This window comes from Streptomyces sp. NPDC039736 (assembly GCF_055596485.1).
In genome coordinates this window covers 688,108-916,985 of the sequence record NZ_JBVIUQ010000001.1, presented here as the reverse complement: position 1 = coordinate 916,985, position 228,878 = coordinate 688,108, and the positions used below count along the sequence as shown (strand labels likewise).

At 73.1% G+C, this 228,878-nt stretch carries 186 protein-coding genes, 1 tRNA gene and 2 pseudogenes (1 of these 189 running past the window's edge); 87 read left to right on the top strand and 102 right to left on the bottom strand.

What is annotated here, in order from left to right; genetic code table 11:
• Positions 1-75 precede the first annotated feature (75 nt).
• Positions 76-1,584, top strand: coding sequence for a M1 family metallopeptidase (locus ACZ56L_RS03860; protein ID WP_471061191.1), 1,509 nt, complete (start codon positions 76-78; stop codon positions 1,582-1,584).
• 51 nt (positions 1,585-1,635) lie between these two features.
• On the opposite strand, the gene ACZ56L_RS03855 is transcribed toward ACZ56L_RS03860, so the two are convergent.
• Positions 1,636-2,526 carry an oxygenase MpaB family protein gene (locus ACZ56L_RS03855; RefSeq protein ID WP_471061188.1) on the bottom strand — a complete coding sequence of 297 codons (891 nt, stop codon included), beginning with the start codon at positions 2,524-2,526 and terminating at the stop codon, positions 1,636-1,638.
• Between the two features lie 253 nt (positions 2,527-2,779).
• On the opposite strand from ACZ56L_RS03855, the gene ACZ56L_RS03850 reads away from it, so the two are divergent.
• A complete protein-coding gene (locus tag ACZ56L_RS03850) occupies positions 2,780-4,282 on the top strand; it encodes an aldehyde dehydrogenase family protein (protein WP_471061184.1) in 1,503 nt (500 codons plus the stop codon).
• Between the two features lie 188 nt (positions 4,283-4,470).
• The gene (sph, locus tag ACZ56L_RS03845; RefSeq protein ID WP_345218629.1) at positions 4,471-5,439 is read left to right on the top strand and encodes a sphingomyelin phosphodiesterase; all 969 of its coding nucleotides are present in this window, start codon (positions 4,471-4,473) and stop codon (positions 5,437-5,439) included.
• A gap of 95 nt (positions 5,440-5,534) precedes the next feature.
• On the opposite strand, the gene ACZ56L_RS03840 is transcribed toward sph, so the two are convergent.
• Complete coding sequence (locus ACZ56L_RS03840) at positions 5,535-6,173, bottom strand: FtsX-like permease family protein (RefSeq protein WP_471061180.1); 639 nt, start codon at positions 6,171-6,173, stop codon at positions 5,535-5,537.
• A 16-nt stretch (positions 6,174-6,189) separates the two neighbouring features.
• Here ACZ56L_RS03840 and ACZ56L_RS03835 point away from each other — a divergent pair.
• From ACZ56L_RS03835 to ACZ56L_RS03825, 3 genes and pseudogenes are all read left to right on the top strand, one after another.
• Positions 6,190-6,447, top strand: a pseudogene (locus ACZ56L_RS03835) (LuxR C-terminal-related transcriptional regulator); the annotation flags it as partial.
• Positions 6,448-6,531: 84 nt separating this feature from the next.
• A complete protein-coding gene (locus ACZ56L_RS03830) occupies positions 6,532-7,707 on the top strand; it encodes an NAD(P)-binding protein (RefSeq protein ID WP_471061176.1) in 1,176 nt (391 codons plus the stop codon).
• 218 nt (positions 7,708-7,925) lie between these two features.
• Positions 7,926-8,666 carry a MerR family transcriptional regulator gene (locus ACZ56L_RS03825; protein ID WP_468684596.1) on the top strand — a complete coding sequence of 247 codons (741 nt, stop codon included), beginning with the start codon at positions 7,926-7,928 and terminating at the stop codon, positions 8,664-8,666.
• A gap of 84 nt (positions 8,667-8,750) precedes the next feature.
• On the opposite strand, the gene ACZ56L_RS03820 is transcribed toward ACZ56L_RS03825, so the two are convergent.
• From ACZ56L_RS03820 to ACZ56L_RS03805, 4 genes are all read right to left on the bottom strand, one after another.
• Positions 8,751-10,925, bottom strand: a complete 2,175-nt coding sequence (locus tag ACZ56L_RS03820; protein WP_401759307.1) for a 3-hydroxyacyl-CoA dehydrogenase NAD-binding domain-containing protein — start codon at positions 10,923-10,925, stop codon at positions 8,751-8,753.
• Between the two features lie 41 nt (positions 10,926-10,966).
• A complete protein-coding gene (locus tag ACZ56L_RS03815) occupies positions 10,967-12,181 on the bottom strand; it encodes an acetyl-CoA C-acetyltransferase (RefSeq protein WP_471061172.1) in 1,215 nt (404 codons plus the stop codon).
• A gap of 68 nt (positions 12,182-12,249) precedes the next feature.
• Positions 12,250-13,392, bottom strand: coding sequence for an acyl-CoA dehydrogenase family protein (locus tag ACZ56L_RS03810; protein ID WP_471061169.1), 1,143 nt, complete (start codon positions 13,390-13,392; stop codon positions 12,250-12,252).
• Positions 13,393-13,787: 395 nt separating this feature from the next.
• Entirely contained in the window at positions 13,788-14,933 is a 1,146-nt protein-coding gene (locus ACZ56L_RS03805) for a CaiB/BaiF CoA transferase family protein (protein WP_471061166.1), read from the bottom strand.
• Between the two features lie 143 nt (positions 14,934-15,076).
• Between ACZ56L_RS03805 and ACZ56L_RS03800 the strand changes: the two genes are divergently transcribed.
• The gene (locus tag ACZ56L_RS03800; protein WP_468684585.1) at positions 15,077-16,252 is read left to right on the top strand and encodes a saccharopine dehydrogenase family protein; all 1,176 of its coding nucleotides are present in this window, start codon (positions 15,077-15,079) and stop codon (positions 16,250-16,252) included.
• Between the two features lie 64 nt (positions 16,253-16,316).
• Here the strand turns inward: ACZ56L_RS03800 and mmpA are convergent, their stop codons facing one another.
• On the bottom strand, positions 16,317-16,493 hold the full coding sequence (gene mmpA, locus ACZ56L_RS03795; RefSeq protein WP_345218610.1) for a morphogenic membrane protein MmpA: 177 nt from the start codon (positions 16,491-16,493) through the stop codon (positions 16,317-16,319).
• 52 nt (positions 16,494-16,545) lie between these two features.
• Positions 16,546-17,232 (bottom strand): endonuclease V, encoded by a 687-nt coding sequence (locus ACZ56L_RS03790; protein WP_471061163.1) that lies wholly within the window; start codon positions 17,230-17,232, stop codon positions 16,546-16,548.
• Positions 17,233-17,288: 56 nt separating this feature from the next.
• Here ACZ56L_RS03790 and ACZ56L_RS03785 point away from each other — a divergent pair, with 56 nt between their 5' ends.
• Positions 17,289-17,588 carry a YciI family protein gene (locus ACZ56L_RS03785; RefSeq protein ID WP_345218608.1) on the top strand — a complete coding sequence of 100 codons (300 nt, stop codon included), beginning with the start codon at positions 17,289-17,291 and terminating at the stop codon, positions 17,586-17,588.
• A 215-nt stretch (positions 17,589-17,803) separates the two neighbouring features.
• Here ACZ56L_RS03785 and ACZ56L_RS03780 read toward each other — a convergent pair whose 3' ends face one another.
• On the bottom strand, positions 17,804-18,904 hold the full coding sequence (locus ACZ56L_RS03780; RefSeq protein ID WP_471061160.1) for a WD40/YVTN/BNR-like repeat-containing protein: 1,101 nt from the start codon (positions 18,902-18,904) through the stop codon (positions 17,804-17,806).
• A gap of 70 nt (positions 18,905-18,974) precedes the next feature.
• On the opposite strand from ACZ56L_RS03780, the pseudogene ACZ56L_RS03775 reads away from it, so the two are divergent.
• From ACZ56L_RS03775 to ACZ56L_RS03755, 5 genes and pseudogenes are all read left to right on the top strand, one after another.
• Positions 18,975-19,303: pseudogene (locus tag ACZ56L_RS03775) on the top strand (GNAT family N-acetyltransferase); the annotation flags it as partial.
• 18 nt (positions 19,304-19,321) lie between these two features.
• Positions 19,322-19,774 carry a (4Fe-4S)-binding protein gene (locus tag ACZ56L_RS03770; protein WP_471061688.1) on the top strand — a complete coding sequence of 151 codons (453 nt, stop codon included), beginning with the start codon at positions 19,322-19,324 and terminating at the stop codon, positions 19,772-19,774.
• A 117-nt stretch (positions 19,775-19,891) separates the two neighbouring features.
• On the top strand, positions 19,892-20,302 hold the full coding sequence (gene ssgD / locus ACZ56L_RS03765; protein WP_471061157.1) for a spore wall synthesis regulator SsgD: 411 nt from the start codon (positions 19,892-19,894) through the stop codon (positions 20,300-20,302).
• Positions 20,303-20,676: 374 nt separating this feature from the next.
• Positions 20,677-22,341: an ABC-F family ATP-binding cassette domain-containing protein gene (locus tag ACZ56L_RS03760; RefSeq protein ID WP_380837775.1), complete on the top strand. Its 1,665-nt coding sequence runs from the start codon at positions 20,677-20,679 to the stop codon at positions 22,339-22,341.
• Positions 22,342-22,462: 121 nt separating this feature from the next.
• Entirely contained in the window at positions 22,463-24,733 is a 2,271-nt protein-coding gene (locus ACZ56L_RS03755) for an ATP-binding cassette domain-containing protein (protein ID WP_471061154.1), read from the top strand.
• Here the strand turns inward: ACZ56L_RS03755 and ACZ56L_RS03750 are convergent.
• A complete protein-coding gene (locus tag ACZ56L_RS03750) occupies positions 24,730-25,419 on the bottom strand; it encodes a FadR/GntR family transcriptional regulator (protein WP_401759290.1) in 690 nt (229 codons plus the stop codon). The two genes, ACZ56L_RS03755 and ACZ56L_RS03750, sit on opposite strands and share 4 nt — an antisense overlap.
• 145 nt (positions 25,420-25,564) lie before the next feature.
• On the opposite strand from ACZ56L_RS03750, the gene ACZ56L_RS03745 reads away from it, so the two are divergent.
• The 5 genes from ACZ56L_RS03745 (at position 25,565) to ACZ56L_RS03725 (ending at position 32,095) form a co-directional block, all read left to right on the top strand.
• Positions 25,565-27,340 carry a 2-isopropylmalate synthase gene (locus tag ACZ56L_RS03745; RefSeq protein ID WP_471061150.1) on the top strand — a complete coding sequence of 592 codons (1,776 nt, stop codon included), beginning with the start codon at positions 25,565-25,567 and terminating at the stop codon, positions 27,338-27,340.
• Positions 27,337-28,143 (top strand): ABC transporter ATP-binding protein, encoded by an 807-nt coding sequence (locus ACZ56L_RS03740; protein ID WP_471061146.1) that lies wholly within the window; start codon positions 27,337-27,339, stop codon positions 28,141-28,143. The genes ACZ56L_RS03745 and ACZ56L_RS03740 overlap by 4 nt, the downstream gene beginning before the upstream one ends.
• A gap of 150 nt (positions 28,144-28,293) precedes the next feature.
• Positions 28,294-29,073, top strand: a complete 780-nt coding sequence (gene ddaH / locus ACZ56L_RS03735) for a dimethylargininase (protein ID WP_471061143.1) — start codon at positions 28,294-28,296, stop codon at positions 29,071-29,073.
• 122 nt (positions 29,074-29,195) lie between these two features.
• Positions 29,196-30,167, top strand: a complete 972-nt coding sequence (locus tag ACZ56L_RS03730) for an acyl-ACP desaturase (protein WP_345218596.1) — start codon at positions 29,196-29,198, stop codon at positions 30,165-30,167.
• 992 nt (positions 30,168-31,159) lie between these two features.
• Positions 31,160-32,095, top strand: coding sequence for a chitosanase (locus ACZ56L_RS03725; RefSeq protein WP_345218594.1), 936 nt, complete (start codon positions 31,160-31,162; stop codon positions 32,093-32,095).
• Positions 32,096-32,164: 69 nt separating this feature from the next.
• Here the strand turns inward: ACZ56L_RS03725 and ACZ56L_RS03720 are convergent, their stop codons facing one another.
• Positions 32,165-33,850, bottom strand: a complete 1,686-nt coding sequence (locus ACZ56L_RS03720) for a GMC family oxidoreductase (protein ID WP_468684564.1) — start codon at positions 33,848-33,850, stop codon at positions 32,165-32,167.
• Positions 33,851-33,955: 105 nt separating this feature from the next.
• Positions 33,956-34,240 (bottom strand): WhiB family transcriptional regulator, encoded by a 285-nt coding sequence (locus tag ACZ56L_RS03715; protein ID WP_401759277.1) that lies wholly within the window; start codon positions 34,238-34,240, stop codon positions 33,956-33,958.
• A 495-nt stretch (positions 34,241-34,735) separates the two neighbouring features.
• On the opposite strand from ACZ56L_RS03715, the gene ACZ56L_RS03710 reads away from it, so the two are divergent.
• Entirely contained in the window at positions 34,736-36,157 is a 1,422-nt protein-coding gene (locus ACZ56L_RS03710; RefSeq protein ID WP_471061136.1) for an FAD-dependent oxidoreductase, read from the top strand.
• Here the strand turns inward: ACZ56L_RS03710 and ACZ56L_RS03705 are convergent.
• Positions 36,154-37,248, bottom strand: coding sequence for an ATP-dependent DNA ligase (locus ACZ56L_RS03705; RefSeq protein WP_471061133.1), 1,095 nt, complete (start codon positions 37,246-37,248; stop codon positions 36,154-36,156). The genes ACZ56L_RS03710 and ACZ56L_RS03705 overlap by 4 nt on opposite strands.
• A 93-nt stretch (positions 37,249-37,341) precedes the next feature.
• On the opposite strand from ACZ56L_RS03705, the gene ligD reads away from it, so the two are divergent.
• On the top strand, positions 37,342-38,379 hold the full coding sequence (ligD, locus tag ACZ56L_RS03700; RefSeq protein WP_471061130.1) for a non-homologous end-joining DNA ligase: 1,038 nt from the start codon (positions 37,342-37,344) through the stop codon (positions 38,377-38,379).
• Positions 38,376-39,506 carry an ABC-2 transporter permease gene (locus ACZ56L_RS03695; RefSeq protein WP_471061127.1) on the top strand — a complete coding sequence of 377 codons (1,131 nt, stop codon included), beginning with the start codon at positions 38,376-38,378 and terminating at the stop codon, positions 39,504-39,506. Before ligD ends, ACZ56L_RS03695 begins: the two co-directional genes overlap by 4 nt.
• 653 nt (positions 39,507-40,159) lie before the next feature.
• Here the strand turns inward: ACZ56L_RS03695 and ACZ56L_RS03690 are convergent.
• From ACZ56L_RS03690 to ACZ56L_RS03675, 4 genes are all read right to left on the bottom strand, one after another.
• Positions 40,160-42,391, bottom strand: a complete 2,232-nt coding sequence (locus ACZ56L_RS03690) for a glycoside hydrolase family 3 N-terminal domain-containing protein (RefSeq protein WP_471061124.1) — start codon at positions 42,389-42,391, stop codon at positions 40,160-40,162.
• A 164-nt stretch (positions 42,392-42,555) separates the two neighbouring features.
• Positions 42,556-43,248 (bottom strand): TOPRIM nucleotidyl transferase/hydrolase domain-containing protein, encoded by a 693-nt coding sequence (locus tag ACZ56L_RS03685; protein WP_471061121.1) that lies wholly within the window; start codon positions 43,246-43,248, stop codon positions 42,556-42,558.
• A gap of 76 nt (positions 43,249-43,324) precedes the next feature.
• Entirely contained in the window at positions 43,325-43,981 is a 657-nt protein-coding gene (locus ACZ56L_RS03680; protein WP_468684538.1) for a response regulator, read from the bottom strand.
• Positions 43,978-45,282, bottom strand: coding sequence for a sensor histidine kinase (locus ACZ56L_RS03675; protein WP_471061117.1), 1,305 nt, complete (start codon positions 45,280-45,282; stop codon positions 43,978-43,980). The genes ACZ56L_RS03680 and ACZ56L_RS03675 overlap by 4 nt, the downstream gene beginning before the upstream one ends.
• Before the next feature lie 603 nt (positions 45,283-45,885).
• Here ACZ56L_RS03675 and ACZ56L_RS03670 point away from each other — a divergent pair.
• The 3 genes from ACZ56L_RS03670 (at position 45,886) to ACZ56L_RS03660 (ending at position 49,946) form a co-directional block, all read left to right on the top strand.
• Positions 45,886-46,842 carry an ABC transporter ATP-binding protein gene (locus tag ACZ56L_RS03670; protein ID WP_471061115.1) on the top strand — a complete coding sequence of 319 codons (957 nt, stop codon included), beginning with the start codon at positions 45,886-45,888 and terminating at the stop codon, positions 46,840-46,842.
• The gene (locus tag ACZ56L_RS03665) at positions 46,839-47,654 is read left to right on the top strand and encodes an ABC transporter permease (protein WP_471061111.1); all 816 of its coding nucleotides are present in this window, start codon (positions 46,839-46,841) and stop codon (positions 47,652-47,654) included. Before ACZ56L_RS03670 ends, ACZ56L_RS03665 begins: the two co-directional genes overlap by 4 nt.
• A gap of 189 nt (positions 47,655-47,843) precedes the next feature.
• Complete coding sequence (locus ACZ56L_RS03660) at positions 47,844-49,946, top strand: MDR family MFS transporter (protein ID WP_471061108.1); 2,103 nt, start codon at positions 47,844-47,846, stop codon at positions 49,944-49,946.
• Between the two features lie 76 nt (positions 49,947-50,022).
• On the opposite strand, the gene ACZ56L_RS03655 is transcribed toward ACZ56L_RS03660, so the two are convergent.
• Entirely contained in the window at positions 50,023-51,261 is a 1,239-nt protein-coding gene (locus ACZ56L_RS03655) for a cytochrome P450 (RefSeq protein ID WP_471061105.1), read from the bottom strand.
• A 139-nt stretch (positions 51,262-51,400) separates the two neighbouring features.
• Here ACZ56L_RS03655 and ACZ56L_RS03650 point away from each other — a divergent pair, with 139 nt between their 5' ends.
• A complete protein-coding gene (locus ACZ56L_RS03650; protein WP_471061102.1) occupies positions 51,401-52,480 on the top strand; it encodes a TetR family transcriptional regulator in 1,080 nt (359 codons plus the stop codon).
• Between the two features lie 201 nt (positions 52,481-52,681).
• Here ACZ56L_RS03650 and ACZ56L_RS03645 read toward each other — a convergent pair whose 3' ends face one another.
• Positions 52,682-53,743 (bottom strand): PucR family transcriptional regulator, encoded by a 1,062-nt coding sequence (locus ACZ56L_RS03645; protein WP_471061099.1) that lies wholly within the window; start codon positions 53,741-53,743, stop codon positions 52,682-52,684.
• Between the two features lie 179 nt (positions 53,744-53,922).
• Between ACZ56L_RS03645 and ACZ56L_RS03640 the strand changes: the two genes are divergently transcribed.
• Together ACZ56L_RS03640 and ACZ56L_RS03635 are read left to right on the top strand one after the other, a co-directional pair.
• Complete coding sequence (locus ACZ56L_RS03640) at positions 53,923-54,420, top strand: nucleotide triphosphate diphosphatase NUDT15 (protein WP_471061096.1); 498 nt, start codon at positions 53,923-53,925, stop codon at positions 54,418-54,420.
• 265 nt (positions 54,421-54,685) lie between these two features.
• Positions 54,686-56,434, top strand: a complete 1,749-nt coding sequence (locus ACZ56L_RS03635; protein ID WP_471061093.1) for a hydroxysqualene dehydroxylase — start codon at positions 54,686-54,688, stop codon at positions 56,432-56,434.
• Here the strand turns inward: ACZ56L_RS03635 and ACZ56L_RS03630 are convergent, their stop codons facing one another.
• From ACZ56L_RS03630 to ACZ56L_RS03615, 4 genes are read right to left on the bottom strand one after another with little or no spacing between them, the layout of a single operon-like run.
• Positions 56,435-59,749, bottom strand: a complete 3,315-nt coding sequence (locus ACZ56L_RS03630) for an NACHT domain-containing protein (RefSeq protein ID WP_471061090.1) — start codon at positions 59,747-59,749, stop codon at positions 56,435-56,437.
• A gap of 42 nt (positions 59,750-59,791) precedes the next feature.
• Positions 59,792-60,556, bottom strand: coding sequence for an amino acid ABC transporter ATP-binding protein (locus ACZ56L_RS03625; protein WP_471061087.1), 765 nt, complete (start codon positions 60,554-60,556; stop codon positions 59,792-59,794).
• Entirely contained in the window at positions 60,553-61,425 is an 873-nt protein-coding gene (locus ACZ56L_RS03620) for an amino acid ABC transporter permease (RefSeq protein WP_471061685.1), read from the bottom strand. The genes ACZ56L_RS03625 and ACZ56L_RS03620 overlap by 4 nt, the downstream gene beginning before the upstream one ends.
• 14 nt (positions 61,426-61,439) lie before the next feature.
• Positions 61,440-62,327, bottom strand: coding sequence for an ABC transporter substrate-binding protein (locus tag ACZ56L_RS03615; protein WP_345218558.1), 888 nt, complete (start codon positions 62,325-62,327; stop codon positions 61,440-61,442).
• Positions 62,328-62,716: 389 nt separating this feature from the next.
• Between ACZ56L_RS03615 and ACZ56L_RS03610 the strand changes: the two genes are divergently transcribed.
• Genes ACZ56L_RS03610 through ACZ56L_RS03600 form a run of 3 tightly spaced genes read left to right on the top strand, consistent with a single transcriptional unit; the run spans position 62,717 to position 66,781 of the window.
• Positions 62,717-64,624: a M64 family metallopeptidase gene (locus ACZ56L_RS03610; protein ID WP_471061083.1), complete on the top strand. Its 1,908-nt coding sequence runs from the start codon at positions 62,717-62,719 to the stop codon at positions 64,622-64,624.
• Between the two features lie 52 nt (positions 64,625-64,676).
• Entirely contained in the window at positions 64,677-65,966 is a 1,290-nt protein-coding gene (locus ACZ56L_RS03605) for a VWA domain-containing protein (RefSeq protein ID WP_345218554.1), read from the top strand.
• A complete protein-coding gene (locus ACZ56L_RS03600) occupies positions 65,966-66,781 on the top strand; it encodes a hypothetical protein (RefSeq protein WP_401759230.1) in 816 nt (271 codons plus the stop codon). The genes ACZ56L_RS03605 and ACZ56L_RS03600 overlap by 1 nt, the downstream gene beginning before the upstream one ends.
• 151 nt (positions 66,782-66,932) lie before the next feature.
• Here the strand turns inward: ACZ56L_RS03600 and ACZ56L_RS03595 are convergent, their stop codons facing one another.
• The 3 genes from ACZ56L_RS03595 to ACZ56L_RS03585 all read right to left on the bottom strand — a co-directional run bounded on the left by ACZ56L_RS03595 (position 66,933) and on the right by ACZ56L_RS03585 (position 69,037).
• Positions 66,933-67,757, bottom strand: a complete 825-nt coding sequence (locus ACZ56L_RS03595; protein ID WP_345218550.1) for an SAM-dependent methyltransferase — start codon at positions 67,755-67,757, stop codon at positions 66,933-66,935.
• Positions 67,758-67,867: 110 nt separating this feature from the next.
• Positions 67,868-68,083: a DUF397 domain-containing protein gene (locus ACZ56L_RS03590; protein WP_266660214.1), complete on the bottom strand. Its 216-nt coding sequence runs from the start codon at positions 68,081-68,083 to the stop codon at positions 67,868-67,870.
• A 93-nt stretch (positions 68,084-68,176) separates the two neighbouring features.
• Positions 68,177-69,037, bottom strand: coding sequence for a helix-turn-helix domain-containing protein (locus ACZ56L_RS03585; protein WP_471061078.1), 861 nt, complete (start codon positions 69,035-69,037; stop codon positions 68,177-68,179).
• Positions 69,038-69,278: 241 nt separating this feature from the next.
• Here ACZ56L_RS03585 and ACZ56L_RS03580 point away from each other — a divergent pair, with 241 nt between their 5' ends.
• The 7 genes from ACZ56L_RS03580 to ACZ56L_RS03550 all read left to right on the top strand — a co-directional run bounded on the left by ACZ56L_RS03580 (position 69,279) and on the right by ACZ56L_RS03550 (position 81,048).
• Positions 69,279-69,779, top strand: coding sequence for an ATP-binding protein (locus ACZ56L_RS03580; protein ID WP_345218545.1), 501 nt, complete (start codon positions 69,279-69,281; stop codon positions 69,777-69,779).
• Positions 69,776-70,201 (top strand): hypothetical protein, encoded by a 426-nt coding sequence (locus ACZ56L_RS03575; RefSeq protein ID WP_345218543.1) that lies wholly within the window; start codon positions 69,776-69,778, stop codon positions 70,199-70,201. Before ACZ56L_RS03580 ends, ACZ56L_RS03575 begins: the two co-directional genes overlap by 4 nt.
• A 163-nt stretch (positions 70,202-70,364) precedes the next feature.
• Positions 70,365-74,072: a DUF4132 domain-containing protein gene (locus ACZ56L_RS03570; RefSeq protein ID WP_471061075.1), complete on the top strand. Its 3,708-nt coding sequence runs from the start codon at positions 70,365-70,367 to the stop codon at positions 74,070-74,072.
• Positions 74,069-75,178: an ATP-binding protein gene (locus ACZ56L_RS03565; protein ID WP_471061072.1), complete on the top strand. Its 1,110-nt coding sequence runs from the start codon at positions 74,069-74,071 to the stop codon at positions 75,176-75,178. Before ACZ56L_RS03570 ends, ACZ56L_RS03565 begins: the two co-directional genes overlap by 4 nt.
• Before the next feature lie 5 nt (positions 75,179-75,183).
• The gene (locus tag ACZ56L_RS03560; RefSeq protein ID WP_471061069.1) at positions 75,184-77,643 is read left to right on the top strand and encodes a DUF5682 family protein; all 2,460 of its coding nucleotides are present in this window, start codon (positions 75,184-75,186) and stop codon (positions 77,641-77,643) included.
• Positions 77,644-77,716: 73 nt separating this feature from the next.
• Positions 77,717-78,988 carry a VWA domain-containing protein gene (locus ACZ56L_RS03555; protein ID WP_471061066.1) on the top strand — a complete coding sequence of 424 codons (1,272 nt, stop codon included), beginning with the start codon at positions 77,717-77,719 and terminating at the stop codon, positions 78,986-78,988.
• Positions 78,985-81,048: a hypothetical protein gene (locus ACZ56L_RS03550; protein ID WP_471061063.1), complete on the top strand. Its 2,064-nt coding sequence runs from the start codon at positions 78,985-78,987 to the stop codon at positions 81,046-81,048. The genes ACZ56L_RS03555 and ACZ56L_RS03550 overlap by 4 nt, the downstream gene beginning before the upstream one ends.
• Before the next feature lie 61 nt (positions 81,049-81,109).
• Here the strand turns inward: ACZ56L_RS03550 and ACZ56L_RS03545 are convergent, their stop codons facing one another.
• The 4 genes from ACZ56L_RS03545 to ACZ56L_RS03530 form a co-directional block, all read right to left on the bottom strand.
• The gene (locus tag ACZ56L_RS03545) at positions 81,110-81,646 is read right to left on the bottom strand and encodes a thioesterase family protein (RefSeq protein WP_345219081.1); all 537 of its coding nucleotides are present in this window, start codon (positions 81,644-81,646) and stop codon (positions 81,110-81,112) included.
• A gap of 50 nt (positions 81,647-81,696) precedes the next feature.
• Positions 81,697-82,683 (bottom strand): 3-hydroxyacyl-CoA dehydrogenase NAD-binding domain-containing protein, encoded by a 987-nt coding sequence (locus ACZ56L_RS03540; RefSeq protein WP_471061060.1) that lies wholly within the window; start codon positions 82,681-82,683, stop codon positions 81,697-81,699.
• Positions 82,684-82,805: 122 nt separating this feature from the next.
• Complete coding sequence (locus tag ACZ56L_RS03535; RefSeq protein WP_471061057.1) at positions 82,806-83,708, bottom strand: beta-keto acid cleavage family enzyme; 903 nt, start codon at positions 83,706-83,708, stop codon at positions 82,806-82,808.
• Positions 83,709-83,745: 37 nt separating this feature from the next.
• Positions 83,746-84,630 (bottom strand): TetR/AcrR family transcriptional regulator, encoded by an 885-nt coding sequence (locus ACZ56L_RS03530; protein ID WP_471061054.1) that lies wholly within the window; start codon positions 84,628-84,630, stop codon positions 83,746-83,748.
• Between the two features lie 200 nt (positions 84,631-84,830).
• Between ACZ56L_RS03530 and ACZ56L_RS03525 the strand changes: the two genes are divergently transcribed.
• Positions 84,831-86,126 carry an MFS transporter gene (locus ACZ56L_RS03525; RefSeq protein ID WP_345218523.1) on the top strand — a complete coding sequence of 432 codons (1,296 nt, stop codon included), beginning with the start codon at positions 84,831-84,833 and terminating at the stop codon, positions 86,124-86,126.
• Positions 86,127-86,224: 98 nt separating this feature from the next.
• Here the strand turns inward: ACZ56L_RS03525 and ACZ56L_RS03520 are convergent, their stop codons facing one another.
• The 6 genes from ACZ56L_RS03520 to qcrB form a co-directional block, all read right to left on the bottom strand.
• The gene (locus ACZ56L_RS03520) at positions 86,225-88,903 is read right to left on the bottom strand and encodes an AAA family ATPase (protein WP_471061051.1); all 2,679 of its coding nucleotides are present in this window, start codon (positions 88,901-88,903) and stop codon (positions 86,225-86,227) included.
• 142 nt (positions 88,904-89,045) lie between these two features.
• Positions 89,046-90,095, bottom strand: a complete 1,050-nt coding sequence (locus ACZ56L_RS03515; protein ID WP_468684468.1) for a YeiH family protein — start codon at positions 90,093-90,095, stop codon at positions 89,046-89,048.
• The gene (locus ACZ56L_RS03510; protein WP_345218518.1) at positions 90,095-90,664 is read right to left on the bottom strand and encodes a cysteine dioxygenase family protein; all 570 of its coding nucleotides are present in this window, start codon (positions 90,662-90,664) and stop codon (positions 90,095-90,097) included. Before ACZ56L_RS03510 ends, ACZ56L_RS03515 begins: the two co-directional genes overlap by 1 nt.
• An 88-nt stretch (positions 90,665-90,752) precedes the next feature.
• Entirely contained in the window at positions 90,753-91,658 is a 906-nt protein-coding gene (locus ACZ56L_RS03505) for a LysR family transcriptional regulator (protein WP_345218516.1), read from the bottom strand.
• 84 nt (positions 91,659-91,742) lie between these two features.
• Complete coding sequence (locus tag ACZ56L_RS03500; RefSeq protein ID WP_471061046.1) at positions 91,743-92,258, bottom strand: hypothetical protein; 516 nt, start codon at positions 92,256-92,258, stop codon at positions 91,743-91,745.
• A 142-nt stretch (positions 92,259-92,400) separates the two neighbouring features.
• A complete protein-coding gene (qcrB, locus tag ACZ56L_RS03495; RefSeq protein WP_471061043.1) occupies positions 92,401-94,110 on the bottom strand; it encodes a cytochrome bc1 complex cytochrome b subunit in 1,710 nt (569 codons plus the stop codon).
• Positions 94,111-94,964: 854 nt separating this feature from the next.
• Between qcrB and ACZ56L_RS03490 the strand changes: the two genes are divergently transcribed.
• Positions 94,965-96,185 (top strand): hypothetical protein, encoded by a 1,221-nt coding sequence (locus ACZ56L_RS03490; protein WP_471061040.1) that lies wholly within the window; start codon positions 94,965-94,967, stop codon positions 96,183-96,185.
• Here the strand turns inward: ACZ56L_RS03490 and ACZ56L_RS03485 are convergent.
• The gene (locus ACZ56L_RS03485) at positions 96,154-98,322 is read right to left on the bottom strand and encodes a tetratricopeptide repeat protein (protein ID WP_471061036.1); all 2,169 of its coding nucleotides are present in this window, start codon (positions 98,320-98,322) and stop codon (positions 96,154-96,156) included. The two genes, ACZ56L_RS03490 and ACZ56L_RS03485, sit on opposite strands and share 32 nt — an antisense overlap.
• Positions 98,323-98,484: 162 nt before the next feature.
• Between ACZ56L_RS03485 and ACZ56L_RS03480 the strand changes: the two genes are divergently transcribed.
• Positions 98,485-99,642, top strand: coding sequence for a M20 family metallopeptidase (locus ACZ56L_RS03480; RefSeq protein WP_471061033.1), 1,158 nt, complete (start codon positions 98,485-98,487; stop codon positions 99,640-99,642).
• A gap of 695 nt (positions 99,643-100,337) precedes the next feature.
• On the opposite strand, the gene ACZ56L_RS03475 is transcribed toward ACZ56L_RS03480, so the two are convergent.
• Genes ACZ56L_RS03475 through ACZ56L_RS03465 form a run of 3 tightly spaced genes read right to left on the bottom strand, consistent with a single transcriptional unit; the run spans position 100,338 to position 103,410 of the window.
• A complete protein-coding gene (locus tag ACZ56L_RS03475) occupies positions 100,338-101,129 on the bottom strand; it encodes an ABC transporter ATP-binding protein (RefSeq protein WP_345218508.1) in 792 nt (263 codons plus the stop codon).
• A 5-nt stretch (positions 101,130-101,134) separates the two neighbouring features.
• Positions 101,135-102,325, bottom strand: a complete 1,191-nt coding sequence (locus tag ACZ56L_RS03470) for a FecCD family ABC transporter permease (RefSeq protein WP_471061029.1) — start codon at positions 102,323-102,325, stop codon at positions 101,135-101,137.
• The gene (locus tag ACZ56L_RS03465) at positions 102,322-103,410 is read right to left on the bottom strand and encodes a FecCD family ABC transporter permease (RefSeq protein WP_471061026.1); all 1,089 of its coding nucleotides are present in this window, start codon (positions 103,408-103,410) and stop codon (positions 102,322-102,324) included. Before ACZ56L_RS03465 ends, ACZ56L_RS03470 begins: the two co-directional genes overlap by 4 nt.
• A gap of 152 nt (positions 103,411-103,562) precedes the next feature.
• On the opposite strand from ACZ56L_RS03465, the gene ACZ56L_RS03460 reads away from it, so the two are divergent.
• From ACZ56L_RS03460 to ACZ56L_RS03435, 6 genes are all read left to right on the top strand, one after another.
• Positions 103,563-104,567 (top strand): ABC transporter substrate-binding protein, encoded by a 1,005-nt coding sequence (locus ACZ56L_RS03460; RefSeq protein WP_401759187.1) that lies wholly within the window; start codon positions 103,563-103,565, stop codon positions 104,565-104,567.
• A gap of 278 nt (positions 104,568-104,845) precedes the next feature.
• Entirely contained in the window at positions 104,846-106,501 is a 1,656-nt protein-coding gene (locus ACZ56L_RS03455; protein ID WP_345218501.1) for a (2,3-dihydroxybenzoyl)adenylate synthase, read from the top strand.
• A gap of 92 nt (positions 106,502-106,593) precedes the next feature.
• The gene (locus tag ACZ56L_RS03450; protein ID WP_345218500.1) at positions 106,594-107,235 is read left to right on the top strand and encodes an isochorismatase family protein; all 642 of its coding nucleotides are present in this window, start codon (positions 106,594-106,596) and stop codon (positions 107,233-107,235) included.
• 4 nt (positions 107,236-107,239) lie between these two features.
• A complete protein-coding gene (locus ACZ56L_RS03445; RefSeq protein ID WP_345218498.1) occupies positions 107,240-107,488 on the top strand; it encodes a phosphopantetheine-binding protein in 249 nt (82 codons plus the stop codon).
• Entirely contained in the window at positions 107,485-111,426 is a 3,942-nt protein-coding gene (locus ACZ56L_RS03440; RefSeq protein ID WP_471061022.1) for an amino acid adenylation domain-containing protein, read from the top strand. The genes ACZ56L_RS03445 and ACZ56L_RS03440 overlap by 4 nt, the downstream gene beginning before the upstream one ends.
• A complete protein-coding gene (locus tag ACZ56L_RS03435) occupies positions 111,423-111,614 on the top strand; it encodes an MbtH family NRPS accessory protein (RefSeq protein WP_345218494.1) in 192 nt (63 codons plus the stop codon). Before ACZ56L_RS03440 ends, ACZ56L_RS03435 begins: the two co-directional genes overlap by 4 nt.
• 55 nt (positions 111,615-111,669) lie before the next feature.
• Here ACZ56L_RS03435 and fes read toward each other — a convergent pair whose 3' ends face one another.
• The 3 genes from fes to ACZ56L_RS03420 all read right to left on the bottom strand — a co-directional run bounded on the left by fes (position 111,670) and on the right by ACZ56L_RS03420 (position 113,747).
• Entirely contained in the window at positions 111,670-112,920 is a 1,251-nt protein-coding gene (gene fes, locus ACZ56L_RS03430; RefSeq protein WP_471061019.1) for an enterochelin esterase, read from the bottom strand.
• A 177-nt stretch (positions 112,921-113,097) separates the two neighbouring features.
• Positions 113,098-113,185, bottom strand: a tRNA-Leu gene (locus ACZ56L_RS03425).
• A gap of 97 nt (positions 113,186-113,282) precedes the next feature.
• A complete protein-coding gene (locus ACZ56L_RS03420) occupies positions 113,283-113,747 on the bottom strand; it encodes a hypothetical protein (protein WP_471061016.1) in 465 nt (154 codons plus the stop codon).
• A gap of 164 nt (positions 113,748-113,911) precedes the next feature.
• Between ACZ56L_RS03420 and ACZ56L_RS03415 the strand changes: the two genes are divergently transcribed.
• Positions 113,912-115,240 carry a DUF2254 domain-containing protein gene (locus ACZ56L_RS03415; RefSeq protein WP_471061012.1) on the top strand — a complete coding sequence of 443 codons (1,329 nt, stop codon included), beginning with the start codon at positions 113,912-113,914 and terminating at the stop codon, positions 115,238-115,240.
• Between the two features lie 57 nt (positions 115,241-115,297).
• On the opposite strand, the gene ACZ56L_RS03410 is transcribed toward ACZ56L_RS03415, so the two are convergent.
• The 6 genes from ACZ56L_RS03410 to ACZ56L_RS03385 all read right to left on the bottom strand — a co-directional run bounded on the left by ACZ56L_RS03410 (position 115,298) and on the right by ACZ56L_RS03385 (position 122,884).
• Positions 115,298-116,305, bottom strand: a complete 1,008-nt coding sequence (locus ACZ56L_RS03410) for a sugar phosphate isomerase/epimerase family protein (RefSeq protein WP_345218484.1) — start codon at positions 116,303-116,305, stop codon at positions 115,298-115,300.
• 107 nt (positions 116,306-116,412) lie between these two features.
• Entirely contained in the window at positions 116,413-117,585 is a 1,173-nt protein-coding gene (locus ACZ56L_RS03405; RefSeq protein WP_380837728.1) for a Gfo/Idh/MocA family protein, read from the bottom strand.
• Between the two features lie 87 nt (positions 117,586-117,672).
• Positions 117,673-118,770, bottom strand: a complete 1,098-nt coding sequence (locus ACZ56L_RS03400) for a substrate-binding domain-containing protein (protein WP_471061009.1) — start codon at positions 118,768-118,770, stop codon at positions 117,673-117,675.
• Positions 118,771-118,826: 56 nt separating this feature from the next.
• Positions 118,827-119,843, bottom strand: a complete 1,017-nt coding sequence (locus ACZ56L_RS03395) for an ABC transporter permease (protein ID WP_471061006.1) — start codon at positions 119,841-119,843, stop codon at positions 118,827-118,829.
• Positions 119,840-121,393 (bottom strand): sugar ABC transporter ATP-binding protein, encoded by a 1,554-nt coding sequence (locus tag ACZ56L_RS03390; protein ID WP_471061002.1) that lies wholly within the window; start codon positions 121,391-121,393, stop codon positions 119,840-119,842. The genes ACZ56L_RS03395 and ACZ56L_RS03390 overlap by 4 nt, the downstream gene beginning before the upstream one ends.
• A gap of 303 nt (positions 121,394-121,696) precedes the next feature.
• The gene (locus ACZ56L_RS03385; RefSeq protein ID WP_471060999.1) at positions 121,697-122,884 is read right to left on the bottom strand and encodes an ROK family transcriptional regulator; all 1,188 of its coding nucleotides are present in this window, start codon (positions 122,882-122,884) and stop codon (positions 121,697-121,699) included.
• A 272-nt stretch (positions 122,885-123,156) separates the two neighbouring features.
• Here ACZ56L_RS03385 and ACZ56L_RS03380 point away from each other — a divergent pair, with 272 nt between their 5' ends.
• Positions 123,157-123,612, top strand: coding sequence for a hypothetical protein (locus ACZ56L_RS03380; protein WP_471060996.1), 456 nt, complete (start codon positions 123,157-123,159; stop codon positions 123,610-123,612).
• Here ACZ56L_RS03380 and ACZ56L_RS03375 read toward each other — a convergent pair.
• A complete protein-coding gene (locus tag ACZ56L_RS03375) occupies positions 123,609-124,565 on the bottom strand; it encodes a beta-ketoacyl-ACP synthase III (protein WP_471060993.1) in 957 nt (318 codons plus the stop codon). The two genes, ACZ56L_RS03380 and ACZ56L_RS03375, sit on opposite strands and share 4 nt — an antisense overlap.
• 212 nt (positions 124,566-124,777) lie before the next feature.
• Here ACZ56L_RS03375 and fdhD point away from each other — a divergent pair, with 212 nt between their 5' ends.
• Positions 124,778-125,614 carry a formate dehydrogenase accessory sulfurtransferase FdhD gene (gene fdhD, locus ACZ56L_RS03370; RefSeq protein ID WP_345218472.1) on the top strand — a complete coding sequence of 279 codons (837 nt, stop codon included), beginning with the start codon at positions 124,778-124,780 and terminating at the stop codon, positions 125,612-125,614.
• 89 nt (positions 125,615-125,703) lie between these two features.
• On the opposite strand, the gene ACZ56L_RS03365 is transcribed toward fdhD, so the two are convergent.
• Together ACZ56L_RS03365 and ACZ56L_RS03360 are read right to left on the bottom strand one after the other, a co-directional pair.
• Positions 125,704-126,108, bottom strand: a complete 405-nt coding sequence (locus tag ACZ56L_RS03365; RefSeq protein ID WP_468684408.1) for a (2Fe-2S) ferredoxin domain-containing protein — start codon at positions 126,106-126,108, stop codon at positions 125,704-125,706.
• On the bottom strand, positions 126,105-127,145 hold the full coding sequence (locus ACZ56L_RS03360) for a bile acid:sodium symporter family protein (protein WP_345218469.1): 1,041 nt from the start codon (positions 127,143-127,145) through the stop codon (positions 126,105-126,107). The genes ACZ56L_RS03365 and ACZ56L_RS03360 overlap by 4 nt, the downstream gene beginning before the upstream one ends.
• 99 nt (positions 127,146-127,244) lie before the next feature.
• On the opposite strand from ACZ56L_RS03360, the gene ACZ56L_RS03355 reads away from it, so the two are divergent.
• From ACZ56L_RS03355 to ACZ56L_RS03345, 3 genes are all read left to right on the top strand, one after another.
• The gene (locus tag ACZ56L_RS03355; RefSeq protein ID WP_380837733.1) at positions 127,245-128,117 is read left to right on the top strand and encodes a LysR substrate-binding domain-containing protein; all 873 of its coding nucleotides are present in this window, start codon (positions 127,245-127,247) and stop codon (positions 128,115-128,117) included.
• Positions 128,118-128,526: 409 nt separating this feature from the next.
• A complete protein-coding gene (locus ACZ56L_RS03350; protein ID WP_471060988.1) occupies positions 128,527-130,350 on the top strand; it encodes an AMP-dependent synthetase/ligase in 1,824 nt (607 codons plus the stop codon).
• Positions 130,351-131,046: 696 nt separating this feature from the next.
• Positions 131,047-132,648, top strand: a complete 1,602-nt coding sequence (locus tag ACZ56L_RS03345; RefSeq protein WP_471060985.1) for an ABC-F family ATP-binding cassette domain-containing protein — start codon at positions 131,047-131,049, stop codon at positions 132,646-132,648.
• A gap of 147 nt (positions 132,649-132,795) precedes the next feature.
• On the opposite strand, the gene ACZ56L_RS03340 is transcribed toward ACZ56L_RS03345, so the two are convergent.
• Positions 132,796-133,563 carry a class I SAM-dependent methyltransferase gene (locus tag ACZ56L_RS03340; protein WP_471060982.1) on the bottom strand — a complete coding sequence of 256 codons (768 nt, stop codon included), beginning with the start codon at positions 133,561-133,563 and terminating at the stop codon, positions 132,796-132,798.
• A 144-nt stretch (positions 133,564-133,707) separates the two neighbouring features.
• On the opposite strand from ACZ56L_RS03340, the gene ACZ56L_RS03335 reads away from it, so the two are divergent.
• The 4 genes from ACZ56L_RS03335 to ACZ56L_RS03320 all read left to right on the top strand — a co-directional run bounded on the left by ACZ56L_RS03335 (position 133,708) and on the right by ACZ56L_RS03320 (position 137,291).
• Positions 133,708-134,538 (top strand): aldo/keto reductase, encoded by an 831-nt coding sequence (locus ACZ56L_RS03335; RefSeq protein ID WP_345218457.1) that lies wholly within the window; start codon positions 133,708-133,710, stop codon positions 134,536-134,538.
• A gap of 242 nt (positions 134,539-134,780) precedes the next feature.
• Complete coding sequence (locus ACZ56L_RS03330; RefSeq protein WP_345218455.1) at positions 134,781-135,275, top strand: RICIN domain-containing protein; 495 nt, start codon at positions 134,781-134,783, stop codon at positions 135,273-135,275.
• Between the two features lie 118 nt (positions 135,276-135,393).
• Entirely contained in the window at positions 135,394-136,260 is an 867-nt protein-coding gene (locus ACZ56L_RS03325; RefSeq protein WP_468684396.1) for a trypsin-like serine peptidase, read from the top strand.
• 167 nt (positions 136,261-136,427) lie between these two features.
• On the top strand, positions 136,428-137,291 hold the full coding sequence (locus ACZ56L_RS03320) for a trypsin-like serine peptidase (RefSeq protein WP_345218451.1): 864 nt from the start codon (positions 136,428-136,430) through the stop codon (positions 137,289-137,291).
• A gap of 25 nt (positions 137,292-137,316) precedes the next feature.
• Here ACZ56L_RS03320 and ACZ56L_RS03315 read toward each other — a convergent pair whose 3' ends face one another.
• Entirely contained in the window at positions 137,317-138,255 is a 939-nt protein-coding gene (locus ACZ56L_RS03315; protein WP_471060977.1) for an AraC family transcriptional regulator, read from the bottom strand.
• 100 nt (positions 138,256-138,355) lie between these two features.
• On the opposite strand from ACZ56L_RS03315, the gene ACZ56L_RS03310 reads away from it, so the two are divergent.
• Both ACZ56L_RS03310 and ACZ56L_RS03305 read left to right on the top strand, forming a co-directional pair.
• The gene (locus ACZ56L_RS03310) at positions 138,356-139,192 is read left to right on the top strand and encodes a Rossmann-fold NAD(P)-binding domain-containing protein (RefSeq protein WP_471060974.1); all 837 of its coding nucleotides are present in this window, start codon (positions 138,356-138,358) and stop codon (positions 139,190-139,192) included.
• A gap of 176 nt (positions 139,193-139,368) precedes the next feature.
• On the top strand, positions 139,369-140,337 hold the full coding sequence (locus ACZ56L_RS03305) for a LysR family transcriptional regulator (protein ID WP_345218445.1): 969 nt from the start codon (positions 139,369-139,371) through the stop codon (positions 140,335-140,337).
• Here the strand turns inward: ACZ56L_RS03305 and ACZ56L_RS03300 are convergent.
• Entirely contained in the window at positions 140,334-140,639 is a 306-nt protein-coding gene (locus ACZ56L_RS03300) for a 4a-hydroxytetrahydrobiopterin dehydratase (RefSeq protein ID WP_401759123.1), read from the bottom strand. The two genes, ACZ56L_RS03305 and ACZ56L_RS03300, sit on opposite strands and share 4 nt — an antisense overlap.
• Positions 140,640-140,746: 107 nt before the next feature.
• Here ACZ56L_RS03300 and ACZ56L_RS03295 point away from each other — a divergent pair, with 107 nt between their 5' ends.
• Positions 140,747-141,553, top strand: coding sequence for a helix-turn-helix domain-containing protein (locus ACZ56L_RS03295; RefSeq protein ID WP_401759120.1), 807 nt, complete (start codon positions 140,747-140,749; stop codon positions 141,551-141,553).
• 57 nt (positions 141,554-141,610) lie between these two features.
• Here ACZ56L_RS03295 and ACZ56L_RS03290 read toward each other — a convergent pair whose 3' ends face one another.
• The 5 genes from ACZ56L_RS03290 to ACZ56L_RS03270 all read right to left on the bottom strand — a co-directional run bounded on the left by ACZ56L_RS03290 (position 141,611) and on the right by ACZ56L_RS03270 (position 148,821).
• The gene (locus ACZ56L_RS03290) at positions 141,611-143,401 is read right to left on the bottom strand and encodes a vWA domain-containing protein (protein ID WP_471060970.1); all 1,791 of its coding nucleotides are present in this window, start codon (positions 143,399-143,401) and stop codon (positions 141,611-141,613) included.
• A gap of 132 nt (positions 143,402-143,533) precedes the next feature.
• On the bottom strand, positions 143,534-144,595 hold the full coding sequence (locus ACZ56L_RS03285) for an ATP-binding protein (RefSeq protein WP_345218439.1): 1,062 nt from the start codon (positions 144,593-144,595) through the stop codon (positions 143,534-143,536).
• 104 nt (positions 144,596-144,699) lie between these two features.
• A complete protein-coding gene (locus ACZ56L_RS03280; RefSeq protein ID WP_345218437.1) occupies positions 144,700-146,073 on the bottom strand; it encodes an amino acid permease in 1,374 nt (457 codons plus the stop codon).
• Positions 146,074-146,154: 81 nt separating this feature from the next.
• Entirely contained in the window at positions 146,155-148,302 is a 2,148-nt protein-coding gene (locus ACZ56L_RS03275; RefSeq protein ID WP_471060966.1) for a phage holin family protein, read from the bottom strand.
• Between the two features lie 138 nt (positions 148,303-148,440).
• Positions 148,441-148,821, bottom strand: a complete 381-nt coding sequence (locus tag ACZ56L_RS03270) for a hypothetical protein (protein ID WP_468685024.1) — start codon at positions 148,819-148,821, stop codon at positions 148,441-148,443.
• Between the two features lie 363 nt (positions 148,822-149,184).
• Between ACZ56L_RS03270 and ACZ56L_RS03265 the strand changes: the two genes are divergently transcribed.
• Together ACZ56L_RS03265 and ACZ56L_RS03260 are read left to right on the top strand one after the other, a co-directional pair.
• Entirely contained in the window at positions 149,185-149,958 is a 774-nt protein-coding gene (locus ACZ56L_RS03265) for an MBL fold metallo-hydrolase (RefSeq protein ID WP_468684369.1), read from the top strand.
• A 101-nt stretch (positions 149,959-150,059) separates the two neighbouring features.
• Positions 150,060-150,614, top strand: a complete 555-nt coding sequence (locus ACZ56L_RS03260; RefSeq protein ID WP_468685021.1) for a DedA family protein — start codon at positions 150,060-150,062, stop codon at positions 150,612-150,614.
• Between the two features lie 26 nt (positions 150,615-150,640).
• Here the strand turns inward: ACZ56L_RS03260 and ACZ56L_RS03255 are convergent, their stop codons facing one another.
• The 4 genes from ACZ56L_RS03255 to ACZ56L_RS03240 all read right to left on the bottom strand — a co-directional run bounded on the left by ACZ56L_RS03255 (position 150,641) and on the right by ACZ56L_RS03240 (position 154,600).
• Positions 150,641-151,702 carry an MBL fold metallo-hydrolase gene (locus tag ACZ56L_RS03255; RefSeq protein ID WP_471060962.1) on the bottom strand — a complete coding sequence of 354 codons (1,062 nt, stop codon included), beginning with the start codon at positions 151,700-151,702 and terminating at the stop codon, positions 150,641-150,643.
• Positions 151,703-151,754: 52 nt separating this feature from the next.
• Complete coding sequence (locus tag ACZ56L_RS03250; RefSeq protein WP_471060959.1) at positions 151,755-153,032, bottom strand: aminotransferase class I/II-fold pyridoxal phosphate-dependent enzyme; 1,278 nt, start codon at positions 153,030-153,032, stop codon at positions 151,755-151,757.
• A gap of 196 nt (positions 153,033-153,228) precedes the next feature.
• Positions 153,229-154,032 (bottom strand): RNA polymerase sigma factor SigF, encoded by an 804-nt coding sequence (locus tag ACZ56L_RS03245; protein WP_471060956.1) that lies wholly within the window; start codon positions 154,030-154,032, stop codon positions 153,229-153,231.
• Positions 154,033-154,339: 307 nt separating this feature from the next.
• Positions 154,340-154,600, bottom strand: coding sequence for a DUF4235 domain-containing protein (locus ACZ56L_RS03240; RefSeq protein ID WP_345218428.1), 261 nt, complete (start codon positions 154,598-154,600; stop codon positions 154,340-154,342).
• Between the two features lie 417 nt (positions 154,601-155,017).
• On the opposite strand from ACZ56L_RS03240, the gene ACZ56L_RS03235 reads away from it, so the two are divergent.
• Positions 155,018-155,401, top strand: coding sequence for a DUF2795 domain-containing protein (locus ACZ56L_RS03235; RefSeq protein WP_345218426.1), 384 nt, complete (start codon positions 155,018-155,020; stop codon positions 155,399-155,401).
• Between the two features lie 434 nt (positions 155,402-155,835).
• Positions 155,836-157,362, top strand: coding sequence for a phosphatase PAP2 family protein (locus ACZ56L_RS03230; RefSeq protein ID WP_471060952.1), 1,527 nt, complete (start codon positions 155,836-155,838; stop codon positions 157,360-157,362).
• 42 nt (positions 157,363-157,404) lie between these two features.
• Here ACZ56L_RS03230 and ACZ56L_RS03225 read toward each other — a convergent pair whose 3' ends face one another.
• The 11 genes from ACZ56L_RS03225 to ACZ56L_RS03175 all read right to left on the bottom strand — a co-directional run bounded on the left by ACZ56L_RS03225 (position 157,405) and on the right by ACZ56L_RS03175 (position 164,272).
• Entirely contained in the window at positions 157,405-158,451 is a 1,047-nt protein-coding gene (locus tag ACZ56L_RS03225) for a cation diffusion facilitator family transporter (RefSeq protein ID WP_380837737.1), read from the bottom strand.
• A 5-nt stretch (positions 158,452-158,456) separates the two neighbouring features.
• Positions 158,457-158,714, bottom strand: coding sequence for a gas vesicle protein K (locus tag ACZ56L_RS03220; RefSeq protein WP_345219066.1), 258 nt, complete (start codon positions 158,712-158,714; stop codon positions 158,457-158,459).
• A gap of 232 nt (positions 158,715-158,946) precedes the next feature.
• Complete coding sequence (locus ACZ56L_RS03215) at positions 158,947-159,162, bottom strand: gas vesicle protein (protein ID WP_380837739.1); 216 nt, start codon at positions 159,160-159,162, stop codon at positions 158,947-158,949.
• Positions 159,159-160,139, bottom strand: a complete 981-nt coding sequence (locus ACZ56L_RS03210; protein WP_471060947.1) for a GvpL/GvpF family gas vesicle protein — start codon at positions 160,137-160,139, stop codon at positions 159,159-159,161. The genes ACZ56L_RS03215 and ACZ56L_RS03210 overlap by 4 nt, the downstream gene beginning before the upstream one ends.
• Positions 160,136-160,486 (bottom strand): gas vesicle protein, encoded by a 351-nt coding sequence (locus ACZ56L_RS03205; RefSeq protein ID WP_345218420.1) that lies wholly within the window; start codon positions 160,484-160,486, stop codon positions 160,136-160,138. Before ACZ56L_RS03205 ends, ACZ56L_RS03210 begins: the two co-directional genes overlap by 4 nt.
• On the bottom strand, positions 160,483-161,796 hold the full coding sequence (locus ACZ56L_RS03200; RefSeq protein WP_471060944.1) for an SRPBCC family protein: 1,314 nt from the start codon (positions 161,794-161,796) through the stop codon (positions 160,483-160,485). Before ACZ56L_RS03200 ends, ACZ56L_RS03205 begins: the two co-directional genes overlap by 4 nt.
• Positions 161,789-162,469 (bottom strand): DNA primase, encoded by a 681-nt coding sequence (locus ACZ56L_RS03195; RefSeq protein WP_471060941.1) that lies wholly within the window; start codon positions 162,467-162,469, stop codon positions 161,789-161,791. Before ACZ56L_RS03195 ends, ACZ56L_RS03200 begins: the two co-directional genes overlap by 8 nt.
• The gene (locus ACZ56L_RS03190) at positions 162,466-162,711 is read right to left on the bottom strand and encodes a gas vesicle protein GvpG (protein ID WP_345218417.1); all 246 of its coding nucleotides are present in this window, start codon (positions 162,709-162,711) and stop codon (positions 162,466-162,468) included. The genes ACZ56L_RS03195 and ACZ56L_RS03190 overlap by 4 nt, the downstream gene beginning before the upstream one ends.
• Before the next feature lie 4 nt (positions 162,712-162,715).
• Positions 162,716-163,432: a GvpL/GvpF family gas vesicle protein gene (locus ACZ56L_RS03185; protein WP_468688775.1), complete on the bottom strand. Its 717-nt coding sequence runs from the start codon at positions 163,430-163,432 to the stop codon at positions 162,716-162,718.
• Entirely contained in the window at positions 163,429-163,848 is a 420-nt protein-coding gene (locus ACZ56L_RS03180; RefSeq protein ID WP_345218413.1) for a gas vesicle structural protein GvpA, read from the bottom strand. Before ACZ56L_RS03180 ends, ACZ56L_RS03185 begins: the two co-directional genes overlap by 4 nt.
• A gap of 43 nt (positions 163,849-163,891) precedes the next feature.
• A complete protein-coding gene (locus ACZ56L_RS03175) occupies positions 163,892-164,272 on the bottom strand; it encodes a gas vesicle protein GvpO (protein WP_345218411.1) in 381 nt (126 codons plus the stop codon).
• Positions 164,273-164,365: 93 nt separating this feature from the next.
• Between ACZ56L_RS03175 and ACZ56L_RS03170 the strand changes: the two genes are divergently transcribed.
• Complete coding sequence (locus ACZ56L_RS03170) at positions 164,366-165,820, top strand: MFS transporter (protein WP_345218409.1); 1,455 nt, start codon at positions 164,366-164,368, stop codon at positions 165,818-165,820.
• A 147-nt stretch (positions 165,821-165,967) separates the two neighbouring features.
• On the opposite strand, the gene ACZ56L_RS03165 is transcribed toward ACZ56L_RS03170, so the two are convergent.
• On the bottom strand, positions 165,968-167,839 hold the full coding sequence (locus ACZ56L_RS03165; RefSeq protein ID WP_471060936.1) for a transketolase: 1,872 nt from the start codon (positions 167,837-167,839) through the stop codon (positions 165,968-165,970).
• Positions 167,840-168,119: 280 nt separating this feature from the next.
• Here ACZ56L_RS03165 and ACZ56L_RS03160 point away from each other — a divergent pair, with 280 nt between their 5' ends.
• The 4 genes from ACZ56L_RS03160 (at position 168,120) to ACZ56L_RS03145 (ending at position 171,743) form a co-directional block, all read left to right on the top strand.
• Entirely contained in the window at positions 168,120-169,079 is a 960-nt protein-coding gene (locus tag ACZ56L_RS03160) for a TIGR03557 family F420-dependent LLM class oxidoreductase (protein ID WP_471060933.1), read from the top strand.
• Positions 169,080-169,216: 137 nt separating this feature from the next.
• On the top strand, positions 169,217-170,320 hold the full coding sequence (locus tag ACZ56L_RS03155; RefSeq protein ID WP_401759082.1) for an enolase C-terminal domain-like protein: 1,104 nt from the start codon (positions 169,217-169,219) through the stop codon (positions 170,318-170,320).
• 201 nt (positions 170,321-170,521) lie between these two features.
• Positions 170,522-171,334 (top strand): methyltransferase domain-containing protein, encoded by an 813-nt coding sequence (locus ACZ56L_RS03150; protein ID WP_345218400.1) that lies wholly within the window; start codon positions 170,522-170,524, stop codon positions 171,332-171,334.
• A 46-nt stretch (positions 171,335-171,380) separates the two neighbouring features.
• Entirely contained in the window at positions 171,381-171,743 is a 363-nt protein-coding gene (locus tag ACZ56L_RS03145) for a VOC family protein (RefSeq protein ID WP_345218399.1), read from the top strand.
• A gap of 25 nt (positions 171,744-171,768) precedes the next feature.
• On the opposite strand, the gene ACZ56L_RS03140 is transcribed toward ACZ56L_RS03145, so the two are convergent.
• Positions 171,769-173,730, bottom strand: a complete 1,962-nt coding sequence (locus tag ACZ56L_RS03140; protein WP_471060929.1) for a DUF5107 domain-containing protein — start codon at positions 173,728-173,730, stop codon at positions 171,769-171,771.
• A gap of 205 nt (positions 173,731-173,935) precedes the next feature.
• Between ACZ56L_RS03140 and ACZ56L_RS03135 the strand changes: the two genes are divergently transcribed.
• The gene (locus ACZ56L_RS03135; RefSeq protein ID WP_471060925.1) at positions 173,936-174,274 is read left to right on the top strand and encodes a DUF6204 family protein; all 339 of its coding nucleotides are present in this window, start codon (positions 173,936-173,938) and stop codon (positions 174,272-174,274) included.
• Here the strand turns inward: ACZ56L_RS03135 and ACZ56L_RS03130 are convergent.
• Genes ACZ56L_RS03130 through ACZ56L_RS03120 form a run of 3 tightly spaced genes read right to left on the bottom strand, consistent with a single transcriptional unit; the run spans position 174,252 to position 175,641 of the window.
• Positions 174,252-174,662, bottom strand: a complete 411-nt coding sequence (locus ACZ56L_RS03130; RefSeq protein WP_471060923.1) for a RidA family protein — start codon at positions 174,660-174,662, stop codon at positions 174,252-174,254. The genes ACZ56L_RS03135 and ACZ56L_RS03130 overlap by 23 nt on opposite strands.
• Entirely contained in the window at positions 174,655-175,263 is a 609-nt protein-coding gene (locus ACZ56L_RS03125; protein ID WP_471060920.1) for a GNAT family N-acetyltransferase, read from the bottom strand. The genes ACZ56L_RS03130 and ACZ56L_RS03125 overlap by 8 nt, the downstream gene beginning before the upstream one ends.
• 9 nt (positions 175,264-175,272) lie before the next feature.
• A complete protein-coding gene (locus tag ACZ56L_RS03120) occupies positions 175,273-175,641 on the bottom strand; it encodes a hypothetical protein (protein WP_468688760.1) in 369 nt (122 codons plus the stop codon).
• A 128-nt stretch (positions 175,642-175,769) separates the two neighbouring features.
• Here ACZ56L_RS03120 and ACZ56L_RS03115 point away from each other — a divergent pair, with 128 nt between their 5' ends.
• Positions 175,770-176,300, top strand: coding sequence for a DinB family protein (locus ACZ56L_RS03115; RefSeq protein ID WP_345218386.1), 531 nt, complete (start codon positions 175,770-175,772; stop codon positions 176,298-176,300).
• Between the two features lie 7 nt (positions 176,301-176,307).
• Here the strand turns inward: ACZ56L_RS03115 and ACZ56L_RS03110 are convergent, their stop codons facing one another.
• From ACZ56L_RS03110 to ACZ56L_RS03080, 7 genes are all read right to left on the bottom strand, one after another.
• Positions 176,308-177,273: a S66 peptidase family protein gene (locus tag ACZ56L_RS03110; RefSeq protein ID WP_471060915.1), complete on the bottom strand. Its 966-nt coding sequence runs from the start codon at positions 177,271-177,273 to the stop codon at positions 176,308-176,310.
• Positions 177,270-179,249: a S9 family peptidase gene (locus ACZ56L_RS03105; RefSeq protein ID WP_345218383.1), complete on the bottom strand. Its 1,980-nt coding sequence runs from the start codon at positions 179,247-179,249 to the stop codon at positions 177,270-177,272. The genes ACZ56L_RS03110 and ACZ56L_RS03105 overlap by 4 nt, the downstream gene beginning before the upstream one ends.
• A 68-nt stretch (positions 179,250-179,317) precedes the next feature.
• Positions 179,318-180,652 carry a M20/M25/M40 family metallo-hydrolase gene (locus ACZ56L_RS03100; protein ID WP_471060911.1) on the bottom strand — a complete coding sequence of 445 codons (1,335 nt, stop codon included), beginning with the start codon at positions 180,650-180,652 and terminating at the stop codon, positions 179,318-179,320.
• On the bottom strand, positions 180,645-181,478 hold the full coding sequence (locus tag ACZ56L_RS03095; protein ID WP_345218379.1) for a M55 family metallopeptidase: 834 nt from the start codon (positions 181,476-181,478) through the stop codon (positions 180,645-180,647). Before ACZ56L_RS03095 ends, ACZ56L_RS03100 begins: the two co-directional genes overlap by 8 nt.
• Positions 181,479-181,638: 160 nt before the next feature.
• Positions 181,639-182,367: a methyltransferase domain-containing protein gene (locus ACZ56L_RS03090; RefSeq protein WP_471060908.1), complete on the bottom strand. Its 729-nt coding sequence runs from the start codon at positions 182,365-182,367 to the stop codon at positions 181,639-181,641.
• A 282-nt stretch (positions 182,368-182,649) separates the two neighbouring features.
• Complete coding sequence (locus ACZ56L_RS03085; RefSeq protein WP_471060905.1) at positions 182,650-185,139, bottom strand: MFS transporter; 2,490 nt, start codon at positions 185,137-185,139, stop codon at positions 182,650-182,652.
• Between the two features lie 218 nt (positions 185,140-185,357).
• On the bottom strand, positions 185,358-185,804 hold the full coding sequence (locus ACZ56L_RS03080; RefSeq protein WP_345218373.1) for an SRPBCC family protein: 447 nt from the start codon (positions 185,802-185,804) through the stop codon (positions 185,358-185,360).
• Between the two features lie 144 nt (positions 185,805-185,948).
• Here ACZ56L_RS03080 and ACZ56L_RS03075 point away from each other — a divergent pair, with 144 nt between their 5' ends.
• Positions 185,949-186,551 carry a GNAT family N-acetyltransferase gene (locus tag ACZ56L_RS03075; RefSeq protein WP_471060902.1) on the top strand — a complete coding sequence of 201 codons (603 nt, stop codon included), beginning with the start codon at positions 185,949-185,951 and terminating at the stop codon, positions 186,549-186,551.
• Here ACZ56L_RS03075 and ACZ56L_RS03070 read toward each other — a convergent pair.
• Positions 186,500-187,066, bottom strand: coding sequence for an adenylosuccinate lyase (locus tag ACZ56L_RS03070; protein ID WP_471060899.1), 567 nt, complete (start codon positions 187,064-187,066; stop codon positions 186,500-186,502). The genes ACZ56L_RS03075 and ACZ56L_RS03070 overlap by 52 nt on opposite strands.
• A 378-nt stretch (positions 187,067-187,444) precedes the next feature.
• Here ACZ56L_RS03070 and ACZ56L_RS03065 point away from each other — a divergent pair, with 378 nt between their 5' ends.
• The 9 genes from ACZ56L_RS03065 (at position 187,445) to pssA (ending at position 198,440) form a co-directional block, all read left to right on the top strand.
• Complete coding sequence (locus tag ACZ56L_RS03065) at positions 187,445-189,250, top strand: 3-hydroxyacyl-CoA dehydrogenase family protein (RefSeq protein ID WP_471060896.1); 1,806 nt, start codon at positions 187,445-187,447, stop codon at positions 189,248-189,250.
• A gap of 79 nt (positions 189,251-189,329) precedes the next feature.
• Complete coding sequence (locus tag ACZ56L_RS03060; RefSeq protein ID WP_380837743.1) at positions 189,330-190,169, top strand: TetR family transcriptional regulator; 840 nt, start codon at positions 189,330-189,332, stop codon at positions 190,167-190,169.
• A 489-nt stretch (positions 190,170-190,658) separates the two neighbouring features.
• A complete protein-coding gene (ccrA, locus tag ACZ56L_RS03055; RefSeq protein WP_401759041.1) occupies positions 190,659-191,996 on the top strand; it encodes a crotonyl-CoA carboxylase/reductase in 1,338 nt (445 codons plus the stop codon).
• Positions 191,997-192,049: 53 nt separating this feature from the next.
• Positions 192,050-194,077: a protein meaA gene (locus tag ACZ56L_RS03050; protein WP_471061678.1), complete on the top strand. Its 2,028-nt coding sequence runs from the start codon at positions 192,050-192,052 to the stop codon at positions 194,075-194,077.
• A complete protein-coding gene (locus ACZ56L_RS03045; RefSeq protein WP_345218359.1) occupies positions 194,074-195,033 on the top strand; it encodes an HpcH/HpaI aldolase/citrate lyase family protein in 960 nt (319 codons plus the stop codon). Before ACZ56L_RS03050 ends, ACZ56L_RS03045 begins: the two co-directional genes overlap by 4 nt.
• A 5-nt stretch (positions 195,034-195,038) precedes the next feature.
• Positions 195,039-195,551, top strand: coding sequence for a MaoC family dehydratase (locus ACZ56L_RS03040; protein WP_345218358.1), 513 nt, complete (start codon positions 195,039-195,041; stop codon positions 195,549-195,551).
• A 2-nt stretch (positions 195,552-195,553) separates the two neighbouring features.
• On the top strand, positions 195,554-196,759 hold the full coding sequence (locus ACZ56L_RS03035; RefSeq protein ID WP_471060891.1) for an acyl-CoA dehydrogenase family protein: 1,206 nt from the start codon (positions 195,554-195,556) through the stop codon (positions 196,757-196,759).
• Between the two features lie 168 nt (positions 196,760-196,927).
• The gene (locus ACZ56L_RS03030; RefSeq protein ID WP_345218354.1) at positions 196,928-197,599 is read left to right on the top strand and encodes a phosphatidylserine decarboxylase; all 672 of its coding nucleotides are present in this window, start codon (positions 196,928-196,930) and stop codon (positions 197,597-197,599) included.
• Positions 197,586-198,440: a CDP-diacylglycerol--serine O-phosphatidyltransferase gene (pssA, locus tag ACZ56L_RS03025; RefSeq protein ID WP_345218352.1), complete on the top strand. Its 855-nt coding sequence runs from the start codon at positions 197,586-197,588 to the stop codon at positions 198,438-198,440. Before ACZ56L_RS03030 ends, pssA begins: the two co-directional genes overlap by 14 nt.
• Positions 198,441-198,583: 143 nt before the next feature.
• Here the strand turns inward: pssA and pdxR are convergent, their stop codons facing one another.
• From pdxR to ACZ56L_RS02990, 7 genes are all read right to left on the bottom strand, one after another.
• Positions 198,584-200,023, bottom strand: coding sequence for a MocR-like pyridoxine biosynthesis transcription factor PdxR (pdxR, locus tag ACZ56L_RS03020; RefSeq protein ID WP_345218349.1), 1,440 nt, complete (start codon positions 200,021-200,023; stop codon positions 198,584-198,586).
• 151 nt (positions 200,024-200,174) lie between these two features.
• On the bottom strand, positions 200,175-202,550 hold the full coding sequence (locus ACZ56L_RS03015) for an ATP-binding cassette domain-containing protein (RefSeq protein WP_471060888.1): 2,376 nt from the start codon (positions 202,548-202,550) through the stop codon (positions 200,175-200,177).
• Between the two features lie 184 nt (positions 202,551-202,734).
• Positions 202,735-204,000, bottom strand: coding sequence for an ABC transporter substrate-binding protein (locus ACZ56L_RS03010; protein ID WP_471060885.1), 1,266 nt, complete (start codon positions 203,998-204,000; stop codon positions 202,735-202,737).
• Entirely contained in the window at positions 203,997-205,103 is a 1,107-nt protein-coding gene (locus tag ACZ56L_RS03005; RefSeq protein ID WP_471061675.1) for a branched-chain amino acid ABC transporter permease, read from the bottom strand. The genes ACZ56L_RS03010 and ACZ56L_RS03005 overlap by 4 nt, the downstream gene beginning before the upstream one ends.
• A gap of 82 nt (positions 205,104-205,185) precedes the next feature.
• Positions 205,186-206,076 (bottom strand): branched-chain amino acid ABC transporter permease, encoded by an 891-nt coding sequence (locus ACZ56L_RS03000; protein ID WP_345218343.1) that lies wholly within the window; start codon positions 206,074-206,076, stop codon positions 205,186-205,188.
• The gene (locus ACZ56L_RS02995; RefSeq protein WP_471060880.1) at positions 206,073-206,867 is read right to left on the bottom strand and encodes an ABC transporter ATP-binding protein; all 795 of its coding nucleotides are present in this window, start codon (positions 206,865-206,867) and stop codon (positions 206,073-206,075) included. Before ACZ56L_RS02995 ends, ACZ56L_RS03000 begins: the two co-directional genes overlap by 4 nt.
• On the bottom strand, positions 206,864-207,697 hold the full coding sequence (locus tag ACZ56L_RS02990; RefSeq protein ID WP_345218339.1) for an ABC transporter ATP-binding protein: 834 nt from the start codon (positions 207,695-207,697) through the stop codon (positions 206,864-206,866). The genes ACZ56L_RS02995 and ACZ56L_RS02990 overlap by 4 nt, the downstream gene beginning before the upstream one ends.
• A 215-nt stretch (positions 207,698-207,912) precedes the next feature.
• On the opposite strand from ACZ56L_RS02990, the gene ACZ56L_RS02985 reads away from it, so the two are divergent.
• On the top strand, positions 207,913-209,115 hold the full coding sequence (locus ACZ56L_RS02985) for a PucR family transcriptional regulator (RefSeq protein WP_468688725.1): 1,203 nt from the start codon (positions 207,913-207,915) through the stop codon (positions 209,113-209,115).
• A 477-nt stretch (positions 209,116-209,592) separates the two neighbouring features.
• Here the strand turns inward: ACZ56L_RS02985 and ACZ56L_RS02980 are convergent, their stop codons facing one another.
• A complete protein-coding gene (locus tag ACZ56L_RS02980; protein ID WP_380837745.1) occupies positions 209,593-210,852 on the bottom strand; it encodes a glycerate kinase in 1,260 nt (419 codons plus the stop codon).
• A gap of 102 nt (positions 210,853-210,954) precedes the next feature.
• Between ACZ56L_RS02980 and ACZ56L_RS02975 the strand changes: the two genes are divergently transcribed.
• Positions 210,955-212,667, top strand: coding sequence for a BCCT family transporter (locus tag ACZ56L_RS02975; RefSeq protein ID WP_471060874.1), 1,713 nt, complete (start codon positions 210,955-210,957; stop codon positions 212,665-212,667).
• A 137-nt stretch (positions 212,668-212,804) separates the two neighbouring features.
• Entirely contained in the window at positions 212,805-213,308 is a 504-nt protein-coding gene (locus ACZ56L_RS02970) for an NUDIX hydrolase (RefSeq protein WP_345218334.1), read from the top strand.
• Between the two features lie 8 nt (positions 213,309-213,316).
• Here the strand turns inward: ACZ56L_RS02970 and ACZ56L_RS02965 are convergent, their stop codons facing one another.
• Positions 213,317-214,657, bottom strand: coding sequence for an MFS transporter (locus tag ACZ56L_RS02965; protein ID WP_471060870.1), 1,341 nt, complete (start codon positions 214,655-214,657; stop codon positions 213,317-213,319).
• Positions 214,658-214,827: 170 nt separating this feature from the next.
• On the opposite strand from ACZ56L_RS02965, the gene ACZ56L_RS02960 reads away from it, so the two are divergent.
• Positions 214,828-215,856, top strand: a complete 1,029-nt coding sequence (locus ACZ56L_RS02960) for a transcriptional regulator (RefSeq protein WP_471060867.1) — start codon at positions 214,828-214,830, stop codon at positions 215,854-215,856.
• Between the two features lie 32 nt (positions 215,857-215,888).
• The gene (locus tag ACZ56L_RS02955) at positions 215,889-216,608 is read left to right on the top strand and encodes a Sir2 family NAD-dependent protein deacetylase (protein WP_471060864.1); all 720 of its coding nucleotides are present in this window, start codon (positions 215,889-215,891) and stop codon (positions 216,606-216,608) included.
• Here the strand turns inward: ACZ56L_RS02955 and ACZ56L_RS02950 are convergent.
• The 4 genes from ACZ56L_RS02950 to ACZ56L_RS02935 all read right to left on the bottom strand — a co-directional run bounded on the left by ACZ56L_RS02950 (position 216,605) and on the right by ACZ56L_RS02935 (position 220,209).
• Positions 216,605-217,105: a methylated-DNA--[protein]-cysteine S-methyltransferase gene (locus ACZ56L_RS02950; RefSeq protein WP_471060861.1), complete on the bottom strand. Its 501-nt coding sequence runs from the start codon at positions 217,103-217,105 to the stop codon at positions 216,605-216,607. The genes ACZ56L_RS02955 and ACZ56L_RS02950 overlap by 4 nt on opposite strands.
• 6 nt (positions 217,106-217,111) lie before the next feature.
• Complete coding sequence (locus tag ACZ56L_RS02945) at positions 217,112-218,593, bottom strand: AlkA N-terminal domain-containing protein (protein ID WP_401759729.1); 1,482 nt, start codon at positions 218,591-218,593, stop codon at positions 217,112-217,114.
• A gap of 100 nt (positions 218,594-218,693) precedes the next feature.
• Complete coding sequence (locus tag ACZ56L_RS02940) at positions 218,694-219,245, bottom strand: O-acetyl-ADP-ribose deacetylase (RefSeq protein WP_401759000.1); 552 nt, start codon at positions 219,243-219,245, stop codon at positions 218,694-218,696.
• A 148-nt stretch (positions 219,246-219,393) separates the two neighbouring features.
• Entirely contained in the window at positions 219,394-220,209 is an 816-nt protein-coding gene (locus ACZ56L_RS02935) for an inositol monophosphatase family protein (protein ID WP_471060857.1), read from the bottom strand.
• Positions 220,210-220,362: 153 nt separating this feature from the next.
• On the opposite strand from ACZ56L_RS02935, the gene ACZ56L_RS02930 reads away from it, so the two are divergent.
• Positions 220,363-221,433, top strand: a complete 1,071-nt coding sequence (locus tag ACZ56L_RS02930) for a lipoate--protein ligase family protein (protein ID WP_471060854.1) — start codon at positions 220,363-220,365, stop codon at positions 221,431-221,433.
• 693 nt (positions 221,434-222,126) lie between these two features.
• On the opposite strand, the gene ACZ56L_RS02925 is transcribed toward ACZ56L_RS02930, so the two are convergent.
• Entirely contained in the window at positions 222,127-222,465 is a 339-nt protein-coding gene (locus ACZ56L_RS02925) for an MmpS family transport accessory protein (protein WP_471060849.1), read from the bottom strand.
• A 437-nt stretch (positions 222,466-222,902) separates the two neighbouring features.
• Between ACZ56L_RS02925 and ACZ56L_RS02920 the strand changes: the two genes are divergently transcribed.
• Positions 222,903-228,878, top strand: the 5' portion of a protein-coding gene (locus ACZ56L_RS02920) for a DNRLRE domain-containing protein (RefSeq protein WP_471060846.1). The gene runs 2,652 nt beyond the window's last position; 5,976 of the gene's 8,628 nt are visible here — the first part of the coding sequence; its start codon is at positions 222,903-222,905; its stop codon lies off the right edge, out of view.

Here is a 228,878-nt window from a genome sequence, read left to right as displayed (position 1 = left end):
CCATGGACATGACTGGTGGCCAAGGGGCTGAATAGAGTGCCAATACGTCGCAACCACCGACCACTTGGAGCACTCGTGCACCGCAGACACCTCGTCCCGGGCGTCCTCGCCGCGGCCACCGTCCTGCTGGCGATCCCGGCATCGGCCGCCTCCTTCTCCCCCGGCGCGCCGGGCATCGGCGACCCCTACTACCCGGCCAGCGGCAACGGCGGCTACGACGTGTCGCACTACGACCTGCGGCTGAAGTACCAGCCGAAGACGGACCTCCTGGAGGGCACGGCGACGCTGAACGCGACCGCCAAGCAGGACCTGTCGCGCTTCAACCTGGACCTGGGCCTCGCGGTCAGCGAGGTGCGGGTCAACGGCAGGCTCGCGAAGTTCGCCAGGGAGGGCGAGCAGGAGCTGGTGATCACCCCGGCCACGCCGCTCCAGAAGGGCAAGTCCCTCTCGATCGTGGTCCGTTACGCGGGCAAGCCGTCCGAGGTGAGGATCGGCGGCTACACCGCCTGGGCCCGTACTCCGGACGGCGGCGTCGCCGCGCAGGAGCCGGAATCGGCCGCCTGGTGGTTCCCGAGCAACGACCACCCGCTCGACAAGGCCACGTACGACGTCTCGGTCTCGGTGCCGGACGGCCACCAGGCGATCTCCAACGGCGTGCTCCAGTCGCAGAGTTCGAAGCTGGGCTGGACCCGCTTCAACTGGCGCTCCAACAAGCCGCAGGCGCCCTACCTGGCCACGCTCGCCGTCGGCAAGTTCGACATCACCACCGACAAGACGGCCTCCGGGCTGCCGGTCCTCAACGCGTACAGCAAGGACCTCGGCGACAACGACGGCGCGGCCCGTGCGAGCATCGAGCGCTCCACCGAGGTCACCGAGTGGCTGGAGGGCGTCTTCGGCCCCTACCCCTTCAACGCCGTCGGCGGTTACGTCCCCAACGTGACCAGCGGTTTCGCGCTGGAGACGCAGACCCGCCCGTTCTACAGCCCGCGCCAGTTCGCCAACGGCGCGAACGTCTCGGTGGTCGTGCACGAGCTGGCCCACCAGTGGTACGGCGACAGCGTCTCGGTGCACCACTGGAAGGACATCTGGGTCAACGAGGGCTTCGCCCGCTACAGCCAGTGGCTGTGGTCGGAGAAGGAGGGCGAGGGCACGGCGCAGGAGCTGGCCGACTACGTCTACGCCACCCGCTCGGCCGAGGACCCGTTCTGGCAGGTCAAGCCCGGTGACCCGGGCCCGGACAAGCAGTTCGACATCGCTGTCTACGACCGGGGCGCGCTCGCCGTCCAGGCGCTGCGCAACGAGGTGGGCGACGACGCGTTCTTCGAGATCCTCAAGGGCTGGCCGAAGAAGTACGCGTACGGCAACGCGAAGGTCTCCGACTTCGTGAAGTACGCGGAGAAGGTCTCCGGCAAGCCGCTCGCCGAGCTCTTCGACACCTGGCTGTACGAGCCCTCGAAGCCGGCCGCCCCGGCCGCCGCCGAGTCGCGGATCGCGCGGGGCCTGGCGGCGTCCCCGGCCGCGAAGCCGGTGCAGCCGAAGTCCTGGAAGAAGATCGCCGAGACGAACACGATCCACGACCACTGATCGCGTTCGGCCCGTGCCCCCTCCGCGCCGCCGTCCGCTGCCGTACGTACGTCAGCGGGCGGCGGCGCGGTGCCGCGCCCTGGCCCGCCGCGCCATGGGCAGGTAGCGCAGCCGCTCCGGCAACAGGGGTACGACGCCGCGCACGACCCGGCTGAAGCGGCGCAGCCCGCGCTCCTGCGCGGGCGACCAGGCGAAACCGAGCGCCTGGCGTGCGTCGGGCGGCAGGTAGCCGACGGTGACGAAGGAGCGGAACGCGGCGAGCGGCGGCAGCAGCACGGGCCACAGCGCGCGCAGCACCAGCCGCACCGGCAGCGGCCCCCGGTCGGGCGGCGGCACCCGCTGGCCCGGGTCGGTCAACTCCTCCACCACGGCGGTGCGTTCGACGACCTCGGCCAGCATCTTTCGGTAGTACGGCCAGAACTCCTCGACGGTCTGCGGCATGTCCCAGTCGTGGATGCCGAGGATCCGGCCGACCTGGAGCCACTCGGCGTAGAGCTGCCGTTCCTGGGCGGCGGTGAGCGGGCGGCGGCCCAGGTACCGCAGGGCGTGCCGGTAACAGGGGAAGCCGGTGGCGTGCACCCAGGCGTAGTTCGCGGGGGTCAGCGCGTGGTACCGGTGGCCGTGCGCGTCCGTGCCCGTGATCGTCCTGTGCAGGGCGCGCAGCCTGCGGCCCTCCGCGGCGGCGGCCTCGCCCCCGTACACCCAGAGCATCACCGACCGCAGCGAGCGTTCGCCGCGCCCCCAGGGGTCGGTGCGGAAGACGGAGTGCTCGTCGACGCCCGCGCCGACCGCCGGGTGCGCCACCTGGAGGGTGAGGGCGGCGGGCAGCATCAGCAGGGCGCGGACGTCGCCCGCGACGGACCAGAGGATGCCGCCGGGCGGGGGCGGGGCGGGATCGGCGGCCCGGCGGGCGGGCGGACGTGCACCGGGTTCGGTGGTCATGCGGGGGCTCCCGGGGTGGGCGGGCCCGGGGCTGCACCGGGTTTGTCCGTGATCCAGTATGCGCCGGTGGGTGGCGCCGGGAAACGGCCGCCCCCGCCTGTGACCGGTGTCGGGCTTCCGCCGGCGGACGGTGCGGGTGCAGGCTGTGGCGGGACGGGTACGGGCCGGGCGGCCGGCGGTGCACGCGACAGCCACCGGGGGCGGTCCGGCGCCCGCCCGTCCGCCCCTCGCCCCCACTTCCCCAGGAGTTCCGATGTCCTCCCTGCCCTCCCTGCCCCGGGCGACCGACGGCACGACCTTCGACGTGCGCTCCCCGGTGGACGGCGCCGTGCTCGGCACGCATCCGGTGCACGGTCCCGCGGAGGTACGGGAAGCCGTGCGGCGCTCCCGGGCGGCGGCCCGGCGCTGGGCCGCGGCCGGATGGGACGGGCGGCGGGCGGCCCTCCTGGCCTGGAAGCGGTCACTGGCGCGGCGGATGGACGAGGTCGCGGAGGCGGTGGCGGCGGAGACGGGCAAGCCGGTGCACGACGCGCGGGCCGAGGTCCTGCTCGCCCTGGTCCACCTGGACTGGGCGGCGCGCAACGCCAGGCGGGTGCTGGGGCGGCGGCGGGTGCCGTCGGGGCCCGCGGCGTTCGGCCGGCGGGCGCTGCTCGCGTACCGGCCGGTGGGCGTGGTCGGGGTGATCGGCCCGTGGAACTACCCGGTGCACACCCCGATGGGCTCGATCGGGTACGCCCTGGCCGCGGGCAACGGGGTCGTCTTCAAGCCGTCCGAACTGACGCCGGGCGTCGGCGAGCTGCTCGCCTCCTCGTTCGCGGACGCGGTTCCGGCGGAGTTCGCGGACCTGTTCCTGGTGGTGACCGGGTTCGGCGGCACGGGGTCGGCGCTCGCGGAGTCGGGGGTGGACAAGGTGGCCTTCACGGGGTCGCCGGGCACCGCGCGGAAGGTGGCGGAGGTGTGCGCCCGGACGCTGACGCCGCTTCTGGCGGAGTGCGGCGGCAAGGACGCCGTCCTGGTGGGCGCGGACGCCGACCTGGAGGCGGCGGCGAACGCGATCGTGTGGGGGGCGATGGCGAACGCGGGGCAGACCTGCGCGGGCGTGGAGCGGGTGTACGCGGTCGCCTCGGTGCACGGCGACCTGGTGGAGCGGATCGTCCGCAAGGCACGCGAGCTGACACCGGGCCGGCACTACGGCCCGATGACCCTGCCCTCCCAACTGGCCGTGGTGGAGCGGCACCTGAAGGAGGCGCTGGCCGGTGGCGCGCACGCTCCGCTCGGCGGCCCGGAGTCGCTGCGCGCGCCGTATGTGCACCCGGTGGTGCTGGTGGGGGTGGCCGAGGACGCGGCGGCGATGCGCGAGGAGACGTTCGGTCCCGTGGTGGCGGTGAACGCGGTGCGGGACCTGGCGGAGGCCGCGGAGCGGGCGAACGCGTCGCCCTACGCGCTGGGCGCGGCGGTGTTCACCGGCACCCGCGAGGAGGGGCTCGCGGTGGCGGAGCGGCTGACGGCGGGCGGGGTGTCGGTGGGCTCGGTCCTCGGGTACGCGGCGGTGCCCTCGCTGCCGTTCGGCGGGACGGGCGAGTCGGGGTACGGGCGGGTCCACGGCGCGGAGGGGCTGCGGGCCTTCGCCTCGGCCCGGTCGATCACGGTGCGGCGGCGGGCCGGTGGCGGGACGGACCTGATGTCCTTCGCCACCTCGCGGGAGGCGGCGGAGCGGATGGTGGAGCTGGGCAGGAAGCTGCACGCGTGGCGGTGAGGGCGCGCGCCGCCGAGATGTGGCGGTGTGGAGGGGTGGGCGTCGCGCACTGTCTACCGGGAAGTAACTCCGCCTGCTTTGATGTGCCGCACCAGTACGTGCCGCACCTCTCACCCCACCTTTCACGGGAGAACTCTGTGCTGATTTCCTCGCGTTCCCTGCGTCCCCCGCGCTCCGCTCGACGCCCTGTGCTGGCAGCCGCCGTGGCCGTGGCGGCGACGCTGGCGACCGCCGTTCCGGGTGCGGCGGCGGCCCCGGCGGGACCGGACGCCGCCGGGGTGCCGGCGCTCGGCGTCCTGTCGTACAACGCCTTCCTCTTCAGCAAGAACCTGTACCCCAACTGGGGCCAGGACTTCCGCGCGAAGGCGATACCGGCGGCGCCCTTCTTCCGGGGCCACGACGTGGTGGTGCTGCAGGAGGCGTTCGACAACTCCGCCTCCGAGGCGCTGGGACGCAACGCGGCCGCCCAGTACCCGTACCAGAGCCCGGTCGTGGGCCGGAGCAGGAGCGGCTGGGACGCCACCGGGGGCGCGTACACGGCGACCTCCTCGGAGGACGGCGGGGTCACGGTCTACAGCAAGTGGCCGATCGTGCGGCAGGAGCAGTACGTCTACCGGCAGGCGTGCGGCGCGGACTGGTTCTCCAACAAGGGCTTCGCGTACGTCGTCCTGGACGTGCGGGGCGTGAAGGTACACGTGGTGGGCACGCACCTCCAGTCCACCGACCCGGGCTGCGCGGCGGGCGAGGCGGCGGCGAAGCGCAGCGCCCAGCTCAAGGAGCTGGACGCGTTCCTGGACGCGAAGAAGATCCCGGCCTCGGAGCAGGTGCTGGTGGCCGGTGACCTGAACGTCGACTCGCACAGTGCGGAGTACGCGTCGATGCTGGCCGACGGGGGCCTCGACGGGGCCGCTTCCCGTACCGGGCACGCGTACTCCTTCGACACCGACGACAACTCCATCGCCGCCGAGCGCTACCCGGACGACCCGCGCGAGGACCTGGACTACGTCCTGCCGCGCGCAGGGCACGTCCGGCCCGCCGGGTGGAACAACGACGTCGTCAAGGAGCAGAGCGCTCCGTGGACGGTGTCGAGCTGGGGCAAGCAGTACACGTACACGAACCTGAGCGACCACTACCCGGTGGTGGGCTCGGCCCGCTGACGGGCGGCCCGCGGGGCCCGGCGGGGGCTCGGGCCGGTGGGGGCGCGGGGGCGCGTTCCGCTGGGCTCGCCCCCGAGCGCCCCGTTCCGCCGGGCCTACGGCCCGGCCCGCAACGCCGACCTCGTCGGCAGCAGGCTTCCCGCCAGGGCCAGCAGGAGGCACGCTCCCGCTGCCCCCAGCACCGGCGGCCACGGGACGACGAGGTCGACGGGCAGCCCGAGCAGCCCGCTCAGCCCTGCCCTGATGCCCAGCAGCGACGGCAGGGCGACCAGCCCGCCGAGGAGTGTTCCGAGGGCGACCACGAAGGCCGTCTCCGCCGCCACCGTCCGCAGCACCTGCCGATCCGTCGCCCCCGACAGCCGCAGCACCCGGAAGTCCGCCCGGCGGCCGGCCGTGGCCATGAGCAGCGTGTTGGCCACGGCCGGCGCCGTGTACCCCGCGGTGAGCCCCACCAGCAGCAGCGTGAACACCCACACCAAGCGGTCCTCCTCGGCGTCCGCGCAGCCCGCGTGCGCGGCCACGCTCACCTCCCGGCCGCCGGGCACCTCGCCCGGCGGCCCCGTGCGGTGGACGACCTCGGTGAGCGCGGACGGGTCGTGCGCCCGGACCGTGCTCCGGTCCAGCAGCACCTGGTACGGGCTGGAACGGTCGTCCAGCACCGCCACCACCCGCAGCGTCCGCGTCCGCCCGTCCTCGAAAGTGGCCCGGAGCGTCGGCCCCAGCGTGCGCCGCATGGACTCCCCCACCGCCACGGTCGTCGACCCGGAGGCCGTGCGCCAGTTGCTCGCCCGTCGCCGGGACCCGCTGGGGCGGATCACGCCGCGCGAGCGGGAGGTGCTGGGGCTGATGGCGGAGGACAGGTCGAACGCGGCGATCGCGCGGGCCCCGGTGGTGACGGAGGCGGCGGTGGCCAAGCACATCGCGGGCATCCTCCAGAAGCTGGACCTGCCTCCGGCGCCGGACGACCACCGCCGGGTGCCAGCGGTGCTGGCCTGCCTCCGGGGCTGAGCCTCCCGCCCGGTGTCACATCTGCGGCCGCCCGGTCCGTCCAGGGAGCGGAGGGGCACCGGGCCCCTGCGGAGGAGGATCGCGATGAACGGGAACGTGACGGTCGTCGGGGGCGGGATCGCCGGGCTGGTGGCGGCGATCACCGTCGCGGAGGCGGGCGTGGGCGTGGACCTGTACGAGGCCCACGGCTCGCTGGGCGGGCGGGGCCGGGCGACCCCGGCGCCGTACGTGGCGCACGAGGGGCCGCACGTCTTCTACGCCGACCTGCCGCACTGGGACTGGCTGGTGGAGCGGGACCTGGTGGGACGGCTGGGCAGGCCGCCGGTCCGCGACCTGAAGTTCGGTTTCGTACGGGACGGGAGGCTGCGGGCGCTGCCGCCCGCCGGGCTGGTGCGGATGACGCTGCCGGGGCGGCCCGCCGCCGCGCCGGTGGACATGACCTTCCACGCGTGGGCGTCGGGCCGGTACGGGGAGGAGGCGGCGCGGGCGGCGGCGCGGGCGATCTCGGCGGTGACGTACGACGCCGACACCGGGCGGTTGTCGGCGGCCTTCGTCTGGGAGCTGTTCCGCAGGGTGTTCGCGCCGTCCGTGCCGGCCGTGCGGTGGGTGGTGGGCGGCTGGCAGGCGGTGCTGGGACGGATGGAGGCGCGGGCCAGGGGGCTGGGGGTGCGGGTGCACCTGGGCGAGCGGGTGACCGAGCTGCCCTCGGGCCGGCCGGTGGTCGTGGCGACCGGACCGGCCTCCGCCCGGCGGCTGCTCGGGGACTCCTCGCTCGGCTGGGAGAGCGGTCACTGCGTCCTGCTGGACCTGGCGGTGCGCTCCGGCCGGCGGGACCGCTTCATCGCGTTCGACCTGGACGGGGGCGGGTTCCACGAGTCGTACTCGATGCAGGACGCGACGGTGGCGCCGCGCGGGGAGTCCTTGTTCCAACTGGACATGCCGGTACGGGAGGGGGAGCCGCTCGCTTCGGCGCGCGGCCGGGTGGAGGCGCTGGCGGACCTGACGGTGCCGGAGTGGCGGTCGCGGACGACGTGGAGCCGCACGGCGACGGCGAAGGGCCGGACGGGGGCCCTGGACCTGCCGGGCCTGACGTGGCGGGACCGCCCGGCGGTGGAGCGGGGCGACGGGGTGTTCCTGGCCGGGGACATGGTCGCGGCGCCGGGGATGCGGGGCGAGATCGCGATGCTGAGCGGGGCGGCGGCGGGAAGGGGCGCGGTGCGGGCCCTGCGGGGGCGGGCGGGACGGCGGAGGGCGGGGTGAGGGCGGGCCGGGACGGGGTGGAGCTGCCCGGAGGGCGTCCCGTCAGGGCGCGGGGAACCGCGCGACCGGCCGCAGCACACCCGGACGGAACCGTTCACGCCCCCGGGAGGCTTTCACAAGGGTGGTGAGACAGCAATACTGTTGCACTGCATCACCGCTGCGCGGCGGCACCGCGCGGACCGGCGGCAGCGGGACGGTCAGAGGAACGGGGCACTCGCATGACGACGACCACGGGTACCGGGGAGCCGACGCTCACGGTCGACGAACTGGCCGCACGGGCCGGCGTCACCGTCCGCACCATCCGCTTCTACAGCACCAGGGGGCTCCTCCCTCCCCCGGTGATCGGCCCGCGCCGGGTCGGCCACTACGGCCCCGAGCACCTGTCCCGGCTCGCCCTCATCGAGGAGCTCCAGCACCACGGGATGACCCTGGCCGCCATCGAACGGTACCTGGAACAGCTCCCGCCGGACCTGAGCGCGCACGATCTCGCCATCCACCGCGCGGTGGTGGCCTCCTGGGCGCCCGACTCGGCGGAGCTCGCCACCCGGGCGGAGCTGGAGCGCCGGGCGGGCGGACCGCTGTCGGACGACGACATCGGCCGGCTGGCCGCGATGAACGTGCTGGAGCGCGCCGAGGACCCGGACACCTTCCGGGTGGACCCCGGCCTGCTGGCGTTGGGCGTGCAACTGCTGGGCGTACCGATCGCGCACGAGACGATCCTCGCGGCCCGCACGATCCTCATGGAGCACACGCGCTCGGCGGCGCGGGAGCTCACGCACCTGTTCCGGGACGAGGTGTGGAGCCCCTACCGGGAGCGCGAGTCGGACCCGGAGCACGTGGAGGCGATGAGGTCGCTGTCCGCGTACATGCAGCCGATGGTGCTCCAGGCGCTGGTCACGGCGTTCCAGCGGTCCCTGAAGGAGGAGCTGCGGGCGGCGTTCGTGGACGAGGAGCGCTAGCGACGGCCGAAGGGGGACGTGAGGGGGCGGGCTGCGGGAGCCTCCGCCCCGGCCCCCGCCCCGCCCCCGTCACGCGCAATCCGCTCAGGCGTCGCTGAACTTCTCGCCCTTCTCCGCCTTCTCGACCAGCAGCGCCGGCGGCTCGAAGCGCTCGCCGTACGCCGCCGCCAGTTCGCGGGCGCGCGCGACGAATCCCGGCAGGCCGCCCTCGTAACCGTTGATGTACTGGATGACGCCGCCGGTCCACGCCGGGAAGCCGATGCCCATGATGGAGCCGATGTTCGCGTCGGCGACCGTCATCAGCACGCCCTCCTCGAAGCAGCGGACCGTGTCGAGGGCCTCCGAGAACAGCATCCGCTCCTGCATGTCGCGGAACGGGATTTCCGTGCCCGGCTTGGTGAAGTGCTCCCGCAGGCCCGGCCACAGACGCGTGCGCCTCCCGTCCTCGCCGTACTCGTAGAAGCCGCCGCCCCCGCTGCGCCCCGGGCGTCCGAACTCGTCGACCATCCGGTCGACGACCTCGTCCGAGGGGTGGCCCGGCCAGGTGCCGCCCGCCGCCTCGACGGCCTTCTTGGTCTCGTTGCGGATCTTGCGCGGCAGGGTGAGGGTCAGCTCGTCCATCAGGGAGAGGACCTTCGCCGGGTAGCCGGCCTGGGCCGCCGCCTGCTCGATGGACGCGGGCTCGATGCCCTCGCCGACCATGGCGACGCCCTCGTTGATGAACTGGCCGATGACGCGCGAGGTGAAGAAGCCCCGGCTGTCGTTGACGACGATCGGGGTCTTCTTGATCTGGCGGACCAGGTCGAAGGCGCGGGCCAGGGCCTCGTCGCCGGTCCGCTCGCCCTTGATGATCTCGACCAGCGGCATCTTGTCGACCGGCGAGAAGAAGTGCAGCCCGATGAAGTCGGCGGGGCGCGAGACGCCCTCCGCGAGGCCCGTGATGGGCAGGGTCGAGGTGTTGGAGCACAGGAGCGCGTCGGGGTCGACGACGTCCTGGATCTCCTGGAACACCTTGTGCTTGAGGCCGGTGTCCTCGAACACCGCCTCGATCACCGCGTCGCAGCCCGCCAGGTCGGCGGGGTCGGCGGTCGGGGTGATGCGGGCGAGGAGTTCGTCGCGCTGGGCCTCGGTGGTGCGGCCCCGGCTGAGCGCCTTGGCGAGGAGCTTCTCGCTGTACGCCTTGCCCTTGGCGGCGGCCTCCGGGGAGACGTCCTTGAGGACGACGTCGATGCCGGCCCGCGCGCAGGAGTAGGCGATGCCCGCGCCCATCATGCCCGCGCCGAGCACGGCGACCTTGCGGACCGTGCGGCGCTCGGTCTCCTTGGGACGGCTGGCGCCGGAGTTGACGGCCTGGAGGTCGAAGAAGAACGCCTGGATCATGTTCTTGGCGACCTGGCCGGTGACCAGCTCGGTGAAGTAGCGGGCTTCGATGGTCAGCGCGGTGTCGAAGTCCACCTGGGAGCCCTCGACGGCGGCGGCCAGGATGTTGCGCGGGGCGGGGTAGTTGGCTCCGCCCGTCTGCTTCTTGAGGTTCGCGGGGAACGCCGGGAGGTTCGCGGCGAAACGCGGGTGGGAGGGGGTGCCGCCGGGGATCCTGTAGCCCTTGACGTCCCAGGGCTGCTGCGACTCGGGGTGCGCGTCGATGAAGGCGTGCGCCTTGGCGAGCATCTCCTCGGGGGTGGCCGCGACCTCGTGGACCAGGCCGTTCTCCAGCGCGCGCCGCGGGCTGTACTGGGTGCCCTGGAGCAGGACCTTGAGCAGCGCGTCGGCGATGCCCATGAGCCGTACGGTACGGGTGACTCCGCCGCCCGCCGGGAGCAGGCCGAGCGTGACCTCCGGCAGGCCGATCTTGGAGCCCGGCGCGTCGAGGGCGACGCGGTGGTGCGCGGCGAGGGCGATCTCGTAACCGCCGCCGAGGGCCGCGCCGTTGATGGCGGCGACGACGGGCTTGCCGAGGGTCTCGATCCTGCGCAGGGCGGCCTTGATGGCGGTGCCGGTGTCGAAGGCCTGCTGGGCGTGCTCGGGGCCGACCTGGATCATGTCCTTGAGGTCGCCGCCGGCGAAGAAGGTCTTCTTCGCGGAGGTGTAGATGATGCCCCGGATGGAGTCCTTCTCGGCCTCGGCGCGGTCGGCGACGGCCGCGATGGAGGCCTTGAAGGCGGCGTTCATCGTGTTCGCGGACTGGTTGGGGTCGTCCAGGACGAGGGTGACGACGCCGGTCTCGTCCTGCTCCCAGCGGATGGTGGTGGACTCGCTCATGGTGTGGCTGCTCCGTAAGGGGTGGCGGGAGGGACGGGGTGTCAGACGCGCTCGACGACCGTGGCGACGCCCATGCCGCCGCCGACGCACAGGGTGGCGAGGCCGTAGCGCTTGTCCTGGCGTTCCAGTTCGTCCACGAGGGTGCCCAGGATCATCGCGCCGGTGGCGCCCAGCGGGTGGCCCATGGCGATCGCGCCGCCGTTGACGTTGATCCTGTCGAGGGACAGGCCCATGTCCTTGGCGAAGCGCAGCACGACGCCCGCGAAGGCCTCGTTGATTTCGACCAGGTCGATGTCGTCGATGGTCAGGCCCGCCTTGGCGAGGGCCTTGCGGGTGGCCGGGGCGGGGCCGGTGAGCATGATGGTGGGCTCGGAGCCGGAGACGGCGGCGGAGACGATACGGGCCCGGGGGGCCAGGCCGTAGCGCTCGCCGACCTCCTTGGTGCCGACGGCGACAAGGGCGGCGCCGTCCACGATGCCGGAGGAGTTGCCCGCGTGGTGGACGTGGTCGATCGCTTCCACCCAGTGGTACTTCTGGAGCGCGACCGCGTCGAAGCCGCCCATCTCGCCGATCGCGGCGAAGGAGGGCTTGAGGGCGGCGAGCGAGTCGGCGGTGGTGCCGGGCCGCATGTGCTCGTCGTGGTCGAGGACCAGCAGGCCGTTGCGGTCGCGGACCGGGACGACGGAGCGGTGGAAGCGGCCGTCCTTCCAGGCCGCGGCGGCACGCTCCTGGGAGAGGGCGGCGTACTCGTCCACGTCGCGCCGCGAGTAGCCCTCGATGGTGGCGATGAGGTCGGCGCCGATGCCCTGCGGGACGAAGCCGTTCTCGTAGTTGGTGATCGGGTCGTTGAACCAGGCGCCGCCGTCGGAGCCCATCGGCACGCGCGACATGGACTCGACGCCGCCCGCCAGGACCAGGTCCTCCCAGCCGGACCGGACCTTCATGGCGGCCAGGTTGACGGCTTCCAGGCCCGAGGCGCAGAAGCGGTTCTCCTGGACGCCCGCGACCGTGTCGGGGAGTCCGGCGGAGATGGCGGCGGTGCGGGCGATGTCGGAGCCCTGGTCGCCGACCGGGCCGACGACGCCGAGGACGATGTCGTCGATGGCCGCGGGGTCGAGGTCGGGGAAGCGGGCGGTGATCTCGTGGATGAGGCCGACGACGAGGTCGATCGGCTTGGTGCCGTGCAGGGCGCCGCCGGCCTTGCCGCGGCCGCGCGGGGTGCGGATCGCGTCGTACACGTACGCTTCGGTGCTCAAGACGAGTGCCTTTCGGGAGGGGCTGTCGGGAGGGTCTTTCCGGGGAAGCCTGGTGGCGGGGACCCGGGTCAGCCGAGCAGGGAGCGGCCGATGATCTCCTTCATGATCTCGGTCGTACCGCCGTAGATGGTCTGGATGCGGCCGTCCGTGAAGGCCTTGGCGACCCGATATTCGGTCATGTAGCCGTAGCCGCCGTGCAGTTGCAGACAGCGGTCGGCGACCCGCTTCTGGAGTTCGGTGGCCCACCACTTGGCCATGGAGGCGTGGACGGCGTCGAGTTCCCCGTCCCGGTGATCCACGATGCAGCGGTCGAGGAACGTACGGGTGACGGCGCACTCGGTGGCCATCTCGGCGATCTCGAAGCGGATGTGCTGGAGCTTGGCCAGCGGCCGTCCGAACGCCTCGCGTTCCTTGACGTACCGGGTGGTGATCTCCAGGAGGTGTTCGGCGGCGGCGATGGCGGCGACCGCGATGCCCATCCGCTCCTGGGCGAGGTTGGTCATCAGGTGGACGAACGCGCCGTTGAGCTCGCCGAGGAGGTTCTCCTTGGGGACCTTGACGTCGTGGAAGAACAGCTCGGCGGTGTCCTGGGCCTTCTGGCCGATCTTGTCGAGGTTGCGGCCGCGCTCGAAGCCCTCCGTGCCGCGCTCGACGACCAGCAGGGAGAGGCCCTTGGCGCCGCCCTCCGGGGAGGTCCTGGCGACGACGACGACCAGGTCGGCGAGGATGCCGTTGGAGATGAACGTCTTGCTGCCGTTGAGCAGCCAGTGGTCGCCCTTGTCCTCGGCGGTGGTGCGGATGCCCTGGAGGTCGGAGCCCGCACCGGGCTCGGTCATGGCGATGGCGGTGATCGTCTCGCCCGTGCAGAACCCGGGCAGCCAGCGCCGCTTCTGCTCCTCGGTGGCCAGGCCCGTGAGGTAGGGGCCGACGATGTCGTTGTGCAGGCCGACCGCGAGACCGGAGGCTCCGGCGCGGGTGAACTCCTCGGCCAGGACGGCGCTGTAGACGAAGTCGGTGTTGCCCCCGCCGCCGTACTCCTCGGGCACGGCAAGCCCGAGCAGGCCCTGCCGTCCGGCGGCGAGCCAGGCATCGCGGCTGACGATGCCGTCCTTCTCCCACTGCTCGTGGTGCGGCAGGACCTCCTTGGCGAGGAAGGTGCGGACGGTCTCGCGGAAGGCCTCGTGCTCGGCGTCGAAAAGCTGACGTTTCATCGGATACCAGTCCCCTGGAGCCAGTTGTAGCAGGTCAGAGCCAGTTCTTGACGGTCTCGACGAGCTGCGCGGGCTCGGGTCCGACCGGAATGACGTGGAGCACGGTGACGCCCGCCGCGCGGAGGGCCCCGACGCGCCGGGGCCGAGTAGTGCCCGGCCGCCGGTCCGGGCGACGGGGGCGGGGGTGCGGGAGCGGACGTCGAGGACGCCCGCGCCGATCCGCATGCGGGGGTGCGGGCGGCGGGGCAGCGCCTGACCGTGGGCGAGGCGAAGCCGGGCGCCTCGGCGGCCCGGACGGCGGCGGGCCCCGCGGGCTCCGGGGCCGCGACCCGGCCGCGGCCCTCGCGGGGGCCGCCCGCGCAGCCCGACGGGACGGAGGTCTCCATCGGCGGATCTCACCCTTCCAGCAGGTTCGGTACGTCCCAGTCGGCGGCCACCTCGGCCGTGTCGGCCCCGGGCAGCGCGGGCCCCCGGGCGATCGCGCCCGGGGTGACGGAGAAGCGGGGCGCGGGGGCGGGCTGGGTGACGCCGCCGTGCTCGACATAGGTGGCGCGGGCGGCGAGGTGGGGGTGGTGCGGGGCCTCGCGCATGGACAGCACCGGGGCGACGCAGGCGTCGGAGGCCGCGAAGACCTCGGTCCACTCCTCGCGCGTACGTTCCGCGAAGCGGGCGGCGATGACCTCGCGCAGCTCCCCCCACCGGGCGAGGTCGGCGCGGTCGGGTGCGTGCTCGGCGATGCCCAGCAGGCGGGTGAACTCCGCGTAGAAGCGCGGTTCCAGGGCCCCGACCGCCATGTACTGGCCGTCGGAGGTCTCGTACGTGCCGTAGAACGGGCAGCCCCCGTCGAGCAGGTTCGCCCCGCGCCGGTCCTGCCAACCGCCGGCCGCGAGCATCCCGTGCAGCATGGTGGCCAGATGGCTCGCGCCGTCCACGATCGCCGCGTCCACGACCTGCCCCGTCCCCGCGGGAGTGCGGGCGTGCTGGAGGGCGGCGAGGACGCCGATGACGAGGTAGAGGGAGCCGCCCGCGTAGTCGCCGACCAGGTTGGCGGGGACGGCCGGGGGCTCACCGACCCTGCCGATCATGCCGAGGGTGCCGGTCGTGGCGAGGTAGGAGATGTCGTGCCCGGCGCGCCGGGCGAGCGGGCCCTCCTGCCCCCAGCCGGTCATCCGCCCGTACACGAGCTTCGGATTGCGGGTGAGGCAGGCGTCGGGGCCGACACCGAGGCGCTCGGCGACGCCGGGGCGGTAGCCCTCGATCAGGATGTCGGCGCGCTCGACGAGGTCGAGGACCTGGGCGCTTCCCGCCGGGTCCTTCAGATCGACGAGCACGGAGCGCTTCCCCCGGTTGGTGAGGTCCTGCGCCGGATCGACGCCGAGCCCCGCGCCGCCGGGCCGGTCCACCCGTACGACGTCCGCACCGAGGTCGGCGAGGCACATCGCGGCGAACGGGCCCGGACCGATGCCCGCCAGTTCGACCACCCGCACCCCGGCGAGCGGCCCCCGGGCGGGTGTGCGACGCGTGCCTGCTGTTCCTGCCATCGAGCCCCCAGCACTGTGACACAACTGATGTAACAGCAGTGATGCTAAGAACGTGTTCCACTCTGCACAAGCCCTTCGCCCACTTTGGCCAAGCGAGCGCTTAGCCTGCTGGACACCTGCACCCGAACCCCTGGAGGAGCGGCATGCCGCGTCCGTACGACATCGTGCTGTTCGGAGCGAGCGGCTTCGTGGGCGAGCTCACCGCCGCCCACCTGGCCGAGCACGCACCCGCCGACTGCCGTTGGGCCCTCGCGGGCCGCAGCCTGACGAAGCTGGAACGGTTGCGGGAGCGGTTGGCGAAGACCCGTCCCGCCTGCGCGGACGTGCCGCTGGTCCAGGCCGACTCGGCGGACGCGGCCGGCTTGCGCGAACTCGCGCGCAGCACGCGGGTGCTGGCCACGACGGTCGGCCCCTACCTCAGGTACGGGGAGGCCCTGGTGGCGGCCTGCGCGGAGGCGGGCACCGACTATCTGGACCTGACGGGCGAGCCGGAGTTCGTGGACCGGATGTACCTGGGGTACGACGCGGTGGCCCGGCGCAGCGGGGCCCGGCTGGTGCACTCCTGCGGTTTCGACTCCGTACCCCACGACCTGGGCGCGTACTTCACCGTGCGGCAGCTCCCGGAGGGGGTTCCGCTGCGGGTGGACGGTTACGTGCGCACCAACGCGCGCTTCTCCGGGGGTACGTTCGCTTCCGCACTGGAGGCCATGGGGCGCGGACGCCAGATGCTGCGCGCGGCACGGGAGCGGCGCGCGGCGGAACCACGGCCCGAGGGCGGGCGGCGGGCGCGCGCCTCGTTCGGGGCGCCGCACCGCAGCGGTGAACTGGGGATGTGGGCGCTGCCGCTGCCGACGATCGACGCACAGGTGGTGGAGCGGTCGGCGTCAACGCTGGAGCGGTACGGTCCCGACTTCCGCTACCGGCACTTCGCGGCGGTGAAGTGGCTGCCGGTCGCGGTGGGCGGCGCGGCGGCGGTGGGCTCGGTTCTCGCGCTGGCGCAGGTGCCGGCGGCGCGGCGGTGGCTGGGCTCGCTGGTCGCGCCGGGGACCGGGCCGGACGCGGAGCTGCGGGCCAGGAGCTGGTTCACCGTGCGCTTCGTCGGCGAGGGCGGCGGGCGGCGGGTCTACACGGAGGTGTCGGGTGGCGACCCCGGGTACGGGGAGACGGCGAAGATCCTCGCGGAGGCGGCGCTGTCGCTGGCCTTCGACGAACTGCCGGGGACTGCCGGGCAGGTGACACCGGCGGCGGCGATGGGTGACGCGCTGGTGGAACGGCTGCGGGCGGTCGGGATCCGGTTCCGGGTGGCGGCGGTGCGGTAGGGCGGGGGCGTCGCGGGCCGGCCCGGGGCGGGCGCGCGCACGGTTCGGGGTGGGCGGTGCGCGGTCAGTGCCCGGATATCCAGCCGGAGATCGTGTAGATCATGCCGCCGGTCCAGCCCAGCATGGCCAGCAGGCCGACGAACATGGTCACCGCCAGCTTGTGTCCGGCCCGGTGGACGGTGACGGACTCGAAGTACTCGGCGGCGGCGGGGGCGGTGGGTGCGCTCGTGCTGATGCTCATGGTGATGACCCTGTCCCGGGAATTCGATTTCAACATCCGTAGAAGTACTCAGTTACACGCCTGTTGCTTCGGACAGGGCGCGTCTGCACAGGGAGTCCGCATGGCGGGTGGTCTCCGGCTGGCGGTAGGAGGCGGCCAGCCGGAGCGTGTGCGCGCAGGCGTTGTCCAGGGAGATCCGGTGGCCGACGGAGACGAACACCGGCTTCACCCCGGGTTGGGTGCGCAGGGCACGGCCGACCTCCGTGCCGTCGTCGGCGTCGAGCAGCGGGGAGAAGTCGCCGCGGGCGGGGCCGGGTGGTTCGTGGTGGAAGGTGAACGGGTTCTTCGCGACGCCCAGGGTGGGCAGGCCCGTCAGCACGCCGAGGTGGCTGGCCAGACCGAAGCGGCGCGGATGCGCCAGCCCGTACCCGTCGCAGACGACGAGGCCCGGGTCGGCGGTGAGGCGCTCCAGGGCCGCCAGGACCGTCGGGACCTCGCGGAACGCCAGCAGTCCCGGCACGTACGGGAACGTCACGCGGCCCGTGGCCGTGGCCTCCTCGACCACCGTGAGCGTCGCCGCGTCGAGCACCACGGCGGCGGCCACGACGATGTCGCGCTCGTCGTCGTACGCCACGTCGACGCCCGTGACGTGGCCGGTGCCGGGGGCCGGTCCGGTCTCGTCGAGGACGACGCGGGTGCGGAGGGTGTCCTGGAGGGAGCGGGCGGTGGCTTCGTCGGGTGGCGTCGAGTGCTGGTTCATCGTGCTCGCCACTGTAGGAGGGGGGTCTGACAACGGGCCTCGGTAGGGTGGCGATCATGTTCGTACTCGAATTGACCTACACCGCACCCGTCGAGCAGGTGGACGCGCTGATGACCGATCACGTGGCGTGGCTGGACGCGCAGTACGAGGCGGGGGTCTTCCTCGCGTCGGGGCGCAAGCAGCCGAGGGACGGCGGGGTGATTCTCGCGGTGGCGCCGTCACGGGCCGACGTCGAGGCCGTCGCGGCGGCGGACCCGTTCGTGACGGGCGGGGTGTGCGCGTACCGCATCACGGAGTTCGTGGCGACGAAGACGGCGCCGGGGCTGGAGGCCTACCGGCAGGCCCCGGTCGCCTAGGCCCCCAGGCGCTCGTCGCGCGGCTTGTGGCGGGTTGCTCGCGCGGTTCCCCGTGCCTCTGAGGGCGCGGGGCTGCGTCGAGGTGCGGCTCCGCCGCGCGGGCGCGGCCGGCCACCGCGCACCCGCACGAAAACCCGGGCCCCGTAGGGTTACGGGAAGGGGCGGGGAGGGGGAAACCCGCCCCGCCCCACACCGCCCCCAGGCCCGTCACCCGGTCAGAACTCCAGCCGGGCGACCCTCCCCTTCTCCCCCGACGCCCAGCACCCGAAGTCCGCCGTGCACGACACCGTGTCGAAGGAACCGGCGTCGATCTTCCGCCACGACCGCCCCGCGTTGAGCGTGACGTCCGTGCCCGTCGGCCCCACCGCCAGCGCGACCGCGCGCGAGTGCGGCAGCCAGGCGACCCCCGAGCGGTACTCGGCCGGCGGCACCGCGGACGCCTTCCACGTGCGTCCGCCGTCCCCGGTGAGCGCGGCAGCCCGCGGCGACGGCTGGCCGGCCCGGTAGTCGCCGCCGACCGCGATCCCGTGCTCGCGGTCGCGGAAGGCCAGTCCGAAGACGCCGCGCGCCGGGTCCCCCGCCGGAATGGACACCTCCGCGGCCTTCCAGGTCAGGCCCCGGTCGGCGGAGTGCAGCACCCGGCCGCGCGGGCCCCCGCCGGTGGCCAGCCACACGTCCCGCGGGCCGTTGTTCACCAGGCACTGGCCCGACGCCGCGAAGCCCGCCTCGCCCGGCAGGGCCTCCGGCATGCCCTTGTTCGGCAGGACCTTCCAGGACCTGCCGCCGTCGGCGGTCGACAGGATGCGGTACTTGCCGTCGACCGGGTCGCTCATCGCCAGCCCGTTGCGGCTGTCGAAGAAGGTGAGGCAGTCGTAGAAGGCCTTCGGGTCGGGGTTGCGGAAGGTCTCCGTCCAGGTGCGCCCGCCGTCCTCGGTGCGGTACGTCCGCGAGGCCTCCCCCTCGCCGATCGCGAGCACCACCGCGCGCCGCCCGTCGAACGCCTCGATGTCCCGGAACTCCAGCTCGCCCGCCCCCGGCGGAGAGACGTCGCGCCAGCTACGGCCCCCGTCGGCGGTGCGCAGCACGGTGCCCTTGGAGCCCGCCACCCACGCCGTGCGCCGGTCCACCGCGGCCAGGCCCCGGAACCGTACGTCCGTCACGCCCGTGTCCCCCAGCCGCCACCCGGCGGGCGACTGCGCCCGGTCCGCCGGGGCCGGCGGTGCGGCCTGCGCGGGAACGGAGCCCAGTGCCGCGGCCACCGCCGCCGCGCTCAGTCCCACGGCCATCATGCGTCTCGTCTTCCCCATACCCCTCATGGCGCTGGAAGCTAGCCCACCGGACTGCCGTCGTCCAGAGTGCGGGCCGGGGCGGCCGTTCCTGTGGTGGATGCGGAGCCGAGGAGGCGATGGCACAGCGGTCGACGTGGTGGACGCCCCGGAGTCCGGGCGGTACGGGGCCCGGGTCGACGGCGCGGAGGAGCTCGCGGGCATCGCGCAGTACCTCCGTACGCCCGAACCGATCGCCTTCGTGCACACCGAGGTCGAGCCCGCCCACGAGGGCCGGGGCGTCGGCGGCGCGCTCGCCCGGGCGTCGCTGGACGCGGCACGGGCCGAGGGGCTTCGCGTGCGGCCGTCCGCCCCTTCTCCGCGGGCCGGCTCCGGCGCCGTCCGGAGTACGCGGACCTGCTCTACCAGAGCCGCAGCTCGGTCGCGGACCGAGGAGGCGCGCGACCCGTGGGCGAACGGACGCCGCAGGAGCGGGAGCACCGGGGCGAGCGTGCGCAGCCGGTCGAGAAGGAGTACCGGGGCGAGCAGGTGGACGTCACCTTCCGGCCCGGCCGCTGTCTGCACGCCGCCGAGTGCGTGCGCGGGCTGCCGGAGGTCTTCGACCTGCGGAAGCGTCCCTGGGGCACGCCGGACGCGGCGGCCCCCGAGCAGGTCGCCGAGGCGATCCGGCGGTGTCCGGGCGGGGCGCTGCGGTACCGGCTGCGGAACGGGCCGCCCGAGGCGGCCGAGCACCCCGCGGTGATCACCCGCGACGGGTTGGGGCAGTTGTTCGTCAGGGGAGATCTGGGGGTGGTCGATTCACAGGGTCCCCACGACGAGACACGGGTGATGCTGTGTGGCTGCGGTGCCAGCGGGAACCAGCCGTATTGCGACCACGCAGGTGTCTGCGGCACGACGTGATCAGGCAGAGCCGGTGTGGGTGATGCAGGTCACGCCTGGTTCGTGTGCACGGATTCGCGCGTTCCGGCGTCTTTTCGGACGGCAGGACGCATCCACCGAGCATGAGAGGTGCTGGCCTTGTCCACCGTCATTGAGCAGGCCGTACAGGCCCGTCTGATTTCTTCCGCGCCACAGCTGGAGAACGTCCCCGCGACGCTCAGCTACCACCGCGCCGACCCGTTTGCCGTGCACATGACCTTCCCGTCCCCGGCGACGCTGGAGGGTGTCGAGGTGGTGTGGATCTTCGCGCGGGAACTGCTGGCCGCCGGGCTCGACGAGCCGGCCGGTGTCGGCGACGTACAACTGCGCCCGTACGGCTACGGGCGGACCGTGCTGGAACTGCACGCCACGGAGGGCGTGGCCATGGTGCACATCCGCACGGCCGAGCTGCGGCGCTTCCTGCAGCAGACGCAGGAGCTGGTGCCGACCGGGTCCGAGCACCTCCATCTCGACGTGGACCAGGATCTGGCACAGCTCCTCAGCAGGTGAGGGACCGCGTGGTCATGCCGTTCGCCGCAAGAAGCACCCTGTTAACCGTTTGCGTCCGCCGAGGGGCGGGCGTACCGTTCGTTTCGCCCTGTTGTCGTCGAACGGAGAAGGACGTTGCTCGTCTGAGGTCTGGGACACCGTGCCGCGAGGCAGCCACCCATGAGTGGTCTGCGATCCTCCGCGTGCCGCGTGCGACCTCGGCGTTCGAGCCGTCAGCTCCGCTTCAGGGCCTCTCTCCGCAGTTCGTGATCTCTTGAGACCTCTTGGGATTTCCTGAGCCCTTGCTGCGCCATGGCCCCCGATCCGAGGTCTTCGCGTCCTGCCGGTGTCTCCACCAGTTGCTCCGCACCACCCACCGCAACCTGGAGGCCCTTTTGTCCACCCACCCCTCGCCCGCGCAGCCGCAGAGCGCGTCGCTGACCGCCACCGGCCTGGTCTTCGCCTGGCCCGACGGCACTCCCGTCTTCGACGACTTCCAGATCGCCGTCGGCCCCGGCCGCACCGGTCTCGTCGGCGTCAACGGGTCGGGCAAGTCCACCCTGCTGAAACTCCTCGCCGGGGAGCTCAGCCCGACCGGCGGCAAGGTCAAGGCCGCCGGAAGCATCGGCTACCTGCCGCAGAACCTGGTGCTCGACACCGGGCTCAGGGTCGACGCGGCCCTGGAGATCGCCGGGAAGCGGGCCGCGCTGCACGCCATCGAGGCCGGTGACGCGAGCGAGGCCAACTTCGACGCCGTCGGCGACGACTGGGACGTCGAGGAGCGCGCCCGCGCCACCCTTGACGGCCTCGGCCTCGGCCACATCGGCCTGGACCGCACCATCGGCGAGGTCTCGGGCGGCGAGTCCGTCCTGCTGCGCCTGGCCGCCCTGCTGCTGCGCCGGCCCGACGTGCTGCTGCTCGACGAGCCGACGAACAACCTCGACCGGTACGCCCGGCAGCGGCTGTACGACGCCGTGTCCGCCTGGTCGGGCGTCCTCGTCGTGGTCAGCCACGACCGGGAGCTGCTGGAGCGCGTCGACCAGATCGCCGATCTGCGCGACGGCGAGGTCCGCTGGTACGGAGGCACCTTCTCGCAGTACGAGGAGGCGCTCGCCGTGGAGCAGGAGGCGGCGGAGCGCATGGTGCGCGTCGCCGAGGCCGACGTGCAGAAGCAGAAGCGCGAACTGGCCGACGCCCAGGTCAAGCTGGCCCGCCGCAAGCGGTACGGGCAGAAGATGTACGACCAGAAACGCGAACCGAAGATCGTGATGGGCCTGCGCAAGCGGTCGGCCCAGGAGTCGGCCGGCAAGCACAGGATCATGCACACCGAGAAGCTGAAGGAGGCGCGCGAACGGCTGGGCGAGGCGGAGGAGTTGGTGCGCGAGGACGCCGAGATCCGGATCGAACTGCCGTACACGACGGTTCACCCGGGGCGCGGAGTCCTGCGCGTACGGGAACTGGAGATGCCGTACGGGGCGGGCCTGCCCGGTGAGTTCGAGCTGCGCGGCCCCGAGCGGGTGGCGCTGACCGGGCGCAACGGGGCAGGCAAGACGACCCTGCTGCGCACGATCGCGGGGCAGTTGGAGCCGGTGTCGGGCGAGGTGGAGAAGCTGGTCACGACCCGGTTCCTGCCGCAGCGGCTCGACGTGCTGGACGACACGCTGAGCGTCGCGCAGAACGTGGCCCTGCTGGCGCCGAACGCGACGAACAACCTGATCAGGGCGCGGCTCGCCCGCTTCCTGTTCAAGGGCGCGAAGGCGGACCAGGCGGTCGGCACGCTGTCCGGCGGCGAGCGCTTCCGGGCGACGCTGGCGGCCCTGCTGCTGGCCGATCCGGCACCGCAGTTGCTGATGCTGGACGAGCCGACGAACAACCTCGACCTGGCGAGCGTGCGGCAGTTGACGGAGGCGCTGCGGGCGTACGAGGGCGCGCTGATCGTGGCGAGCCACGACGAACCGTTCCTGGAGTCGATCGGGATCACCCGGCGGCTGCACCTGGGGGCGGAGCCGGCGGACGGGCCGGAGCCGGCGGACGAGGAGGAGGCCGCGGTGGCGGAGTGAGAGCGCGAGAGCCCCGGCGCACAGGGCCGGGCTCCGTCGTCGGAGGCGGCGCGGACGCGGAGACGGAATCGGCGGTCATACCCGACAGAAGGTGTCCGGTATAGCTCCTAGCGTCGCTGCCATGGCATCGAACATCGTGGTCACAGGGGCGCGGGAGAACAACCTCCGGGACGTCTCCCTCGCCCTCCCCAAAGGAAAGATCGTCGTCTTCACCGGCGTCTCCGGCTCCGGCAAGTCCTCCGTCGTCTTCGACACGATCGCCGTGGAGTCCCAGCGCCAGCTCAACGAGACCTTCACCTGGTTCATCCGCAACCGGCTGCCGAAGTACGAGCGGCCGTTGGTGGACGCGATCGACGACCTGTCGGTGGCGATCGTCGTCAATCAGAAGCCGATCGGCGGCAACGTCCGCTCGACGGTCGGCACGATGACCGACATCTACTCGATCGTCCGGGTGCTGTTCTCGCGGTACGGGGTCCCCAGTGCCGGGCCCGCGACCGCCTACTCCTTCAACGACCCGAGCGGCATGTGCCCGGCCTGCGACGGCGTCGGCAAGACCGTGCGCCTGGACCTGGACCGGGCGGTCGACTGGTCGAAGTCGCTGAACGAGGGCGCGCTGCGGGTGCCCGGCTCCTCGGTCGGCAGCTGGCAGTGGAAGCTGTACGCGCACAACGACTTCTTCGACCCCGACAAACCGCTGCACGCCTACACCCGCGAGGAGCGGGAACGCCTGTTGTACGGGGTGCGGGGCGCGGACGGCGCCAAGGTATCGGTGCGGACGAGGACCGGCACGTTCGAGATGGACTCCGAGGGCCTGGTCAACCGTTTCGAGCGGCTCTTCCTCAAGCGGGACACCGGGTCGTTGTCCGCCGCCTCGCGCGAGGCGGCCGACGCCTTGACGGTCGAGGGCGTGTGCGGGGCATGCGAAGGGGCGCGGCTGAACGAGGCCGCGCTGAAGTCCCGGATCGACGGGTTGTCCGTGCGGGACTACGTGTCGATGGAGGTCGCGGACCTGGTGGACGTGCTGGCCCGGATCGACGACCCGGTGGCCGCGCCGATCGCGGCGGCCGCCCGGGAGCGGCTGGAGCGGCTGGTGGGGATCGGGCTCGGCTATCTGAGCCTGGACAGGGAGACCACGACGCTGTCCGGCGGCGAGGGGCAGCGGCTCAAGATGGTGCGGCACCTGGGGAGCTCGCTGACCGGGCTGACGTACATCTTCGACGAGCCGAGCGTGGGGCTGCATCCGCGCGACGTGGGCCGGCTCAACGACCTGCTGGTGCGGCTGCGGGACAAGGGCAACACCGTCCTGGTCGTCGAGCACGACCCGGACGTGATCGCGGTCGCCGACCACGTCGTGGACATCGGTCCGGGTGCGGGCGTCGACGGCGGGCTGGTGGTCTTCGAGGGGCCGGTGGCCGGGCTGCGGGAGGCGGACACACTGACGGGCAGGTGCCTGCGGCGGCGGACCCCGCTGAAGGAGACGTTCCGCTCCCCCGCCGGGTGGCTGCCGGTCACCGGGGCCGAGCTGCACAACCTCAAGGGGGTCGACACCGCGTTCCCGACCGGCGTGCTGACGGTGGTGACGGGCGTGGCGGGTTCGGGGAAGTCGACCCTGGTGTCGGAGGTGTTCACGGCCGGGCACCCGGAGGCGGTCGTCATCGACCAGGGGGCGATCGGGGTGTCGTCCCGGTCCACCCCGGCGACGTACGTCGGCATCATGGACACGATCCGCCGGCTGTTCGCGCAGGAGAACGGGGTGAGCGCGGCGCTCTTCTCTTTCAACTCCACCGGCGCGTGCGGCAATTGCGCAGGACGCGGGGTCCTGTCGACCGACCTCGCCTTCATGGACCCGGTGACGACGGTGTGTCCGCGGTGCGAGGGGCGGCGGTTCGACGCGGAGGTGCTGGAGCACCGGCTCGGCGGCAGGTCGATCGTGGACGTGCTGGAGATGCCGGTGGACCGGGCGCGGACGTTCTTCGAAGATGCCTCGGTGGTACGGAAGCTGGACACGCTGCACGAGGTCGGGCTCGGGTACCTCTCGCTCGGGCAGCCGCTCAGCTCGCTGTCCGGCGGCGAGCGGCAGCGCATCAAGCTGGCGACGCAACTGCACCGCACGGGCAGCGTGTACGTGCTGGACGAGCCGACGACCGGGCTGCACATGGCGGACGTCGACACCCTGGTCGCCCTCCTGGACCGGCTGGTCGACGCGGGGAACTCGGTGATCTGCGTCGAGCACAACCTGGATGTGGTCAAGCGCGCGGACTGGGTGATCGACCTGGGCCCGGACGGCGGCAAGCACGGCGGTGAGATCGTCTTCGAGGGGACGCCCCTGGACCTGATGAAGCATCAGGGTTCGTTCACGGCGGCCCACCTGCGGCGGGACCTGAGCGCCTAGAGCGCGCGGAGCCGTGCCTGTGTGCCCGCCAGTTCCGCCTGGAGGGCACGCCCGGCCGCGTCCGCGTCCCCGCGCACCACGGCCTCGACGAGCTCCTCGTGTCCCGCCTCCCCGCAGCCCCGGTCCTCCTCGCGCAGCCCCGTCAGTTCGACCATGTCGATCAGCCCGGCCCGCAGCACCGGCCGGAACTCGGCGAACAGCGAGCCCAGGACGGGGTTGTGCGCGGCGTCGACCACCACGGCGTGCAGGTCGATGTCCGCGTCCACGAACGCCGCGTCCGCCCCCGGCACGGCCGCCCGGCGCGCCCGCATCGCCGCACGGAGCGCGGTGACGTCGTCCGGGGTGCGGCGCTCGGCGGCCAGGCGGGCGGCCTGGACCTCGACCAGCATCCTGACCTCGTACACATCGGTGATCTCCGCCCGGCGCAGCCGGGTCGGCCAGTCCTCCTCGGGCTCGGTGGCGAGGACGAAGACGCCGGAGCCCTGGCGGGCCCTCAGCAGCCCCGCCTCGGAGAGGGCGCGCAGCGCCTCGCGGACGGTGGAGCGGCCCACGCCGAGCGTCTTGGCGAGGGTCGTCTCGCCCGGGATCTTGCTGCCGACGGGCCAGTGGCCGCCGGTGATCTGCTCGCGGAGCTGCGCGATGGCCTGTTCCACCAGGGGGGTCGGGCGGAGGGAGCCGAGCGGCATGAGTTTCACCTGTCAGGTTGTCTGAGGACTTGCGGTGTGGTTAGTGTAGCCGCCATGCGCTTCTGCGGTCTTCTTCTCGGCTGCCGCGGCGGGGTCTGAAGCCGACCGGCGCCCCGCCGCGGGGCGCCGTGCTGCCGGTCGGTCCATGGATCTACCGGACGACCTGAGGAAGACGCCTCCCGTGCACACCTGGAATCCGCAACGGCCCAGCCCCATGCCCTCGCACCGCTACCGCCCGGCCCATGAGCGCGTCGCCGTGCCGCTCGCCGACGCCGACCGCACCTGGCCCTCCCGCCGGATCGAACGTGCCCCGCTGTGGGTGCCGGTCGATCTGCGCGACGGCAATCAGGCCCTGTCCGAACCGATGGACCCCGTGCGCAAGCACAAGCTGTTCGACCTGCTGGTGGCCATGGGCTACAAGGAGATCGAGATCGGCTACCCGTCCGCGAGCCGCGCCGACTTCGACTTCGTACGCCGTCTGGCGACGAGCGGCGCGGTCCCGGACGACGTGACGACCGTGGTCTTCACGCCCGCCCGCCGCGAGCTGATCGAGCGGACGTTCGCCTCCGTCGAGGGCCTGCCGCACACGGTGGTCCACCTCTACACGGCAACGGCCCCCGTCTGGCGCGACGTCGTGCTGGGCCGGTCGCGCGCGGAAGTGCACGCGCTCATCAGGGAGGCCGCGACGGACATCCTGCGGCTCGCCGAGCGGCGCCCGGACGCGGACATCCGCTTCCAGTTCTCGCCCGAGGTCTTCAACCTCACCGAACCCGACTTCGTCCTGGAGATCTGCAACGGGCTCACCGAGCTGTGGGACGCCTCCCCCGACCGGCCGGTGATCCACAACCTCCCGGCGACCGTCGAGACCGCCACGCCGAACGTGTACGCCGACCAGATCGAGTACCTGCACCGGCACTTGGACCGCCGCGACCGCGTGATCCTGTCCGTTCATCCGCACAACGACCGCGGCACGGGCGTCGCCTGCGCCGAACTCGCCGTACTGGCGGGCGCGCAGCGCGTGGAGGGCTGCCTGTTCGGCAACGGGGAGCGCACCGGCAACGTCGATCTGGTCACCCTCGCCCTGAACCTGCACACCCAGGGCGTCGACCCGATGGTCGACTTCTCCGACATCGACGCGGTCCGCGAGGTCGTGGAGCACTGCAACCGGCTGCCGGTGCCCGTCCGCCACCCGTACGCCGGCGACCTCGTGCACACCGCATTCTCCGGCACCCATCAGGACGCCATCAGCAAGGGTTTCGCGGAGCACGCCCGGCGGGCCGCCGAACAAGGCGTGTCCGAACGCGAACTGCCGTGGTCCGTGCCGTACCTACCGATCGACCCGGCCGACATCGGACGCTCCTACGAGGCGGTGATCCGGGTCAACAGCCAGTCCGGCAAGGGCGGGATCGCGTACCTGCTGGAGCAGGGGTACGGGATCGACCTGCCGCGCGGCATGCGCCCGGAGTTCGCGAAGACGGTGCAGCGGGCGACGGACGACAGCGGCCGCGAGGCGAGCGCGGAGGAGCTGTGGGAGCTGTTCCGTACGACGTACCTGGACGCCGGGACGGGCGGGGCGGTGGCCGTGCCCTGGTGGGAGACGCGCGAAGTCGCCCCGGGAGAGCACGAGTCGGTGTGCGACATCGCGGTGGACGGCGGGCCGCCGGCCCGCTTCAAGGGGGCCGGGAACGGCCCGGTCGCCGCCTTCACGGCGGCGCTGGCCGAGGCCGGGATCGAGGTGGCGGTGCTCAGCTACTTCGAGCACTCCACGGCCACCGGGCAGGGCAGTCCCGCGGTCGCGTACGTGGAGTGCCGGATCGGCCCGGCGGTCGTGTGGGGCGCGGGCCAGGACACGTCAGTCCTGACGGCCTCGGTCCGGGCCGTCCTCTCGGCGGCCAACCGGGCTCACCAGGAGCGACGGTGACGCTGCCTCAGATCGTTCTGCGGGCCGAGCACGTCGACTTCGTGCGCGACGGCACTTCCCTGCTGTCCGACATCTCGCTGACCGTCCGCCCGGGCGAGCACTGGGCCCTGCTCGGCGCGAACGGGGCCGGCAAGACCACCCTGCTGCGACTGCTCGGCGCGCTCGCGCACCCGACCCGGGGGCGCGTGGAGGTCCTGGGGCACGAGCTGGGCCGCATCGACGTGCGCGAGCTGCGTTCGTACGTCGGGCACGTCGACCCGCGCCATCCGCTGAGGTCGCCGCTGCGGGTACGGGACGTGGTCCTGACGGGGATCACCAACTCCGTCGAACCGGTACCCCGTTGGCGGCCCACCGGGGAGCAGGAACGGCACGCGGACCGCCTCCTCGCGCTGCTCGGGCTGACGGAGCGCGGGCGGGCGCGCTGGCCGACGCTGTCGCAGGGCGAGCGGGGCCGGGCCCTGGTCGCGCGTGCCCTGATGCCCAGCCCGCGCCTGCTGCTGCTCGACGAACCGGCGACCGGACTCGACCTGGTGGGACGTGAGCAACTCGTCGACCGGCTCGACGCGTTGGGCACGAGCCGTCCGGACCTGACGTCGGTCCTGGTGACCCATCACCTGGAAGAACTGCCCTCGGGGACCACGCACGCGATGCTGCTGCGGGACGGTGTGTGTCTGGCCTCCGGTCCCGTCCGGGAGGTACTGACCGACGACCTGGTCAGCGCGTGCTTCGCGCATCCGGTGCGCCTGCGGCACGACGAGGGCCGGTGGAGCGTACGGACGCGGCGCGGGCCGGGCGCCGGCTGACGCGCCGCTCCCTCCGGGCGCGGGCCCGTCGTTCGCCGCGTTCGATACGTTCGAGTGGCGGGCCCGTTCGTTCGTCCCCGGGTCCGGTGACTTTCGCCGCGCATACGCCCCGTATGCGCCATCTGTCCGCCACGTACCGGGAGTTGTCCCATGCCCAGCAAGAAGGCCCTTGTCCGCCGTCCGAGCCCGCGTCTCGCCGAGGGGCTGGTGACGCACGTCGAACGGCAGCCGGTCGACGGGGAACTGGCGCTCGCCCAGTGGGAGGCCTACGGGGCGGCGCTGCGCGCCCACGGCTGGCAGACCGTGGAGGTGGACCCGGCCGACGAGTGCCCGGACGGGGTGTTCGTCGAGGACACGGTGGTGATGTTCCGCAACGTCGCGCTCGTCGGGCGGTCGGGGGCCGCGCGCCGCAGGCAGGAGACGCCCGCCGTGCGGGACGTGCTGGTGGAGCGGCTGGGCTGCTCGGTGAACCGGGTCCGCGAGCCCGGGACGCTGGACGGCGGGGACGTCCTGAAGGTGGGCGACACCGTGTACGTGGGGCGAGGGGGGCGGACCAACGCGGAGGGGGTGCGTCAGCTCCGGGCCGCGTTCGAGCCGCTCGGCGCACGGGTCGTGGCGGTGCCCGTCACCCGGGTGCTGCACCTGAAGTCGGCGGTGACCGCGCTGCCCGACGGGACGGTCGTCGGGTACGAGCCGCTGGTGGACAGCCCGGCGGCCTTTCCGCGCTTCCTGGCCGTGCCGGAGGAGGCCGGGGCACATGTGGTCGTGCTCGACGGGAACTCGGTGTTGATGGCGGCGAGCGCTCCCAGGTCGGCCGAACTGTTCGCGGATCTCGGTTTCACCCCCGTACCGGTGGACATCAGCGAGTTCGAAAAGCTGGAGGGGTGCGTGACATGTCTCTCGGTGCGACTGCGCGACCTGCACACATAACGGGGTGTAGCGGGACGCAACGGACGGGGACTTGGCTCAGCGCTCACGCCGCGCTTAACCTACGGTCTCGTAACCTACGAAGCCGTAGGTAATTGCTTTCGTCCCCACCCCCTGGAGTACCCGTGACGATCACCTCTCCCCATCTCGGCAGCTCGGAGGCGTGGACCGACGCCAAGCTGCTGTTCGCACTGGAAGAGGTGGTGGAAAAGGAACTCAACCGCCACCTGAAGGTCACCAAGGACTGGATGCCCCACGAGTACGTTCCGTGGAGCGACGGCCGCAACTTCCCCGGGTTCTTCGAGGACGGGGAGAAGTGGGAGCCGGAGCAGTCCAAGGTGACCGACATCGGCAAGATCGCGCTCGTCGTGAACCTGCTGACCGAGGACAACCTGCCCAGCTACCACCACGAGATCGCCTCCCTCTTCGGCCGCGACGGCGCCTGGGGCACCTGGGTGCACCGCTGGACCGCCGAGGAGGGCCGGCACGGCATCGTCATGCGTGACTACCTGCTCGCCTCGCGGGCGGTGGACCCGGACAAGCTGGAGCAGTTCCGGATGGCGCACATGAGCGAGGGCTTCGAGTCGGACAACCGGCACTCGATGCTGCACTCGGTCGCGTACGTGGCCTTCCAGGAGCTGGCCACCCGGATCTCGCACCGGAACACCGGCCACCAGTCCGGGGACCCGGTGTGCGACCGGATGCTGGCGCGGATCGCGACGGACGAGAACCTGCACATGGTCTTCTACCGGAACCTGCTGGGGGCCGCCTTCCAGCTCGCGCCGGACCTGACCATGCAGGCCGTGCGGGACGTGGTCGTCAACTTCCGGATGCCCGGACACGGGATGCCGGGCTTCGAGCGGGCTGCCGCGCAGATGGCGATCGGCGGGGTGTACAACATCCGCATCCACCACGACGACGTGATCCAGCCGGTGCTGAGGTTCCTGAAGGTGCTGGACATCGACGGGCTCGGGGCGGAGGGGCTGAAGGCGCAGGAGGAGCTGGGGCTGTACATGAGCGGGCTGGACTCGGAGGCGAAGAAGTTCGACGAGAAGCTCGCGGCGAGGCTGGCCCGCCGGGCGGCTCGCGGCCTCTGAGCCCTGGCTCCGCCCTCTCCCCCGGGCCCGGTGGGCGGCGGCACCGGCGCGCCGCCCACCGCTTCCGGCCTCCGGCTCCGCCCCTCCCCAGACCCCGGCGGGCGACGCACCCTCCTGCCCCTTCGGCACTTCGGCCGCCTCCCCTCGGCACGGTCGCCGCCTCCCTTTTCTCCTGGGGTGGCGGAGGCCGCCCTCCCCCGCTCCCTCTCCTTGGGCTCCGCAGCTCCCTCCACCCCCGCTCCCTCTGGGCTCCGCAGCCGCCCGCCACCCCCCGCTCCCTCTGGGCTCCGCAGCCGCCCGCCACCTCCGTCCCCTTGGGCGTCGCAGCCGCCCTGCCGCCTCAGCCCCCTTGGGCGACGGGGCCGCCCCAAGGGGGCGGAACGGGCGGGCAAGGGGGCGGCCCCTCCCGCTCCCGGCCCACCCGGGTGCCGCCCCTCGCGTAAGCACCTGTGCCGGGAAAGGGTCTCCATAAGGGCCGTGAGCTCAGCCCCGGCACCGGACGCCTCAGCCCCGTTCTGCTCACGCAGAAGAGGCCCCGGACCCGCCCCTTTCCCTAAAGCGCTCGCCGCGCGGCCAGGCGCACGGTTTCGTGCAGGAGCGTCGTGGCTGGGCGCGCAGTTCCCCGCGCCCCTGAACGGGGCGCCCGCCCCCGTGGGAAATGGGCAGGCGTGTCGTGCATGTGGGTGCGTAACGATCTGGGCGTGGCGCCGGCCCCCGGGCACGGCCCGCCGGGGGCGCGGCCCGGTACCGAGGCCGGCCGGGTGGCCGGAGCAGTGGCCGGCATGGCAATTGCCTTGAAGGCATGGGGTGTTGGAGAGCGGGCGGGGCACCTTCAGGGCAGGCGTGGGGGTGATGCGCCCCACCGTGCCCCGCCCCACAGCAGGGCGTATCGGGCGATCACGCCCCCCGCAGCCGGCCGGCCCCGGCAACGTCGCGGCCCCCGAGGGGGATCTCCTCGCAAGACCACCCCCCGCGCCACGTAATCTGTTCGGGTGAAACCTCTCACCCGTCTAGTCCTCATCGGCGCCCCGGTCGCCATCGTCGCCACCGCGGCGTTCGGCGGCCACCCCAAGGGGGACGACCCGATCTACGTCGACCCCTGGTCCACCGAGACCACCGCCGACGACCCGAAGCCCGACGAGGCGAAGAAGCCCAAGACCGACCAGGAGCTGATAGCCAAGCTGCCTCCGGGTCTCGCCGACCCCCTCCTGAAGGACCGGGCCGCGCAGATCATCTCCACCGCGGAGAACTCGACGAAGCACTGGCAGGGCCAGTACGCGAACATCCGCGACGTCAAGGACGGCAACGGCTACACGGCGGGCGTGATCGGCTTCACCTCCGGCACGCACGACATGCTGCAGCTCATCCAGGACTACACCAAGACCCACCCGGACAACCCGCTGGCCTCCTTCATCCCCGCCTTGCAGAAGGTCGACGGCACCGCCTCGCACGAGGGCCTGGACCCCGGCTTCACCCAGGCGTGGAAGCAGGCGGCGAAGGAGCCGGACTTCGTCAACGCGCAGAACGCGGCCCGCGACAAGTACTACTTCAAGCCCGCGGTCGACCTCGCGAAGATGGACGGCCTGGGCACGCTGGGCCAGTTCATCTACTACGACGCGATGGTCCTGCACGGCCCCGGCGTCGACAAGCGCGGCTTCTACGGCATCCGGGAGACGGCGCGCGCCAAGGTCAAGGCCCCCTCCGAGCTGGGCGGCAAGGGCGACAAGGCGTCGAAGCTGAAGGCCGAGAAGGCGTACCTGAACGCGTTCCTGGACGAGACGCGCGAGGTGCTGCGGACGAAGAAGACGCTCAACGACACCTCGCGGATCGACACGGCGCAGCGGGTGTTCCTCAAGGACGGGAACATGGACCTGAAGCTGCCGCTGAAGTGGAAGATGTACGGGGAAGAGTTCAGCATCACCAACTGACGGGGTCCGGCATCGGCCGCTGCCGCGGGGCGGCCGTTGCCGAGGGGGCGGGAGCCGGTCCGGGTGCCGTCACCGCCCGGGTGACGACGTTGACCCGCCGGGCGGCCGGACGTGCTCCCGGCGGGCGTCCTCGCGCAGCAGTTCGGCGGCCTTCTCCGCGATGGCGACGGTCGGGGCGTGGGTGTGGCCGCGCGTGATGTTCGGCATCACGGAGGCGTCGGCCACCCGCAGCCCCGCCACTCCCCGCACCCGCAGCCTCGGGTCGGTGACCGACCGCGGGTCGCGGCCCATCCGGCAGGTGCCGGTGGGGTGGTAGAGGGTCTCCAGGGAGCCGCGCAGCGCGGCGGTCAGCTCCGCGTCGTCGACGACGCCCGGGTAGAGCCCCATGGGCCCGCTGGTGTACGGGGCCAGGGCACGCCCCGCGAAGAGGCCCTCGGCGCGCCGCACGCCGGCCACGATGCGGCGCAGGTCCGAGCCCTCGGGGTCGGTGAGGTAGCCCGGCTCGATGCGCGGCGGGGCTTCGGGGTCGGGCCCGGAGAGGGTGATGCGGCCGGTGCTGGCGGGCTGGAGGAGGACGACGCCGATGGTGAGGCCGTGTTCGGCGGGCGGGACGAGCCCGTGCCCGACGAACGGCACCGGGGCGAAGATCAGCTCCAGGTCGGGCGCGTCGACGTCGGGGCCGCTGCGCACGAAGGCGACGGCCTCGGCCACGTTGGAGGTCAGCGGGCCGCGCCCGGCGAGGAGGTAACGGGCCAGGTTGGCGGGCGTGTCGGCACCGGTGAGGGTGATCGGGTCGGGGCAGCGCAGGGTGACGGTGGTGGACAGGTGGTCCTGGAGGCGGCGTCCCACCTCGGGCACGGCGACGCGCGGTTCGATGCCGAGGGCGCGCAGCTCGTCCGGGTCGCCGATGCCGGAGTGCAGCAGCAGGTGCGGCGAGCCGACCGCGCCCGCGCTGAGCACGACCTCGCGGCGGACGGTGATCAGGCCCGGCACGCCGTCGGCCTCGACGCCGACCACCCGGTGGGTGCCGGGGGCGAAGCGCAGCCGCCGCACCCGGGTGCCGGTGAACACATCCAGGTTGGGGCGCCGGCGGGCGGGCCTGAGGTATCCGTCGGCGGCGCTCCAGCGGCTGCCGCGCCGCTGGTTGAGCGGGGTGACGGCGAAGCCGCTGTGGTCGGGGCCGTTCAGCTCGGGCAGTTCGCGCAGCCCGTCCTCGCGGCAGGCGTCGAGGAACGCGCCGGTGAGCGGGCTGGGGTCGCGGGGCGGGGAGACGTGGAGGGGGCCCTCGGTGCCGTACACGGTGCGCGCGGGGGTGGGGCCCGTCCACCGCTCGGCGCGCCGGAAGTACCGTACGAACGCGTCGTACCCCCACTCGTGGCCGGCCGCCTCGCCCCAGGCGTCGTAGTCGTCGCGGTGGCCGCGCACCCACATCATGGCGTTCAGGGACGAGCTGCCGCCGAGCACGTGCCCGCGCGGCCAGTACAACTCCCGGCCGTCCAGGGCCGCTTGTCCGACCGTGCTGAAGTTCCAGTCGTACGGGGTCTTGAACAGCCGGGGGAAGGCCGCGGGCATGCGGATCTCCGGCTTGCTGCGGCGGTCCGGACCGCCGGACTCGACGAGTGCGACGCGCACGGTGGGGTCCTCGGAGAGCCGGGCGGCGAGCACGCAGCCCGCCGATCCGGCGCCGACGACGAGGTAGTCGTAGGTGTGCGTGGTGCCCGGCTCCTGCGCGGCGTACGGCTTGCGGCGGCTCAACGCGGCTCCCTGGTACGGCGGTTGCGGACTCACGTGCCCCGTGGGCACGACATGTACTGCCGGTGCCCCAGCATGACGGTCCGCGCGCCGTGTTACCAGTGGGTACTAGCGGGTTTCCCGGCCGCGGCGCAGCGCGTACCGCTCCTTCTCGGAGAGTCCGCCCCACACGCCGAAGCGTTCGTCGTGGCTGAGGGCGTACTCCAGGCAGGCGGCGCGCATGTCGCAGGCGCCGCAGAGCCGCTTGGCCTCGCGGGTGGAGCTGCCGGGCTCGGGGAAGAAGAACTCGGGCCCGGTCTGGGCGCACAGGGCGCTCTCCTGCCAGGAGATCTCACGGCCGGCGGGAAGGCGGGAGAGCGTACGGCCGGCGGGACGGATGGCGTTGATCGGCATGCGGCACACGCTGCCCGCTCTCGATCAACGTCCGATCAACGCTTGATCAACGGGCCCGCCACGCCCGGCGCGTACGGCCCCCGCCCCGCGACGCCGACGGCCTCGGCCCCCGGAAGACCATTGCGCCGGGCTCCCGCGTTCGTACAGGATTCGCCCATGACCGTAACCCGAAAGGCCGACGCCGCGTAGGCGCCGCGGGCGCGCCCGTGTCCGCGCCCGCGCTCCGGCATGCACCGGCCGCCCATGGCGCCGTACCGCGCCCGCTTTTGCTTCGAACACGAGCACTGCCCGTCCGTACGGGTGGGCCTGCCGAAGGCCGACACCTTCGTCCGTACCTCCTGGAGTCCCCTGTGAAGGCGCTCCGCCCCACGACCGGGGCCGGGCACGGCGGCGAGTGGGGGGTGGTGGATCTCGCGCGGTGGGACGGTTTCGGAGCGGGCGGGTCCTGGGGAGGTGTCGGGGGTCCGGAACCAACTGCCGCGAGGAGCACTCCACATGACTGATTTCGCAGTGGTCGGCGGCGGTGTCGCGGGGCTGGCGACAGGTCTGCTCCTGGCCCGCCGCGGCCACGCCGTCACCCTCTTCGAGCAGGACGCGCGCGCCCCGAGCGGCGACCTGGACGCCGACTTCTTCGACTGGCCGCGCCCCAGGACCGTCCCGCAGGCGGTGCAGCCGCACACGCTGCTGGGCGCGGCCCGTTCCGTGCTCATCGCCGAACTCCCCGACGTGTACGAGGATTTGCTGCGTCGGGGGGCGGGCGAGTACCGCGAGCTGAGCGTGTACGAGGAGCCGCCGGAGCCCGTCCCCGGCGACGAGGACCTGGTCCTGCTCCTGCCCCGGCGCATCCTCCTGGAGACCGTCCTGTACGACGCGCTGCGCGCGGAACCGGGGGCGGTGCTGCGATACGGGGAGCCGGTGACGGGCCTGGTCTTCGACGGCGTCGACGCGAGCGGCGTCCCCCGGGTCGCGGGCGTGCGCACGGACGCCGGCCCCTGCCCGGCGGACGTGGTCGTCGACTCGGCGGGGCGCCGGGGCGGCACGGCCGCCTGGCTGGCCGAGGCGGGCGGCCGGCCGCCGGTCGTCGAACGGCATCCCACCGGGCTCGTCTACTACTGCCGCTGGTACCGGCTGCCGGAGGGCGAGGCGCAGGGGCAGCCGGTGGTGGCGAGCGGCTCGTTCGGGGGGTGCGCGGTGTTCCCCGCGGACAACCGGGTGTTCGGGGTGGCGCTGTTCCTGCACGCGGGCGATCCGACGCGGGCGGCGCTGATGGACCCGGACGTCTTCGAGGCGGCGGCCGAGACCTTCCTGCCCGGGACGAAGCGGCAGGCCCGCCACGCCGCGCCGCTCTCGGGGGTGCTGCCGCTGGCCGGTCTGGAGAACCGCTGGACCTCGCTGGTGGACGAGGAGGGGCCCGTCGTCGCGGGGCTGCTGAACGTGGGCGACAGCTTCACCCACACCAACCCGACCATGGCGCAGGGCATTTCGCTGGCCCTGTGGTCGGCCCGTCGGCTGGCCCACCAGTGCGCCTCCCTGGACCCCTCGACCGCGGAGTTCACCGCCGCGTACCACGCGTGGGCGCTGGACGCGCTCCGTCCGTGGTTCGACGTGCAGGTCGAGACGGACGAGGCCGTCGGCCGCCGCTACGCCGACCGCGCTCCGGTCCCGTCGGCCGGTTTCGCCCGCGAGCGGGCGGCGATGACGGCCTGCGCCGTGACCGACCCGGTGGTGGGCCGGGCCCGTCTGCGGGTCCGCCACCTGCAGACGCTGCCGGCGCAGGCGTACGGCGACGAGGAGGTCCAGCAGCACCTGACGCGCTGGCTGGCCGCGAACCCGTCCTGGGAGCCCCGGGCCGAGGGCCCGACCCGGGAGGAGTGGGAGAAGGCCGTCGGCACCGGGCGGCGGGAGACGGCCGGCTAGGCGCCCGGGTCCCCGGGGGCGGGTCCGGAGGAGCCCAGGGCCTCGGCGAGGTCGTAGCTGACGGGCTCCTCCAGTTGTGCGTACGTACACCCGGCGGCGTCCCTGTCCGGCCGCCACCTGCGGAACTGCACCGTGTGCCGGAACCTCGTGCCCTGCATGTGGTCGTACGCCACCTCGCAGACCCGCGAGGGGTCCAGGGCGACCCAGGACTGGTCCTTCTGGCCGTTCCACCGGTTCTGGCTCCCCGGCAGCCGGTTCGCCTCGTGCGCGGACTGGTCCTCCCAGGCCGCCCACGGATGCCCGGCGCCCGGCGCGAGCCGCAGCGGCTCCAGTTCCCCGGCCAGCTCCGCCCGTCGCCGCGCGGTGAAGGCGGAGGCCGCCCCCACGTGCTGGAGCACTCCCCCGTCGTCGTACAGCCCCAGCAGCAGCGAACCGACCCCCAGGCCGGGCGTCTTGTGCGGCCGGTACCCGGCCACCACGCAGTCGGCCGTCCGCTCGTGCTTGATCTTGTACATGAGCCGTGCGTCCGGCCGGTACGGAAGGGTGAGCGGCTTCGCCATGATCCCGTCGAGTCCCGCCCCCTCGAATCGTTCGAACCACCGCTCCGCCGTCGCCCGGTCCGTCGTCGCGGGCGCCAGGTGCACCGGCGGCGCCGCCCCCTCCAGCACCTCCACCAGCGTCTTGCGCCGCTGCGCCAGCGGTACGTCGAAGAGCGCGAGGTCCCCCAGGGCGAGCAGGTCGAAGGCGACGAACCTCGCGGGGGTGCGTTCGGCCAGGAGGGTGATGCGGGATTGGGCGGGGTGGATGCGGTCGGAGAGCCGTTCGAAGTCCAGCCGCCTGTCCTGCGCGATCACGATCTCCCCGTCCACCACGCACCGGGCCGGGAGGCCGGCGAGCAGCGCCGGGACCAGTTCCGGGAAGTAGCGGGTCAGGGGCTTTCCGGTGCGGCTGCCGATGACCAGCGCGTCGCCGTCGCGGTGCACGATCGCCCGGAAGCCGTCCCACTTGGCCTCGTACTGCATGCCGGGCGGGATCCTCTTGACCGCCTTGGCCAGCATCGGCTTGACCGGCGGCATGACCGGCAGGTTCATTCGCGGAGGATCGTCGGCATGGGCACCCATGTCCCCGACCCTGCCCGAAACTCCGATATGCGGCATATGCAAGCTCGGCCTACCGTGGCGCACATGGGCAAAGCGGGCGAGGCGATCGAGCTGGATGCGGGAGGGCGGACCGTGCGGCTGTCCAGCCCCGACAAGGTCTACTTCCCCGCACGCGGCTTCACGAAGGCGGACGTGGCCCGCTACTACCTGGCGGTCGCCCCCGGAATCCTGCGCGCGCTGCGCGAACGGCCGACCACCCTGGAGCGCTTCCCGGACGGTGTCGAGGGCGAGTCCTTCTACCAGAAGCACGCCCCGAAGAACGTGCCCGACTGGCTGCCCACGGCCACCGTCACCTTCCCCAGCGGGCGCACCGCCGACGAGATCTGCCCGACCGAGGCGGCCGCGGTGCTGTGGGCGGCGAACCTGGGGACCCTGACCTTCCACCCCTGGCCGGTGCGCCGCGCCGACGTCGACCGCCCCGACGAGCTGCGCATCGACCTGGACCCGCAGCCGGGCACCGACTTCGCGGACGCGGTACGGGCCGCCCACGAGCTGCGCGCGGTGCTGGACGAGCACGGGCTGCGCGGCTGGCCGAAGACGTCGGGCGGCCGGGGCCTGCACGTGTTCGTGCCGATCGAGCCGCGCTGGGACTTCACGACGGTGCGCCGTGCCGCGATCGCGGTGGGCCGCGCGCTGGAACGGCGCATGCCGGACCGGGTGACGACGGCCTGGTGGAAGGAGGAGCGCGGCAGCCGCATCTTCGTCGACTTCAACCAGGCCACCCGCGACCGCACCATGGCCTGCGCCTACTCGATCCGCCCGAAGCCGCACGCCCCGGTGTCGGCGCCGCTGCGCTGGGCGGAGCTGGACGAGGTGCGCCCCGAGGACTTCGACCTGGCCACCATGCCGGTCCGGTTCGCCGAACTGGGCGACGTGCACGCCGACCTGGACGAGCAGGCGTTCGTACTGGACTCCCTGCTGGAGCTGGCGGAACGCGACGAGCGGGACCGCAGGCTCGGCGATCTGCCGTACCCGCCGGACTACCCGAAGATGCCGGGCGAGCCGAAACGGGTCGCGCCGAGCCGTGCCAGGCACGACGAACAGGGAGCGGGAGAGGGATGAGCAGCGAGACACCCGAGCCGGAACGCGCCGCCGGGGCCGCGCACGATCCGTCGCACGAGCCGCACGAGCCGCACGAGTCGCACGAACGGCACGGCGCGCACGGGCGGGTGCGTACGGGCGCGGAGCGGTGGGAGGCCTTCAAGAAGGGTCCGTTCCTGCCCGCGACGGTGCTGGTCCTCATCCTGGCCGTGGCCGCCGGGCTGTTCGCCGGCTCGTACACGTACACCATGGCCAACCCCAGCCCGCACCACATTCCGGCGGCCGTCGTCGGCGATCCGGCGACGCCGCAGCTCAAGCGGTTCGTGGCGGGACTGGACGAGGCGCTGCCCGGTTCGCTGAAGGTGACGTCGTACGCGACGGAGGCGGCGGCCCGTGAGGCGGTGGAGGAACAGCGCGAGTTCGCGGTGCTGCGGGCCGACGGGCGGAAGGTGGAGCTCGACGTGTCGGGCGCGTCCGGCGCCTCGGTGGCGCAACTGCTCGGGGAGGCCGGGGCGAAGGTGGGCGAGGCGGCCGGGGTGGACGTCGAGGTGAAGGACGTCAAGCCCCTGCAGAAGGGCGACCCGCGCGGGCTCGCCCTCTTCTACATCTCCCTCGCCGCGGTGATCATCGGTTTCGTCGGCGCGATCCAACTCAGCGTGCACGCACGGGGGCTGAACCCGGCCGAACGCATCGCCTTCCACGTCGCGTACTCCCTCACCGGGGCGTTCGCGATCGCGGCGGTGGTGGACTGGCTGCTGGGGGCGCTGGACCTGCCGTTCGTCCAGTCCTGGCTGATCCTGGCGCTGACGATGTTCACGTCGGGGATGGTCTTCACGATGTTCAACACGCTGATGGGGCGCTGGGCGATGCTGCCGACCTGGGGGCTGATGGTCCTGCTGGGCAATCCCTCCTCGGGCGGGGCGGTGTCGTGGCCGCTGCTGCCGTCGGTGCTGGGGCACATCGGGCAGTGGCTGCCGCCGGGGGCGTCGGTGAACGCGCAGCATACGGCGGTCTACTTCCAGGGGCACCAGCACGTGTTCCCGTACGCGGTGCTGGCGGCGTGGGCGGTCGGGTCCTGCACGGTCTTCTGGGTCTGGCGGCACCGGCATCCGGGAGGGCGCGAGAAGGGGGCGGCGCATGCCGCGTGAGGCGGTGCGGGGCGGCCCATGCGGCGTGCTGCGACTCGGTCCGGCCCGCGCCGTGTGACGCGCTCCGGACCGCCCCACACCGCGTGACACGCCCCCGGACCGGCCTCCCCTCTCCCCTTCCCCTTTCCCTGAAGCGCCCCCGCCCTCTTGCGCGCCGCAGCCCGCCTCCGCCCTCGTCCCCTTGCGCTTCGCAGCCCACCTCCACCCCCGCTCCCTTGCGCGTCGCAGCCGCCCTACCCCCTTCCCCCGTCCCCTTGGGCGACGGGGCCGCCCCAAGGGGGCGGAACGGGCGGGCAAGGGGGCGGCCCCTCCCGCTCCCGGCCCACCCGGGTGCAGCCCCTCGCGTCAGCGCCTGCGCCGGACGCGCGAACCCGCCAAGGCCGTGAGCCCAGCCCCCGGTACCGGACGCACAGCCCCGCCCGGCTCAGGCAGAGAGGCCCCGGACCCGCCCCTTTCCCTAAAGCGCTCGCCGCGCGGCTGCCTCCGGTTCACTGCGGATGCGTCGTGGCCGGTCGCGCAGTTCCCCGCGCCCCTGAAGGGGTGCCACCCCCGGTGGGAACCGTGCGGGAGCGGGTGGTTGCTCACGCAGTTCCCCGCGCCCCTGGAAGGGCGCCGCGCCCGGCGGGGAAGCGGGCCGGACGGGGTGGGTGGGGTCAGGACACCTCGATCGTGCACGAGGCGCCGGCCGTCGAGCTCGACCCCACGAAGAGCTCGATCCTCCCCGGCTCCACCACGAACCGCCCGTCCACCGCGTTCGTCCAGAACCCCAGATCCTCCGCCCCCAGCGAAAAGCGCACATCCGCCGACTCCCCCGCCCCCAGCGCGACCCGCTCGAAGCCCCGCAGCCGCCGCACCGGCTGCACCAGCGACGCCACCGGGTCGTGGACGTACAACTGCACGACCTCGTCGCCCGCCACCTCGCCCGTGTTCCGCACGGAGACCTCCACCTCCAGCCGTTCGCCCCGCTTCAGCTCCGCCGCCCCGATCCGCGTGACGCTCGCCCGCGGCTCGCCGATCTCGAAGGTCGTGTAGCTCAGCCCGTACCCGAAGGGGAACTGCGGCGTCCGGTCGACGTCCAGGTAGCCGGTGACGAAGGTGTTGCCGGGGGACTTCGGGTCGTACGGGCGCCCGGTGTTCTCGTGGTTGTAGTGCACCGGGATCTGTCCCACGGTGCGCGGGAAGGACACCGGCAGCTTGCCGCCCGGGTTGACCCTGCCGAACAGCACGTCGGCGACGGCGTTGCCGCCCTCGATGCCGGGGTGCCACGCCTCCAGCACCGCCGACGCGGAATCCACCCAGTTCCCGACCGTCAGCGGCCGTCCGTTCAGCAGCACCACCACAAAGGGGACGCCGGTCGCCGCGACCGCCCGGATCAGTTCCTCCTGGCCTTCCGGCAGCCCGAGGTCACTGCGCGACGCGGCTTCCCCGCTGAGTTTCGCGCCCTCGCCCACCACGACGACCACCACGTCGGCAGCCTTCGTCGCCCCGACCCCGTACGTGACGCGCGCGCCGCGCCCGGCGGCGTCGCGGATTCCGTGCAGCACGGTCACTGGCGGGAACTTCTCCCCGCCCGGCCCCGCCCATGTGCCGTGCAGGTCACGGGAGTCCGCGAACGGACCGACCACCGCCACCGCCTTCCCCGGCGCGATCGGCAGCACCCCGCCCTCGTTCTTCAGCAGCACCATGGACCGGGCGGCCGCCTCGCGCGCGGCCCGGCGCGTCTCGGGCGTCGGCCCGGGAACGGCCTGCGCCTCCCGCACGTACGGGTCGGCGAACAGCCCGAGCGCGTGCTTGAGCCGCAGGACCCGGGCCACCGCGTCGTCGAGCCGCTCCTCCTTGATCCGCCCGTCGGCGAGCAACCGCGCGCCGTGCTCGGCGAGATGGGTGCTGACCATCTCCATGTCGACGCCCGCGTTGAGCGCGATCCGGCCCGCGTCCGCGCCGTCGGCGGCGAATCCGTGCGGGAGGAGTTCGCCCACGCCGTTCCAGTCGCTCACCACGACCCCGTCGAACTCCCAGTCCTCCTTGAGGATTTCGGTGAGGGTGTGCCCGTTGGCGTGCGCGGGGATGCCGCTGAGGGTGTTGAAGGAGGCCATGACGGTGGCGCAGCCCGCGTCGAGGGCGGCCTTGAAGGGCGGCAGGTAGAGGTTGCGCAGCCGGGACTCGGAGACGTCGACCGTGTTGTAGTCGCGGCCGCCCTCCGCCCCGCCGTACGCCACGAAGTGCTTGGCGCAGGCCGCGACGCGGTCCTTCGCCTTCAGACTGTCCGGGCCGGAGCCCTGGTAGCCGCGCGTCTTGGCGGCCGCGAACGCCGCCGTCAGGTACGGGTCCTCGCCGCAGCTCTCGGCGATGCGGCCCCAGCGGGGCTCGTGGGTGACGTCCATCATCGGGGCGAACGTCCAGTGGACGCCCTGCGAGCGGGCCTCCTTCGCCGACACCTCGCCGTCGACCCGGGCGACCTCGGGGTCGAAGGCGGCGGCCTGGGCGAGCGGGATCGGGAAGGTGGTCCAGAAGCCGTGGATGACGTCGAGCCCGAAGACCAGCGGGATGCCGAGCCGGGACTCCTCGACGGCGATGCGTTGCAGCGCATTGCTGTGCCGGGCGCCGATGATGTTGAGTACGGAACCCAACTCGCCCTTCCTGGCGGCCTGTTCGGCGGCCGCGGTCTGGCTGCCGCCGGGGCCCGTCGCCCCGGTCCAGGAGAGCTGCTGGAGCTGCCCGAGCTTCTCGGCGACGGTCATGCGCCCGATCAGCGCCCGGATCTCCTCCTCGTGCCCGCCGTCCGCCGTCCCGGCAGCCGCCGGTTCCGTCGCCGCCACGGCGGCGGCCCCGCTGCCGGTCATCGCCGCGAGGAAGGTACGCCGTCCCACGCCACCGTCACCCATGTCTTCACCTTTTGAATGAGTCGAACCCGCTGTTTGCCACGAAGGCTCCAGGTAATCACCTCGGACGGTGCTGCGGCAGGGGGCGGCGGGGGCCGAGCGTCCACTGTCCGCCCGCATGGCCCACGTCGGCGGCGCGGGTCGCCCGGTCGTCGCCCGGGCAGTTCTCACACGTGGGCGAGCAGCGCGTCCAGCGGGTGCGGTGCACGGTCCAGGTCGAGCGCGTCGACCATGGCCCGCGCATAGCTCTCCTTGCGCCCCGCGGTGGTGCCGATGAACCTGCGGAGCTGCTGGTGCGCGGTGCGGGGCCGCTGCGCGGGCTGGTTCCTGAACGTGCGCAAGGAGCGCAGGTCCCCTTGTTCCGCGGCGACTTCCTCCACGCCTTCGCAGCCGAGGGCGCGGATGAGCTCGTCCTCCAGGTCGGCGTCGCAGACGTGGAAGCCGAGCCGTTCGAGTTCTCCGTACGTTTCGGGGCTGCCGAGCCCCGCCCGTTCCAGGGCCCGCCGGAAGTAGCCGGTCTCGGCGGCGTCGCACAGCCCGCACAGCCGGAGGTCCAGCCCGCGCGGGCCGAGCAACGCCAGGAACCGTCCGACGCCGGTGGCTCCGCCCATCGGCAGGACGCACACCGCCTCGGCGTCGAGGTCGCGCCCCCGGCGCACGGCGAGCGCCTCCAGCGCGGCGCGGTCGCTGACGCCCTCGACGAGGACGACGGTCCGGGGGCCGTGCGTACGGGCGAGCCCGGTGGCGGTCCCACGGGCGGCGTCCGCCGCCGGCCCCCCGGCCGCCCAGGCGACGGCGGCTTCCCGGAACCGGTCCGACGCGTGCGTCTGCGGTCCGCTCTCCACCCGGTTGTCGTCCACCGGTTCAGTCTGGCAGGCACGTCGGAGGGAGGGGCGGCGGGCGGACGGCTGCGGCCGCTGGGGTACGCCGGCGCCCTCACCCCTGGCGGCCGACCAGTCCCGTGTCGTACGCGATGATCACGAGCTGGACGCGGTCGCGGGCGCCCAGTTTGGTGAAGAGGCGGGCCACGTGGGCCTTCACGGTGGCGACGCTGATGAAGAGTTCGGCGGCGATCTCGCTGTTGGACAGCCCGCGCCCGACCAGCACCAGCACCTCCCGTTCGCGGCCGGTGATGCCCGCCACCTCACGGGCGACGGGCGCGGGCGCGGGGCGGGCGGCGAACTCGGCGATCAGGCGGCGCGTGACGCCGGGCGCGATGAGGGCGTCGCCCGCGGCGACCACGCGGACGGCGGCGAGGATGTCCTCCAGCGCCATGTCCTTGACGACGAATCCGCTGGCTCCGGCCCGCAGCGAGCCGTGGACGTACGCGTCGTCGTCGAAGGTGGTGAGCATCAGGACGCGCACGGCGGGGTGGGCAGCGGTGATGCGGTGGGTGGCCTCGATGCCGTCGACGCCGGGCATCCGGACGTCCATGACGACGACGTCGGGGCGCAGCGCGTCGACGCGTGCGACCGCCTGGTCCCCGTCGGCGGCCTCGCCGACGACCACGAGGTCGGGCGTGTCGGCCATGAGGACGCGGAGGCCGGCCCGCACGAGCGGCTGATCGTCGGCGAGCAGTACGCGCACGCTCATCGGCCGCTCACCCGGCCCGTCGCCGCACCGGGGGCCGCCTCGGCGGGGCCGGGTGGGAGCACGATGTCGCGGCCCGGGGTCGGATCGGGGGCGGGGGGCGTTGCCGGTTCGGGCGTTAGGCGGTCGGGAGGAGCCGGATGTCCCTGCTCCGTCCCCCGCGGTACGGGGAGCCGCGCCGCCACGCGGAAGCCGCCGCCCGCGCGGGGGCCCGCCGTGAACGTGCCGTGCAGGAGAGCCGCACGTTCGCGCATGCCAGCCAGGCCGTAGCCGAAGCCCGGGGGGCGGGCGCCGCCGGCGCCGTCGTCGAGCACCTCGATGCGGAGTTCCGTCGCGTGCTGCTCGACCGTGACCCGGCACGCGCCGGTGCCCGCGTGCCGTACGACGTTGGTGACCGCTTCCTGGACGATCCGGTACGCGGACAGGTCCAGATCGGTGGGGAGCGGGCGCGGCTCCCCCGTGCGGTGGAGGTCCACCCGTACGCCTGCGGCCGTGGCCGTTTCCACCAGGCGGCCGAGGTCCGCCAGGCCCGGGGGCGGGCCTTGTGCACTGCGGTCCGGTTCGGCCTGGCGGAGGGCGCCGAGCATCCGGCGCAGGCCGGAGAGGGTGTCGCGGCTGGTGGTCTCGATGGCGGTGAGCGCGTTGCGGGCCTCGTGGGGCTGGGTGTCGATGACGCGGCTGCCGACTCCCGCCTGGATGGCGATGATGCCGATGCTGTGCGCGACCATGTCGTGCAACTCCCTTGCGATACGCAGGCGTTCCGCGGTGACGGCCTGTGCTGCGGCCTGCGCGCCGAGAGCCGCCGCGTGCTGCCTGCGTTCGCGGACCGAGTGGCCGACGCCCCAGGCGACGAGGAGGACGAGGAGGAAGAAGAGGAGGGTGGAGACGTAGACGTTCTGGCCGGAGGTGAAGTACGGAGCCGCTGCCGCGAGCGTGGCGAACACGGCGGCGGCCGCGCCGACCGACCACCGCGGCCCTCGCGTGGCGGCGACGACCGCCACCGCGAAGGCCCCGGACGCGACGAGCGAGTACCCGGCCCACTCCGCCTCGGGCCGCAGGGGCAGGACGGGAGAACCGCTCGGGAACTCCACCCACCGCTCCGGGACGGTGGTCCCGCCCGCGAACGTGCCGACGACCACGGACAGCAGGCCGGGCAACGGCCGACGGCGCAGCAGCCCGAGCGGCAGCACGCCGAGCAGAACGGGCACCAGAACCTGGAGGGCGGTGGGGTACGCGCGGCTCTCGTGCAGGGCGAAGTGGAGGGCCACGGGGAAGACGAGCGCCCCGGCCCAGGCAAGGACCACACGGGGACGGGACGACGCGGGGGGTGTGGGCCCGATGACTCGGTGGGGGGCGGGGGTGTGGCCGGGGCCGGGGTCTGGCCCCGACCCGGGGTCGAAGCCAGGGGCAGGGACGGGGCCCGTCCCGTTGCCAACTCCGGTACGGAGCATGAATCCGGTACGGGCTGCGGCCGCGGCACGGAGCACGGGACCGATACGCGGTGCGGCTCCCGCACGGGACGCGGTTCCGGTGCGCCCAGCGATTACGTACAGGGCACCCGGGCCGCCCGGGCCCCGTTGCCCGCCTCGGCCGGTCCGGTCCCTCCGACAACCCCCGCCACCCCGACCACCCCAGTCGCCCCCACCGCCCCGTCCCACCGGCCCGCCCGAAGCCCCCGTGCCGCCCGGCGCCTGGGCCCGCCCCCTCCTCCACCAGCGGCGCAGCCTCTGGCCGGGGAAGCCGGTGGCCGGGCCGTGCCCTACTCGTTCGTACATGCGGACGATCGTACGGCCGCCGCGACGTCCGGTCATTGGCCCCGGGACGTACGCCCACGGGCTGCCACCGACCCCGGAACGTGGCCGCCGGTCCAATGCCCGCGCGGGGTCCCGGGCCGCAGCCTGATGCACATGATCGAAGCGAACGAACTGACGAAGCGATACGGCGGGACCACAGCCGTCCGCGGTCTGTCCTTCACCGCGCACCCCGGCCACGTCACCGGTTTCCTCGGGCCCAATGGGGCCGGGAAGTCCACCACGTTGCGAATGATCCTCGGCCTCGCCGAGCCGACCTCCGGCACCGCGCTCGTCGCCGGCCGCCCGTTCGGCGCGCTCCCGCGCGGGCTGCGGCACGTCGGGGCGCTGCTCGATGCCCACGACGTGCACCACGGGTACACGGCGCGCGCCCACCTCTCGGCGCTGGCCCGCAGCAACAGCATTCCCCGCGCCCGGGTGGGCGAGGTCCTGGAGGAGGTCGGGCTCGCGGAGGCGGCGGGGCGGCGCGTCGGCGGGTTCTCGCTGGGCATGAAGCAGCGGCTCGGGATCGCGGGCGCACTGCTCGGGGACCCACCGGTGCTGATCTTCGACGAGCCCGTCAACGGCCTCGACCCGGAGGGGGTGCTGTGGCTGCGCACCCTGCTGCGCCGACTGGCCGCCGAGGGGCGGACCGTGTTCGTATCGAGCCATCTGATGTCGGAGATGCAGAACACGGCCGAACGGCTGATCGTGATCGGCCGCGGCGAGCTGATCGCCGCCGAGAGCCTGACGGAGTTCGCCGCGCGCGGCACCCGGCTGAGCGTGACGGTGCGCACCCCGGACGCGGCGGACCTGACCCCTGAGCTGATCGCGGCCGGAGCGTCGGTGGAGACGGGCACGGACGGGCGCCTGACGGTGACCGGGCTGCCCGCGCCCCGCATCGGCGAGCTCGCCGCCCAACACGGCTGCCTCCTTCATGAGTTGACCCCGCACACCTCCTCCCTGGAGGAGGCCTTCATGGAACTCACCGCCGACAGCGTCGAGTACGGCGCGACACGGGACACGCCCCGTCGTACAGCACCGCGCACCACACGGACCGGATCCGCCCGATGACCACTCCCCTGGCCGCCCGCTTCGTCGACCTCATCGCCGCTGAGTGGATCAAGTTCTGGTCCCTGCGTCCCACCCGCTGGACCTTTCCGTCGGCGGCACTCATCGTGCTGGGCATCGGCGTCAACGGAGCCGTCGCCGACCACCGCAACTTCCCTCGGTACGCCGAAGGGATCCGCGAGAACTTCGTTCCCACCTGGGCGATCCGGGACGCCTTCCCGATCGCCTCCGCCATGGTGCTGATGCTGATCGTCGGCACACTGGGGGCCCTGGCCGTCGTCAACGAGTACGCGAGCGGCCTGATCCGGACGACCTTCGCCGCCGTCCCGGCCCGGCGCTCGCTGCTGGCCGCCAAGGCACTCGTCCTGACGGGGGTCACGGGAGTGTTCGGGGTGGTTGTGGTGGCCGCCTCGTTCGCGGTGACCCAGGCGATCCTGTCCGGGCGGGGCGCGGGACTGTCGTTCGGCGACCCCGGGGTGCTCGGGTCCCTGGCCGCGTCAGCCGCACTCGCCCCGCTGAGCGCACTCGTCGGTCTGGGCATCGGGGTGCTGCTGCGACACGGTGCCGCCACGGTGGCGGTCACCGCGCTGGTACTGGTCCTGCTGCCGTCGTTCGTCAGCCAGGACGAGGCGTGGACGGCGGCGATCAAGTTCGCGCTGCCGCTGAACGCCTGGCAGAACCTCGCCACCGTCGCACCGCTGCACGTACCGCTCCCCCACACCCCTTCCGCCGCGCACTCGTGGGCGGTGCTGGCGCTGTGGCCGGCGCTCTCGGCGGCGGCCGCGCTCGTCCTCGTACGCCGGAGGGACCTTTGACGTGGCGTCATGCACAGGGACGGCGCGTGTACGGACGTTCCGGTCGTCGCCGGAGCGGGTCGACCGCGATTCCGCCCTTGACCAGCGACTCTCCGTCGCCGACGGCAGTGTCGCCGCGGCCGCGCCGTCCGTCACCGGGCCGGCCCTCCCCCACGTGCGCGATCCCCCCGCCGGTGTGATCGTGCGAGGGTGACCACTGCCAGCGAGAACGCCACCGCATCCGCCGCGCAGCCCGCCGAGCCGGTGCCTCCCGTCCTGGACGGCCGCAGGCGCAACATCGTCTTCGGCACGATCATGCTGGGCGTCCTCCTCGCGGCCCTCGACCAGACGATCGTCGGCACGGCCCTGCCGACGATCGTCTCGGACCTCGGCGGCGCGGCCCACATGTCGTGGGTGGTCACGGCCTACCTCCTCGCCGAGACGGTCGCGACGGTCCTGGTCGGCAAGTTCGGCGACCTGTTCGGCCGGAAGGTCGTCTTCCAGATCTCCGCGGTCATCTTCATCACGGGCTCCTTCCTCTGCGGCCTCGCCACCGACATGACCCTCCTCATCGCCTGGCGAGCGGTGCAGGGCATCGGCGCCGGCGGCCTGATGGTCACCGCGATGGCACTGATCGCCGATGTGATCCCGCTGCGTGAGCGCGGCAAGTACCAGGGGGCGATCGGCGCCGTCTTCGGCGTCTCGACGGTCGTCGGCCCGCTCCTCGGCGGCCTCTTCACCGACCACATGTCCTGGCGCTGGGCCTTCTACGTCAACGTACCGATCGCGATCCTGGTGGTCCTGGCCGCCGCCCGCACCATCCCCTCCGTCAAGTCGGCCGACAAGCCCCGCATCGACTACCTGGGCATCGCCCTCGTCGCGATCGGTTCCAGCGCCCTGGTCCTGGCGACGAGCTGGGGCGGCAACGAGTACGCGTGGGGCTCGGCGGTCGTCATCGGCCTCTTCGTCGGCGGCGTCGTCGCGCTCGCGCTCTTCTGCGTGGTCGAAACCCGGGCGGCGGAGCCCATGCTCCCCATGAAGCTGTTCGCCAATCCGGTCTTCACCGTCTGCTCGGTCCTCAGTTTCATCGTCGGCTTCGCGATGCTCGGCGCGATGACCTTCCTTCCCACGTACCTCCAGTACGTCGACGGGGACTCGGCCACGATCTCGGGCGTCCGTACGCTCCCCATGGTCCTCGGCCTGCTCATCGCGTCGGTCTTCAGCGGCAACGTGGTCAGCAAGACCGGCACCTACCGGATCTTCCCGATCGTCGGCTCGGCGGTGATGGGTCTCGGCCTGTACCTCCTCTCGCTGATGGGCCCGACGACCGGCACCTGGCTGGAATCGCTCTACATGTTCGTGCTGGGCGTCGGCATCGGCCTGTGCATGCAGGTCCTCACCATCGCCGTCCAGAACACCGTCGACTACGCGGACCTGGGCACCGCCACGTCCGGTGTCACCTTCTTCCGTACGCTCGGCAGCTCCTTCGGCGCCGCGGTCTTCGGCACGATCTACGCGAACTCCCTGAAGCCCAACCTGACGGAGGGCGTGACCGCCGCGACCCGCCTGGCCCCCGCCGGCACCGACCCCGCCGCCGTCGCGCGGGCCGCCCAGAACCCGCAGGCGCTGCACGGGCTCCCCGCCGCCCAGATCGAGCCGATCGTCCAGGCGTACGCGAACACCCTCAGCACGGTCTTCCTGTGGACGGTGCCGGTGGCGGTCCTCGGCTTCCTCGTCTCGCTCTTCCTCAAGCAGGTGGAGCTGCGCGACACCTCACGTGCCGCCTCCGCCGACCTGGGCGACGGCTTCGCGCAGCCGACCCCGAGCGGAGCGCACGGCTCTTCGCAGGCCCTGGAACGGGCGGTCGCCCGCATCGTCCGCGCCAAGGGGCCCCTGACGGCCCGCCAGATCGTCACGGACTCCGACACCCGCCTCGACATCGCCGGCGCGTGGGCGGTGATGCAGGTGGACCTGTTCACCCGGATGGTCGGCCACGCCACGCTCGGCCTCGTCTCCGGCCGCCGCAACGTGCCCCCGGAGGTACTGCTGCCCGTCTTCGACCGCATGGTCGACGAGGGCTACCTGACCCGCGACGGCAACTTCCTCTCCCACACTCCGGCCGGTGAGCGCGAGGCGCGCGTGATCGCCGACGCGTGGTCGACCTGGCTGGGCGACCAGCTCGAGAAGGACGCGGGCCGCCCCCGCAGCGCGGAACTCCACGCCGCCGCCGACCGCATCGCCAAACGCCTCCTGGCCGAAGACCTGGCCCAGAACCTCCCGGTGGCGGCCCGGGAGGGCGCGTCGGCCGGGTAGCCGCCCGGACGGCGTCCGAACCCCGCGGTCCGGCGCCGGGCGACGGCTTCGGAGGCGCACGGGAAGGGCGACGGCCTCAGAGGCGTACGGGAAGGGATTCCAGGCGCCACGTTCCGGGGTCCAGGGCCCTCCTCGCGTCGCCCGCGCGGGCCAGGCGGGGGAAGCGGCGGACCACGGCGGCGAGGGCTGCCTCCGTCTGGACGCGGGCGACCGACGCGCCCAGGCAGAAGTGCGGGCCGTGGCCGAAGCCCAGGTGAGGGGTGGCGGGAGCGGGGCGGCGGACGTCGAGCCGGTCGGGGTCGGGGAAGACGCGGGGGTCCCGGTTGGCGGCGGCCACCAGGGCGGTGACGGCCGCGCCCTTCGGTATGCGTACGCCGTGCAGGTCGGTGTCCTCGGACGCGTAGCGCGGGATGGACAGGAGGGTGGGGCCCGCCCAGCGGGTCAGCTCCTCGACGGCTCCCGGCAGCAGGGACGGGTCCGCGCGGAGGGCGGCGAGCTGGCCGGGGTGCGCGAGGAGGGCGTCGACGGCGTTCGCCACCAGGGGGGTGGGTGACTGGCCCGCGAGGACGATGTGCCAGATCAGGGTCACCATCTCGGTGTCGGTCAGGCGGTCGCCGTCCTCGTCCTGGGCGCGGATCAGGTCGGTGAGGAGGTCCGTGGGGCCGGCGGCGGGTGCCGTGTCCGTGAGTTCGGTGCGACGGCGGGCCACCGCTCGCTGCGCGCCCCGGATGATGCCGGGGATCGCCGCCGCGAACTGCGGGCCCGCGCCGGCCGCGATGGTCGCTCCGGCCTCGCGCCAGTGCGGGCGGTCCTCTTCCGCGATGCCGACCCACTCGCAGATCACCTCCATCGGGAGGCGCAGCGCGAAGTCGGCTACCAGGTCGGCGGTGTCGTCCTGGTGGGAGGCCGTGGCGGCGAGGTCGTCGAGGAGGCGGTCGACCGTCGCCTCGACGCGGGGGCGGAAGGCGGCGGCGCGGCGGGCGCTGAAGGCGGGGGCGACGAGCCTGCGCAGGCGCAGGTGTTCGGGGCCGTTCATCTCGGCCATGGTCCGCATGTACGGAACGCAGTCCTCCGGTACGTCCGGGCGCAGGAAGCTGTCGGTGCGGATCCCGAAGCGGGGGTCGCCGAGGAAGGCGCGGGCGTCGGCGTGGCGCGTGAGGGCCCACATTCCGCCGAAGCCGGGGGCGGCGAGGTGGACCACGGGGGACTCCTCGCGGGCGCGGCCGTAGGCGGTGAAGGGGTCGCGAAGCACGTCGGGGTCGGAGAGCAGGAGCTCGGGGACGGGGGGCCGGGGGTGGAGAGGTGATTGCGGCATGCGTGTCTTCTCCTCGTCGCATTCGGATGACGTGAACACATGATGCCATCATCTGGATGGTCTGGGTATCTTGAATGCGCCGGAACCGTGTGGCTGGAGCGGCTGCGGCATCCCGGGAGACGAGTGCGACAGGAGTGACATGGGCCGGTTGACCAGGGCCGAAGTGCAGGAGATGAACCGGCGGAAGGTGCTGGAGGCCGCACGGGAGGAATTCGGTGAGCGCGGGTTCCGGGACGCCAAGATCGACCGGATCGCCGAGCGGGCCGGGCTCACCCGGGGGGCCGTGTATTCCAACTTCCCCGGCAAGCGGGCGCTGTACTTCGCCGTGCTGGCCGACCTCGCGAGCCGCGAGGTCGCACCCGCTCCCCCGGCCTCGGTCGACACGGTGCGCGAGGCGCTGGGCGCGCTCGCCCGGGGCAGAGTCGCCCGCTTCCCGCTGGCCGGTGCGGAGAGCGCCGAGCATCCGGCGCGGGACCTGCCGTCGGTCGTCCTCGCGGACGCGCAGACCCGGGAGCCGTACGCGCAACTGCTCAAGCTGGACGCGATCGTGCTGGGGACGGCACTGGAGGGGCTGGCCGGGCGGGGCCGGACGCGGTTGGTGCCGGTGGCGGAGACCGCGCTGACCCTGCTGCACGGGGCGGATCAACTGGCGGCGGCAGCACCGGGGTTCGGGGACCCGTTCCAGGTGGTCGCCGCGTGCGAGCAGCTCGCGGAGCTGGCTCTGGAGAGCTCGGCCGGCGCGTGGGCGCCGCCGCACCTTCCGTTCGTGGCCAAGGCACGGCCCGTCGACGAGGCGTGGGCGCCGCCGGCCGCGACCGACGCGCTGCGCGGGCAGGTGGCCCCGTCGGCGGAGGACGGGGTGGTGGCCGTCCTCGGGCTGCACCGGCTGGAGGCCGTGGAGGAGGCGCTGCGGGTGGCGGCGCCCGCCGGGGAGACGGTCACCGCCGTGCTGGTCACGGGTGAGCCCGGTGAGCTGGGGCCGCTGGCGCGGCTGACCGTGGCGGAGTTGGGGGTGGCGCTGCGGCAGGCGTTTCCCCGGGGGGTGTGGCCGGGGGTGCGGGTGGTGCACGACGAGTCGGGGGTGGTCGCGGGGGCGGCCGGGGTGTCGGCGGTGAGCGATGCGACGGAGGTCGCGGTGCGGGTGCGGAACGGACGGGTCGTGGCGCGGGCGGAGGGGCGGGGGGCGTGTTACGCGGCGGCGTCGGCGGAGGTGGGGTGACGGGGGCTCTCCAACCCCGTACGACCCGGGGCCCCGTCCGGCCCGGAAGCACTGCACCGGTGCGGCGGCGGGGCGCGATCGGGGCGTCATGGCGATGCCCGGGGAGCGTGGCACCGTCGACCCCCGCCGCCCGGGCGCACCCGCGAGTTCCCCAACTCCCCCCCCCGCGCGCATGGCGATTCGTGCACCCGAGGCCCGGCCCTAGATCTCCTTCGACGGCCAGTCCAGCATGCGCGCGCCGATGACCGCCGTCTGGAGCGTGTAGCGGCGCAGCGGGTCCGAGGGATCGGCGCCGGTGAGCCGGTGGATGCGTTCCAGGCGGTACGTCAGGGCCCGCACGCTCAGGTTCAGCCGCCGGGCCGCCTCCGCGGAGACGCAGCCCGCGTCGAAGTACGCCCGCAAGGTCTCCACCAGCGGCCCCGCCCCGCCGCGCGCCTCCTCCAGCGGGCCGAGCGCGCTGCGCACCAGGTCTTCGAGGGCCTGCCGGTCCCGGCCCAGCACCGGGAAGACCAGCAGGTCGGCGGCGTACAGCACGGGCCCCTCCATGCCCATCCGCTCGGCGAGCGACAGCGCCCCGAGCGCCTCCTCGTAGCTGTGCACGACACCGCCCGCGCCGGGGTGCGGCCGGCCGACGGCCACCAGGATGTCGTCGGCGGCGGCGTGCGCCTGCTTGGCGAAGTGGTGCAGGACGTCCTTCTGCTCGCCCGGCGCGACGCACACCAGGCGTCCGTCCTTGCTGGCGACCAGGATGCGGCGGTCGGTGAAGCGGGCGGTGAGGGAGTTCTCCACCGTCCGGCTGATCGCGTCGCCGTCCTCGATGGCGTCGGGCCCCTCGGCGACGGCCACGCTGTGGGCGCGGGAGAACCGCAGTCCGAAACGTTCCGCCCGCGCGGCGAGACGGCCGAGGTCGCTGCGGCCGTGCAGCAGGTCGTCGACGAACTCCCTCCGTACCGCCTCCTCCTGACGGATCGCCATGCGCTGGGCACGTTCGTACCCTTCGGCGACGGCGTCGACGGCCTGCTCGACGGCGGCCAGCACCTGGTCGGGTGTCCTGCCCGCCGTGGGCGGCCACTGCCCCCTGGTCCGCGTCAGGTACGCGCGGACCACGGCCCGCAGCCCGAGCCCCGATTCGGCGGCCCGCTCGCCGAGGGCGCGCCGGGCTTCGAGCTCGTCGCGGTCGAGCCGCCGTCCGGTCTCCGCCACCTCGCGGAGCAACCGGGCGTACCCCTCCAGGTACTCCTCGGGCACCTCTCCTGCCGTCACGTCGCACGCCCCTCCACCTGCTGTTTGTCCTGTCCAAGGATGACAGACGGCGGACATTCCCGGCGCGGCGGAAGACCGGCCGTGGCGTCGCCCGCCACGGCGGACGGAGTGCGGCGGCCCGCCCGGCGCCCGCCGCCCGCCCCCCGCCTGCCCGGCCGTACCGCCTACGCTCGACGACCATGAACGACGTACGACACCTCACCGACCCGGCCACCGACACGCAGACCCGCACCGCGCCCACCCCGAACTGCCTCGCCGGCGTCGGCGTGATCGTCCAGGACGCGGCCACCGGCCGCGTCCTGCTCGGCCTCGGCCACAACGGCCGCTGGGAGCTGCCCGGCGGCAAGGTGGACACGGGCGAGAGCTTCGAGGCTGCCGGGCTGCGGGAGCTCGCCGAGGAGACCGGCCTGTCGCTGGACGCCTCCCTGGTGCGGGTCGTGGGCGTGACGCTGGACAGCGGTTACGGTCTGAACCGGATCTCGGCGGCGGTGCTCGCCCCGGCCGGGAACGCTGTCGCGCAGGTCATGGAGCCGGACAAGATCCTGCGGTGGGAGTGGTTCGCCCCGGAAGAGATTCCGGACGCGCTGTTCGTGCCGTCGGCGGCGGTTCTGCGCGCATGGCGGCCGGACCTGCCCCTGCCGCTGACCGACTCGTACGTGTACCGGGCTCAGGGCTGAGGGCCGTGCGCGCCCGGGGCTGAACACGGTTCGACCCGACGGGGCAACACCTTTCGGACACCCCAACTCCCCTGTCGGTCATGACAGTTGGCAGACGTCTTCCCGTTCCAGTGGTGCCGCTCTATGCTCCTGCGACTCATGTGTCGGTTACCACTGGTAAGGGGCTGGGCAGATGGACCGCACGAGCTTCACTTCCCGACGTACTGACGGAGCCGCCGGAACTTCCCGACGTGCCTCCGGAACCGAAACCTCCCGTCGCGCCTTCGTGGCCGGAGCGGCCGCCGTCGGCGGGGCCGCGGCTCTCGGCGCGCTCCCCGCGGGCGCGGCGCAGGCGGCGCCCCCGCGCGCGGGGGCCGGCCAGTCCGTGGCCGTCCTCGGCGGCGGCGTCGCCGGCCTGACCGCCGCGCACGAACTGGCGGAACGCGGTTTCCAGGTCACCGTGTACGAGAGACGCGCCCTCGGCGGCAAGGCCCGCAGCATGGACGTGCCGGGCAGCGCGAAGGGCAACCGCAGGCCCCTCCCCGGCGAGCACGGCTTCCGGTTCATCCCCGGGATCTACCACAACCTGCCCGACACGATGCGCCGCATCCCCTTCCCCGGCAACGCCAACGGGGTGTGGGACAACCTGATCGCCCCACCCGAGATGATGTTCGCGCGCTCGGGCGGCCGCGAGGAGATGCGGATGCCGATCCCCTGGCCCGGCCACCGGCCGCCGGACCTGGACCTCGACGACATCCGCCGCGTGCTGACCGGCCTGCTGGACACCGCCTTCCACCTCCCCCTCCACGAGATCGCCTACTTCGTGAACCGCGCACTGGTCTTCCTCACGAGCTGCGACGAGCGCCGCGACAGCACCTGGGAGAGGACCCCCTGGTGGGAGTTCGTGCGCGCGGCCCGCATGTCGAAGGACTACCAGCGCATCCTCGCCATCGGCGTCACCCGCAACATCGTCGCGACGAAGGCCGAGGAGGCCAGCACCCGCACGGTCGGCACGCTCGGCGAGGCCTTCGTCTTCAACGCGCTCGGCCAGGGCGCGGACGGCCCGCCGGACCGCATCCTCAACGCCCCGACGAACGAGGCCTGGATCGACCCGTGGGAGGCGCACCTGCGGGCGCTCGGCGTCGACTTCAAGATGGGCTGGACGGTACGGGAGATGAAGACGGCGGGCGGGCGGATCAGCGCGACGGTCGTCGAGGACCCGGCGGGCGCACGTCAGTCGGTCGTCGCCGACCACTACGTCTCGGCCCTGCCGGTGGAGCACGCGCGCCGCACCTGGAACGCCGACATGCGGTCCCTGGACCCGCAGTTGGGGCGTGCCGACAAGCTGGAGACGGACTGGATGACGGGCATTCAGTTCTATCTGACGGAACGCCCGAGGATGGTCGAAGGGCACGTCAACCTCATCGACTCCCCGTGGTCGCTGACCGGTATCGCCCAGGCCGGGCACTGGAAGGGCCGCGACTTCGCGGCCGTGTACGGCGACGGGACGGCCGTCGAGTGCCTGTCGGTCGACATCTCGGAGTGGGACAAGCCGGGAATCCTGTACGGGAAGACGGCGAAGCAGTGCACCAGGGAGGAGGTGGCGAGGGAGGTGTGGGCGCAGCTCAAGGCGTCCCTGAACGACACGGGCAGGACCGTCCTGAAGGACGGCACGCTGCACTCGTGGTTCCTGGACCCGGGCGTCGACGGCCTCGGCACGCCGCACCCCACCAACGAGGACGAGCTCCTCATCCATCCGTGCGGGACGCTGCACAACCGCCCCTCCGCCGCGACCGCCGTCCCGAACTTCTACCTCGCCGGTGATTACGTCGCCGTCGACATCGACCTCGCCACCATGGAGGGTGCGAACGCCTCCGCCCGGGCGGCGGTCAACGCCCTGCTGGACCGGGCGGGGTCGGACGCGCCCCGGTGCACGGTGAAGGGGCTGCACAAGGTCCCGGCGATCGAGACGCTCAAGCGGCACGACCGGACGCGGTGGCGGCTGGGGCTGCGGAACGCGCTGGACGTGGGCTAGTCACGCATCGGGGTCCGGGTCGGGGCGGCCGTGCAGTTGGCGCAGCTCTTCCCGGGCCCATGATGGGGCGAGCCTGTGCTCCTGGGCGGCAAGCGCTTCGCGAGCGGCCGGGGAGCCCCGCTCGGCCTTCCCCACGGAGAGGAACACCCCGGGGTTGTGTTCTGCCAGCTCCGCCAGCATCTCGAGCAGGTGGGCCCGCAGCACGCGGGCGGGCATGGGCATGTCTCCCGACGGCTCCCCGCCCCCGCGTCGGCAGGCGTCCAGCGCTCTGATCGCGACGCGTGCCTGGAGCGCCACCGTCTCCGGTTCCATGTGCGCCCACGAGCGCACCATCTGCGAGACCCGGTCGAGAGGCAGCCGGGGCGCGTCGTGGAGCGCCTGGCCCAGCAGCAGGGGGCGCAGGCGTGCGTAGTCGAACTGCGAACCCCGGGCGGCGTCGAGGAGCGGCACACAGCGTTCGTACCGCGCCGTCAGCTCCGCGTCGGAGGTGCCCAGATGGCTCGTCAGCCACACCTCCAGCAGGTCGTGCGCCCATGAGGTGGCGGGAGCGCCCGGGGGTCCGTGGAAGGTGTCGAGGGCCGCACCGAACCGGCGGAAGAACGGGTCGAGGGCGTGCCGCAGTATCTCGTCGTGGCTGACGTCGGCGACGACCATCTTGTGGCGGGCCTCCACCCACCCCTGCCGCGCCCAGTACGAAGCCCTGGTCTGCGTGTCGCTGGACGGCGGGTACCCGTAGACCCAGTACGGGTCCACCGGGTCCGGCTCCGGCGGCTCCGTCCGCAGGGGGTACACGGTCAGCTCCCGCCGGTCCCCGACCCAGGAACGCTTCACGTCGAGCGCGAGGGCGTACTCCGTCCACTCCTGCGCGGTCAGCGCGGACCGGTAGAGCTGGACCCGCAGCGGCCAGATGCCCGCCGGGTCCACGGCTTCGGGGAACAGCCGGCGTGCGGTGACCCCGCCCGTGAGCAGGACCGTCAGCATCATCAGGTTGGCTTCGTACTTCCCGTGCCGGGCGGCCGTGGCGCGGGGTATCGGCCGGTAGTCGGCGTACCGGTGCTCGACGCGGTTGCGGGCGTCCTCCATCACACCGATCAGCAGCTCGCCGAGGCGCTCCCGGCGCTCCGGGTCGAGCCGGGCGATGCGGGCCTCCACGAAGCGCAGCATCTGCCGGGAGGCCAGGGACGCGTACGAGAGCAGGACGTACACCAGGTCGTCGTCCACCGGCGCCCGTCCGAGCGACAGGGCGGGCCGCTGGTCCAGGAGTTGGTCCACCAGCAGGACCGCGAGCCGGGCGACCAGGTACTCCCCGAAGGTGGCGTGCAGGAACTCGTACGTCGTCAGCTCGCGTTCGTCCTGGACCGCCTGCGCCTTCTGCACGAAGAAGAAGCGGCCGAGGGCGATCTCGGCCTGGTTCAGCGGGGTGCGGAAGTCGGACGCGGGGGCGATGGCGGGCCGGCCGAGCAGGGCGGTGAGGTCCGCTTCGAGCTCGCTCACGGTGATCCACTGGCGGCGGCGGTTGAGGATGCCGAAAGCGATGAGGCCGAGTCGCTGGAGTTCACGCTCGCAGTGGTCCGCCCGCTCGCGCGAGGTCATGGTGCCGTCCGACTTGCCGACCTCGCGGACGGCGAAGGAGGTGAGCAGTTCCTCGTAGAGGTCGGCGGCGGCGAGAGGCTCGCCGTCCGCCGTCTCCTGCTGGAGGGCGTTCGCCGTGGCGTCGTACAGGGCGAGCATCAGGAGCAGGAGGGGCTGGGAGGCGAGGGCGGGGTGCCGGGCGGCGACGGCGGCGGGCAGGGGGCGCAGTCCCTGGGCCGTGAAGTACGGGGCGTTCAGCCCGTTCCAGACGTCCAGCCAGCGACGGATGTGGAGTTCCCGGAAGGGTTCCAGCCGCAGGGCGAGCGTGCCCTGCGGGCAGCGGGCCCGGTCGGCGACGGCGGTGCGGCTGGTGACCAGGGCGTAGACGGGCCGGCCCTGGTCCGCCTCCTGCTGCTGGAATTTGGCGATCTTCACCAGGTAGTCGGTCTGGTTGACGCCCGTGGCCTGGAGGAGTTCGTCGAAGCCGTCGAAGAGCAGGACGGGGACGGCCCCGGGTGCCGAGCGGACCAGTTCTGGCCAGCTCACGCGTTCATGCGTCAAGGACCGTACGGCATGTTCGATCTGGTCCTGGACGTCGTCCTCGGCACGGATCTCGCGCAGGACGATCCGTACGGGCAGAAAGCCGGTCCCTGACAAACGGGCGGCAAGGATCTTGGTCAGCACCGACTTGCCCGCCCCGGGCTGGCCGAGGACGAGCAGCGGGGCGGTGGTGGAGGCGAGCGAGGTGAGCGTGCCGGAGAGGAATTCGGTGAGGTCGGACCGTACGGGAACCCGCTCCCACCACTCCTCCTGCGCCGGACCGCTGCCCTCTTCGGGCACGGGGGCCACCCGGAAGTCCGGGTCCACGTACCCTCCGGCGAGGCTGGGCACCGTCAGCCCGCTGGGGGCCTCGCCCTCGGAGAGGATCGGGCGCGGGAGGGCGGCGCGATAGGAGGCGGTGAGCCCGTGTGCCGCGTGGGCGAACTCGACGGGGCGGGTCAGTCCCAGAAGGGCCCGCTCCACCCCGTCCAGCGACTGGCGCAGGACGCTGCGTGTGGCCTGGTGTTCGATCTGCCCCGACCAGAAACCGAACTCTGGTATTTCCAAAGCGAGTTGTGCGTACAGCTCCCGATAGCGCACCAAGGCGCTCTGCTCAAGGCCCAGCAGCACCGCCCTGGTACGGGTACGCCCGTCCTCGTCCAGTCGCTCCCAGAGAGCGAGCCCCTGCAGGAAGTCCCGAAGGAGATTCGCGCGCATCGAGTACCAGCCGCGCAACTGGGCGACGGTGCCCTCGAAGGGCAGTTCAGCCGTCGGGTGGGGCACCTCCGCGGACAGCAGCCTCCCCACCAGGTGGTCTGCGGTGACCTGCCCCCCGGCCAGCGCGAGCTGCTCGTTCCGGTTCAGCTCCAGCTCGCCGAACTCGAACGGCAGCTCCGCCTCCGCCAGCACCTCGAAGAACGCCGTGATCACCAGCACCGCGTGCGCCGCCGCGATCTGCTCGGTCCGCTCGGCCCGCTCCGCCGACCCGAGCCGGTCCCGCAGCCCCTGTGTCACGTCCCGCCCGGTCCGCAGCACCCTCCCCTGCGCCCCGAACAGCCCGAGGACCGCGTCGCTCGCCCCGCCCGTGGCGGTGGACAGCGCGCCGCTCACCGCCCGGTCGGCCGCCGCCAGCGCCTCGCTGTCGCCGCCCAGGATCGCCACCGCGTCCCGGTAACTCAGAAGTCGTCGCCCGCGCATCCCCATGACCCAGATCTACCACGCAACACCGACAGCCGACCCGACGATCTACAACCGCCCCGCTTCCACGATCCGCTTCAGGAAAGCCTGGGTTCGCGCCTCCTTCGGCGCCCCGAACACCTCCGCCGCCGTGCCCCGCTCCAGCACCACCCCCGCGTCCAGGAAGCACACCTGGTCGGCCACCTCGCGCGCGAAGCCCATCTCGTGGGTGGCGATGACCATGGTCATGCCCTCCTCCTTCAGGTCGCGCACCACGCCCAGCACCTCCCCCACCAGCTCCGGGTCGAGCGCGGCCGTGATCTCGTCCAGGAGCAGCAGGCGCGGACGTACCGCCAGAGCCCGTACGATCGCCGCCCGTTGCTGCTGCCCACCGCTCAGCCGGTCCGGGTACTCCCCCGCCTTTCCGCCCAGGCCCAGCCGCTCCAGCAGTTCCCGCGCCCGCTCCTCCGCCTCCGTGCGGTCGACGCCGTGCACCCGGCGCGGGGCCAGGGTGATGTTGTCGAGCACCGACATGTGCGGGAAGAGGTTGTACGCCTGGAAGACGACGCCGATCCGGCGGCGCACCGCGTCCGCGTCCGCCCGGGGGTCGGTGATGTCCTCGCCGTCGAGGAGGATCGCCCCGTCGTCGATCTCCTCCAGCAGGTTCACGCACCGCAGCAGGGTCGACTTCCCGGAACCGGACGCGCCGATCAGGGCGGTGACCGTGTGCGCGGGGACCTCCAGGTCGACGTCCCGCAGCACCACGGTCTGCTTGTGCCGGGTGCCGTAGGTCTTGCGCACGGACTCCAGCCGCAGCACGGGTTCCGTGGTCATACCGTTCCTCCTTGGGCCCGCCGGCGGTCCATGCGTGCCGTCACCCAGTCCGTGAACCGTGTCATCGGGATGGTCAGGGCGACGAAGATGAGGCCCGCCACGATGTACGGGGTGTAGTTGAAGTCGCGGCTGGCGATGATCTGCGCCGCGTACACGGCGTCGACCGCGCCCGCGATGGACACCAGTCCGGTGTCCTTCTGGAGCGAGACGAGGTCGTTGAGGAGGGGCGGCACGACGCGCCGCACCGCCTGCGGCAGCACCACGTACCGCAGGGTCTTGCGGTGGGAGAGGCCGAGCGAGCGGGCGGCCGCCCGCTGCGAGGGGTGGACGGACTCGATGCCCGCCCGGAAGACCTCCGCGACGTACGCCGAGTACGTGAGGGTCAGCGCGACCCCGCCGAGGACGACGGGGTCGGTGGTCACGCCCTGCAGGCGCAGCGCCGGGACGCCGAAGACCACGATGAGCAGGTTGATGATCAGCGGCAGGCCGCGGAAGAAGTCGGTGTACGCCGTCGCCAGCGCCCGCAGCGGGAAGAAGGCCGGGCCGCGCAGGGTGCGTGCGACCGCGAGCAGCATGCCGAGGACCAGGACGCACGCCCCGCACACCGCCAGGAGGCGCAGGTTGAGCCAGAGGCCCTCCAGGACCTCCGGGAGGGCCTTCCTGGCGTAGGCGGGGTCGAAGAAGGTCTCGCGGGTCCGTTCCCAGCCGGGCGAGTTGACGACGACGAGGTAGAGGACGGCCGCGGTGACGAGGGTGCTGAGCGCGGCGACGGCCGTGGCCCTGCGGGTGCGGCGGCGCTTGAACGCCTCGCGTTCCAGGCGGCGGGCGGAGGGGACGTAACCGTCGCCCGCCACCGCCGCCGTCGGCATCTTGTCGAGCGAGGTCACTTGAGCACCGGCGCGCCGACCGCGTCCGCCAGCCACTGCTTCTCCAGCCTGGCGAGCGTGCCGTCCTTGCGGAGGCCGTCGACCGCGCCGGTGACGCAGGCGGTGAGGGCGCTGCCCTTGTCGAGGACGAGGCCGAACTGCTCGGCCTTGCCGGGGACGTTCTCGAACTGGCCGACCACGGCGGCGTCCTGGACCTCGGCGCCGGTGATGTAGAAGGCGGTGGGGAGGTCCACGACGATGGCGTCGACCTGGCCGTTCTTCAGGGCGGCCTTGGCGAAGTCGTTCTTCTGGTAGACGGCCGGCTGCTGGGTGGGCCTGATGACGTCCTTGATGACGTCGAGGCTGGTGGTGCCGACCTGGGCGCCCAGCTTCACGTCCTTGAGGTCGGCGACCGACGTCGCCTTCGCGGCCTTGGAGGACTTGAGCGCGACGACGGTCTGGCGGACGTCGTAGTAGCCGGAGGAGAAGTCGACGGCCTTCTTGCGCTGGTCGCTGATGGAGATCTGGTTGAGGTCGAAGTCGAACTTCTTCTCGCCCGGCGCGAAGGCGTTGTTGAAGGCGACCGTCTGCCAGACCACGTCGTCCTTCCGGTAGCCGAGCCGCTCGGCGACGGCGTAGGCGACGGCGGACTCGTAGCCCTGCCCGTTCTCCGGCTTGTCGTCCTTGAACCAGGGCGCGTACGCGGGTTTGTCGGTCCCGACCGTCAGCTTGCCCGCGGTCTCCGTGGCCAGCTTGCCCTGCGGACAGGCGGCGGCCCCCTGGGCGGACGACGACGGCGCGGCCTTCGAGGACGGCTCGGGCTGCGGGGCGCAGCCCGTGGCGAGGGCGGCGGCGAAGACGGCGACGGAGGCAGTGAGGCTGCGGGCGAGAGTGACAGGGCGCATGGCGCCGAGAGTGGCAGTGAGCAGGGATTTTGTCCACGCCGAATGGGTGTTCGTCCACATTCTGGAATGTGTTGCGAGAGGGTGAATTCTCGCCGGGGCGGGTGCGGACGGAGGAGGGCGACGGCGGGCGGAGAACGTCGGCCGAGTGGTGGCGGCACAGGCCGCGCGCCCGTCCCGGACGACACGTCACGGGTCGCCATCACGGTGTCACCGGCCCGGCCGCCACCGCGCACCGGTGCGCGCGGCGCGGGGCACGCGGGGCCCGGACGGGCGGGGCGCGGGACGCCACCACGCACGAACGGCCGGCCCCGCACCCGGCGCACCGCGGCGTCACCTGGCCAACTCCCGCCCCTTTACCCGGCATTCGGCGCACCCCTACGCTCCGCGCCATGCGACTCATCCGACGCACCACCAGACCCGCGCTGCTCGCAGCCGCGGGCGCGCTGCTCGCGGCCTCCGTGGCCGCTCCCCCGCAGGCCGCCGCGCAGGACCGCGATCCGGTCACCGCGAACGCCACCGTCGTGCCCGTGCAGACCACCGGCCCCGTCGACAAGCGCTTCAACCTCGTCGTCCTCGGCGACGGTTACACGGCCGCCGAGATACCCGAGTTCCGCGCCGACGTGGAAAAGCACATGAACGTGCTGTGGAGCATCGAGCCCTTCGCCTCCTACCGCTCGTACATCAACGTCTGGGCCGTCGAACTCCCCTCGCCCGAGTCCGGCGTCGACTGCGATCCGGGCCTCACCGACGCCCGCCGCGACACCCCGCTCGACATGGCCTTCTGGGGCGGCTGCAACGCGAGCAGCGTCCAGCGCCTGCTGACCGTCGACACCAGGAAGGCGAGCGCCGCCGCCGACCTCGTCGCGGGCACCAAGAGCGCCAACCGGCAGATCGTCGCGCTCGCCAACAGCGAGACCTACGGCGGCGCGGGCGGCGCCTGGGCCACCGCGTCCGGCGGCAACGCGCTGTCGTCGCTGATCACCCCGCACGAGATCGGCCACTCGCTCGGCAAGCTGGACGACGAGTACGACTACTACGGACGCGGCGTCCCCGGCGGCACGTACACCGGCGGCGAGCCGAACTCCGCGCACCACACCCTCCTCAGCGAGGAGGAGATGCGCGCCCAGCAGCAGAAGTGGTGGCGCTGGCTGGGCGAGGAGAGCCTGTCCGGCGGGCGGATCGGGCGGCACGAAGGCGGGCTGTACTCCACCAAGGGCGTCTGGCGGCCCAGCAGGCACTCCATGATGAAGACCCTCGGCTACGACTTCGACCAGGTCGAGCGCGAGGTGATGACCCAGGCCATCGCCGGCAAGGTGAACCTGGTGCAGGACCACACCCCGAACACCGCCCCGCTCGGCGCCGACCGCACCGTCTGGGTCGACACCCTGCACCCGGTGGGCGGCGCGCTCGACGTGACGTGGAAGCTGGACGGGAGGACCGTGCCGGGCACCTTCGGCGCGCGCAGCCTGGACCTGGAGCGGCTGCGCGTGGGCGCGGGCACGCACACGCTGACGGCGACGGTCACCGATCCGACCGAGTTCGTACGGGACCCGAAGGTGCGCGGCTCGCAGGCCCTGACCCGTACCGTGACGTGGACGGTCGACCGCTCCGTGCGCACACCGCACCGGCCCGGCGGGAAGGCCGAGTTCACCGGGCACACCGGCACCGGCAAGCCGGTCGGCGCGAAGTCCGTCGTGTACGCCGACACCTCGCACCCGGCGGCCGGCCGCAGTCCTCAGGTCCGCTGGACGCTCAACGGGTGGCCCGTCGCGACGAGCCTCGGCAACGACCGGGACCTCGACCTGAGCAGGCTCCCCCTGCCGGCGGGCCGCACGCACACCCTGAAGGCGCGGATCGCCGGTACCCCGCAGACCTTGACCTGGACCGTCGACGCGAGCGCGGCGGCGGGCTCGTACGAGCTGTCCGAGCCGCTGCGCACCGTGCGGCGGCCCGGGAAGCCCGTGGAGTACGTCTACGACGGGCCGTTCACGATGAAGTTGGACGCGAAGGACGACCAGAAGGGGACGGTCGTCTCGCAGTTCCGGGTGAACGGCGACGGCTGGTACACCTACTACGGCTGGCCGACGGACGCGGACGCGCCGTGGCGGTTCACGCCCTCGGGGACCAACGTCGACGACCTCGTGTACGGGAAGCTGGGCACCCCGCGCGTGGTGCCCTGGGACGACGCGACGCCCGAGTACAGGACGCACACGGTCGAGCACCGGACGATCGACGCGGCCGGCAACGTCGGGCCCGCGAAGAAGTTCCTGGTCACGCTGGAGCCGCCGCGGCCGTAGCCGTACGGCGCTCGTTTTGTGCCGCGCTGACGATCTTTCATAGGATCCGGCGATGATCACAAGGAAACGACTGGCGGCCACGGCGTGCGGCGCACTGCTCGCCGCCCTGGCCGCCGGGCTGTCCCCGTCGCCGGCGCTCGCCGACGACGGGGACGGCGCCGAGGGCGCCCCGAAGGAATCCCCCAAGGTCGAGCTGGTCCTCGACGTCAGCGGGTCGATGCGGGCCAGGGACATCGACGGGCAGTCCCGGATGGCCGCCGCGAAACAGGCCTTCAACGAGGTGCTGGACGCCACGCCCGAGGAGGTGCGGCTCGGGATACGCACCCTGGGGGCGCACTACGCGGGCGAGGACAGGAAGAAGGGCTGCGAGGACACCCGCTCGCTCTACCCCGTCGGCAGGCTCGACCGTACGGAGGCCAAGGCGGCCGTCGCCACCCTCGCCCCCACCGGCTTCACCCCGGTCGGGCCGGCCCTGCTCGGCGCGGCGAAGGACCTGGAGGGCGGGAACGCCACCCGGCGGATCGTGCTCATCACGGACGGCGAGGACACCTGCGGCCCCCTCGACCCGTGCGTCGTGGCGCGCGAGATCGCGGCCAAGGGCACCCACCTGGTGATCGACACCCTCGGCCTGGTGCCGAACGCGAAGATCCGTCAGCAGCTCACCTGCATCGCCGAGGCGACCGGCGGCACCTACACCGCCGTGCAGCACAAGGAGCAGCTCTCCAAGCGGGTCAAGCAGTTGGTGGAGCGGGCGGCCGACCCGGTCGTCAACCCCGTCGCCACCCGGGGCGGCGCGTCCTGCGCCGACGCCCCGAAGCTGACCGCCGGTCTCTACACCGACCGCGCGAAGTTCGGCGAGCACCGCTGGTACCGGGTCGCGGTACGGCCGGGCCAGGAGCTGCGGGCCGCGGTGAGCATCGGCGCGGACCGTGCGGTGAACAACGACTACGGGCTGCTCGTGCGGGCCTCCACGCTCAGCGGGCGGGAGATCGTGCGCGGCCAGGAGTCCGGGGACGGGCGCACGGACGTGATCTCGTCCGGGCTGCGCTACCCGAAGGCGGAGGTGGCCGCCGGGAAGGGGCAGGAGCCGCCGGTGGAGACGGTGTGCCTGCGGGTGAGCAGTTCGTTCTCCGCGCCGCCCTCGGTGAAGACGGAGCCGGGGATGCCGGTGGAGCTGGCGCTGGACCTGGTGGACGCGCCGGAGCGGGCCGCCGACGTGGCGTCCTTCGGCCTCGGGCACGGCTGGTGGCTGCTGGGCGTGCTGGCGGTGGCCGGCCTGCTCGCGGGCCTGGTGTTCGGCTGGCTCTCGCGCTGGCGCGTTGCGGTCTGGAGGACCAACTGATGCGTACGACACGTGTGGTGAGCGGGGCGCTGCTGGCCGCGCTCGTTGTTCTCGGTGCGGCCCCCGCGGCGAACGCCGACCGGACGCCCTCGCCGTCCGCCTCCGCGGACGCGGCCGCGCCGACCGAGGCCGGGACGTCGTTCCGTACCGCGACGGCCGTGAAGCCCGGGCAGGTCGCCACGGCGGGCGCGTCGACCGGCGACTACCTGTACTGGGTGTTCCCGGCCGACGCCGGTCAGGACGCAACCGTACGGGCCGAGGTCGCCCTGCCGCAGTCGGCGCAGCGGCACGGGGCGCAGACCTGGCAGCTCGACGTGTACGACGGGCTGCGCAGGAAGCAGGCGTGCGTCTACGGCTCCTCGACGGCGACCGCGCCGAAGGAGGCGTCGTCGGTGTCGCTGGCCTGCCGTCTGCGGACCGTCCGCTCGTGGGCCGAGCAGTCGTCGAACGACCCGCTGCCGGGTTCCTATTTCGTACGGTTGACGGTGACCGCGCTCGCCGACGACGACCTGGGGCTGCCGGTGAAGGCCGAGGTGCGGCCCTCGGTGGCCGACGCGGGCGGCGCGAAGGCGGTCGACGGGGCGCTGACCGCACCGCTGGTGCCGGGGGCGTCGACGCGGCAGGACGACGCGAAGGGCGGGTCGAGGCAGATCTCGGTGCAAGCCTCCCCCGAGGGCGGCTGGGCTTCCGGGAACTGGTCGAGCCGCTGGCTGTGGACGGCCGGCGGAGCCGTGCTGGCCGCGCTGGCGGGCATCGCGGGGTACGCGATGACACGGGGTGCGGGGCGTCCCGGGCGGGTGCCGCAGGAGCGGTGACGTAACGTCATCGCGCGTCGAGGGGCCGGGAGTTGATGTTCCCGGTCCCTCACTCGTACCCGGGTGCGCTTCGAGCCGGTGCCGACGCGGCCGCGCCGAAACGCGACGGTGGCCGCGTCGCGGGGCGGGCGGCCACCGGGGGCACGGATCGTCAGGACTTGCGGGCCACGCCCACCCAGCCGGGGATCGGCTCGTCGCCCTGGACCGGGACGACCTCGCCCAGCTCCGGGCGCCAGTCGGCGGCCAGGGAGACCCCGGGTTCCACCAGCTCGTAGCCCTCGAAGAAGCGGACGACCTCCTCGCGCGAACGCGGCTGGAGGGTGAGTCCGCGCGCCTTGTACATGGCGACCGCCTTGTCCGCGCCCTCGGGGTCGAAGTCGCGCGCCACGTGCGACAGCACGAGGTAACTGCCGCTCGCCAGGCGGTCCATGAGACTGCGGACGATCTCGTACGCGCCTTCCTCGTCGCCGACGAAGTGCAGCAGGGCGACCAGCGAGAGGGCGATCGGCCGGTCGAAGTCGAGGACCTTGCCCGCCCGCTCCAGGATGGACTCGGGATCGCGGGCGTCGGCCTGGATGTACTCGGTGACGCCTTCGGGGGTGCTGCGCAGCAGGGCCTCGGCGTGGGCGAGGACGATGGGGTCGTAGTCGCAGTAGACGATGCGCGACTCGGGGGCCGCGGCCTGCGCGATCTGGTGCAGGTTGGGCTCGGTGGGTATGCCGGTGCCGATGTCGAGGAACTGGCGGATGCCGTGCTCGGCGAGCCAGCGGGTGGCCCGGTGCATGACCGCGCGGTTGACGCGGGCCATCTCCCGTCCGCGCGGGTCGAGCTGGAGGAGCTGCTTGGCCATCTCCTCGTCGACGGGGTAGTTGTCCTTGCCGCCCAGGAACCAGTCGTACATCCGGGCAGGGTGCGGCTTGCTCGTGTCGATCTCGATGGAGGGGGAGCTGCCGGTGGTGCGGTCCTGCCCGGTCATGGAGGTCTCCTGGGAGGTCAAGTGGCCAAGGGATGAAGGGTACTGAGGGACGCTCGGGTGGGCGCCCGCGCGTCGGGGTGTTCCGGCGGGGCGGCGCGGGCGGAGCGGGCTCAGGTGAGCAGGAAGTCCGCCTTGCCCGCCTTCGCGCCCTGGATGAAGGCGGCGATCTCACCGGGGGTGTAGATCAGCGCGGGCCCGTCGGGATCGGTGGACTGGCGGACGGCGACGCGGCCGTCGGCGAGCTTCATGGTCTCGACGCAGGCGCCGCCGTTGCCGCCGCTCCAGGGTTTGGTCCAGCCGTCGGCGGGCAGGTCGGCGGCGGGCATGCCGTTGTAGATGCGGCGGCCCGGACGCAGATCGGCGCGGCGGGCGGCGCGCCGGTCCGGGCGGGGGGTGCGGGGAACGCGGGACATGACGGGTCAGAGCTCCTTGCGGAAATCCGCGAGGATCTCCTTCGTGCGGGCCGCGGTGGCGGCCTGCGCCGCCATGCGGTCCATGACTTCGAGGTGGGTGGCCACCTCGGGCCGCGCGTCGAGGTAGACGGCGCCGGTCAGGTATTCGCTGTAGGCCATGTCGGGGAGTTCCGGCACGGCGAAGCGGAAGAGGATGAAGGGGCCGAAGGTGCCCGGGTGCGGGCCGCTGCTGAACTCGGCGAGCTGCAGGGTGACGTTGGGCAGCTCGGCGGCCTCCAGCAGCCGGTCGGCCTGGGCGCGCATCACGTCCGGGCCGCCGGCCATGCGGCGCAGGACCGTTTCGTCCATGATCGCCCAGAGGGTGGGGGCGTCGGGTCCGGTGAGCAGTTCCTGCCGCTGCATGCGCAGGGCGACGTACCGTTCGATGTCCTCGGGGCGGGTCTGCCCGACGACTCCGCTGCGCATCACGGCGCGGGCGTAGTCCTCGGTCTGGAGGAGGCCGGGGACGAAGTGCGGGTCGTAGGTGCGGATGACGGAGGCGGCGCCCTCCAGGCTCACGTACATGCTGAACCAGTCGGGCAGGATCGCGTGGAACCGCTGCCACCAGCCGGGCTGGTTGGCCTCCTGGGCGAGCCGGACGAAGTCCTCGGAGTCGGCCTCCGTGCAGCCGTACTCCTTCAGCAGGACCTGCACGTACGGAATCTTGAGGGCGACCTCGGCGGTCTCCATCCGGCGCACGGTGGCCGCGGCGACGTGCAGCACCTTGGCGGCGTGGTCGCGCGTGAGCCCGGCGCGTTCGCGCAGGTCCTGCAGACGCTTGCCGAGCACCACCTGCCCGACGGTCGGGGCGGACCGCGGTTCACTCATGGGAAACCTCCCCGTAACTCACCGTCACTGAATGGCGATTGTGCTCTACGTGCTGTTGCGATGCAGTGTGCCATGCGGTCTTGATCTACGAAACGACACTCTGGAAATTTCAGAGTGCCCCTTGCCAAGTGACGGGGGCAGAGAGAGAGTTGAGGTGTGAACTGGTTCACGCGGCTACCGTGCACCGCATCGGGGGAGGCGGTGCACGGTGGTCGCTCCCCCCTTGGTTAAGGATGCGGTCGTGGTACCTGGCTCCACGCTCTTCTCCCCGGTCACGGGCCCGCTTCAGGAGGCCCGCGTCCGTCGGTACGGTTTCGTCCTGCCCGCATGTCCGGAGTCGGTCGCGCGCGCACGGCACCTGACCACCGACCGGCTGACCGACTGGGGCCTGGGCGAGGACGTCGGCTTCGCCGCCTCGTTGGTCGTCTCGGAACTCGTCACCAACGCGGTGATCCACACGGGCAGCGAGCGGGTGCGCTGCGAACTGGTCGACGCCGGGGGCAGGCTGCGGATCGCGGTGTGCGACGAGGGCGTCGGGCCGCTGGGTCCCCGACTGCGGCGCACCGCGCAGGACGCGGGCGAGCACGGGCGCGGTCTCGTGCTGGTCGACGGGATGTGCGACGCGTGGGGGACGCAGGAGAACGACCTGGATTCGGGCCGCACGGTGTGGGCGGAACTCCCGCACGCCTGCGACGACGTGGTCCCGCCCGCCGCTGCCGCGCAGGGCGGCCCGCTGCGATGAGCCACCGCCTCGCCGCCCGGCTCACCCGGGTCCGCAGGGCCGGCGCGGGCGGCCCCGCCCGGCTGCCGCTGCCGCCCACCCTGGACCACACCCCGCTCGGCTGCGACGCGGTGGGGCTGCCGGCCCGGCACGGGCAGCGGCTGCTGCGGCAGTTGCCGCGCCCCGGGTGCGTGTTCGCCGACGGGAGGGGCGACGAGGAGCTCTGGTGGTGGATCGTGCCCTCCGGCTCCGACCTCGGGGTGCCGTGGCCGGAACCCGCGCGGTACGCGGCCGGGGCCTATGTCGCCGCTCCGCGCACCCGGTTGGTCCACCGGCCCGAGGGCCCGGCTCCGTACACTCCGCCGATCCCCCTCTACCTGATGGTGTGCAGGCTCGCGGGGACGACGCCGGTATGGGTGGACGGGCTGCCCGCCTGCCCCTGAGACCGCTTCCGCGTTGTGCCCCCGGCCTGCTGGGAGACCGCTCCGACGGGGTCTTCGGCAACTGCCGTCGGGGGCGTTGTCAGTGCCGCTCGCTACTGTGTTCCCACTTGATCGAAAGGCGGTCCGGGGGACCGTCCGGCACGGGCACGACGGGGTGGGGACAGTGGGGCGCTGGGAGTACGTCGAGGGCGGTTCGGCCAAGTTCTGGGAGGCCGAGGCGGCCGGCACCACGCTGACGGTGCGGTACGGACGGATCGGGTCGGACGGCCGGGGGCAGGTCAAGGAATACGCGTCGGCGGAGGCCACGCGGGAGGCGCTGGCGAAGACGGTGGCGGAGAAGGAGCGGAAGGGGTACGCGAGGGTCGGACCTTCGGCTTCCGGGTCCGTGCGGGTGGCGGCTTCCGGTCCTGCTCCGGTGGCCGCGGCTTCCGGTCCTGCTCCGGTGCCCGCGGTTTCCGGGTCCGTGCCGGTGACCGCGGAAGAGGTGCGTGCGACGGAGGCCGAGGGCGCCGCCGTGGTGATTCCGGACGAGGAGACCTTCGTACTGCCGGACTCCTGGCGGCGTCTGCTGCACCCCCGGCGCGGGGGCGTCCCGCGCAGGCCCGCGCCGGCTCCGCGGACGGCGGTCGAGGACTTCCAGCGGTGCGTCGCCGAGGCCGCGCCGAGGATCGACGCGTGCCTGAACTCGTCCGAGAGCGAGCCTGGCCTGGTCGAGGCGGCGCGGGCACATCTGGGCGGCAGCCCGGACCCGGTGGGGGCGGGCGCGGTCCTGGCGATGGCCGAGGACGGCTCCCACTTCTACAGCGGGGGCGTCAAGCACTGGGTGGACGCCTGCGTCGCGCTGTACGGACTGCCGTTCACGGCGCGCGCCGTGGTCGAGTACCTGGACGTCCACGTCGAGACCGACCTCTACCGGCCGAATGGCGCGGACACCTCATTGAAGGTGCTGCCGCAGGGCGAGGGGTCCTACCGGGTGGTCGGCCGCCGTGCGCTGGTGGACCGGACGCGTGCCCTGCTCGCGGCCTGCGACGAGGACACGTACGCACGGACCGTGGAGGCGGTGGGCCGCCACCTGGGCGCGGGGCGGCGGCGGATCGTGGCGGCGTATCTGCTGCCGACCGAGACCGAGTGGGTCGACGCGTGCTGTGCGGACCCCGGCAAGGAGGGCGGCGAGGTGCTCTCCCTGCTGTTGTGCTCGCTGAGCGCACCGGAGCAGTGGGAGCGGCTCGGCGGAACGCCGTACCCCGGCGGGCGGGGCTGGTCCGTCGCGACCATCGCGACGCTGGCCGAGGGGATCGGGGTGACGGCGGCGACGCCGCTGATCGAGCAGGTACGGGGAGCGTACGTCGACTCCGACGGTCTGCGGACGATGGCCGGGGCGCTGGCCGAGTTCCCCACGGAGGACGCCTTCGCGGCGCTGCTGCACCGGGTGGGCGACAAGCGGGTCGGCCCCGCGCTCCAGGAGGCGGTCACGCGCTGGCCGGTGCGGGCGCTGCGGCAGTTGGTGCTCGTCTCCGCGCGGGACGGGTCGGCCGCGGGCCAGTTGCTGCGGGGGCTGGTGCACGGGCGGCGGGCGCTGGTGGAGGCGGTTCTGCCGTCCCTGCCCGAAGAGGTCGCGGCGGTGGTGCGGCCGCTGGTGGCGGAGTCGGGCCGGCTGCCGGAAGCGGTGGCGGCCGACCTGCCGGAGGTGCTGGTGTCGCCGCCGTGGTCGCGGCCGGACGGCCGCATCGCCGCGCCGCGGGCGGTGGCGGTGCCGGCGGCGACGGCGGACCCCGCGGTGGTGTGGCTGCCGGGTGAGCGGGAGGAGTGGGCGCGCACCAGGTCCTGGTACCACGACGGCTACTACGGGAAGGAGGCGCCGAAGCTCCGGCCGGAGGAGGTGCGCTCGTCGCTGACCGAGGCGTCGACGGCATCGGCCGTCCTGTTCGTGCTCCGCCCCGAGGAGGAGGTGCGTCCGTGGCTGGACGGCTGGTCGCCCTCGGACATCTGGAGCGCGGAAGGTCTTCTCGAACCGGTGGCGGCGAGGTTCGGGCTGGACGCGCTCCCCATGCTGAAGCGGGTGGTGCCGCGCCGTCCGGCGATGCTGGGACGGGTGCTGCTGCCGTTCGTCGACGTCGTGCTGGCGCGGCTGATGACCGACTGGCTGACCCGGCCGAAATCCGTCTCCTCGATCGCCGAGTCCTGGTTCCGGCGGCACGGGGCGGTGGCCGCCGGGCTGCTGGTGCCGGACGCCGTGGGCACGGCGGGACGCAAACGCCGGGCGGCCGAGGGCGCCCTGCGGCTGATCGCCTCGCAGCAGGGCCCCCAAGTGGTCATGACGGCGGCCGAGGCGTACGGGCCGAAAGCCGCCGGGGCCGTCGACGTGCTGCTGCACGCCGATCCGCTGCGGGCCGCGCTGCCGTCGAAGATGCCGGTCGTCCCGGTGTGGGCGGAGCCGGGGCTGCTGCCGCCGGTCACCGTGCGGGGCGGGGCGGCGGCGCTGCCGGTGGAGTCGGCACGGCATGTGCTGACGATGCTGGCGCTGTCGAAGCCCGGAGAGCCGTACCCGGGGGTGGCGACGGTGCTGGAGACCTGCGACCGGGCGTCGCTCGCGGAGTTCGGCTGGGCGTTGTTCGAGCAGTGGCGGCTCGCGGGCCTGCCGTCGAAGGAGTCCTGGGCGCTGCACGCCCTGGGGCTGCTCGGTGACGACGGGACGGTACGGCGGCTCACGCCGCTGCTGCGGATCTGGCCCGGCGCGGGGGCCCACCACCGGGCGGTGGAGGGGCTGGAGGTCCTGGCCGCGATCGGCACGGACGTGGCCCTGCTGCATCTGCACGGCATCGCGCAGTGGGTGAAGTTCAAGGCGCTGAAGGCGAAGGCGCAGGAGAAGATCGGGCAGATCGCGGAGAACCTCGGCCTGACCGCCGAGCAGCTCGCGGACCGCCTGGTGCCCGACCTCGGGCTCGACGCCGACGGTGCCACGGTCGTCGACTACGGGACGCGGACGTTCACCGTCACCTTCGACGAGCAGTTGCGGCCCTGCGTCCTGGACGCGGACGGCAAGCGTCTCAAGGACCTGCCGAAGCCGGGTGCGAAGGACGACGCCGGGCTGGCGCCGGCGGAGCGCAAGCGGTTCATGACGTTGAAGAAGGACGTGCGGACCCTCGCCTCCGACCAGGTGCGGCGGCTGGAGGCCGCGATGGTCGCGGGCCGGTCGTGGACGGCGGAGGAGTTCCGGGGGCTGCTGGTGGCGCACCCCCTGGTGTGGCACCTGGTGCGCCGGCTGGTGTGGGTGAGCACGCCCTCCGGGGCGGGCGCGCCGGACACGGCGTTCCGGGTGGCGGAGGACCGTACGTTCGCCGACGCCGAGGACGACGCCTTCGCCCTGCCCGACGACGCGTCGGTGCGGCTCGCGCATCCGCTGACGCTGGGCGAGGCCGGGGTGGCGGCCTGGGCGGAGGTGTTCGCGGACTACGAGATCCTCCAGCCCTTCGCCCAGTTGGGGCGGGCCGTGCACCGGCTGACCGCCGAGGAGGCCGGAGCCGTCCGGCTGGCCCGCTTCGAGGGGCTCACCGTCCCGACCACGACGGTGCTCGGCCTGACCAAGCGGGGCTGGCGGCGCGGCAGCCCCGAGGACAACGGGATCGAGAACGAGATCAGCAAGAAGCTCGGCGACGACCTGTACCTGGTGATCGGCCTCGACGGCGGCATCGCCGTCGGCGCGATCGACCAGATCCCGGAACAGCGGCTGGACGCGGTGGCGCTGAGCACCCGTCCGGTGCACCGCTGGTACGGCGACGACTCCGTGCTGCGGTTCGCGAACCTCGACGGGATCACCGCCTCCGAGCTGCTGGCCGACCTGACGTACCTCACGGAAGGGGCGGCCAGGTGAGCGTCGACCACCTGACGGCGGAGCAGGAGTCGCTGCAACGGCCGCCCGCCGAGGTCCGGTACGCGGACGAGCTGGCCGCGCTGCGCGCCGGGGACACCGGACCCCGGCCGCCGGGCTGGGCGCTGAGCCTGCGGGCGGCCCGCAGCTTCGTCGTCGGGGACGAGCAGAGCGGGATCAGCCGCAAGTTCGTGGGCAGTCCGTCCCTGGTGGACCGGGCGCTGGTGACGCTGGCGACGAACCGCGGGCTGATGCTGGTGGGCGAACCGGGCACCGCGAAGTCGCTGCTGTCGGAACTGATCGCGGCGGCCGTCAGCGGCACGTCGACGCTGACCGTGCAGGGCGGCGCGGCCACCACCGAGGACCAGATCAAGTACGGGTGGAACTACGCGCTCCTGGTCTCGGAGGGCCCCTCGGCGCGGTCGCTGGTGCCCGCGCCGATGCTGCGCGGCATGGCCGAGGGCAAGGTCGTGCGGTTCGAGGAGATCACCCGGTGCCCGCCGGAGGTCCAGGACTCGCTGCTGTCGCTGCTGTCGGAGCGGGTGGTGGCCGTTCCGGAGCTGACGGGGCCGGAGGGGATGGTCTTCGCCCGGCAGGGGTTCAACGTCGTCGCGACGGCGAACACCCGGGACCGGGGCGTCAACGAGATGAGCGCGGCGCTCAAGCGCCGGTTCAACTTCGAGACGGTGTTCCCGATTCCCGACCTCGACACCGAACTGGCCCTGGTGGAGGCGGAGGCGACCGCGCTGCTCGCCCGCTCCGGGGTGACCGTCGCCCCGGAGCGGGACGTACTGGAGGTCCTGGTCGGCACGTTCCGGGAGCTGCGGGCGGGCGGTGGGGGCGAGGAGAGGGCGCCGGACCGGCTCTCGGCGGTGATGAGCACCGCCGAGGCGGTGTCGGTGGCGCACGCGGTGGGCGTACGGGGCTGGTTCCTGCGCGGCGAGGCGGGCAGCGCCGCCGACGTGGCGGCGTGTCTGGCGGGCACCGCGGCGAAGGACAGCCCGGAGGACCTGGCCAGGCTGCGCCGCTATCTGGAGCAGCAGGTGTCCCGGCGGCGCGGCCCGCAGTGGAAGGCCCTGTACGACGCACGCCACCTGCTGGACGGGTGAGGGCGATGGGCGGGCGGGTGCGGCTGTTGGGGGTGCGGCACCACTCCCCCGCCTGCGCGCGGCTGGTCGCCGCCGCGATCGAGGAGCTGCGTCCCGCGTACGTCCTGGTGGAGGGCCCGGCGGACATGAACGGGCGGCTGGACGAACTGCTGCTGGGGCACGAGCTGCCGGTGGCGGTCTTCAGCCACTACCGCCACGCCGGCCGGTCGGCGACCTCGTGGACGCCGCTGTGCGCGTACTCCCCGGAATGGGTGGCGCTGACGGCGGGCCGGGCGGCCGGTGCGCAGGTCGCCTTCATCGATCTGCCGGCCTGGCATCCGGCGTTCGCCGAGCGCGCCAACCGGTACGCGGACGCGGAGCTGCGGTACGCGCGGGCGACGGAGCGCCTGTGCGAGCGGTTCGCGGTGGACTCCGTGGACGCGCTCTGGGACCGGTTGTTCGAGGTGGAGCCCGCGGACGGGCTGTGGGAGCGGCTGGACGCCTACTTCGACCTGGTGCGCGGCGATGCCCAGGCGGAACCGGGCGACACGGCGCGCGAGGCGTACATGGCGTCCTGGGTGCGGGCGGCTGCCCGGGCGGCGGGCGACCGTCCGGTGCTGGTCGTCACGGGCGGCTTCCACACTCCCGCGCTGCGGGGGCTGACCGGGGCGGACGCGGAGGCCGGCGCGGGGCAGGAGTGGCCGGAGGTTCCGCTGCCGGAACCGGACGCGGTGGCCGGCAGCTATCTGGTGCCGTACTCCTACCGGCAGTTGGACGCCTTCGCCGGGTACCAGTCGGGGATGCCGTCGCCGGGCTACTACGAGCAGGTGTGGGAGCGCGGGCCGCGGGAGGCGGCCGACGCGCTGGTGCGGGCCGTCGCCGGGCGGCTGCGCGCCCGCAGGCACCCGGTGTCCACGGCCGATCTCGTGGCCGCCCGTGCCCTCACCCGGGGGCTGGCCCTGCTGCGCGGGCACTCCCGCCCGGCCAGGACGGACGTGCTGGACGGGCTGGCCGGTGCGCTGATCACGGACGACCTGGCCGGTCCGCTGCCGTGGACCGGCCGGGGCGGGCTCGCCGCGGGGACGCATCCGGTGGTGGTCGAGATGGTGGCCGCGTGCAGCGGTGACCGGGTGGGTCGGCTGCATCCGAACACCCCCGCACCGCCCCTGGTGCACGAGGTCGCGGCGCTGCTGGCCGATGCGGGAATCCGCACCGGCCGGCCGCTGACGCTGGACCTTGGCGACGGCCGGGACCTGGAGCGCAGCCGTCTCCTGCACCGGCTGCGCGTGCTCGGCGTGCCGGGGCACGAACGGACTGCGGGCCCGGCGCACGGTGCGGATCCGGTGTTCACCGAGCGCTGGGAGCCCGGGGAGCGCGCCGGCCGGGACGCGGCACTGGTCGAGGCCGGATCGTACGGGGCTCGGCTCGACGGGGCGGCCGCCGCCGTGCTCGCGGAGCGGGCCGGGGGCGCGGGCCGGGAAGGACTCGCGGCCGCCCTGTTCGACGCGGTGCTGTGCGGGGCGGCCTCGGTGTCGGACCGGCTGCTGGCCGAACTCGCCACGGGTGTCGGGGAGGTGAAGGAGCCCGGGGCGCTGGGTGAGGTGCTGGCGACGGCACTCGGGCTGTGGCGGCACGACCGGGTGTTCGGGGTGGCGCGCGGACCCCTGCTGGGCGCACTGGTGGGCGAGGCGGCCCTGCGGGGTCTGTGGCTGCTGGAGGGGCTGCGCGGAGGGCCGGGCGTGGACTTCGGGCGGCTGCGCGCGGTGGTGGCCCTGCGTGACGCGTGCGTGCACGCGCCGGAAGCGGTGCCGGTGCCGCGGGAGGCGGTGGCGGACGCGGCCCGCCGTGTCTCCCGGGACGCGGAAGCCCCTGCCGATCTGCGGGGCGCGGCCTTCGCGCTGTGCCGGACGCTGGTGCGGGAGGAACGAGGGGCGCGGGAGGAACGGCAGGAACGGCAGGAAGGTGAGAAGGAGGCCGGGGGCAGTACCCGGTCGGCGTCCTCGCGTACCGGACCGGGGTCTGCCCGGGGCGGCAGGTCCCTGCCGCGCGCGGCCGCCGACGAGGTGTTCGCGCTCGCCGGGAGCGGCGAGCAGCTCGGGGACTGGCTGGCCGGCCTCTTCGCGGTGGCCCGCGACCAGGTCTCCCGGGCGCGGGGCCCGGCGGGCGACGCGCTCGTCGGCGTGCTGGACTCGCTCGTCGGGGCCATGTCCGACGAGGAGTTCCTGGTGGCCCTGCCCTCGCTGCGGCAGGCCTTCGCGTTCTTCCCGCCCAGGGAACGCGAGCACATCGCGCGGCAGTTGCTGGAGCGACGCCGGCTGCGGGGCTCGGCACGCTCCCTGCTGCGCACGGGTACGGACCCGCTGGTGGTGGCCGAGGGCCGGGCCCTGGAGAAGTCCGTGGACGACCTGCTCGCCCGGTACGGGCTGGACACCGCTTCGCCCGGGGCGGAACACACGCAACGGCCGCAGGACGAGGTGCGGCGATGAGCGACGACCGACAGCGGCAAGGACGGAACGCCCCGATGAACGACGACCGACGGCCGCAGGAAGGAGCACCGCGATGAGCGACGACGAACCGGCCGCCGAGGAGCACGGCACCGCGGCGGCCCCGGCCCCGCACGCCGGTACCGGCACGGCCGGCGACGGCAGCGGCGCGGGCGGGCGTGGCGACGACCGGGGCGGGGACGCCGCGCTGGAGCGGTGGCGGTTGATCCTGGGCGAGCCCGCCGAGCGCCCCGCGGGCGGGCTCGCCGGGCGGGCGGCGGCGCGGGACGCGGCCCTGGAGTGGCTGTACGGGCGGGACCCGGACCTCGCCCGGCGCGGTGTGCGGCGCGCCCGGGGCGCCGGTGGCGGTGCGGAACGCGGTCGTGGCGCGGGGCACGGACCGTCGGCGGTGACGGCCGTCGACTGGCTCGACGAGGTGCACCGGCTCTTCCCGAAGGAGACCGTGGAGCGGCTGGAGCGGGATGCCGTGGAGCGCTACGGCATCGAGGAGATCGTCACCGACCCGGCGGTCCTGGAACGGGTCGAGCCCAGCGCCACCCTGCTCAAGGCGGTCCTGCGCACGAAGCACCTGATGAACCCGGAGGTGCTGCGGCTCGCCCGGCGCATCGTGGCGGAGGTGGTGCGGCACCTGACGGAGCGGCTGCGCCCCGAGATCCGGCAGGCTTTCCACGGCACCCGCTCGCGCCGCCCCGGCAACCGCCAGGTGGCCCGGAACTTCGACTTCCGCGCCACCGTCCGGGCCAACCTGGCGCACTACCGCCCGCGGGAGAAGCGGCTGCTGATCGAGAAACCGCACTTCCACTCGCGTACCGCACGCCACCTCGACCAGTGGCAGTTGGTGCTGCTCGTCGACCAGTCCGGCTCGATGGCGGGCTCCGTGATCCACTCGGCGGTGACCGCCGCCTGCCTGTGGGGGCTGCCGGGGCTGAAGACCCGTCTGGTCGCCTTCGACACCTCCGTCGTCGACCTGACCGGCGACGTCACGGACCCGGTGGAGCTCCTGATGCGGGTGCAGCTCGGCGGCGGCACCGACATCGCGCGGGCCGTGGACTACGGGGCGGGCCTGGTCGAGAACCCGCGGCGGTGCGTGTTCGCCGTGGTGAGCGACTTCCACGAGGGCGGCGACCCGTACCGCCTGGTGCGGACCGTGCGCGGGCTGGTCGAGCAGGGCACGACCGTGCTCGGGCTGGCCGCCCTCGACGAGGACGCGAACCCGGCGTACGACAGGGAGCTGGGCCAACGGCTCGCGGACGCGGGGGCCCACATGGGGGCGATGACACCGGGGCAGCTCGCCGTGTTCGTCGCCGAGCGGCTGGCGGGACGATGACGGCACGAGCGGCCGTCCGGGCGGACCTGCTGGCCCTCTCCCCCGACACGCTCGCCTCGCTGGCCAACCGGGGCCTGGTCAAGCGCGCGACGAAGGACCTGGACGCGGGGGCGGGCCCGGACGTCTCGGTCGCCGACGACGGTCTCGTACGGGCCGTGTACGAGGACGGCACGCAAACGGAGCTGCCGCCCGGCGCGGGCCTGGACCGCGGCCGCTGCTCGTGCGCCGCGCCCGGCATCTGCCGGCACCTCGTCGGCCTGGTCCTGGCGCACCAGCGGTCGGCGGCCGCGGGGCCGGAGGCGGTCGCAGCCGCCGACGGGGAGCCGCCCGCTCCCTGGTCCCCCGGCGCGTTCGGCGACGAGGCGCTCGCTGCCGCCGTCGGCGCGCGTGCGCTGGCGCGGGCCCGGCGGGTCTTCGAAGGCGGGTACACCGCCGAGGTGCATCCGGCCACGCCCGCCGCACCCGAACCGTGGGTCGAACTGCCCACCTGCACCGTGCGGTTCCCCGTGCCCGGCGAGATCGGCCACGCGCTCACGGACGCCTCCCCCGCACTGCGCGGCGAGATGCTGGCGCTCGCCGTCTGGGCCTTCCGGGCGGCCGGGGCGCGGCCCTCCGAGTCGGGGGCGGCCGCTCCCGTCCGGCTGGAGGTGGGCGGCGGCCACCACCCGTCCCGCGCGGCCCGCACCGCCCTGGACCGTGCGGTCACCGCCGTGGACGACCTCCTCGCCGACGGCGTCGCCCACGCGGGCCCGCTCGTCGGCGGCTCCCTCCGGTCGAGCGGCACGGCCCTGGCCTCGGCCGGACTGCACTGGCCCGCAGGGGTCGTCGCCGACCTCGCCGCACAGGTCGAGGCGTACGGGGACCGCAGCGCCGCCCACCGGGCCGAGGACCTGGCCGCGCTGGCCGGTGAGTTGTACGCCCGGCACCGGGTCGCCGCCGCCGGTCCCGGCGCGTACGCCGACGTGCTGGGCGTGCGGGAGGCCGGGGAGACCGCGCTGCGCCGGGTCCGGCTGGTCGCCCTGGGCTGCCGGGTGCGCGGCGCGGGCCCGGCGACGTGCGCCGAGGTGTTCTTCGCACACCCCGAAGCGGGCGTCGTGCTGGTGCTGCGCAGGGAGTGGACGGCACGGGAGGGCGACGGGACCCCGCCGCCGAGCGGCCCCGACGTCGGGACCCGGCGCGTGCTGGGCACCACCCTGCGGGCGCTCGCCACGGGCAGTCTGATCAGCGAGAGCGCCCGGCGCACGGCGGGCCGCGCGCTGGTGCTGGGCCGCAGCCGGGTCGCCACGACGACGGTCGTCGCGGTGGGTTCGGCCTGGACCTCGCTGCCGGAACCCCTTCTGGTCCGGGACCTGGCGGCGCACACCGCCGACTGGGACCGTCGGCCGCCCCGGCTGCTGCGCCCGCGGGTGGCGGCGGAGGCCGTACGGGTGGTGGAGCTCTCGTGGGTGGGCCCGGTGGCATACGACCCGGCCGGGCAGCGGCTGTCGGCCGAGGTGCGGGACGCGGCGGGCAACGGGGCCGTGCTGAGTGCCGGGTACGACCCGCGGTGCCCGGACGCGCTGGACGTCCTGGCCGACGCGCTGGCGGAGGGCGCCGGTACGCGGTGGGTGAGCGGGGTACTGTCCCGGGCCGGTGGCCGCGTCCGGATCGACCCGCTCGCCGTCCTGACGCCGGCCGGGGTGACGGTGCCGGACCTCGCACCGGCCGCGTCCGGCTCCGTGCCCGCGTCGGCGGACCGGGTGCCGCCGCCGGTGGGCGGGCCCGCCACGCACCGGGCGGACGACGACGTGGCCACGGCGGTCGGCCGGGCGCTGACGGCGCTCGCCGAGGCCGCGCACCACGGGCTGCGGAGTTCGCCGCCGTCCGTGCTGTCCGCGCTGGACGACGCCGGGGACCGGCTGGCCCGGTGCGGGCTGGACCGGGCCGCCGGTCTGGTGCGGGCGGTTCCCGCCGCGCTCCCCCGGGGCGTCACGGCGGTCCGTGACGCCTGGGTGGAGGCGCAGATACGGCTGCTGGTGACCGCCGAACTGCACCGGGAGCGCGACGTCCGAGCCGGTTGAGCACGCGCGGCCCCGGCCCGGCCCGGCACTCCGGGAGCGCGACGCCCGGACCGGTTGACCGCTACCGGGCGTCGGCAGCGGCCGGTGCGGCCGCCGGGACCTCCGCGATGGAGCGGCCCGCCCAGGACGGGGCGTCCTCGGTCAGGCTCGCCAGGCGTTCGCGGATGATCTCCGGGAAGCCGGTGGCGCGGCCCGCCGCCTGGTCGACGTGCAGGGCGAGGAGTTCGGTGGTGGCCACGGGCTCGGCCTCGGTCGGCAGGGTCATGGGCGCCTCCCCCGAGACCGCGGTGTCCACGACGAACAGTTCGTGGGCGAAGCGCACCTTCTTCGCGGCGACGCCCAGCACCCGGGTGCGCACGGCCAGGCGGGCGCCCTCCGGTACGTCGTCGAGGTAGCGGAGGTGTGCCTCGACCGTGTAGAGGGAGCAGCCGGTGGTCTCGCGGTAGCCCGCGTGCAGGCCGGTCTCGATCATCATGGCGTCGGTGGCGTACCCGAAGACGAGGACGTAGAAGGCCTCGCTCATGTGGCCGTTGTAGTCGATCCACTCGGGACGCACCGTGTGGTGGACGAGCGGCAGGCAGTCGACGACGCAGTCCAGTTCGGTGGTGTCGGTGACGTCCTGGCGGTCCCCGACGCGTGCTTCGCCGCTCACTCGGCCGCCTCCCCCGCGGTGCGCTGCCGCGGCAGGCGGCCGGTGGCGCGCAGGACGTCGATGACGCCCCGGTCGCGTTCGGCGACGAGGTCGGCGATGGTGCGCCCGTCGGCGGCTTCGTCGCATCCGGCGACCACCGCGTCGTACAGCTTCCGGTCGAGTTCGGGTGCTTCCAGGCGGGTCCACGGGGACTTCAGGGACGGGCCGAAGTGGTCGAGCATGTGGGCCATGCCGCCCTCGCCGCCGGCGAGGGCGAAGGTGAGCATCGGTCCCATGAAGGCCCAGCGCAGACCGGGCCCTTCGGTGATGGAGGCGTCGATCTCGCGGACGGTGGCCTCACCGTTGGCGATCATGTGCAGGGCCTCGCGCCACAGGGCTTCCTGGAGGCGGTTGGCGATGAAGCCGGGGACCTCCCGGTCCATGGTGATGACGGACTTGCCCGCGACCTCGTAGAAGCGGGACGCCCAGGCGACGGTCCCGGCGCTGGTGCGCTCGCCGCCGACGACCTCGACCAGGGGGATGAGGTAGGGCGGGTTGAAGGGGTGGCCGACGACGAGGCGGCCGGGGTCGGCGGCCTCGGTCTGCATGTCGGTCATCGGGTAGCCGGAGGTGGAGGACGCGATGACGACTCCGGCGGGGGCGGCGGCGTCGAGCCGGCGGAGCAGGTCGCGTTTCAGCTCCAGCTTCTCGGGGGCGCTCTCCTGGACGAACTGGGCGTCGGCGACGGCCTCCTGGAGGGTCGCGGCGACGGTCAGCCGGTCCGCGCAGGCACCCTCGGCGAGGCCGAGCCGGGTGAGTGCGGGCCAGGCGGCGTCCACGAGGCGGCGCAGCTTCGGCTCGGTGTCGGGGGCGGGGTCCCAGGCGGTGACGTCGTAGCCGCGGGCCAGGAAGTGGGCGACCCAGCCGCCGCCGATGACACCGGCGCCGACACAGGCGACGCGGCGCACGTCCTCGGGGGCGCAGGGGGGTGTGGGGGAGGTCATGGTGGGGGGAAACTCCTCGTGCTGCGGAACAGGTGTGACAGATTTTCAGGCAATGGGTCTTTCAGGCAATGGAGCTTTTGGGCATGGAGCTTTCCGGCAGTCGGGCTTAGGCCAGCCGGACTTCAGTCGCGCGGCTTGAGGCCCAGCACGGTGCGGGCCTCGTCCGCGGTGGCGACCCGGGAGCCCAGCGACTCGGTGATGGTGACGGCACGCTCGACGAGTCGGGCGTTGGTGGCCTTGTCGCCCTTGCCGAGGTAGAGGTTGTCCTCCAGGCCGACCCGGACGTGCCCGCCGAGCAGGATGGACTGGGCCACCCACGGCATCTGCATCCGGCCGAGGGCGAAGCTGGCGAACTGGGCGCCGTCGGGCAGCAGGTTGACCATGGACTGGAGGATGCCGGGGTCGGCGGGCGCGCCCCAGGGGATGCCCATGCAGAGCTGGAAGACGGTGGGGTCGTCCAGCAGCCCCTCGGCCCTGAGCTGCTTGGCGAACCACAGCTGGCCGGTGTCGAAGATCTCCAACTCGGGCCGTACGCCCAGCTCCTGGATGCGCCGGGCCCCGGCGCGGAGCATGTCGGGGGTGGAGACGTAGAGGTTGTCGCCGAAGTTCAGCGAGCCGCAGTCGAGCGTGCAGATGTCGGGGAGCAGGTCCTCGACGTGCGGGAGCCGGTCGAGCCCGCCGACCAGGTCGGTGCCGGGCAGCGGGAAGCCCTTGAGCGGCTGGTCCGGGTCGACCACCAGGTCGCCGCCCATGCCGGCGGTGAGGTTGATGACGACATCGGTGCCGGTCTCCTTGATCCGCTCGACGACTTCGCGGTAGAGGCGCGGGTCGCGGGAGGGGTCGCCGGTCTCGGGGTCGCGGACGTGGATGTGCACGACGGCGGCCCCGGCCTCGGCCGCCTCGACGGCGGAGGCGGCTATCTGCTCCGGGGCGACGGGTACGTGCGGGCTCTTGCGGACGGTGTCGCCCGCCCCGGTGAGGGCGCAGGTGATGACGACGTTCTGGTTGACGGCGGTTTCGGCCATGTGAATCTCCTTGTGTACGACGGATGTTGACGCTGCGTCAGGGGATGAGCGTGGCGGCGACATGGGCCAGGAGCGCGTCGTGCATGGCGCGTGCGCTGGTGCCGTCCCCGTCCGGGGCGGCCGCGAGCACCTGGCCGGCGAGTCCGTCGATGAGGGCGGTGAGGCTCAGCGCCGCGGCCTGCGGGTCGGTGCCGGGGCGGAAGACGCCCTGGTCGACTCCGCGCCGCAGGACGTCGGCGACGGTGTCCCGCCACTGCCGGTAGTAGTCGACGTGCAGCCGCCCCACGGCGGTCGAGCGGGCCGCCTCGGCCCACAGGTCGACCCAGACCAGCCACTGGCGGCGCTGCTGCTCGGTGTAGGGGACCTGGAGTTCGATGAGCCGGTGCAGTTCGGCGGCGGGGTCCGGGTCGTCGGCGCGGGCGGCCCGGCGGGCGGTGTCCTCGTCCATGCACCAGCGGACGGCGGCTTCGAGGAGGTCGTCCCGGCCGGGGAAGTGGTAGTGGACGGCCGCGGTGCTGGTGGCGCAGGCCTCGGCGATGTCGGCGACCCGCACGGCGTGGAAGCCGCGCTCGGCGATCAGCCGGACGGTCTCCCGCACGATCTGGCGGGGCCGGCCGCCCTCGGGCGCGGTCGCCGCCCGGCCGCCACGCCGTACCGGTGCGGTCTGCGGGGCACGCGCCCCCAGCAGCCACCCCACGTCCGCCCCGGCGGTGTCGGCGATCCGGGCCAGTTCGGCGGCGGTGAAGCGCCGGGTGCCGCCGAGCGAGCGGGAGAGCTTCGAGGGGTCCATCACGACCCGCCGGGCGAACTCGCGCTGGCTGACCCCCGCGGCGGCGACGACCTCCCGGACGCGGGCGGCGACCGCGGCGGCGGAGTCGGGCGGGGGTTCCCGCACCGGGGGCGGGGCCTCGGGCTGCTGCATGGTCGGCCACCGTACGCAGGTATTGAGCAAATCTCAACGCGCATCGTGCGCTGCCAGCGGATTGTGGCACCGACTGATGCGCCAGTCAGCGCGGACGGCCGATCGGCGCCGGATGTCTCCCCGGTCACGGCGGCAGTCCTTAACGCCGCCTTCACGAAAGCCCCTTGTGCGGCTCCCCCGATTCCGCGAGGGTCCTGATCATGACTGAGACGACCAGGCCGGCCGCGCCGCCGAACCCCGTCCGCAAACCCCTCAGGCAACTGCTCGCAGCCTCCGTGGGCAATGCCGTGGAGTGGTACGACTGGTACGCGTACACCTTCCTCGCCACCTTCATCGCCGCGCAGATCTTCCCCAGGAGCGCGGGCAGTCCGCTCGTGCCGCTGCTGTCGACCTTCGCCGTGTTCGCGGTCGGGTTCTTCATGCGGCCGGTCGGCGGGCTGCTGCTCGGGGCGGTCGCCGACCGGCACGGGCGGCGGACCGCGCTGACGGTGACGATCCTGCTGATGGGCGGCAGCAGTCTGCTGGTCGGGCTGACGCCGACGTACGCGTCGGTGGGGGTGCTCGCGCCGGTGGTCCTGGTGGTGGCGCGGTTGCTCCAGGGCCTGTCCGTGGGCGGGGAGTTCGCCGCTTCGACGACGTTCCTGGTGGAGTCGGCGGGGCCCGGCAGGCGCGGGCTGTTCTCCAGTTTCCAGTACGTGTCCACGACCGCGGGGCAGCTCGCCGCGTCCGGGATCGCCGCGCTGCTGGTGTCGAACCTGAGCGACGGGCAGATGAACGGGTGGGGCTGGCGGGTGCCGTTCCTGCTCGGCGCGGTGCTGAGCCTGGTGGGGTTCTGGATTCGTCGCGGGGCGCACGAGACGCACGCGCCGGTGGAGCGCACCGAGCGGCCGGGCCTGTTCGACGCGCTGCGCAAGTACCCGCGTCAGTCGCTGCTGATCTGCGGCATCACCGCGGGCGGCACCATCTCGTACTACACGTGGACGTCCTACCTGCCGACGTACGCGGAGCTCAACGGAGGTTTCGACAAGTCGGACGCGCTGCTCGCGGGGACGATCTCGCTGGCGTTCTTCGCCGTCCTCCAGCCGTTGGGCGGGCTGCTCTCGGACCGGATCGGGCGGCGTCCGCTGCTGCTGTTCTCGGGTCTTGGGTTCGCGCTGCTGATCGTGCCGCTGCTGCGGGTCGTCGACGGGGGCGTGTCGTTCGGCACGCTGGTGCTGGTGAGCTGCGCCGGGATGGTGCTGCTGACGGGGTTCACCTCGATCTCGGCGGCGGTCAACGCGGAGATCTTCCCGGCGAAGGTGCGCGCCTCGGGCATCGGGTTCCCGTACTCGCTGACGGTGGCGCTGTTCGGCGGGACCGCGCCGTACATGGGGACCATGTTCAAGGACATCGGCAGGCCGGGGCTGTTCCCGTGGTACGTCGCCGCGCTGTGCCTGGTCTCGTCGGCGGTGTTCTTCCGGCTGCCGGAGAACGCGCACAAGGACCTGCAGAAGTAGGCCGCCCGGGGCTTCCCGGCGCGACGGCGGCACGGCGATGGCACGACTGCGCGGGAGAAGCGCCCGGCGCACCAGCCGCGCCGGGCGGGCGCGAGGCGTTACTCGTCGCCGCGCAGGAAGCCCAGCTCGCGCAGGGCCTGGTCGGCCGCCTTGACCAGGGCGGCGGCCCCGCAGTTGACCGCGTGCGCGCGGCCCTTCTCCAGTTCGGCGCGGGAGCGGGTGGCGATGCCCCACTCGACGCGGGCCGCCGCGTGCTCGTACTTGCACGGCGAGGAGCTGAGCAGGTCCACCGCACGCCGCAGCAGTTCCGCCTTCCGGTGCCCCCGGGCCAGCTCCGCCTGGCAGCGCATGGCTTCGCCGATCGCGGTGTTCGTGCCGAACCGCTCGGCCTTCTCCCGCGCGTACGCCGCCAGCTCGGCCGCCCGGTCCGGGTCGGTGGGCGCGACGGCACGGGCCAGGTCCAGGGCCCACGGGGCGAACACCGTGTTGTGCCTGCCGCGGGCCTGCAACGCCGCGCCGGCCGCCTCCAGTTCGGCGATGGCCTCCTTGGTGCGGCCCTGGGTCAGCAGCAGCCTGCCGCGCACGGACGCGGCGTCGGGGATCAGGATGGTCGTGGGGTACGGAGCCTCGAACTTGGACGCCTCGGCGACCTTCTGGGCCTCTCCGCACAGGCCGCGGGCCAGCAGCGTGTCGATGAGCATGCAGACCGCGTCCCAGTGCATGGGCAGGCCGTGCCCGATGCGCTCGGCGAGCCGCACGCCCTCCCTCAGGTCCTTCTCGGCGCGCACCAGGTTGCCGCGCCTGCGCTGGAGGTAACCGGTCAGGACGTACGCGAAGGCGAGGTGGCCGCCGCTCCAGCCCGCCTCGGTGAACGCCCGGCGGGCCTCTCCGAACAGGGCCTCGGCGCGGTCGAGCTGGTCGGCGAAGGCGTAGCTGAGGCCCAGCGGTGCGGGCGCCTCGAAGCCCCAGGTGAGGTCCGTCCAGCTCAGGCCGTCGGGGAGGCTGCCGTTGACCAGGGCGCGGTCGCCGATCTCCACGACGGTCTGCCAGTCCTCGCCGATGGCGGTCGCGTCGAACGCGCGCAGCATCAGCAGGGCCTGCTCGGTGGTGTCCCTGCCCGTGACCCGGGCGGCCGCCTCCTTGAGCCGGAGGGATCTGGCGGGGCCGTCGCGCTCGGTGGCGTACACGCCCTCCCAGAGGAACTGCACGGTCTGCAGGCGCATCCGCAGCGGTCCCGGCGGTGCGGCGGCCGCCGCCTCGGCCACCATCTGGCCGGCCTCGGCGATCTGGTCGTTGTGCGTGAGCGCCTGGGACAGCAGGAACACCGCGTCGGCCTGCTGCTCGTCGGTCAGCCCCGGCTGGCCGAGGGCCGCCTTCAGGTGCTCGGCGGCGTCGCGGGGCGAGCTGAGGGCGATGACCTTGCCCAGTTCGTACTGCACCTGGGCGAAGACGGTGGGCGACGGCGGCTCCTCCAGCGCCCGCTCCAGACACAGCCGGGCGGCGTCCGGCGCGCCGACCGCGACGTACTCCCGGTGGGCGGCGCGCATCTGCTCGACCAGCTCCGCGTTGGACTCCGGCGGTACGTCCATGAGGTAGCGGGATGCTTCGGCCGCGCCGCGCCCCTCCCTCAGCAGCACGTCGGCGACGATGCCGTACAGGGCCTTGCGGACCCAGGTGGGGACGGCCTCGTTGACGGCCGTGGCGATGGTGGGGTGGACGAACTCCAGGTGCTCGTCCTCGCCCTTGAGGATGCGGGCGTCGCGCAGCCACTGGGCGCAGGCGACCGCCTCCTCGATGCTGATCGGGACCACTTGCGCGGCGCGCTTGAGGGAGACGTCGGACTCCATGACGGCGACGGCGAACGCGAAGCTGAGGGTGTTGCCGCCCTTGGCCGTGAGCCGCTCCATCAGCCCCTTGGGGCGCTCGGACACCATCAGCGGGCGCAGGGACTCCGCCATGCCCTCGACGGGGTCGATGTGCTGTTCCTTGGCGCGGGCGATGAGCGCGACGGTCTCGAAGAGGTTGCCGCCCGTCACCGCCCACACCTGCCGGCAGAACGGGTCGTCGGCGTGCTCGCCGAGCACCGTGCGGGCGAAACTGGCCGTGCCGTCCGGGCTGAGCGGGCGCAGCAGGAAGTCCGTGCCCGTCCGGCGCACGGCGGTGTCGAGCTCGCCCAGCAGGGCCGCGGTCTCGCCCTCGGCCTCGTTGGTCCGGTACGCGGTGACCAGCAGCAGGGGCAGCTCGCCGACCCGGGCGGCGAACGGGACCAGCCAGCGCAGGGTCTCCAGGTCGCTCCACTGCAGGTCGTCGACGACCAGGACCAGCGGGCGGTGATGGGCGGCGAGCCGGCCGACCAGGGCGTCGAGGCCGTCCCGGACGCCCTGCGGGTCGGCGTGCACCTCGCTGCTGGGCGGGGTGATGCCGAGCGCGGGGGCGATGCTGGTGTGCCAGTCGCCCAGCAGGCCGCGCGGCGTCCCGCCGACGCCCGCGAGGGCTGGCTGCAGCAGTTGGCGTACGACGTGGAAGGCGACGGAGGCGACCGTCTCGCCGCCGCGGGCGGACCAGACGACGCAGTCGCGGGCGCGGGCGAGGCGCTGGATCTCCGTGAGGAGGGCGGTCTTGCCGATGCCGGCGACGCCGCGGAACAGCAGGACGCCGCCACGGGGGAAGGGGTCGCCGCACAGGGCGTCGAGGGCCCGCGCGGCCGCTTCCCGTTCCGCGTCGCGTTCGATCAACTGCGGGGCGGGCGCTGGGATTTCCGGCCGGGGCACGGGCATTCCTTCCCCTCGGTTCGTCGGAATTCCGAGCGTATCCCCCTGCGTCGGCCCCTGACCACCTTCTTCCGGATTTCCCCCGCCGGGACCTCGTCCCTCCCCGGTACGCCCGAAGGGAGGAGGCCCCGGAGAGGGGTGCCGGGGGTCAGGCCGTGAGGAGGACGCCCGCGTAGGAGACGCCCGCCACTACCACCCACGCCGCGAGTCCGAGGCCCGCCACCCGGCCCCCCGTCCGCGTCAGCGACGGCAGGTGGACGGCGCTGCCCAGGCCGAACAGCGCCGCGGCGAGCAGGAGTTCCTGGGCGTGCTGGGCCAGGTCGAGGCCGATGCCCGGGACCAGGCCCGTGCTGCGCAGGAGCACCATGGCCAGGAAGCCCGCCACGAACAGCGGCACGACGGGCGGTCGCCGCTGCCCCGCCGCCACCGGCGCGGTGCGGCGGCGCCGGACCGAGAGCGCCACCGCCGCCACCAGGGGGGCCAGCAGCGCGACCCGCATCAGCTTCACCAGGACCGCTTCGCCCAGCGCCCCCGGCCCCGCCGTCTGCGCCGTCGCGACGACCTGGCCCACGTCGTGCACGCTCGCCCCGACCCAGCGGCCGAACTCCGCGTCGGTGAGGCCCAACGGGCCGTGCAGCAGGGGCAGTACCGCGATGGCGAGCGTGCCGCACAGGGTGACCAGGGCGACGGAGGTCGCCGTGTCGCGTTCGTCGCTGTCGGTGGCCTCGGCCACCGCGCCGATCGCCGAGGCCCCGCAGATCGAGTAGCCCGTGGCGACGAGCAGGGGTTGGTCGCCCGGCAGGCCCATCCGCCGGCCCAGCCACCAGGTGCCGAAGAAGGTCGCCGCCACCACGGCCAGCACCATCAGCACCGTCGCCCAGCCGATGCCCAGGACGTCGTCCAGGCTCAGCTTCAGGCCCAGCAGCACGATGCCGACCCGCATCAGGCGCTTGCCGGCGAAGGTCAGGCCGGGGCGCGCCGCGCCGCGTACCGTCGTACGCGCCCACGGCAGGTGCGCCGCGACGATGCCGAGCACGACGGCCGCCGTCAGCATCGGCACGGCCGGCACCAGGCGGTGCACGCCCCAGGCGACGGCCACGCCGAGGGCGGCCAGGGCCAGGCCCGGCAGTGTGCCGGGGGCGGCCGGGGCGCCGGTGAGCGGGCGGTGACGGGTCGGGCGTTCCCGCAGGAGCGCCATCAGCGGTCGGCCGGGAGGTCGTACACGCGGCGGACGCTGGAGCCGATGCGGGAGATGTCCGCGCCGTAGACGTGCAGGGATATCGCCAGGTCGGCACAGGCGTTCCAGACCCGGTGGATGTCGCCGGGCGGCGCGAAGCCGCAGACCGCGCCGCGCGGGTTGACGACGTCGTCGGTGGCGACGAGGTGGGCGGCGACCTCCCGCGTCGCGGGGACCAGCCGGTAGCGGCGTTCGCGCTCCTCGCCGGTGTGGACGCCGGTCGTGCACCAGGAGACGTGGTCGTGGACGGAGGTCCGCTGGCCGGGCAGCCAGACGAGGGCGACGACCGAGAAGCTGCCGTCGTGCTCGGCGTGCAGCAGGTGCTGGCGGTAGGTGGCGGGGTCCGGCTCCTGCTGCTCCTCGGTCAGCAGGTCGGCCGCGCCCAGGTGCGGGGCGAGGCGTTCGCCGACGAGGTAGGCGGTGAGGTCCGGCGGCAGGCCCTGGCCCACGGCTTCGCGTACCGAAGCGACCAGGGCGTCCAGGCGGGCGGTCGTGCGCGCGGCCGTGTAGGCGGTCGAAGTCGTGGTCATACCGGCAGCGTGCGGCCGCCCCATCCATCACGTCCAACACCGATTCGTACGCAGTTCCCCAAATTCTGCTTATACGATTCAGCGGACCTCAGCAGCCGATCTTGTGGGCGGCGACGGTCCTGAGTTCGTCCAGGACGAGTGCCGTGGCGGGTATGCGCAGGTGTTCGCGCAGTGCGTACGCGGAGACCTGGCGCTTCGAGGCGGGGGCGAGCGCCCGGCCGGTGACCTGTTCGTGGCGCAGGAAGTTGAGGACCAGGCCCGGCATCATCGCGATGCCGAGGCCCTCCGCGACGAGGCTCTGCACGACGAGGTTGTCGTCGGTGGTGAACGCGATGTCGGGCGCGAAGCCCTGCGCGGCGCACTCGTGGAGGAAGTGGACGCGGCAGCGCAGACAGCCCGCGATCCAGCGCTCCTCGGCCAGGTCGGCGAGCTCGACGGTGCGGCGGCGGGTCAGGGGGTGCCGGGTCGGGAGCAGGACGAGGAGCTGGTCCTCCAGCAGCGGCACCTCCATCACCTCCTCCGGGATCTCCTCCTCAAGTCCCGGGTAGGTGAAGGCCAGCGCGATGTCGCACTCCCCGCGCACCAGCCGCTGCAAGGACTCCGGCGGCTCCTCCTCGCTCAGCTCGACCCGCACCCCGGGATGCCCGGAGGCGAGCCGGGCCAGGGTCTCGGGGACCAGGGTGGCGTTGGCGCTGGGGAACGCGCACAGCCGCACCCGGCCGGTGTGCAGCCGGGTGAGCGCGGCCATCTGCTGCTGGGCGGCGCTCATGGTGTCGAGGATCGCGGCGGCGTGCCGGCAGAGGGTCTCCCCCGCCTCGGTGAGACGCAGCCCGCGGCCGGCGCGGGTGAAGAGGGGGGTGCCGACGTCCCGTTCGAGGGCCTTCATCTGCTGGGTGATCGCGGGCTGGGTGTATCCCAGAGCGCGCGCGGCGGCCGAGTAGGACCCGGTGCGCACCACTTCGTGGAAGGTCTTGATGTGCCTCGAATCGAACACCGGGTCAGCATAGCGGGGGGTGCGGCCGCGGATCATAAGCAGGTTTTGGGGTGCCGCCCGGCCGGTGGGCGGGAGCGCGGGCGATCACCCGGCGAGGGGGGCGGGGGCCGGTGGGGCCGGTGGGCCGACGACCCGGAAGGTGATGCGGACCTGCCGCGTCCCGCCGCCCGCCCGGACCACGGCCGTGCCCTCCCGCACCGCGCGCACCTCCCACTCCCGGTAGCCCGGGTCCGTCGCGTACGTCACGGGGACGACGGCGACCGCGGGCCCGTCGGCGGTGGCCTCTCCCGAGGGCGCCGGACCGGAACCCGGCCCCGACCTCATTCCCGATCCCGCATCCGGACCCCGGTCCGGGCCGGTGAGCCGCAGCAGCGCGACGCCGCCGGGCGTGAGGGTGAGCGTGCGCCCCGAGTCCTCCCGGGTGAGGGAGAGCCGGGCGGAGGTCGGGGTGCCGGGCAGGTCGGGCAGGGGTGCGGAGGCGGCCAGGGTGCGCCCGGGGACGGGCTCGGGGCCGATGCAGGCGGTCGCCGCCATCCCGACGGCCAGGGCTGCGGCGGCCGCGGACCAGCGCGCCGCGCGGCGAACGGAACGTTGACACATGGCAGGATCTTCGCCCGCCGGGAGGGGTCCCGGGCCCCGGATGCGGGATCCGTGCGCACCTTCTCCGTCCTTCTGCGGGTCGTGCGCACCTTCTTCACCCTTCCTCGGGTGGTGCGCACCTCTCCTCCGTCCTTCCGCGGGTTCAGTGCCGCTGCGGCTCCTGGGCGTGTCCGCCGTGCCCGCCGTGCCCGGCGCCGCCGTCGTGCCCGCCGTGCCCGTTCGCCAGGGCCCGGCGGTACTCCTCCGCCGTCGGTTTCGGTACGTACGTCCCGGGCCCGTACATCGCCTTCGCCAGCCGCGCGCGCAGCCGGTCGGAGCGTTTCACGGGCCGGCGCACGCCGTTGGCGTCGGTCTCGGGGCCGATCTCGAAGGGCACCGGCTGCTCGTGGGCGGTGAGGGTGTGCAGCTCGGCCTGCGAGAGGGGGGCGTGCACTTCGACGTACTCACCGTGCGGCAGCCGTTTGATCGTGCCGCTCTCGCGGCCGTGCAACGCCTTCTCCGCGTCGCGCAGTTGGAGTCCCTGGCAGATCCGCCGGGTGATCAGGAAGGCCAGCACCGGGGCCACGAAGAAGGCGACCCGTACGAACCAGGTGATGGCGTTGAGGGACAGTTGGAAGTGCGTCGCGACGATGTCGTTGCCGCCGCCGATCAGCGCCACCACGTACACCGTCAGCCAGGCGACCCCGAGGCCGGTCCTGGTGGGGGCGTTGCGGGGCCGCTGCGCGATGTGGTGTTCGCGTTTGTCCTTGGTGACCCACGCCTCGACGAACGGGTACACCGCGATGGCCGCCATGACCAGCGGGAAGAGCGTGAACGGGAGGAAGACGCCGAGGTTGAGCGTGTGCCCCCAGGCGTTGATCTCCCAGCTCGGCATCACCCTGATCAGCCCCTCGGAGAAGCCGAGGTACCAGTCGGGCTGCGCGCCGGTGGAGACGTGGTCGGGGCGGTAGGGGCCCATGGCCCACACGGGGTTGATGGAGAAGGTGCCCGCGACGACGGCGATGACGCCGAAGACCAGGAAGAAGAAGCCGCCCGCCTTGGCCGTGTAGACCGGCATGAAGGGCGCGCCGACGACGTTCTTCTCGGTGCGGCCGGGCCCCGCGAACTGGGTGTGCTTGTGGTAGAAGACCAGGATCAGATGGGCGACGACCAGCCCCAGCATGATCCCCGGCAGCAGCAGGATGTGGATCGGATACAGCCGGGCGATGATGTCGTCGCCCGGGAACTCGCCCCCGAAGAGGAAGAACGCGAGGTAGGTCCCGACCACCGGGACGGACAGGATCGCGCCGTGCGCGAAGCGCAGGCCGGTGCCGGAGAGCAGGTCGTCGGGGAGCGAGTAGCCGGTGAGTCCGGTGATCATGCCGAGGAACAGCAGGGTCCAGCCGAATAGCCAGTTCAGCTCGCGCGGCTTGCGGAAGGCGCCGGTGAAGAAGACGCGCATCATGTGCACGAGCATCGCGGCCACGAAGATCAGGGCGGCCCAGTGGTGGATCTGCCGGATGAGCAGCCCGCCGCGCACCTCGAAGCTGATGTCGAGGGTGGACTCGTACGCGCGGGTCATCCTGATCCCGTGCATCGGGGTGTACGAGCCGTGGTAGACGACCTCGGCGCTGCTCGGCTCGAAGAAGAGGGTGAGGTAGATGCCGGTGAGGATGATGATCAGGAAGCTGTAGAGGCAGATCTCACCGAGCATGAACGACCAGTGGTCCGGAAAGATCTTCCGCAGGTTGGCCTTGGCCATCGGGTAGAGCCCGAGCCGCCCGTCCGCCCAGTCGGCCAGCTTCTCGCCCTTGCCGGGCGGTGCCGGCCGTGCGCTGTCGCCCTGGGTGAGTCCGCCGCCACTGCTGCTCATACGACCCCCTCATACGGACCTCTCAGAGTAGGCGCGTCGCCATACAGATCCAACAGGGTTGACGACGCAGGCCGTTGATGTGTGAGGCGACGGCTGAAAAAGGGGCGGCGGGGGCTGTTCCGGGAGGGGCCGCACGGCGCGGGAGGCGGCTGGATATCGTTGCCGGTCACGGAGTGCGGGAGCGAGGACGGGGCGCGGAGCCGGGAGGGGGAACGCGTGGCGGGTCCGGGACGCGAGGACTGGATACGGGTGCCGGTCGGGGACGACGCACGACGGTGGGCCACGCGCGGCGGCTGCCGTCTGGTGCTGTTCGTGGTGCACAACGTGACGTCGGCGACCCGGCTGCTGGACGTGGTCCCGCTCTTCGACGACGACACCGGGGTGCAGTTGCTGGCGACCTGCCCCGGCTCGTCGCCGTTCCGGGCCGGGGTCGAGGAACTGCTGGCGGGGGTCGGGGTGCCGGTGCTTCCGTGGGAGCAGGCGCTCGCGACGCCGGTGGACCTCGCGCTGTCAGCGAGCTTCGGGGGCGAACTCCACCTGTTGCAGGGGAAGTTGGCCATCCTCTCGCACGGGGTTGGCTACACTAAAAGGCTGGCCGCGCCGGACGCCGGACGCCGGACGCCGGACGCCGGACGCCGGACGCCGGACGCCGGACGCCGGACGCCGGACGCCGGACGCCGGACGCCGGACGCCCTTCGTGCGAGGCCCCGGCGGAGGTCCGTGCCGCAGAGTCGTCCCCGCCGCCCGTCTTCGGCCTCTCCGCCCCGTGGCTGCTGCACGACGGCGTCCCCGTCGCCGACGCCCTCGTCCTCTCCCACCCCGAGCAGCAGGCCCGCCTCAAGGAGGCCTGCCCCGTGGCCGCCCCCCTCGGCGTCCTCGCCGGTGACCCCTGTTTCGACCGCATCCTGGCGGCCCGCCCGAGCCGTACGTACTTCCGCAACGCCCTGGGGGTCCGGTCCGGCCAACGCCTGATCGTCGTCAACTCCACCTGGAACCCCGAGTCCCTGTTCGGCGACGGCGGCGGCGAGGACCTGCTGCCCGTCCTGCTGCCCCGGCTGATCTCCGAACTCCCCGTCGACGAGTACCGGGTCGCCGTCGTCCTGCATCCGAACATCTGGGCCGGCCACGGACCCGGCCAGATCCGCTCCTGGCTGGACCGGGCCCGCCGAGCCGGAATTCTCCTGGTCGATCCGCTGCACCACTGGCGGCAGGCGCTCGTCGCCGCCGACGCGGTGATCGGTGACCACGGCGCGGTCTCGTTCTACGCCGCCGCTCTCGGCACACCCGTCCTGCTCGGGGCGGCCCCGTTGGCGGGGCTCGCCCCGGACACGCCGGTCGCCGAATTCGTCGCGCGGGCACCGCGCCTGGACCCGTACCTGCCGCTCCTCCCCCAGTTCCACCGGCTCCTCGCACAGCACCGGCCGTCGCGGGAGGCCGCCGCGTTCACGAGCTCCGCCCCCGGTGAGTCCGCGACGCTGCTGCGCCGCCTCTGCTACGGGCTCATGGCCCGGCCCGAACCGTCCGGGCCCGCGCGCCTCGTACCGCTGCTGTCTCCGCCGTACGAACCCGGAGAGATCACCGCGCCCCTGCACGTGGTGACCGCACGCGGTCCCGGCGACGAGATCGCGGTGACCCGGTACGCCGATCCGCGCACCGCGCCCGAGGTGCGCGGGGAGGTCCACGAGGCGGTGCACGAGGACACCAGGAACCCGGAGCGGCTCGCGCTCGCCGATCTCATCCACCGCGCGAACGCCTCCGACGACCCCCGCTTCGGCGGGCCCGCCCGCTGGACGGCGGGGGTGCTCGACCGCTTCCCGCGGTGCGCGCTCGCGGTGTACGTCACCGGCCCCGACACCTGCACGGTCCGCACCCGGCGGGGTGCGCTGCTGCGCCTGGCGGGCACGCCGGGCGCGGACCCGGTCGTGTACGCGTCCGCCCTGTACGGCTCCGAGTCGTACGCCTCCCCGCCGCGCACGGCCGGCGCGCCGGAGCCGGTGCGTCACCTGCGGGTGCGGACCGGCCCCGCCGTGCACCGGGTGACGGTCACCGCCCTGCCGGATCCCCTCCGGGGCTGACGTAAAGGGCGCGCAGTCGTCGCAGGTACCCCAGGTGCGCGTCGCCCCGCTCCCGCTCCAGTACGACGATCGCCTCGTCGACGAGCGGCAGGGCTGCGGCCTGCTCGGCCGGGCCCGCCCGTCGGGTGCCGTCCACGTGGGTGCGGGCGAGGTCGGTGAGGGTGCGTGCCGTGTTGTACGCGTCGGCGCTCGCGCGGAAGTGCCGCAGCGCCGCTTCGAGCCGCCCGCGTGCCTCGTCGGTCCGGCCCAGTCCGGCGAGCGCCCGGCCCCGGTGCCGTTCGAGGAGGGCGTGGGCGCGGGGCAGGTCCGCGGCGCCCTCGCCGTCGGGTGCGACGGTCGCGTACAGGCCGGCCGCCTCGTCGAAGAGGGCGAAGGCCTCCTCCCACCGCCACTGCGCCAGCCGCAGCATCCCGAGCCCCTCGACCGCCGAGGCGTGCCCCCGGGCGTGTCCGGCGGCGCTCTCGTCGCGGGCGGCGGCGAGCAGTTCGCGCTCGGCCTCCTCGTGGCGTTCGAGCGCGGTGAGGGCGAAGCCCAGGTGGGCGTGCATCATCGCGGCGGTGCGGGTGCCGGGGAAGTGCGCGTCGGCGGTGCGGGCCCCTGTGTGCAGGGCGGGCAGCAGGACGTCCAGGTGACCGGCCTTCAGCTGCAACGGCCACATGGCACGGACCAGCCTGCACACGGTGTCGGGGCGGCCGAACTCGTCGGCGGCGGCGACCGCTTCGGCCAGGTTCGCGGACTCGGCGGCGAGGGCGGCGACGGCGTCGCCCGGCTGTGCGTACGTCACGTCCTCGTCGGTGTCGCGGGGCCGGGGCGAGCGCCAGCTCTGCGGCAGGGCGGCCCGGGCGGTCGGCTCGGCGAAGCGCAGGTATCCGTCGAGTACGCGCCCGACGGCGGCCGAGCACACGGCGGGTCCGTCCTCCCGGGCGGCCGCCTGCTCGGCGTGGGCTCGCACCGAGGGCCGCTGCCGATAGGTCCCCGCGCCCGCGGTGTCGAGGAGCCGGGCGTCGGCGAGCAGGTCCAGGGCGCGGGCCGCGTCGGAGGCGACGAGGTTGGCGGCCCGCGCGGCCAGCGACGCGGTGACGGCGGGCCACGGCCGCAGCGCGGTGAGCCGGTGGGCGCGGGCGGTGACGGGGTCGAGGGACCGGTAGGCGTGGTCGATGGCGGTGCGGACGGCGTCACGTTCGGTCATGGCGGGTAACGGGGTCCTCTCCGTGCGGGGTTGCGGCACCCGGGCCAGCCGGGGTGCGGCGGCCAGCACCGCGTACGGCGATCCGCCGCAGTCGGCGATCACCGACGGCAGCAGGGCCCGTGCCGCGTCGACGGCGGGCCGGCCCGCCGTCGCTTCCAGGAGCTTGCGGACGTGCTTGTCGGCGAGCGGCCCGACGGGGACGCGCAGGGCGGGGACGCGCAGCAGCGGATCGCGGGCGGTGATCAGAGTGACCACCCCGGGGCCGGTGGCGATCAGGGGTTCCACCTGGGCGGGGGACGTGGCGTGGTCGAGTACGACGAGGAGGTCGAGGCCGGCGACGCAGCGGCGGAAGTGGGCGGCCCGGTACTCCACCGAGGGCGGTGTCTCCTCCTCGGGAACGCCGAGTTGGCGCAGCGCCTCCCGCAGCGCGGCACCGGGGCCCATCCTGCCCTCGGGCCCGCTGCGCAGGTCGAGGTACACCTGCCCGTCCTTGAACCGCCGTTCCGCCTCGCGTCCGCCCCAGCACCGGGCGATCTCGGTGGTGCCGATGCCCTCGGGTCCGTGCAGCAGGGCCACCTTGGGTCTGCCGTCGGGTCTGCGGGAGGCTTCCGCGTCGAGCGCCTTCAGCACCTGCTGACGGTTCGTGAAGTGCCGTGAGGCGGCGGGCAGTCGGGGCACCGAGCGGGCGCCGTCCGCGCGCCGCACGGTGCGGGCGAAGGCCTCCCAGTCGCGGGCGAGAGCGGGGTCCCGCCGCATCGACTCGTACAACTGCTGCGCCATGGCGTCCACTTGCCGCGGGCCGGCCGGGGCGGTGGCCTCCCGCCCCAGCATCCGCTGGACCAGCGAGCCGGCCGACTGCCACACCCATTTGCCCGCTTCGGAGGCCGTCCCCGCCGCGACGGCGCCCAGCACCGCCGAAATGGCCCCCACCGAGATGGGATCGAACATCCCGCACTCCCCCGTCGTCCGCCGCCCCGCTCCGACCGTGCCCCTGGCGGATCAACCGTATCCACCGGGGCGGCCGTCCGGCACCCCGCGGGGGCCTGTGCCGTCGCGGGCGGCCGTAGGGTGGCGAGGGAGGCCGAAAGGCAATGGTCAGGAGGATGGCACGTGACGGACGGCACGAAACTCGACGATGACGTCAAGGCGGGCGTACGGGCGCGGCTCGACGAGGTCGCCCCGGAGCTGGTGGCGCTGAGCCGCCGCATCCACGCCCACCCGGAGACCGCCTTCGAGGAGCACCGGGCGGCCGAGTGGTGCACGGAGCTCCTCCGCGCCCACGGCCTCACGGTGACAGCCCCCGCCTACGGTCTGCCGACCGCCTTCGCCGCGACGGTCGGTTCGGGCCCGGTGACGGTGGCGCTGGCCTGCGAGTACGACGCGCTGCCGGGCATGGGCCACGCCTGTGGCCACAACCTGATCGCGGCGGCCGGGGTGGGGGCCGCGCTGGCCCTCGCCCCGTTCGTGGACGAACTCGGGCTGACCGTACGCGTCCTGGGCACGCCCGCCGAGGAGAGCGGCGGCGGCAAGGTGCTCCTGCTGGACGCGGGGGCGTTCGACGGGGTCGACGCGGCGATGATGATCCACCCGTGTCCGTTCGACGTGGCGGACTTCCACTCGTACGCCATGGGCTCGCTGGAGGTGACGTACGCGGGCAAGTCGGCGCACGCCGCGATGAACCCCCAGGACGGCCGCAACGCGGCGGACGCCCTCACCGTCGCCCAGGTCGCCCTCGGCCTGCTCCGCCAGCACCTTCCGGCGGACTGGAAGGTCCACGGCATCACGACGTCGGCGGGCTCGGCCCTCAACGCGGTTCCGGACCACGCGCACGCCGCGTACGCGCTCCGCACCCCCTCGGCCCCCGAGCTGCGCGCGCTCCGCGCCCGGGTCGAGGACTGCTTCCGCGCGGGGGCCCTGGCGGCGGGCTGCGAGCTGGCCCTCGCCCAGCCCTCCCCCGACTACCTCGACTTCCGCTCCGACCCGGAACTGGTCGCCCTCTGGACGGCGAACGCCCGTGCCCTGGGCCGCCCGGAACCGGAGGTCCGCGGGCCCTTCGCCTCCACCGACATGGGCAACGTCTCCCACGCGGTGCCCTCGATCCACCCCGTCCTGGACATCGGCGCCTCGTCCTGCGGCCCCCACCAACCGGAATTCACCGCGGCCGCGGCGACCGCGGCCGCCGAACGCACCATGCTGGAGGGCGCTCTCTCCCTCGCCTGGACCGCCACGGACCTGTCCATCCGCAGGCGCCCTGCACCACCCCGCTAGGGCCACGAGAAACTGCGCGCCCCCAACTCTCCCGCACGGCTCCCACCGGGGGCAGCGCCCCTTCAGGGGCGCGGGGAACTGCGCGCCCAGCCACGACGCATCCGCACGGGAACCGGTGGTGGCCGCGCGGCGAGCGCTTTAGGGAAAGGATGGGGTCTCCCCTGCTCGAACGAAGTGGAGAGCTTGGGGAAGGGTCCGGGGCCTCTCCTGCCCGAGCCGGGCGGGGCTGTGCGTCCGGTACAGGGCTGGGCTCTCGGCCTTTGCGGAGGACCTTGCCGGCGCAGGCGCTTGGGCAGGGGCGGCACCCGGGTGGGCCGGGAGCGGGAGGGGCCGCCCCCTTGCCCGCCCTCCCCCAAGCTCTCGGCTTCGCTCGAGCAGGGGGTATACCCCCCTCGCCCCCTTGGGGCGGCCCCGTCGCCCAAGGCGGCGAGGGAGGCAGGGCGGCTGCGACGCCCGAGGGGACGGGGGTGGCAGGGCGGCTGCGGAGCCCGAGGGGGGGCAGGGGCGGCTGCGAAAGCACAATGAGGATGGGGCGGAAGGGGGCTGCGGCTGCGGAGCTTGAGGGCCTGGGGAGAAGGGTGGGTGCGGCTCGGGGAAAGGGGAGGTGCGGCCCGAGGGGACCGGGGCGAAGGGTGGTTGTGGTGTCCCGAGGGGCGAGGGGCGGGCCCGTGGGCGGTGTGTCGCCGCGCGCCGGCTCAGCCGACCGCGCTCAGCGCCCCCGCCCTCGGCACCACCACCGGCGCCCCGTCCCCCGGCGCCTCCAGCACGTCCGCCTCCACCCCGTACAGCTCCTTCACCAGCTCCGCGGTGACCACCTCCCGGGCGGGCCCGTGCGCGACCACCCGGCCCCCGTTCATGGCCACCACCACGTCCGCGTACCGCGCCGCACTCGCCAGGTCGTGCAGCACCATCACCACGGTCCGCCCCGCCGCCGCGACCTCCCGCACCAGCGACAGCACTTCCACCGCGTGCCCGAGGTCCAGCGCGCTGGTCGGCTCGTCGAGCAGCACGATCGGGGTCTCCTGCGCCAGCACCATCGCCAGCCAGCACCGCTGCCGCTGCCCGCCGGAGAGCTGGTCGAGCCGCCGCTCGGCCAGCGACAGGGTGCCCGTCGCCTCCAGGGCCGCCCGCACGGCCGCCTCGTCCTCGCGGGACCACTGCCGGAAGAGGCCCTGGTGCGGGTGGCGTCCGTACCGTACGAGCCCTGCCACCGTGACCGCCTCCGGCGCCTGCGGCGACTGTGCGAGCAGCGCGATCCGGTGGGCCGCCTTGCGCTGGGTGAGTGCCCAGACGTCCTCCCCGCCGGCCCGTACCGTCCCGGACTCGGGTTTGTGCAGCCGGGCGACGGTGCGCAGCAGTGTCGACTTGCCGCATCCGTTGGGTCCCACGATCGCGACGACCCGGCCGCTGGGGACGGTGAGGTCGACGCCGTCGACGACGGGATGGCCCGGGTATCCGGCGGTGAGCGCCTCTACGGTCAGTTCCACGGGGTTCAGGCCTTTCCGGTCTGCGAAGGACGGTCTGACTTCTTACCGAACAGGACCCACAGCAGGAAGGGCCCGCCGAGGACGCTGGTGACGACTCCGACCGGAATCTCCACCGGCGCGACGACCCGCCCGAGCGCGTCCGCGCCCGCGACGAGTGCCGCGCCGACGAGTGCGGAGCCCAGGACCGGCACCCGGGTGGGGCCGCTGAGGCGCGCGGCGAGCACGGGTGCGGCGAGGGCCACGAAGGCGATGGGGCCGCCGATGCCGACGGCGATGCCGGAGAGCACCACGGCCAGGGCCAGGGTGACGGCCCGTACCCGTGAGACGTTCACGCCGAGCGTGGCCGCCATGTCGTCGTCGAACCGCAGCAGTTGCAGCCTGCTGCCCGCGACCAGCGCCAGCGGGACGAGCAGCAGCAGCAGGTAGACCAGGGGCGTGCCGACCCCCCAGTCCCGGCCGTTCAACGAGCCGACCGTCCACAGGAAGACGCCGCCGGCGGTGTTGTCGTTCTCCCGCGACATGACGAGGTCGGTCACCGCGCCGATCACCGTCGAGACGCCGATGCCGACCACGAGGACGCGGTACCCGGCGTGCCCGGCCCCGCCCGCGCAGGCGACGACGACCATCGCGGCGGCTGCCGCGCCGAGCGGTCCCAGCCACCAGTCGCCGATCATGCCGGTGGAGGAGCCGACGACGGTGGCGACGACGGCCGCCGTGGCGCCGTCGTTGACGCCGATGACATCGGGGGTGGCGAGGCGGTTTCCGGCCAGGGTCTGGGTGAGGCAGCCCGCGATGCCGAGGGCCGCGCCGACCATCAGGCCGACCGCGATGCGGGGCAGCCGGAAGTCCCGTACGAGCATGACGGTGGCGCTGTCGCCGGTGCCCAGGAGCCCGGAGAGGCTGTCGCCCAGGCTCATGCCGGTGGAGCTGGCGAACGCGGCGAGGGTGACGATGCCCCCGATGAGCACCGCGAGTCCGACGGCCGCGAGGGCGCTGCGGTGGGGGAAGAGCCAGGAGAACGCGCCGTACCGCAGCGGGGTGGAGTCGGGCGGGGTGAGGCTGGTGTCGTACGACACCGCGCGCACGCCCCCGTTCGGCCGGTCTGTGGAGGCACCCGGGCGCTCGCCCCTGTTCGGCTGGTCCGTGGAGGCACCCGCGCGCTCACCCCCGTTCGGCTTCTCCGTGAAGGCGCTCATGCGCTCGCCCCCGCCGTCGACATGTGCCGCGACCGCGCGATCCAGATCAGCAACGGCCCGCCGATGAACGCCAGCAGGACGCTCACCGGGGTCTCCCAGGGCCGGATCACGACCCGGGCCAGCAGGTCGGCGACGATCATCACGCACGCCCCGACCAGACCCGACAGCAGCAACTGCCCGCCCATCCGGGGCCCGGTGACCAGCCGTGCCGCGTACGGCGCGAGCAGCCCGAGGAACGCGATCGGTCCGGCCAGCGCCACCGCCGACCCGGCGAGCAGCGTCACCGCGACGGCGACCGTCAGCCGGATCCGCCCCGGGTGGTGCCCGAGCGAGCGCGCGCTGTCGTCGCCCAGCGCGAGCGCGGACAGCGGCCGTACGCACAGGAACGCCACGGCGAGCCCGACCGCGACGAGCGGCAGCAGCGGCACCGTGTCCTTGGTCTCGATGCCCGCGAGGGAGCCGATGGTCCAGTAGCGGTACGTGTCGAACGTCGACTGGGTGCCGAGCAGGACGTACGAGGTGGCTCCGTGGAAGGTCGCCCCGAGCGCGGACCCGGCGAGCACGAGCCGCAGCGGTGAGCCGGCGGCCCGGCCGGAGGCGGCGAGGAGCAGGACGACGGCGCTCGCCGCCATGCCGCCGACGAGGGCCCACAGCAGGACCGCGTATGCCGAGGTGATGTGGAAGTACGTGAGTCCGATCACAACGCCGAGCGCCGCACCGGAGTTGACGCCGAGCAGGCCGGTCTCGGCGAGGGGGTTGCGGGTGACGGACTGCAGGAGGCATCCCGCCGCGCCGAGCGAGACGCCGACGAGCAGCCCGGCGAGCGTGCGGGGCAGGCGTACGTCCATGACGGCCAGCCTGATCTGCGCGTCCGCGCGGGCGGCGGGGTCGCCGGTGAGGAACCCCCAGGCCTTGGCGACCGGGTTGGAGCCCGAGCCGATCAGGAGGGACAGCACGCACAGTCCCGCCAGGAGCAGCAGGAGGGCGACGGCCGCCAGGAGCGTGGGCCGATGGAGTCTCGCCGAACCCGGTATCGGGGGTTCGGTTCCGGACTCCCGGACCCGCCCCTCTTGCGCAACCAACATGAAGTTAGCCTAACCTAACCACGACACGGAACCCCTGGTCGGGTGCCTGATGAACTCCCTGTTGCGGCAGGGACAGTTCGCCATGCCCCGACACATGCCGAGTCACCCCGTATGTCCGGTTTCCGATCCGGGCAACACTTCGCCTCACCAGCATGGAGATCACGGACATGTCCTCGACCCTCACCCCGCGCGCCCGGCTGACCGCGGTGGCGGCCCTCACCCTGGCCTCCGCTCTCACCCTCTCCGCCTGCGGTTCGGACGACTCCGGCTCCGGCGACAAGGGTTCCGGCCAGGCCAAGAACGCCGCGAAGACCGTTGCCGTCACGGACGCCGCGGGCGCCGAGGTGAAGGTGCCCGAGGCCCCCAAGAAGGTCGTCGCGCTCAGCGAGATGGACCTGGACTCCGCGCTGGCGCTCGGTGTGAAGCCGGTCGGCCTGACCGCGGGCCGCGGCCAGAAGGGCGCGCCCGGCTACCTGGCCGACCAGGCGCAGGGCATCCCGGTCGTCGGCGCGGTCACCGGCCCGGACATCGAGAAGGTCCTCGCCGCGAAGCCCGACGTCATCCTGGCCGGGCAGCTCGCCGACAAGCAGGTGCTCAAGCAGCTCCAGGCGATCGCCCCGACCGTCATCACCATCGACAAGAAGAAGGACTGGCGGAAGTCCCTCGAACTGACCGGCAAGGTCCTCGGCAAGTCCAACGAGGCCGCCGCCTTCGTCAAGGGGTACGAGGCCAAGATCGGCGAGGTGAAGACGGCGCTGGGCGCGAACGCGGGCAAGAGTGTGTCGGTGGCCCGTTACTCGGCCAAGGGCACCGCGGTCATGCAGCAGGGCGTGTTCATCTCCGACATCCTGAAGGACCTGGGCTTCAAGCGCCCGGGCATCCAGAACGAGAAGGGCCAGGGCCACTCGACGCCGCTCAGCGACGAGGACCTGAAGCAGATCGACGCCGACTGGCTGTTCATCGGCACGCTGATGCAGAAGGGCCCGGACGCGAAGCTCTTCGGCGAGCTGAAGGAGAAGCCCGCGTACAAGGAGCTGGGCGCGGTCAAGGACAAGCACGTCACCGAGATCGACGGCTCCAAGTGGACCAGCCTCGGCGGCGCGCAGGCCGCGATGTCCGTCCTCGACGACATCAAGACGGCCATGGCCGCCAAGTAACCGCCTCCGCCCCCACTCCCTCCGCCGACCCCGCTCGCCGCCGCCGAGAACGCACTCCGCTCCCGGCGGCGGGCCGGCGCCCCGCCCACCCTCCGCGGGCAGGCGCCCCGCTCGCCGCTGCGGGCGGGCGTTCCGCGGGGCGGAACGGGTGGGCACAGCGGAACCCCCTGCGCCGGGCAGGCGTCCCACCCCCGGCCCGCCCCGGCACCGCCCCACCTCGGCGGGGCCGGGGCCCCGAGCCCCGTACCCCCGACGTCCCCACCTGCCAAGGACCCCTCGTGCCCGACACCGCACCCGACGCCCTCACCCCCGCACGGCCCGAGCGCGACGCCCCCACCTGGCCCGAAGAGACCGCCGCCCGCTACCGCGCCGCCGGCCACTGGCGGGGCGAGACCTTCGCCGGCTGGCTCGCCGAGCGCGCCGGGGCCCACCCCGCCCGCACCGCCGTCACCGACGGCGACCGCCACTGGACCTACGCCGAGCTGCACACCCGCGCCACGGAACTCGCCGCCGGCCTCGCCGCCCGCGGCATCACCCGGGGCGACCGCGTCGTGGTCCAACTCCCCAACGTCGCCGAGTTCTTCGAGGTCGTCTTCGCCCTCTTCCGGCTCGGCGCGCTCCCCGTCTTCGCCCTCCCGGCCCACCGCGAGACGGAGATCCACTACTTCTGCGAGTTCACGGAAGCCGTCGCGTACGTCATCCCCGACCGCCACGCCGGCTACGACCACCGCGCCCTCGCCACCAAGGTCCGGGACGCGCTCCCCACCCTCCGCGAGGTCTTCGTCGTCGGCGACCCGGGCGAGCACACCGCGCTCACCGAAGTCCCCCTTCCGGCAGCGGAGTTGACGGCCCCCGAGCCTGCCCCCTCCGACCTGGCCTTCCTCCAGCTCTCCGGCGGCAGCACCGGCGTCCCCAAGCTGATCCCCCGCACCCACGACGACTACATCTACTCGCTGCGGGGCTCCAACGAGCTCTGCGGCGTGACGGCGGACTCCGTCTACCTCGTCGTCCTCCCCGCGGCCCACAACTTCCCGCTCTCCTCCCCCGGTTCGCTGGGCGTCCTGTACGCGGGCGGCCGCGTCGTGCTGTGCCCGCAGCCCGACCCGGAGACCGCGTTCCCGATCATCGAGCGCGAGAAGGTGACGATCACCGGCATCGTCCCGCCGCTCGCCCTCGTCTGGACCGAGGCGGGCCCCACCACCCCCCACGACCTCTCCAGCCTGGACGTCCTCCTGGTCGGCGGCGCGAAGTTCAGCGAGTCGGCCGCCCGCCGCGTGGCGCCCGCGCTCGGCTGCACGCTCCAGCAGGTCTTCGGCATGGCCGAGGGACTCGTCAACTACACGCGCCTGGACGACGATCCGGAGACGATCGTCACCACCCAGGGCCGCCCGATCTCCGCCGACGACGAGATCCGCATCGTCGACGACAACGACGAGGACGTCCCCGAGGGCGAGAACGGCCACCTGCTCACCCGCGGCCCGTACACCATCCGCGGCTACTGGCGGGCCCCGGAGCACAACGCCCGCTCCTTCACCGCCGACGGCTTCTACCGCACGGGCGACATCGTCCGCCGCACCCCGACCGGCCACCTCGTGGTCGAGGGCCGGGCGAAGGACCAGATCAACCGGGGCGGCGAGAAGATCGCCCCCGAGGAGATCGAGAACATCATCCTCGGCCACCCCGCCGTGCACGACGTGTCGCTGGTCGCCGTCCCCGACGAGTACCTGGGCGAGCGCACGCTCGCGTACGTGATCCTGCGCGCCGGCGCCGAGCCGCTGAAGTCGATGGCGATCAAGAAGTTCGTACGGGAGAAGGGCCTGGCCGCGTACAAGGTCCCCGACCTCGTCGAGTTCGTCACCGCGTTCCCGCAGACCGGCATCGGCAAGATCAGCAAGAAGGACCAGCGCTCGATCGCCACCACGCCGCAGAACTGACCCTCCGCCTCCCGCCGCACGGCTCGGGACCACGCGTACGGCGCGCACCGCCGCTCCGGGTCCCGAGCACCCGCACTACCGAAAGGCCCCCCATGGCTCTGCCCGCCGTCGCCCCCTACGCGATGCCCACCGCCGACGAACTGCCCGACAACCGCGTCGCGTGGAGCGTCGACCCGCAGCGGGCCGTGCTGCTCGTCCACGACCTCCAGAACCACTTCCTGACCGCGTACACCCCCGACACCTCGCCGGTCAACGAACTCCTGGCCAACGTGGCCGGGCTGACGAAGGCGGCGCGCGCCGCGGGCATCCCGGTCATGTACTCCGCGCAGCCCGGCGGCCAGTCCCCCGCCGAGCGGGGCCTCCAGCAGGACTTCTGGGGTCCGGGCCTGCCGGACGACGCGCACGCGAAGGCCGTCGCGGCCGAGGTCGCCCCCGAGCCCCGCGACACGGTCATCACCAAGTGGAAGTACAGCGCGTACGTCCGCACCGACCTGGCGGAGCGCATGCGCGTCGCGGGCCGCGACCAGCTCGTGGTCGTCGGCGTGTACGCGCACATCGGCGTCCTGATGACGGCGGCCGACGCGTGGATGCGCGACGTCCAGGCGTTCGTGGTCGCGGACGCGGTCGCGGACTTCTCCCGCGAGGACCACGACATGGCGTTGCGCTACGCGGCCGGCCGGTGCGCCGTGGTCACCTCCACCGACGCCGTACTGACCGAACTGAAGGGATACTGAGCCGATGCCGGACACCGCACCCACCCCCCTGACCGTCGACCGGATACGCGCCGACGTGGCCGACGTCCTGGGTGAGGACCCCGAGGACATACCCGTCGACGAGAACCTGGTCGACTACGGCCTGGACTCGATGCGGATCATGACGCTGGTCGAGCGCTGGCGGCGCGAGCACGGCGTCACCGCGTCCTTCGTGGACCTGGCGGAGCAGCCGGCGATCGAGGCCTGGGCCCCGCTCCTGGGGGCGGTCTCATGACGAGGGCGCCCGCCGCCGCCCCGGCCCCCGCGACGACCGGCCTGGAGCTGACCGCCGCCCAGTCCGGCATGTGGTTCGCCCAGGCCCTGGACCCCGGGAGCCCGGCGCAGAACACCGCCGAGTGCCTGGAGATCCACGGTCCCGTCGACCCGGACGTCTTCGCCCGGACGCTGCGTCAGGTGGCTTCCGAGGCGGACTCCTTGCGGGTGCGGATTGTGGAAGGGGCCGACGGGCCGCGCCAGTCGGAGATCCCGGACCTCGGACTCCCGCTGCACGTGGCCGACCTGCGCGCCTGCGCGAACCCCGACTCCGCCGCGTACGCCTGGATGCACGCCGATCTCGCCGAGCCCTTCGACCTGGCGGCGGGCCCGCTCTTCGCGCACGCCCTCTTCCGCGTCGGCGACGACCGGTGGCTCTGGTACCAGCGGGTCCACCACATCGTGATGGACGGCTTCGGATACTCCCTCCTCGCCCGCCGCACCGCCGAGGTCTACACCGCCCTCGCGTCCGGCCGGACCCCGCCCGACAGCCCGTTCGGCCGGCTCGCGGACCTGGTGGACGAGGACGCGGGCTACCGCGCCTCCGAGACGTACGACAAGGACCGCCGCCACTGGGACGGCGCCTTCGCGGACCGCCCGGAGGCCCCCACCCTCGCCGGGCGCACGGCGCTGCCCTCGCGCACCTTCCACCGCCGCACCGCGCACCTCTCGCCGCTCGCCACCGACCAACTGCGCGAGCTGGCCTCCTCCATCAAGGCGACCTGGCCCGAAGTCCTCATCGCCGCACAGGCGTTGTACGTCTCGCGGGCCACCCACACCGAGGAGGTCGTGCTCGGCCTGCCGATGATGGGCCGCATGGGCTCGGTCGCGCTGCGGGTGCCCGGCATGGTGATGAACGTGCTGCCGCTGCGCCTCGCCGTCACCCCGTCCGCGACCTTCGCGGAGCTGACCCGGCAGGTCGTCCTCGGCATCCGCGCCGCCCGCAGGCACCAGCGCTACCGGTACGAGGACATCCGCCGCGACCTGGGCCTGCTCGGCGAGGGCCGCGCCCTGGTCGGCCCGCTGGTCAACGTCATGCCCTTCGACTACGGGCTGACCTTCGCGGGCGCCCGCACCGAGGCGCACAACCTCTCCGCCGGCCCGGTCGAGGACCTCACGGTCAACGTCTACGACCGCACCGACGGCTCCGGGCTGCGCATCGACTACGACGGCAACCCGGCCCTGTACGCCCCCGACGAGCTGGCCCTGCACCAGTCCCGCTTCCTGGAGCTGCTGGAGCGCGTCGCCGCGACCGGACCGCACACCCCGCTCGCCGCGCACACCATCGCCCGGGAGAGCGAACTGGCCCTGGTGCTGGACGAGTTCAACGCCACCGAGCACCCGGTGCCCGCCTCCACCCTGATCGGCCCGATCGAGGAGCAGGCCGCCCGGACTCCGGACGCGCCCGCCCTCGTCTTCGGCGACGAGCTGCTGACGTACGCCCAGTTGAACGCCCGGGCGAACCGACTCGCCGCCCATCTGGCGGAGACGGGGGTACGCCCCGGGGCGCTGGCCGCGGTCGCCGTGCCCCGCTCCCTGGACCTGGTGGTCTCGCTCCTGGCCGTGCTGAAGGCGGGCGGGGCCTACCTGCCGCTCGACCCGGACTATCCGGCGGACCGGCTGGCGTACATGCTGGCGGACGCGGAGCCCGCCTGTGTGATCACCGACCGCGCGGACCGCGTCCCGGCCTCCTCCGACACCCCGGTCGTCGTGCTCGACGGCCTCGACACCGCCTCGTACGGCACGGACGACCCCGCCCCCGGCCTCACCCCGCGGGACCCCGCGTACGTGATCTACACCTCGGGCTCGACGGGCCGCCCCAAAGGTGTCGTCGTCAGCCACGCGGCGATCGACAACCGGCTGCGGTGGATGCAGCACGCGTACGGAATCGGCCCCGGCGACCGGGTGCTGCAGAAGACGCCGTCCGGTTTCGACGTGTCCGTGTGGGAGTTCTTCTGGGCGCTGCGGGTCGGCGCGACACTGGTCGTCGCCGAGCCGGGCGGCCACAAGGACCCCGCCTACCTGGCCCGGACGATCCGCGAACAGGCGGTCACCGTCTGCCACTTCGTGCCCTCGATGCTCCAGGTCTTCCTGACGGAGCCCGCCGCCGCGGCCTGCACCGGCCTGCGTCACGTGTTCTGCAGCGGCGAGGCGCTGCCCCGCGAGACGGTCCGCGAGTTCGGGCGCGTCCTCGGCGACGGTGTGCCGCTGCACAACCTCTACGGCCCGACCGAGGCCGCGGTCGACGTCACCTACCACCCCTGTGACACCCGGGGAACCGGTACGGTCCCGATCGGCCGCCCGGTCTGGAACACCCGCCTGTACGTCCTGGACGCGGCCCTTCAGCCGTGCCCGCCCGGCGTCAGCGGCGAACTCTTCCTCGCGGGCGTCCAGTTGGCGGACGGCTACCTGGGCCGGCCCGCCCTCACCGCGTCCCGCTTCGTCGCCGACCCGTACGGCGCGCCGGGCGCCCGGATGTACCGCACGGGCGACCTCGCCCGCTGGACGGCCTCCGGCGAGATCGAGTACCTGGGCCGCACCGACCACCAGGTGAAGCTGCGCGGCCAGCGCATCGAACTGGGGGAGATCGAGGCCGAGCTGGCCAAGGACGAGACGGTCGGCGCGTCCGGCGTCCTGGTCCGCGAGGACCGCCCCGGCGACCAGCGCCTGGTCGGTTACGTCACCCCGGCCGCCGGAACCGCACGCCCCGACCCCGAGGCCCTGCGCGCCCGCCTGGCCCGCGGCCTCCCGGAGCACATGGTGCCGGGCGCGATCCTCGTCCTGGACGACTTCCCGCTCAGCCCCAACGGCAAGCTGGACCGCAAGGCGCTGCCCGCACCGGAGTTCAGCGGCACGGCCGACGGCGGCCGCGTCCCCGCCAACCACCGCGAGGAGACCCTGACGCGCCTCTTCGCGGAGGTGCTGGGCATGCCCCGGGTCGGCGTGGACGACGCGTTCTTCGACCTCGGCGGCACCTCGCTGCTCGCCGCCCGCCTGGTCGCCCGCGTCCGGGACGCCCTGAGTGCGGAACTCACCATCGGCACCCTCTTCCAGGCCCGGACCCCCGCCTCGCTCGCCGCCCAACTGGACGCGGGCAGCACCGAGTCGGACCACGCCCTGGACACGCTGCTCCCGCTGCGCGCCTCCGGCGACCGCCCCCCTCTCTTCGCCTTCCACCCGGCGGGCGGCATCAGCTGGTGCTACTCGGGCCTGCTGTCGCGGCTCGACGCCCAGCAGCCGGTGTACGGGCTCCAGGCGCGCGGCCTGCACGGCGACGGCGAGCAGCTCCCGGCCACCATGGAGGAGATGGCCGCCGACTACATCGAGCAGATCCGCACGGTGCGCCCGCACGGCCCATACCGGCTGATCGGCTGGTCGGTGGGCGGTGTGCTGGCGCACACCGTCGCGGTCCGCCTCCAGGAGGCGGGCGAGAGCGTGGAGCTGCTCGCCCTGCTGGACGCCTATCCGTCCGACCAGTGGCAGGACGCGGCGATCCCGGCGGAGGCGGACGCGCTGACCGCGCTGCTGCGCATGGCCGGTTACGACCGCACGGACGAGCTGACCCGCGAGGACGTCCTGGCGACCCTGCACCGGGAGGGCAGCGCGCTGGCCGGGCTGCCGGACGCCACCCTGTCCGCCGTGGTCGACATCGTGGTCAACAACGCACGCCTGATGCGGGCCCACCGGCACCGCCCCTTCGCGGGCGACGCGCTCTTCTTCACGGCCGCCGCGCCGCGCGAGGAGACCTGGCTGACGCCGGACGCGTGGGCCCCGTACCTCACCGGTCGGCTCCGCAACGACGACATCGACTGTCTGCACCCGGAGCTGACGCAACCGGGCCCGCTGGACGAGGTCTGCGCGGTGCTCGCCGCCCGCCTGAAGGAGCTGGACCACGCATGACGCACTCCCCCTTCGACGCACCCGAGCAGGACGCGGCCGACGCGCCGACCCACCTGGTGCTGCGCAACGCGGACGGCGACCACTGCCTGTGGCCGGTGTTCCGGGCGGCGCCGGACGGCTGGACGCCGGTGTTCGGCCCCGCCCCGTACGGCCAGTGCACGGCGCACCTCCAGGAACCACCCGCCTGACCTGCACGAACACGTGCGGGGCCGCCACCCCCGGTGACGGCCCCGCACGCTCGCGCTACTTCAGCAACTCCACCAGCCCGTCGGCGAGTTCGGTGCGCCAGCACAGGTAGTCGTGCCCGCCGTTGTACTCCCGGTACGAGGCATCCTCGTATCCCTTCGTCGCCAACACGTCACGGAGCCTGCGCGCGGCGGGCAGCGCCACCCACTCCTGCTCGCCCACGGACAGCCAGAACCGTACGGGCAGCCGCTCGGCCGCCTCGATCCGCCCGGTCAGCCACTCCGAGCTCTCCGCATCGGGCCCGTCCGGCCACCAGAACGACCCCGACTGCGCCAGCACCAGCCCGAACCGCCCGGGCGCGCACACGGCGGCATAGGCGGCGGTGAGCCCCCCGAGGCTCTGCCCGGCGACGACCGTCCGCGCGGGATCACGGGTCACCGGCCACCGCTCCCCCGCCCAGACCATCAGCTCCCGCTCCAGGAACCCCACGAACCCCTCGTTGCACGCGAGCTCCTCCCACCGCGCGTCGGAGTCGATCGACTCCGGCAGCAGGGCGAGCAGCGGCGGAATCCGCCCGTCCGCGATCAGGTTGTCGAGCAGCGCCGCGACATCGAGTCCCGGCTGCCACATCTCGCCGTCCATGAGCACCAGCACCGGCAGATCGGTCCCGCCGCCCGGCGGCTCGTACACGTGCACCCGCCGCTCGTTCCCGAGGATCCCACTGCGCACGAGGTGCTCACGGACGACACCGCGCGCGACCCCCTCCCGCCGCTCCCAGTCGCCGCCCCGCGGGGCCCGCGGCAGCTCCACATACGCGACGGGCTCCCCGCCCCAACGCCGTGGGAGTGTGCGCGCGTTGAAGGCGTCCCCCCGCTGCGGCCGGCCCCGCAGCCACGCCCAGTACGCCGCCCCCTCCGGCCCGCCCCCCTCGTCCACGCAGAACCCGTACGTGGCCCGCCAGTCGTCCCGCATGCGCACCGACCAGTGCCAGATGTCGGTCCCGGGCACGTGCTCCATGAGGTTGCGCCCCATGTCCCGCGGATCGACGATCTTGTTCGGCATGCACAGAACAGCCCGGGTCTCCTCCGTCCCCCGCCACACAAAGGTGACGACCCGGTACGCGGGATCCCCGGCCGGATCGGCCTCGACCACGGGGGCGCCCCCCGCCGCCCGCACGGCCCCCCAGAAATCGCCGCCCCCGACGGCCTGCGCCACCCATGTGCTCTCCGCCCGCTCCACGGGCTCCGGCCGGGCGATCCGGGGCGGCCTGCGCGCGGTCCCGACGGACGGCGGGGCGGTCAGCGGCATGGGGTCCTCCAACGGGCACTTCAACGACGACCAACGGCTTCACCAAGTAAGGCTCACCTTACGTGGAGCCGTCGCGCGAGCCCCGTTCGCATCGCTTCCCGGTCCCGGACAACGAGAAGTGCGGGCCGAGAAGAATCTCGACCCGCACGGTGCGGCAGACCCCTAGGGTCCGCCGGTTGGTGTCCGAGGGGGGACTTGAACCCCCACGCCCGATAAAGGGCACTAGCACCTCAAGCTAGCGCGTCTGCCATTCCGCCACCCGGACAAGGTGTCTGTCGAGCGGGGCCGTTTTGAGCCGGCCCGTTCCGACGTGGAAAACAATACCAGGGGTTCGGGGTGGGTTTCACCTGCGTTTGGCGTGGTCAGTGACCTGCGGCGGACTTGTTGGCGGCGATCCAGTCGTCGTTGTGCTGCCAGGCGTACAGGGTGTCGCCGTCCGTGTACGCGTAGTACAGGTCACAGCGGTGAGTGGCCTGCCGGGCGGTGGTGTCCTCCGGGAACCACGAGGCGCCGAGCTCAGGATTCTTCGGCTTCCCGTCGGCCGGGAGCGGCTTGCAGGAGGGCGGGAGGGGCGGGGTGGGGAGGGTGGCCCTGAGAAGGCGCTCGCCGCCGGTGGTCCTCATCGCGTACGAGATGTCCGTGGCCGTGTCGGGCAGCCAGCGCGGGACCGAGGGGCGGGCCTCCTTGGCGGCGGCGCCCGTGGCGTAGGAGGCGGACTCCTCGTGGCGGCCGTCGTACCAGTCGACGGCGGCGGGGGCCACGACGAGGCCGAGGAAGGCGGCTCCCGCGACGGTGGCGGCGGTGGTGACGACGGCGGCGGTCTTCAAGACGGCTCCAGGGAGAGGAGGGGTGTGCGGTGGTCTGTGGTGATTCCATCCTCCCGGCGGGTTCGGCCGACCGGGTCAGACCTCAGGACCGTTGTGCGTACGACCGCGGACGCATACGGAGAGGTCAGCACCTAGGGGGCGGGGTGCGGCCCTAGCCTCGCCGGGTGAGCACTCAGGAGCCGGGCGTCCGGCGCCCACCCCGTCGCCGCAGGCCGCCGGCGCTGTCGCCGTTGCGGGAGCACCTGCGGGACACCTTCTGGTTCGCCCCGGCCGCCGGGCTCGTGGGGGTGCTGCTCCTGTGGTGGGCGGCCGCCGAGCTGGACGCGGCGATCGTGGCGGCGTTCCAGGAGCACCGGGAGTACGAGGCCCTCGGCGAGCTCATCGGGTTGGCCGATGACGCCAAGACGATCATCACGACCGTCAGCTCGGCGATGATGACCTTCATCGGTGTGGTCTTCAGCATCTCGCTGGTGGCCGTGCAGATGGCCGGCGGGCAGTTGAGTCCGCGGGTGGTGCGGATCTTCGTGCGGAGCCGGATCACGAAGCTGACCCTCGCGGTCTTCCTGGCGACGTTCGTGCTGTCGCTGCTGGTGCTGGCGGCCTACGACGGCGAGTCGGACCCGCGGAAGGTCACCGCCGTACCGCTGGTGCAAAGCGTGCTGACGATGGCGATGGTGGCGCTGAGCCTGGTGCTGTTCATCGCGTACGTGAACTCCACCCTGCGGCTCATGCGGGTCAGCCATGTGATGGACCGGATCAGCCGGGAGTCGCTCGCGCTGCTCAAGGCGCAGGAGCGGGACCGGGAGGAGGAGGTCGTGCTGGGGCCCGAGACCGCGCGGCTCACCTATGAGGGGCGGGCCGGGGCGCTGCGGGACGTCTACATCGCCCGGCTGGTGCGGGTGGCGCGGCGGCGGGGGGCGGTGCTGCGGCTGATTCCGCGGATCGGGGACTTCGTGCTGCCCGGGACGCCCGTGATCGCGGTGCACGGCGGGGCGGAGGTCACGCGGAAGGCGGTGCGGCGGACCGTGTCCGTGGGGGTGGAGCGGACGTTCCACCAGGACCTCGGCTTCGGGCTGCGGCAGCTCGCGGACATCGCGCTGCGGGCGCTGTCGCCCGCGGTGAACGACCCGACGACCGCCGTGCAGGCGCTCGACCGGATCGTGCAGTTCCTGGCGGTGGCCGTGAACCTGCCGCTCGGGGCGTTGCGGCACCGGGACGGACAGGGGCGGGTGCGGCTGGTGCAGGACGTGCCGTCGTGGACGGACCTGGTGGATCTGGGGCTGACCGAGATCCGGGGGGTCGTGGCGGGCAATCCGCAGGTGTCCCGGCGGATGATGGCCGGGATCGACGATCTCTTGTCGCTGGCGCCCCCGGGGCGGCGCGAGGTGCTGGAGCGGCACCGTGCGCTCCTGGTGGAGGTCGTGGAGCGTACGGTGCCGGACGCGGCGGACCGGGAGTTCGCGCTGACGGCGGACCGGCAGGGGATCGGGTAGTGCCCGTCGCAGGGCGGCGCCTGTCGGGAGGCGGCGGGCGGTGAGGGGCAGCGGCCGTTACGGCTTCCCGCCGCCGAAAGCCGCGTCGAAGGAGGCGGTCGGCGGGGGGAAGTCGAAGCGTTTGAGGTGGGCGAGCGCTTCCGGGGCCCCGGCCAGGCGGTCCATGCCCGCGTCCTCCCACTCCACGGAGATCGGGCCCTCGTAGGAGAGGGAGCGCAGGGTGCGGAAGACGTCCTCCCAGGGGACGTTTCCGTGGCCGGCGGAGACGAAGTCCCAGCCGCGGCGGGGGTCGCCCCACGGGAGGTGGGAGCCGAGGCGGCCGTTGCGGCCGTCGAGGCGGGTACGGGCCTCCTTGCAGTCGACGTGGTAGATCCGGTCGCGGAAGTCGAGCAGGAAGCCGACCGGGTCGAGGTCCTGCCAGACGAAGTGCGAGGGGTCGAAGTTCAGGCCGAAGGCGGGGCGGTGGCCGATGGCGTCCAGAGTGCGGTGGGTGGACCAGTAGTCGTAGGCGATCTCGCCGGGGTGGACCTCGTGGGCGAAGCGCACGCCCTCCGCGTCGAAGACGTCCAGGACCGGGTTCCAGCGGTCGGCGAAGTCCGTGTAGCCGCGTTCGATCATCGCCTCCGGCACGGGCGGGAACATCGCGACCAGATGCCAGATGGCGGACCCGGTGAAGCCGACGACCGTACGGACTCCGAAGGCGGCGGCCGCGCGTGCGGTGTCGGCCATCTCGCGGGCGGCCCTGCGGCGCACGCCTTCGGGTTCGCCGTCGCCCCAGACGCGGGGCGGCAGGATGGCCCGGTGGCGTTCGTCGATGATGGCGTCGCAGACGGCCTGGCCGACCAGGTGGTTGGAGATCGCCCAGCACTGGAGGCCGTACTCGGCCAGGAGGGTGCGGCGGGAGTCGAGGTAGCCGGGGTCGGCGAGGGCCTTGTCCACCTCGAAGTGGTCGCCCCAGCAGGCGAGTTCGAGGCCGTCGTAGCCGAAGTCGCGGGCGTGGGCGCAGACCTGTTCCAGGGGGAGGTCGGCCCACTGGCCGGTGAAGAGGGTGAAGGGGCGGGGCATCGGCGGTTGCCTCCTCGGGCGGTACGGATGGTCCTCGGGGCGAGGCGGGGCGGGGCGGGTGGCTCGCGGAGTGGGCGGGTGGCTCACGGGGGCGGGACGGCCGGCCCTCAGGGCGACACCGGCGTGTAGGCGGCGTTCTTCTCCGCGCTCTCCGCCACCGCGGCGAGCACCCGCTGGACCTGGAGCCCCTCCGCGAAGGACGGGGAGACGGGGACGCCGGTGGCGATGGCTTCGAGCAGGTCGCGGGCCTGGTGGACGAAGGTGTGCTCGTAGCCGAGCGCATGGCCGGGGGGCCACCAGGCCTTGAGGTAGGGGTGGCCGGGTTCGGTGACCAGGATGCGGCGGAAGCCCGCGGTGTGGGCCGGTTCGGTGTGGTCGTGGAAGGCGAGTTCGTTGAGGCGTTCCAGGTCGAAGGCCAACGAGCCCTTCTCGCCGTTGAGTTCGATGCGCAGGGAGTTCTTCCGGCCGGCCGCCATGCGGGTCGCCTCGAAGGAGGCGAGGGCCCCGGAGGCCAGCCGGCCGGTGAAGAGGGCCGCGTCGTCGACGGTCACCTCGGCGCTGCGCGCGCCGGTGTCCGGGTCGGGGCGGCGGCGTACGAACGTCTCGGTGAGGGCGGAGACGCCGGTCAGCTCCTCCCCCGCCAGATACTGGGCGAGGTCCACGAGGTGGGCGCCCAGGTCGCCGAGGGCGCCGGAGCCCGCCCGGTCGCGGCGCAGCCGCCAGGTCATGGGGGCGGCGGGGTCGACGAGCCAGTCCTGACGGTAGGCGGCCCGGATGTGACGCAGTACGCCGAGGCGGCCCTCCGCGACGAGAGTGCGGGCGTACGTGAGGGCCGGGACGCGGCGGTAGTTGAAGCCGACCATGGCGACCTGGCCGCGCCCTGCCGCCTGTCGGGCGGCTTCGACCATGGCGCGGGCCTCTTCGACCGTGTTGGCGAGGGGTTTCTCGCACAGGACGTGCTTGCCCGCCGCCAGGGCGGCGATCGCGATCTCGGCGTGGCTGTCGCCCGGGGTGCAGATGTCGACGACCTGCACGTCGTCCCGGGCGATCAGGTCCCGCCAGTCGGTCTCGGTGGCCGCCCAGCCGTGCCGGTCGGCCATGGCGCGTACGGCATCGCGGTCCCGGCCGCACACGGCGGCCAGGACCGGACGGGCGGGCAGGTCGAAGACGCGTCCCGCGGTGCGCCAGCCCTGGGAGTGGGCGGCGCCCATGAACGCGTAGCCGACCATGCCGATGCCGGGGGCCGGGGCGCGGAGGGGGGCGGGTGCGGATCGTTCCATCCGGTCTCTCCTGTTCCGTCACGGGTGGCGGGCGAGCCGCCGGCGCGCGGGCCCACCGCGCGCGGGTCGCCCTGGGCTGCGCGGGGCCTACTTGAAGCCGGTCGGGAGGTAGTCGTCGACGTTGTCCCGGGTCACGACGGCGGAGTACAGGGTGAGGGAGGCGGGGATCTCCAGTTCGGCGATGCCGCCGATGCCCTTGCCCTGGCCGAGTGCGCGGGCCAGGTCGATGGCGGAGGCGGACATGGTCGGCGGGTAGAGGACGGTGGCCTTCAGGACCGAGTCGTCGGCCTTGATGGCGTCCATGGCGGACCTGGCTCCCGCGCCGCCGACCATCAGGAAGTCCTTGCGCCCGGCCTGGGCGACGGCCCGGAGCGCGCCGACGCCCTGGTCGTCGTCGTGGTTCCAGAGCGCGTCGAACTGCGGCTGCGCCTGAAGGAGTTGGGCCATCTTGGCCTGTCCGGACTCCACCGTGAACTCGGCTGCCTGACGGGCGACCTTGGTGATGCCGGGGTAGTTCCTGAGGGCGTCGTCGAAGCCCTGGGTGCGGAGCCGGGTGAGCTCCAGGCTGTCGACGCCGGCGAGTTCGACGACCTTGGCGCCGGGCTTGTTCTTGAGCTTCTCGCCGATGTAGCGGCCCGCGCTGAGGCCCATGCCGTAGTTGTCGCCCCCGACGTAGCAGCGGGAGGCCTGCGGGGAGGCGAAGGCGCGGTCCAGGTTGATGACCGGGATGCCGGCCTTCATGGCGGCGAGGCCGGTCTGGGTGAGGGCCCTGCCGTCGGCGGGGAGGATGACCAGGACGTCGACCTTCTTGTTGATCAGGGTCTGGATCTGGCCGATCTGGGTGGCGGTGTCGTTGGACCCTTCGGTCATGTCGAGGGTGACGTCGGTGTACTTCTCGGCGCGGTTGCGGGCGTTCTCGTTGATGGCGTTCAGCCAGCCGTGGTCGGCCTGGGGCCCGGCGAAGCCGATGGTGACCTTCTTGCCGGGCCGGGTGTCGGCGGTGGGCCGGCTGTCGGCGGCGGGGGTGTCCTTCGTGGTGGGTTCGTTGCTGGTGCAGGCGGCGAGAAGGGCGGTCGCGGAGACGGCCGCGCCGCCGAAGAGGAGGCCGCGGCGGGTGCTGCCCGGCCGGGCGGCGGGGTCGGGGCGGGCGGAGTCGGAGTGGGCCGGGGCGGAGTTCTTCGGCATGGCTGGGACGACCCTTCGGGCTGAGTGGTCAACGGGGCCGGCGGGAGCGGCGGTCGTCAGTCGTCGTGTGCGGTGCGGCGCTGGACGAGTACGGCGACGACGATGATCGCCCCCTTGGCGATCTGCTGGACGTCGCTCTGGAGGTTGTTCAGGGCGAAGATGTTGGTGATCGTGGTGAAGACGAGCACGCCGAGCACGGAGCCGACGACGGTGCCGCGCCCTCCGGTGAGCAGGGTGCCGCCGATGATCGCGGCGGCGATGGCGTCGAGTTCGTACAGATTCCCGTTGGTGTTCTGGCCTGAGCCGGACAGGACGATCAGCAGGAAGGCCGCGATGCCGCAGCACAGACCGGAGAGCAGATAGAGGTGGAGGCGCTGGCGGCGTACGTCGATGCCCGCGAGCCGGGCCGCCTCGGCGTTGCCGCCGACGGCGACGGTGCGGCGGCCGAAGGTGGTGCGGTTGAGGAGCAGCCACCCGACGACGGTGACGACCGCGAAGACGAGGACCAGCGGCGGGATGCCGAGGACGTACGCGTCGGGCAGGCCGAGGTCGAGCACGGCGTCCACGGTGACCAGTTGGGTGCGGCCCTCGGTGATCTGGAGGGCCAGGCCGCGGGCGGCGGCCAGCATGGCGAGGGTGGCGATGAACGGCACCAGCCTGCCGTACGCGATGAGCACGCCGTTGACGAGGCCGCAGGCGGTGCCGACGAGCACGGCGGTGAAGAGGACGCCCGCGAAGCCGTACTCCTGGGTGGCCACGGTGGTGGCCCAGACGGACGCGAGGGCGACGATCGCGCCGACGGAGAGGTCGATGCCGCCGCTGGTGATGACGAAGGTCACGCCGACGGTGACGACGCCGATCACCGAGGCCTGGGTGAGGACGAGTTGGAGGTTTCCGGTGTCGAGGAACTGGTCCGGCTTGGTGATGCCGCCGACGGCGATCAGGGCGGCGAGGACGCCGAGGAGGGAGAGGTTGCGGACGTCGAGCCGTGAACGCCCGCTGGATGCAAGGGGTTTGGCGGGCGCCGGCGGGGCGGTCGCCGTGTCGGACGTCGTCGGGCCGGGCCGGGTCATGGGGCGGGGCTCCCTTCCATCACGAGGTCGAGGACCCGGTGTTCGTCGAGTTCCCGGGCGGGTGCGGTGTGGACGAGGCGGCCTTCGCGCAGGACGAGCACCCGGTCGGCGAGGCCGAGGACTTCCGGGATCTCGCTGGAGACGAGGAGGACGGCGAGGCCCTCGTCGGCGAGGCGGCGGATCACCGCGTACAGCTCGGCCCGGGCGCCGACGTCGACGCCCCGGGTGGGTTCGTCGAGGAGCAGGACCTCGCAGCCGCGCAGCAGCCAGCGGGCGAGGACGGCCTTCTGCTGGTTGCCGCCGGAAAGGGTGCGGACACGGGCGTCCGGGTCGTCCGGGCTCAACGACAGTTCACGGGTCGCCCGTCGGGCGGCGGACCGTTCGGCGCTCCGGTCGAGCCAGCCCGCGCGGGAGAAACGGGAGAGGGTCGCCACGGAGACGTTGCGGGTGACGGACTCCAGCATCAGGAGGGCCTGCGCCTTGCGCTCCTCGGGGGCGAGCCCGATCCCGGCACGGACCGCCGCTCGCACGCTTCCGGTACGCAGCCGCTTCCCGTGCACCGCCACTTGGCCGGCGGCCGGCTTGCGGGCGCCGTAGATCGTCTCCAGGATCTCGGAGCGGCCGGAGCCGACGAGGCCCGCGAGGCCGACGATCTCCCCGGGGTGGACGGTGAGGTCGACGGGCTCGAACTCGCCCGTGCGGCACAGCCCTTGGACGTGCAGGGCCGGGGGCGTGGAGCGGTCACCGGGTGCGGGACGGTCCGGGAAGGCGTAGGCCACGTCGCGGCCCGTCATCAGGGTGACGATGTCACGGGTGGGAGTGTCGCGTGCGGGCAGGCCGACGGCGACGGCGCGGCCGTCCTTGAGCACGGTGACGCGGTCGCCGATGCGGCGGATCTCCTCCAGGCGGTGCGAGATGTAGACGACGGCGACACCGTCTGCGGTGAGCGAGGCGACGATCCGGAAGAGGTTGTCCACCTCGTCGGGGTCCAGGGCGGCGGACGGCTCGTCCATCACGATGAGACGCACCTCGTGGGAGAGGGCGCGGGCCATGGAGACGATCTGCTGCTGGGCGGCGGAGAGGGTGCCGACCAGGCGGTCCGGGTCGATCTCGGGGTGGCCGAGGCGGGTGAGGAGGGCGGCGGCGGCCGTCCGGGCGGCACGGCGGCGCACGACGAACCCCGCGGTGGTGGGCTCGTGGCCGAGGTGGACGTTCTCGGCGACCGAGAGACCTTCGACGAGGTCGAGCTCCTGGTGGATCGTGGCGATGCCCAGGCGCATGGCGGCGGCCGGGGACGTGAGGGCGACGGGGGTGCCGGACCAGGTGATCGCGCCACTGTCGGGACGGTGGGCACCGGCGAGGATCTTGATGAGGGTGGACTTTCCGGCGCCGTTCTGGCCGAGGAGGCAGTGGACTTCGGCGGGGAGGACTTCGAGGTCGACGCGGTCGAGGGCGCGGACGCCGGGGAAGGTCTTGGTGATGTGGGACATGGTGAGGAGGGGGGCGGGGGTGGGGGTGCGGGCGGGCGGAGGTGCGGGGTCGGGTGGCATGAGGTCCCCTCGGGGTGGTGGGGGTACGGGGCTGGGCGGGGGTGGCGGGGCGCGCGGGGTGCAGGGGCTGGGCGGGGCTTGCTGAGGCGTACGGGGTGCAGGGGCTGGGCGAAGGCGTTCCGGGGTGGGCCGGGAGCGGGCGGGGCCGCCGCCTTGCCCGCCCGTTCCGCTCTCCCCGGGAGGCGGCCCCGCCGCCCGAGGGAGCGGGGCTGGAGCGGGAGCTGCGTCGATCAAGGCGGCTGGGAGGGCGCGTCGGCCAAGGGGGCTGAGCGGGTCAAAGGGGTGCGGGCGGTCTCTTGGGAGCTAGGAGGCCGGGGAGAAGAGGTGGTCGGTGATGAGGAGGGTGGCGCCCGTGACGCCCGCCGTGGGGCCCAGTTCGCCGAGGACGATGGGGAGGTTGCCCGTGGCCAGGGGCAGGGACTGGCGGTAGACCTGGGTGCGGATGCTGGCCAGGAGGTGGTGGCCCAGGCCCGTGACGCCGCCGCCGATCACCACGAGACCCGGGTTGAAGAAGCTGACCAGGCCGGCGATGACCTGGCCGACCCGGTTGCCGCCCTCGCGGATGAGGGCCAGGGAGGCCGGGTCGCCGGCGGCGGCCGCCGCGGCCACGTCGGCCGCGGTCAGCCGGCCGTGCGTGTCGAGACGGGAGGCGAGTTCGGGGGAGCGGCCCGACCGGGCGGCCGCCTCGGCGTCGCGGGCCAGGGCCGCGCCGCCGAAGTGGGCCTCCAGGCAGCCCTTGTTGCCGCAGGCGCACGCACGGCCGTCGGGCTCGACCTGGATGTGGCCGATGTCGCCCGCGCTGCCGGTGGCCCCCCGGTGGACCTGGCCGCCGACGACGATGCCGCAGCCGATGCCGGTGCCGATCTTGACGCAGAGGAAGTCGTCCACGGACCGGGCGACGCCCGCGTGCCGCTCCCCCATCGCCATCAGGTTCACGTCGTTGTCGACCAGTACCGGACAGCCCAGGTCCTGGCTGAGCGCCTCGCGCACCGGGAAGCCGTCCCAGCCGGGCATGATCGGCGGGGCCACCGGGACGCCCTCCGGGAAGCGCACCGGCCCGGGGACGCCGACTCCCGCACCGTCGAAGCCCCCGGGTGCGAGACCCGACGACCGGAGCTTGGCGGCCAGGCCGAGGGCCTGCTCGAAGACCGCGACGGGCCCCTCCCGCACGTCCATCAGCTGGTTGAGGTGCCCGAGGACCTCCAGCTCGGCGTTGGTGACGGCCACGTCGATCGAGGTCGCGCCGATGTCGACGCCGAGGAAGCGGAGTTGCGGAGCGAGCCGGACGTTGTGCGAGCGCCGTCCCCCGCGTGAGGCGGCGAGACCGTCGGCGACCACGAGGCCGGTGTCGAGGAGCCGGTCGACCTCGACCGCGAGCTTGGAGCGGGAGAGCTCGACCTGATCGCCCAACTGGGCCCGGGAGCCGGGGCCTCCGTCGCGCAGCAGCCGGAGCAGGCGCGCCTGGTGCGCGTTCGCGGGTCGAGCCGTCATGCGCCTCACGTGCCCCTCCTGCCGCACGGACCGCACGCGGCGGCCTGTTCTGGTCCCTCTCGGGTCGTCCGGGCGGAGTCGTCCGGGCGGGCTGTGGAGGGGAACGTAGCAGCGGGTACGGGGGCTGGGAAGAAGTCATGCAGGATTTCGCGCTACTTTTCCCATCGCCAGGACAAAGTGCCGTCGGACGGTCCGCGAATGACGCCCATGCCGTCGGGCATCCGGCGACCATGGACATGACGCGGCATCACATCACGTTGGCGGCAAGCAAGTTGACGAGATTCACCGACGTCGGCTGGCTGGACTTCCTGCTGAACGCGGCCCTCTACCTCGGGTTCCTCGGCGTCGGCGTCTGGATCACCTGGTGGTGGCAGGAGCGCAAGCGCGGTGTCCGCGGCGCGGCCGAGAAACATCGCCTGGCCGTCGGGCGGCGGATGCGGACCCGTCGAATTCTCGCCGCGCTCTCGATGGTGGGGGCCCTCGCACAGATCGGCGTCGGTATCGCCCTGACCACCCGGAGCGACCCGGACGACGACGGGCAGTTCCTCCTCGTGACCGGCGGGCTCGTGGTGCTCGCCTGGCTGTTCGCCCTGCCGCTGTGCCGGCCCCTCCCCCGCCCGGCCGACGACCGGTCGGTCAAGCACGCGCCGACCAGGGAGAAGCCGTACGACCAGGTCTCGTACGACCACCTGCCCGCGAAGGTCCCGGACCGGAGGCGGAACCGCTAGGGGCAGCGCACGACCTGGCCCGCGTACGACAGGTTGCCGCCGAAGCCGAACAGCAGCACCGGGTCGCCCGAGCGCAGCTCGCCGCGCTCGACCAGCTTGGAGAACGCCATCGGGATGCTCGCGGCCGAGGTGTTGCCCGAGTCGACGACGTCACGGGCGATGACCGCGTTGACGGCGCCGATCCGCTGGGCGAGCGGCTCGATCAGGCGGAGGTTGGCCTGGTGGAGGACGACCCCGACGAGTTCCTCGGGGGCGATCCCGGACCGCTCGCAGACCTTGCGGGCGATCGGCGGGAGCTGGGTGGTGGCCCACCGGTACACGGACTGGCCGACCTGTTCGAAGCGCGGGGGCGTCCCCTCGATCCGTACCGCGTGACCCATTTCCGGCACGGACCCCCACAGCACCGGGCCGATCGCGCCCGAGGCGGTGTCGTCGGCCTCCGGTGTCGCCTCGACGACCGCCGCGCCCGCACCGTCGCCGACCAGGACGCAGGTCGAGCGGTCGGTCCAGTCCGCGATCTCGGTCATCTTGTCGGCGCCGATGACCAGCGCACGGGTCGCCGACCCGGCCCGTACCGCGTGGTCGGCGGTGGCCAGGGCGTGCGTGAAGCCCGAGCAGACGACGTTGAGGTCCATCACGGCGGGCGAGCCCATGCCCAGGCGTGCGGCGACCCGGGCGGCCATGTTGGGCGAGCGGTCGATGGCGGTGGAGGTGGCCACCAGGACCAGGTCGATGTCCGCCGGGTCCAGGCCCGCGGAGGCGAGCGCCTTGGCGGCGGCGTGCGCGGCCAGCTCGTCGACCGGTTCGTCGGGGCCCGCGACGTGCCGGGTCCTGATCCCGACCCGGCTGCGGATCCACTCGTCGCTGGTGTCGACCAGCTCGGCCAGGTCGGCGTTGGTCAGTACTTTGGCCGGCTGGTAATGCCCGAGCGCGACGATCCGTGAACCGGTCATGTGCGCCTCCACCCCTCATTGCGGACAGTCGGAGCGACCCAGTCTTCTTTGTGACCCACCGGTACGAGGGCGTGTGATTCAACAGCATTCGCCACCCAGACTTTGGAGCTTCCCGCCGACCGCACGGACAATGGGCGACGCCATCAGCACACCGGGTCGCATCGGCGTCCGGTGGGCCGCTTCTCGTCACTCTCGGGGCAGGACTGATCACCATGGGCCGGGTCACCGCACGCCGTCGCGTCGTACGCATCAGGGGCGGGGCCGTCACCGCGCGGCCGGACACGCTCGTGGCGGAGGAGCCGCTGGAGATCCGGCTCGACGGCAAGCCCCTGGCCATCACCATGCGCACCCCCGGCGACGACTTCGCGCTGGCCGCGGGCTTCCTGGTCAGCGAGGGCGTGCTCGGCGACGGGGCGGAGGTCGCGAACATCGTCTACTGCGCGGGCGCCCGCGAGGACGGGTCCAACACGTACAACGTGGTCGATGTGCGGCTCGTTCCCGGGACGCCGGTCCCGGACATCACGCTGGAGCGCAACGTCTACACGACCTCCTCCTGCGGGCTGTGCGGGAAGGCGAGTCTGGACGCGGTGCGCACGCAGGCGCGCTTTCCGGTCCTGGACGAGCCGCCGGTACGGGTGACGCCGGAGCTGCTGGCTTCGCTGCCGGTGCGGCTGCGGGAGGCGCAGCAGGTGTTCGACAAGACGGGCGGACTGCACGCGGCCGCGCTGTTCTCCGACACCGGGGAGCTGATCGACGTGCGCGAGGACGTGGGGCGGCACAACGCGGTCGACAAACTGGTGGGACGCGCGCTGACGGAGGGCCGGCTGCCGTTGTCGCGGTCGATCCTGCTGGTGTCGGGGCGGGCGTCGTTCGAGCTGGCGCAGAAGGCGGTGATGGCGGGGATACCGTTCCTGGCCGCCGTCTCCGCGCCGTCGTCGCTGGCCGTGGACCTGGCGGCGGAGACGGGGCTGACGCTGGTGGGCTTCCTGCGGGGGTCGGACATGAACGTGTACGCGGGCGAGGAGCGGGTCGTGCTTCCGCGGACGTGACGTCCGCAGTCGTGATGTCGACAGTCGTGACGTCGGCAGTCGTGACGTCGGCAGTCGTGACGTCCGCGGCCGTACGTCCGCGCAGGCGTTCAGCGCCTCTTCGCGGTACGGGTTTCCACCGGCGCCGGGATGAACTGGAGCTCCAGCGTCGCCGGGGGCTCGGCGACGCCGGGGCCGCCCGCCGCCACCCAGGCCAGGATCTCGTCCGTGCTGTCGTCGTCCAGCGCCCAGCCGACCCAGGCCGCCCGGCCTCCCCTGCGCCGCCCCTCGGTGGACGGCTGGACCACCACGACGTTGGCCTGTCCGCACGGGCCCAGGCAGTCGCTCGTACGGACGGCCAGGCGGCCGGCGGAGGCGGCCGCGGCCTCGCGCATCCTGCGGAGCTGGCCGGCGTGGTCGGTGCCGGGGTTCTTGCGGGCGTCGCCGCAGCAGCAGCCCCGGCACACGGTGAGGGCGCAGGGGCGGTTGCCGAAGGTGCGTATCGCTGAGGTCACTTGTCGATCTTGCCAGCCGGGGCCGGTGCGGCGACAGGGGGCACCCGCGTCGACGCGGGCACCGGGTCCTCGCTCCTGCGCCGGGCGATCACCGCGCACACCATCAACTGCATCTGGTGGAACAGCATCAACGGCAGCACCGCCAGGCTCGCGTGCGCCCCGAACAGGACGCTCGCCATCGGCAGCCCGGCCGCCAGGCTCTTCTTCGACCCGGCGAACTGGATCGCCACCCGGTCCGCCCGGCCGAAGCCCAGCTTCTTCGACCCGTACCAGGTGAGCGCCAGCATCACCGCGAGCAGCACGGCCTCGACCCCGAGCAACGCGGCCAGGCGCAGCGGCGAGATCCGGTTCCAGATGCCCTGCGCCATGCCGAGGCTGAAGGCGGCGTACACGACGAGCAGGATGGACGAGCGGTCGAAGTAGCCGAGCACCTTCTTGTGCCGTACGACGAAACCGCCCACCCAGCGCCGCAGCAACTGCCCGGCCAGGAACGGGGCCAGCAGTTGGAGCCCGATCCGCAGCAGCGAGTCCGCGGAGAAGCCCGCCGCGCCGCCGCTCAGCAGGAGCGCCGCCAGCAGGGGCGTGACGAGGATGCCGACGATGCTGGAGAAGGAGCCCGCGCAGATCGCCGCGGGGACGTTTCCGCGGGCGATCGAGGTGAAGGTGATCGACGACTGGATGGTCGAGGGGACCAGGCACAGGAAGAGGAAACCCTGGTAGAGCTCGGGTGTGAGCACGTGCGGGACCAGGAACCGGCCCGCGAGGCCGAGGAGCGGGAAGAGGACGAAGGTGGCGGCGAGCACGGTGACGTGCAGCCGCCAGTGCGCGAGGCCCTGGAGCATCTCGGCGGTCGACAGCCGCGCCCCGTACAGGAAGAACAGGATCGCGATCGCCGCCGTCGAGACGTGCCCAAGCACCTCGGACGCCGGGCCGGTGGCGGGCAGCAGGGTGCCGAGGCAGACCGCGCCGAGGAGCGCGAGGACGTATCCGTCGACCGGGAACCAGGACGGCAGCTTGAGGCGGCTCATGCGGGCCATCGTCTCCCCCGGCCGTCCGATCGGGAAACCTGCATACGACGCTCACTGTCATCACGGATCGTGATGACGGCGAGGTGGCGGGGGCGGTACGTTCGGCGTGTGTACGAGCCGACGCAGTTGCGCACCTTCCTCGCCGTGGCCCAGACCCTGTCGTTCACGCAGGCCGCGCGGCGCCTGGGGCTGCGTCAGTCGACGGTCAGCCAGCATGTGAAGCGGCTGGAGGAACAGGCCGGGCGGCGGCTGTTCGTACGGGACACGCACCGGGTGGCGCTCACCGAGGACGGCGAGGCGATGCTCGGGTTCGCCCGGACGATCCTGGCGGCGCACGAGCGGGCGGCGGCGTTCTTCACGGGCAGGCGGCTGCGCGGACGGCTGCGGTTCGGGGCGTCCGAGGACTTCGTGCTGACGCGGCTGCCGGAGATCCTGGAGGCCTTCCGGCGGGACCATCCGGAGGTGGATCTGGAGCTGACGGTGGAGCTGTCGGGGATCCTGCACCGGCAACTGGAGAGCGGGCGGCACGACCTCGTACTGGCGAAGCGGCGGGCGGACGACACGCACGGCGAGCTGGTGTGGCGGGACTCGCTGGCGTGGGTGGGGGCGCCGGGGCTGCGGGTGGAGGCGGACCGCCCTGTTCCGCTGATTCTCTTTCCGCCGCCGGCGATCACGCGGGCGCGGGCCCTGGAAGTGCTGGAGACGCAGGGGCGGGCGTGGCGGATCGCGTGCACGAGCGGAAGCCTGAGCGGGCTGGTGGCGGCGGCGCGAGCGGGGCTGGGGGTGATGGCGCACACGCGGGGGCTGGTGCCGCCGGGACTGGAGCCGGTGGCGTCGCGGAGCGGGCTGCCGGAGCTGGGCGGGGTGGAGTTCGTGCTGCTGCGCGGGAGGCGGCGGGGCGCCGCGGTGCAGGAGGCGGCGCAGGCGCTGGCCGAGGCGGTGCTGGCGGGGGCGGACCGGCTGCACCGGGGTGGGGGGTAGGGCGGGGCTTCCGGGGAGTGGGCTGCTGGGTGGGGGGTCTCGGGGGGGGGCTCTGGGGGCGGAGCCCCTGTGGGCCAGAGGTCCTGTGGGCCAGAGGTCCTGTGGGCCAGAGGTCCTGTGGGCCGGAGCTCCTGCGGGGCGTGCGGCCGTGCAGATGCGCGCGCCCCGGGCGTACGCCCGTAGGCGCGCGGTGGCCTCCGCGTACAGATTCCGTGGAGATTTCCCGAGCCCGACTTACCCGGAAGTAAGGTCACGGTCCGAGCCCTCCGATGGGGTCGCCCGGGGGGCCTGTGACCTGTACCGATGTCCCGATCGCAGTTTCCGGCAGCGGCTCTCGCCCCCTCCCGCGGGGGGCGGTATTGGGGTACCGTCACCGGCGCTGTGCGGAGCGCCTCAAGGAGCCAGGACATTGCGCGAGTTCACTGTCCCACCCCTGGCCGCGCCCCCTCGGGCCGGCGGACTGGCGGACGCGGTGTTCCGCAACGCGGACGAGGACCCGCACCGGGTCGCACTCGGCCGCAAGGACGCGGACGGTCACTGGCGGGACGTCACCGCGGCGCAGTTCCGCGACGAGGTGATGGCGCTGGCGAAGGGGCTGCTGGCCCAGGGCGTGCGGTTCGGCGACCGGGTCGCCATCGTCTCCCGTACGCGCTACGAGTGGACGCTCTTCGACTTCGCCCTGTGGGCGGTCGGGGCGCAGCCGGTGCCGGTGTATCCGACGGCCTCCACCGAGCAGGTCTTCTGGACGCTGCACGACTCCGAGGTGGTGGCGTGCGTGGTGGAGCACGAGGACCACGCGATGACCGTGGCCTCGGTGATCGACCGGCTGCCCCGGCTGTCCCGGCTGTGGCAGCTCGACGCGGGCGGGGTGGCGGAGGTGGTGGCCTCCGGGGCGCAGGTGGACGACGACGTGGTGCACCGGCACCGGCGGGCGGTCACCCCGGAGTCGGTGGCGACGGTCATCTACACCTCGGGCACCACCGGGCGTCCCAAGGGCTGCGTCCTGACGCACGCGAACTTCATGACCGAGGCGGACACCGTGATCGCGCGCTGGGAGCCGGTGTTCCGCTCCGCGCCCGGCGACGAGGCGTCGACGCTGCTGTTCCTCCCGCTGGCGCACGTCTTCGGGCGGATGGTGGAGGTGGCGGCGATCCGGGGAAGGGTGAAGATCGGGCACCAGCCTGTCATGGCGGCGGCCGAGTTGCTGCCGGATCTGGCGGCCTTCCGGCCCACGTTCGTCCTGGCGGTCCCCTACATCTTCGAGAAGGTCCACCACGCGGCCCGGCGCAGGGCGGAGGCCGCGGGCAAGGCCGCCGTCTTCGACAGGGCGGTCGAACTGGCGGTGCGGTACGCGGAGGCGCTGGAGCAGCGGGCGTTCGGGACCGGGCCCGGCCCTTCGGCCTCGTTGCGGATGCAGCACCAGCTCTACGACAAGCTCGTGTACGGGAAGGTGCGCGAGGCGCTGGGCGGGCGGGTGCGGCACGCGATGTCGGGCGGATCGGCGATGGAACGGCGGCTCGGCCTGTTCTTCGCGGGGGCGGGCGTCACCATCTACGAGGGATACGGGCTGACGGAGTCCACGGCGGCCGCGACGGCGAACCCGCCGGAGCGGACGCGGTTCGGAACGGTGGGGCTGCCGCTGCCCGGTACCACCGTGCACATCGCGGACGACGGGGAGGTGTGGCTGCACGGCGGCCACGTCTTCGCGGGCTACCTGAACGACGCCGCCGCCAGCCGGGCCGTCCTGCACGACGGGTGGCTGTCCACCGGGGACATCGGCTCGCTGGACGCGGACGGCTACCTGACGATCACCGGGCGGAAGAAGGAGATCCTGGTGACCTCGGGCGGCAAGAGCGTGTCGCCGACGGGTCTTGAGGAGCGGGTGCGGGCGCATCCGCTGGTCGCGCAGTGCATCGTCGTCGGCAACGACCGGCCGTACATCGCGGCGCTGGTGACGCTGGACCTGGAGGCGGTCGAGCACTGGCTGGCGATGCACGGGCGGCCGCCGATGGAGCCCAAGGACCTGGTGCGGGACCCGGAGCTGGAGACGGAGGTGCGCAGAGCGGTGGTGGCGGCCAACACGCTGGTCTCGCAGGCGGAGTCGATCCGGACCTTTCGGATACTGGCGCACCAGTTCACGGAGGAGCGGGGGTTGCTGACGCCGTCGTTGAAGTTGAAGCGGAAGGCGATCGAGGAGGCGTACGGGGCGGAGGTCGCCGCCCTCTACCGATGAGGGGCCCCGCTCGACCGCCCCCTTCGGACCACGCTCCCCTTCCCCCTTGGGCCACGCTCCCCTTCCCCCCGCTCCCTTGGGCTTCACCCCGAGCCCCCTTGGGCGACGGGGCCGCCCTTCCCCCTCCCCCAGCCCCCTTGGGCGACGGGGCCGCCTTTCCCGCTTCCCCCGCCCCCTTGGGCGACGGGGCCGCCCCAAGGGGGCGGAACGGGCGGGCAAGGGGGCGGCCCCTCCCGCTCCCGGCTCACCCGGGTGCCGCCCCTGGTTAAGCGCCCGTGCCGGGCAAGCTCCTCTGCAAGGGCCGCGACCCCAGCCCCGTACCGGACGCACAGCCCCGCCCGGCTCGGGCAGGAGAGGCCCCGGACCCGCCCCTCTCCCTAAAGCGCTCGCCGCGCGGCCAGTGCACGGTCCCGTGCAGGAGCGTCGTGGCTGGTCGCGCAGTTCCCCGCGCCCCTGACGGGGCACCACCCCCGGTGGGAAACGTGCGGGCGCGTCGTGGTTGTTCGCGCAGTTCCCCGCGCCCCTGAAGGGTGGGGAACGTGCAGGCGCGTCGCAGCCGGCCGCGCGGAAAAGTCGGTCGCCCGGGAGCGGGCGTTGCGTTTAGGCTCGGGAGCATGTCTACGCCCCGTGTTTCTTAGCTGAGGACCCCCTTCCACGCCACCCGTGTGTCCTCTCGCTTTTCCGGAGCGTAATTCCATGATCACCGTCCGCGGTGTCGACGTCTGCGTCGGCGCCCGACTCCTCCTGTCCGACGTCTCCTTCCACCTCTCCCCCGGCGACCGCGTCGGCCTCGTCGGCCGCAACGGCGCCGGCAAGACCAGCCTGCTCAACACCCTGGCCGCCCCGGCCCCGCCCGCCGTCGGCAGCGTCGAGCGCACCGGCTCCCTCGGGTACCTGGCCCAGGACTCGCGGGCCGCCGACCCCGCCGTGCCCGTCGGCGAGCGCATCCTGTCCGCGCGCGGGCTGGACCGCGCGACCCGGGAGCTGCGGGCCGCCGAAGTCGCCATGGCCCAGGCCGGCGGCCCCGCGCAGGTGCGGCGGGCCATGGCCGCCTACACCCGCGCCGAGGCCGACTTCCAGGCCCGCGGCGGATACGCCGCCGAGGCCGAGGCCGCCCGGGTCGCGGCCGGGGTGGGGCTGCCCGGCGACGCCCTGGACCGGCCCGTCGGCGAGCTGTCCGGCGGCCAGAAACGGCGGGTGGAACTGGCCAGGATCCTGTTCGCCGACCACGACACCCTGCTGCTCGACGAACCGACGAACCACCTCGACGCCGACTCCGTGGCCTGGCTGCGGGCCTTCCTGCACTCCTACCGGGGCGGCGTCGTCATCATCAGCCATGACGTCGGGCTGCTGGCCGAGACCGTCAACCGGGTGTTCCATCTCGACCCCGCGCGCGGTGCGCTCGACGTGCACAACACCCCCTGGCACACCTACCTCGCCGCCCGCGACGCCGAGGAGCGCCGACGGGCCCGCGAGCGGGCCGCCGCCGAGCGCAAGGCGGCCGCCCTGCACACCCAGGCCGACCGGATGCGGGCGCGCGTCTCCACCGCCGTCGCCGCCAAGAACATGGCCCGGCGCGCCGACAGGCTCCTCACCGGTCTGGCCCCCGTGCGGCGCACCGAGAAGGTCGCCCGCATCCGGCTGCCCGAGCCCGTGCCGTGCGGGCGGACGCCGCTGGGGGCGATCAGCCTGACGAAGGCGTACGGCGGCCGGGAGGTCCTGCGCGGGGTCGACCTCGCCGTGGACCGGGGCAGCCGGCTCGTCGTGCTCGGGCTCAACGGGGCCGGCAAGACCACCCTGCTGAAGGTGCTCGCCGGGCAGGTGAGCCCGGACTCGGGGCGCGTCGTGCACGGGCACGGCCTGCGGCTCGGGTACTTCGCGCAGGAGCACGACACGCTGGCGGCGGCCCGTACCGTACGGGAGAACCTCGCGTCCGCGGCCCCGCACCTGGACGACGGCGAGGCCCGGCGGGTGCTCGGGGCGTTCCTGTTCACCGGGGACGACGCCGACAAGCCGGCCGGGGTGCTGTCGGGCGGTGAGAAGACGCGTCTGGCGCTCGCGGGGCTGGTGCACTCGGGGGCCAATGTGCTGCTGCTCGACGAGCCGACCAACAACCTCGACCCGGCGTCGCGCGGCGAGGTGCTGGGGGCGGTGGACGCGTACCCCGGCGCGATCGTGATGGTCACGCACGACGAGGGCGCGATCGAGGCGCTGCGGCCGGACCGGGTGCTGGTGCTCCCGGACGGGACCGAGGACCTGTGGGGCCAGGAGCACCTGGGCCTGGTGCCCCTGTCCTAGATGCCCTGGATGTCCAGGTGTCCTGGACAACGGGACACCTGGACAACGGGCGCACCGGGCGTGCGCCTGTCGTGGGCGTGCCCCGTCCGGGCAGAGGTGAGGGGGTGAGGGGCGGCCTCCCGGGGGCCGTCCCTCACCCGCCGTTCCTCACGCGGGCTTGCGGGCCTCGATCAGGAAGCGTGCCGTGTGCGCCACGAAGGAGCCGTCGTGGCGGATCAGCGCGTCCATCTCCCGCAGCCGGTCCCGGTACTTCTCGACCGTGAAGCCGGGCACCATCCAGATCACCTTGCGCAGGAAGTAGACCACCGCCCCGATGTCGAAGAACTCCGTACGGAGCGACTCCGACCGCAGGTCGACGACCTCCAGGCCGGCTGCCTCCGCCTCCTCGCGCGCGGTCTCCGGGCGGCGCCCCAGGCGTGCCTCGGGCTGCGGGCCCAGGAAGAACTCGACGACCTCGAAGACGCTGGCGGGGCCGACGTGCTGGGAGAGGTACGTGCCCCCGGGGGCCAGTACCCGGGCGATCTCCTGCCACCACGCCTTCACCGGGTGGCGGCTGGTGACCAGGTCGAACGCGCCGTCCGCGAAGGGCAGCGGGGGCTCGTCCGGGTCGGCGACGACGACCGCGCCCAGGGGATGCAGGAGGCGGGTGGCCTTGGCCACGTTCGGCGGCCAGGACTCGGTGGCGACCATCACCGGGGGCAGCTTCGGCGCCCCGGCGAGGACCTCGCCGCCGCCGGTCTGGATGTCCAGGGCGGCGGACGCGGTGGCCAGGCGCGCACTCATCTGCCTCTGGTATCCCCAGGAGGGCCGCTGCTCGGTGGCGCGGCCCTCCAGCCAGGAGAAGTCCCAGCCGTCGACGGGCACGGCGGCTGCCTCGGCGACCAGCTCGTCGAACGTACGATTTTCAGTGCCCATATGTGGATGATCGCTATATTGCTGGAGAAAAGCCATCGTGTGGCGACAATCGGCCGGACCGGGACGACCAGAGCGGGAATGCCCGCCCGGCGATGATCGTTGACCACGGAGAAGCCCCCCGACGACGTAAGGAAAAGTTTCCTCGTGAGCAAGGTCCCCTCCCTGACCCTCAACAACGGCGTCGAAATGCCGCAGCTCGGGTTCGGCGTCTGGCAGGTGCCGGACGACGAGGCCACGGCAGCGGTGAGCACGGCTCTGGAAGCCGGTTACCGGAGCATCGACACCGCCGCGATCTACGGCAACGAGGAGGGCACGGGCCGTGCGCTCGCCTCCTCCGGGATCGCCCGTGACGAGCTGTTCGTCACGACCAAGCTGTGGAACGACAAGCAGGGGTACGACTCCGCCCTGCGCGCCTTCGACGAGTCGCTCGGCAAGCTGGGCCTGGACTACGTCGACCTGTACCTGATCCACTGGCCGGTCGCCCAGCGGGGCGCCTTCGTGGACACCTTCAAGGCCTTCGAGAAGATCCTCGCCGATGGGCGCGCCAAGGCCATCGGCGTCTCGAACTTCCTGCCGGAGCACCTGAAGACGCTGCTCGCCGAGACCTCGGTCGTCCCGGCGGTCAACCAGATCGAACTGCACCCCCAGCTCCAGCAGGGCGAGTCGCGCGCCTTCCACCAGGAGCACGGCATCACGACCGAGGCCTGGTCGCCGCTCGGCCAGGGCAAGGGCCTCCTGGAGGTCCCGACCGTCGTCGCGGTCGCCCGCAAGCACGGCAAGACCCCGGCCCAGGCGGTCCTGCGCTGGCACCTCCAGCTGGGCAACGTGGTGATCCCGAAGTCCGTGACCCCCTCGCGGATCGCGGAGAACATCGACGTCTTCGACTTCGAGCTGGACGCCGACGACATGGCGGCCCTCGCCGCCCTGGACGAGGGCAAGCGCCTGGGCTCGGACCCGGCGGTCTTCGGCGCCTGAGCCCGCCGGGGGGCTGTCGACGCCCGAGTGCCGTCGCCCGGCCCCTCGCCCCCCGGGCCCCGTCGCGGGGCCCGTCGACGCAGGTCACCGCCTCCGGTCCGCTGATGCGGGCCGGGGGCGGTTCAGTTGTGCTCCGGACATGCGGACCGCGCCGCCCGCACTCGTGCCGAGCCGCTGCGGGGGCGGCGACCGCGCCGGGGGGAGAACGGTGACCGTACGAGGGCCGTCGTACACTCCCAGGCATGGTTCGTCCCACCCCGACCGCGCTCAGCCCCTCGTCGGGCGCCTCCTCGCCGGCCGACTGCCTCCTGCGCAACGTCGGCAGCGGGCTGCTCCTGGAGGTGCGCGGCGGCGCGAAGGGCAGTGGCGCGCCCGTTCAGCAGGGCAGGGACAGCGGGTCCGACGCCCAGCGGTGGACGCTGACCCCGGTGCACGAGGGCAGCGGGCTGCACCACGTGGTGAACGCGGCCAGCGGCAAGCGGCTCGACGTCGCGGGCGCCAAGCTGGAGAACGGCGTGCGGATCCAGCAGTGGTCGGCGAACAACTTCGGCGCGCAGGAGTGGATCGTCGAGCGGCACCCGGACGCGCCGGGGCGGGTGAGCCTGGTGAGCTGGATCAGTGGGCTGCTGCTGGAGGTCGCGGAGCGCAGCACGGCCGACGGCGGGCGGGTGCAGCAGTGGGAGGACACCGACTCGCCGTTCCAGTGGTGGCAGGTGGAGCCCGTACCGGCCAACTGATGGGCGGAGTACGGCTGTTGGCGGCTCGGACGACGGCTCCTTTCGGGCAGGGCCCTTGCCCGGCGCGGGCGGACCCTCCAAGAATGCCCCTGACATTCGTCGCTGGAGGGGAACGCGCATGAGAAAGCCTTGCCTCGGTGCACTGCTCGCCCTGGCTCTCCTGGGAGCCGGTGCGGCGCCCGCGGTCGCCGCCACGGACCGGGCCGCCGATCGCCCGACGGCCCGGCACCGGCCCGCGCCGGTCGACTTCGCCGGGACCGTCGCGCTCAGCAACTGTTCGGGCTCCGTGGTCCGCCTGCCGCAGTCCCGGCCGGACGATCCGGCGCTGGTCCTGTCCAACGGGCACTGCATCACCGAGCAGGACATGCCCGGCGCGGGCGAGGTCGTCCTGGACCTGCCGTCGAAGCGCACGTTCGCGCTGTTGAACGCCAAGGCGGAGAAGGTCGCCACGCTCACCGCGAGCAAGCTGGCGTACGCGACGATGACCGACACGGACATCGCGCTCTACCGGCTCACCGAGAGCTACGGGCAGATCCAGCGGAAGTACGGGATCAAGCCGCTCCGGCTGAGCACGCAGCACCCGCGCGAGGGCCGCGCGATCACGGTGGTCTCCGGGTACTGGAAGAAGACGTACGGCTGCGACGTCGACGGCTTCGCGTACCGGCTCAAGGAGGGCGAGTGGACCTGGAAGGACTCCGTCCGCTACACCTCCGGCTGCCGGACCATCGGCGGCACCTCCGGCTCCCCGGTGATCGACAACCGCACCGGCAAGGTGGTCGCGGTGAACAACACCGGCAACGAGGACGGTGAGCGCTGCACGGTCAACAACCCGTGCGAGGTCGACAGGCGAGGGAAGGTGACGGTGCGTCAGGGCATCAACTACGCCCAGCAGACGTACGGCATCGCCGCCTGCGTCGGGCGCGACAGCCAGGTGGACCTGGACCGGCGCGGCTGCCGCCTGCCGGAGCCCGCGCGTACGCGGTAGGGGCGGGGCGGGCCTGTTGCGGCACGACGAGACCTTCACCTCGCGTGCCGCAACACGCACAGCAGCCTCACAGAGGCCCTCTTGTCCGCCCTGTGGAATCCCCGAACAATGCCCATGACAAACCGGGCCGCTCGGTCCGGTCATACAGGCACGGAGGGGACCCCCACATGAAGAAGCCTCTCGTCGGCGCTTTTCTCGCCACCCTGCTCGTCGGGGCGGGCGTGGCACCCGCGTTCGCGGCCACCGGCCAGGACGCGGCGCCGGCCACGGCCGAGGCGTCAACAGGAGCCAAGGTCAAGGCGGTTGACTTCGCCGGAACGGTCGCGCTGAGCAACTGTTCCGGTTCGGTCGTGCGCACAGCCGCCTCGCAGCCGAACGACCCGGCCCTGGTGATGTCCAACGGCCACTGCCTGGAGACCGGTTTCCCGGCTCCCGGCCAGGTCGTCGTCAACAGGGCCTCGTCCCGCACCTTCTCGCTGCTCAACGGCGCGGCCCAGAAGGTCGGCACCCTGCGGGCCAGCAAGATCGCGTACGGCACGATGACCGACACGGACGTCTCGCTGTACCAGCTCACCAGCACGTACGCACAGATACAGAACCAGTACGGGATCAAGGCGCTGGAGCTCAGCGCGGCCCGCCCGGCGCAGGGCACCGCCATCACGGTGGTCTCCGGGTACTGGAAGAAGACGTACGGCTGCAACATCGACGGCTTCGCGTACCGGCTGAAAGAAGGGTCCTGGACCTGGAAGGACTCGGTGCGTTACACCTCCGCCTGCCAGACCATCGGCGGCACCTCCGGCTCCCCGGTGCTCGACACCAACACGGGCAAGGTCGTCGCGGTGAACAACACCGGCAACGAGGACGGCGGGCGCTGCACGGACAACAACCCGTGCGAGGTCGACGAGGCCGGGCGGGTGACGGTCCGCCGGGGCATCAACTACGGCCAGCAGACGTACAACATGGTTCCGTGCATCACCGCGGGCAGCAAGATCGACCTGAACCGGCCGGGCTGCGGGCTCCCCAAGCCATAATCCCCGGTGCGCTCATGACGTGACGTCAGCTCGCAGCGGATCTCCGGTGCTGTTGCGGGCTGACGCCGCGCACCCGCTTGAAGGCGGCGCTCAACGCGAACGACCCGCTGTAGCCGACCTTCCTGGCCACCGCCTCCACCGTCGCGTCCGTGGTCCGCAGCAGATCGGCGGCGAGACTGAGCCGCCATCCAGTGAGGTACGCCATCGGGGGCTCCCCCACCAACCCGGTGAACCGGCGGGCCAGTCCGGCCCGGGAGACGCCGGCCTCGCCCGCGAGGGAGGCGACGGTCCACGGCCGGGCGGGTTCGTTCTGCATGAGCCGCAGCGCCTGCCCGACGACGGGGTCCCCCATCGCCCGGTACCACGCGGGCGCCTCGGCCTCCGGCCGGGAGAACCAGGCCCGCAGCGAGGCGATCAGCAGCAGGTCCAGCAGCCGGTCCAGATACACGCTCTGCCCGGGCTCGTCCCGGCTGATCTCCTCCTCCAGCACCGGCAGCAGCGGGCAGCGCCACACCTCGGCGGGCAGGTACGCGAGCGGCGGCAGGGCGTCCAGCAGCCGCTGCCCGACCTCGCCGCCCAGTTGGTACGTCCCGATCAGCATCACGGTCTCGCCGTCGGCCCGGTCGCCCCAGGTCCGCACCCCCAGTTGCATGGACTCCGCGAGCGGCGCCCCGAACCGCGTGCTGCACACCCCGCCGGGCCCGATCCGCGCCCGGACCGGGCTCGCGGGAGTGTCCGCGCAGGTGTACGGATCGGGGCCGCGCGCGATGGCCAGGTCACCGGGGCGCAGCAGCACGGCGTCACCGCTGTCCGGCATGACCCAGGCGGTCGAGCGCGTCATGCACATCAGGGTGAGCGGGGCCCGGTCCTCGATGCGGATCGACCAGGGCGGGTCGAGCACGGCCCGCAGGAGGAAGGCGCCGCGGGCCCGGGGCCCGTCGAGCAGGCCGGCGAGAGCGTCCATGTCCGCAACCCTAGCCATAGGGGCGGAGGTTGGACGTACGCGTATGCGCATGAGCCTGTCGAGCATGTTCCGTCCAGCTCGGCGGCGCGAGGCTTGGGCCATGACGACGAACGAGAACGTGAACACGGTGTTGGTGACGGCGGCCTCCGGCAAGACGGGGCGCCGGGTCGCGGAGCGGCTGACGGCGCGCGGCCTCGACGTGCGGGCCGGGTCCCGCACCGGCGCGGTCCCCTTCGACTGGGAGGACGAGAAGACCTGGGGTCCGGCGCTGGCGGGCGCGGACGCGGCGTACGTGACGTACTACCCGGACCTGGCGGCGCCGGGCGCGGTGGCGGCGATGCACGGCTTCGGCCTGGCGGCCGGGGAGCAGGGCGTGCGGCGGCTGGTCGTCCTCTCGGGCCGGGGCGAGCCGGAGGCGGTCCGGGCGGAGAATGCGCTCCGGGAGGCCTGGGGCGACCCCTCGGGCCTGACGGTGGTCCGGGCCGCCTTCTTCGCGCAGAACTTCAGCGAGGGGGCACTGGCCGAAGGGGTCGCGGCCGGCGAGATCGCCTTCCCCGCCGGGGACACGGCGGAGCCGTGGGTGGACGCGGAGGACCTGGCGGACGCGGTCGTGGAGACGCTGGTCGCGCCGGGGCACGGGGGCGAGGTGTACGAGCTGACCGGCCCGCGGCTGCTGACCTTCGCGGAGGTGGCGGCGGAGCTGTCCCGGGCGACGGGCCGGGAGGTGCGCTACGTGCCGGTCACCGTGCCGGAGTACGCCTCCGCCCTCCAGGGCCACGGGCTTCCGGCCGGAGAGGCGCAGTGGCTGGCGGGGCTGTTCGGGGGGCTTCTGGACGGGCACAACGCGTCGACGACGGAGGGGGTGCGGAGGGTGCTGGGCCGGGCCCCGCGCGACTTCCGCACCTTCACGGTTACCACCTGGCCGACCGCCCCCTGACCGCGACCGCGCCACCGGCCGCCCCTTCCGCCCCTGCCCCGGGGGCGGCGGGGGCGGTCTCGCCGCCCCCGCACGGCTCCGGGGCGGCGGCGGTCCGCGTCCCGGCCGGCAACGGAGTTCCACAGAAGTTCCGCACGTCTCTTGCCGGGGGTAACCCGGGCCCATAACTTGCCGGTATGGAGCTGGAGTTGCGTCACCTGCGGACCGTACGGGCCATTGCCGACGCCGGGTCCCTGACGAAGGCCGCGGCCGCGCTCGGGCTCGCGCAGCCCGCGCTGAGCACCCAGCTCCGGCGCATCGAACGGGCCCTGGGCGGGCCGCTGTTCGACCGCGACCACACGGGTTCCCGGCCGACCCCGCTCGGCGAACTGGTCCTGGAGCGGGCCCGCGTGCTCCTCCCGGCCGTGCGGGAACTCCAGGAGGACGCGGTCCGCTTCGCCAATACCTGGGCGAACCTGGACCGTTTCCGGATCGGCGCCACGCACGGCCCCCTGCTGGGCGGGCTGGTGGACCGGCTGGTCACGGCGCGGCCCGGGGTGCCCGTGACGACGCACACCACCTGGTCGGTGGCGGAGATCAGCGGCATGCTCATCGAGGGACGGCTCGACTTCGCGCTGATCGGCACGTGCGGCGAGAGCCGTCCGCCCGCGCAGGACCGGCTGCACTGGGAGGTCGTGGGCGTCGATCCGGTCTTCGTGATGCTGCCCGAGAGCCATCCGCTGGTGGGACAGTCCGAGCTCGAACTGTCCCAGCTTTCCGGCGAGTGCTGGACGGACGTGCCCGGCGAGGGCTGTTTCGCGGACTGTTTCACGGCCGCGTGCTCCGGAGCGGGATTCGCACCGACGCAGGTGTACGAGACCGACACGGCGTCCTGTGTGCACCTGGTGCAGGTGGGGCGGGCGGTGGGGCTGTGCCGGGCCACCTTCCCGCCGACGCCGGGCGTCGTCACCCGTCCGCTGGCCGGGGCGCCCCTGGCCTGGCGGCACCTGCTGGGCTGGCACCCGGGCGCCCCCGCCGCGGAGGCGGCGAAGGCGGTGTCCGGGTACACGGGCGTGGCCTACCAGGAGGCGATATCCCGCAGCGCGAGCTACACGCGCTGGCTGGCCTCCTCGCGCAGACCGGGCTTCGGCGCGCCGCGGACCTAGTCCGCCCCGTGCCCCGCCGCGATCTCCTCCACCCGCCGGGCCAGGTGGAAGTCCTTCTCGGTCACGGCCTCCCCCGCGCTGTGGGTGTTCACCGACAGCGCCAGCGTGCGGTGGCCGAGCACCAGCTCCGCGTGGTGGTCCAGCTCGTCCTGGATCTGCGCCACATGGACGACCATCGCGGCCGCCGCGAGGTGCGAGCCCAGCCGGTACGTCCGGGCGATCCGGTCCTCCTCCAGCGCCCAGCCGGGAAGCTCCCGCAACCGGTCCTCGATCTCCTTCTGCGACAACGGCTCCGTGGCCATGGCCGGTCTCCCTTCGTTCCTCGGCTGCCCCGCTCACGGGGTACGGACCAGCTTCCCACCGTCCCGGCCCCGGAGGCAGGCGCCCGGCCTCGGTTACCTTCGTCTGCATGACAACCCTCAGCACCGACACCGGAGTCGGCGTCCTGCTGCGCCACTGGCGCGAGACGCGGCGGCTCAGCCAACTGGAGCTGGCGCTGCGGGCCGACTCCTCGGCCCGGCACATCAGCTTCATCGAGACGGGGCGCGCGCGGCCCAGCGCCGAGATGGTGCTGCGGCTCGCCGAGCACCTGAACGTGCCGGTGCGCGACCGCAACGACCTGCTGCTGGCGGCCGGTTACGCCCCGCAGTTCACGGAGACCCCGCTCGACGACCCCTCGATGGGCGCGCTGCGCGCCGGGATCGACCAACTGCTGCGGGGGTACGAGCCGTACCCGGCGGTGGTCGTGGACGGGACGTACAACGTCATCGCCGCCAACAGCGGCATCCAGGCGCTCCTCAGGGGCGTCGCCCCCCACCTCCTCGCGAGCCCGAACGCGATGCGCCTGGCCCTGCATCCGGAGGGCCTGGCCCCGCGCATCCGCAACCTGCCCCAGTGGCGCGGGCACCTGCTGCACCAGATGGAACGGCAGATAGCCCTGCTCAGGTCGGCCCCGCTGCGCGAGCTGTACGACGAGGTCGCGGGGTATCCGCTGCCGCCGGCCCACGACGGGGCGGACCGGGAGGCGCAGGCGCCCGAGGCGCACTTCGCGCTGCCGCTGCGGATCGAGCACGAGGGGCGGGTGCTGTCCTTCGTGTCGTCGATCTCCACCTTCAACACGCCCATGGACGTGACGGTCGCCGAGCTGGCCATCGAGACGATGCTCCCGGCGGACCCGGACACCGTCGCCCACCTGCGGGAGCGGGCCGCTCCGTAGCGTCGGCCGCCCGAGCCGTCCGCGGCGGCGGAGGCCTCGCAAGGGGACGCGCGCCGGCTACCTCACCCGGAAGACCGGGCCGCGCGCGGTGAACGGCAGCGACGCGCCCTGCGGGATCAGGAACGCGTGCTCGCGCCTGATCCGCAGGACGTCGGTCCACCCGTCCGTGATGACCAGCAGCGGCGCCGACGCCGGGAAGTCGTCGGCCCGCAGCAGCAGGTCGATGCCCGGCTGGAGCGCGGTCCCGCCGCGCCCGCGCACCTTCACCCGGCCCGCGATCCCGGTGGGCGGCAGATAGCCCGCGTCGTACGGCGCGGCGTCGCAGAACACGACGCGCGCGGCCGGTACGTCGCGGGCCTCGGCGTACGAGGCGATCGCGCCCAGGGCCTTGCCGAGCAGCGTGCGGTCCATCGACCCGGACGTGTCGAGGACGACGCCGAAGGTGCAGCGGGCGGTCTCCTCGGGCGGGAAGTACCGCCCGGCGCGCGGAATGCCGGGGGTGGAGGCCTGCCGCCGCGACGGCCGGGAGTACGTCCGCAGGGCCTGCGGCCGGGGCACGAACTCGTCGAACCAGCGCGCCAGCCGGGCGTCCCACGGCACGGGCGGGTGGCTGAGCGCCTTGATCTCCTCCACCAGCCCGGCGGGCAGCAGCCCCCGCTCTCCGTACGCGTGCAGGTCGAAGCCCCTGGTCAGGCCGCGCCGGTAGAACTCGTCGAGGTCGACGTAGTCGCGGACCTGCCCGATGGGGCGGTCCAGGATGTCGCCGCGGCCCTTCCCGCGCAGGGTGGCGAGCCTCCGCTGCCGCCGCAGGTCGGTGGCGATGCGGTCGTACACCTCCTCGGTCGACAGCCCCTTCAGCGCGGCGTCGTACAACAGCCCCTCGGGCATCTCGCCGACCCGCATCTCGACCAGCCACCCGTTGACGACGTAGTCCGCGGCGACGTTGAAGAGGTACGGATCCCGCCCTCCGGCGCGCTCGCCGTGCCGCAGGGCGGCGTGCAGCATCTCGTGCGCGAGGACGAAGCGCCACTCCTCGTCGTCGAAGCGCCGCAGCGGGTTGACGTAGATCTCCCCGGCGGTGGCGTCGACGGCGGCGACGGAGATGTCGTGCGTACGGGCCAGCTCGGCGTCGGCGACGACCTTCAGGCCCGCCGCGATGCCGCCGAGCAGCGGGTAGGAGGACACGAACCAGTTGAGCGCGCGGTCCCAGGGGTGCTGGCTCCGCCGCGCCCCGGTCAGGGTGTCGCGGCGGCCGCCCGCGACGTCCATGGCGGCGGAGACGGTGCGGGTGAGGGCGTGCGCGAAGGCGAGCTGGTGGTCGGGGACGGGCTCCCCCCAGAAGTTCCACGGCAGGAGGACCTGGTCGGGCTCGCTGCCGTTGGTCCCGCCGTACCGGAAGCGCTCCGGGATGCCGTCGCGGTGCCAGCGGGCGGCGAGCTCCTCCTCGTCGCTGCCGGGGTAGGAGGCGGCCAGGCCGTCCGGGGCGCGGCCCACGGGCGAGCCGGTCAGGAACCGGTTCACGACGGTGCAGCGGGCGGCGAGCTGGGCGGGGGTGGGCCGGGGCCGGTCGCCCTTGTGGGCGGGGACGTGGCCGAAGCCCAGGTGGAGGAGGGCGTGGGCGAGGGCCCAGGCCCAGTCGCGGGGGTCGGCGCGGTGCTTGGGGTGGGCGTGCAGGGTGCCGTTGGAGTCGACGGAGACGAGGCCGTCGTACGACACCTGGGTGCACTTCTCGGCGCGGCAGACGGTGGCGGAGACGGCGGCGAGGGCCGGGTTGCGCTTGACGAGAGCGAGGCCGGCGGCGAAGGCCTCGGCGGCGGGATCGTTCTTCTGCTTCTTCCCGTTCGGCACGGGGCTCCTTGGGGGCGGCTGAGGCGCGGGGCGGTCAGGGGCGGGGAGCGGGGGGCGGCTGCGACGGCCAAGGGGCTGCGGGGGTTGCCCGTACCGCACCCCCGCGCACGCCCCCGCCCCCGTCCCCGCCCCTCACCTGCGTGCCTCCACCAGCCGTGGCATGTCGCGGGCCGCCTCGACCAGGAACCACGGCGGAAGCACCGGCTGGCCCGAGTCGTCCTCCGCGATGACCGTCTGCGCGACCTCCACCGAGATCTCCGCCAACTGCACCAGCAGCGACTTCGCCCGGTAGGCGGTCTGCTGCATGCTCGGCGACACATGCGCCCGCTCCGCGGGCAGCTCCTTCGCCAGCCGTCCCCGGAAGGCCTCCGCCAGGTAGTACAGGAGGTCGCGGTCCTCCAGCCGGTTCGGCCACGACGCGTCCCCCTTGAGGATCGCGTCGAGCCCGTACGCATGACGGACGATCTTCGCATACCCGCAGAAGGACACCGCGTGCGCCGGCGTCAGCGTCCCGTGGGCGACGACCTTCAGCGTCTCCTCGTCCAGGGACGGCCCGAAGGAGTGCAGCGCGTCGGAGAGCATGTGCCAGGAGCGCGGCGTGGAGAAGGGTTCCTCGGTCTTCGGCGCGGGCGACCACAGGTGGTCGGGCCTGTCGCCCAGGTAGTCGACCACCCACGGGTGGATCCCGTTCTCCCCCGCCCACACCAGCCAGTCCGTCGCCGAGGCCCGCAGGTGCACATGGGTGAGCCGGTTGACCAGCGCGGACGCGATCGGACGGGCCAGCGCGTTGTCGGAGGACCGGTTGCCCGCCCCGATGACGATCGACCCGGCGGGCAGCTCGTAGGAGCCGATCCGGCGGTCGAGGATGAGCGAGTAGAAGGCCTTCTGGACGTCGGGCGTCGCCGCGTTCAGCTCGTCCAGGAACAGGCAGTACGGCTCGTCCCGCGCGATCGCCTCCGGCGGGCAGAACACGGACCGCCCGTCCCGGATCTGCGGCACCCCGATGAGGTCCTCGGGCGCCAGCTGCGTACCGAGCAGGCTCACGCACTCCAGGCCCAGCGAGTCCGCGAACTTCCGCACCAGCGAGGACTTGCCGATGCCGGGCGCGCCCCACAGGAAGACGGGCCGGACGGTCGCCAGGCCGAGCAGCAGCTCGGGCATCCGGGCGGGAGTGACGGTGACGGCAGCCTGCACGCGACGGGTCCTTCACAGCAAAGGGGATACGGGGGTGAACGAATGTCCGGTACGCGCCATCATGGGCGTACCGGACATCGGTCCGCATCCGAATTAAGCGCCCGTCAGGCGGCAGCCGCCCGCTTCCTGCGCGCCGACATGACGGCGTACACGACCACGCCCACGAACAGGAAGAGGACTCCCTGGTAGACCGCCGCGTACCCGGACCCGGCGACCAGCCACATCGAGAAGCCCGTGGCCAGCGCGGCGAGTACGCCGTCCCGCACCAGCCGCCCGCGGTCGACCCGCCCGGACTGCCCGGAGATGAGGAAGTACAACTGGGCGGCGGTGGCGAGCAGGTACGGGACCGTCGCCGTGAACGTGGTGACCAGCACCAGGATCTCGAAGACGCCGTCCGAGCCCGCCGTGTAGTTGTAGACGGTCAGCAGCGACGCCAGGACCACCGTCACGAGCACGCCGACGGTCGGCACCCCGCGCTTCTTCGTGGCGAAGACGGACGGGAAGAGCCCGTCCTTGGCGGCCGCGTACGGGGTCTGCGCGCTGAGCAGCGTCCATCCGTTGAGCGCGCCGAGGATGGAGATCACGGCGGCGCAGGCCACGACCGTGCCGCCCCAGGTGCCGCCGAACATGTGGTTGACGGCGTCCGAGAAGGGCGCGCCGGAGTCGACGAGCCGGTCGTGCGGGACGTTGCCGAAGACCGACAGCGTGCCGAGCAGGTAGACGAAGGCCGCGCCGAGGGTGCCGAGGACGGTGGCGCGGCCGACGTTGCGCCGCGGGTCGCGCACCTCGCCGGCGCTGACGGCGGCCGACTCGACGCCCAGGTAGGAGAAGAGCAGGATCGCGGCGGACGCGGAGACCGCGCCGACCGCGCCGGAACCGTCGGCCCGGAACGGGCCGAGGTTGTCGGCGGAGAAGGTGAAGAGGCCGCCCACCGCGACCAGCAGCAGCGGGGCGAACTTGAGCACCGTCGCGACGACCTGCACCGCGCCCACGTACCGCGTGCCGGCGAAGTTGGCGGCCGCCGGCAGCCATTGGACGACCAGCGCGGCCAGCATCATGGCGAACTTGGAGTCGCCGAGCGGGACGAGCACGTCGAGGTAGCCGACGGCCGCGACGGCGAGCGCCGCGTTCGACACCCAGGCGGTGATCCAGTAGCTCCAGGCGGAGAGGAAACCGGCGAAGTCGCCGAAGGCCTCGCGGGCGTAGACGTACGGACCGCCCGTCCGCGGGTGCTGGTGGGCGAGCTTGCCGAAGACCAGCGCGAGGCAGATCGCCCCGAGGGTCAGCAGGCCGAACGCGAGGAGGCTGATGGTGCCGAAGGGGGCCACGGACGCCGGCAGCAGGAAGATCCCGCCGCCGATGATGTTGCCCATGACCAGCGTCGTGGCGGCCGGCAGGCCGAAGCGCCGCGCGTGCTTGCTGTGTCCTTCGGGGTGCTCAGCCGGATCCGACTGGGGAGCGGTTCCGGTGTCGTGCATGGGGTGGTGCCTCTCGCCGTACGAAGTGCCCAGGGTCGCCGGGCGACGCCCATGGTCGGGTACGGGGAAGCATGCGCAAAATCACGCCTTTTCATCCTGTACGGCACGGCTTGCCACCGGAAAAACTTCTTCCGCTTCCGCTTCGGGCCGGGATTCCTGCGCGGTGCCGACGGGCACCTGGGGCCCCTGGCATTCACGCAGCCAGCGGCGGAAGACCTGGTGGAGGGCTTCCGCGCCGACGAGCTCGGCCCCCTCGGGGGCGGGCTGCGACAGGGCGAGCGGCCACAGCAGGAAGGGGCGCGACTGTTCGCCGCCGAGGCCGCCGTGCGAGCCGATCTGCGCCTCGAAGGCGTGCACCCGGCCGGTCTCCGGGTCGTACGAGGAGTTGACCATGATGTCGGCGGCGTGCGGGAAGGCGTCGGTGCGCCGGATCGTGTCGGCCGCGCCCTCGCCGAAGGGCGTCAGCGGGCCCTCGCCGTCGCGCAGTTCGGCCAGCGGGACCTCCGCGCCGTGCCCGCCGAGCACCACCGCCCCGTGCTCCTCGCTCCGTACGAGCAGGAAGCCGACGCCCGGATGACCGGCCAGCATGCGCAGCAGGGCGGGGTGGCGGCGGTCGATCTCCTCGCGGGAGGCACGCCCCTCGATGTCGGGGAAGCTGATCAGGCCGAGGTTGCCGGAGGCGAGCACGATCGGGTCGGAGTCGTCCGACCCGGCGGGGCGGGAGAGCGCCGCCTCGTTGAGGTCGACCGGCCGGTGCAGCACCGTACGGACGGCGTCGCGGGCCTCGGCGCCGCTCCTGGTGCGCTGGGCGCGGCGCGGGACGGGCAGCCCGCAGCTCGCGCGCACGTAGTCGCGCAGGGTCAGGCCGAAGCGGGCCTCGAAGGTCTCGCCGGGGCTCTGGCCGTGGTCGGAGAGCAGCACGATCCGGTAGGCGCGCGGGGCGTGTTCGGCGACCCCGGCGATCAGTGCGAGCGAACGGTCGAGGCGGCGCAGGATCGCGTCGGCGTCCCGGCTGCGCGGCCCGGAGTGGTGGGCCACCTCGTCGTACGAGACGAGGTCGGCGTAGACGGCGGTGCGGCCGGAGAGGACGTCCCCTATGACGGCGGCGACCACGACGTCGCGCTGGACGACCGTGGCGAAGGCCCGGATGAAGGGGTAGAGGCCGCCGCGCCCGACGCGCGGGCTCTCCTTGCGCAGCCGCGAGCGGACGGAGGAGTGGATCTCGCGGCAGACCTCGGTGACGAAGGACATGGCGGTGCGGACGGCGTTGGCGGGGTCGGAGAAGTACGCGAAGTACCCGGCGCGGGAGCGGTTGCTGGGGCCGCGGCGGGCGGCGATGGACAGGACCAGGGCGAGCTGGTCGGCGCCGCCGGAGAAGAGGTTGCCGCGGCTGGCGCCGTCGTAGGTGAGCAGGCCGCCGTCACCGGTGCGTTCGATCGCCCGGTGCTGGAGCTCGGCGGTGCTGGCCGGGCTGGAGCACACCATGGTGCGCCCGGTCTCCTTCTCGTACCAGCGGAAGGCGGGCACGTCGTGGTTGGTGCCGTGCAGGATGCCGAGCTGGCTGGCGCCGGTCTGGCTGGACCAGTCGGTGCGCCAGGCGGTGAGCCGGTGGCTGGGCAGGGCGCCCTCGACCAGGGCGGCGACGGTCGGCATCAGCCCCCGGTCGAGGGCCCGCTTGAGCGTGTCGTGGCCGAGGCCGTCGAGCTGGAGGAAGACGGTGCCGGGCATGCCGTGCCGCCCGGCGTCCCGCCCGCCGCCGCGGCGGCGCAGCGCCAGCCGGGAGAGCCTGCGCCGGTAGGCCTCGTCGTCGCGGACGGCGAGCGCGGTGGAGGTGGCCGAGGCGACGGCGGACATGACGGCGGCGACGACCACCGCGGTCTCCGGGTCGGCCTTCCCGTTGCCCTCGGGCAGCACGCTGAGCGCGGCCAGCAGCAGCGAGCCGTTGATGAAGAAGGCCAGCAGCCCCAGCACGAGCGCCGGCACGAGGAGCAGCGCGCGCACCACGAGGGGCCACACCAGCGCGGACAGCAGCCCGAACGCACCGGCCGCCCACACGGCCGTGAGGGCGACGTCGGTCAGGGACTGCGAGTCGTCGCCCTGGAGCTGGAACTCCGGGAGGATTCCGGCGAGCGCCAGCAGGGTGAGCGTGGACACCGCCCAGACGGTGGTCACGCGCAGCAGCGTGCCGCCCGCACGCCAGCCGATTCTTCGCCAACGCCGTTCGGCCACCACGCCGCGCCCACCCCTGTCGGTCGTCCTCGGCCCCCCGGTGCTGCTCGGGCCCCTGCTGTCCGGCCAGCCTGTCACAGCGGGCGGGCCGCGCCCGGTACGACCCCGTCACGGCGGGACGCACCGCCCGTGCGGGCGTCAGCAGCCGTCATAGCCGGCCGTGGGCATGGACAGCCTGCGGTGCACCCCGGCCTTCATGGCCGCGCTGTAGACGGGTTCGTCGAGCCCGGCGGTCTCCAGCCGGACGCCGCGCCGCTCGCACTCGGCGAAGAAGTCCGCGACGGAGCGCACGGCGCGGTCCAGGACGCGTTCGTTGGCGGTGACGAAGAAGTCGGCGTGCCCGGCGTCGATGTCGGCCCACAGGGCCCGGTGGTCGTGCGGCAGTGCGTGCACGACGAGTTGGCGGGTGACAACGTACCCCTTGTCGGCGGCCCAGCGGGCGCACATGGCGTGCTGGCTGCGGGTGTCGACGAGGAAGGGGTCGCGGTCGAGCTCTTCGAGGGGGGTGAGGCTGGCGATGACGGCGACCCGGACGTCCGCACGGGGCGGGGCGCCCGCCGCCGGGGCCGCTTCCCCCGGGACCGGGGCCGCTTCCGCCGGGACCGGGGCCGCTTCCGCCGGGGCCGGGGCCGCCGAGTCCGTGGTCGTGCCCGTCGGATTCGCGGCCGTGCCTAACCCGGCCGCGCCCGCCGTGCCCGCCGTGGCCGTGTCCGCCGCCGAGGAGTGCGTACGCGACTCGTCCATGACCCGTCCCCTTCGCCGCTGTCGCCGCCGACCCTACTCCGGTCCCCCGGGTGGCGAGGAGGAGCGCACGGGTGGCGCGGCGCGTCCGAAGGAGCGCCGTAGGGTGGTCCGCACGTCGCGGAGGGAGGGCGCATCACTGTGAGCAGCGCCGGAACGGTCATCACCTGGTGGGGTCATGCCACCTGCACGGTCGAGGACTCCGGGGTGCGCGTGCTCACCGACCCGCTGTTCGTGCGCCGCTTCGCGCACCTGCGGCGGCGCAGGGGCGCGCTGCCGACCGCCGACGCCGCCCGCGCCGACGTGGTCCTCATCTCCCATCTGCACTCCGACCACCTGCATCTGCCCTCCCTGGCCCGGCTGCCCGCGGGCACGCTCGTGGTGGTGCCGCGCGGGGCGGTGCGCGCGGTCCCGGCGCTGCGCCGCCTGCGCACGGTGGAGGTGTCCGCGCGGGACGGCGTCCGCGTCGGGGCGCTCACCGTCCGCGCGGTGCACGCCGAGCACGACGGCCGCCGCCTCCCGGTCGGCCCGCACCGCTGCCCGGCGCTCGGTTACGTCGTCGAGGGCGCCTCCTCGACCTACTTCGCGGGGGACACGGGCCTGTACGACTCCCTGGCCGAGGCCGTGGGCCCCGTCGACACGGCGCTGCTCCCGGTCGGCGGCTGGGGCCCGAACCTGGGCCACGGCCACCTGGACGCGGGCCGCGCGGCGCAGGCCCTGGCGGCGCTGGCCCCCCGGCACGCCGTGCCGGTGCACTACGGGACGTACTGGCCGATCGGTCTCGACGCGGTGCGGCCGCACGAATTCCACGCGCCGGGGGCCGAGTTCGTCCGCAAGGCGGCGGTGCTCGCGCCCGAGGTGGCCGTGCACCGGCTGGAGCACGGCGAGAGCGTGCGGACGGCGGACGGCCGGTGAGCGGGGGCGGGCGGGTGCCGGCGCGGTGGGTGCTGGACGTGGCGCAGGCGGTGGACGTGCAGGTGCCCGCCGAAGCGACCCAGCAGGCGCTCGGCTACCCGATGCTCTTCGCGCTGGTGGTGCTGGGCGCCCTGGTGCCGGTGGTCCCGACCGGCGCGCTGGTCAGCACGGCGGCGGTGGTGGCCCTGCACCAGAGCGTCCCGGCGCTCTCGCTGGCGGTCGTCTTCCTGGTCGCGGCCTCCGCCGCCTTCGTCGGCGATCTGTCCCTGTACTGGCTCGGGGTGCGGGGCGTCCGCTCCGAGCACGGCTCGAAGTGGCTGGACGCGCTGCGCAAGCGGGCCCCGCAGCACCGCCTGGACCAGGCCCGGAACAAACTGGAGAACCACCGCTCCCAGGTGCTCACCCTCTCCCGGCTGGTCCCGGCGGGCCGGATACCGGTGATGCTGGCCTGTCTGCTGGCGAAGATGCCGCTGCGCCGCTTCGCCCGCGGGGACGTGCCAGCCTGCCTGGCCTGGGCGGCGGCCTACCAGTTGATCGGGGTGCTGGGCGGCAGCCTCTTCGCCCGCCCCTGGCAGGGGGTGGCGGCGGCGATCGCGGTCACGCTGCTGATCAGCGGTGTGCCCTCGCTCTGGCGCAGGGTGCGCCGGTCCGCCTGAGGACCGCTTCCAGGGCCCGGCGGGGGTCAGTCCAGGACCTGCGAGGCGCCCACGCCCAGGTCCCAGAGGTCCTCGCGGGGCCGGCCCGAGGCCGCCCAGGCCGCGCGGACCCGGGTCAGGGGTTCCAGCACCGGTTCGGCGGACAGGACGAAGGTTCCCCAGTGCATGGGGGCCATCCGGCGGGCCCCCACGTCGCCGCACGCCCGCACCGCCTCCTCCGGGTCCATGTGCACGTCCTGGAGCCACCACCTGGGGTGGTACGCCCCGATGGGCAGCAGCGCCAGGTCGATCCCCGGATGGCGCTCGCCGATCTCCCGGAACCAGTGCCCGTACCCGGTGTCCCCCGCGAAGTACACCCGCTGCCCGGCGCCGTCCGACAGCACCCAGCCGCCCCACAGCGTCCGGCAGGTGTCGGTCAGCGACCGCTTGCTCCAGTGGTGCGCGGGCACGAAGTCCAGCCGTACGCCGCCGAGTTCCGCCCCCTCCCACCAGTCCAGCTCGGTGACCCGGGTGAACCCCCGCCGGCGGCACCAGCGCGCCAGCCCGGCCGGTACGAACAGCGGGGTGTCGCGCGGCAGCCGCTTCAGGGTGGGCGCGTCGAGGTGGTCGTAGTGGTTGTGGCTGATGACGACGGCGTCCACGGGCGGCAGGTCCGCCCAGCGCACGCCCACCGGCGTCACCCTGGGCGGCGTCCCGAGGATCTTCCGGGACCACACCGGGTCGGTGAGCACGGTGAGCCCGCCGACGCGCACCACCCAGCTGGCGTGCCCCGCCCAGGTGACGGCCACCGCGGAGGCGTCCACGGCCGGCAGCGGCCCGGGCTCGTACGGCAGCCGGGAGACGTCCCGCAGGCCGTCGCGCCCCGGCCGGATGGCCTTCTCGCGGGCCAGCCGGGCCAGTGCCCGTACGCCCGGGAGCGGGGCGGTGAGGCGGTCGGCGAAGGTGCGGGGCCAGGGGGCGGTGCGGATCTCGCCGACGGGGCGGGTGACGGGGGCGGGCGCGGCCGTCCGGGGGTGTTCCGCGAGGCCGCCGGGGGTGCGGCCGGCGGAGCGTTCCGGCGGGTCGGTGAGTTCGGTCTGTTCCGTCATCGAGAGGCTCCGTTCGGTGGCGTGCAGCGGTACCGCGGCCGGGGTCCGCGCGTCATGTGCGGCGGGCGCGGCCCAGTTCGGCGAGGGCCGCCGCCAGGTGGTTCAACGCTTGCTCGGGATGCGGCAGTTCAAGCGGGTCCCGTGCCCTCAGGGACTCGGTGCGCTGCGCGGGGGTTGCTCCCAGCAGCGGCGCGGTGGACAGCCGTACGCACAGGGCCCCCGGCGAGTCGCCGAAGCGGTGGCCGCCGGGGACGGGGGTGCCCAGGCGGGCGGTGAGGTACTCCTCCAGCTCCGTGGAGTCGGTGACGCCGCGCTCGGCGAGCCCCGCGCGCAGCGGCCCGAGGTCCGCGTAGAGGTGCCGTCCGGCGACCGGCGGCAGGGCGAGCGCCCCGGCGTCGAGGACCGCCCGGTGCAGCGCGCCCTGGACGCGGGCGTGCAGCGCGGCGGCGACGGCGGCCCGCTCGACGACCGGCCCGGGGTCGTCCAGGGCGTACGCGGCGGCCTCCGCGACCGGTGCGGGGACGGTCGCGCCGAGCGCGGCGAGCACGTCGAGGGCGCGGGCGCGCAGGGCCGCGCCCGCCGCGGTGGCGGGCACCCGGGCGACGGCGACGGGCCAGGTGGCGGGGGTGAACGCGCCCGCGAGGTCGGAGAGCACGACGACCTGGTCGGGGAACATCTCGGCGGGGCTGAAGAAGACCGTCTCGCGGGGCCGGTGCACGGTGTCGCGCCAGGTCTCGTCGCTGACCACGGTGAGCCCCTCGGCGACCGCGACCTCGCAGACGGCGCGCACCGTCCCGGGCGGGGCCAGGGTGGCCGTCGGGTCGTCGGGCACGGACAGCAGCAGGAGCCGGGGCCGGCCGCCCTCGGCCCGTATCCGCGACACGGTCTCCAGCAGGGCGTACGGATCGGGTACGCCGCCGCACTCGGCCGGTGTCGGCACGTGGAACGAGGAGCGCACCCCGGCCAGCAGCCGCACCTGGGCGGCCCACCAGGCGGGGCAGGGCCGGGGCAGCAGCACATCGCCCCCGGCGGCGGCCATCAGGGCGAACAGCAGCGGCGGCCCGCCGGGGGCGGCGAGCACCGCGTCGGCCTCGACGCCGATGCCGCGTCGCCGCCAGTGGCCGACGGCGGCGGCGCGCAGGGCCGCGCCGCCGCCGGGCGGCTCGCAGCCGGTGCGCCCCACGGCGGCGGCCAGCACGTCGGCGAGCTCCGGCAGGACGGGCAGCCCGGGGTCGGGAGCGGGCGGCCCGTGACGGACCCGCCCGCGCTCGGCGGCCTGGGCCCGCCCTTCCGCGGCGCGCGCGGGGTCCTCCGGAGCCGTCCGCTGCATGCCTGAAACCTCCGCCGGGTGCCGGGATCACGTCGCCAGGACTTCCGCCCTGACCCCTTTGCCCTTTATACGTAGCCCTGCGGCGGACCGCCTCCCGTACGGAAGGGCTCGGTCCGCCGACGGCACGGCGGCAGACATGGAGCGGTGGGTGCGCGCGGCACGGGCCGCACGCACCCACCGCGTGCGGGGGCGGGTCTCAGGCGGCTTCCTTCAGCGCCTGCGCCCGCAACTGGGTGCAGCACCGGGTGATCAGCCGGGAGACGTGCATCTGGGAGAGGCCGAGGTCCTCGGCGATGCTGCTCTGCGTCATGTCCCGGAAGAAGCGCATGTACAGGATCTTCTTCTCGCGCTCGGGGAGCCTGCGCAGGCCGGGCTTGATGGCCTCGCGGTCGACGATCACGTCCAGCGCGGGGTCGACGCCCCCGATGGCGTCGGCCAGCGAGTAGCCGTCGCCGCTGCCGGGGAGTTCGGCGTCCAGGGACAGCGCGCTGAAGGAGTCCAGCGCTTCCAGTCCGGCGAGCGCCTCCTCCTCGGTCATCCTGGCCTGCGCGGCGATCTCGGCGACCGTCGGGGAGCGGCCGGCCATCGTCTGGGCGAGTTCCTGGTGCGCGGTGCGGACCCGGTTGCGCAGGTCCTGGACGCGGCGCGGGACGTGCAGGGTCCACATGTGGTCGCGGAAGTGGCGCTTGATCTCACCGGTGATGGTCGGCACGGCGAAGGACTCGAACACCGCCCCGTGCTGCGGGTCGTACCGGTCGACGGCCTTGACCAGCCCCAGGGCGGCCACCTGACACAGGTCCTCCAGCGACTCCCCGCGGTTGCGGAACCGCCCGGCCAGCCGCTCGGCCATCGGCAGCCAGGCGTTGACGATCTCCTGCCGGATCACCTCGCGCTCACGGCCCTCCGGCAGGCCGGCGAGCCGCCGGAAGGCCTCCGTGGTGTCGGGTGCGTCGTCGTGCGGATGCCGGTGCGGGCGGGTGCGCGGGGTCTGAGTGCGCATCGGATGGCTCCCTGGAACCTCTGTCACGGTGCAGACGGATGGGTGTCACCGTGGGAAGGAGGGGAGCCGGGCCCGGGCTCCGCGCCGAAGTCACTCGGAACACGCCCGGAGCACTGTCCACCGCTCCCACGGACGTGCCTCCGGTCCGAAGCACGGGGTTCGCCTGCCCTGGCCCGTCCGCGGCAAACGGGGCGCGGCGGGATCTGTGACGCGGGGCACATCCGGGTGCGGGCGGCCACGACGACGGCGGTGGCCGCCCCGTGGTCGCCGGGGAGGCCACGGCCGTACGGCCGTCGCTGTCGGGGTGTCAGTCCGGCCAGTAGCCGGTGATCTTGCGGACGGCGACGGCGCCGCCGCGCTCCACCGAGGTGCGGACGACGGCGAAGATCGCCCCTTCGAGGGCGACGGCGGGCAGGATCTCGCGCCACGGGCGGTCCCGGTCCAGGCCGTCGGGGGCGTCGTCCTCGCCGGTGACCATCTTCCAGGTCTTGCGGAAGGCGAGTCCGGCGAGCATGCCGCCCGCCATGCCGAAGATCAGTCCCAGTGGCTTGTACAGCACTTTGCCCATGTCAGGCCTTCCTCCCCCGCATCACGTCCAGGGGTGTCGGTTCGCGCTCCGGACCCGCCGCGGGCGGGGGGAGCAGTACGTCTTCGCAGGCCCCGAGCGCGAGTACCGCTCCGGGCACGCGTACGGGCGGCAGCACCGCCAGGGGTGCCCGGCGCCCCGGGAGGGAGGGGAAGCCCACTCCGGGCGCGGCCCCCGCACACGCCGTCCCTGACGGTTGCGGAATCCGCGCCCGGAGCCCATCCCTATCCCAAGGCGGCCTCGCGGCCGACGTTCGGGTCCCCCGGGGCGCGGATCCCAAACCCGGCGTCCCTCCCGGACAGTCGGCGGGGTACGGGGATCCGGGGCGGGCGGGATGTTTGGGGACCGTGTGTCGGGTACCAGCCCACAACCCCCGAATGAGCTTGGAGTGATGCATTCATGCAGCGAGGCAGCGACCGCGTCAGCCGTAGGCAGGACGACGAGATGAAGCACGAGCTGCAAGGACTGCTGCGGTCCGGACACCCGACCAGGACCGAGGAGTGGCACGACCCCGAGCCGGTCGCGGACGACGACCCGGAACTGGCGTCGGACATGACCCCCCGGCCGGGACTCACGGGCGAGTTCGAGAAGGTCCGCTTCGACCTGGCGCGGCACCTGGGCCGTACCCGCTTCCCGGCGGACCGGGACGCCGTGGTGTCCATGCTGCGCCACGACAACGCGCCCGAGCCGCTGTGCGAGCGGATCTCCGCGCTGGCGGAGGACTCGGTGTTCGCCAACATCCAGGAAGTGGCCGTGGCGGCGGTGCCCGGGGGCGCGCACTGACCGCGGGCCGGGCCCGCCCGGCGCCCGCCGCACGCCCGGCGCCCGCCGGCCTCGCACCTCGGCCGGAGAGGCGGCAGGGCCGAAGGAGAAGACCGGGAGGACGGAACCGAACGCAGGCGGCCCACCACCTCGGCAAGGAAGACGCCTTCCCGGTCGGCAGGACTCCCGACACGGGCGGCGCCCGGGTGGACGAGCAGGCCGAGGTCTGCTCGGACGGCCCCGACACCCTGGTCACCGGCCGCGACCGCGGTGACCTCAGGGCGTTCTGCGGGGCGGCCGCCCCGGTGTCCGCCCGGCAGTAGCCGTGCACGGCGTCGTACCGGGCCCCGCGGAGAACCCCCGCCCGCGCCGTACGACGCCCCGCGCCCGGCCCGCACCTCGCTGCGGGCCGGGCGCCGTCGGTTCGGGCGGGCCGATCAGGGTAACCGGGTGCCATGTCCGATTCCCTGGCGAATGTGCCCCTTCCGTCCCGCGCTCCCGGCGGCCGTGTCACCGACTGGCTCACGGCCCGCGACCATGCCGTCTTCCGTGCCGTCGCCAGCCGGCACTGGCCCGGCGCCGACCATGTGCTTCCCGGGCTGAGCCGCAGCGCCAACCACGGGCTGCTGTGGTTCGGCGCGGCGGCGGGCATCGCCGCGTTCGGCCGCAGCACCCGGGCGCGGCGGGCCGCCGTGCGCGGGGTGGCGTCCCTGGCGGTGGCCTCCGCGACCGTCAACACGGTGGGCAAGCGCTCCGTGCGGCGGGTCCGGCCGGTGCTGGACTCCGTACCGGTGATACGTCAGTTGAAGCGGCAGCCGATCACCACCTCGTTCCCCTCCGGGCACTCCGCGTCGGCGGCCGCGTTCGCCGCCGGGGTGATGCTGGAGTCGAAGGGCTGGGGGGCCGCCGTGGCGCCCGTCGCGGCAGCCGTCGCGCTGTCCCGGGTGTACACGGGGGTGCACTTTCCCAGTGACGTCCTGGTGGGGGCGGCCGTCGGGGTCGGTGCGGCGTTCGCCGTACGGGGCCTGGTGCCGACCCGTGACCAGCTCCCCTCCCCCGGCCGCCCGCACACCGACGCGCCCCGGCTGCCCGCGGGCAGGGACCTGGTGGTCGTCGTCAACAAGGCGTCCGGCAGCGCCGCCGCCAAGGCCGCGCTCGTACGGGACGCCCTGCCCGAGGCGGAGGTCCGCGAGGTGGACCCCGCCGACCTGTGCGCCGAGCTGGACAAGGCCGTCGAGCAGGGCCGGGCGCTCGGCGTGTGCGGCGGCGACGGCACGGTGAACCGGGCCGCGGTGGCCGCCGCCCGGGCCGGGGTGCCGCTGGCCGTCTTCCCCGGCGGCACCCTCAACCACTTCGCGTACGACCTGAACATCGAGACCGTGCAGGACACCTGCCGGGCGGTGGAGGCGGGCGACGCGGTCAAGGTGGACCTGGGGCGCTTCACCCCGGGCCCGAACCCCGACGGCGCCCCCGGATACTTCCTCAACACCTTCAGCCTGGGCGTCTACCCGGAGATGGTCCGCATCCGCGAGCACTGGTCGCCGCGCATCGGCGGCTGGCCGGCCGGTGTGCTCGCCGCCTACGAGGTGCTGCGCAGGGAGCGGCCGCTGAAGGCGGAGGTGCGCGGCAAGAAGCGCGGGATGTGGATGCTGTTCGCCGGCAACGGCCTGTACCAGCGGATGGGCCCCACCCCGGGCCGGCGCTTCGACCTCGCCGACGGACTGCTCGACGTGCGCGTGGTGCACGGCGGACGACTGCCGGGGCTGCGGCTGATACTGGCCGCGCTGTCCGGGCCGCTGAGCCGCTCCCCCTTCCACGCGGCGGGCCGGATGCGGCGGGTGCGGGTCGCCGGGCTGGAGCCGGGAACGCCGCTGGCGTTCGACGGCGAGGTGGTCGAGGCCCCGCCCGCCTTCACGATCGACAAGGCGGACGAGGCGCTGACGGTGTACCGGCCGCTGCCCACCGTGCAGACGGCTCTGTAGCGCCCGCTGCCCACCGCGCGGACGGCTCGGTGGTGCCGCTGCCTACCGGGCGGACGGCTCGGTGGTGCCGGACCGTTGCCCGGGGAGGAGTTCGCCGTCGGCGTCCTCGTCCGTGGGGGCCTCGGTGACGTCGAGGAAGACCTGGTCGGCTTCCGGCCAGGTCTTCCGTATGTGCGACTTGATGCGCTCGGAGACCAGCTCGACGCGCTCGCTGTCCAGGCCGGGCATCAGGTCGATGCGGGCGGCGACCAGGGTGGACTCCAGGCCCAGGCGCATGGTGAGCAGGGCGGCGACCCGGTCGATCTCCGGCTGCTCGTCCAGCAGGCCGTGGATGCCTTCGCGCAGCTCCGGGTCGACGGCCTCGCCGATGAGCTGGGCACGGGCCTCGGAGCCGAGCCGGTAGGCCACGTACACCAGGAGCAGGCCGATGGTCAGCGAGGCGGCGGCCTCGTAGGCGACCTCGCCGGTGGCCATGTGGGCGATCATTCCGGCCATGGCGACCAGGACGCCGACCACGGCGGTGGAGTCCTCGGCGACGACCGTGCGCAGGGCCGGGTCCTTGCCGAGGCCCTTGCCCGGCTGCTTGCGGACCTGCCACAGGGCGCGCACCAGGGAGGAGCCCTCGGCGACCAGCGCCACGAACAGGACGACCAGCCCGGCGACGTAACCGCTGGTGGACTCCCCCGACTCGCCGCCGCCCGGCTCGGTCAGGGCGCCGACCCCCTGGAAGAAGGAGAAGCCCGCGCCGAGCACGAAGATGCCGACGGCGGCGAGCAGCGACCAGAAGTAGCGCTCCTTGCCGTAGCCGAAGGGGTGCTGGCGGTCGGCGGGGCGGCGGCTGCGGCGCAGCGCGGCCAGCAGGAAGACCTCGTTGATGCTGTCGGCGACCGAGTGCGCCGCCTCGGAGAGCAGGGCGGGCGAGGACGCGAGGAGCCCGCCGACGGCCTTGGCGACGGCGATGAGCAGGTTGGCGGCGAGGGCCACCAGGATCGTGACGCGCGTCTTGCGGTCGGCGGCGCTCTTGTCGGGGCTGCTCTCGGCGGGGCCCGCACCGCCCGGGTCGCGGTGGTCCTTTCCGCTGTCGCTCACCGGGGTCAGTCCCGGGGGAGCAGGGGCCCCAGCGGCCCCAGGTCGATGTTGAGGTCCTCGGGCCTGAGGCCGAACTTGTCGCGGAGGATGTCCATGCGGTCCTCCAGCAGCATCAGCGTCATGCCGATCCGCTCCTCCTGGTCCTCGGTGAGCTCGCCGGTGTCCACGCGGCGCAGCGCCTGGCGCTCCATGAGCTGGCGAAGCAGCTCGACCACGGTCAGGACGAGCTTGGCGAGGTCGCGCTCCACGGTGTCGGCGTCCAGCTCGACCTGCTTGCGGCGGGCCTCGTCGCCGGTGGTCGCGGGGGCCGCGCCGGTGGAGCCGAGGCTGATGTTGCCGGCCCTGCCGGTGGCCACCGCCTCGTCCAGGTCGGCGGTGGCGAACTCGGCGCTGGTGGTGGTGCCGGGCACTTGGGACGCGCCGGTGATCTGGTCGATCGTGTCGGCGATGCGGTCGAGGCGGTCGTCGTTCACGCCAGCTCCCTTGCTCTTCATGTCAGTTCATGTCCTCGAAGGGCGACGGGACGTTCTCGCTGACCGAGCTGATGAGGGCGTTGAGGTCGATGCGCACGAGATCGACGTCCGCGATCCGCAGGGTCAGGTCGCCGGAGAGCACCACTCCCCCGCCCAGCAGCCGGTCGAGCAGGTCGACCAGGGCGATCTCGCGCTGCGCGAGGGCGTCGATGTCGTGGTCGTCGGTGTAGTGCGTCATGCCGTGCCGCCCTCGGGTGCGCCGGTGCCGGGAGCGTCGCCGCCCGGGTCGTCGGCGCTCTCCTCGTCGCCGATCCCGGCGAAGGAGTAGGGGGCCCAGGGGCCGGTGAGTTCCACGGTGACGCTGCCGCCGTCCGGCGGGGAGAGCGCCTGCACCTGCTCCACGAAGGCCTCGCTGTCGGCGCGGGGCACCAGGTAGGCGGCGTTGAGCACGTTCTGCCCGGTGCGGCCGGAGATGCGACCGTCCTGGAGGCGGTGCAGCAGGGCGGCCTCGGCGGTCTCGGAGAGTTCCGCGTGGAGCTTGCGGCAGAGCGCGTCGGCGTTGCGGGACTCCGTCTCGCGGCTGCGCTTCTGGGCGAGCCGCTGCTGGAGGTAGCTGCGGCCCGCGCCCGGCTCGTCCGGGGACGGCGGGGCCTTCGGCGCGGCCTCCTCGGGGGCCTTGCGGGCGGCGTTGGCGTACACCTTCACTCCCCACTCGACCCGCCCGTCCAGGCGCTCCAGCGCCCGTACGAACCGGGCCCGGCCGTCCTCCAGCAGGCGGCGCACCCCGTCGTCGTCGCGGCACAGCGTCGCCAGGCGCAGCGGCAGCGGCGTCGTGACGGCGGTCAGCGCCGTGACGACGGCCTGATGGGTGCGGGCGGTGGCGGCGAGCCAGTCGAGGTCTTCGAGGTGGGCCTTCAGGGGCACCTCGTCGAAGTCGGCCGCGGGCACCGGGCTGACCACGGCGACCAGGCCGTCGTGGTGCAGCAGCCGGGGCGGTTCGCCGTCCAGACCGCGCCCGCCCTCTTCGGGGAGAACTCCCTCGAAGGGGCGGGTCACGGCGTAGACATAGCGGAGCTCGGCGGGTCCCGAGGGGTCCTGGAAGGTCTCGTCGGGCCCCAGGGGGCCGGCCGGGCCGGTGGGGGAACCGGCCCGGCCGGCGGATCCGGCGCGTTCGCCGGATCCGGTGCCGCTCGTGTTGCCTGTCATGTCTGTCATGCCTGTTCTGCTTGCCCGTCCTTCGCCTTTTCAAGCTCGGGAGCGGCGGCTTCCAGGTCGGCGATGCGACGCTTCAGCCGTTCGTTCTCCTCGGCGATCTCCCGGCGCCTGGCCCCGGAGGAGAGCGAGGGGTCGTCCTCCCACCAGTCGATGCCCATCTCCTTGGCCTTGTCGACCGAGGCGACGATCAGCCGGAGCTTGATCGTCAGGAGCTCGATGTCCAGGAGATTGATCTTGATGTCTCCCGCGATGACGACGCCCTTGTCCAGGACCCGCTCCAGGATGTCGGCGAGGTTCGCCCCGCCGCCCGACCCGTACGGGTCCGGCATTCTGGCGGCAGTGCTCATCGGTTGTCCTTGTCTCCGGAGTCGGCGTACTCACGCTGCTTGCGCGCGTCCGCGTCGTCTTCGTCGTCCGCGTCGTCCGCGTCGTCCTCGACCAGTTCGGCGTCCTCGTACTCGGCCTCCGGGTCCTCCTCCTCGGCGTCGTCCTCGGCGTCCTCGTCCTCGTCGGCGTATTCGGCCTCGGCCTCGGGCTCGGCGTCCTCCTCGTACTCCGCCTCGGGCTCGCCCTCCTCCTCGGCGCCCTCCTCGTCGTACTCGGCCTCCGGGTCCTCTTCCTCGGCGTCCTCGTCGAGTTCCTCGTCCTCGTCCTCGTACTCGGCCTCGGGGTCGTGGACCTCGTCCCCCTCCTCCTCGGCCTCCTCGGCCTCCTCGTCGTGCTCGGCCTCGGGCCGGTCGTCGTCGGAGTCCTCGGGGGCGTCGTGGCCCTCCTCGCCCTCGTGGCCCTCCTCCTCGGCGCGGGCCTCCTCCTCCTCGGCGATGGCGTCCTCATGGGTCTTGACGACCTCGCCGTCCTCGATGGTGCCGCGCCATCCGTCGTCGATGTCGCCCTTCATCGAGATGTGCCGCGCGTAGTTCTTGAGGTCGAGCCGGGCCCGGCGGCCCTGGGCGCGCCAGATGTTGCCGGTCTTCTCGAACAGCCCCTTGGGGTAGTACTCGATGACCAGGCACACCCGGGTGAGGTTGTCGCCCAGCGGATGGAAGGTGACGACGCCCTTCGTGGTGCCCTTGGCGCCCTCGGAGGTCCAGGAGAGCCGGTGGTCCGGCAACTGCTGGGTGGTGTGCGCCTTCCAGCTCCGGTTGGACCAGAAGACCTTGAGCTTCCAGTCCGACGTGGTGTCGTCGGCGGTGGTCGCGCTCTTGACGCCCTTGGCGAAGGAGGAGAAGTCCTCGTAGCGTGTCCACTGGTCGTAGGCCACCCGGACCGGCACGCCGACGTCGATGGTCTCCAGGATGACGGTGGGCTTGCCGCCACCGCCGCCCTTCTTGCGCTTGCCCTTGCCGCCGAACAGGCCGGAGAACGCGTCCTTCGCCTTGTCCTTCACGTGACCGGCGCCGAGTTCCACCGCGGTACGCATCGGGCCCTTGCCCTCCGCGATCTTCCGGCCGCCGTCCAGGGCGAGCTTGGCGAAACCGGGGCTGTTGCCCTCGGCTATGTCGTTCAGCTTGTTCGTGGACTCGCCCAGCTTGCGGCCCGCGCCGGTCAGGATGCGAGTGACCTGGGCGGCCATGTAGGCCTGCGCCTCCTGCTTGAGGCGGTCGGTGATGTCGGGGTCCGGCTTCAGCGAGCTCGCCGCGCCCTTGAGGTCAGCCACGGTTCTGGCCCCCCTTCGCGGTACCCGTCCTGCGGGCCGCGGTCTTCTTCGCGGTGCCGCTCGCGCCGGAGGCGGTCTTGCGGGCGCCGCCGGCCGCCTTCTTCGCCGTGCCGCCACCGGTCTTCTTCGCGGTGGACGAGGCGGTCTTCCGGGCCGTGCCCTGCTGGCCGGCGGAACGGGTGCCGCCGGTGGCCTTCTTGGCCGTACCCGAGGATGCCTGCTTGCGGGGGCGGGACTGGCGGCGCGGTTCGTCGCGCTCCTCCTCGGCCTCCGGCTCCTCGTCGTACTCCTCTTCGTCTTCGTCCCGGCCCTTGCCGCCCTTGTCGCCCTTCAGGCTGCTGATGTCGGGGACGACCCCGGCGGCCTTGTCCTGGACGTTCAGGGTGCGGTCGTGCAGCTTGTCCGCGAGCCCGCTGAGCTGGCGGTTGATGATCGCGCCGGTGGCGGCCTTGCCGACGCCGCGCATGTCCTCGCGGAGCTGGTCGCCCATCTCCTTGAACTGCGGGTTGTTCTGCAACTGCGAAGAGGCGAAGTCCATCAGCGCCTTCGGACTCAGCTGCAGCTTCTTGCCGGCGACGAACGTACCGACGGCGAAGGCGAACTTCAGCTTCTTCGTCCGCCCCAGCAGATAGCCCGCGCCCACGGCGAGCCCCAGTCCGAGCCTGTTGTTCATTGTCCTTGCATCCCCTTCTGCTTCTGCTCCAGCCTGTCGAGGAGCGAGTCCTCCAGCCGGTCGAATTCGGCCTCGTCGATCTCCCCGGCCTCGAGGCGCTCCTCGAGGGCGCGGAGTTCGGCCTGGATGGCCGCCGGGTCGTAGTACTGCTTCTCCGCCTCGTCCACCACCTTCCGCAGCACCCAGCCGGTGCCGCGGACGGGGGCGAACGGCAGCAGAAGCAGCTCTCCCAGGAGCCCCACGGGGCTACTCCACGAAGCTGTACGGGGGCAGCGGGCCGTTGACCTGGAGCACCAGGTGCGGGGCCTCCCGCTGGAGGGCGTCGACGGCCTCGACGAAGTCGGCCGACTTCTCGCGCTCGACGAGGAAGGACACGTTGGCGAGCCAGCCGGTGGACTCCGGACCCGGGTTCGTGTCGACGGCGGCGGCTTCGAGGGACTGGTGGACCAGCTTCCCGTCGGACTTCTCGCGCTGCTGCACCGCGGCCACGACCCGTTCGCCCAGGGCGAGCTTCTGCTCGTACGTGCCGCCCCCCGCGGCCCTGTTGGCCTCGTTGAGGGTGCGCAGCTCGGCGTCGGAGGCCAGCACCTGGTGGAGCACGGCCTCCTCGTCGTGCGTGGCCTTCACGTTGTACTCGACCTTGCCCTCCAGGGCGTCGAGCCGCTCCAGGTAGTGCTTCTCGCGCTCGCCGAGGACGTTCTTGACCGTCTCGTCGTCCGCCGAGACGCTGCCGAAGCGCATCGGCAGGACCGCGCCCTGCGCGCCGGCCTCGGACAGCACGCTCTGGTGGGCGAGCAGGTCCCGGCGCTTGGGGCGCAGGTTCTCCGGCGCCTCGCTGACCAGGGCGGTCAGTTCACCGGTCTTGATGGCGTAGACCGGCTGCGGCGGGTCGCCGACGCCGCCCATCTCCTCGGGGAGCGCGGGATGCGACGCCCGGGTGATGCCGTAGACGTACGTGCTCATTCCTGCTCCTCCTTACGGCGCGTCGTGGTGCGCCGGGCCCGCGGCTTGGACTGGGTGCTGCCCTCACGGGCTTCCTGGAACGCGCCGGAGATGGTCTCGGCGGCACCGGACAGGGCGCCCTTGGTCTTGCCGGACGCGCCCTTCTCCATCATGTCGCCGGTAATGTCGGTCAGCCCCGAGGGCTTCTTCGCGCCGGTCTCCAGGTCGAGGCGGTTGCAGGCCTCGGCGAAGCGCAGATAGGTGTCCACGCTGGCGACCACGACACGGATGTCGATCTTCAGGATCTCGATGCCGACCAGGGACACACGGATGAACGCGTCGATGACGAGCCCCCGGTCGAGGACGAGCTCCAGGACGTCGTAGAGGCCGCTGGTACCGCCGCCGCCTCCACCTTGCTGTGCCGGAACAACGGACATGTCGCCCGAGTCTCCTTCTCTGTTGGGTGCGCGGGGGCCGGTGCTACTTCTTGTCGGCCTGTCCACGCGCATAGCGGCCGACGCGGCGATATCCGGTGAGCTCGCCGTCGGGGTCCAGCTGGACCTCGTACGAAGCGAGCAGGCTCATGGTGTCGGGGACGCGCTCCAGTTCGAGCACCTCCACGCGCAACACCCAGCCACCCTCGATCTGCTCGAACGAGGACACGGATTCGGCGGGCATGCCGGTGAGTTCGGAAATCTGCTCGCGCGCCGCGCGCAGGACCTGCATGGGTCCCGGCTTCTTCGGCGGCTGCGCGGCAGGCTTCTCGTCCTTCGCGGCCTGCTCTCCGCTCTGCTCTTCGCGCTGTTCGTCGTCGGCCTTGGACGGGGTCTTCTTCGTGGTGTTCTCAGATGTGTTTGCCATGTCTGCCTCGGAGGAGCGGGTAACCGCACACGTCTGGCGCAAACCCTCCCGAGGAGAGAGTTGTTCGAATCACGCCGGGGTAACCGTCGCGCCATGACAACCACAGACAGCAGAGAGTTCCCGGAGGTCCGCACGCGCATTCCGGCGCGGCTGGACCGGCTCCCGTGGTCCCCCTGGCACTGGAGGATCATCATCGGCCTCGGCACGGTGTGGATCCTCGATGGCCTGGAAGTGACCATCGTCGGCAACATCGTCGTGCGGCTGGCCGAAGAGGGCAGCGGCATCGCGATCACCACCGCGCAGGTCACCACCACCGCGGCCGCTCTCTATGTGGCGGGCGCCTGTGTGGGCGCGCTGGTCTTCGGCCGGCTCACCGATCTCTTCGGCCGCAAGAAGCTGTTCCTCATCACGCTGGCGGTGTATCTCGTCGCGACGGCGGCGACGGCCTTCTCGGAGTCGGCGTGGTTCTTCTTCCTGTGCCGTTTCGTCACCGGGCTCGGCATCGGCGGTGAGTACGCGGCGATCAACTCGGCGATCGACGAACTCATCCCGAGCCGGCTGCGCGGCCGCATCGACCTGATCATCAACGGCACGTTCTGGGCGGGCGCGGCGCTGGGCGCGCTGGCGTCGGTGGTGCTGCTGAACACCGACGTCTTCCCCAAGGACGTGGGGTGGCGGCTGGCCTTCGGCCTCGGCGTGGTGCTCGGCGTGGCGATCCTGCTCGTACGACGGCACGTGCCGGAGAGCCCGCGGTGGCTGATGGTGCACGGGCGGGAGGAGGAGGCCGACCGGATCGTCAAGGAGGTCGAGCAGAAGGTCCACGACGAGACGGGGTCGCCGCTGCCGGAGCCGGAGGAGGAGATCACCGTCCGCCAGCGCGGGTCGATCGGCTTCCTGGAGATCATCCGGACGGTGTTCTCGCAGTACCGCAAGCGGGCGGTCCTGGGCCTGTCGCTCTTCGTCGGGCAGGCGTTCCTCTACAACTCGATCACCTTCGGGTACGCGGTCATCCTGGAGAAGTTCTTCGGGGTGGGGACCGGGTCCGCCGCGTACTACTTCGCGGTGATCTGCGTGGGGAACCTGCTGGGGCCGCTGCTCCTGGGGCACTTCTTCGACTCGGTGGGGCGGGTGCCGATGATCGCGGGCACGTACATCCTGTCCGGGGTGCTGCTCTTCGGCACGGCGATGCTCTTCCAGAACGGGGCGCTGACCGCGACGACGATGACGGCGTGCTGGTGCGTGGTGCTCTTCTTCGCGTCGGCGGGGGCGAGTTCGGCGTACCTGACGGTCAGTGAGGTCTTTCCGCTGGAGACCCGGGCGATGTGCATCTCGTTCTTCTACGCGGTGGGCACGGCACTGGGCGGCATCACCGGGCCGATCCTCTTCAACGGGCTGGTCAGCAGCGGGAAGCCGGCGGACACGACGCTGGCGTTCTGCATCGGGGCGGCGCTGATGGTGGGGGCGGGGGTGGTGGAGGCCTTCCTGGGCGTGAAGTCGGAGCGCAAGTCGCTGGAGTCGATCGCGGAGCCGTTGAGCGCGGTCCGCTAGGCGGCGGGGTTGTGGGCCGCTCGGGCGCGGGGCGGCGGGGGGGGCTCGTGGTTCCGCGCGGGTGCGTCGTGGTCGCCCGCGCGGTTCCCCGCGCCCCTGACGGCATGCCCTTCGGGCCGCCGTCCCCCGGCTCCGTCCCGCCTTCCGCTAGCGCACCACGGTCTTCTCCACCATCAGCCGGACCGCCGCCGCGATCGACTCGGCGTCGATCCCGGCCCCGTACAACTGCTCGTCCGGCGTCGCCGAGCCGGGCATGCTCGACACCGCGAGCCGCACCAGGCGCGGCACCGGGCGGCCGTCCGCGTACGCCTCCGCGACCGCGTCGCCGAGGCCGCCCTCGGGGCGGTGGTCCTCGACGGTGACCAGACAGCCGGTCTCCTCGCCGGCCGTCCACAGCGTGGGCGCGTCCACCGGCTTGACGGAGTACAGGTCGATGACGCGGACCGCGATGCCCTCGGCGGCGAGCAGGTCGGCGGCGGCCAGCGACTCGTGCAGCGTGGTGCCCGCCGCGACCAGGGTCAGCCGGTCGTCGTCCGTGCGGCGCAGCACCTTGCTGCCGCCGACCGGGAACTCCTCGTCGGGCCCGTAGAGGACGGCGTCCTCGCCTCGCCCGGTGCGCAGGTAGCTGATGCCGTCGAGGTCGGCCATCGCGGCGACGAGCTTGGCGGTCTGGTTGGCGTCACTGGGGTACAGGACGGTGCTGCCGTGGATGGCGCGCATCATCGCCAGGTCTTCCAGGCCCATCTGGGAGGGGCCGTCCTCGCCGATGGCGACGCCCGCGTGGGAGCCGACGACGTTCAGGTTGGCGCGGCTGACCGCGGCCATGCGCAGGAAGTCGTGGGCGCGGGTGAGGAAGGCCGCGAAGGTCGAGACGTACGGGACGTGCCCGCGTGCCTGCATGCCGACGCCCGCCGCGACCAGGAGCTGTTCGGCGATGTAGCACTCGAAGTAGCGGTCGGCGTGGTCCTTCGCGAAGTACTCGGTGCGGGTCGAGTCGCCGACCTCGCCGTCCAGAGCGACGACGTCGCCGCGCGCCGCGCCGAGCGCGGCGAGCGCCCGGCCGTAGGCGTCCCGGGTGGCGACCTTCTCGCCGCCCTTCTCGAAGGCCGGCAGGTCGAGTTCGCCGCCCGCCGCGGCGTGCGGGGCGCGGTCCTCGGCCGGCCGGTGCACGTCCACGTGCCGGGCGCGTACGCCGCCGAGTTCGGCGATCGCCGCGGTCGCGTCCGGGAGCGGCTTGCCGTGCTTGCCCTCCTGGTCGGCGACGGCCTCGACGCCCTTGCCCTTGACGGTGCTCGCCAGGATCGCCGTCGGCCGGCCGGTGGTCGAGCGGGCCTCGGCGTAGGCGCGGTCGACGGCCGCCGGGTCGTGTCCGTCGACCTCGACGGTGTGCCAGCCGAAGGCCTTCAGCCGTCGGGCGTACGCGTCCAGGTCGCGGCCGTGGCGGGTGGGGCCGCGCTGGCCGAGCCGGTTGACGTCGACGATCAGGGTGAGGTTGTCGAGCCCCTCCGCCCCGGCGTGCTCCACGGCCTCCCACACGGAGCCCTCGGCCATCTCGCTGTCGCCGCTGATCACCCACACCCGGTAGGGAATCCGGTCCAGCCGCCGGCCGGCGAGCGCCATGCCGACGCCGACCGGCAGCCCCTGCCCGAGCGAGCCGGTCGCCACGTCCACCCAGGGCAGCCGGGGCGTGGGGTGGCCTTCGAGCCGGCTGCCCCGGCTGCGGAAGGTGAGGAGTTCCTCGTCGGTGATGGCGCCGGCCGCCCGGTAGAGGGCGTAGAGGAGGGGCGAGGCGTGGCCCTTGGAGAGGATCAGGTGGTCGTTGCCGGGGTGGTCGGGGCGGTCGAAGTCGTAGCGCAGGTGGTGCGCGAGGAGTACGGCGGCCAGGTCCGCGGCGGACATCGACGAGGTCGCGTGCCCCGATCCGGCGGCGTCCGTGGCGCGCACGGAGTCGACCCGCAACTGCTGTCCGAGCTCGGCGAGTTCGGCGACGGAGAGACCTGAGGTTCCTTCGGTGGGCATGTTTCTCCTCGTACGGGTCTGGCCCGCCGCTCCGCCGGAGGTGCGGGGCGCGCGGGTGCGGAGGGGCCGTGGTCCCGGGACCCGTCCCGCGTGCCCGCGGGCGACGTGCCCAAACTCCGTGATCGGTGTGTTTCCGGGCGTCCTGCCGGGATACTCGGCAGACTGACGCCGCCGGCGGGCGCACGGACCGTACAGACCGCACGCGCGTACGGCATCCATGGATCACGTTCGGACGGTCCGCGTCCGGGCAGCTCGCCCCACCGTCGGGAGGCACATCCCCATGACCGCATTCGGCTACTTCCTCAGCTGCGAGGAGTTCGGCCCGGCCGAGCTGGTGGAACAGGCCCGGATGGCCGAGCAGGCCGGCTTCGAGGCCCTCTGGATCTCCGACCACTTCCACCCGTGGAACAGCGAGCAGGGCCAGAGCCCGTTCGTCTGGTCGGTGATCGGCGCGCTGTCGCAGGCGGTGTCGCTGCCGGTGGAGACGGCCGTGACCTGTCCGACGGTACGGATGCACCCGGCGGTGGTGGCCCACGCGGCGGCGACGGCGTCGGTGCAGTTGGGCGGCCGCTTCCGGCTCGGGGTGGGGTCGGGCGAGGCGCTCAACGAGCACATCCTGGGCGGCCCGTGGCCGAGCGCCCGCGTCCGCCTGGAGATGCTCGAAGAGGCGATCCTGCTGATGCGCAACCTCTTCGACGGCAACGAGGTCAGCCACGAGGGCAAGCACTACCGCCTGGAGAACGCCCGCCTCTACACGGCCCCCGACGAGCCCGTGCCGATCGACGTCTCCGCCTTCGGCCCGAAGGCGATGTCGCTCGCCTCCCGCGTCGGCGACGGCCTGATCACCATGAAGCCCGACGAAGGCGCGGTGACGCGTTTCCGCAAGGGCGGCGGCGGCGCGAAGCCGGTGAGCGGCGGCTTCAAGGTCTGTTACGGACAGGACCGCGAGGCGGCCGTCCGCACCGCCCACCGGCTCTGGGCCCCGGAGCAGCTCCCGGGCGAAATGGGCCAGGTCCTGCCCACGCCCCGGCACTTCGAGCAGATCTCCACGCTCGTCACCCCGGACATGGTCGCCGCGAACGTCGTCTGCGGCGACGACGTGGACGCCCACGTCGGCCGGCTGCGCGCCTACACCGGGGCCGGCTTCGACCGGGTCTACGTCAACCAGATCGGCCCCGACCAGCGGGGCTTCTTCGACTTCTACCGCACGAAGGTCCTCCCCCAGGTCCAGGAGCCCTGAGATGAGACTGACCCAGGCCGCCCACCAGCCGTCCCCCGCCTGGCGCGCGGCACTGCGCGCCCGGCTCGCCCACCTCCCGGCCCGGATCAGGTCACTCGCCCTGCGCCGCCGCGACGCCTGACGGGCGGTGCGACCCGATGAGCCCCCTGCTCCCCCTGGAACGTCTCGACGTGGCCTGCTACCTCGTCCCCACCGACGCCCCGGAGGCGGACGGCACGCTGAGCTGGGACCGTACGCCGGTGGTGGTGGTCGAGGCGCGGGCCGACGGGACGGCGTACGGCACGGGTTGGACGTACGCGCCCCGGGCGGTGGGCGCGTACATCGCCCAGGAGCTCTCCCCGCTCCTGCTGGGCCTGGACGTGCTGGACATCCCGGCGGCGCACGCGGCGATGTGCGCCGCGGCCCGCGACCACGGCCGCCCCGGTCTGGTGGCGGCCGCCGTCTCCGCCGTCGACATCGCCCTCTGGGACCTCAAGTCCCGTCTGCTGGACCTCCCGCTGGCCCGCCTGCTGGGCGCGGCCCGGCGCACCGTCCCCGTCTACGGCAGCGGCGGCTTCACCACGTACCACGACACGCACCTGGCGTCGCAGCTCGGCGGCTGGGTGCACGGCCAGGGCATCGACCGGGTCAAGATCCGGATCGGCGAGGCGTGGGGCCGGGCGGCGGTCCGCGACCTGGACCGGGTCCGGCTGGCCCGTGAGGTGATCGGCTCCCGGGCGGAGCTGTACGTGGACGCCGGCGGGGCCTACACCCGCAAGCAGGCGGTACGGATCGGGGGCCCGCTCGCCGAGCACGGCGTGGGCTGGTTCGAGGAGCCGGTCCCGGCGGACGACCTGGCCGGGCTGCGCCTGGTCCGCGACGCGGTCGTCTGCGACGTGACGGCGGGCGCGGCGGGCGACCTCGCGTACTTCGCCCGCGCGGCGGCGGACCAGGCGGTGGACTGCCTGGTCCTGGACGCGACGCGCTGCGGCGGCCTGACGGTGTTCCTGCGCGCGGCCGCGCTCGCCCAGGCCCACGGCCTGGAGGTCTCGACCCGGGGCGCGCCGCACGCCCACGCGCACGCGGCGGCGTCCGTCCCGAACCTGCGCCACGTGGAGTGGTTCCACGACCACGTGCGGGTGGAGTCCCTCCTCTTCTCCGGCGCCCTGGACCCGACGGGCGGCTCACTCCGGCCGCACGCCTCTCCGGGTCACGGCGTGTCCCTCCGCCACGAGGACGCGGAGGCCTACCGGGCCGCCTGACCGGGCGGGGCGGCGGCCGAAGGACACGCCCGCGCGGGACGACCGGCCATGACGCACCCGCGCGGCGAAGGGGCGGGACCGGCCGCCCACGACGTCCACACCATCCATACCGTCCACATGACAAGACACCCGTCTCACATGCCAACACCCCGGCATACGGTGTCCCCACCACACCCGGTCCCCCGGACGAAGGGCCCCGCCATGCCGGAAGAGACCGCCACCTACACCCACGGCCACCACGAGTCCGTGCTGCGCTCCCACACGTGGCGCACGGCCGCCAACTCCGCCGCCTACCTCCTCCCCCACCTGCGCCCCGGCCTGCGCGTCCTGGACGTGGGCTGCGGCCCCGGCACGATCACCGCCGACCTGGCCGCCCTGGTCGGGCCCGCAGGACACGTCACCGGCGTCGACTCCGCCCCCGCGATCCTCGACCGGGCCCGCGCCACCGCCGCCGAACGCGGCCTGACGAACGCCGACTTCGCCGCCGCCGACGTGCACGCCCTCGACTTCCCGGACGGCGCCTTCGACGTGGTCCACGCCCACCAGGTGCTCCAGCACGTCGGCGATCCCGTCACCGCCCTGCGCGAGATGCGCCGCGTCTGCCGGCCCGGCGGCATCGTCGCGGCCCGCGACAGCGACTACCGGGCGATGACCTGGTATCCCGAACACCCCGTCCTGGACGCCTGGTCGGCCCTCTACCGCCGGGTGGCGCGCGCCAACGGCGGCGAGCCCGACGCCGGCCGCCGCCTGCGCTCCTGGGCCCTGCGCGCGGGCTTCACCGACGTGACGTCCTCCGCCGCCACCTGGTGCTACGCGACCCCCGAGGAGCTGAGCTGGTGGACCGGTCTGTGGGCCGACCGCACCGTCGCCTCCTCCTACGCGGCCCGCGCGACCGGGGACGGCCACGCCACCGAGGCGCAGCTCCAGGAGATCGCGCGGGCCTGGCGCGCCTGGGGCGCCCAGGAGGACGCCTGGTTCATGGTCCCGCACGGCGAGATCCTCTGCCGCGCCTGACCGGAACGGATCACGTGCGCCGGCCGCCCCAACTACCCTCTCCGGCATGGAGATCCTGGGAACCACACTGCGCATCTACGTGGACGGCGCCGACGCCCTGGCCACCACGGCCGCCTTCTACGAGCGCATCACCGGCGTCACGGCGCAGCGCTTCGACCGCGGCGGGGTGTCCGTCGCCGCGGTGGGCTGCTTCCTCGTGATGAGCGGTCCGCCCGAGGAGATCGACCTGCTCCGCAAACTGACGGCGACGGTCGCGGTGGACGACGTCACCCGGGCCCATGTCACGCTGACCGCCGCCGGCGCGCAGATCATCGCGGGCCCGGTGCCGACCCCGGCGGGCCGCAGCCTGATCGCCCTGCACCCGGACGGCTCGGTCTTCGAGTACGTGGACCGCAACCCGGCCCGCTGACCTGCGGAAAAGGCCGGACGGCCGCTCAGGACGGCTGCCGGGCGCCGGACGCCCCGGGCAGCGGCCCGTCGGTGACCGTCGCCCACACCTCCCTCACCTCGGTCGACCCCTCCCGCAGGTCGGCGACCTCGAAGCCCGCCTCGAACACCGCCCGGGCCGCCTGCCGGTCGCCCTCCGCGACCAGCAGCCGGGCCTCGATCAGGCGGAAGCGTCCGGTCGCCCGGGTCCCGGCGTCCAGGCCCTGCCACACCGTCCGTGCCTCGGCGGTGCGTCCCACCGCGAGCAGGGCGTCGATCGCCTCCCGGCCCAGGGCGGCGGTGGCCGCCGTCCACTGCTCGCCGTCGCGGCGCTCCCCGCGGAGGTCGGCGAAGGCCTCGGCGTACAGGTCGGCGGCCCGCTCGCAGTGCTCCGCCTCGCAGTCGGCGAGGGCGAGGTTGCGCAGCAGGGGCCAGCGGGAGGCGGCCCGTCGCAGGCCGCGCTCCCAGCTCCGTACCGCCTGCGCGAGGTCCCCGGCGTGCCACTGGGCGACCCCGAGGTGGTACTCGGTGAGGGGTTCGGCGGGGGCGGTCTCCAGCATGTCGCGCCAGTGCGGGGCGACCAGCGACGGGCCGGGCGGGGCCGCCTCGCGCGGGGCCGGGAAGACCCCGGAGCGCAGCAGCTCCAGCCAGGGCCGCTGCTGTTCGCCGACGGTCGACTCGGGGAAGGGCGTGCCGGGCAGCTCGTGTCCGCCGCGCAGCACCTCCAGGGCGCCCCAGCCGGAACCGGTGTGCAGGATCTCCCCGGGTTCCTGGTCGGCGTGGGCGAGCCAGGCGGTGTACGCGGCCTCCACGGCGGCGCGGGGCAGGGCTTCGCCGAGGGCGCGCTCGGCCTCGGCACGGGCGGCGGCCCAGTCGTCGCCGTGCACCGGGGCCGGGTCGGCGGACAGGGGCCCGTACGCCTCCAGCCAGCTGACGTCGGCGCCGGGCTCCAGGGGCACGTGCTCCAGTTGGGTACGGGCAAGGCCGGCCTGGATCTCGGCGTAGCCGCCGGTGCCGGGCTCGGTGAGCCACTCCTGCCACCGGCGGCCGTCCGCGCCCGTGCCCCAGACGAACAGCTTGCGGCCGCGCAGCCGGTCGGTGGAGGTCTGGACGAGCCCGGTGCCGGAGGCGTCGAGGGAGGCGATCCACTTCCGGGCCTCCCCGGGGATCTCGTAGAAGTAGTCGGCGGGGTCGGCGCTGCGGGTGGGATAGGTGCGGTCCGCGCCGTCGGAGCGCGGGACCGGGACGCGGGCGAGGGTGTGCTCGTACCCGAAGCGCCAGGCCTCGTCGGCGGGGGCCAGGACGCGGGTGTGCTCGTCCTCGGGGACGGCGGTGTTGGACCACCAGTAGACGGGCGCGGGGCGCTCGTGCGGATTGCGGACGCGCACGCCCGCGTACAGGAAGTCGGAGTCGGCCGGCAGCCACAGGTCGATCTGGAAGGGCAGGTCGCGCAGCCGCTCCCACTCCCAGAGGCGGACCATCTCGCCGCCGTCGGGGGCGGGCACGACTGCCGCGTGCAGCGGGGCGCAGGTGAGGGCGGTGCGGCCGGTGGCGCCGATGTTCCACTCGATGCCGCCGGAGAACCAGGCGCCGTTGAGGGCGAAGCCGGCCGGTTGCAGGACGGGGTTGCGGTACACCAGCTCGCGGCCGGTGGACTTGTGGTGGAGGGAGTGGATCCGGCCGCCGAGGCCGGGGAGGACGGTCGCCCGCAGACGGTCGTTCTCGATGACTATCGCGTCGAACCCGGTGTCGGCGCGCTCGCGCCCGTATCCGTCGCGGGTGCGCACGGGAAGCGTGGTGCGCAGCGGCGCGTTGCCGATCTGCCGCTTCATGTCGCGCGGCAGCCCCTCCTTGGTCCGCTCGTCCAGCTCGTGCACCCCGCCGGGGGCGCACAGTCCCGGCAGCGGGTTCTCCGGGCCCAACGGGGCCGCGGGCAGGGTCAGTCGGTCGCGTCGCACGCTCGTGGCCACAGGAACCTCACTCGATCACCGGCACGCTCGGGCGCACGGGTCCGCGCACCCCTCTTCCGCGACCATCCGAACACGCTGGGTACCGGCCTGACCAGGGGTTCCGGCGAGCCGGATTAAGCGAAGGCGGAAAGTGGGCGCTCCCCGTAGCCTGCTTGCCGGGGTCCGCCACCGGGGCGGACGGACACAGCGGAGGGGCTGACGCCACATGGGCACGCAGCACACGTACCGGGTCATCGTGCGGGGCACCTGGGACGGGCTGACCGAGGAGAGCCGGACCCGGCTGCTCGCCGGGAAGGACGCGCACGGACTGGCCTCGATGCAGTTCTCGGCCGAGGGTTCGCTCACCTACGACGTGCCGCTGAAGCACTTCTCGATGCGGTACGTCGTGGAGTCGGACGCGGCGGAAGGCCCGGAGATGGCGGGCGCGATCGCCGAGGACCGCGCCGAGACGCACCTGAGGTCCCTGGGCCACGCGCACACCGAACTGCGCTCCACCGTGACCGACATGGACACCATGAAGATCAACCGGAAAGCGCGGCGGTGAGGTCGACCTCGACGAGCTGGCCGGCGAATCCGAGCTGTGCGACGCCCAGCAGGGTGCTGGCGCCGGTGAGGGCGGGGGCGAGCGGGGAGGCGAGCAGCCGTGCCCACACCGCCCCGAGCGCCGCCCGGTCGTCCGTGACGACGTAGACGACGCTGCGGACGACCTGCTCGGGCCCGGCGTCCACGGCGGCGAGCGCGGCCAGCGCGTTGACCACCACCTGGTCGGTCTGGGCGAGCACGTCACCGGGGCCGACCAGGTCGCCCGCCGTGTCGAGCGGGCACTGCCCGGCGAGGTGCGCGGTGCGGCCCGCCTCGACCACGGTGACGTGGTGGTAGCCGGGGGTGCGGTGCAGGGTGCCGGGGTTGAGCCGGGTGATGTGATCACTCATGGGGGTCATGCTGCGGGGCCGACTCCCCTGTCCGCAAAGGGTTTTGGGGCCGGTACTCGGGGGCGGTGACCGCCCAGCGTTCGTGGTCGCGCCAGGCGCCGGCGAGGAAGAGGAAGTCCGGCGAGTAGCCCTCGTAACGGAATCCGGCCCGGCGCACCAGCGCGAGCGACGCCTCGTTGCCGGGCTGGATGTTGGCCTCCAGCCGGTGCAGTCCGAGGCGGCCGAAGGCGTGCTGGACCACCAGGTCCAGGCCCTCGGACAGCAGGCCGCGCCCGGCGGCGTGGGCGAACGCGCCGTAGCCGAGGGCGCCGCTCTGGAAGGCGCCCTCGACGATGTTGTTGATGTTGACGAATCCGGCGATCCCGCCGTCGTCCCGGGTGCAGACGAGGAAGCCGACCCGGGAGGGGCTCCCGGCGAGGGCGCCCGCGTACCCGTGGAACGCCTCGACGGTCTCCGGTGCGGTCAGCCACCGCCCGTGCAGTGCGCGGCTCTCGCGGGCCCGTGCGGTGAACTCAGCGGCGTCCTCGCGGCGGAATGGCCGGATGCCCACCCGGGGGCCTTCGGCGAGGTAGGGGGCGGGGCTGGTGCGTGGTTCGGACATCCAGTCAGGCTACGACTGCCGGGCGGGGCACTTCTCGTTGGTCTTGACCACGCCCAGCTCAAGCGTGCCGCCGCGCAGCTTGGTGCCGGCCTTGGGCGACTGGGTGCACACCTTCCAGTTCGGTGGCCACAGCACCTTGCGGTGCTCGCCGCTGAGGTCGTGGATCTTCAGGGCGGTCTCCGCGCTGACCGTGCTGTAGACGCGGAACAGGTTCCGGCCGACGAAGTTCGGCAGCGGCTGCGGCTCCTCGGCCGCGACCGCCGCGACCGGCGCGGGGGCCGTCGGGACCGCCGGGGCGGCCGTCGCCGCTCCGGTCGTGACCGCCGTCAGGGTCAGTACCGCACCGGCCGCCGCCATCGCCGCACGCTTGCGTACCACTTGTGCCTCCTGCGTCACTGGGGGAAGGCAGACGTCCTCCCCTCTCGCCCCCCAGCATGGGCAGACACGGCGTGCTGACGGGCAGTCGAGGCAGCCGTACGGGTGATGCGCGCTGTTACGGTCCCGGCATGACCGACACCCCGAAGCGCATCGAACGCGTCCCGTTCGCCGGCGACGAGAAGGCGACCCTGCTCGCCTCGCTGGACCAGCACCGCGACATCGCCCTGTGGAAGCTGGAGGGCCTGGACGACGAGCGGTTGCGCCGCCCGATGACTCCGACCGGCACGAGTCTGCTGGGGCTGGTGAAGCACCTGGCGGCGATCGAGTACGGCTGGTTCTGCGAGACGTTCGGCTACCCGGCCGAGGAGCTGTGGTTCGCTCCCGAGGACGACCTGACCGTCGGCCCCGACGAGACGGCGGCTCGGATCGTCGCGCTGTACGGCCGGGCCAGGGCGGCCGCCGACCGGGTGATCCACGACCTGGACCTGGACCACCTGGGCACGTCCTGGGACGGCACGAGGGTGTCGCTGCGCTGGGTGCTGGTGCACATGCTGGAGGACACCGTCCGGCACACCGGCCACCTGGACATCCTCCGCGAACTCGTCGACGGCGCGACCGGCGACTACCGCGACACCTGGGAGACCGGCGCCGCCTCGTGACGGCGGGTCACACCAGCGCGGGGGCGTCCAGCGTGAGCGTCCCCGCGTCGGCGTCCAGCACCGCGGGCACGCCCAGCGGCACGGTGAGCGCCGTCGCCGCGTGGCCGAAGCCCAGCTCCTCGACGACCGGCACCCCGAGCGCGCCGAGCCGGTCGAGGAGCACCGGGCGGATCTCGCTCTCGTACGGCCCGCAGCCGGCCCACGAGCCGAGGGCGATCCCGGCGATCCCGTCCAGCCAGCCGGAGCGCAGGAGTTGGGTGAGGAGGCGGTCCAGCCGGTAGGCCTCCTCACCGGTGTCCTCGACGGCCAGCAGGCCGCCGCGGGCCGAGGGCCTGGCGTGCGGGGTGCCGAGCTCGGCGGCGAGCAGCGAGACGCAGCCGCCGAGGGTGACGCCCGCCGCCCGGCCCGGCACCAGGGTGCGGGCGGTGGGCAGGCCGAGGACGCGCACGGACTCGGGCTCGAAGAGGGTGGCGCGCAGGCTGTCCTGGGTGGGCCCGTCCTTGACGAAGGCGACGGTGGCGGTCATCGGCCCGTGCAGGGTGGCGACGCCCATGCGGGTGGCGAACGCCTCGTGCAGCGCGGTGATGTCGCTGTACCCGATGAACGGTTTGGGCCGCCCGTACGCGGCGGTGGCCTCCCGCATCGCCGCCCAGTCGACCAGGTCGACCATGCGCTGGGCCCCGTATCCGCCGCGTGCGCACATCACGGCGGCGACGGCGGGGTCGCACCAGGCCTCGGTGAGGTCGCGGGCCCGGTCCGCGTCGTCGCCCGCGAGGTGGCCGAACTCCGGGTGCCGGTCGAGGACGTGCGGCAGCACCACCGGGTCCAGGTCCCAGCCGCGCAGGACGTCGAGCCCCGCGTCCAGCCGGTCGGCGGGCACCGGGCCGCTCGGGGAGACGATCGCGACGCGCGCGCCCGGGCGCAGCCGGGCGGGGCGGGACAGTTCGCCGAGGCCGGGAAGCCCGCGGGTCACTTCCGGAACTCCAGGGGCGGCACATCGTCCCGCTCGACGCCGAACACCTGGACGTACAGCCCGAGTTCCGCCTCCAGGGCTCGCCGCAGGGTCTCCGCCCTGCGGAAGCCGTGCCCCTCCCCCGCGAAGGCGAGGTAGGCGTGCGGGATGCCGCGGCCCGCCATCCGCCCGACGAAGCGCTCCGCCTGCACGGGCGGGCAGACCGGGTCGTCCAGGCCCTGGAGCAGCAGGAAGGGGGCGGTGATCCGCTCGGGGCTCGGGGAGCGTTCCGCGTAGACCTCGGGGCAGGTGGCGAGCGGCCCGACCAGGGATTCCAGGTACTGGGACTCCAGGTCGTGGGTCTCGTCGTCGGCCCAGGAGACCAGGTCCAGGACGGGGTAGATGATGGTGCCGCAGGCGTAGACGTCGGTGTCGGCGAGCGAGACGGCGGTGGTGAAGCCGCCCGCGCTGCCGCCCCTGATGGCGAGCCGGTCCCGGTCGGCGGTGCCCTCCTCGGCGAGCGCCAGGGCGACGGCCGCGCAGTCCTCGACGTCGACGACGCCCCACTGGCCGCGCAGCCGCTCCCGGTACTCGCGTCCGTAGCCGGTGGAGCCGCCGTAGTTGACCTGGGCGACGCCGATGCCGCGCGAGGTGAAGTAGGCGATCTCCAGGTCGAGCACGAGCGGCGCGTGGCCGGTGGGCCCGCCGTGCGCCCACACCACGTACGGCGGCAGCTCGTCGGCGGGGGCGATGCGGCCGGGGTGGTGCGGCGGGTAGAGGTGCGCGTGGATGTCGCGGCCCTCGGGGCCGGTGAAGGTGCGGATCAGGGGTTCGGGGTAGTAGGCGGGGTCGACCGGGTCGTCGTGCGGGGAGCCGATGACGCGGGCCCGGCCGGTGGCGGTGCACAGTTCCACGACCTCGTGACCGGTGCGCGGGCTGGCGGCGACGCCGACGATCCGGTCGCCCTGCACGGCGAGGGTCGCGGCCCACGCGGTCCAGGGCCCGGCCGCGTCCACGAGTTCGCCGGTCTCGGGATCGAGTATGCCCAGCGCGGTGGCGCCCCGGCCGTGCACGACGGCGATCAGCCCGGTGTCCAGGGGGTGGAACCAGCGCTGCCCGATCTGCCAGAGCGGCCCGCCGAACTCCTCCTCGCGGCCCATGCACAGCGCCCCGCTGACGCGCCCGCCGTCCCTGCGCAGCCGGTACAGCTCCCACCAGCCGCCCCGGTCGGAGGAGAACAGCAGCGTCCCGTCCCGGTCCCACTCCACCTGGCAGACGGACTCCTCGGGGCCGCCCGCCAGACATCGGGTCCCGACGAACCCCCCGTCGGAGACTTCCGCGACCAGCGCTTCGGTGCCGTCCCACGACATCCGGGGGTGGTCCCAGCCGATGTAGGCGACCTGGGCGCCGTCGGGCGAGATCCGGGGGCCGGTGACGAAGCGGTGCCGTCCGTCGCTCAGCTCCCGTACCGCGCCGCGGTCCGCGGCGGCGGTTCCGTCCAGCGGCACGGCGGCGATCACCCGGCGCACGTCGGTGGGGGCCTCGCCGGTGAACTCCTCCAGGACGCACCACACCTCGTCGCCGCGCAGCACCGGGTCCGCCCAGCGCAGTCCGCCGCCGACGGCGGAGACGGGGGTCAGCGGGCGCGGCCCGGGGGCGCCGGGGGCGTCCGGTTCGTAGGCGTAGAGGCGCTGGTCGGAGAAGTTCACGAAGACGACGAGCGGCCCGCCGGCCGGGCGGACGGCGCCGGTCCAGGGCAGGCCGCCGTACTCGACGACCCGGCTGCGCACGTCCCACGGCGCGGGCAGCACGACGTCCTCGGCGCCGCCCGCGCGCAGCCGCACCAGGGCCTGCCTGCCGTTCTCCTCGGGCCGGGGCGCGGTCCACCACACCTCGTCGCCGACGAAGCCGGCGAACTGCGGGGCCCCGCCGTGCGACGCCGCGAGCGCGGCGTCGATCGGCGACGGCCAGCTTCCGTAAGCCCCGGTGGGCACCATGCTGCCAACTCCCCCTGCTGCGGTCTGTGCTTCGGTACGGATCCGTACGGATCCACGGCGCGAGCGGTTCACGCGTGCCGTAGGTAATGGTCCAGGACGCGCACCCCGAAGTGCAGTGCTTCGACCGGGACGCGTTCGTCGACCCCGTGGAAGAGTGCACCGTAGTCGAAGCCCTCGGGAAGCCGCAGCGGCGAGAAGCCGTAGCCGGTGATGCCGAGCCGGGAGAACTGCTTGGCGTCCGTGCCCCCCGACATGCAGAACGGCACCACATGCCCTTCGGGTGCGAACTTCCGCACGGCTGCCGCCAGTTGGCGGTACGTCGCGGAGTCGGCCGGCGCTTCGACGGCGGGCGAGCGGTGGTGGAACTCCCAGTCGACGTGCTCCCCGGTGAGGGCGTCCAGGGTGGCCCGGAACTCGTCCTCGCCGCCGGGCAGAAACCTTCCGTCGATGTACGCGGTCGCGCTGCCGGGAATGACGTTGACCTTGTACCCGGCGTCCAGCATGGTCGGATTCGTGCTGTTGCGCACGGTTGCTTCCACGAGGGCCGCGGCCGGGCCCAGCTTGTTCAGGACGGCGTCGACGTCGTAGCCGGGGTCGTCCGGGTCGGGCACGTCCAGGTCGTGCAGGGCGGCCAGTTCGCGCAGACAGGCCCGTACGGTCGGGGTGAGGCGGACCGGCCAGTCGTGCTCGCCGATCCGGGCGACGGCGGCGGCGACGCGGCTGACCGCGTTCTGCCCGTTGACCTTGGAGCCATGGCCCGCCGTGCCGTACCCCGTCAGCTTGAGCCAGGCCGTGCCCCGCTCCCCCGCGGCGATGGGGTAGATCCGGCGGCCGGGGCCGGCGTGGAAGGTGTACGCGCCGGACTCGCCGATGCCCTCGGTGCAGCCGTCGAAGAGGTCCGCGTGCTCCTCCACCAGGAAGTCCGCGCCGTCGACCGCGCTGGCCTCCTCGTCGGCGGTGTACGCGAGGACGATGTCCCGGCGCGGGCGCACCCCGGCGCGCGCCCAGGCCCGTACGACGGACAGCACCATCGCGTCCATGTTCTTCATGTCGACCGCGCCGCGCCCCCACACCACCCCGTCCCGCACCTCGCCGGAGAACGGGTGCACCGACCAGTCGGCGGGCTCGGCGGGCACGACGTCCAGGTGGCCGTGGACCAGCAGGGCGTCGGCGGACGGGTCGGTGCCGGGGATGCGGGCGACGACGTTGGTACGGCCCTCGGTGCGTTCCAGGAGCCGCACGTCCAGGCCGGCGGCGGCGAGGCGCTCGGCCGCGTACTCGGCGGCGGGGCGCTCGCGGCAGTCGCCGCCGCCGCGGTTGCTGGTGTCGATGCGGATGAGGTCGGAGGTGAAGGACACCACCTCGTCCAGTGCCGTCTGATCCACCACGACGTGATCATCCATACTGCTCCTCCACGGCGGCCGAGACGATCGTCGTGACCGCCTTGAAGGTACGAATGCCCTCATACATCGTGGGGCTGGTGTAGGCGACACGCCGTTCACCGGATCGGGCCACTCCGGGGACGACGGTCGCGGCGTCCGACAGGTGGGCGGCGTCGAACTCCAGCTCCACGGTGAACGGGCCGCCGCGGACGGGCTCGTGGCGTACGGCCAGCGCGGCCGCCTCCTTGGCCGCGGCCCGGATGTCGGCGGCCGTGCGGGCGGGCGGGCGGCAGACCGCCGCGTACCGCGAGACGTGCTCCTTGACGGCGACCTTGCGCGCGCCCGGCGCGTACCCCTCGGCGTCCCGGCAGGTCAGGTCGTCGCCGGTGACCAGGACGACCGGGACCCCGTACTCCGCGACGACGTGCGCGTTCAGCAGGCCCTCGCTGGCGCGCCTGCCGTTGAGCCAGACGCCCGTGATGGAGTTGGCGAGGTAGGTGTGGGCGAGGACGCCGTCGTCGCCCGCGCCCGTGTGGTAGCCGACGAAGGCGATGCCGTCGACGTCGTCGTGCTGGACGCCCTCGACCATGCTGAGCGACTTGTGGCGGCCGGTGAGCATCCGGGCGCGTTCGTCGAGCCGTTCGAGCAGCAGGTTGCGCATGGTCCAGTGGGCCTCGTTGACGAGGACCTCGTCCGCGCCGCCGTCGTGGAAGCCGAGCACGGCCGCGTTCACGTCGGAGGTGAACATCGCCCGGCAGCGCTCCCACTGCGGGGTGCCCGGCAGCACGTCGGCGGGCCAGGTGACGCCGGTGGCGCCCTCCATGTCGGCGCTGATGAGGATCTTCACTTCCGGTCCCGCCCTTCGTCGCGCGGCGCGGGCCGGTCCTCCCGCCGCCGAGGTCACTTCGGCACAGCGGATTCACCGTACTCAACGGGGCGGCCCGGCGGCCGCCGCGGGCCCGCCGGGCCGCTTGCGCCGCGCCCGCGGCAACGATGTCACGGGCGGGTCACCCGCCCGGCCGCCCGACCACGAGCCATTGCGAGGGCAGTTCGATGCGGGTGCCGTCGGGGCGGTACTCGGTGGTCGTCAGCGGCAGTTCCCCGCCGGCCAGTACGTCGAGTCCGGCCGCCCGGAAGAGGTCCGGCACCTGGCCGTCCGGCATCACGCCGGGGGCGATGCCGTGCGCGAGGACGGGCCGGAGCTTGGGCGGCGGGCCGTCGGGGCCGAGGGCCAGCTCGCGCAGGATGCGCCCGGCGCTCTCGTCGGGCTCGACCACGAAGGCCCGGCCGCGCTCACCGAGCAGGACGGCCACCGCCGCGGCGAGCGGCGCCCGGTCCAGGGGTTCGCACTGGTGCAGGACGCAGCGCAGGTACACCTGGGCGTCGCCGAGTTCGCCGTGCAGCCGCTGGACGGCGGCGGGCTCGGTGGCGTCGGCGATGCTGAACGCCACCTGGCCGTCGGGGTCGCCGCGGCGGGCACGGGCGACGGCGGCCGGGGCGAGGTCCACTCCCGCGACGTGCTCGAAGCGGTCGGCGAGATAGAGGGTCTGGGTCCCGTTGCCGCAGCCGAGGTCGACGACGGGCAGGGCCGGGTCGGTCATGTGCGGCTCGAACAGGGCGAGGTGGATGCCGGCGGTGAGGGCGGGCTCGGCGTCCCACAGGACGGCCCCGGCCCGGTCCGGAACGTCCTGCCAGAAGCCTTCCCAGGCGTCCTTGTAGCGGCTCGTCACGCTCATGCTCAGCTCCCGGGGGTGCGATGGGCCAGGTGTGAAGATCGCTTCCACCGTCCCCCGCGCCGAGGCGCACGACAAGGTGTCGACATACACCTTTGTCGGCCGTTCGAGCTGCGCCGACGGCCGTGCACGCCGCGCACGCGCCGTGCGCGCTGGGGTTGACAGAACGGAAGCGGACGGTCCCCGGAGGGTGTCCGTCCGCTTCCGTCCGCCCGGTGCGGGACGCGGGGCCACGGGGGTGGCGCGGGGGTGGCCCCGGGGTGGCGCGGAGGTGCGTCGCCGACGTCAGTCCTCGTGGCCGAGCTGCAGGTCGCGCTCGGTGCGCCCGCCGCCCGCGACCTGCAGGACGGTGGCCACCGGCGGATAGCCCGCCGCGATCACCGTGTACTCGCCGGACGACAGGTCCACGAAGCGGAAGGTGCCGTCGGAGCCGGTGGTGAGTGTGTCCACCACGTTGCCCGCCGCATCCAGCAGGGTGACCCGGGCGTCCTCGACCGCCCGCCCGCCGCCCGCCCGCACGGTGCCGCGCAGCACCGCGCCGCCGGCCAGCTCGACGTCCTGCCGGGTCTCGCGGGAGGCCTGCACGCTCACCGGCAGCGCGGCGGGCCGGTAGGCGGGGGCACTGGCCGCCAGGGTGTACTCCCCCGCCACCAGCTCCGAGATGACGTAGGCCCCGTCACGGCCGCTGCGGGTGGAGGCGACCACCTCGCCCCGTACGTCCGTGAGCGTCACGGCGGCGTCCCGCACCGGGTTCCCGTCGGCGGTGAGCACCGATCCGGCGAGGCGGCCGGCGCCGCCGAGGACGACGTCCAGTTCCACCGGCCGCTCCCCCACGGTGACCGTGACGGCCTGCGGCTGGTGGCCCTGGGCCGCGGCGATCAGGACGTACGAACCGGGTCCGCGCACGCTCAGCGCGTACCGCCCGTCACCGCCGCTGGCGCCGCGCCCGACCTGCCGTCCGCCGACGTCGATGAGGGTGAGCGCGGCGCTCGGCACGACGGAGCCGTCGTGGTGCTGGACGGTGCCGCAGACCGGCACCCCTCCCGACTGCTGCACCGGAAGCGGGAGTTGGGGCGTGGGAAGCGGCGGCGCCACCAGGGTCTCGGGGGCCTCGGGTGCTTCGGCGGGGGCGTTGTGCGCGGACACCAGTGGTTTCTCCTTGAGGAAGCAGGCGATGAGCAGGCCGAGCACGAGCACCGGCACGAGGTAGAGGAAGATCCGCGGCATCGCCACGGCGTACGCCTCGATGTAGGCGTCGCGCAGCGGCGGCGGCATGGCGTGCACCAGTTGCGGGGTGATGGACGCCGGGTCCGGCAGGGTGACGCCCGACGGCAGCGAGCCGGCGAGCGCGTCCACGAGCCGTCCGGCGAAGAGGGTGCCGAAGACGGCGGCGCCGATGCTGCCGCCCATCTGCCGGAAGTAGTTGTTGGCGCTGGTGGCGGTGCCGAGGTCGCCGGGCCCGACGGAGTTCTGCACGGCCAGGACGAGCACCGGCATGATCAGCCCGATGCCGACGCCGAGCACGGCCATCCACAGGCTGTACTCCAGTTGCGAGGTGCCGATCTCCAGGCGGGACAGCAGCCACATGCCGAGGGCGGCCAGCGCGCTGCCGGCGATCGGGTAGACCCGGTAGTGCCCGGTCTTGCTGATCAACTGTCCCGAGACGATGGAGGCGATGACGACGCCGCCCATCATCGGCAGCATCAGCAGCCCGGACTCGGTGGCACTGGCCCCGTCGACCATCTGGAGGAAGGTCGGCAGGTAGCTGGCCGCGCCGAAGAGGGCGATGCCGACGACGGCGCCGACGAGCCCGGTGATGTTGAAGACGGAGTCGCGGAACAGCCGCAGCGGAATGATCGGTTCGGGTGCGTAGTGCTCGACGACGAGGAACAGCAGGGACGTTCCGGCGGCTCCGGCGGCGAGCCCGAGGATGACGCGCGAGTCCCAGTCGTACTCCGTGCCGCCCCAGCTCGTGATGAGGACCAGGCAGGTGGACGCAGCGGCGAGCAGGACCGCGCCCATGATGTCGAGCCGGGGCCGGATGGTCGGCTTGGGCAACTTCAGCACCACGGCGACGACGGCCAGGGTGACGAGGCCGAACGGCACGTTGATGTAGAAGCACCAGCGCCAGGAGGCGTGGTCGGTGAAGAACCCGCCGAGCAGCGGTCCCGCGACGGAGGCGAGCCCGAAGGCCGCGCCGATCAGGCCCATGAACCGGCCGCGCCTGCGCGGCGGCACGATGTCCGCGATGATCGCCTGCACGCCGATCATGAGCCCGCCCGCGCCCGCGCCCTGGAGCGCGCGGAAGGCGATCAGCTCGTCCATGGTCCGCGACCAGCCGGCCAGCCCCGAGCCGACGACGAAGACGACGATCGCGAAGAGGAAGACGCCCTTGCGGCCGAAGAGGTCGCCGAGCTTTCCGTAGATCGGCAGGCCGATGGTCGAGGTCAGGAGGTAGGCGGTGATCGCCCAGGACATCCGGTCCAGGCCCTGGAGATCGCCGACGATCTTCGGCAGGGCGGTGGCCACGATCATCTGCTCCAGAGCCGCGAGGAGCAGCGCGAGCATCAGCCCGAAGAAGACGAGCCGGATCCGGCGGGGGCTGAACTCACCGGCGGGGGCGCCCTGTCCGGGGCCGGGCGGACTTCCGTCGGCGGCCGTGCCCGACCGGTCCGGCCGTACCGCCTGCTCGATGTCGAACACGTCCTGCCCGGCGGGGACATGACCGGACGCCCATGCGTCCCGGTCGTCCTCCACCAGAGTGCTGCCGCCCACGTCACTGCTCCCCTCGTCGCGCCTCTCGTCACGCCTGCGCCGCCCATTTGTCGCATCGGGCGACAAGGCGGAGCAAGCGCGACGATTGACGCGCAGGGGGTACGCGGGGTGAATTCGGGCCGGTGGGAGCCCCTACGGCGTACAACGGACCGGCACGGAAGACCACTCGAACCGGTGAGTCGGCCTGCTGCCCGTAACGGCCTTGGCGGTGCGGGGAGTTACTTCTTCTCGACCTCGGCGGCGAGGTTGGCGAGCACCGCGTCGTGGATGCGGGCGAGGCCCTTGGGCGCGAAGGTGCGCTCGAAGAAGCCGCCGATGCCGGTCGCGCCGTTCCATACGGACGTGACGACGGCCTTGGCGGAACCCTCGCCGGCGGGGGTGACGGTCCAGGTGGTCACCATGGAGGAGTTGCGGTCCTTCTCCACGAGTTGGCCGTCGGTCGGCTCGGTGACCTCCAGCAGGCAGTCGCGGACCCGCTTGCTGGTGGCCTGGAGCTTCCAGTGCACGAGGGTGCCCTCGCCGTCGCCGCCCTCGCGCACCTCGTACTCGCTGAAGTGCTCGGGGAGGATCTTGCCGCGCGTGCCGCTGTAGTCGGCCAGCGTGTCGAACACCGTCTCCGCATCCGCCGCGATGATGCGCTCCGTCGTGGCCTCTACCTGCGCCATGCCTCTTCCTCCAGCACTTGAAATCCTCGGGGGGCGCCCGCCGGGGCGGCGGGCCCCTCTCAGTGGGTGCGCTCACCCAACCACCTCGGGGGCGGGGGCCAAAATCGGGACGACGCCCCGTCGGTACGGGGCTAGCGTTCCGCCATGGACACCGCAGCGCCGCCCGCCCCGCCGAACACCCCCGTCCGCGTACGCCCCATGACCCTCGACGACGTTCCCGCCGTGGCCGCCTGCCGGGTGCGCGGATGGCGGCACGCCTACGCGGGGATCGTGCCGCGGTCCTCCCTCGACCGCCTGGACCTCGCCGAGGAGGCCGCCTTGCGCCGCACCCACTTCACGCAGGCGGGCCCCCGGGTGGTGAACCTCGTCGCGGAGCGCGGCGGGCAGGTCGTCGCCTGGGCCTGCTTCGGGCCGTACCGGGAAACGGGCGGCACGCCCCCGCACAGCACCGCCGAGCGGCCGGCCGCTGAGCTGTACACCCTCTACGCGCTCCCCGAGCACCACGCGACGGGCGCGGGCCGGGCACTGATGGCCGCGTGCCGGGAGCGGGCGCGCGCCGCCGGATTCGCCGCGCTGAGCCTGTGGGTGCTCAAGGAGAACGCGGTGGCCCGCCGCTTCTACGAGAAGGCCGGATGCGTCCGGGACGGCGCCGAGGAGTCCCACGAGCTCGACGGCGTCGCCCTCCGGGAGGTGCGTTACGTCAGCCTGCTGAGCGCCGCCGCTGCCGCCGCCCCCAGCCGGGGGTGATCGAGCGCCGCGTCCAGCACCTGCGTCGCCCGTACGTCGCGGAGCCGCCCGAGGCCCTCCACGCAGGCCAGCGCCACCCGCCAGTGCGGGTCGTTCGGGGCGAGCAGACCGCGCAGGGTGGTGATCAGCGCGGGCACGGACTCGGGGGCGCGGAGCTCGGTCAGCAGGCGCACGGGCTGCATCGCGTAGGCGGTGCGCAGGGGGTTGGTGGCGAGCGCGGCCGCGGCCTTCGCCGTCCGCGGGTCGCCGAGCCTGGCCAGCGCGTACGCAGCGGAGACACAGCGTTCGGGGTCGCGGTGGTTGAGCAGGAGGACGAGGGACTCGAAGGCGCGCCGGTCGCCCGCGCAGCCGAGCCGGAAGGCGGCCAGCTCCCGTGCCCAGAGCGGCTGCTCCGGTGCGGTCAGGACGCGGGCGAGTATCGCGTGGTCGTCGGTGCCGATGAGTGTCTCGTAGGCGGCGGACTTCCCGGCCTCTTCGCCCAGCCGGTCGATCAGGGACCGCAGTTCCTCGTCCATGCGGCCAGCGTAGCCAGCGCGGGGGGACGACGGGCGGCGCAGATCACATCCGGCCACCCCCGCCGGGGGCTGGCGCGCTCGTTACTCGGCGGTTAGCCTCAAGTGAGCGGGCCGCCCCCACCACGGGGCCCAACACCCGCTGACAGATCGACTCTTGGCGGCCTGGTGACGCAGCCGCCCGGAGAGCCAGTCGGTTCGGCGTTCTCGCTCCACGCGTACGGCACCGGCCCCGGGACAGGGCCCCGCCGCTTGCAGCACCACCTCTCACGACGCCTGCCGTCCGCCCGCGCCCTCCTGTCGCGCGCGCCGACGGTCCGTCGGCCGCCCTTCGCGCAGACGCCCCTCGTCCCAGTCGTCACTCATCCCTGGAGTCCCGTGATGGACACCCCTGTCTCCACCACCCCTCTTTCTCCCCTCGCCACCGTCGCCGTCGTCGGCCTCGGCACCATGGGCACCGGAATCACCGAGGTCCTGCTGCGTGCCGGACGGACCGTGATCGGCATCGACCTCCACGCCGACGCCGTGCACCGGGCCGTCGCCGCCGTCGAGGCGTCCACCGCCCGCGCCGTCCGCAAGGAGCGGCTGAGCGAGATCGACCGGGCGCAGGCGCTGGCCCGGTTCCGTACCGCTGTCGACCTGTCCGCGGCCGCCGACGCGGACCTCGTGATCGAGGTCGTGCCCGAGTCGTACGAGGTCAAGCACCAGGTCTTCCGCGCCCTGGACGGCATCGTCCGCCCGGACACCATCCTCGCCACCGGCACCAACGCGCTCTCCGTGACCCGGCTCGCCGCGGACTCCGCGCGCCCCGAGCGCGTGCTCGGGATGCACTTCTTCAACCCGGCCCCGGCGATGAAGCTGGTCGAGGTGGTCTCCTCGGTGCTCACCGCGCCGACCGCCGTCGCCGCCGTCACCGACCTCGCGCACGACCTGGGCAAGGAGCCGGTGGCGGTCGGCGACCGCCCCGGCTTCGTGGCGGACGGGCTGCTGTTCGGCTACCTGAACCAGGCGGCCGCGATGTACGAGGCCAAGTACGCCTCCCGCGAGGACATCGACGCGGCGATGAGGCTGGGCTGCGGCCTGCCGATGGGCCCGCTCGCCCTGCTCGACCTGATCGGCATCGACACCGCGCGCACCGTCCTGGAGGCCATGTACGCGGAGTCGCACGACCGGCTGCACGCCCCGGCCCCCGTCCTCAAGCAGCTCGGCGCGGCCGGGCTGACCGGCCGCAAGGCGGGCCGCGGGTTCTACACGTACGAGGCTCCGGGCAGCGCGACCGTGGTCGAGGACGCCCTGACCCCTCCTGCCGCCGCCCCGCCCGCCGACGGCCGGGAGATCCGCTCGGTGGGCGTCGCGGGTTCCGGGACGATGGCCTCGGGCATCGCGGAGGTCTTCGCCAAGGCCGGGTACCAGGTCGTTCTGGCGGCCCGCAGCGGCGAGAAGGCGGAGGCGGCCAAGGCCCGCATCGGCACCTCCCTGGCCCGCTCGGTCGCCAAGGGCCGGATGACGGCCGAGGCCCGGGAGGACACCCTCGGCCGGATCGCCGCGGCGGGCTCCCTGGACGCCTTCGCCGACGTGGACCTGGCGCTGGAGGCGGTCGCCGAGGACCTGGAGGTCAAGCAGCAGCTCTTCGCGGCGTTCGACAAGGTCTGCAAGCCGGGCGCGATCCTGGCCACCACCACCTCCTCGCTGCCCGTCGTCGCCTGCGCCCGCGCCACCTCGCGGCCCCAGGACGTGATCGGGATGCACTTCTTCAACCCGGCCCCGGCGATGAAGCTGGTCGAGATCGTCCGTACGGTGCTGACCGCCGACGACGTGCACGCCACCGTCCGCGACCTCACCGTCAGGATCCGCAAGCATCCGGTGGACTGCGGCGACCGGGCCGGCTTCATCGTCAACGCGCTCCTCTTCCCGTACCTGAACAACGCGATCAAGATGGTGCAGGAGCACTACGCGTCGCTGGACGACATCGACGCCGCGATGAAGCTGGGCGGCGGCTACCCGATGGGCCCCTTCGAGCTCCTGGACGTGGTCGGCCTGGACGTCTCGCTCGCCATCGAGCAGGTCCTGCACCGCGAGTTCCGCGACCCGGGCCTGGCCCCCGCGCCGCTGCTCGAACACCTGGTGGCGGCGGGCTGCCTGGGCCGCAAGACCGGCCGGGGCTTCCGGGAGTATGCGCGCAGGTAGGCAGGCGGGTTCGTCCGGGTGGGGCGGGCTGCTGGAAGACGGCGGCGGCCCGCCCCCTCAGGCGCGCTCTCCTGCGCGGATGGGTTACGTTCAGGGCATGCCCCAGGCCCCCAGGACTTCCCGAACGAACTCCGCACCCGACGTGCCCGAGAGCGCGGCGGGTTCGCGCGCGGCCGCTCAGCGCCTCAAGATGCGCCGCGAGCTGTCCGCCGCCGCGATGGAGCTCTTCGCGACGAAGGGGTACGAGGCGACCACCGTCGACGAGATCGCCGCGGCGGGCGGCGTCGCCCGGCGCACCTTCTTCCGCCACTTCCGCTCCAAGGAAGAGGCGATCTTCCCCGACCACGACGACACGCTGGTGCGGGCCGAGGCGGTGCTCCACGCGGCGCCCGCGCACGAGCACCCGCTCGACACGGTGTGCCGGGGCATCAAGGAGGTCATGCGGATGTACGCGGCGGCTCCCGCCGTGTCCGTGGCCCGCTACAAGCTGACCCGCGAGGTGCCGACCCTGCGGGAGGCGGAGATCGCCTCGGTGGCCCGTTACGAGCGCCTGTTCACGCGCTATCTGCTGGGTCACTTCGACGAGCACGACCACCAGCCCGGCAACGACGACCCGCTGCTCGCGGAGGTCGCCGCCTCCGCGGTGGTCACCGCGCACAACCACGTCCTGCGCCGCTGGCTGCGGGCGGGCGGCCAGGGCGACGTGGAGACGCAGCTCGACCACGCCTTCGCGATCGTCCGGGACACCTTCGGCACCGGGATCGGGGCCGGGCGCACCGCCCGCGGTGAGTCCGCTCCGGCCGAGTCCGCTCCGGCGGCCGTCCGCCGGGACGGCGAGGTGCTGGTGGCGGTGGCGCGCACGGACGCGCCGCTGGACGAGGTCATGCGGACCATCGAGGAGGCGCTGAAACAGCGTTGAAGCAGCGCTGAAACAGCACGGAGAGCGCGCGCCGGGCCCCGGGCCGGGCTGCTGAGACGCACACCACGAAAGAAGCCGTTCCCCCTGGTGGGAGCGGCTTTTTTCATGCCCCAACGCGGCCGAACCGGACATCCGGCGGCCCGCTCTCGATCGATCATCGCGCAGATGCGCAGGCCAGTGACCAAGTGAGCGAATTTGTTGGCACTCAGTGCCTTGCGGCCTGTCACGGGGTGCCATACGTTGATGTTGTCCGGGTGGCCGGGACGCGGCGAACGCGCACCCCGGCTGTCCCCGCCCACCCCCGGTGGGCGCACCCGGACGCCTGCGTCACAGGCACCTCCCGCGCACACCCCCGCGCCGCCGAGAACACCGCAGCACCGCCGGACCGACGGCACACCTCCACCCCACCACCCCCTCACACCACCCTCAGCACCCCGACGACCCCTCAAAGCGCTCCTCTCTCAAGAGCCGCTCCGCCGGAGGCACACCGTGAAGGAAATCCTGGACGCGATCCAGTCGCAGGAAGCGACGGCCGCGGACTACGCCGCCCTCTCGCTCCCCGAGTCGTACCGCGCGATCACCGTGCACAAGGACGAGACCGAGATGTTCTCGGGTCTCACCACCCGCGAGAAGGACCCCCGCAAGTCGATCCACCTGGACGACGTGCCGGTCCCCGAACTCGGCCCGGGCGAGGCCCTGGTGGCGGTGATGGCCAGTTCGGTGAACTACAACTCCGTCTGGACCTCGATCTTCGAGCCGGTCTCGACCTTCAGCTTCCTCGAACGCTACGGCCGTCTCAGCGAGTTGACGAAGCGTCACGACCTGCCGTACCACATCATCGGCTCCGACCTGGCGGGCGTCGTGCTGCGCACCGGCCCCGGCGTGAACGCCTGGAACCCCGGCGACGAGGTCGTCGCGCACTGCCTGTCCGTCGAGCTGGAGTCCTCCGACGGCCACAACGACACGATGCTCGACCCCGAGCAGCGCATCTGGGGCTTCGAGACCAACTTCGGCGGTCTGGCGGAGATCGCACTCGTCAAGTCCAACCAGCTCATGCCGAAGCCGGACCACCTGAGCTGGGAGGAGGCCGCCGCTCCCGGACTGGTCAACTCCACCGCGTACCGCCAGCTGGTCTCGCGCAACGGGGCCGGCATGAAGCAGGGCGACAACGTCCTGATCTGGGGCGCGAGCGGCGGGCTCGGTTCGTACGCCACCCAGTTCGCCCTCGCGGGCGGCGCGAACCCGATCTGCGTCGTCTCCAGCGAGCAGAAGGCGGAGATCTGCCGGTCCATGGGCGCGGAGGCGATCATCGACCGCAGTGCCGAGGGCTACAAGTTCTGGAAGGACGAGCGCACCCAGGACCCGAAGGAGTGGAAGCGCTTCGGCAAGCGCATCCGCGAGTTCACCGGCGGCGAGGACATCGACATCGTCTTCGAGCACCCGGGCCGCGAGACCTTCGGCGCGAGCGTGTACGTCACCCGCAAGGGCGGCACGATCACCACCTGCGCCTCCACCTCGGGGTACATGCACGAGTACGACAACCGCTACCTGTGGATGTCCCTGAAGCGCATCATCGGCTCGCACTTCGCCAACTACCGCGAGGCGTGGGAGGCCAACCGCCTGATCGCCAAGGGCAAGATCCACCCGACGCTCTCGAAGGTGTACTCCCTCGAAGACACCGGGCAGGCCGCCTACGACGTCCACCGCAACCTGCACCAGGGCAAGGTCGGCGTCCTCGCGCTGGCTCCGCGCGAGGGGCTCGGCGTCCGCGACCACGAGAAGCGCGCGCAGCACATCGACGCCATCAACCGCTTCCGGAACGTCTGATGGCCACCGACCGCCAGCCCGGTAACGAGCGCCGGAAGGACCGGCCCTGGCTCATGCGGACGTACGCCGGTCACTCGACCGCCGAGGCGTCCAACGCGCTCTACCGCAACAACCTCTCCAAGGGCCAGACCGGGCTGTCGGTCGCGTTCGACCTGCCCACGCAGACCGGTTACGACCCCGACCACATCCTCGCCCGCGGCGAGGTCGGCCGGGTCGGGGTCCCCGTCTCCCACCTCGGCGACATGCGCCGCCTGTTCCAGGACATCCCGCTGGAGCAGATGAACACCTCGATGACCATCAACGCCACCGCGATGTGGCTGCTGGCCCTCTACCAGGTGGTCGCCGAGGAGCAGGGCGCGGACGTCTCCCAGCTCCAGGGCACCACCCAGAACGACATCGTCAAGGAGTACCTCTCGCGCGGGACGCACGTCTTCCCGCCCGGTCCCTCCCTGCGGCTGACCACCGACATGATCTGCTACACGGTCAACAACATCCCCAAGTGGAACCCCATCAACATCTGCTCGTACCACCTCCAGGAGGCGGGAGCCACCCCCGTCCAGGAGATCGCGTACGCGATGTCCACCGCCATCGCCGTCCTGGACTCGGTCTTCGCCTCGGGCCAGATCCCCGACGAGCGGCGCGGCGACGTCGTCGCCCGCATCTCGTTCTTCGTGAACGCCGGCGTCCGGTTCATCGAGGAGATGTGCAAGATGCGCGCCTTCGGCCGCATCTGGGACAAGATCACCCGGGAGCGGTACGGAATCGAGAACCCCAAGCAGCGCCGCTTCCGGTACGGCGTCCAGGTCAACTCCCTCGGCCTGACCGAGGCCCAGCCGGAGAACAACGTCCAGCGCATCGTGCTGGAGATGCTGGGCGTGACCCTCTCGAAGGACGCCCGCGCCCGCGCCGTCCAGCTCCCCGCCTGGAACGAGGCCCTGGGCCTGCCCCGCCCGTGGGACCAGCAGTGGTCCCTGCGCATCCAGCAGGTCCTGGCGCACGAGTCCGACCTCCTCGAATACGACGACATCTTCGAGGGCTCGCACGTCATCGAGGCCAAGGTGTCCTCGCTGGTCGACGAGTGCCTCGCCGAGATCGACCGCATCCAGGACATGGGCGGCGCGCTGGCCGCCGTCGAGTCCGGCTACCTCAAGTCCGAGCTGGTCGCCTCGCACGCGCTGCGCCGGGCCCGCATCGAGTCCGGCGAGGAGAAGATCGTCGGCGTCAACTCGTACGAGGCGACCGAACCGAGCCCCCTCACCTCGGACCTCGACACCGCGATCATGACCGTCGACCCGGCCGTCGAGGCCCGCGTGGTGGCCGCCCTCGGGGAGTGGCGCACCACCCGGGACGAGGCCAACGACCGCCAGGGCATGGGCGACCCGCTGGTCTTCCCCTCCACCGCGCAGGCCGTCGAGCGCCTCAAGGAGGCCGCCGCCTCCGACGAGAACCTGATGGAAGCCACCCTGGAGTGCGTGCGCGCCGGTGTCACCACCGGCGAGTGGGCGGGGGCGCTGCGCGAGGTGTTCGGCGAGTTCCGCGCCCCGACCGGCGTGTCCTCCGCCCCGGTGGCGGTCACCGCGGAGCCCGGGACGCCGTTGGCCCTCGTACGCGAGAAGGTGCGGCGGACGGCCGACGAGCTCGGGGCCGGGCGGCTGCGGCTGCTGGTCGGCAAGCCCGGTCTGGACGGGCATTCCAACGGGGCCGAGCAGATCGCCGTCCGGGCCCGTGACGCCGGCTTCGAGGTGGTCTACCAGGGGATCAGGCTGACCCCCGAGCAGATCGTCGGCGCCGCCCTCGCCGAGGACGTGCACTGCGTGGGCCTGTCCATCCTGTCCGGCTCGCACGCCGAGCTGGTGCCGGACGTACTGGAGAGGCTGCGGGAGGCGGGCGCCCCCGAACTCCCGGTGATCGTCGGCGGGATCATCCCGGGCGCCGACGGAGAGGCTTTGAAGAGGGCGGGCGTCGCCGCCGTCTTCACCCCGAAGGACTTCGGCATCACGGAGATCATCGGCCGTATCGTCGACGAGATCCGCACAGCGAACAAGCTCCGCCCCCTGGACATCTCGGAGGTCCCCGCATGACCGTGAATCGTCTTCGTCCCCGCCGTTCGTGTCTCGCGGTGCCGGGCTCGAACCCCCGCTTCCTGGAGAAGGCCCAGGGGCTGCCCGCCGACCAGGTCTTCCTGGACCTGGAGGACGCCTGCGCGCCGCTCGCCAAGCCCGAGGCGCGGCACACCATCGTGAAGTTCCTCAACGAGGGCGACTGGACCGGCAAGACCCGTGTCGTGCGCGTCAACGACTGGACGACCGAGTGGACGTACCGCGACGTGGTGACGGTCGTCGAGGGCGCCGGCCAGAACCTCGACTGCATCATGCTGCCGAAGGTCCAGGACGCCCAGCAGGTCGTCGCGCTCGACCTGCTCCTGACCCAGATCGAGAAGACGATGGGCTTCGAGGTCGGCAGGATCGGCATCGAGGCGCAGATCGAGAACGCGCGCGGCCTCAACAACGTCAACGCGATCGCCGAGGCCTCCCCGCGCACCGAGACGATCATCTTCGGCCCGGCCGACTTCATGGCGTCGATCAACATGAAGACGCTGGTGGTGGGCGAGCAGCCGCCGGGCTACGGCGCCGACGCGTACCACTACATCCTGATGAAGATCCTGATGGCGGCCCGCGCCAACGACCTCCAGGCCATCGACGGCCCCTACCTCCAGATCCGCAACGTCGACGGCTACCGCGAGGTCGCCCGGCGTGCCGCAGCGCTCGGCTTCGACGGCAAGTGGGTGCTGCACCCGGGCCAGGTCGAGGCGTCGAACGAGATCTTCTCGCCGTCCCAGGAGGACTTCGACCACGCCGAGCTGATCCTCGACGCGTACGAGTACTACACGTCCGAGGCGGGCGGCAAGAAGGGCTCCGCGATGCTCGGCGACGAGATGATCGACGAGGCCAGCCGCAAGATGGCGCTGGTGGTCTCGGGCAAGGGCCGGGCAGCCGGCATGAAGCGCACCTCGAAGTTCGAAGCCCCGGAGGCCTGATCACCATGCAGTTCGGACGCACCTTCGAGGAGTTCGAGGTCGGCGCGGTCTACAAGCACTGGCCCGGCAAGACGGTCACCGAGTACGACGACCACCTCTTCTGCCTCCTCACCATGAACCACCACCCGCTCCACCTGGACGGCAACTACGCGGAGAAGACGACCGACTTCGGCAAGAACGTCGTCGTCGGCAACTACGTCTACTCCCTGCTGCTCGGCATGTCGGTGCCGGACGTGTCGGGCAAGGCGATCGCCAACCTGGAGGTCGAGTCGCTCAAGCACATTGCGCCGACCTTCCACGGCGACACGATCTACGGCGAGACCGTCGTGCTCGGCAAGACGCCGTCGAGGTCGAAGAACGACCGCGGGATCGTCCACGTCGAGACCAGGGGCTACAAGCAGGACGGCACTGTCGTCTGCGTCTTCCGCCGCAAGGTGATGGTCCCGACCGAGACGTACATCAAGGAGCGCGGCGGCGAGCAGCCGGGCCGCCCGGAGCCGAAGACGCAGGAGAAGTGACCATGGCCCGTCTCGCCCAGACCGCCGGACTGACCGACGTCCAGCAGGAAATCCTCTCCACCGTCCGCAGCTTCGTCGACAAGGAGATCATCCCGGTCGCGACCGAGCTGGAGCACCGCGACGAGTACCCCACGCAGATCGTCGAGGGCCTCAAGGAGCTCGGTCTCTTCGGCCTGATGATCCCCGAGGAGTACGGCGGTCTGGGTGAGTCCCTTCTCACATATGCGCTCTGTGTGGAAGAGATCGCCCGCGGTTGGATGAGTGTGTCCGGAATCATCAACACGCACTTCATCGTGGCGTACATGCTCAAGCAGCACGGGACCCAGGAGCAGAAGGACGCCTTCCTGCCCCGGATGGCGCTCGGCGAGGTGCGCGGAGCCTTCTCGATGTCGGAGCCGGCGCTCGGCTCGGACGTGTCGGCGATCACCTCCAAGGGGGTGCGCGACGGCGAGGAGTACGTGCTCAACGGCCAGAAGATGTGGCTGACGAACGGCGGCACCTCCTCGCTGGTGGCCGTCCTGTGCCGCAGTGACGAGGGTCACCCGGAGGGCACGGCCCCGCACAGGTCGATGACCACCTTCCTGGTCGAGAAGGAGCCCGGATTCGGCGAGGTCCGCTCAGGCCTCACCATTCCCGGCAAGATCGACAAAATGGGATACAAGGGCGTCGACACCACCGAGTTGATCATGGACGGACTGCGCATTCCGGCCAATCGTGTGCTCGGCGGGACCACCGGCCGAGGGTTTTACCAAATGATGGACGGTGTCGAGGTCGGCCGCGTCAACGTCGCCGCCCGTGGCTGCGGCGTCGCCCAGCGTGCCTTCGAGTTGGGCGTCTCGTACGCCCAGCAGCGCCACACCTTCGGCAAACCGATCGCCCAGCACCAGGCGATCCAGTTCAAGCTGGCCGAGATGGCCACCAAGGTGGAGGCCGCCCATGCGATGATGGTCAATGCAGCACGCAAAAAGGACAGCGGGGAACGAAACGACCTCGAAGCAGGGATGGCCAAGTACCTGGCCTCCGAATACTGCAAGGAAGTCGTCGAGGACGCCTTCCGCATTCACGGCGGTTACGGGTTCTCGAAGGAGTACGAAATCGAGCGCCTCTACCGCGAGGCACCCATGCTGTTGATCGGTGAAGGTACCGCCGAGATCCAGAAAATGATCATTGGGCGGCGTCTGCTGGAGGAGTACCGGCTGCAGGGCTGATTGTCACCTTTGCGTAGATTTGGACGCGAAGAAGATCACACCCTGTCATCAGCTTCCGGCCGCTGACTCGCTTTCCGGCTTGCCCAGTTGCGGCCCGCAACCGATAGCATCGCCGGAAAGCCGCCGTCCCCCGTCTCCGCGCGGCATCATCCGCTACGAAGGTCTTCCATGCCCCACAGCCAAACCTCTGCACCACGCGACGGCGTCCCCTCGGGTCTCATCCCCAAGGGCCGCCTTGCTCGCGGAGCATCGCCGTGGCTCCTGCCGACCGTCGCGACCGCAGCCCTCACGCTGGCCAAGTCGCGGAAGTCGGGTCGCTGGGCCGCCGCAGCCGTTCCCACCACCGCACTCGCGGCGGGGATGCTGTGGTTCTTCCGCGACCCCGAGCGCGAGATCGCCCAGGGCCGGGTGATCTCGCCGGCCGACGGTGTGGTGCAGAGCATCATGCCCTGGAAAGACGGACGTACACGCGTCGCGATCTTCATGAGCCCGCTGAACGTCCACGTCAACCGCGCGCCCCTGGCGGGCACGGTGACGTCCGTCGAGCACGTGCCCGGCGGTTTCGTTCCCGCGTTCAACAAGGAGAGCGAGAACAACGAGCGCGTCGTCTGGCACTTCGACACGGAGCTCGGCGACATCGAGATGGTGCAGATCGCGGGCGCTGTGGCCCGCCGCATCGTTCCCTACCTTCCGCAGGGCACCAAGGTGGAGCAGGGCGAGCGGATCGGCCTGATCCGCTTTGGATCGCGCGTGGACATCTACCTTCCGGAAGGTGTCGAAGTAGCGGTCGAGGTGGGACAGACCACTACCGCGGGGGTGACTCGAATTGACCGTGACTGATCCAGAGACGCAGGCCGGCTGGGTTCCTGAGGCCGAGGCCGACGGCGACACGGAGGACATGCCGCTCAGTCTGAGACTGTCGATAGCGGACACCCTCACGCTCGGCAACGCCACGTGCGGCTTCATGGCGGTGTACTTCACCACCACCGGAATCCTCATCCCGCACCTCCAGGGCAGTGCCGAGACCGGCATGGCGCGCAACAGCGCCGCCACCGCCGTGATCCTGATGCTGCTCGCCGCGATCTTCGACCTGTGCGACGGGCTGGTGGCCCGCAAGCTGCGCAGCTCGCCGATGGGCGCGGAGCTGGACAACCTCTCCGACCTGATCAGCTTCGGGCTCGCCCCCGCCTATTTCGTCCTCGTGTACGGAATGGTGGCGGACGACGCCCAGCAGAAGGTGGCGGCGCTGGCCGCGATCGTGGTGCTGCTGGCGGTGGTGCTGAGGCTTGCGCGGTTCAGTTGCGTGACCATGAAGGACGGCATGTTCCAGGGCATGCCGAGCCCCTTCGGAGCGCTCACGGTCGTCTCGATCGTGCTCCTCGAGCTTCCCTTCGTCGCCACCCTCCTCGCCGTGATCGGCGTGGCGTGGCTGATGGTGAGCCGGGTCGAGTACCCCAAGCCGCGGGGCATCCTCGCGGTCGCGATGCTCAGCTGGATCGTCGGGGCGATGGGCATGCTGGTCGCCTGGGCGTTCAACGCCCCCGGCGGTGAGCTGCTGCTCCAGACCGGCTGCGTGCTCCAGGTGGTCCTGGGCGCCGTGATCCCGCTGTTCGCCACGGCGCGCCGGGTGAACACCTTCCGCGGCAACCGCCGCGAGGCGCGGGCGGCGCAGCTCCCGTAGTCCCGTCTTTTTTCACGTCAGAGGGCCCCCGCCCGGTGCGAACCGGTGCGGGGGCCCTCTTTCGTGTGGCCCTCAGGGGCCTCAGGTGGACGTCTGAGCGCCTGCGGGGGTGAACCGGGCCCCTCGGGGGGGGGCGGTGCCCGCTAGCGGGGAGGAGGCAGCGCCCTGCACAGGGCCGCCAGGGCGGAGCCGTACGCGTGGTCGGCGGGGGTCGCATAGCCGACGACCAGACCGTCGGGGGCGGGTCCCGCGGCCCCGGGGTGGCGGAAGCGGGCCAGGCCGTCCAGGGCCAGCCCCTGGTGGGCGGCGGCCCGCAGGGCGTCCGGCTCGGTGCCCGGCGGCAGGCGCAGGACGGCGTGCAGCCCCGCCGCGATGCCGGTCGCGCGGATGTGCGGCGCGTGCGCGGCCAGGACCGACAGGAGCTGGTCGCGGCGGGAGCGGTAGCGCTGACGGGTGCGGCGGACGTGCCGGTCGTAGTGGCCCGACTCCAGGAAGTCGGCGAGCGTCAACTGGTCCGGGGCGCTCGCCCACGCCTCCCGTTCCCCCTTCACCGCCAGCACCGGCCCGACCAGGTGGGCGGGCAGGACCATCCAGCCCAGCCGGAGCGCCGGGGAGAGGCTCTTGCTGAGCGAGCCCAGGTACACGACCCGTTCGGGGTCCAGGCCCTGCACCGCCCCCACCGGCTCCCGGTCGTAGCGGAACTCCCCGTCGTAGTCGTCCTCCAGGACGAGACCGTCGTGGGCCCGCGCCCAGTCCACCGCCTGGGTGCGCCGCTCCGGGTGCAGCGGCCCCCCGGTGGGGAACTGGTGCGCCGGGGTGAGCAGCACGCCCCGAAGCCCGCGCACCGCGCCCAGCGCCCCCACGTCGGCCCCGGCTTCGTCGATCTCCAGCGGCACGGTGCGCACTCCCGCCTCGTGCAGCAGGTCCCGGTGGAAGGGCAGGCCGTACGCCTCGACCGCCAGCGGGCCGCGCAGGACACCGCGCGAGGGGCCGCCCACGCCCCCGTACAGCAGCCTCAGCCCGTGGGCGAAGCCGGAGCAGATGACGATGCGGTCGGGGGTGGTGCGCACGCCCCGGGCGCGGGAGAGGTACTCGGTGAGGGCGCGGCGCAGTTCGACGCGGCCCTGCGGGTCGCCGGGGCCGAACGCCTCGTGAGGGGCGGCGGTCAGGGCGCGGCGGGAGGCGGCGAGCCAGGCGGTGCGGGGGAAGGACGTGGCGTCGGGCACGCCCTGGCGCAGGTCGTGGGCGGGGCGCGGCGGGGTGGCCGTCCGCTGCGGCACGGACACGGGACGCGGGGGCGCGGCACGGTCGGCGACGCGGGTTCCGGAGCCCTGCCGGGCGGTGAGCCAGCCTTCGGCGACGAGCTCGGCGTAGGCGGAGGCGACGGTGTTGCGGGCGACGGCGAGGTCGGCGGCGAGGGAGCGGTACGGGGGCAGGCGGGTGCCGGGGGCGAGCCTGCCGTCGCGGACGGCGTCGCGCAGCGCACGGGTGAGGGCGGCCTGCCGTCCGCCCTTGCCCTCGGGGAGGTTGACGTGGAGGTCGACGCCGATGCGTTCGGCGGAATTGACCCATGACTCCGGCATGGAACGGCACCCTACCCAAGGTCACGGCGTGCCGTCCCATCGGCCGGGGCGGGCGGGGCGGGCGGTGGCGCCGGGGGCGCGGCGGACCCGGGGCTTCGGGACGGTCCGGGGAGACCGGACCGTCCCGGGGGGAGATCCGGTCGGCCCGGGGCTAGCGCTCCACGTACTCGCGCAGGTGGCGGGCCGTCAGGGTGGTGCCGGACGCGACCAGGTCCCCGGGGGTTCCCTCGAAGACGATGCGGCCGCCGTCGTGGCCGCCTCCCGGGCCGAGGTCCACGAGCCAGTCCGCGTGGGCCATCACCGCCTGGTGGTGCTCGATCACGACGACCGTGTTCCCGGCGTCGACCAGCCGGTCGAGGAGGGCGAGCAGTTGGTCCACGTCCGCCATGTGGAGCCCGGTCGTGGGCTCGTCCAGGACGTAGGTGGCGGCCTTCTCCGCCATGTGGATGGCCAGCTTCAGGCGCTGCCGCTCACCGCCCGAGAGCGTGTTCAGGGGCTGGCCGAGCCGCAGGTAGCCCAGCCCCACGTCGCCCAGGCGGCCGAGCAGGGCGCGGGCCTGCTTGCCCGCCGCGCCCCCGACCGCGCCGTCGTCCGCGAAGAAGTCGTGGGCCTCGGCGACCGACATCCCCAGCACCTCGTGGATGTTCCTGCCGTTGAGCGTGTAGGCGAGCACCTCCGCCGTGAAGCGCTTGCCGCCGCAGGTCTCGCACACCGACGAGACCTGGGCCATCACCCCGAGGTCCGTGTAGACCAGGCCTATCCCGCCGCACGTGCCGCAGGCGCCCTCGGAGTTGGCGCTGAAGAGGGCGGCCTTGACCCCGTTGGCCTTGGCGAAGGCGTTCCGGACGGGGGTCAGCAGGCCCGTGTACGTCGCCGGGTTGGAGCGGCGCGAGCCGCGGATCGGTGACTGGTCGGCGACCACGACGCCCTCCCGGCCCGGCAGGTTGCCGTGGATGAGGGAGCTCTTACCGGACCCGGCGACGCCGGTCACCACGGTCAGCACCCCGGTCGGCAGGTCGACGCCGACGTCCTTCAGGTTGTGCTGGTTCGCCCCGGTGATCGACAGGACGCCCGTCGGCCTGCGCACCCGCGCCTTCAGTCCGGCCTTGTGCGCGAGGTGCCGGCCGGTCAGCGTCCCGGACGTCGCCAGGCCCGCCACGTCTCCGCTGTAGCAGAGCTCGCCGCCTGCCGTACCGGCTCCCGGGCCGAGGTCCACCACGTGGTCGGCGATCCGGATGACCTCCGGCTTGTGCTCGACGACGAGCACCGTGTTGCCCTTGTCGCGCAGCCGCAGCAGCAGGTCGTTCATGCGGCGGATGTCGTGCGGGTGCAGTCCGGTCGTCGGTTCGTCGAAGATGTACGTGACGTCGGTGAGCGGCGATCCGAGGTGCCGGACCATCTTGACGCGCTGCGCCTCGCCGCCGGACAGCGTCCCGGCCGGGCGGTCCAGGCTCAGGTACCCGAGTCCGATCTCGACCAGGGAGTCCAGCAGTTCCCGCAGGTTCGCCAGGAGCGGGGCGACCTCCGGGGCGGCGAGCCCGCCGACGAACTTCGCCAGGTCGCTGATCTGCATCGCGGAGCACTCCGCGATGTTCACCCCGTCGACCTTCGAGGCGAGGGCGGCCCGGGTCAGCCTGCTGCCGCCGCACTCGGGGCAGTCGGCGAAGACCACCGCACGGTCCACGAAGGCCCGGACGTGGGCCTGCATCGACTCGCGGTCCTTGACCAGGACGGTGCGCTGCATCCGGGCGGCCAGGCCCTCGTACGTGAAGTTGTTCCTGCCGACCTTCACCTTCGTGGGCGGCATGTGCAGCAGGTCGGCCCACTCCTGCTCGGAGTAGTCCTGCACCTTCTTGTCGGGGTCGAAGAAGCCGGAGTTGACCGTGATCTGCCACGGCCAGGAGTCCACCGGGGAGCCGGGCACGATGATCGCGCCCTCGTTCAGCGACTTCTTCCGGTCGACGAGCTGGTCCACGTCGATGTCGGAGACCTGGCCCATGCCCTCGCACTCGGGGCACATGCCCTCGGGCACGTTGAAGCTGAACGCGCCGGCACTCGGCAGGTTCGGGGTGCCGAGCCGGCTGAAGACGATCCGCAGCATGGCGTACGCGTCGGTCGCGGTGCCCACCGTGGACCGGGAGTTGGCGCCCATCCGCTCCTGGTCGACGACTATCGCGGCGCTGAGGTTGTGCAGGGCGTCGACGTCGGGGCGGCTCTGGCTCGCCATGAAGCCCTGGAGGAAGGCGCTGTACGTCTCGTTGATCAGCCGCTGCGACTCGGCGGCGACCGTGCCGAAGACCAGCGAGGACTTGCCGGAACCGGAGACGCCGGTGAACACGGTGAGGCGGCGCTTGGGCAGGTCCACCGAGACGTTCCGCAGGTTGTTCGCACGGGCGCCGCGGACCTGGATGAGGCCGTGGCTGTCGGCCGGGTGCGGGCCGGAGGGCCCCTGTCCGGCGGCGCCGGGCCCGGCCGGCGGGTGTGAAGGCTGCTGCGAGAGCGCCGCGTCGGCGTTTTCCGAAGGCATGGCACGACCTTACGGGCCGCCACTGACAACGGGCGGTTCCCCGATGTCCGGCTCCCGGCGGGACCGCGGGGGGGCGGGCGGCGTCCTCCGGGTCCCGGCGGCCCCCGCGGCCGGGACCCGCCCGGTACGGGGCCGGCCGGTCCCGTACCGGAGGAGTTCCGCGACGTATCGCGCCGTCCGGCGGCTACTTCCCGAACGGGAAGCTCTCCGCCGCCTCCGAGGCCGTCGCCGGCTGGACGACCTTCAGGCCGCCGGGCGTGTTCGCGTCCGGCTGCATGACGACCGACTGGCGGGTGGAGGGGGCCTTGGGGTCGGTGAAGTCGTGGGTGATGCCGAAGCCGTTGTCGAAGGCGTTCATCGAGCGGACGGCCTCGGCCATGCCCTCGCGGGTGAGGTTCTTGTCCTTGCAGGCCCGGGTGAGGACCTCCTCGAAGATCTTGCCCGCCGAGTAGCCCGCCGCGACGCCGTTGTCCAGGGCGTCCTTCGGGTACGCCGCCCGGTACGCCTTGGCCAGGGCGGCGGGGCCCGGCTCCGGGGAGCCGATGGGCAGGGTCGAGGAGGCGATCCAGTAGTTCTTCTGGAGGGCGGGGCCCGCCGGAGTCGCCAGGAGCTGCGGCGAGAACGCCGAGTTGTTGCCGATGATCGGGACGGCGAAGCGGCCGGCCGCCGCCACGCCCACCAGGGAGGCCGCCTGGCGCGGGCCCGCGCTGAGCACCACGGCCTTGACGCCCGCCTTCTTCAGGGCGGTGACCTGGGCGGTCATGTCGTTGTCGGTGGGCTTGATCTTCTGCTCGACGATCGTCAGCCCGGCCTTCTCGGCGGCGTACCGCGAACCCTGGAGGGCGTTCTCGCCGTAGTCGCCCTCGAAGTAGACGTGGCCGACCTTGTCGCCCTTGGCGATCTTCTTGCGGGTGAGCAGGAAGTCCAGCGCGTTGACGGTCTCGACGTCGTACGTCGCCCCCACGACCCGGACGTACGGGCTGCCCAGCAGCGAGGCGGACCACGCCTGCGGGAGGATCAGCCCCTTGTCCTGCGTCTCGACGCGCTGCTTGACCGCCGCGACGAAGGGCGAGCCGATGAACTGGACGTACCCGGCGACCTTCGGCTCCAGTTCGGTGTAGGCCGAGACCGCCTTCTGGGGGTCGTAGCCGTGGTCGCGGACGGTGAGTTCGACGGTGCGGCCGCAGATGCCGCCCTTGGCGTTGAGCTCCTTGGCCCACAGTTGCTGGGCCTGGGTCAGGCTCTTGCCGAGGGAGGCGTACACGCCGGTCAGGTCGGTGAGGACGCCGAGCGGGATGACCTTGTCGGTGATGCCGTCGCCGGTCCGCACGCCCTGCGCGTCCTCCTCGCCCTGGCCGCCGGTGCCGGCCTTGCTGCTGCATCCGGCGGCGGCGAGGGCGAGGGCGAGGAGGGCGGCCGTCGCGGCGGTGGTGAACCTTCGTTCCGTCATGTGTTTCTCCTTCGGGTCCTTCGGAGGCGGAGGCGGGAGAGACCGCCGGGCAGGAACAGGACCACGACGACGACCGCCGCGCCGTACAGATAGCGGGACGCCTCCCCCGGCGCGATGCCGCCGCCGGTGCCGGGGGCGGCGACCAGGGGCAGCGCCTCGCTGTAGCGGGTGAGGAGCTGGGGCAGGAGCGAGACGAAGACGGCGCCGGTCACCGCGCCGCGCACCGAGCCGAGCCCGCCGATGACGATCATGGCGAGGAACTCCAGGGAGAGGACCATCCCGAAGTACTCGGGCACGGTCCGCTGGAAGACGAGCGCGAGCAGCACCCCGGCGAGACCGGCGTACATCGACGACAGCACGAACACCGACGCCCGGTAGCGGGCCACCGGCACGCCCATCACCCCGGCCGCGACGCGGTGGTCCCGGATGGCGTTCATGGCCCGCCCGGGGCGGCCGCGCAGGATGCCGCGGGCGAAGAGCGCGCACGCGAGGAGGGCGGGCAGGGCCGCGTACCAGAGCTTCTCGGCGGACTCGAAGGGCACGCCCGCGACGACGGTCCGGGTGTCGTCGAAGGTGACGCCGAAGAGGGAGAGGGCGGGCACCGCGCGGCCGTTGAAGCCGCCGGTGAGGTCGCGGGCGTTGAACAGGACGTGCTGCCCGATGAAGATCAGCGCGAGGGTGGCGATGCCGAGGTACGCGCCGCGCAGCCGTCCCGCGATGGGGCTGAACAGCCCGCCCGCGAGCCCGGCCGCGCCCACCGCGAGGACGGCGGCGAGCCAGCCCGGCAGGCCGAGGCCGGTGAGGCCGTGCCCGTTCTCGACGCCGGGCCGGGCGGCGAACACGCAGTACCCGTATGCGCCGACGGCGAGGAAGAAGGCGTGCCCCATGGAGAGCTGGCCGGTGGCGCCGGTGAGGAGGTTGAGCCCGATGGCGGCGATGGCGGCGGCCATGGCGAAGAGCCCGGCCTGGAGCCAGAACCGGTCGAGGTAGAAGGGCAGGGCCAGGAGCAGCACCACGAGTGCGGTCCAGAGGTACGTACGCGGACGGCTCAGGGCGGCCCCGGCCCGGCCCGCCCCGGTCCCCCGGCCGGAGCGGGCAGCCAGAACGGGCGGGGCGGGAGGCCCCGCGTCCGGGGCGACAGGTCCTGCGGCCGGGGCGGGCGCGTCGCGGGGCGAGAGGTCGTGGTCAGACACGGGCGAGCTCCTTCGTGCCGAACAGGCCCGCCGGGCGGATCAGCAGGACCGCGACCATCACCAGGTAGGGGGCGAGGTCGCCGATGCCGCGGCCGAGGAAGGACAGCTCGCCCTGGTACCCCGTGGCCAGGGATTCGACGACGCCGACGATCAGACCGCCCGCGAGCGCGCCCGTCGTGGAGTCGAGGCCGCCGAGGATCGCGGCGGGGAAGGCCTTCATGGCGGCGAGCGAGGTGGCCCGTTCGAGGCCGGGGGTCGGGAAGACGGTGAGGAAGAGCGCGGCGACGGCGGCGAGCGCGCCCGCGACCGCCCAGGCGGACAGCGAGACCCGGCCCAGCCGGACCCCCATCAGGGCGGCGGTCTGCGGGTTCTCGGCGGCGGCGCGCATCGCCACGCCCCAGGAGGTGAAGCGGAAGGCGAGGAGGAAGGCGGTGATCAGGAGCGCCGCCGCGACCAGGGCGGCGATGCGGGTGTGGGCGAGGGAGAGGGGGCCGAAGGTGGCGACCCGGTCCCCCCACGGGTCGCCCGGGGAGAGCACGCGGGTGCCGATGCGCCGGGTGAGCTCCGTGACCAGGAGGATGTCGACGCCGATGGTGACGATGGCCAGCACGCTGTGGTCGCCGCCCCGGTAGCGGCGCATGACGAGGAACTCGACGGCCGCGCCGACGACCGCCGCGCCCGCGACGCCGACGGCGAGCGCCGCCCAGAAGCCGAGGCCGTCGTGGAGGACGGCGGTGAGGTAGCCGCCGGCCAGCAGGAGCGAGGCATGGGCGAAGTTGACCACTTCGGTGGCCTTGAAGATGACGACGAAACCGAGGGCGATGAGCGCGTAGACGGCGCCCGTCGACAGCCCGCCGAGGAGGAGTTCGACAAAGGTCGTCATGGTGTGGGAGCCCCCAGGTAGGCCCGGACGACGGCGGGATCGTTCTGCACCTGGGCGGGGGTGCCGTCCGCGATGCGTCTGCCGAAGTCGAGTACGGTCACGGCGTCGGCGAGCCGCATCACCACCCCCATGTCGTGCTCCACCAGGACGATCGAGATGCCGAGGCCGTCCCGGACGCCCGCGATCACGGCGGCCGTCGCCCGTCGTTCGTCGGCGGTCATGCCCGCGACGGGTTCGTCCAGGAGGAGCACGCGGGGCTCCATGCACAGCGCGCGGGCCAGCTCGACGAGCTTCTGCTGTCCGTACGGGAGTGCTCCCGCGGGTTTCTCCAGGTCGTCCGCCAGGCCGACGAACGCGGCTATCTCGTGCACGCGCCGCAGGTGGGCGCGGGCCTCGCGGGCGGCCGACGGCAGCCGCAGCCCGGCGGCGAGGAAACCGGTCCGGGTGAGCCGGTGGCGGCCGAGCAGGAGGCTGTCGGCGACGGTCGCGCGGGGCGGCAGCGCCAGGTTCTGGAAGGTGCGGGCGACCCCGAGGGCGGCGACGCGGTGCGGGGGGAGGCCGGTCAGTTCGGTGTCGCCGAGGCGGACGCTGCCGGAGTTCGCGCGACAGACGCCGGACAGGACGTTGAAGCAGGTCGACTTCCCCGCCCCGTTGGGGCCGATGACGGCGTGCACGCTGCCGGGCTCGACGATGAAGGAGACGGAGTCGAGCGCGGTGAGGCCCGCGAACCGCACGGTCACGTCCGTCACGCGGAGGGCCGCCGCACCGTACGGGGGACGGTTCGTGTTCACGCCGTCCACCTGCTCAGCGTCGGCGCCGCCGCCCGGGCCCGGTCCGCATCCTCGGCGGCGGTCTCGTCCACCACCCCCAGGTAGCGGCGGCGGACCTCGTCGGACGCGGCCAGCTCGGCGGCCGGGCCGTGCAGGACGACCTCGCCGACGTCGAGGACGTACGCGGTGGTGGCGAGCCGCAGCGCGAGGGCGGCGTTCTGCTCGACCAGCAGGACCGAGGCGCCGTCGGCGTTGATCCGCCGGACGGTCTCGGCGATGCGGTCGGCCATCAGCGGGGCCAGCCCGAGGGACGGCTCGTCCAGCAGGAGCAGCCGGGGGCCGGACATCAACGCCCGTCCCAGGGCGAGCATCTGCTGCTCGCCGCCGGACAGCAGCCCCGCGCGCTGGTGGGCGCGGTCGGCGAGGACCGGGAAGAGTTCGTGGACGCGGGCCCGCGCCCGCCGGGCGGCGGCACGCCCGCCGCGCGCCCCGAGGGCCCCCGCGCGGAGGTTGTCGGCGACCGTCATCCGGGCGAACACCTGCCGCCCCTCCGGGACGTGGACCAGCCCGGCCGCCACCACGCGGGCGGCGTCCACGCCGCGCAGATCGCGGCCGTCGTACGAGACCGAGCCCGCGGTCCGGGCCCCGCCGTGGTGGCGCAGGGTGCGGGAGACCGCCCGCAGCAGCGTCGACTTGCCCGCGCCGTTGCCGCCGAGGACGGCGACCACCGACCCGGCCGGGACGTCCAGCGCCACCCCGCGCAGGGCGCGCACCGGGCCGTACCCGACGGACAGCCCGCGCACCTCCAGTGCGCCGGGGGGAGAACCTGACGAGGAACGGGGAGACCCCACGGGAGCGGCTCCTTCCACTGGGTCCTGTTGGGTGCGGGTCCCGCCGGGTTCGCTCCGGGCGGTTCGCCATGGGGGCACACACCAGCACCTGGCACGAGTAACCGTCCAGCGGGTACGGCCGAATCGCTGCCGATGACCAGTACCGGGCACGGCACGTTGTGCACGGGCACAGGAGGTCTGTCCACCGCGCCCCAGCGGTGGCATCCTCACCGGTCATGGACGGCCGCAGAGCACGCACGGACCAGGAGCGGACGGTGCTGGCAGCCGCGTCCGCGGTGCTGATCGAACGCGCCGGGCACCTCACGGACCTGCTGATCGGCGAACTGCGCGCGCACTCCCCGCACTACGACCTCGCGGTACCGGCGGACGAGCACTGGCAGCAGATCGACGAGGCGCTGCGGTACGGCATCGAGGCCATCACGGCGCCCCGGTCCGCGCCCCGCCGGGACCTGGAGTTCGCCCGGCAGCTCGGCCGGCGGCGGGCGGAGCAGGGCCTGCCGCTGGACCTGCTGCTGCACGCGTACCGCACGGCCGGATACCTGGTGTGGGACGAGCTGCTCGACATCGTCTCGGCGAAGGACCCCGGGGCGCTGCCGGTGCTCGTGCACACGGCGGCGCAGGTGTGGGCGGCCGTCGACCGGCAGGCCGCCACCGTCGCCGACGCCTACCGCAGCACCGAGGAGGACATGCGGCGGCGCAGCGACGAGCGCGTGCAGGCGCTGCTGGACGCCCTGCTGGAGGGGCGGTCCTCGCCGGCGGTGGTGGCGAACGCGGCGGCGGGCCTCGACCTGCCGGAGCAGGGCCGGTACGCGGTCGCCGTGCTGCGGGCGGACCGGCGGGAGCGGTTCCACCGGGTGACGGCGGCGGCCGGGCTGCGGTTCTTCTGGCGGATGCGCACGGACTGCGAGATAGCGGTGGTGGCGCTGGGGGACGACGCGGGGCTCGGGGAGCTGGCGGCGGAGCTGGAGCGGCGGTGCGCGGGGCCCGGCGGGCTGAGCCCGGTGGTGGACGGGCTCGCGGAACTGGGGCTGGCCCGGCGGCTCGCCGAAACGGCGATGCTCACCTGCGGGGCGGCCGGGCCGCCGGGCGGCTCCCGGATCGTACGGCTGGACGAGCGGCTGCCCACCGCGCTCGTGGTGGGGCAGCCGGAGCTGGCGGCGCGGCTGGTCGCGGAGGTGTTCGGGCCGCTGCTGGCGCTGGACCCGGGCGACCGGGCGGTGCTGCTGGAGACGCTGGACGCGTGGCTGGGGGCGGAGGGGTCGGCGGGGCGGGCGGCGACGCGGCTGTACTGCCACCGGAACACGGTGTTCAACCGGTTGAGGCGGTTGGAGCAGTTGACGTCGCGGTCGTTGTCGCGGCCGAGGGACCTGACGGAGATGACGCTGGCGCTGGACGCCTTCCGCCTCACCCCGAACTGACCACCCCTCCACGGCCCCGACGCCCCTCTCCCCCTTTCGCCCCCGCCCTCTCGGACCTCGCAGCCGCCCTTCGCCCCCGCTCCCCTGGGCGTCGCAGCCCGCCCTGCCATCCCCGCTCCCTTGGGCGACGGGGCCGCCCCAAGGGGGCGGAACGGGCGGGCAAGGGGGCGGCCCCTCCCGCTCCCGGCCCACCCGGGTGCCGCCCCCGCCCAAGCGCCTGTGCCGGACGCGTGGCCCGGCTCAGGCCGAGAGCCCAGCCCCGTACCGGACGCTCAGCCCCGCCCGGCTCGGGCAGGAGAGGCCCCGGACCCGCCCCTTCCCCTAAAGCGCTCGCCGCGCGGCTAGTGCACGGTTCCCGTGCGGATCCGTCGTGGCTGGGCGCGCAGTTCCCCGCGCCCCTGAAGGGGCGCACCGCAACGGCGCGGGAAGGCGGGGGTCCGAGCCGTCTCCCGGCCGGGGGGGGGAGGCGTGGGTCGGTCAGGTCAGGAAGTCGTGGGCGATGGACTCCGCCACCCGCTCCAGCAGCTCCCCGGCCCGCTCCATGCTCCTCGCCGGATCCGGCTCCAACGCACTCAGCGCGTACGCCCGCCGGATCCCCGCCCTGCCGAGCGCCTCCGCCGGCAGCGCCAGGCGGCCGCAGACCGCCACCACCTCCACGCCCGCTGCCCGGGCGGCGGCCGCCACCCCGGCCGGGGCCTTGCCGTGCAGGGTCTGCTCGTCGAGTGAGCCCTCCCCGGTGATGACGAGGGTGGCCCGCTCCAGCGCCGGCGCGAAGCCCAGCACGTCGAGCATGACCTCGATGCCGGGACGGAAGCGGGCCCCGAGGGCCGTCAGCGCCCCGTAGCCGATGCCGCCCGCGGCCCCCGCACCCGGCGAGTCCGCCACGTCCGGGCCGCCCGCCACCGGGCCGAGGACGGCGGCGAAGTGCGCCAGCGCCGCGTCCAGCGCGGCCACGTCCTCCGGCGAGGCCCCCTTCTGCGGGCCGTAGACCGCCGGGGCCCCCTTGGGGCCGGTCAGCGGATTGTCCACGTCGCTCGCGAGGATCAGGTCCACGCCCCCGGCGGAGCCGAAGCGCGGGTCGAGCCCGGACAGGTCCGCGCTCGCCACGTCCGCGAGCGGACCGCCGCCCGGGGCGACCGGGTTCCCGTCCGCGTCCAGGAAGCGCGCGCCGAGCGCGGCCAGCATCCCGGCCCCGCCGTCCGTCGTCGCGCTGCCGCCCACGCCGAACACGATCGTCTTCGCGCCCGCGTCCAGCGCCGCCCGCAGCAGCTCGCCCGAGCCGTAGGTGGTGGCGGTGAGGGGGGCGAACACGCCGGGCGGGAGGTGCTGGAGGCCCGAGGCCTCCGCCATCTCCACCACCGCCGTGCCGTCCGCCTCCCGGAACGCGTACGCCGCCGTCCGGCCCTCGCCGCGCGGGCCCGTGACCCGTACCTCACGACGCTCGAAGCCCGCGGCGACCGCCGCGGCCACCGTGCCGTCGCCGCCGTCCGCGACGGGCAGGGACTCGACCTCGATTCCGGGGACCGCCTTGCGGAGTCCGGCCGTGACCCGCTCGGCGACCTGTACCGCCGTCAGTGAGCCCTTGAACTTGTCGGCGGCGATCAGCACCCGTGCCTTCGCACCGGTTCCGCCACTCGCCGCACTCTTTGCTGCTCCGTCCGCCACCTTGCATCCCTTGCTTTCGAACAGGCAGTCGCGCCGTCCCGACCTTAACCGCCTTGTCCACCCCCTGCCCATGGCCGCTTCCGCCGGCGGAACCCCAGGCCGCCCCCGCCACACCCCTCCTGACGGCGCGCCAACCCCCCATACCACGACATTGCGCACCATAGGGTGTGCGGCATGAGTACGGAATCCCTCGATCCACCCCAGCCGCCCCCGGAACCCTCCGGGGGGACCGGGCCGGACACGGCCCATCCCGCCGCCGACGGCAGGCCCGACCACACGGTGATCGTCATCGGCGTGCTCGCCGTGGCCGCCGTCGTCGCCTGGGCCTTCTTCGGCAAGGACTCCTTCGAGAGCGCGTCGTCGACCGCCCTCTCCTGGGTCCTGGACAACTTCGCCTGGCTCTTCGTGATCGCCGCCGACGTGTTCCTGCTGATGTGCCTGTGCATCGCGTTCAGCCGCTTCGGCCGGATCCGGCTCGGCAAGGACGACTCCGAGCCCGAGTTCACGAACCTGGCCTGGATCGCGATGATGTTCAGCGCGGGCATGGGCATCGGGCTGATGTTCTACGGGGTCGGGGAACCCCTCCAGCACTACCTCACCCCGCCGCCGGGCAGCGGCGCCGAGGCCGGCACCGGGGACGCCGCGCGGGCGGCCCTGGAGTACTCCTTCTTCCACTGGACGCTCGGCCCGTGGGCGATCTACGGCGTCGCCGGCCTCGCCCTCGCGTACGCCACCTTCCGCAAGGGGCGCGGGAACAGGCTGAGTTCGGCCTTCGTGCCGCTGCTCGGCGAGAAGCGCGCCGAGGGCTGGCAGGGCAAGGTCATCGACCTGCTCGCCGTGTTCGCCACCGTCTTCGGCACCGCGACGAGCCTGGGCCTCGGCGCGCTCCAGGTGGCCCAGGGACTGAACATCGTCACCGGCATCCAGGACACCAAGGCCGTCGAACTGATCATCATCGGCTCGCTCTCGGCGGCGTTCGTACTGTCCGCCTTCTCCGGCCTGCACAAGGGCGTGAAGTGGCTGAGCACGGCGAACATCGTGATGGCCGCCCTGCTGATGCTGTTCGTGTTCGTCCTCGGGCCGACCGTGTACATCCTGGACGCGATCCCCGCCTCCATCGGCGGCTACCTCGACCAGCTGCTGCCGATGGCGACCCGTACGGGCGCGTTCGGCGACGGCGACTGGCTGGGCGCCTGGACGATCTTCTACTGGGCGTGGTGGCTGTCCTGGGCCCCGTTCGTGGGCACCTTCATCGCCCGCATCTCCAAGGGCCGCAGCATCCGTGAGTTCCTGATCGGCGTGCTGCTGGTGCCCAGCGGCGCGACGGTGGTGTGGTTCTGCGTGATGGGCGGCTCCGCCATCCGCCTCGACCAGACCGGCGTGGCGGACATGGCGGGCTCGGTGAAGGACGGGGCGGAGGCCTCGCTGTTCGCCCTCCTGGAAGCGCTGCCGCTGGGCACGGTCACCTCGGTCATCGCGATGCTGCTGGTCATGACGTACTTCGTCACCAGCGCCGACTCGGCGTCCCTGGTGATGGGCTCGCTGACCAGCCGCGGATCGCTGCATCCGCCGACCTGGCTGGTGGTGCTGTGGGGCGTGCTGATGGCGGCGGTCGCGGCGGGTCTGCTGGTCGCGGGCGGTCTGAACTCCCTCCAGACGGCGACGATCCTGGTCGCGCTGCCGTTCGTCGTCGTCATGCTCACCCTGTGCTGGGCGCTGGTGAAGGAGCTGCGCGAGGACCCGGGCGCGGGCCCGGCCCGCCACCACGCGCTGCACGGCCTGCGGGACGCGGTGCGGGCGATGGTCGGCGACGCGATCACCGAGCAGGGCCCCGACCGGCGGCACCCGAGGCTGCGCCGGGCGGCCAAGTCCCGCACCGACGACTGAGCGCGCGCCTGAGCACAAGGGGCGCGGCGTCGCGTGCCGCGCCCCTTCCGCGTGTCCGACGGGCGGGGTGCTCCGCCCGGCCGCCGCCCGCGCGGACGTACTACCGGGTGTCGCGGGGCGGTTTGTAGGGTGGCCGGATGACCCAGGAGACCCAGGACTACGCCACGTACATCGCCTCGCTCCCCCGCGTCCTCGCCGCGGCCGCGGTGCTCTTCCGGGACGAGGAGGGCCGGGTGCTCATGGTCGAGCCGAACTACCGGGAGGGATGGGCGCTGCCCGGCGGCACGATCGAGTCGGACGCGGGCGAGACCCCTCGGGAGGGGGCGCGGCGGGAGACGCTGGAGGAGATCGGCCTGGACGTCGAACCGGGGCGGCTGCTCGCCCTCGACTGGGCGTCGGCCCCGAACCGCCCGCCGATCGTGGCCTACCTGTACGACGGCGGGGTCCTGACCGGGGCCCAGTTGGCGGCGATCCGCCTCCAGGAGGCCGAGCTGATCTCCTGGCATCTGGTCCCGGTCGACGAGATCCCGGCCCATGCCCTGAACCACCTCTCCGGCCGCATCCTGGCAGCCCTGGCCGCGCTGGCCGACGGCACGGGCGCGGTGGAGCTGGAGAACGGCCGCAGGGTGCCGCAGACCTGAGCCGCACCTCACCCCGGGCCCGCCTCCCCGGCACGTGCTGCCTCCGAGGCCGACGCCTCCCCCGCGCCGGGCGCGGAAGCCGGCCCCTCGCCCGCGTCCGGCCCGGAGGCCGACACCTCGCCCGCACCGGACGCACCAGACGCACCAGACGCACCAGACGCACCAGACGCACCAGCCCCCGCCTCCCCGGCAGGGGCCCGCCGCACTCCTCGTTCCAGCCCCAGCGTCACCAGCACCGACAGCCCCGCCATCACCCCCATCGCCACCCCCACCGGCACCAACTGGGCCACCGCCCCGGCCAGCGCCGCCCCCACCCCCTGCATCGCCAGCATCGCCGACCCGTGCAGCCCCAGCGCATGCCCGCTCAGCTCGTCCGGCGTCAGCGCCAGCAGCCGCTCCTGGAGCAGCAGCGTCGCCGCGAAGCCGACCGAGGCGACGAACACCACGCCCACCGCCACGCCCAGCGGCGGCCCCAGGAAGAACACCAGGTAGGGCGCCGCGAGCAGCAGCCGCAGCGCCGGCCCGCCCCGCGCCCGCCACCGCGCCGGCACGAACCGTCCCACCAGCGTGTCCCCGACCAGCATGCCGCTCGCCGCGCTCGCGAACAGCAGTCCCGCGCGGTCCGGTTCGTACGGCACGTACAGGGACTCGCATCCCACGATCAGCCCGTTCGGCACGCACAGCATGAGGTACACGTGGCGGCGCGGCTTCGACGACCACAGCACGCCGTTCGTCCGCCAGGTCGCGGTGACCGAGGCCCGCCCCCGCGCCCTGGCCGGCCTGCGGCTCAGGCCGAAGCGCGCGATGCCCGCCGCCGCGAGGTACATTCCCGCCCCCACCAGCAGCGTGACGCGCGGCGACAGCAGCGCCACCAGGAGCCCGCCGGTGGCGAAGCCCAGGATCTGGGTGGCCCCGTTGGACATGTTGAGCACCGAGCGGCCGATCAGGAAGCCGTCCCGGGGCAGGATCTCGTGGAGCATCCCGTACGTCACTCCGCCGCCCAGGGAGGCGAACATCCCCAGCGTGAACAGGACCGCGAAGGAGGCCCCCACCGGCAGCCCGGGTATCGCCTGCACCGCCGTCGCCACCGCGAACAGCAGCCAGAGCCCGGTGAGCGCCGCGCGCGGGGGCACCCGGTCGGCGGCGCTCAACAGCGTGGTGGCGCCCACGAGTTGGGCCAGGGACGGGCCGAACATGGCGAGGGAGGTCAGCAGCGGGGAGCCCGTGGCGGAGTGGACGAGGACGCCGAGGGCCAGACCCGACACGGTCTGCGCCGCCGATCGCACGGAGGCGACCAGGAACAGCGGAGTGAACTCCGGCTGCCGGAGGAGTTCGCGGTAGGTGCGCATGGAAGGAGTCTGAGAGGCCCGTCGCGGCTCTCGTAATGTTTCGCACAGACGCGAAAGGACGGTACGCGGGGAAGCGAAAGGACGCCGCGCAGGCAGGCGAAAGGACGTTTCGCGGAGAACGCGGAGAACGCGGGGAAGCGAAGGGCCGGGAGGAAGGGAAGGGGCCGGGCATGGGCTGGTGGCAGGTCGACGCGGACACGCTCGCGCGCGGACGGTTCGTCGTTTCCCCGCTGTGCGAGACCATTTCGAGCCTGAAGGTGCTCCAGCGGCACGCTCCCGCCGCGCATCCGGGCGCGCGCGCCTGGCTGGCCGAGCACCTGCCCGCCTTCCAGGAACTCGTCCGCGCCGACCCGCTCACCCCGCTCCTGCTCGACGCGGCCTTCCGCCCGCACTGGAACGCCGACTTCATCACCCCGACGCCCGCCGCCGAGGGCGGGCAGAGCTTCGAGGAGGAGCTCGCGGTCCTGCGGGCGACGCCGCCGGAGCAGGTGCGGGACGACCTCACCGTCGCCCTCGGCGGCCCGCCGCCGCCCGCGCTGTGCCGCCCGGACCTCGCGGAGCGTGCCGCCGACCTCGTGGAGTGGGTGTGGCGGCGGACCGTACTTCCGCAGTGGCCGGTGCGCAGGCGGGTGCTGGAGGCGGACGTCGTGGCGCGGACCGCGCAGTTGAGCAGGGGCGGCTGGGCCGCGGCGCTGGAGGACATGCGGCCGGGGCTGCGCTGGCTGGGCGGCGACCGGCTCCAGATCAACACGCACGAGCACGCGCCGCGGGAGACCTCCGGGGCCCGGCTGCTGTTCGTCCCGGTCGGCTTCGACACGAGCTGGGTGTCGTGGGAGGGACGGCACCGGTACGCGGTGGTGTACCCGTGCGCGGGCGCGCTGGCCGAGCCGGACCGGCCGCCCGCCCCCGAGGCGCTGGGCGCCCTGCTGGGGCGGGGCCGCGCCCGCGTCCTGGTGCTCCTGGACGCACCGCGCAGCACCACGCACCTGGTGGCGCTGACGGGACTGCCGCTGGGGTCGGTGGGACGCCACCTGAAGGTGCTGCTCGACGCGCGCCTGGTCCGCCGCCGGCGGGCCGGCCGGTCCGTGCTGTACTACCGGACCGAGTCCGGGGACGTACTGGTCGGCTCGCAGCAGGACGACGCGACGGAGGACCGCGCCCCGGCCGGCACGGGAATCGCGGCGGCGCAATCCCGGTGACACTCCCGGGCGGGCGCGCATAACCTCCGGCCATGACACTCGTGGCGATCTTCAGCGGGGCCGGCATCTCCACCGACTCCGGCATCCCCGACTACCGGGGCCCCGCCGGCCTGTGGCGGCGCGAGCCGGACGCCGAGAAGCTCGTCACGTACCGCCACTACATGGCCGACCCGGAGATCCGCCGCAGGTCGTGGCTGATGCGGCGGGAGCTCGCGGCCCTGGGCGCGGCGCCCAACGCGGCGCACCGGGCGGTGGCCGAGCTGGACCGGCGGGAGGGGTTCGCGGTGCGGGTGATCACGCAGAACGTGGACGGGCTGCACCAGGCGGGCGGCATGCCGGACCGCAAGGTGTTCGAACTGCACGGCACCGCGCGGGCGGTGGAGTGCACCGCGTGCCGCGCGCGGTCGTCGATGGACGAGGCGCTGGAGCGGATCGACGCGGGCGAACCGGACCCGGCGTGCCGGGCGTGCGGCGGAATCCTGAAGGCGGCGACGGTGATGTTCGGGCAGGCCCTGGGCCAGGGGGTGCTGGGCGACGCGACGGCGGTGGCGAAGGCGTGCGAGGTGTTCGTCGCCGTCGGCTCCACGCTCCAGGTGCAGCCCGCCGCGTCGCTGGCCGGGGTGGCGGCGGAGCACGGGGCGCGGCTGATCATCGTGAACGCGGAGCCGACTCCCTACGATCCGCTCGCCGACGAGGTGGTGCGGGAGCCGATCGGGACGGCGCTGCCCGGGCTGCTGGCCGCGCTGGGCTAGAAGAGGGCGGCTTCCGCCGGGACGCCGCCCTCGAAGGCGAGGAGGCGCTGCTTGCGGTCGAGGCCGCCGCCGTATCCGGTGAGGTTTCCGGTGGAGCCGATGACCCGGTGGCAGGGCACGATGATGCCGACCGGGTTCTTGCCGTTGGCGAGTCCGACGGCCCGGGAGGCCCCCGTGTTGCCCATGTGCTGGGCGAGTTGGCCGTACGTCCGGGTCTCTCCGTACGGAATCCGCTGGAGCTGTTCCCACACGGACCGCTGGAACGGGGTGCCGTGGAGGTGCAGCGGGACGGTGAACTCGGTCAGCTCCCCCCGGAAATAGGCGTCGAGCTGCTCGACGACCTCGGGGAACGGTTCGGGGTCCGGGTCGCCGAAGGTCTCCTCGGCGGGGCGGTGGCGCTGGCCGACCATGTAGAGGCCGCACAGGACGCCTTCGGTGGCGACGAGGGTGAGCGGGCCGTACGGGCTGTCGACGACGGTGTGCTGTCTGCGGGACATGGCGGGTCAACTCGCTTCGCGCGGGAGGTGGTTGATGGGGTGGGAGTCGGTCGCCCACAGATACTGGACGGCGTACGCGCGCCAGGGGCGCCAGGCGGCGGCGCGCGCGGTGAGGGCCGCCGGGGTGTGCGGCAGGCCGAGGCCCCGGGCGGCCTTCTTGACGCCGAGGTCGGAGGGGAGGAAGGCGTCCGGGTCGCCGAGGGCGCGCATCGCGATGACCTCGGTGGTCCAGGGGCCGAAGCCGGGGAGGGCGAGGAGCTGGGCGCGGGCGGCGTCCCAGTCGCTGTCGACGCCCAGCCCGATCGAGCCGTCGGCGAGCGCGGCGACGAGGGTGGTGAGCGTGACGCGGCGGCTGCGCGGCAGGGCGAGGGTTTCCGGGTCGAGCCCGGCGAGGGCGGCGGCGGACGGGAAGAGGTGGGTGAGGCCGCCCTCCGGGTCCTGGACCGGGGTGCCGTGCGCGGTGACCAGGCGGGCGGCGTGGGTGCGGGCGGCGGCCGTCGACACCTGCTGGCCGAGGACCGCCCGTACGGCGAGCTCGTCGGTGTCGGTGGTACGGGGCACCCGCCTGCCGGGGGCGCGAGCCACCAGCGGGGCGAGCAGCGGGTCGGCGCTGAGGCGCTCGTCGACGGCGACCGGGTCGGCGTCGAGGTCGAGCAGCCAGCGGCAGCGGCTGATGGCGTGGGTGAGGTCGCGCAGGTCGGTGAGGGAGAGCCGGCAGTCGATGTGGCCGGGGCCCGGGGAGAGGGCCACGATGCCGTGCCCGTACGGGAGCCGGAGGGTGCGCCGGTACGCTCCGTCGCGCCACTCCTCGACGCCGGGGACGGCGGTGGCGGCGAGGTGGCCGAAGAGGTTGTCGGGGTTGAGCGGAGCGCGGAACGGCAGCCGCAGCGCGATCACCCCGGGGGTCTGCGGGCCGCCCTGGCTCCTTCTGCGGCGTTCGCGCAGTTCGCCCGGGGCGAGGCCGAAGACCTCGCGGACGGTGTCGTTGAAGGTCCGCACGGAGGAGAACCCGGCGGCGAAGGCGATGTCGGCCATCGGGAGCGGGGTCGTCTCGATGAGGAGCCTCGCCGTCTGGGCGCGCTGGGCGCGGGCCAGGGCGAGGGGCCCGGCCCCCAGCTCGGCGCGGAGCTGGCGTTCGACCTGCCGGGTGGAGTACCCGAGCCGGGCGGCGAGGCCGGGCACGCCTTCGCGGTCGACGACGCCGTCCCGGATGAGCCGCATGGCGCGGGCGACGGCGTCGGCGCGGGCGTTCCACTCCGGGGAGCCGGGGCTGGTGTCGGGGCGGCACCGCTTGCAGGCCCGAAAGCCGGCCTGCTGACAGGCGGCGGCGCTCGGGTAGAAGGTCATGTTCTGCGGCTTGGGCGGCACGACGGGGCAGCTGGGGCGGCAGTAGATGCGGGTGGTGGTGACGGCCGTGAACACCCAGCCGTCGAAGCGGGCGTCCTTGGACTGCACGGCACGGACGCAGCGGTCGGTGTCGGTGTGCATGGCGCGGATGCCGGCTTCCGGAGTCCCGGCCGGCGCTTCGGTGGGTGTCATGGGTCCAGCATCCGGCACCGGGGGTGCGGCGGCTGGCGGAAATCCGACATCAAGGTGCCGCGGCCAGGGCCTGCTCGAAGTGCCCGAGGGCGGCGTCGTCGAACAGTACGAACCTGATGTCGAGCAGGGGCTCGCGCGCGGCCTCCCGGACGGTGCGCACGGCGGTTCGGGCGCCGTCGGAGAGCGGCCAGCGGTAGACGCCGGTGGAGATGGCCGGGAAGGCGATGCTGCGGGCGCCCAGCTCGCCCGCCAGGCGCAGGGACTCGCGGTAGCAGGAGGCGAGCAGCTCGGTCTGGGCGCGGTCGGCCTCGCCGGTGAGCTGCGGCTGGTGAACGGGGCCGACGGTGTGCACGACGTACTGGGCGTGCAGATTCCCGGCGGTGGTGACCACCGCCCGGCCGGTGGGAAGGCCACCGCCGTAGTGGGAGGCGCGCAGCTTGCGGCAGTCGGCGAGGACGGCGGGCCCGCCGCGGCGGTGGATGGCACCGTCCACGCCACCACCGCCGAGCAGGGTCGAGTTGGCGGCGTTGACGATGACGTCGACGTGCTGGTCGGTGATGTCACCGCGGACGAGGGTGATGGTGGGCACGGGCTGTGTCATGCCCGCATTCTCCCCGCCCGGAACCCGTGAGGGGTACGGGGAGCTGCGCGACCAGCCACAACGTGTCCACACGTCCGCGCGTCCACGCAGGGTTTACGGGAAGGGGCGGGCGGAGGAAAATCCGCCCTGCGCCGGGCGCCGCCCCCCCCTACTCCCCCGCCAACAACCCCCGCACCCGCTCCACCACCTCCGCGTCCCTCCCCGCCGCGAACGGCAACGCGTTCCCTCCCCCGATCCGATACCGCTCCCCCACCCGCGTCCGGTCCGTGCCTCCCGCCTCCTCCACCAGCAGCAGCCCCGCCGCGTGGTCCCACGCCAGCTCCCACGAGAAGGCGACCGCCTCCAACTTCCCCCGGGCGACGGCCAGATACTCCAGCCCCGCCGACCCGCACGGCCGCACCTCCACCCCCGGCACCGCCAGCCGCAGCAGGGCGTGCTTCTCCTCCGGGGTCGTGTAGTCGGGGTTCGAGATCGCGACCCGCACCGGAGCACCGGCCTCCGGCGAGCCGGCGCGCAGGGGCCGCCCGTTCAGGGTCGCGCCCCGGCCCCGTACGGCGACGGCCATCTCGTCCAGCGCGGGGGCGAACGTCCAGGAGGCCTGGAGTTCATCGCCCCTCGCCAGCGCCACCAGCGTGCAGAAGGCCGGGTCCCCGGCCACGAACTGGCGCGTGCCGTCGACCGGGTCGACGATCCACACCGGGGCGTCGCCCCGTATCGCCTCGTAGACCGCCGGGTCCGCGTGGACGGCCTCCTCCCCGACCACCACCGACCCGGGCAACAGCCGGGTCAGGGCCGCCGTGAGGTGCTCCTCCGCCCCCCGGTCCGCGACCGTGACCAGGTCGTACGGCCCCTTCTTCTCCACCACCTCGTGCGCGGCGAGCTGCCGGAAGCGCGGCATGATCTCGGCTGCGGCCGCCTCCCGGACGGCCGCCTCCACTGCGTCGACAAGCTGTTCATCGATCATGCCTCCAGCAAAGCACGCCCCTCTGACAACTGATCCAAAAGCGGAGGAATGCCCGGACCCGGGATAGCGTTGTCGCAGGCCAGAGCCAGAACAGCAAGAACAGCCGGGAAGCCGTGAGGGGCGTGCCGGGCGGAGCAGCGGAGGCGGCAGACAGTGCACGGTGAGTACAAGGTTCCCGGCGGCAAGCTCGTCGTCGTCGACCTCGACACGGAGGCGGACGGACGCGGCGGCGAGGTGCTGCGCAATGTGCGGGTCGCCGGTGACTTCTTCCTGGAACCCGACGAGGCGATCGTCGCCATCAACGGCGCGCTGGAGGGGACGCCGGCGGACACGGACGCCGCCGGTCTTGCCGCTCGCATCGAGGCGTCGCTGCCCGAGGGGACGGTGATGTTCGGCCTCAGCTCCGAGGGCGTCGCCGTCGCGGTGCGCCGCGCCCTCGCGCACGCCACGGACTGGACCGACTACGACTGGCAGCTCATCCACGAGGCCCCGCAGTCGCCCGCCCTGCACATGGCGCTCGACGAGGTCGTCACCGCCGAGGTGGCCGCCGGCCGCCGCCCGCCGACGCTGCGCGTCTGGGAGTGGGCCGCGCCCGCCGTGGTCATCGGCAGCTTCCAGTCGCTGCGCAACGAGGTCGACCCGGAGGGGGCCGAGCGGCACGGCATCCAGGTGGTGCGCCGGATCAGCGGCGGCGGCGCGATGTTCATCGAGCCGGGCAACACGATCACGTACTCCCTGTCCGTCCCCAGCGCCCTGGTCCAGGGCCTGTCCTTCGCGGACAGCTATGCCTACCTGGACGACTGGGTGCTCGGCGCACTCGCCGACATGGGCGTCAAGGCCTGGTACCAGCCGCTGAACGACATCGCCACGGACGCCGGGAAGATCGCGGGCGCGGCCCAGAAGCGGATGGTCGCCGACGAGGGCGCGGTGCTGCACCACGTGACGATGGCGTACGACATCGACGCGGACAAGATGATGGAGGTGCTGCGGATCGGCAAGGAGAAGCTGTCCGACAAGGGCACCAGGAGCGCCAAGAAGCGGGTGGACCCGCTGCGGCGGCAGACCGGGCTGGCGCGGGAGGCGGTCATCGAGCGGATGATCGCCTCGTTCCGGGGGCGGTACGGACTCGCCCGGAGCAACGTCACGGACGAAGAGATGGCCCGCGCCCACGAACTGGTGGCAACGAAATTCAGCACGGAGGCATGGACCGCCCGCGTCCCTTAAATGCGGCGGCTTCGCCTCGAAGTCACGCACGGGGCGCCTGCACTGCAGGCATGCCCAGGCAGTACTCGGTCAGGCCTGAGGCCCGCCAGGCATGCGCGTACGTTCGCGGAGGACCGGTGGTGGAGCGACGAGGAACCGATGTGCCAGTGACAGGCCGGAGGCGGGTGCCGTCCAGGATCCGCAACCGTTCCGCCGCATCGGCAGGACTGGCTACGGCTCCAGTGCGAGCAGCGGGCCGAACCACCGGATCACCCGGCACACGGTCGAGAACGAAATCCTGAAAGCGGTGCCAGTTGCCGCATGACCAGCTTCGTGCGGTAGTACACGACCACCGCCGGACCCGGTTCGTCGAACAGAAGGCTTTACAGGCGGCCCCGGAACATGCCCCCCCGGACGCGGACTGCCCTGCGCATCTGGCCGATCTGCTCCAGTCACAGCCTGGTGAGCGTCTCCGCCCACAACGCCTGAGCTCTCAACACCTCCGCCTTACCCGAAAATGATCCAGCTCACGGCCGTGCACAGCACACCGCAGACCTCAGGCCGCAGAAAGCGGCAGTCACGCACGTACGCCGAGGCAGACAGCGGATTCGACAATAGTTGCAGCCACCCGACCGCACCGCAGGACCACTATGCGGTGTAGCGGGGGAATTCGTGAAAAAGCACTGCCTCGGCCGGGAATTAAAGACTGCCCTTTCAGGCCTCTTGAGCCGGCAGGGAGGTCGTACAGGTTGTCCGCCCGTACATGCCCGTGGCTGTCGCGCGTTGCTTGTGTTCGCCGCGAACGGCCAGAGCGCAGGTGGCCTCGCCCCCCTGCCGCGACAGTTGCACCTTGACTGACGGTTCTTGGCCGAGAGGTACCTGGACTGTCTTCTTCCAGGGAAGGTGCACGGCCTTCTCCGTGGTGGCGGCGCCCTGCTCGCTGGTGGCGAGGTAGGTGATGTCGACGGTGCCGGTGCCTGTGACGGAGTAGGTGACCGCAGCGGTGGGGGCCGGCGGTTTGGCCGACGTGTTCGGGCTGGTCAGGGTGTACACGCCGTATGCCGCAGCGACAGCTACGAGGAGTGCGGCTGCCCCTGCGAGAAGCCGGGGCCGACGGCGCGATGCGGGGAGTTTGCCGGGATTCGAGGAGCCGGCAGGCTCGGCGGGACCCTCGGCGGATCTGGGCTCGGCTACGGGTGCGGGCATGGGTGAGCCTCCTGTCGTCGGGGATACGCCGGGCAGTTCTACAGCAGGTGCACCGCGTGCGCCAGCCCTTGGCTTGAAAGGGCTGCAAGGGCTTCTCGAATTCCATGGAATACCCGGATGTAGACGCAAGTTACCGACATTCACGGCCCGTTGACGGTGTGACAGGAACATGCCTAGGTTTTCACTTCTTCATCACTGACGGGGAAATTCCCCGCCAGTGCATAGACCTGCCTGAATTCGGCCGCATCGGTGATTTCTGGCCAGGTGAGAGGAAGTTGAAGCAAGTGAGGACTCGGCACCGAAGATTCACCGCCGCCCTCGTCGTCTCGGCCGTGCTGGGCACTGCGTTACCGCAGATCGCCTACGCGGCACCCGTTCCCGGGGGCGGTGACGACGGAGACGGCAAGAGCATCGCGGACACCGTTTCCGGGTGGTTCGGCGGAGACGGCGACAAGGACGACAAGCCGCCGACGGGCGGCAAGCTGGAGGTCCCCAGCCGGGAGCGCCTCCCGCAGGGCAAGGACGCCCCGCCGGCTAAGCGCGTCAAGGAGCTGACCGGCGAGCGCACTTCCAGCGCCCGCTTCTGGCAGCTCTCCGACGGCCGTGTCGAGGCGGAGCTGTCCGCATTCCCGACCTCCTACCGTCAGGGTTCGGCCTGGAAGCCGATTGACACGGCGGTGCGCGCCTCCGGGCAGGCACTTGCCAACACTACGAACACCGCCAGCAGCCACTTCGGTCGCACGGCGGAGGAACTGCTGCGGTACGAGGTCGGGGGCGGCCGGTCGGTCAGCCTGGGCCTGGACGGCGCGTCCGGCGCGCTGACGCCGGCGGTCAAGGGCGACACGGTCACGTACAAGGACCCGAAGTCCGGTGCTGACCTGGTCTACCAGGTCGGTGCGGGTCAGGTGAAGGAGAACATCGTCCTGGCGAAGAAGCCGGACGCGCCGCTCTCGTTCATCTTCCGCCTGAGCACGGCCGGGCTCACCCCGAAGGCCCGCAAGGACGGGTCGATCGCGTTCTTCGGGGAGACGTCGAAGCATCCGGCGCTGGTGATTCCGGCTCCGTTCATGACGGACTCCAAGAAGTCGGAGACCTCCGCGTACGGGCAGGTCAGCAGCGATAAAGTCACGCAGAAGCTGGTCCGTGACGGCAAGGGCTGGAAGCTGACCGTCACTCCGGACGCCACGTGGCTCGCGGACCCGGCCCGCCAGTACCCCGTGACCGTCGACCCGACCCTTACGGTTGCTCCGCTTCCGGGCCAGTCGCAGGACACGATGGTCCTGTCCGACACCCCGGCGGAGAATTTCGGGACCTCCTGGAAGATGTCGGTGGGCCGGACCGGCGCGGGCGTGGCCCGCTCGCTCCTGAAGTTCCCGCTGGACCAGATCCCGGCCAAGGCAAAGATCGACTCAGCGCGTCTGGGCCTGTACTTCGACCAAGTGCACGCCTCCAACGCCTATGACGTGCCGCTGGCCGCCCACCGGGCAACCGGTGCGTGGGACGAGTCGACGGCGACCTGGACGAACACGAACGCCCTGGTGGGCGAAGTGTCCGGTACATCCGTGCAGACCGCCCCTGGTACGGCGGGCAGCACCGCCGCCGTCGGTGAGTGGCCGAAGGAGCAGGACGCCCAGAGCGGCGACTTCGCGTACAACCGCAACGCGGCCAAGGGCGAGTCGTACACCTGGCAACCGCAGGTCCCCGAGTCCGGTACGTACCGGGTCGAGGCCCGCGTCCCCGGTACGGACCTGGACGAGGCGGCCACCGCAGCCCCCTACACCGTCACCGGCAGCAAGGGCAGCACCAAGACCACGGTCGACCAGAGCGATGCCAAGCCCGGCGAGTGGAAGTCCCTCGGCAGCCCAGTGGACTTCGCGCGCGGCAACGCGGGCAAGGTGACTCTGGCCGGCAGCGGTGACGAGGACGAGCGCACGCTCGTCGGTGATGTCCGCCTGGTCGCCGATGCCCAGGTCGTGAAGACCAAGGGCCAGCGCAGCGCGTGGCACCGCTTCCCGGTGAAGGACACCGTGCAGAAGTGGGTCGACGGCGCCGCCGCCAACCACGGCTTCGTCGTCAAGGCGGTCGACGAGTCGGCCACAGGTCCGCTCGGCGGGCCGCGCTACGAGTCGGCGGACGGCAACTACGACGGCGAGACCGCGAACTTCCCCCGCCTGACCGTCACCTACGGCGCGGTGGGCACGGAGCTGCGTGAGCCGACCGTCGTCTACGGCAACGGCCCCGAGTTGTCCTGGGCCGCGTACACCAACACCACCGGCGATGCGGCGAACGACCTGGTCGAGTACCAGATCCACCGCTCCGCGACCCCCGGCTTCACGGTGGGCCCGGACACTTTGGTCGCCCCGGTGGCGAAGGGCGAGACGTCGTACAAGGACATCTCCGCAGCCCCGACCCCGGCGACCAGTGCGAACGAGATCGGGCGCACGCACTACTACCAGATCGCGGTGAAGACCAAGGGCGGCCAGCTCCTGGGCTCGCCGGTGCGGGACGTCGGCGTGCCGAAGGCCGGCCGGACTTTGCGCGTCCTGCCTGCCGCGGGCGACACCACGCTGTCGTCGTCGAAGCCGGACGCCAACCTGGACAAGCTGCCCGCCGACGGCGCGGACCAGTCCTGGCTGAGCGTCGGCAACAACTCCGACACCCATGGAACGACCCGCAGCGCGTTCAAGTTCCCGACCGATTCCATCCCCGACACCGCGACTGTGTTGCAGTCGCAGGTCCAGCTCTGGGGTGCGGAGACGACGACCGGCACCAAGGGCGCCACCTACGAACTCGCCCCGCTTACTGCGGACTTCGCGGAGACGGCCGCTACCTGGAACAAGGCGGACGCCACCACTCCTTGGGCCAAGCCCGGCGGTGACTTCGGTCCGGCGGTCTCCGACTCGGTGGGCGGGATCACCAGCGAGGTCGGCCGCCACACCTGGGACGCCACGTCGCTGACCCAGAAGTGGGTCGAGAAGCCGGCCGAGAACAAGGGCGCGGTGATCAAGCTCAACAACGAGGCTGCCACCGCCCCGCAGGAACGCACCATGTTCCTCTCCGGCGAAGCGGCCGAGGAGCGCCTGCGCCCCCAGCTCCGCGTCATCTACGTGGACTCCACGCCGTGGAACACGTACTACGCGCCGCACACCCCGCAGCGCATGACCGAGGACAACACCTACCCGGTCGACGTCACCCTCACCAACACCAGCGACAGCGCCTGGCCCGCCGGTGAGCGGAAGCTGTCCTACCGCTGGGCGCTGCCGGACGGCACCGAGCTGACCGACACCCCCACCCTGAACCTGCGCACCGACATCCCCGCCCTGCTACCGGGCGAGGAAGCGATCGTCAAGGCGACGGTCAAGTCCCCTCCCGTGGAGGGCAACCGGCGTGAGGGCCACTCCCTGATCTGGGACGTCTTCAACGCCAAGACGTCCACGTGGCTCTCCAAGACCGACAGTATCGGCGGTCTGGAGCAGCCGGTAGCCGTCGAGGACCCGACCGCGGACCGCCTGGGCATGGAGAAGTACCACTCCTACACCGGCAAGAACACCGGCGCGGGCTCCACCTTCATGTCCAACCTGGGCTCCGGCAACGGCGTGTGGTCCTACAACGCCTTCAACAACCCCGGCCGCGGCCTCAACACCTTCGTCCGCCTGTCCTACAACGCCCAGGACACCTCCAACACCCAGCTCGGCAACGGCTGGTCCGCGCAGGCGGCCGGTCCGATGCGCCTGGGCACGATGCTGGACTTCCATCCGGACAGCGCGCCGGGCGAGGTCTACATCACCGACGGCGACGGCACCCAGCACATCTTCAAGAAGCAGAGCGACGGCACCTGGCGCTCCTCGGCCGGCTACCACTACCTCCTCAAGCCGAAGGCCGGTGTGACCTGCACCGACGGTATGGACGAGGTGACGGACGCCTGGACGATGACCCGCCCGGACGGTACCCGCTTCCTGATCGACTGCGACGGCTACCTGCGTTCCGTGGTCAACAAGAACGGCAACACCCAGACCTACGTCTACGAGGTCCGCGACTCCGGCAACCGCTGGATCAAGTTCCTCAAGGAGATCAAGGACCCGGCCGGCCGCACCTCCCTGAAGCTGGACTACTGGCTGCCGGGTGACAAGACGTACGAGTACATCGAGTCCAACGGCGAGATCGCCGGGTCCGGGGACCTCTGGGACCCGAAGATCTACGACCGGGTGAAGTCGATGACCGACATCTCCGGCCGCAAGCTCATCTTCCACTACACCCGCCAGGGCACCCTCGGCCGTCTCACCGACGGCGCGGGCTCGTCGCAGCCGAAGGTCTTCAAGTTCACCTACGACGCAGCTCAGGGCGCCAAGAACGTCAAGCTGGCCAAGGTCACCGACCCGCGCGGCAACGCCACCACGATCGCCTACGACCGTGACCCGGAGTTCCGCTGGTCGACCAAGACGCTCACCGACCGCCTCGGCGGCCCCACCACCTTCGCCTACACCCCGACCGGCAGCGGTCGCACCACCAAGGTCACCGACGCCGAGACCCACTCCTCGACGTACGTCACCGACGGCCTCGACCGCGCCACCACCGTCACCAACGCCAAGTCCCAGACCACCAAGATGACCTGGGACGACGACCACAACGTCACCCTCATCGAGGAGAACAACGGCGCCAAGACGGCGTACTGCTACGACCGCAAGACCGGCTTCCCGATCTGGCAGCGCAGCGCCGAGGACAACAAGGCGGGCGTGCCCACGGCTGAGGAGTGCGCGGGCCCGGGGAAGTTCCCGGCCCACTCGGTCCGCTACGAGTACCAGACCCGGGCCGACGGTTACGCGGCCGATCTCTGGAAGAAGACCTCGGCGGAGAACCGCAGCTGGCAGTTCGGCTACGACTCCTTCGGCAACCTCAAGACGGTCACCGACCCGATGGGCGTCAAGTCCGCCGAGGCCGGCGACTACACCACGAAGTACGACTACGACGGGTACGGCCAACTCACCAAGGCCACGGACGCCAACGGCAACCCGACCCTGACCTCGGACTTCACCCCGGCCGGCTACCCGCGCAAGACCACGGACGCCGAGAATCACGTCACCACCGCCGACTACGACGCACGCGGCCAGGTCCTGTCCGTCGTGGACGCGCTGGGCAAGAAGACCACGCAGACGTACGACACGTACGGGCGTCCGCTGGTCTCCACGGTCCCCAAGGACCAGGCTGCGAACGTCGTCCTGAAGACGATCGCCCCGGACTACGATGCCAACGACAATGTCACGAAGTCCACGGCGATCAACGGCGCGGTGTCGCAGGCCGAGTACGACAAGGCCGACCAGATCGTCTGGGCCACGGCGCCGAAGGACACGGCCACCTCGGCCGAACGCAAGTCGACGTACACCTACGACAAGGTCGGCAACCTGAAGTCGACGACCGAGCCCAAGGGCACGGCGACGGCGACGGCGGGCGACTTCGTCACCACGAACACCTACGACGAGATCTACCAGCTCACCGACGTGACCAACGCGGCCGGTGACAAGGTCAGTTACCTCTACGACGGCGTCGGCAATCCCGTCAAGGTCATCGACCCGAAGAAGAACAAGACCCCCTCGCCGGACGACTTCACCTCCAAAACCGAGTACGACTCCAACCACCGGGTCATCGCGACGACGGACGCGGCGGGCAAGACCAGCCGTCAGGAGTACGACAAGGACTCCCTGCCGGTGGCGTCGATCGACGCCGAGAACAATCGGACCATTCAGCACTTCGACGACCGCGCCAAGCTGGCTTCGGTCGAGACTCCGCACGCCGCAGGCGTGACCCGGGAGACGAAGTTCGGCTACGACCAGGTCGGCAACCGCATCAAGGTCTTCTCCCCGCGCGGCGTCGCCACCACTGATGCGGACGACTTCACCTCGGAGACCACCTACGACGCCCTCAACCGTCCCAAGCGGCAGATCCAGCCGTTCGACCCGAAGGACGGCCGCTACAACCGCAAGGCGTGGACGGAGACGTCCTACGACGCGGTGGGCCGCGTCTCGAAGGTCTCCATGCCGCCCAGTTCCGGTGAGGTCACCCGTAACGACACCCTCTACTCCTACTACGACACCGGCTGGGTGAAGTCGGCCAAGGACCCGTGGGACATCCTCACGGAGTACGACTACGACAACCTCGGCCAACAGACCAAGCGCACGCTGACTTCGGCCGGCGGTTCCTCGTCGCGCACGATGACGTGGGACCACTTCCCCGACGGCAAGCTCAAGTCCCTCAAGGACGGCGGC

What these genes read in the sequence shown, in the direction of transcription:
- ACZ56L_RS03855 (WP_471061188.1), bottom strand. Translation starts at nt 2,526, where the DNA reads ATGACCACCGAACCCGGTGCACGTCCGCCCGCCCGCCGGGCCGCCGAT.
- ACZ56L_RS03850 (WP_471061184.1), top strand. Translation starts at nt 2,780, where the DNA reads ATGTCCTCCCTGCCCTCCCTGCCCCGGGCGACCGACGGCACGACCTTC.
- ACZ56L_RS03840 (WP_471061180.1), bottom strand. Translation starts at nt 6,173, where the DNA reads ATGCGGCGCACGCTGGGGCCGACGCTCCGGGCCACTTTCGAGGACGGG.
- ACZ56L_RS03830 (WP_471061176.1), top strand. Translation starts at nt 6,532, where the DNA reads ATGAACGGGAACGTGACGGTCGTCGGGGGCGGGATCGCCGGGCTGGTG.
- ACZ56L_RS03825 (WP_468684596.1), top strand. Translation starts at nt 7,926, where the DNA reads ATGACGACGACCACGGGTACCGGGGAGCCGACGCTCACGGTCGACGAA.
- ACZ56L_RS03820 (WP_401759307.1), bottom strand. Translation starts at nt 10,925, where the DNA reads ATGAGCGAGTCCACCACCATCCGCTGGGAGCAGGACGAGACCGGCGTC.
- ACZ56L_RS03810 (WP_471061169.1), bottom strand. Translation starts at nt 13,392, where the DNA reads ATGAAACGTCAGCTTTTCGACGCCGAGCACGAGGCCTTCCGCGAGACC.
- ACZ56L_RS03805 (WP_471061166.1), bottom strand. Translation starts at nt 14,933, where the DNA reads ATGGCAGGAACAGCAGGCACGCGTCGCACACCCGCCCGGGGGCCGCTC.
- ACZ56L_RS03800 (WP_468684585.1), top strand. Translation starts at nt 15,077, where the DNA reads ATGCCGCGTCCGTACGACATCGTGCTGTTCGGAGCGAGCGGCTTCGTG.
- mmpA (WP_345218610.1), bottom strand. Translation starts at nt 16,493, where the DNA reads ATGAGCATCAGCACGAGCGCACCCACCGCCCCCGCCGCCGCCGAGTAC.
- ACZ56L_RS03790 (WP_471061163.1), bottom strand. Translation starts at nt 17,232, where the DNA reads ATGAACCAGCACTCGACGCCACCCGACGAAGCCACCGCCCGCTCCCTC.
- ACZ56L_RS03785 (WP_345218608.1), top strand. Translation starts at nt 17,289, where the DNA reads ATGTTCGTACTCGAATTGACCTACACCGCACCCGTCGAGCAGGTGGAC.
- ACZ56L_RS03780 (WP_471061160.1), bottom strand. Translation starts at nt 18,904, where the DNA reads ATGAGGGGTATGGGGAAGACGAGACGCATGATGGCCGTGGGACTGAGC.
- ACZ56L_RS03755 (WP_471061154.1), top strand. Translation starts at nt 22,463, where the DNA reads ATGGCATCGAACATCGTGGTCACAGGGGCGCGGGAGAACAACCTCCGG.
- ACZ56L_RS03750 (WP_401759290.1), bottom strand. Translation starts at nt 25,419, where the DNA reads ATGCCGCTCGGCTCCCTCCGCCCGACCCCCCTGGTGGAACAGGCCATC.
- ACZ56L_RS03745 (WP_471061150.1), top strand. Translation starts at nt 25,565, where the DNA reads ATGGATCTACCGGACGACCTGAGGAAGACGCCTCCCGTGCACACCTGG.
- ddaH (WP_471061143.1), top strand. Translation starts at nt 28,294, where the DNA reads ATGCCCAGCAAGAAGGCCCTTGTCCGCCGTCCGAGCCCGCGTCTCGCC.
- ACZ56L_RS03715 (WP_401759277.1), bottom strand. Translation starts at nt 34,240, where the DNA reads ATGCCGATCAACGCCATCCGTCCCGCCGGCCGTACGCTCTCCCGCCTT.
- ACZ56L_RS03710 (WP_471061136.1), top strand. Translation starts at nt 34,736, where the DNA reads ATGACTGATTTCGCAGTGGTCGGCGGCGGTGTCGCGGGGCTGGCGACA.
- ACZ56L_RS03705 (WP_471061133.1), bottom strand. Translation starts at nt 37,248, where the DNA reads ATGAACCTGCCGGTCATGCCGCCGGTCAAGCCGATGCTGGCCAAGGCG.
- ligD (WP_471061130.1), top strand. Translation starts at nt 37,342, where the DNA reads ATGGGCAAAGCGGGCGAGGCGATCGAGCTGGATGCGGGAGGGCGGACC.
- ACZ56L_RS03695 (WP_471061127.1), top strand. Translation starts at nt 38,376, where the DNA reads ATGAGCAGCGAGACACCCGAGCCGGAACGCGCCGCCGGGGCCGCGCAC.
- ACZ56L_RS03690 (WP_471061124.1), bottom strand. Translation starts at nt 42,391, where the DNA reads ATGGGTGACGGTGGCGTGGGACGGCGTACCTTCCTCGCGGCGATGACC.
- ACZ56L_RS03680 (WP_468684538.1), bottom strand. Translation starts at nt 43,981, where the DNA reads ATGAGCGTGCGCGTACTGCTCGCCGACGATCAGCCGCTCGTGCGGGCC.
- ACZ56L_RS03670 (WP_471061115.1), top strand. Translation starts at nt 45,886, where the DNA reads ATGATCGAAGCGAACGAACTGACGAAGCGATACGGCGGGACCACAGCC.
- ACZ56L_RS03665 (WP_471061111.1), top strand. Translation starts at nt 46,839, where the DNA reads ATGACCACTCCCCTGGCCGCCCGCTTCGTCGACCTCATCGCCGCTGAG.
- ACZ56L_RS03655 (WP_471061105.1), bottom strand. Translation starts at nt 51,261, where the DNA reads ATGCCGCAATCACCTCTCCACCCCCGGCCCCCCGTCCCCGAGCTCCTG.
- ACZ56L_RS03650 (WP_471061102.1), top strand. Translation starts at nt 51,401, where the DNA reads ATGGGCCGGTTGACCAGGGCCGAAGTGCAGGAGATGAACCGGCGGAAG.
- ACZ56L_RS03640 (WP_471061096.1), top strand. Translation starts at nt 53,923, where the DNA reads ATGAACGACGTACGACACCTCACCGACCCGGCCACCGACACGCAGACC.
- ACZ56L_RS03630 (WP_471061090.1), bottom strand. Translation starts at nt 59,749, where the DNA reads ATGGGGATGCGCGGGCGACGACTTCTGAGTTACCGGGACGCGGTGGCG.
- ACZ56L_RS03625 (WP_471061087.1), bottom strand. Translation starts at nt 60,556, where the DNA reads ATGACCACGGAACCCGTGCTGCGGCTGGAGTCCGTGCGCAAGACCTAC.
- ACZ56L_RS03620 (WP_471061685.1), bottom strand. Translation starts at nt 61,425, where the DNA reads ATGCCGACGGCGGCGGTGGCGGGCGACGGTTACGTCCCCTCCGCCCGC.
- ACZ56L_RS03615 (WP_345218558.1), bottom strand. Translation starts at nt 62,327, where the DNA reads ATGCGCCCTGTCACTCTCGCCCGCAGCCTCACTGCCTCCGTCGCCGTC.
- ACZ56L_RS03610 (WP_471061083.1), top strand. Translation starts at nt 62,717, where the DNA reads ATGCGACTCATCCGACGCACCACCAGACCCGCGCTGCTCGCAGCCGCG.
- ACZ56L_RS03605 (WP_345218554.1), top strand. Translation starts at nt 64,677, where the DNA reads ATGATCACAAGGAAACGACTGGCGGCCACGGCGTGCGGCGCACTGCTC.
- ACZ56L_RS03600 (WP_401759230.1), top strand. Translation starts at nt 65,966, where the DNA reads ATGCGTACGACACGTGTGGTGAGCGGGGCGCTGCTGGCCGCGCTCGTT.
- ACZ56L_RS03595 (WP_345218550.1), bottom strand. Translation starts at nt 67,757, where the DNA reads ATGACCGGGCAGGACCGCACCACCGGCAGCTCCCCCTCCATCGAGATC.
- ACZ56L_RS03590 (WP_266660214.1), bottom strand. Translation starts at nt 68,083, where the DNA reads ATGCCCGCCGCCGACCTGCCCGCCGACGGCTGGACCAAACCCTGGAGC.
- ACZ56L_RS03585 (WP_471061078.1), bottom strand. Translation starts at nt 69,037, where the DNA reads ATGAGTGAACCGCGGTCCGCCCCGACCGTCGGGCAGGTGGTGCTCGGC.
- ACZ56L_RS03575 (WP_345218543.1), top strand. Translation starts at nt 69,776, where the DNA reads ATGAGCCACCGCCTCGCCGCCCGGCTCACCCGGGTCCGCAGGGCCGGC.
- ACZ56L_RS03560 (WP_471061069.1), top strand. Translation starts at nt 75,184, where the DNA reads ATGGGCGGGCGGGTGCGGCTGTTGGGGGTGCGGCACCACTCCCCCGCC.
- ACZ56L_RS03555 (WP_471061066.1), top strand. Translation starts at nt 77,717, where the DNA reads ATGAGCGACGACGAACCGGCCGCCGAGGAGCACGGCACCGCGGCGGCC.
- ACZ56L_RS03550 (WP_471061063.1), top strand. Translation starts at nt 78,985, where the DNA reads ATGACGGCACGAGCGGCCGTCCGGGCGGACCTGCTGGCCCTCTCCCCC.
- ACZ56L_RS03540 (WP_471061060.1), bottom strand. Translation starts at nt 82,683, where the DNA reads ATGACCTCCCCCACACCCCCCTGCGCCCCCGAGGACGTGCGCCGCGTC.
- ACZ56L_RS03535 (WP_471061057.1), bottom strand. Translation starts at nt 83,708, where the DNA reads ATGGCCGAAACCGCCGTCAACCAGAACGTCGTCATCACCTGCGCCCTC.
- ACZ56L_RS03530 (WP_471061054.1), bottom strand. Translation starts at nt 84,630, where the DNA reads ATGCAGCAGCCCGAGGCCCCGCCCCCGGTGCGGGAACCCCCGCCCGAC.
- ACZ56L_RS03525 (WP_345218523.1), top strand. Translation starts at nt 84,831, where the DNA reads ATGACTGAGACGACCAGGCCGGCCGCGCCGCCGAACCCCGTCCGCAAA.
- ACZ56L_RS03520 (WP_471061051.1), bottom strand. Translation starts at nt 88,903, where the DNA reads ATGCCCGTGCCCCGGCCGGAAATCCCAGCGCCCGCCCCGCAGTTGATC.
- ACZ56L_RS03515 (WP_468684468.1), bottom strand. Translation starts at nt 90,095, where the DNA reads ATGGCGCTCCTGCGGGAACGCCCGACCCGTCACCGCCCGCTCACCGGC.
- ACZ56L_RS03510 (WP_345218518.1), bottom strand. Translation starts at nt 90,664, where the DNA reads ATGACCACGACTTCGACCGCCTACACGGCCGCGCGCACGACCGCCCGC.
- ACZ56L_RS03500 (WP_471061046.1), bottom strand. Translation starts at nt 92,258, where the DNA reads ATGTGTCAACGTTCCGTTCGCCGCGCGGCGCGCTGGTCCGCGGCCGCC.
- qcrB (WP_471061043.1), bottom strand. Translation starts at nt 94,110, where the DNA reads ATGAGCAGCAGTGGCGGCGGACTCACCCAGGGCGACAGCGCACGGCCG.
- ACZ56L_RS03485 (WP_471061036.1), bottom strand. Translation starts at nt 98,322, where the DNA reads ATGTTCGATCCCATCTCGGTGGGGGCCATTTCGGCGGTGCTGGGCGCC.
- ACZ56L_RS03470 (WP_471061029.1), bottom strand. Translation starts at nt 102,325, where the DNA reads ATGAGCGCCTTCACGGAGAAGCCGAACGGGGGTGAGCGCGCGGGTGCC.
- ACZ56L_RS03465 (WP_471061026.1), bottom strand. Translation starts at nt 103,410, where the DNA reads ATGTTGGTTGCGCAAGAGGGGCGGGTCCGGGAGTCCGGAACCGAACCC.
- ACZ56L_RS03460 (WP_401759187.1), top strand. Translation starts at nt 103,563, where the DNA reads ATGGAGATCACGGACATGTCCTCGACCCTCACCCCGCGCGCCCGGCTG.
- ACZ56L_RS03450 (WP_345218500.1), top strand. Translation starts at nt 106,594, where the DNA reads ATGGCTCTGCCCGCCGTCGCCCCCTACGCGATGCCCACCGCCGACGAA.
- ACZ56L_RS03445 (WP_345218498.1), top strand. Translation starts at nt 107,240, where the DNA reads ATGCCGGACACCGCACCCACCCCCCTGACCGTCGACCGGATACGCGCC.
- ACZ56L_RS03440 (WP_471061022.1), top strand. Translation starts at nt 107,485, where the DNA reads ATGACGAGGGCGCCCGCCGCCGCCCCGGCCCCCGCGACGACCGGCCTG.
- ACZ56L_RS03435 (WP_345218494.1), top strand. Translation starts at nt 111,423, where the DNA reads ATGACGCACTCCCCCTTCGACGCACCCGAGCAGGACGCGGCCGACGCG.
- fes (WP_471061019.1), bottom strand. Translation starts at nt 112,920, where the DNA reads ATGCCGCTGACCGCCCCGCCGTCCGTCGGGACCGCGCGCAGGCCGCCC.
- ACZ56L_RS03410 (WP_345218484.1), bottom strand. Translation starts at nt 116,305, where the DNA reads ATGCCCCGCCCCTTCACCCTCTTCACCGGCCAGTGGGCCGACCTCCCC.
- ACZ56L_RS03405 (WP_380837728.1), bottom strand. Translation starts at nt 117,585, where the DNA reads ATGGAACGATCCGCACCCGCCCCCCTCCGCGCCCCGGCCCCCGGCATC.
- ACZ56L_RS03400 (WP_471061009.1), bottom strand. Translation starts at nt 118,770, where the DNA reads ATGCCGAAGAACTCCGCCCCGGCCCACTCCGACTCCGCCCGCCCCGAC.
- ACZ56L_RS03395 (WP_471061006.1), bottom strand. Translation starts at nt 119,843, where the DNA reads ATGACCCGGCCCGGCCCGACGACGTCCGACACGGCGACCGCCCCGCCG.
- ACZ56L_RS03390 (WP_471061002.1), bottom strand. Translation starts at nt 121,393, where the DNA reads ATGCCACCCGACCCCGCACCTCCGCCCGCCCGCACCCCCACCCCCGCC.
- ACZ56L_RS03385 (WP_471060999.1), bottom strand. Translation starts at nt 122,884, where the DNA reads ATGACGGCTCGACCCGCGAACGCGCACCAGGCGCGCCTGCTCCGGCTG.
- ACZ56L_RS03375 (WP_471060993.1), bottom strand. Translation starts at nt 124,565, where the DNA reads ATGACCGGTTCACGGATCGTCGCGCTCGGGCATTACCAGCCGGCCAAA.
- fdhD (WP_345218472.1), top strand. Translation starts at nt 124,778, where the DNA reads ATGGGCCGGGTCACCGCACGCCGTCGCGTCGTACGCATCAGGGGCGGG.
- ACZ56L_RS03360 (WP_345218469.1), bottom strand. Translation starts at nt 127,145, where the DNA reads ATGGCCCGCATGAGCCGCCTCAAGCTGCCGTCCTGGTTCCCGGTCGAC.
- ACZ56L_RS03345 (WP_471060985.1), top strand. Translation starts at nt 131,047, where the DNA reads ATGATCACCGTCCGCGGTGTCGACGTCTGCGTCGGCGCCCGACTCCTC.
- ACZ56L_RS03340 (WP_471060982.1), bottom strand. Translation starts at nt 133,563, where the DNA reads ATGGGCACTGAAAATCGTACGTTCGACGAGCTGGTCGCCGAGGCAGCC.
- ACZ56L_RS03330 (WP_345218455.1), top strand. Translation starts at nt 134,781, where the DNA reads ATGGTTCGTCCCACCCCGACCGCGCTCAGCCCCTCGTCGGGCGCCTCC.
- ACZ56L_RS03325 (WP_468684396.1), top strand. Translation starts at nt 135,394, where the DNA reads ATGAGAAAGCCTTGCCTCGGTGCACTGCTCGCCCTGGCTCTCCTGGGA.
- ACZ56L_RS03320 (WP_345218451.1), top strand. Translation starts at nt 136,428, where the DNA reads ATGAAGAAGCCTCTCGTCGGCGCTTTTCTCGCCACCCTGCTCGTCGGG.
- ACZ56L_RS03315 (WP_471060977.1), bottom strand. Translation starts at nt 138,255, where the DNA reads ATGGACGCTCTCGCCGGCCTGCTCGACGGGCCCCGGGCCCGCGGCGCC.
- ACZ56L_RS03310 (WP_471060974.1), top strand. Translation starts at nt 138,356, where the DNA reads ATGACGACGAACGAGAACGTGAACACGGTGTTGGTGACGGCGGCCTCC.
- ACZ56L_RS03305 (WP_345218445.1), top strand. Translation starts at nt 139,369, where the DNA reads ATGGAGCTGGAGTTGCGTCACCTGCGGACCGTACGGGCCATTGCCGAC.
- ACZ56L_RS03300 (WP_401759123.1), bottom strand. Translation starts at nt 140,639, where the DNA reads ATGGCCACGGAGCCGTTGTCGCAGAAGGAGATCGAGGACCGGTTGCGG.
- ACZ56L_RS03295 (WP_401759120.1), top strand. Translation starts at nt 140,747, where the DNA reads ATGACAACCCTCAGCACCGACACCGGAGTCGGCGTCCTGCTGCGCCAC.
- ACZ56L_RS03280 (WP_345218437.1), bottom strand. Translation starts at nt 146,073, where the DNA reads ATGCACGACACCGGAACCGCTCCCCAGTCGGATCCGGCTGAGCACCCC.
- ACZ56L_RS03260 (WP_468685021.1), top strand. Translation starts at nt 150,060, where the DNA reads ATGCTCTTCGCGCTGGTGGTGCTGGGCGCCCTGGTGCCGGTGGTCCCG.
- ACZ56L_RS03255 (WP_471060962.1), bottom strand. Translation starts at nt 151,702, where the DNA reads ATGACGGAACAGACCGAACTCACCGACCCGCCGGAACGCTCCGCCGGC.
- ACZ56L_RS03250 (WP_471060959.1), bottom strand. Translation starts at nt 153,032, where the DNA reads ATGCAGCGGACGGCTCCGGAGGACCCCGCGCGCGCCGCGGAAGGGCGG.
- ACZ56L_RS03245 (WP_471060956.1), bottom strand. Translation starts at nt 154,032, where the DNA reads ATGCGCACTCAGACCCCGCGCACCCGCCCGCACCGGCATCCGCACGAC.
- ACZ56L_RS03240 (WP_345218428.1), bottom strand. Translation starts at nt 154,600, where the DNA reads ATGGGCAAAGTGCTGTACAAGCCACTGGGACTGATCTTCGGCATGGCG.
- ACZ56L_RS03235 (WP_345218426.1), top strand. Translation starts at nt 155,018, where the DNA reads ATGCAGCGAGGCAGCGACCGCGTCAGCCGTAGGCAGGACGACGAGATG.
- ACZ56L_RS03230 (WP_471060952.1), top strand. Translation starts at nt 155,836, where the DNA reads ATGTCCGATTCCCTGGCGAATGTGCCCCTTCCGTCCCGCGCTCCCGGC.
- ACZ56L_RS03215 (WP_380837739.1), bottom strand. Translation starts at nt 159,162, where the DNA reads ATGACGCACTACACCGACGACCACGACATCGACGCCCTCGCGCAGCGC.
- ACZ56L_RS03210 (WP_471060947.1), bottom strand. Translation starts at nt 160,139, where the DNA reads ATGACAGACATGACAGGCAACACGAGCGGCACCGGATCCGGCGAACGC.
- ACZ56L_RS03205 (WP_345218420.1), bottom strand. Translation starts at nt 160,486, where the DNA reads ATGAGCACTGCCGCCAGAATGCCGGACCCGTACGGGTCGGGCGGCGGG.
- ACZ56L_RS03195 (WP_471060941.1), bottom strand. Translation starts at nt 162,469, where the DNA reads ATGAACAACAGGCTCGGACTGGGGCTCGCCGTGGGCGCGGGCTATCTG.
- ACZ56L_RS03185 (WP_468688775.1), bottom strand. Translation starts at nt 163,432, where the DNA reads ATGAGCACGTACGTCTACGGCATCACCCGGGCGTCGCATCCCGCGCTC.
- ACZ56L_RS03180 (WP_345218413.1), bottom strand. Translation starts at nt 163,848, where the DNA reads ATGTCCGTTGTTCCGGCACAGCAAGGTGGAGGCGGCGGCGGTACCAGC.
- ACZ56L_RS03175 (WP_345218411.1), bottom strand. Translation starts at nt 164,272, where the DNA reads ATGGCAAACACATCTGAGAACACCACGAAGAAGACCCCGTCCAAGGCC.
- ACZ56L_RS03170 (WP_345218409.1), top strand. Translation starts at nt 164,366, where the DNA reads ATGACAACCACAGACAGCAGAGAGTTCCCGGAGGTCCGCACGCGCATT.
- ACZ56L_RS03165 (WP_471060936.1), bottom strand. Translation starts at nt 167,839, where the DNA reads ATGCCCACCGAAGGAACCTCAGGTCTCTCCGTCGCCGAACTCGCCGAG.
- ACZ56L_RS03160 (WP_471060933.1), top strand. Translation starts at nt 168,120, where the DNA reads ATGACCGCATTCGGCTACTTCCTCAGCTGCGAGGAGTTCGGCCCGGCC.
- ACZ56L_RS03155 (WP_401759082.1), top strand. Translation starts at nt 169,217, where the DNA reads ATGAGCCCCCTGCTCCCCCTGGAACGTCTCGACGTGGCCTGCTACCTC.
- ACZ56L_RS03150 (WP_345218400.1), top strand. Translation starts at nt 170,522, where the DNA reads ATGCCGGAAGAGACCGCCACCTACACCCACGGCCACCACGAGTCCGTG.
- ACZ56L_RS03145 (WP_345218399.1), top strand. Translation starts at nt 171,381, where the DNA reads ATGGAGATCCTGGGAACCACACTGCGCATCTACGTGGACGGCGCCGAC.
- ACZ56L_RS03135 (WP_471060925.1), top strand. Translation starts at nt 173,936, where the DNA reads ATGGGCACGCAGCACACGTACCGGGTCATCGTGCGGGGCACCTGGGAC.
- ACZ56L_RS03130 (WP_471060923.1), bottom strand. Translation starts at nt 174,662, where the DNA reads ATGAGTGATCACATCACCCGGCTCAACCCCGGCACCCTGCACCGCACC.
- ACZ56L_RS03125 (WP_471060920.1), bottom strand. Translation starts at nt 175,263, where the DNA reads ATGTCCGAACCACGCACCAGCCCCGCCCCCTACCTCGCCGAAGGCCCC.
- ACZ56L_RS03115 (WP_345218386.1), top strand. Translation starts at nt 175,770, where the DNA reads ATGACCGACACCCCGAAGCGCATCGAACGCGTCCCGTTCGCCGGCGAC.
- ACZ56L_RS03105 (WP_345218383.1), bottom strand. Translation starts at nt 179,249, where the DNA reads ATGGTGCCCACCGGGGCTTACGGAAGCTGGCCGTCGCCGATCGACGCC.
- ACZ56L_RS03100 (WP_471060911.1), bottom strand. Translation starts at nt 180,652, where the DNA reads ATGGATGATCACGTCGTGGTGGATCAGACGGCACTGGACGAGGTGGTG.
- ACZ56L_RS03090 (WP_471060908.1), bottom strand. Translation starts at nt 182,367, where the DNA reads ATGAGCGTGACGAGCCGCTACAAGGACGCCTGGGAAGGCTTCTGGCAG.
- ACZ56L_RS03080 (WP_345218373.1), bottom strand. Translation starts at nt 185,804, where the DNA reads ATGGCGCAGGTAGAGGCCACGACGGAGCGCATCATCGCGGCGGATGCG.
- ACZ56L_RS03075 (WP_471060902.1), top strand. Translation starts at nt 185,949, where the DNA reads ATGGACACCGCAGCGCCGCCCGCCCCGCCGAACACCCCCGTCCGCGTA.
- ACZ56L_RS03070 (WP_471060899.1), bottom strand. Translation starts at nt 187,066, where the DNA reads ATGGACGAGGAACTGCGGTCCCTGATCGACCGGCTGGGCGAAGAGGCC.
- ACZ56L_RS03065 (WP_471060896.1), top strand. Translation starts at nt 187,445, where the DNA reads ATGGACACCCCTGTCTCCACCACCCCTCTTTCTCCCCTCGCCACCGTC.
- ACZ56L_RS03060 (WP_380837743.1), top strand. Translation starts at nt 189,330, where the DNA reads ATGGGTTACGTTCAGGGCATGCCCCAGGCCCCCAGGACTTCCCGAACG.
- ACZ56L_RS03050 (WP_471061678.1), top strand. Translation starts at nt 192,050, where the DNA reads ATGCGGACGTACGCCGGTCACTCGACCGCCGAGGCGTCCAACGCGCTC.
- ACZ56L_RS03045 (WP_345218359.1), top strand. Translation starts at nt 194,074, where the DNA reads ATGACCGTGAATCGTCTTCGTCCCCGCCGTTCGTGTCTCGCGGTGCCG.
- ACZ56L_RS03040 (WP_345218358.1), top strand. Translation starts at nt 195,039, where the DNA reads ATGCAGTTCGGACGCACCTTCGAGGAGTTCGAGGTCGGCGCGGTCTAC.
- ACZ56L_RS03035 (WP_471060891.1), top strand. Translation starts at nt 195,554, where the DNA reads ATGGCCCGTCTCGCCCAGACCGCCGGACTGACCGACGTCCAGCAGGAA.
- ACZ56L_RS03030 (WP_345218354.1), top strand. Translation starts at nt 196,928, where the DNA reads ATGCCCCACAGCCAAACCTCTGCACCACGCGACGGCGTCCCCTCGGGT.
- pdxR (WP_345218349.1), bottom strand. Translation starts at nt 200,023, where the DNA reads ATGCCGGAGTCATGGGTCAATTCCGCCGAACGCATCGGCGTCGACCTC.
- ACZ56L_RS03015 (WP_471060888.1), bottom strand. Translation starts at nt 202,550, where the DNA reads ATGCCTTCGGAAAACGCCGACGCGGCGCTCTCGCAGCAGCCTTCACAC.
- ACZ56L_RS03010 (WP_471060885.1), bottom strand. Translation starts at nt 204,000, where the DNA reads ATGACGGAACGAAGGTTCACCACCGCCGCGACGGCCGCCCTCCTCGCC.
- ACZ56L_RS03000 (WP_345218343.1), bottom strand. Translation starts at nt 206,076, where the DNA reads ATGACGACCTTTGTCGAACTCCTCCTCGGCGGGCTGTCGACGGGCGCC.
- ACZ56L_RS02985 (WP_468688725.1), top strand. Translation starts at nt 207,913, where the DNA reads ATGGACGGCCGCAGAGCACGCACGGACCAGGAGCGGACGGTGCTGGCA.
- ACZ56L_RS02980 (WP_380837745.1), bottom strand. Translation starts at nt 210,852, where the DNA reads ATGGGCAGGGGGTGGACAAGGCGGTTAAGGTCGGGACGGCGCGACTGC.
- ACZ56L_RS02975 (WP_471060874.1), top strand. Translation starts at nt 210,955, where the DNA reads ATGAGTACGGAATCCCTCGATCCACCCCAGCCGCCCCCGGAACCCTCC.
- ACZ56L_RS02970 (WP_345218334.1), top strand. Translation starts at nt 212,805, where the DNA reads ATGACCCAGGAGACCCAGGACTACGCCACGTACATCGCCTCGCTCCCC.
- ACZ56L_RS02965 (WP_471060870.1), bottom strand. Translation starts at nt 214,657, where the DNA reads ATGCGCACCTACCGCGAACTCCTCCGGCAGCCGGAGTTCACTCCGCTG.
- ACZ56L_RS02960 (WP_471060867.1), top strand. Translation starts at nt 214,828, where the DNA reads ATGGGCTGGTGGCAGGTCGACGCGGACACGCTCGCGCGCGGACGGTTC.
- ACZ56L_RS02955 (WP_471060864.1), top strand. Translation starts at nt 215,889, where the DNA reads ATGACACTCGTGGCGATCTTCAGCGGGGCCGGCATCTCCACCGACTCC.
- ACZ56L_RS02950 (WP_471060861.1), bottom strand. Translation starts at nt 217,105, where the DNA reads ATGTCCCGCAGACAGCACACCGTCGTCGACAGCCCGTACGGCCCGCTC.
- ACZ56L_RS02945 (WP_401759729.1), bottom strand. Translation starts at nt 218,593, where the DNA reads ATGCACACCGACACCGACCGCTGCGTCCGTGCCGTGCAGTCCAAGGAC.
- ACZ56L_RS02940 (WP_401759000.1), bottom strand. Translation starts at nt 219,245, where the DNA reads ATGACACAGCCCGTGCCCACCATCACCCTCGTCCGCGGTGACATCACC.
- ACZ56L_RS02935 (WP_471060857.1), bottom strand. Translation starts at nt 220,209, where the DNA reads ATGATCGATGAACAGCTTGTCGACGCAGTGGAGGCGGCCGTCCGGGAG.